The organism is Verrucomicrobiaceae bacterium, from assembly GCA_016713035.1.
Lineage (GTDB): Bacteria > Verrucomicrobiota > Verrucomicrobiia > Verrucomicrobiales > Verrucomicrobiaceae > Prosthecobacter.
On record JADJPW010000009.1, the window covers coordinates 230,687 to 402,304 of the forward strand.

The 171,618-nt window shown below is 59.6% G+C and carries 139 protein-coding genes and 6 pseudogenes (1 of these 145 running past the window's edge); 54 read left to right on the forward strand and 91 right to left on the reverse strand.

Going from position 1 to position 171,618, the window contains the following annotated elements:
• The 19 genes from IPK32_22335 to IPK32_22425 form a co-directional block, all read right to left on the reverse strand.
• Positions 1-448, reverse strand: partial view of a hypothetical protein gene (locus IPK32_22335; protein MBK8094627.1) — the 5' portion only. 23 nt of this gene lie to the left of the window's left edge; 448 of the gene's 471 nt are visible here — the first part of the coding sequence; the start codon lies at positions 446-448; its stop codon lies off the left edge, out of view.
• Positions 449-455: 7 nt separating this feature from the next.
• Positions 456-647 (reverse strand): hypothetical protein, encoded by a 192-nt coding sequence (locus tag IPK32_22340; GenBank protein MBK8094628.1) that lies wholly within the window; start codon positions 645-647, stop codon positions 456-458.
• Between the two features lie 69 nt (positions 648-716).
• On the reverse strand, positions 717-1,505 hold the full coding sequence (locus IPK32_22345; GenBank protein ID MBK8094629.1) for a cytochrome c oxidase subunit II: 789 nt from the start codon (positions 1,503-1,505) through the stop codon (positions 717-719).
• A 62-nt stretch (positions 1,506-1,567) separates the two neighbouring features.
• A complete protein-coding gene (locus IPK32_22350; GenBank protein MBK8094630.1) occupies positions 1,568-1,762 on the reverse strand; it encodes a hypothetical protein in 195 nt (64 codons plus the stop codon).
• 33 nt (positions 1,763-1,795) lie between these two features.
• Entirely contained in the window at positions 1,796-2,002 is a 207-nt protein-coding gene (locus IPK32_22355) for a hypothetical protein (protein MBK8094631.1), read from the reverse strand.
• A 21-nt stretch (positions 2,003-2,023) separates the two neighbouring features.
• A complete protein-coding gene (locus IPK32_22360; GenBank protein MBK8094632.1) occupies positions 2,024-2,380 on the reverse strand; it encodes a cytochrome C oxidase subunit IV family protein in 357 nt (118 codons plus the stop codon).
• Between the two features lie 37 nt (positions 2,381-2,417).
• Positions 2,418-3,482: a heme-copper oxidase subunit III gene (locus IPK32_22365; GenBank protein MBK8094633.1), complete on the reverse strand. Its 1,065-nt coding sequence runs from the start codon at positions 3,480-3,482 to the stop codon at positions 2,418-2,420.
• A gap of 363 nt (positions 3,483-3,845) precedes the next feature.
• A complete protein-coding gene (locus tag IPK32_22370) occupies positions 3,846-5,807 on the reverse strand; it encodes a cbb3-type cytochrome c oxidase subunit I (protein ID MBK8094634.1) in 1,962 nt (653 codons plus the stop codon).
• Between the two features lie 35 nt (positions 5,808-5,842).
• A complete protein-coding gene (locus IPK32_22375; protein ID MBK8094635.1) occupies positions 5,843-6,559 on the reverse strand; it encodes a hypothetical protein in 717 nt (238 codons plus the stop codon).
• 167 nt (positions 6,560-6,726) lie between these two features.
• A complete protein-coding gene (locus IPK32_22380; GenBank protein ID MBK8094636.1) occupies positions 6,727-7,425 on the reverse strand; it encodes a cytochrome c in 699 nt (232 codons plus the stop codon).
• Between the two features lie 31 nt (positions 7,426-7,456).
• Positions 7,457-8,089 carry a cbb3-type cytochrome c oxidase subunit II gene (locus tag IPK32_22385; GenBank protein ID MBK8094637.1) on the reverse strand — a complete coding sequence of 211 codons (633 nt, stop codon included), beginning with the start codon at positions 8,087-8,089 and terminating at the stop codon, positions 7,457-7,459.
• A gap of 49 nt (positions 8,090-8,138) precedes the next feature.
• Positions 8,139-9,644 (reverse strand): cbb3-type cytochrome c oxidase subunit I, encoded by a 1,506-nt coding sequence (locus IPK32_22390; GenBank protein ID MBK8094638.1) that lies wholly within the window; start codon positions 9,642-9,644, stop codon positions 8,139-8,141.
• 40 nt (positions 9,645-9,684) lie between these two features.
• Positions 9,685-10,092 (reverse strand): hypothetical protein, encoded by a 408-nt coding sequence (locus IPK32_22395; protein ID MBK8094639.1) that lies wholly within the window; start codon positions 10,090-10,092, stop codon positions 9,685-9,687.
• 25 nt (positions 10,093-10,117) lie between these two features.
• Positions 10,118-11,440: a hypothetical protein gene (locus IPK32_22400; protein MBK8094640.1), complete on the reverse strand. Its 1,323-nt coding sequence runs from the start codon at positions 11,438-11,440 to the stop codon at positions 10,118-10,120.
• Positions 11,441-11,464: 24 nt separating this feature from the next.
• On the reverse strand, positions 11,465-12,142 hold the full coding sequence (locus IPK32_22405; GenBank protein MBK8094641.1) for a c-type cytochrome: 678 nt from the start codon (positions 12,140-12,142) through the stop codon (positions 11,465-11,467).
• 20 nt (positions 12,143-12,162) lie between these two features.
• Positions 12,163-12,762 (reverse strand): DUF3341 domain-containing protein, encoded by a 600-nt coding sequence (locus IPK32_22410; GenBank protein MBK8094642.1) that lies wholly within the window; start codon positions 12,760-12,762, stop codon positions 12,163-12,165.
• A gap of 38 nt (positions 12,763-12,800) precedes the next feature.
• On the reverse strand, positions 12,801-14,261 hold the full coding sequence (nrfD, locus tag IPK32_22415; protein ID MBK8094643.1) for a polysulfide reductase NrfD: 1,461 nt from the start codon (positions 14,259-14,261) through the stop codon (positions 12,801-12,803).
• 9 nt (positions 14,262-14,270) lie between these two features.
• Positions 14,271-17,531, reverse strand: coding sequence for a TAT-variant-translocated molybdopterin oxidoreductase (locus tag IPK32_22420; protein ID MBK8094644.1), 3,261 nt, complete (start codon positions 17,529-17,531; stop codon positions 14,271-14,273).
• Between the two features lie 27 nt (positions 17,532-17,558).
• The gene (locus tag IPK32_22425; protein ID MBK8094645.1) at positions 17,559-18,365 is read right to left on the reverse strand and encodes a cytochrome c3 family protein; all 807 of its coding nucleotides are present in this window, start codon (positions 18,363-18,365) and stop codon (positions 17,559-17,561) included.
• 229 nt (positions 18,366-18,594) lie between these two features.
• Between IPK32_22425 and IPK32_22430 the strand changes: the two genes are divergently transcribed.
• On the forward strand, positions 18,595-19,836 hold the full coding sequence (locus tag IPK32_22430; protein MBK8094646.1) for an FAD-dependent oxidoreductase: 1,242 nt from the start codon (positions 18,595-18,597) through the stop codon (positions 19,834-19,836).
• Positions 19,837-19,838: 2 nt separating this feature from the next.
• Here IPK32_22430 and IPK32_22435 read toward each other — a convergent pair whose 3' ends face one another.
• Positions 19,839-21,005, reverse strand: a complete 1,167-nt coding sequence (locus IPK32_22435; protein MBK8094647.1) for a PD40 domain-containing protein — start codon at positions 21,003-21,005, stop codon at positions 19,839-19,841.
• Positions 21,006-21,159: 154 nt separating this feature from the next.
• On the opposite strand from IPK32_22435, the gene IPK32_22440 reads away from it, so the two are divergent.
• From IPK32_22440 to IPK32_22450, 3 genes are all read left to right on the forward strand, one after another.
• The gene (locus IPK32_22440; GenBank protein MBK8094648.1) at positions 21,160-22,875 is read left to right on the forward strand and encodes a hypothetical protein; all 1,716 of its coding nucleotides are present in this window, start codon (positions 21,160-21,162) and stop codon (positions 22,873-22,875) included.
• A 243-nt stretch (positions 22,876-23,118) separates the two neighbouring features.
• Positions 23,119-23,781, forward strand: a complete 663-nt coding sequence (locus IPK32_22445) for a hypothetical protein (GenBank protein ID MBK8094649.1) — start codon at positions 23,119-23,121, stop codon at positions 23,779-23,781.
• 48 nt (positions 23,782-23,829) lie between these two features.
• On the forward strand, positions 23,830-25,068 hold the full coding sequence (locus tag IPK32_22450) for a hypothetical protein (GenBank protein MBK8094650.1): 1,239 nt from the start codon (positions 23,830-23,832) through the stop codon (positions 25,066-25,068).
• Positions 25,069-25,074: 6 nt separating this feature from the next.
• Here IPK32_22450 and IPK32_22455 read toward each other — a convergent pair whose 3' ends face one another.
• The 4 genes from IPK32_22455 to IPK32_22470 all read right to left on the reverse strand — a co-directional run bounded on the left by IPK32_22455 (position 25,075) and on the right by IPK32_22470 (position 32,939).
• Positions 25,075-26,331 carry a DUF1552 domain-containing protein gene (locus IPK32_22455; protein ID MBK8094651.1) on the reverse strand — a complete coding sequence of 419 codons (1,257 nt, stop codon included), beginning with the start codon at positions 26,329-26,331 and terminating at the stop codon, positions 25,075-25,077.
• A gap of 13 nt (positions 26,332-26,344) precedes the next feature.
• Positions 26,345-28,792, reverse strand: a complete 2,448-nt coding sequence (locus IPK32_22460) for a DUF1592 domain-containing protein (protein MBK8094652.1) — start codon at positions 28,790-28,792, stop codon at positions 26,345-26,347.
• Between the two features lie 88 nt (positions 28,793-28,880).
• Positions 28,881-31,109: a bifunctional alpha,alpha-trehalose-phosphate synthase (UDP-forming)/trehalose-phosphatase gene (locus tag IPK32_22465; protein MBK8094653.1), complete on the reverse strand. Its 2,229-nt coding sequence runs from the start codon at positions 31,107-31,109 to the stop codon at positions 28,881-28,883.
• Positions 31,110-31,124: 15 nt separating this feature from the next.
• Positions 31,125-32,939: a glycoside hydrolase family 15 protein gene (locus IPK32_22470; GenBank protein MBK8094654.1), complete on the reverse strand. Its 1,815-nt coding sequence runs from the start codon at positions 32,937-32,939 to the stop codon at positions 31,125-31,127.
• 181 nt (positions 32,940-33,120) lie between these two features.
• Between IPK32_22470 and IPK32_22475 the strand changes: the two genes are divergently transcribed.
• Positions 33,121-33,840 (forward strand): DUF1080 domain-containing protein, encoded by a 720-nt coding sequence (locus IPK32_22475; protein ID MBK8094655.1) that lies wholly within the window; start codon positions 33,121-33,123, stop codon positions 33,838-33,840.
• A 19-nt stretch (positions 33,841-33,859) separates the two neighbouring features.
• Here the strand turns inward: IPK32_22475 and IPK32_22480 are convergent, their stop codons facing one another.
• On the reverse strand, positions 33,860-34,093 hold the full coding sequence (locus IPK32_22480) for a hypothetical protein (protein MBK8094656.1): 234 nt from the start codon (positions 34,091-34,093) through the stop codon (positions 33,860-33,862).
• A gap of 493 nt (positions 34,094-34,586) precedes the next feature.
• Here IPK32_22480 and IPK32_22485 point away from each other — a divergent pair, with 493 nt between their 5' ends.
• Positions 34,587-34,838, forward strand: a complete 252-nt coding sequence (locus IPK32_22485; GenBank protein MBK8094657.1) for a hypothetical protein — start codon at positions 34,587-34,589, stop codon at positions 34,836-34,838.
• 9 nt (positions 34,839-34,847) lie between these two features.
• On the opposite strand, the gene IPK32_22490 is transcribed toward IPK32_22485, so the two are convergent.
• Together IPK32_22490 and IPK32_22495 are read right to left on the reverse strand one after the other, a co-directional pair.
• Positions 34,848-37,202 carry a hypothetical protein gene (locus IPK32_22490; GenBank protein MBK8094658.1) on the reverse strand — a complete coding sequence of 785 codons (2,355 nt, stop codon included), beginning with the start codon at positions 37,200-37,202 and terminating at the stop codon, positions 34,848-34,850.
• 474 nt (positions 37,203-37,676) lie between these two features.
• On the reverse strand, positions 37,677-39,089 hold the full coding sequence (locus IPK32_22495) for a DUF1501 domain-containing protein (GenBank protein ID MBK8094659.1): 1,413 nt from the start codon (positions 39,087-39,089) through the stop codon (positions 37,677-37,679).
• Positions 39,090-39,173: 84 nt separating this feature from the next.
• Here IPK32_22495 and IPK32_22500 point away from each other — a divergent pair, with 84 nt between their 5' ends.
• From IPK32_22500 to IPK32_22540, 9 genes are all read left to right on the forward strand, one after another.
• Complete coding sequence (locus IPK32_22500; protein ID MBK8094660.1) at positions 39,174-40,949, forward strand: arylsulfatase; 1,776 nt, start codon at positions 39,174-39,176, stop codon at positions 40,947-40,949.
• A 106-nt stretch (positions 40,950-41,055) separates the two neighbouring features.
• Complete coding sequence (locus IPK32_22505; GenBank protein MBK8094661.1) at positions 41,056-41,895, forward strand: class I SAM-dependent methyltransferase; 840 nt, start codon at positions 41,056-41,058, stop codon at positions 41,893-41,895.
• Between the two features lie 248 nt (positions 41,896-42,143).
• Positions 42,144-43,127 (forward strand): MoxR family ATPase, encoded by a 984-nt coding sequence (locus tag IPK32_22510; protein ID MBK8094662.1) that lies wholly within the window; start codon positions 42,144-42,146, stop codon positions 43,125-43,127.
• 53 nt (positions 43,128-43,180) lie between these two features.
• Positions 43,181-44,185, forward strand: a complete 1,005-nt coding sequence (locus tag IPK32_22515) for a DUF58 domain-containing protein (protein MBK8094663.1) — start codon at positions 43,181-43,183, stop codon at positions 44,183-44,185.
• A gap of 15 nt (positions 44,186-44,200) precedes the next feature.
• A complete protein-coding gene (locus tag IPK32_22520) occupies positions 44,201-46,306 on the forward strand; it encodes a BatA and WFA domain-containing protein (GenBank protein MBK8094664.1) in 2,106 nt (701 codons plus the stop codon).
• Entirely contained in the window at positions 46,303-48,486 is a 2,184-nt protein-coding gene (locus IPK32_22525) for a VWA domain-containing protein (GenBank protein ID MBK8094665.1), read from the forward strand. Before IPK32_22520 ends, IPK32_22525 begins: the two co-directional genes overlap by 4 nt.
• 13 nt (positions 48,487-48,499) lie before the next feature.
• Complete coding sequence (locus IPK32_22530) at positions 48,500-51,352, forward strand: hypothetical protein (protein ID MBK8094666.1); 2,853 nt, start codon at positions 48,500-48,502, stop codon at positions 51,350-51,352.
• Entirely contained in the window at positions 51,349-52,008 is a 660-nt protein-coding gene (locus tag IPK32_22535; protein MBK8094667.1) for a DUF4159 domain-containing protein, read from the forward strand. Before IPK32_22530 ends, IPK32_22535 begins: the two co-directional genes overlap by 4 nt.
• Positions 51,992-53,365, forward strand: a complete 1,374-nt coding sequence (locus IPK32_22540; GenBank protein MBK8094668.1) for a hypothetical protein — start codon at positions 51,992-51,994, stop codon at positions 53,363-53,365. Before IPK32_22535 ends, IPK32_22540 begins: the two co-directional genes overlap by 17 nt.
• Here the strand turns inward: IPK32_22540 and IPK32_22545 are convergent.
• The gene (locus IPK32_22545; protein ID MBK8094669.1) at positions 53,350-54,213 is read right to left on the reverse strand and encodes an ACT domain-containing protein; all 864 of its coding nucleotides are present in this window, start codon (positions 54,211-54,213) and stop codon (positions 53,350-53,352) included. The genes IPK32_22540 and IPK32_22545 overlap by 16 nt on opposite strands.
• Positions 54,214-54,273: 60 nt before the next feature.
• The gene (locus IPK32_22550) at positions 54,274-54,921 is read right to left on the reverse strand and encodes a hypothetical protein (protein ID MBK8094670.1); all 648 of its coding nucleotides are present in this window, start codon (positions 54,919-54,921) and stop codon (positions 54,274-54,276) included.
• Positions 54,922-55,353: 432 nt separating this feature from the next.
• Between IPK32_22550 and IPK32_22555 the strand changes: the two genes are divergently transcribed.
• The gene (locus tag IPK32_22555) at positions 55,354-56,091 is read left to right on the forward strand and encodes a hypothetical protein (GenBank protein MBK8094671.1); all 738 of its coding nucleotides are present in this window, start codon (positions 55,354-55,356) and stop codon (positions 56,089-56,091) included.
• Positions 56,092-56,278: 187 nt separating this feature from the next.
• Here the strand turns inward: IPK32_22555 and IPK32_22560 are convergent, their stop codons facing one another.
• Entirely contained in the window at positions 56,279-56,959 is a 681-nt protein-coding gene (locus IPK32_22560; GenBank protein ID MBK8094672.1) for a YceH family protein, read from the reverse strand.
• Between the two features lie 118 nt (positions 56,960-57,077).
• Between IPK32_22560 and IPK32_22565 the strand changes: the two genes are divergently transcribed.
• Positions 57,078-57,788 (forward strand): hypothetical protein, encoded by a 711-nt coding sequence (locus IPK32_22565; GenBank protein MBK8094673.1) that lies wholly within the window; start codon positions 57,078-57,080, stop codon positions 57,786-57,788.
• 37 nt (positions 57,789-57,825) lie between these two features.
• Here IPK32_22565 and IPK32_22570 read toward each other — a convergent pair whose 3' ends face one another.
• The 3 genes from IPK32_22570 to IPK32_22580 all read right to left on the reverse strand — a co-directional run bounded on the left by IPK32_22570 (position 57,826) and on the right by IPK32_22580 (position 60,667).
• On the reverse strand, positions 57,826-58,185 hold the full coding sequence (locus IPK32_22570) for a globin (protein MBK8094674.1): 360 nt from the start codon (positions 58,183-58,185) through the stop codon (positions 57,826-57,828).
• Between the two features lie 70 nt (positions 58,186-58,255).
• Positions 58,256-59,713 carry a sulfatase gene (locus IPK32_22575; GenBank protein MBK8094675.1) on the reverse strand — a complete coding sequence of 486 codons (1,458 nt, stop codon included), beginning with the start codon at positions 59,711-59,713 and terminating at the stop codon, positions 58,256-58,258.
• A gap of 66 nt (positions 59,714-59,779) precedes the next feature.
• Positions 59,780-60,667, reverse strand: a complete 888-nt coding sequence (locus tag IPK32_22580; GenBank protein MBK8094676.1) for a DMT family transporter — start codon at positions 60,665-60,667, stop codon at positions 59,780-59,782.
• Positions 60,668-60,779: 112 nt separating this feature from the next.
• Here IPK32_22580 and IPK32_22585 point away from each other — a divergent pair, with 112 nt between their 5' ends.
• Positions 60,780-61,928, forward strand: coding sequence for a 6-phosphofructokinase (locus IPK32_22585; GenBank protein ID MBK8094677.1), 1,149 nt, complete (start codon positions 60,780-60,782; stop codon positions 61,926-61,928).
• Between the two features lie 350 nt (positions 61,929-62,278).
• On the opposite strand, the gene atpC is transcribed toward IPK32_22585, so the two are convergent.
• The 9 genes and pseudogenes from atpC to IPK32_22630 all read right to left on the reverse strand — a co-directional run bounded on the left by atpC (position 62,279) and on the right by IPK32_22630 (position 70,221).
• Positions 62,279-62,695, reverse strand: coding sequence for an ATP synthase F1 subunit epsilon (gene atpC, locus IPK32_22590; GenBank protein MBK8094678.1), 417 nt, complete (start codon positions 62,693-62,695; stop codon positions 62,279-62,281).
• 98 nt (positions 62,696-62,793) lie between these two features.
• Positions 62,794-64,252, reverse strand: a pseudogene (gene atpD, locus IPK32_22595) (F0F1 ATP synthase subunit beta).
• 36 nt (positions 64,253-64,288) lie between these two features.
• Entirely contained in the window at positions 64,289-65,167 is an 879-nt protein-coding gene (gene atpG, locus IPK32_22600; protein MBK8094679.1) for an ATP synthase F1 subunit gamma, read from the reverse strand.
• Positions 65,168-65,207: 40 nt separating this feature from the next.
• Positions 65,208-66,737 carry a F0F1 ATP synthase subunit alpha gene (locus IPK32_22605; protein ID MBK8094680.1) on the reverse strand — a complete coding sequence of 510 codons (1,530 nt, stop codon included), beginning with the start codon at positions 66,735-66,737 and terminating at the stop codon, positions 65,208-65,210.
• 45 nt (positions 66,738-66,782) lie between these two features.
• Positions 66,783-67,181, reverse strand: a complete 399-nt coding sequence (gene atpH, locus IPK32_22610; GenBank protein ID MBK8094681.1) for an ATP synthase F1 subunit delta — start codon at positions 67,179-67,181, stop codon at positions 66,783-66,785.
• 36 nt (positions 67,182-67,217) lie between these two features.
• The gene (gene atpF, locus IPK32_22615) at positions 67,218-67,757 is read right to left on the reverse strand and encodes a F0F1 ATP synthase subunit B (protein ID MBK8094682.1); all 540 of its coding nucleotides are present in this window, start codon (positions 67,755-67,757) and stop codon (positions 67,218-67,220) included.
• A gap of 96 nt (positions 67,758-67,853) precedes the next feature.
• A complete protein-coding gene (locus IPK32_22620; GenBank protein MBK8094683.1) occupies positions 67,854-68,102 on the reverse strand; it encodes an ATPase in 249 nt (82 codons plus the stop codon).
• Between the two features lie 87 nt (positions 68,103-68,189).
• Positions 68,190-69,077 (reverse strand): F0F1 ATP synthase subunit A, encoded by an 888-nt coding sequence (gene atpB / locus IPK32_22625; GenBank protein MBK8094684.1) that lies wholly within the window; start codon positions 69,075-69,077, stop codon positions 68,190-68,192.
• Between the two features lie 301 nt (positions 69,078-69,378).
• Positions 69,379-70,221 carry a hypothetical protein gene (locus IPK32_22630; protein MBK8094685.1) on the reverse strand — a complete coding sequence of 281 codons (843 nt, stop codon included), beginning with the start codon at positions 70,219-70,221 and terminating at the stop codon, positions 69,379-69,381.
• A 74-nt stretch (positions 70,222-70,295) separates the two neighbouring features.
• On the opposite strand from IPK32_22630, the gene IPK32_22635 reads away from it, so the two are divergent.
• The 3 genes from IPK32_22635 to IPK32_22645 all read left to right on the forward strand — a co-directional run bounded on the left by IPK32_22635 (position 70,296) and on the right by IPK32_22645 (position 71,679).
• Positions 70,296-70,451: a hypothetical protein gene (locus IPK32_22635; GenBank protein ID MBK8094686.1), complete on the forward strand. Its 156-nt coding sequence runs from the start codon at positions 70,296-70,298 to the stop codon at positions 70,449-70,451.
• Positions 70,452-70,459: 8 nt separating this feature from the next.
• Entirely contained in the window at positions 70,460-70,891 is a 432-nt protein-coding gene (locus IPK32_22640; protein MBK8094687.1) for a PIN domain-containing protein, read from the forward strand.
• Between the two features lie 203 nt (positions 70,892-71,094).
• Complete coding sequence (locus tag IPK32_22645) at positions 71,095-71,679, forward strand: hypothetical protein (GenBank protein MBK8094688.1); 585 nt, start codon at positions 71,095-71,097, stop codon at positions 71,677-71,679.
• A gap of 9 nt (positions 71,680-71,688) precedes the next feature.
• On the opposite strand, the gene IPK32_22650 is transcribed toward IPK32_22645, so the two are convergent.
• The 5 genes from IPK32_22650 to IPK32_22670 all read right to left on the reverse strand — a co-directional run bounded on the left by IPK32_22650 (position 71,689) and on the right by IPK32_22670 (position 80,463).
• Positions 71,689-74,295, reverse strand: a complete 2,607-nt coding sequence (locus IPK32_22650) for a DUF4838 domain-containing protein (protein MBK8094689.1) — start codon at positions 74,293-74,295, stop codon at positions 71,689-71,691.
• A 168-nt stretch (positions 74,296-74,463) separates the two neighbouring features.
• The gene (locus IPK32_22655; GenBank protein ID MBK8094690.1) at positions 74,464-74,823 is read right to left on the reverse strand and encodes a hypothetical protein; all 360 of its coding nucleotides are present in this window, start codon (positions 74,821-74,823) and stop codon (positions 74,464-74,466) included.
• 301 nt (positions 74,824-75,124) lie between these two features.
• The gene (locus IPK32_22660) at positions 75,125-75,775 is read right to left on the reverse strand and encodes a hypothetical protein (protein MBK8094691.1); all 651 of its coding nucleotides are present in this window, start codon (positions 75,773-75,775) and stop codon (positions 75,125-75,127) included.
• A 541-nt stretch (positions 75,776-76,316) separates the two neighbouring features.
• Positions 76,317-78,338: an acetylxylan esterase gene (locus IPK32_22665; GenBank protein MBK8094692.1), complete on the reverse strand. Its 2,022-nt coding sequence runs from the start codon at positions 78,336-78,338 to the stop codon at positions 76,317-76,319.
• Positions 78,339-78,414: 76 nt separating this feature from the next.
• On the reverse strand, positions 78,415-80,463 hold the full coding sequence (locus IPK32_22670) for a hypothetical protein (GenBank protein ID MBK8094693.1): 2,049 nt from the start codon (positions 80,461-80,463) through the stop codon (positions 78,415-78,417).
• Between the two features lie 185 nt (positions 80,464-80,648).
• Here IPK32_22670 and tkt point away from each other — a divergent pair, with 185 nt between their 5' ends.
• Positions 80,649-82,616 (forward strand): transketolase, encoded by a 1,968-nt coding sequence (gene tkt, locus IPK32_22675; GenBank protein ID MBK8094694.1) that lies wholly within the window; start codon positions 80,649-80,651, stop codon positions 82,614-82,616.
• A gap of 49 nt (positions 82,617-82,665) precedes the next feature.
• Here tkt and IPK32_22680 read toward each other — a convergent pair whose 3' ends face one another.
• Positions 82,666-83,700 carry a transposase gene (locus tag IPK32_22680; GenBank protein ID MBK8094695.1) on the reverse strand — a complete coding sequence of 345 codons (1,035 nt, stop codon included), beginning with the start codon at positions 83,698-83,700 and terminating at the stop codon, positions 82,666-82,668.
• A 187-nt stretch (positions 83,701-83,887) separates the two neighbouring features.
• Here IPK32_22680 and IPK32_22685 point away from each other — a divergent pair, with 187 nt between their 5' ends.
• The 3 genes from IPK32_22685 (at position 83,888) to IPK32_22695 (ending at position 89,396) form a co-directional block, all read left to right on the forward strand.
• On the forward strand, positions 83,888-85,363 hold the full coding sequence (locus tag IPK32_22685; protein ID MBK8094696.1) for a carboxypeptidase M32: 1,476 nt from the start codon (positions 83,888-83,890) through the stop codon (positions 85,361-85,363).
• Positions 85,364-85,432: 69 nt separating this feature from the next.
• Positions 85,433-86,269: a carboxylating nicotinate-nucleotide diphosphorylase gene (nadC, locus tag IPK32_22690; protein MBK8094697.1), complete on the forward strand. Its 837-nt coding sequence runs from the start codon at positions 85,433-85,435 to the stop codon at positions 86,267-86,269.
• 49 nt (positions 86,270-86,318) lie between these two features.
• Complete coding sequence (locus IPK32_22695) at positions 86,319-89,396, forward strand: PSD1 domain-containing protein (GenBank protein ID MBK8094698.1); 3,078 nt, start codon at positions 86,319-86,321, stop codon at positions 89,394-89,396.
• Positions 89,397-89,498: 102 nt separating this feature from the next.
• Here IPK32_22695 and IPK32_22700 read toward each other — a convergent pair whose 3' ends face one another.
• Complete coding sequence (locus IPK32_22700) at positions 89,499-90,416, reverse strand: transporter (GenBank protein MBK8094699.1); 918 nt, start codon at positions 90,414-90,416, stop codon at positions 89,499-89,501.
• Positions 90,417-90,547: 131 nt separating this feature from the next.
• On the opposite strand from IPK32_22700, the gene IPK32_22705 reads away from it, so the two are divergent.
• Positions 90,548-91,909, forward strand: a complete 1,362-nt coding sequence (locus IPK32_22705; protein MBK8094700.1) for a Gfo/Idh/MocA family oxidoreductase — start codon at positions 90,548-90,550, stop codon at positions 91,907-91,909.
• Positions 91,910-91,912: 3 nt separating this feature from the next.
• On the opposite strand, the gene IPK32_22710 is transcribed toward IPK32_22705, so the two are convergent.
• From IPK32_22710 to IPK32_22725, 4 genes are all read right to left on the reverse strand, one after another.
• The gene (locus IPK32_22710; protein MBK8094701.1) at positions 91,913-92,359 is read right to left on the reverse strand and encodes a type II toxin-antitoxin system VapC family toxin; all 447 of its coding nucleotides are present in this window, start codon (positions 92,357-92,359) and stop codon (positions 91,913-91,915) included.
• Positions 92,360-92,363: 4 nt separating this feature from the next.
• Positions 92,364-92,588, reverse strand: a complete 225-nt coding sequence (locus IPK32_22715) for a hypothetical protein (protein MBK8094702.1) — start codon at positions 92,586-92,588, stop codon at positions 92,364-92,366.
• 113 nt (positions 92,589-92,701) lie between these two features.
• The gene (locus tag IPK32_22720; protein ID MBK8094703.1) at positions 92,702-92,926 is read right to left on the reverse strand and encodes a hypothetical protein; all 225 of its coding nucleotides are present in this window, start codon (positions 92,924-92,926) and stop codon (positions 92,702-92,704) included.
• A gap of 38 nt (positions 92,927-92,964) precedes the next feature.
• Positions 92,965-94,434, reverse strand: coding sequence for a DUF1501 domain-containing protein (locus tag IPK32_22725; protein ID MBK8094704.1), 1,470 nt, complete (start codon positions 94,432-94,434; stop codon positions 92,965-92,967).
• 258 nt (positions 94,435-94,692) lie between these two features.
• On the opposite strand from IPK32_22725, the gene IPK32_22730 reads away from it, so the two are divergent.
• Together IPK32_22730 and IPK32_22735 are read left to right on the forward strand one after the other, a co-directional pair.
• On the forward strand, positions 94,693-96,342 hold the full coding sequence (locus IPK32_22730; GenBank protein MBK8094705.1) for a hypothetical protein: 1,650 nt from the start codon (positions 94,693-94,695) through the stop codon (positions 96,340-96,342).
• A 12-nt stretch (positions 96,343-96,354) separates the two neighbouring features.
• Positions 96,355-96,900, forward strand: a complete 546-nt coding sequence (locus IPK32_22735) for an RDD family protein (GenBank protein MBK8094706.1) — start codon at positions 96,355-96,357, stop codon at positions 96,898-96,900.
• Here IPK32_22735 and IPK32_22740 read toward each other — a convergent pair.
• The 4 genes from IPK32_22740 to IPK32_22755 all read right to left on the reverse strand — a co-directional run bounded on the left by IPK32_22740 (position 96,883) and on the right by IPK32_22755 (position 102,633).
• Positions 96,883-98,124, reverse strand: coding sequence for an MFS transporter (locus IPK32_22740; protein ID MBK8094707.1), 1,242 nt, complete (start codon positions 98,122-98,124; stop codon positions 96,883-96,885). The genes IPK32_22735 and IPK32_22740 overlap by 18 nt on opposite strands.
• Before the next feature lie 43 nt (positions 98,125-98,167).
• On the reverse strand, positions 98,168-100,282 hold the full coding sequence (locus tag IPK32_22745; GenBank protein ID MBK8094708.1) for an LUD domain-containing protein: 2,115 nt from the start codon (positions 100,280-100,282) through the stop codon (positions 98,168-98,170).
• A gap of 364 nt (positions 100,283-100,646) precedes the next feature.
• Positions 100,647-101,366 (reverse strand): (Fe-S)-binding protein, encoded by a 720-nt coding sequence (locus IPK32_22750; GenBank protein MBK8094709.1) that lies wholly within the window; start codon positions 101,364-101,366, stop codon positions 100,647-100,649.
• Positions 101,367-101,445: 79 nt separating this feature from the next.
• Positions 101,446-102,633, reverse strand: a complete 1,188-nt coding sequence (locus IPK32_22755) for a hypothetical protein (GenBank protein ID MBK8094710.1) — start codon at positions 102,631-102,633, stop codon at positions 101,446-101,448.
• 197 nt (positions 102,634-102,830) lie between these two features.
• Here IPK32_22755 and IPK32_22760 point away from each other — a divergent pair, with 197 nt between their 5' ends.
• The 5 genes from IPK32_22760 (at position 102,831) to IPK32_22780 (ending at position 107,803) form a co-directional block, all read left to right on the forward strand.
• Positions 102,831-102,986, forward strand: coding sequence for a hypothetical protein (locus IPK32_22760; protein ID MBK8094711.1), 156 nt, complete (start codon positions 102,831-102,833; stop codon positions 102,984-102,986).
• Positions 102,983-105,400, forward strand: a complete 2,418-nt coding sequence (ccoN, locus tag IPK32_22765) for a cytochrome-c oxidase, cbb3-type subunit I (protein ID MBK8094712.1) — start codon at positions 102,983-102,985, stop codon at positions 105,398-105,400. Before IPK32_22760 ends, ccoN begins: the two co-directional genes overlap by 4 nt.
• A 27-nt stretch (positions 105,401-105,427) precedes the next feature.
• Positions 105,428-105,589 (forward strand): hypothetical protein, encoded by a 162-nt coding sequence (locus IPK32_22770; protein ID MBK8094713.1) that lies wholly within the window; start codon positions 105,428-105,430, stop codon positions 105,587-105,589.
• Positions 105,590-105,607: 18 nt separating this feature from the next.
• The gene (locus tag IPK32_22775; GenBank protein ID MBK8094714.1) at positions 105,608-106,258 is read left to right on the forward strand and encodes a c-type cytochrome; all 651 of its coding nucleotides are present in this window, start codon (positions 105,608-105,610) and stop codon (positions 106,256-106,258) included.
• A gap of 204 nt (positions 106,259-106,462) precedes the next feature.
• Positions 106,463-107,803, forward strand: a complete 1,341-nt coding sequence (locus tag IPK32_22780; GenBank protein MBK8094715.1) for a DUF1501 domain-containing protein — start codon at positions 106,463-106,465, stop codon at positions 107,801-107,803.
• Between the two features lie 24 nt (positions 107,804-107,827).
• Here the strand turns inward: IPK32_22780 and aroC are convergent, their stop codons facing one another.
• The gene (aroC, locus tag IPK32_22785) at positions 107,828-108,913 is read right to left on the reverse strand and encodes a chorismate synthase (GenBank protein MBK8094716.1); all 1,086 of its coding nucleotides are present in this window, start codon (positions 108,911-108,913) and stop codon (positions 107,828-107,830) included.
• A gap of 80 nt (positions 108,914-108,993) precedes the next feature.
• Here aroC and IPK32_22790 point away from each other — a divergent pair, with 80 nt between their 5' ends.
• On the forward strand, positions 108,994-109,761 hold the full coding sequence (locus IPK32_22790; protein ID MBK8094717.1) for a phosphodiester glycosidase family protein: 768 nt from the start codon (positions 108,994-108,996) through the stop codon (positions 109,759-109,761).
• A gap of 43 nt (positions 109,762-109,804) precedes the next feature.
• Here IPK32_22790 and IPK32_22795 read toward each other — a convergent pair whose 3' ends face one another.
• From IPK32_22795 to IPK32_22830, 8 genes are all read right to left on the reverse strand, one after another.
• Positions 109,805-110,257, reverse strand: coding sequence for a type II toxin-antitoxin system VapC family toxin (locus IPK32_22795; GenBank protein ID MBK8094718.1), 453 nt, complete (start codon positions 110,255-110,257; stop codon positions 109,805-109,807).
• Positions 110,254-110,505 carry a type II toxin-antitoxin system Phd/YefM family antitoxin gene (locus IPK32_22800; GenBank protein MBK8094719.1) on the reverse strand — a complete coding sequence of 84 codons (252 nt, stop codon included), beginning with the start codon at positions 110,503-110,505 and terminating at the stop codon, positions 110,254-110,256. Before IPK32_22800 ends, IPK32_22795 begins: the two co-directional genes overlap by 4 nt.
• Before the next feature lie 72 nt (positions 110,506-110,577).
• Positions 110,578-110,817: an addiction module protein gene (locus tag IPK32_22805; GenBank protein ID MBK8094720.1), complete on the reverse strand. Its 240-nt coding sequence runs from the start codon at positions 110,815-110,817 to the stop codon at positions 110,578-110,580.
• 47 nt (positions 110,818-110,864) lie between these two features.
• Entirely contained in the window at positions 110,865-113,045 is a 2,181-nt protein-coding gene (locus IPK32_22810) for a thioredoxin domain-containing protein (protein MBK8094721.1), read from the reverse strand.
• A gap of 91 nt (positions 113,046-113,136) precedes the next feature.
• Entirely contained in the window at positions 113,137-114,753 is a 1,617-nt protein-coding gene (locus IPK32_22815; GenBank protein ID MBK8094722.1) for a formate--tetrahydrofolate ligase, read from the reverse strand.
• Positions 114,754-114,796: 43 nt separating this feature from the next.
• Positions 114,797-117,916 carry a peptidylprolyl isomerase gene (locus IPK32_22820; GenBank protein ID MBK8094723.1) on the reverse strand — a complete coding sequence of 1,040 codons (3,120 nt, stop codon included), beginning with the start codon at positions 117,914-117,916 and terminating at the stop codon, positions 114,797-114,799.
• Between the two features lie 113 nt (positions 117,917-118,029).
• Positions 118,030-119,031: a M23 family metallopeptidase gene (locus IPK32_22825; GenBank protein ID MBK8094724.1), complete on the reverse strand. Its 1,002-nt coding sequence runs from the start codon at positions 119,029-119,031 to the stop codon at positions 118,030-118,032.
• Between the two features lie 43 nt (positions 119,032-119,074).
• Positions 119,075-119,716 (reverse strand): hypothetical protein, encoded by a 642-nt coding sequence (locus IPK32_22830; GenBank protein MBK8094725.1) that lies wholly within the window; start codon positions 119,714-119,716, stop codon positions 119,075-119,077.
• Positions 119,717-119,825: 109 nt separating this feature from the next.
• On the opposite strand from IPK32_22830, the gene IPK32_22835 reads away from it, so the two are divergent.
• Together IPK32_22835 and glnD are read left to right on the forward strand one after the other, a co-directional pair.
• Positions 119,826-120,359, forward strand: coding sequence for an adenine phosphoribosyltransferase (locus IPK32_22835; GenBank protein MBK8094726.1), 534 nt, complete (start codon positions 119,826-119,828; stop codon positions 120,357-120,359).
• An 8-nt stretch (positions 120,360-120,367) separates the two neighbouring features.
• On the forward strand, positions 120,368-123,151 hold the full coding sequence (gene glnD, locus IPK32_22840) for a [protein-PII] uridylyltransferase (protein MBK8094727.1): 2,784 nt from the start codon (positions 120,368-120,370) through the stop codon (positions 123,149-123,151).
• A gap of 5 nt (positions 123,152-123,156) precedes the next feature.
• On the opposite strand, the pseudogene IPK32_22845 reads toward glnD, so the two are convergent.
• From IPK32_22845 to IPK32_22855, 3 genes and pseudogenes are all read right to left on the reverse strand, one after another.
• Positions 123,157-124,710, reverse strand: a pseudogene (locus IPK32_22845) (hypothetical protein).
• Positions 124,711-124,764: 54 nt separating this feature from the next.
• Positions 124,765-125,202 carry an NUDIX domain-containing protein gene (locus IPK32_22850; protein MBK8094728.1) on the reverse strand — a complete coding sequence of 146 codons (438 nt, stop codon included), beginning with the start codon at positions 125,200-125,202 and terminating at the stop codon, positions 124,765-124,767.
• Between the two features lie 218 nt (positions 125,203-125,420).
• Positions 125,421-126,704, reverse strand: a complete 1,284-nt coding sequence (locus tag IPK32_22855; protein ID MBK8094729.1) for an MFS transporter — start codon at positions 126,702-126,704, stop codon at positions 125,421-125,423.
• A gap of 153 nt (positions 126,705-126,857) precedes the next feature.
• On the opposite strand from IPK32_22855, the gene IPK32_22860 reads away from it, so the two are divergent.
• Both IPK32_22860 and IPK32_22865 read left to right on the forward strand, forming a co-directional pair.
• Positions 126,858-127,931, forward strand: coding sequence for a transposase (locus IPK32_22860; GenBank protein ID MBK8094730.1), 1,074 nt, complete (start codon positions 126,858-126,860; stop codon positions 127,929-127,931).
• Between the two features lie 30 nt (positions 127,932-127,961).
• Entirely contained in the window at positions 127,962-129,242 is a 1,281-nt protein-coding gene (locus IPK32_22865) for an SGNH/GDSL hydrolase family protein (protein ID MBK8094731.1), read from the forward strand.
• A 394-nt stretch (positions 129,243-129,636) separates the two neighbouring features.
• Here the strand turns inward: IPK32_22865 and IPK32_22870 are convergent.
• The 4 genes and pseudogenes from IPK32_22870 to bioA all read right to left on the reverse strand — a co-directional run bounded on the left by IPK32_22870 (position 129,637) and on the right by bioA (position 133,644).
• Positions 129,637-130,521, reverse strand: a pseudogene (locus IPK32_22870) (polyprenyl synthetase family protein).
• 61 nt (positions 130,522-130,582) lie between these two features.
• Entirely contained in the window at positions 130,583-131,371 is a 789-nt protein-coding gene (locus tag IPK32_22875; GenBank protein MBK8094732.1) for a sialate O-acetylesterase, read from the reverse strand.
• Between the two features lie 52 nt (positions 131,372-131,423).
• Positions 131,424-132,314 carry a diacylglycerol kinase family lipid kinase gene (locus tag IPK32_22880; GenBank protein ID MBK8094733.1) on the reverse strand — a complete coding sequence of 297 codons (891 nt, stop codon included), beginning with the start codon at positions 132,312-132,314 and terminating at the stop codon, positions 131,424-131,426.
• 52 nt (positions 132,315-132,366) lie between these two features.
• Positions 132,367-133,644: an adenosylmethionine--8-amino-7-oxononanoate transaminase gene (gene bioA / locus IPK32_22885; GenBank protein MBK8094734.1), complete on the reverse strand. Its 1,278-nt coding sequence runs from the start codon at positions 133,642-133,644 to the stop codon at positions 132,367-132,369.
• A 278-nt stretch (positions 133,645-133,922) separates the two neighbouring features.
• Here bioA and IPK32_22890 point away from each other — a divergent pair, with 278 nt between their 5' ends.
• Complete coding sequence (locus IPK32_22890; GenBank protein ID MBK8094735.1) at positions 133,923-134,891, forward strand: chemotaxis protein CheW; 969 nt, start codon at positions 133,923-133,925, stop codon at positions 134,889-134,891.
• Here the strand turns inward: IPK32_22890 and ilvE are convergent, their stop codons facing one another.
• Entirely contained in the window at positions 134,892-135,779 is an 888-nt protein-coding gene (ilvE, locus tag IPK32_22895) for a branched-chain-amino-acid transaminase (protein MBK8094736.1), read from the reverse strand.
• Positions 135,780-135,857: 78 nt separating this feature from the next.
• On the opposite strand from ilvE, the gene IPK32_22900 reads away from it, so the two are divergent.
• Positions 135,858-136,664: an ATP-binding cassette domain-containing protein gene (locus IPK32_22900; GenBank protein MBK8094737.1), complete on the forward strand. Its 807-nt coding sequence runs from the start codon at positions 135,858-135,860 to the stop codon at positions 136,662-136,664.
• A 24-nt stretch (positions 136,665-136,688) separates the two neighbouring features.
• Here IPK32_22900 and IPK32_22905 read toward each other — a convergent pair whose 3' ends face one another.
• Complete coding sequence (locus IPK32_22905; protein MBK8094738.1) at positions 136,689-137,546, reverse strand: phosphoenolpyruvate hydrolase family protein; 858 nt, start codon at positions 137,544-137,546, stop codon at positions 136,689-136,691.
• A 99-nt stretch (positions 137,547-137,645) separates the two neighbouring features.
• Between IPK32_22905 and IPK32_22910 the strand changes: the two genes are divergently transcribed.
• Positions 137,646-138,539 carry a helix-turn-helix transcriptional regulator gene (locus IPK32_22910; GenBank protein ID MBK8094739.1) on the forward strand — a complete coding sequence of 298 codons (894 nt, stop codon included), beginning with the start codon at positions 137,646-137,648 and terminating at the stop codon, positions 138,537-138,539.
• Here IPK32_22910 and IPK32_22915 read toward each other — a convergent pair.
• The 3 genes from IPK32_22915 to IPK32_22925 are packed head-to-tail and all read right to left on the reverse strand — an operon-like array spanning position 138,533 to position 144,109.
• The gene (locus IPK32_22915) at positions 138,533-140,755 is read right to left on the reverse strand and encodes an FAD-dependent oxidoreductase (GenBank protein ID MBK8094740.1); all 2,223 of its coding nucleotides are present in this window, start codon (positions 140,753-140,755) and stop codon (positions 138,533-138,535) included. The genes IPK32_22910 and IPK32_22915 overlap by 7 nt on opposite strands.
• A 20-nt stretch (positions 140,756-140,775) precedes the next feature.
• On the reverse strand, positions 140,776-141,051 hold the full coding sequence (locus IPK32_22920; protein ID MBK8094741.1) for a hypothetical protein: 276 nt from the start codon (positions 141,049-141,051) through the stop codon (positions 140,776-140,778).
• Positions 140,981-144,109: a hypothetical protein gene (locus tag IPK32_22925; GenBank protein ID MBK8094742.1), complete on the reverse strand. Its 3,129-nt coding sequence runs from the start codon at positions 144,107-144,109 to the stop codon at positions 140,981-140,983. Before IPK32_22925 ends, IPK32_22920 begins: the two co-directional genes overlap by 71 nt.
• Positions 144,110-144,170: 61 nt before the next feature.
• Between IPK32_22925 and IPK32_22930 the strand changes: the two genes are divergently transcribed.
• From IPK32_22930 to IPK32_22945, 4 genes and pseudogenes are all read left to right on the forward strand, one after another.
• A complete protein-coding gene (locus IPK32_22930; protein ID MBK8094743.1) occupies positions 144,171-144,692 on the forward strand; it encodes a heavy-metal-associated domain-containing protein in 522 nt (173 codons plus the stop codon).
• Between the two features lie 122 nt (positions 144,693-144,814).
• A complete protein-coding gene (locus IPK32_22935; protein MBK8094744.1) occupies positions 144,815-145,102 on the forward strand; it encodes a GYD domain-containing protein in 288 nt (95 codons plus the stop codon).
• Positions 145,103-145,229: 127 nt separating this feature from the next.
• Positions 145,230-146,336 (forward strand): annotated as a pseudogene (locus tag IPK32_22940) (radical SAM protein).
• Complete coding sequence (locus IPK32_22945) at positions 146,333-147,562, forward strand: radical SAM protein (GenBank protein ID MBK8094745.1); 1,230 nt, start codon at positions 146,333-146,335, stop codon at positions 147,560-147,562. The pseudogene IPK32_22940 and the gene IPK32_22945 overlap by 4 nt, the downstream one beginning before the upstream one ends.
• A gap of 176 nt (positions 147,563-147,738) precedes the next feature.
• On the opposite strand, the gene IPK32_22950 is transcribed toward IPK32_22945, so the two are convergent.
• From IPK32_22950 to IPK32_22970, 5 genes are all read right to left on the reverse strand, one after another.
• Positions 147,739-148,068 (reverse strand): hypothetical protein, encoded by a 330-nt coding sequence (locus IPK32_22950; protein ID MBK8094746.1) that lies wholly within the window; start codon positions 148,066-148,068, stop codon positions 147,739-147,741.
• The gene (locus IPK32_22955) at positions 148,050-148,910 is read right to left on the reverse strand and encodes a hypothetical protein (GenBank protein ID MBK8094747.1); all 861 of its coding nucleotides are present in this window, start codon (positions 148,908-148,910) and stop codon (positions 148,050-148,052) included. The genes IPK32_22950 and IPK32_22955 overlap by 19 nt, the downstream gene beginning before the upstream one ends.
• On the reverse strand, positions 148,879-149,199 hold the full coding sequence (locus IPK32_22960) for a hypothetical protein (protein ID MBK8094748.1): 321 nt from the start codon (positions 149,197-149,199) through the stop codon (positions 148,879-148,881). Before IPK32_22960 ends, IPK32_22955 begins: the two co-directional genes overlap by 32 nt.
• 136 nt (positions 149,200-149,335) lie before the next feature.
• Positions 149,336-150,214, reverse strand: coding sequence for a hypothetical protein (locus tag IPK32_22965; protein MBK8094749.1), 879 nt, complete (start codon positions 150,212-150,214; stop codon positions 149,336-149,338).
• Positions 150,211-151,332, reverse strand: a complete 1,122-nt coding sequence (locus IPK32_22970; GenBank protein ID MBK8094750.1) for an SGNH/GDSL hydrolase family protein — start codon at positions 151,330-151,332, stop codon at positions 150,211-150,213. Before IPK32_22970 ends, IPK32_22965 begins: the two co-directional genes overlap by 4 nt.
• Positions 151,333-151,425: 93 nt before the next feature.
• Here IPK32_22970 and IPK32_22975 point away from each other — a divergent pair, with 93 nt between their 5' ends.
• Positions 151,426-152,661, forward strand: a complete 1,236-nt coding sequence (locus tag IPK32_22975) for a hypothetical protein (GenBank protein ID MBK8094751.1) — start codon at positions 151,426-151,428, stop codon at positions 152,659-152,661.
• A gap of 42 nt (positions 152,662-152,703) precedes the next feature.
• On the opposite strand, the gene IPK32_22980 is transcribed toward IPK32_22975, so the two are convergent.
• Together IPK32_22980 and IPK32_22985 are read right to left on the reverse strand one after the other, a co-directional pair.
• Complete coding sequence (locus IPK32_22980) at positions 152,704-154,242, reverse strand: c-type cytochrome (protein ID MBK8094752.1); 1,539 nt, start codon at positions 154,240-154,242, stop codon at positions 152,704-152,706.
• Complete coding sequence (locus tag IPK32_22985) at positions 154,212-155,804, reverse strand: hypothetical protein (GenBank protein MBK8094753.1); 1,593 nt, start codon at positions 155,802-155,804, stop codon at positions 154,212-154,214. Before IPK32_22985 ends, IPK32_22980 begins: the two co-directional genes overlap by 31 nt.
• A 655-nt stretch (positions 155,805-156,459) precedes the next feature.
• Between IPK32_22985 and ilvD the strand changes: the two are divergent.
• Positions 156,460-158,174 (forward strand): annotated as a pseudogene (gene ilvD, locus IPK32_22990) (dihydroxy-acid dehydratase).
• A 1-nt stretch (position 158,175) separates the two neighbouring features.
• Here the strand turns inward: ilvD and IPK32_22995 are convergent.
• On the reverse strand, positions 158,176-158,556 hold the full coding sequence (locus tag IPK32_22995; protein ID MBK8094754.1) for a molybdenum cofactor biosynthesis protein MoaE: 381 nt from the start codon (positions 158,554-158,556) through the stop codon (positions 158,176-158,178).
• Positions 158,557-158,633: 77 nt separating this feature from the next.
• Between IPK32_22995 and IPK32_23000 the strand changes: the two genes are divergently transcribed.
• On the forward strand, positions 158,634-159,710 hold the full coding sequence (locus IPK32_23000; GenBank protein ID MBK8094755.1) for a phosphoribosylglycinamide formyltransferase: 1,077 nt from the start codon (positions 158,634-158,636) through the stop codon (positions 159,708-159,710).
• Between the two features lie 109 nt (positions 159,711-159,819).
• Here the strand turns inward: IPK32_23000 and mutL are convergent, their stop codons facing one another.
• Entirely contained in the window at positions 159,820-161,640 is a 1,821-nt protein-coding gene (mutL, locus tag IPK32_23005; protein ID MBK8094756.1) for a DNA mismatch repair endonuclease MutL, read from the reverse strand.
• Between the two features lie 161 nt (positions 161,641-161,801).
• Between mutL and IPK32_23010 the strand changes: the two genes are divergently transcribed.
• Both IPK32_23010 and IPK32_23015 read left to right on the forward strand, forming a co-directional pair.
• Positions 161,802-162,134: an iron-sulfur cluster assembly accessory protein gene (locus IPK32_23010; protein MBK8094757.1), complete on the forward strand. Its 333-nt coding sequence runs from the start codon at positions 161,802-161,804 to the stop codon at positions 162,132-162,134.
• 118 nt (positions 162,135-162,252) lie between these two features.
• Positions 162,253-163,038, forward strand: coding sequence for a hypothetical protein (locus tag IPK32_23015; GenBank protein MBK8094758.1), 786 nt, complete (start codon positions 162,253-162,255; stop codon positions 163,036-163,038).
• A gap of 46 nt (positions 163,039-163,084) precedes the next feature.
• On the opposite strand, the gene IPK32_23020 is transcribed toward IPK32_23015, so the two are convergent.
• Genes IPK32_23020 through IPK32_23035 form a run of 4 tightly spaced genes read right to left on the reverse strand, consistent with a single transcriptional unit; the run spans position 163,085 to position 166,508 of the window.
• Positions 163,085-165,130: a TonB-dependent receptor plug domain-containing protein gene (locus IPK32_23020; GenBank protein ID MBK8094759.1), complete on the reverse strand. Its 2,046-nt coding sequence runs from the start codon at positions 165,128-165,130 to the stop codon at positions 163,085-163,087.
• Between the two features lie 49 nt (positions 165,131-165,179).
• Positions 165,180-165,794 carry an RNA polymerase sigma factor gene (locus IPK32_23025; protein ID MBK8094760.1) on the reverse strand — a complete coding sequence of 205 codons (615 nt, stop codon included), beginning with the start codon at positions 165,792-165,794 and terminating at the stop codon, positions 165,180-165,182.
• Entirely contained in the window at positions 165,769-166,218 is a 450-nt protein-coding gene (locus tag IPK32_23030; protein ID MBK8094761.1) for a periplasmic heavy metal sensor, read from the reverse strand. Before IPK32_23030 ends, IPK32_23025 begins: the two co-directional genes overlap by 26 nt.
• 8 nt (positions 166,219-166,226) lie before the next feature.
• A complete protein-coding gene (locus IPK32_23035; GenBank protein MBK8094762.1) occupies positions 166,227-166,508 on the reverse strand; it encodes a hypothetical protein in 282 nt (93 codons plus the stop codon).
• Positions 166,509-166,632: 124 nt separating this feature from the next.
• On the opposite strand from IPK32_23035, the gene IPK32_23040 reads away from it, so the two are divergent.
• The 4 genes and pseudogenes from IPK32_23040 to IPK32_23055 all read left to right on the forward strand — a co-directional run bounded on the left by IPK32_23040 (position 166,633) and on the right by IPK32_23055 (position 171,428).
• Entirely contained in the window at positions 166,633-167,046 is a 414-nt protein-coding gene (locus IPK32_23040; GenBank protein ID MBK8094763.1) for a hypothetical protein, read from the forward strand.
• Positions 167,047-167,113: 67 nt separating this feature from the next.
• Positions 167,114-169,273 (forward strand): TonB-dependent receptor, encoded by a 2,160-nt coding sequence (locus IPK32_23045; GenBank protein MBK8094764.1) that lies wholly within the window; start codon positions 167,114-167,116, stop codon positions 169,271-169,273.
• A gap of 185 nt (positions 169,274-169,458) precedes the next feature.
• On the forward strand, positions 169,459-169,974 hold the full coding sequence (locus IPK32_23050) for a DUF1080 domain-containing protein (protein ID MBK8094765.1): 516 nt from the start codon (positions 169,459-169,461) through the stop codon (positions 169,972-169,974).
• A gap of 51 nt (positions 169,975-170,025) precedes the next feature.
• Positions 170,026-171,428 (forward strand): annotated as a pseudogene (locus tag IPK32_23055) (hypothetical protein).
• Positions 171,429-171,618 lie beyond the last annotated feature (190 nt).

Genomic DNA, 171,618 nt, shown 5'->3' on the forward strand with positions numbered 1-171,618 from the left:
CAACTCGGCGCGGCCAGGTGATGAGGACGGGTTTCACATCAAAACCCGCCAACAGGAGATGAAGTCGTTGGTGGTCGATTCCGTGGAGGTGTGCGTCGGCAGAAACGAGGATGTCAGCGTCGCATAATGCGGCCTCAGCGACGACGAAGCTATCGTGCCGTTCCTCTTCGGGGATCAATCCCTGGCTTCGGATCTCGTCACCGATACGTTCGACGATGCCATGGCCAACGGGGAGGAGATTGAGCGGCTGGATGTTCCACTGAATCAATGAGCGAATGGCTTTGCTCGCATCACTCCGTTTTTGGTGTGTGTCTCCCATCAAGGATAGGCACATGATTTCTTCCATCACCGTTGGTGTGATGATCAGACTAGGACGAGGCCGCCTTGAACCCAAGGTTTCCAGACATTGCCAAGCTGCCTGCTCATCTTGGGCGAGGTCGATGAGCACATTGGTGTCAATGGCGACGAGCGGATGCTTTTTGGGCTGTTTCGCCATAAATCATGACCATGGCCTGCGCCATGAGGTCGGCGCGCTCTTTGTCGGTGAGGTTGTTGCACTTGCTGCGGTTTTCACGTGCCCATTTGACGCCTAGAGTGGGCGCAGGCGGCGTATCGTCGTCTTCTGGAATGGCGGCGGCTTTCTTCATGAGAGCAGCATAACCCGCCCGAGCGGAGAGTCGCAAGTGGAGAAATAGAGCCGACTGAGCAGAGGCGCTTTACTTCGCGGTAGGGGCCTCAGCAGCCTTCTTGACTGCGCTGGCGGACATTTCTTTGCTCCAGTCTTCGTAGTCTTTGTTGGAGATGACTTCGAGGGTGGCTTTCATCTGGGCGTGGCCGGGGCCACAGAGCTGACCGCAGATGATGTCCCAGGAGCCTTCTTTGACAGGCTTGAACCACATGTGGGATTTCACACCAGGGGTGGCGTCCTGCGCAGCACGCATGGGGACGAGGGCGAGGTTGTGAATCACGTCTTTGGAGGCGACATCGACGATGACGGGGCGACCGACGGGGAGCTTCATGGTGCCGGGATTGACGAAGTCGTCTTTGCCATTGGGGTCATGCAGGTCTTTGCCAGTGGTGTTGCCAGCAGCGGCGTCGATGTTGCGCGGGTCCCAGGTGCTCAGAAGGGTGTCTTGGCCGGGGTATTGGAAGTTCCAGAGGAATTTCTCGCCCAGAGCGCGGATTTTGATGGTGTCGGCGGTGACAGGATAGTCATCGGCCTGGCGTGCCCAGAGTGGGAAGGCGAAACCGAGGAGCAAAATGGCCTCGACGATGACGACGCCGATCTCGATGTGGGTGGTGGCGTGTCCGGTGACGCCCTGGTAGTCCGCACGGGCATTTTTGGAGGCACGGAAGGAGGTGAAGGTGATCACCAGATAAATGCTCCAGCCGACGAAGAGTGCGAGCATGAACCAGTGCACGAAGCCGAGCATGTGATCGACTAGGCCACCGTGTTCGGAGGCGTTGGGCGTTTGGCCGAAGAGTTCGTTGATCCAGGAAACCATGATTGGTGGTGTGTTGGTTGTTTAAAAGGGGTGAAATTGATCTCGCTTCGCTTTCTCCAGCTTTAATTGGAGGAGGCTGTGGCGAGCTCGTGCTGCTTTTGGCGGCGGATGAGGGTGAAGACGATGCCGCCCGCGCATGTGAACATGAAGGCGAGGACGATCAGCATGGTCAGGATGGCAAATCCCTGAGCCTGACCGACAGCGCTGCCCTTGTCCGCGAGACAAGTAGCACAGGCGATGGGGAGGGCGGGAAGCATGAGTGGATGGAGGGCGAACTGAGTGGGAGGCAATCACACGATGATGGTGCGCATCTTTTGTGTGAGGTAGTAGAAGCCGTAGGCGAGGAGGATGAGGCACAGCCAGCCTGCGTAGGGACCGATCTGAAGGGCTCCAGCATTGGCAGCATCCTCTGGCATGAAGTGCGTCCACGCCCAAAAACCTGCGTCCGCCAATGTGGCGAAGGCAAGGAAGACGAGATGGAAGTACTTCAGCGACATAGAAAGGAAGGCTGGATCAGTTTATGGGGCCTCTACCTGTTCCGCAGGTAAGAGTGGCTTTTCAAAGTCATGATCGACGAGCGGGTCTTGGTTTGCGAAGACAAACAGGACAAACAGCACAAAGCAGAGGACGACGGTGAAAGACAGCACCTTGTAAATGAGGGAGCGCTCGTGATTCAAGTGCATGAAAATCAGGGCGACGAGCGCTGCCTTGAAGGTAGCGACGATCATGCCGACGATGATGTTCAGGCTATGAGTGGGTAGCTCGACATAGGATAACCAGACGGTGATCCCCGTGAACACGATGAGTAGAACACCGATGAAGAGGTACTTTTTGACGTGCTTCTGAAGCTCGGCTGGATCTGCGGAGTCGGACATGATGTGAGAAAACGTTAGGATTGAGAGGTGAGGGATCTCAGAGGAGGTAAAGGAGCGGGAAGAGGAAGATCCAGATCAGATCGACGAAGTGCCAGAAGAGGCCGCCGACTTCGACGCGGTTGGCGAAGTGCTCGGTGTCTTCACGCATCATTTTGCCATTGAAGACGAGGAAGTAGAGCAGCACCAAGGCACCGCCGATGACGTGCAGACCATGCAGACCGGTGAGGGTGAAGTAGATAGCGTAGTAGGTATTGAGCTTCGGCGTGTAGTTGGAGAAGAAGCTGACGTCTTTGGTTTCGATGACGACTTTGGCTCCGTGGCCACCATGACCTGCGCCGTGGCTGTCTGCGGCAGCAGCGTGGGCATCCGTTTCCGCACCGCCATGCTCACTGGGGCCAGCGGGGGGCGTCTGGGACTCGATGTGGAGACCAAAGGCGTGCTTCTGGAAGGTAGCGGACTTGGCAGGATCGCGGGTGGTGCCACCTTTGCCATCGCTGTACTCTTCATTGAACGCGTGGATCTCTTTGTCGCGGTTCTGGATGTAGAATTTCTTCCACGCTTCACCGAGGTAGCGAGCGTCAAAGGCGAGGGAGTTTTCGCGATTGGCGGCAGGCACACTGCGGAGGTCGAGGGCATCTGCGGTGAGTGTGATCTTGTCGTCGATGAGCTTACCCGTGACACTGGTGCCATCACGGAAGACGGCGCTGTCTGCGGTGTAGGTAAAGACATCGCTCTTGCCAAAGACAAACTTGATCGGAGCAGAGGCGGTGAGCTTCACGACCGTGCTATCACGCTTCTCTGCTTTCGCCTTGGCGATGGCATCAGCGCGGAGCTGTGCAAAACCTGCGGCGTCGAGCGTCACATCGGTGCCCTCTGCCGTCTTGAAGGCGGGGACCGTGCCGTCAATGAAGGGGATCACGTAGCTGACTGGATCAGCTTTGACGGCGGTTTGTTTGACTGGGATGTTGAGGTTGAGCTCCTTCACATCGCCAAAGGTGATGTGGTAGCCATGCTCAAGGTGGCCGCTGAGGATGGAGCCATCCGTGAGGGTGACGCTGTAGTGAGCGAGCTTGGCGGAGTACTCTTTGTACTTATTCACCATGAAGACTCCCGCACACACCACGGTGAAGGCGAGGAGCATCTGGCACAGGCGGAACTGGCGCATCTTTGCCGCTGCCCATGCCCACACCACGGTGACGGAGGAGGCGATGAGTACGACGGTATTGATGCAACCGAGGGTCACATCCAGCTCATGGATGGGCCACGGATAGTCGGCTCCGAGACGCAGAAAGATGTAGCTGGAGAACAAGCCGCCGAAAAGCATGACTTCGGAGGCAAGGAAGAGCCAGATGCCGACCTTGGCATTATAGAGGCCAGTGTCCGGGCGGGAGTGAACGGTGTATGTAATATCCATTTCGGTGAAAGGTCAGAAGTGAGCAGTCAGAGGTGACGATGTCTCGATGAACTAATGGTGCGCGGCGTGTTCGTGGCCCGTTTTCGCGGGGGCGTCACTGCCATCGGGCTTGGGTTTGCCGGGCTCGCTTTCCCACTGCGGGTAGAAGTCGGTTGAGTGGCCTGGAACGCTGTACTCGTATGGGCCGCGGTGCGCATTCACGTCAAAGACGAAGTTGCCATGCGGTGGTGGCGTCGGTGTGGCCCACTCCAGCGTGGTAGCATCCCACGGATTGTCGTTGGTGATTTTCTTGCCGCCTTTGATGCTGGCCCAGAAGTTCCAGATGAAGAAGATCTGACCAAAAGCGAGGATGAAGGCTCCGAAGCTCATCACCACGTTCAGCGAGAGCATGTTGTCCGGGATGTCGAGCCCGAAGAAGGCACCGACATTATGCGTCAGCGTGGTGCTCCAGTTCTGGAAGGAAGCGGTCTGCTCGAAGTATTTGCCACCGTCATACCAGCGGCGGTGGAAGCCGGCCATGCCCTGGATGAACATCGGAGCGAAGATCAGATTCATGCCCAGGAGGGAGGGCCAGAAGTGCCACTTGCCCAGCGTGTCGTTCATGAAGCGGCCAGTGGCCTTCGGGAACCAGTGATACACCCCTGCGAAGAGGGCAAAGATCGTCCCCGGTGCCACCACGTAGTGGAAGTGGCCAATGACGTAGTAGGTGTCATGCAACGCGAGGTCGATGAAGCTGAAAGCCAGCGGCAGACCCGTCAGACCACCGATGCCGAACATGGGCAGGAAGGCAGAGCCGAAGAGCATCTGTGTATTGAAGCGGATCGAGCCACCCCAGAGCGAGATCATGAGGCAGGTCAGCAGGATCACCGATGGCACAGAGATGAGCACAGTGGTGATCTGAAAGTAAGTGGTCATCATCGTGCCCATGCCCGTGAGGTACATGTGATGTGCCCAGACGAGGAAGCTCAGGAAGCCCAGCGTGAGCATCGAGTACACCATCATCTTATAGCCCCAGAGCGGGCGGCGGGCGTTGTTCGGGATGACATCCGTCAAAATGGCGAAAGCAGGCAGGATGAGCACATACACCTCTGGGTGAGCCAGGAACCAGAAGAGATGCTGATAGAGCAGCGGGCTGCCACCACCAGAGATGTCGAGGTGCTTACCACCCTCCATCAGGCCCGTAGGCAGGAAGAAGGAGGAGCCAAACATACGGTCAGAGAGCTGGAGCAGCGCGGCGACTTCCAGCGGGGGGAAGGCCAGCAGGAGCAGGAAAGCGGTGACAAACATCGCCCAGGAGAAGGCTGGCATGCGCATCCAGCTCATGCCTTTGGCGCGGAGGTTGATGATGGTCGTGATCACATTCACGGAGCCTAGGAGTGAGGCAGAAATGTTGAATACCATGGCCAGCAGCCACCAGGAGTGACCGTGATCGAGCAGGCTGCTCACGCCAATCTGCATCGTGGAGGCCAGCGGCGAGTACATCGTCCAACCGGTCTGCACAGGTCCCGTGCCGACAAAGAAACTGATCAACATGAGGACGCAGCTCAGGAAGAAGAACCAGTAGGAGAGCATGTTCAGCTTCGGGAAAGCCATGTCGATGGTGCCGATTTGCAGCGGCATCACGAAGTTCACGAACCCCGCGAAACCGAGTGGCACAATGCCGAAGAACACCATGATGGTACCGTGCATGGCGCCGAGCATGTTGTAGAGCTCGCCATTGATGGAGCCGTCTGGATTGAGCCAGCGACCGAACATGGACTCAAAGATGTCTCCCAGCAGCGGCATGGAGCGCAGGGCATCCACGGCAGGCAGTGGCACGCCAGGGTAAGCGATGCTCCAGCGCATGAGCAGCATGAGGAAGAATCCGAAGAGCAAGAACAGCAGGCCGGTGATGGCATACTGGATGCCGATGGTCTTGTGGTCTGTGGAGAAGATGTATTTACGCCAGAAGCCAGGCTCATGGTGAGCATGGTCATGCGTATCGGCGTGGTCGTGAGTGATGGCGGCGCTCATGGATGGCAAAGGGCTAAGGAAGGAGAGCTAGGGTTTCAGAGAGTGGTCGTGGAGGAGTCGGCAAAGGCGAACGTGAAATCGACCTCGGCAGCACCTTGGGTGACAGTTACGGATTGAGAAAGGGGCTTCGGAAACTGCGGATGCCAGGCCTGCACGGTGTAGGTCCCGTCAGCGAGGGCGCGTGAGATGGTGTAGCGGCCAGTGGCATCACTGACGGCGTGGTGAGCACCTTCGTGAACGTAGATCCAGGCGCTCATCCAGCGGTGGACGTCACATTCAAGACGGTACGTGCCCGGGATGGAGAAATTGAGCACGTTTTCGTCGCCCTGAGCAGCCTGGGCGAGGTTGACGAGGTTGGAGCCGTCGCGGGAGACTCGGATGTTGTGGAAAGTGAGGTCGCTGTTGTGAAAACGCACATCTTGCCCGGCCTGGACACTCAGAGTATGCGGGGCAAAGGCGCAATGCACTTGGTCGATCAGCGGCGCAGCGGCGGGGAGGTTGCTGGCGCGGCTGCTTTTTGTGACGGTGATGACGACATCGGCCAAAGCGCCGTTTGCAGCCACTTTCCAGGTCGGTTCAGCGATTTCGCCGTGTCCGGTGCAAAACGGGTTTCCGCCGACATCGACGATTTTTGTCAATTTGGCCGGATCGATGCCTTGGAGGGTGATGTGGCCGCTGAGGCTGATTTTTTCGGCGATTTCGACAGCGGGCGAAAGCGGCGCGGAAGGCAGCTTGGAGCCAGAATCGGCCATTTTGCCGCAGCTTGGAGTGGTGAGGGCGAAAAGAGCCAGACTCAGCAATCCTACTCTTCCTCCTACTCCTACTCTTCCTCGAATCGCAGCCACCCATGACCCGCTACTCAGAGGAGGAGTAGGAGTAAGAGGAGGCGTAGGATGAGGAAGCGCTAACATGGAAAGGATTACTTAGCAGCCGTGGCTCCAGGGCCAGCGGGGATGTCTCCGGGGACGTTTTTGTCGGCGAAAGGCTTCAGGTCGGCTTCGGTCCACTGGGAGGCACGTTTTTCTTCAGCGCGGACTTTTTCGACCATCTCTTTGGTGATCATGGTGCCTTCGTTGCCCCAGGTATTGCGGACGTAGGTCAGCACGTTGGCGAGGTCTTGGGCGGACATGGCCGCTCCGAAGGGCATCATGCCTCCAGGGGTATTGAAGCCCTGTCCTTTGACAGTGATGGCACCGGTCAGACCGTGCTGGGCGACGCGGATGAGACGCTCGGTGCCGCCAGTGACCCACTCAGAGCCTGCCAGCGGAGGGAAGCTCCCTGGAATGCCCATTCCATTGCCTTGATGGCAACCACCGCACACAGCGTAGCCGCTGCCGCCTTTTTTAATGGCCATCTGGAAGGGATCGGCACCAACGACTTCACCTTGTGGGAGGGGCCGAATGTCATCGGCAGCCACAGGCGTTGGATAGGGGTTACTTTTGGAAAAATTCAGGTTCGGGCCGAGCTGACCGCCGGCGACGACGGCGACGATCATGAGCAAAAACGATGCCCACATGGGAGCAGGGGCGTTTTCGGGGGCTTTGTCAGCCTTTTCACGCTTCACGGCGCTGTGAATGCGGTCGAGGTCGGTGCTGTCTGGATGGGCGGGGGCGCTCATGGGCGTGTGGCGAAGGGCAAAGAGCTAAGAGTTACTTTTTCGCGGCGGCAGCAGGGGCTGCGGCGACGGCGGACTGGCCGGGGATGGGGGCGTCTTTCTTCAAAGAGAGGAGATACTCGACGAGGCGATCTGCCGCTGGCGTGGGCACGACTTCGTAGCCTGGAGCGGGGGCGAATTTGGCTGGCAGCTTCAGCGCACGGCTAGAAACCGGGCCCTGGATTTTCTGCACGGTGTAGAGGTGCGTGTAGGCGGGCATGTTGCTCCAGTCATGCACGGCACGGGGAGCGTAGAGCATGAGGTGCAGCTTTTCGCTGGTGGTAGCACGGTAGCCGTAGTTGGCGAGGTCTGGGCCGATGCGCTGGACGCCGAGGAGGGCGTATTTTTCACCGAGGTAGTCACGCAGGGTCTGGCTGCGTGCAGGGGCGGCAGGGCGTGCCTCTTGGTCACTGCCCCAGCCTTTGTACCAGCCGTCAAGGCCGAGCTGCACGGGGCGGATCATCTGGGTATGGCATTGGTTGCAGCCCTCCTGGATGTAGATGAGCTGGCCCTGGCCATTGACAGGTGCTGGCGGGTAGAGGCCCTCGACGCCGTCTTTTTCCTTATCGTAAACGATGGGGAGAGCGATTGGTATTTCACCGCCGGGAGGACGATGAGGAGCAGCCAAGGCAGACCAAAGGTGGCCGCGAGGCCGAGTATGAATGTGCGGAAGTTCATCATGCGTGCGTGGCGTGAGAAATGGAGGCGGAGGCTGTGTCATCGTGACCATGGTCACGGGTGAGGAGCGTGGGGGCATTGCTACGGCGACCGAGACCGGCGACCATGAGCAGGAGATGGAGGAGGAAGAGCACGTTCGAGAAGCTGATGAGTGCCCAGGCCACCGCACGCGCGACGACGTAGGGGCGGCTGTTGATGACGTGGTTCATGAAGTCGAGGTTCCAGTTGTCTGGATTGTTCATGTCATCGCCCTGCTGGATGCCGGCAACGATGCCCATGATGACGATGGTGGCCACGCCATAGACGCTGAACCAGAAGTGATTGCGGATGAGGCGGACGCTGAGCCACTCACAGCCAGTCAGACGCGGTGTGATGTAGTAGATGGCACCGAAAGCGCACATGCTGAAGAAGCCATACACAGCGACCGTTTGATACGCATACCATGCCTGGGTGAACTGCATGGCGCTGCCGGTGTAAAAGGCGCTGATCAGGGCCAAAATAATGCCGCTGACTGGGTAGAAAAGTGATCCAAAGAAGATGAAGCGCAGCGTGGGGCTGGTGGAGACGGCGTCGTGCTTGCCGAGGGTGGTGAGGTGGTGGTTCAGACCGACGAGTCCGACCGGGATCAGCAAAAGCACGCCTGCACAGGCTCCGACGCTAACCATCCAGGAGGGAAGCGGGCCGCCCATGTAGCGCTGCATGCCCGTCCAGCCACCGAGGATGGCGAGCGCCCAAAATCCGCTGCTCGCGAGCTGCGCGGATGCGATGGGCTGGCCAGTGATCTTCGGGATGAAGTAGTAGGCCGCACCGACACCGACGGGGACGAAGAACATCAGGATCATGCCATGGACGAACCAGGCATTGATGCCCGCGCCGATGGCTCCGAGGCCGCTTGGGATGCAGTGCAGAGCCACATTAGCCGTGACGTAGATCCAGACGAACCAGAAGCAGGCTCCGAGGATATACCAGGTGCTGACCATGAAGCCCTCTGGGCGGAAAGCGCGGCCAAACATGCGTGCGATGGGCCAAGCATAGCAGAGGAAGCCGAGAAGCAGCACGGGCCACACGAATTTCGGCATTTCCATCCATTCCATGGAGGTACTCTTGCCCATCAAGACGCTGAGGAGGCCGAGCGTGAGGGTCACATTCCAAAAGACGCCTGCGGCGATGAGGAGGCTCTTGCCACTGCGAAGCTCCTGGCCACTGCGGCGGGCCATGATCCAGAGCATGATACCCAGAGCGGCCTGCACACCCCAGCCATAGACGAGGGCATTCATGTGCACGGGCTGGAGGCGGCCGTAGGTGGTCCATTCGCAGCCACCGAGGAAGTCTGGGGCGACGAGCCGCACGGCAGCTAGCACTCCGAGGATGGTGGAGAGCATGAGCCAAAAGGCGCCGTTCAAGAACAAGAACAGCACAGGCCCACGGACGGACTTGTCGATCGCGGCGCGGCGCTGATTGTCTGCGACGCTATCCTGGTCGGTGTTGGAGGGATCTGAGGTCATGCTAGCAAAGGGCTAAGGGCGTGGAGCGAAGAGTGTTGATTTATTTGGCCGGAGCCGGAGCAGGTGCCGGAGCTGCTGGCGCGGTGGCAGGTGCTGCGGCAGCAGGGGCGGCCGGAGCAGCGGCAGCGGCTTGCTTGAGCTGTGTGGGGGAGCCGGGGACGACTTGGGTGCTGACGCCGACGGCCTTGGCCTTCAGCGCAGCGAGGCTCTTGGTGATGGCCTCTGCCTTCTTGGCAGGATCTTTCAGCCCCATGGCGGTCAAATTGGCGTCCTGGGCTGCGACGATTTCTTTGCGAGCAGCTTCACGGTCGATACTGCGCGGATCAGCGACGGCTGAGCCAGCACCGACGGCCTGGATGATACTAAAAAGCACGGCGAAGCCCGCGAAGGCCCCGAGCACCCACAGGAAGGTGGCGCCGGCTTTAGGAGTGGATTCGGATGAAGACATGGTTTTCGAAATAAACGGCTGGGGATCAGTTCAAGACGTTGACGGACTCGATCAGGCGTGGGTCACGCCAAGGATAGAGGCTGTATTTGGAGAGGTTCCGCAGAAAGATGTAGGCCATGGTGCCCGCGACGCCGCAGAGCGCTGCGAGGTCCTGAATCCATGCACCGTCCACCCACCAGCCGATGCCGAGGGAGGGGCCGCGCTCTGGAATGACATTCCAATACATGTCCACGAGGTGCATGAAGATGACCCACACGCAGACCCAGACCATGACGGTGGGCTTCTTTTTGCGGCCTTGGCTCAGCAGGGCCAAGAACGGAGCGATGAAGTGACCGATGACGATGAAGACGGACACACCGCGCCAGGCTTCCGTGTTACGGGTGAGGTAGAAGCGGGTTTCTTCCGTGATGTTGGCATACCAGATCAGGAAATACTGCGAGAAGGCGATGTAGGCCCAGAACACCGTGAAGGCGAAGAGCAGCTTGCCCATGAGGTGGTAATGCTCATCGGTGACGACTTTCTGCAAGTAACCGAGGCTGCGCAGCCAAGTGACCGTCAAAATGGTCAGTGCCATGCTGGCCCAGGCGCAGCCAGAGAAGATGTACACACCCCACATGGTGCTGAACCAGGAGTAATCGAGTCCCATGAGCCAATCCACGGCCGCAAACGTGACGGTTAGCGCAAAGAACAGAAGCCAGCGGCAGGAAAACAGACGGGCTTTGATCGTGTGCTTGATGTCGCCATCCTGCTCCTGCTTCAGCGACATACCGCGCATCTGACGGGCGATGTAGCCGAGGATGAGGAAGTAGAGAACGAAACGTGTCTGCCAGCTAAAAGGAGGGATGAAGTGCTTGCTGATGTTCAGGTAGCCGAACTTCGCATACAGGATGTGCATGTGCGGATCGCTCTCGCTCATGTGGTGAAGCGCTTCCTTAACTGTGCCGCCGTGTTCGGCTGCTTGGTGCGCGGCGCGGTCATGGTGCCCCATCCACTCATAGAGGTGGCGATTCACCGCAGGGAGCAGCAGCGGACTAGCCAGCACACCGAGGATGAGGATCTTATTGGCCAAGTTTTCCCAGATGCGGCGCAAGGAGACACCCCAGCTCGAGTTCGAGGCGGCGTGGAGCATGATCCAGAACACACCACCGACGATGAAGGTGAAGGTGAAGAAGATCGCGAAGAGCCAGGAGTAGGCGAAGGTGTCGGTCTTGGTGAAGAAAAACACTGCCGAGGCGATCAGGCCCAGGAGGCCCACACCGCCGAGGGCGTTGAGGACCTTCGCGCCTTTGGCTGGCTCGAATTTTTCTCCGCCCTGGGGCAGATCGTTGAAGGAGACGTGGTGACTCATGCCGTGAAAATCGGTGTGCGGGACTTATTGGAGGGTGGCGCCAGAATCTTTGGCCGCCTGCTGGAGGGTGCGGATGTAGGCGATGATGGCCCAGCGGTCGCGAAGCGTGATGTTGCCGCCGTAGCCGCCCATGAGGCCTTTGCCGTTGGTGATGGCATCAAAGATGGCTCCATCGGCGCGGTAGGCGGCGGCGTTGGTCGGATCGGTGTTGCCAGCCTGCTGGAAGTTGAAGGCGGTGAGGATGCCGAACTTGCTCGTCACGCCTTTGCCCGTGCCGCTTGCCCCGTGGCAAATGGCGCAATGGATGCCGTAGCGCTGCTCACCGCGCTTGATGAAGGCGTCGTTGAAGACCAGCGGGTCGCTAGTGATCTCTGCGGGGATGCCGTCGCCGTAGAAGTCACCCATCTTGCCGGTGTGGTAGTAGTTGGTGCCGTTGGTGAAGGCGATGCGGGCGGGCTTTTCGCCATCCACAGCCGGTTTGGCCGGGATTTCGAAGCCCATTGGCACCGTGCCTTTGACGGGGATGCGGGCACCGCGTCCGTCAGCGAAGAATTCGCTGGCGGCCTGGTATTTGATCTTCGCTTGGTGGTCCATGTCATCGAGGATTTCGATGGGGGGCTGCTCGGACTTGGATCCGCGAGTGCCAAAGGCGCTCACGAGGATCGCTGCGATGAAGAGGTAGCTGAGAAAGAAGTACTTCATGGTCGTGCGGTGCGCAGGGCTTAGATTTCGTCCTCCACGAGTTCGATGTTTTTACCGCCCGCTTTTTCCAGCAGGGCTTTGGTGCCTTCCTGGGTGAATTTCGGGTCGCGGGCCTCGATGCAGACGAAGAAGCCGTCATCAGAGAATTTTGCGAAGCGCTTGGAGGCAAACAGCGGGTGGTTCCAGCGTGGCAGGCCGATGAGGGCCAGCAAACCGAACAGCGTGGTGAAAGCAGAGAAGAGGATCGTCAGCTCAAACATTACCGGGAAGAAGGCCGGCAGCGTCCAGATGTCCGTGGGCTTGCCCTGAACGACCGTGGGGTAGGTTTCGACGATTTTCTGGATGAATCCGAGGCCGATGCTCTGCCAGAAATTCGTCTGCGTGACGGTCTGGAGGATGAAGGCGATGGTGGTGCCGGTGATGCCACCGATGAACACGAATTTCGGCAAAATGCTGCGCGGATTGCCCATGGCCTCATCCATGCCGTGGATCGGGAAGGGCGAATGCACGTCCCAGCGGTTGTAGCCCGCGTCGCGGACCTGCTCGGCCGCGTGGTAGAGGTCTTGGACGTTGTCGAACTCCGCCAAGTAGCCGTGAACTCGTTTGAGGATCGTACTCACTGGATGATTATTTTGAGATTAAAAATGAGAGATTAAAATTAGGCGGCAGGCTTGGCGACGTGGCGGTCAGGATAGGCCATGAGGTCCTCCTCCTGGATGCCGTGCTCAGCGTGGTCGTCGTGGTGGGGGTTCGACTGCGGCAGGATGCCCTTCACTTCGCCGATGGCGATGACGGGCAGGAAGCGCAGGAACAAAAGGAACAGCATCATGAAGAAGCCGAAGGTGCCGATGAAGGTCCACTGATCGACCCAGGTGGCGCTGTAGGTGCCCCAGGAGCCGGGAACCATGTGTGCCTCCAGCGTGGTGGCGATGATGACGTAGCGCTCGAACCACATACCGGCGTTCACACACATGCAGACGAACATGACCACCCACATATTGTGACGGAAGGGGCGATACCAGAACAGCTGCGGGGCAAACACGTTGAAGCTGAACATGAAGTAGTAGGCCCAGGTGGACTTGCCGGTAAGTCCGCGCAGCGTGAAGGCGGCACCTTCATACGGATTGGCGCTGTAGTAGGCCATGAAGAGCTCCATGCAGTAGGCGTAGCCGACGATCGTGCCCGTGAGCAGGATGATCTTCGCCATGTTGTCGATGTGCTTCGGTGTGAGCAGATCGTCCAGGCCGTAGATGCGGCGCACGGGGATCATGAGGGTCAAAACCATGGCGAAACCGCCGAAAATGGCCCCTGCGACGAAGTAGGGCGGGAAAATGGTCGTATGCCAACCTGGGACGACGGAGGTGGCGAAGTCGAAGGACACGACGGAGTGCACGGAAAGCACCAGCGGCGTCGAAAGGGCCGCCAAGAGCATGTAGGCCGTTTCGTAATGGGACCAATGACGATTGCCACCGCGCCAGCCGAGGGCGAAAAGGCCGTAGAGGAACTTTTTCAGGCCTGGACGGCAGCGATCACGCAGCGTGGCAAGGTCCGGCACGAGGCCCAGGAACCAGAACACGGCGGAAACACTGAAATACGTCGAAACCGCGAACACGTCCCACAGCAGGGGCGATTTGAAGTTCTGCCAGATGGCGTTGGCGTTCGGGATCGGAGCGAGGAACCACACCATCCACACACGACCGACGTGGAAGGCCGGGAAAAGACCGGCGCACATCACGGCGAAGATCGTCATGGCCTCAGCGGCCCGATTCACCGACGTACGCCACTTCTGACGGGTCAGGAACAAAATGGCCGAGATGAGCGTGCCTGCATGGCCGATACCGATCCAGAACACGAAGTTCGTGATGTCCCAGGCCCAGGCGACAGGCTGCTTCTGCCCCCACACACCGATGCCGGTGGAGATGAGGTAGGTGAAGCAAAACACCATCAAACCGGTCAGTAGCACCGACGGAACGAACAAGATCCACCACAGGGCGGGCTGCTTGTTTTCGACGATGCCGCAAATGCGGTTGGTGATCCAGGAGTAGGACCGGTTGTTTAGTACCAGCGGCTCGCGGTCGAGGATGCGCGGTGTGTTCGAGGCTGTGGCGGTGGCTTCCATGCGACGGGATTAGAAGTGGTTTTTGCTCCAGGCGGCCACATCGGCGGCACCAGGCATTTTATCGTTCGGATTGCGGAGGCGGCCCAGATAACTGGTGCGTGGGCGGGTGCCGATGTATTTGAGCACCTGGTAATCACGCGGAGAGGCTTTTGCCTTGCTGACAGAGGATTTGGCATCTGCGAGGTCGCCAAAGACGATGGCCTCGGCCGGGCAGGACTGCTGACAGGCGGTTTTGACGCTGTCGGTAGGCACGCGGAAGTTCTTGGAGTCGCGCTGGACCTGTTTTTGCAGGATTTTGGCGCTTTCGAGCCGCTGCACGCAGTAGGTGCACTTCTCGATGACGCCGCGCATGCGGACGGTGACGTTCGGGTTGCGCTGGAGGCGCAGGCTTTCGTCTTCCTTGAGCTCGCCGAGCGGGCCGAAGTAGAGGTTGTTGGCCGTGATGCCGAGTTTGGACTGCTCGATGAGCGGGTTGCGCTTGTTGTAATCGAACCAGTTGAAGCGGCGTGCGGTGTAAGGGCAGTTGTTGGCGCAGTAACGGGTGCCGATGCAGCGGTTGTAGGCCATGGCGTTGAGGCCATCGGTCGTGTGCACGGTGGCGTTCACAGGGCAGACGGTTTCGCAAGGAGCGGCTTCGCACTGCTGGCAAGCCATCGGCTGGTGCACCATCTCGGCGTTTTCGAGCTGCTCAGGCGTCGGATTGTCCTCCGCGTAAGTGGACTCTTGGGCGACGTTGTTGATCCCTGTGCGAGCGACGGCGAAGTAGCGATCCATGCGGATCCACTGCATGAGGCGGCCTTTGCGGACCTGATTCTTGCCGACGACGGGGATGTTGTTCTCACTCTGGCAGGCGACGATGCAGGCGGTGCAGCCGATGCACTTGCTGAGGTCGATGGACATGCCCCACTGGTGCTGAGTGTCGTAATCGAAGCCGTCTGGATTCTTTTCGTCCTTTTTGCCGACTCGGCCTTTGTAGAAGGAAATGTTCTCCGGGATGTGGCTGTCGAGGCCGGTGGAGGTGACGAAGTGCTCGTCTTTGTTGAAGGTCTCCACGGTGCCCTCGCGGAACACGGCGCGGCCTTCCATGGTGTTTTGCTCCTGCGTGATGGCGAGCTCGGCGATGTCTTCGAGCACCTCGACTTTGGCTCCGGCGAGAACGAACTCACCTGCCTGCTTGCGCAGCGCATAGCCATTCACACCGCGACCACCGCCCACGACGCCGATGGCGTCATTTTGGCCGTAACCGAGCGGGATGGAGATGGAGTTCGTAGCGTGCCCAGGGGCCTCGATGGCCGGAATTTCGACCGTAGCGCCGTTTTGGCTGATTTTGATCATCTGGCCCTCTTTGAGGCCGAGACGGCGGAAAGTGACGGAGCCGACCCAAGCGGCGTTTTCCCACGTCAGCTTCGTGACGGGGTCTGGAGCCTCTTGGAGCCAGGCATTGTTGGTGAAACGGCCATCCCACACGCTGGCGGAAGGCGTCAAAACGATCTCGATGGCCTCATCCGTCGGTGCGGCGGCTGGTTTGGCCTTGCCGGCGAGCGTGGCGACGGCGGCGGTGTTCACGCTGGCGTTCGCACGGGCGTAGGCGCTGCCTTTGAGGAAACCGTCACGCAGGGTGAAGTTCCATTTGGATTCGTCGAGGCTGCCCGCGACCTGCGCAAAGGTGTCACGCACGGCGACATGGCCTGCGTCTTCCGCAGGAGCTGCGCCATCGGCGGGTTTGGCGGCTGGACCGAGCTTTTTGCGACCGAGAAGGGCGAGGAGCACTTCATTGTCGCTCGCACCGTCATAGAGCGCGGCGATCATCGGCTGGACGATGGAGTAGGTGCCGTCAGCGGCACGGGCGTCGCCCCAGGCTTCGAGGTAATGCGCAGCTGGGATGTGCAGATCAGCGTGCAGCGCAGTGGAGTTGGTCAGCAGGCCGCTGTGGATCAGCTTGGCACCTTTTTCCTTCACGGCTTTGGCCAAAGCCGCAGCGTCGGGAGCGTCATAATAGAGGCTGGAAGGCGTGAGGGAGACGAGGGTCTTCACCGCGCCGGAGTTCACGGCGGCGACGAGGTCGGCGATGGTGCCGGTTTCGGCTTTCGGGGCCTCGTGGAGCAGTTCGATGGTCGCTCCGAAAGCTCCGAGGGCGTTGTTGATCGCGGCGACGAGTGCATGCACCTCAGCGCCGTGGCGTGGGCCTGCGAGGACGAGGGATTTGCCTTTGTTGTCGAGCAAATCGTTCACCGCCGGGGTGAGCCAATCTTTGACGGCGGAAGGAAGGCTGTCACCGAGGGCCGCAGCGGAGGAATCGCCCAATTTGGAAGCGATGAAGGCCGCTGCGGCGGGGATGAGTGCCGCAGGGATGGCCTTGCGATGGTCCGCCATGCCGCCGGTGAGCGTGTAGCGGTTCTCCAGCACGTAGAGGCGGTTCATTTTGGCCGTGTCCTCTTTCTTGTCGAAAGCACGCAGCTTGGTGAACGCAGAAATCGGCTCGCCCGCGACGGGATCGAGCGCGAGGAAGTCGCAGTCGAGGGACAGCACGCGCAATGCTTTGCTGAACTTCACCAGCGGCTTCACACCGGCACCGAGCACTTCCTTGTGCGCCTGAGCCTGACCGTCGCCACCGAGGGCTTCGTATTGATAAAACTTCACCTGCGGGAAGGCGGTCTTCACCTCGCCCAGAAGGCGATGCGTGGTGGGGGAGCTGCTGTCCCCGACGACGACGGCGAGGCCTGCGCCGCTGGCTTTTTTCGCGTCCGCAGCGGCGGCAGCGAGGAGATCGTTCACCTTGGCCCAGGAGAGTTCTTTGCCATGAGCGGAGGGCTTCTGGGAGCGCTCTGGGTCATACAAATCGAGCACGGAGGCCTGTGCGAAGCTGTCCAGACCACTGCCGAGCGGGTGCAGCGGGTTCCCAGCGAGGTGCGTGGGGCGTCCTTCATGCACCGTGGCGACGATGGGCGTCGCACCACCGGCGCGGGGCATCGTGGTGGCGTAGAGCACGGGCTTGCCAGGCACCATCCACTCCACATGCTGGGTGTAGGGCTGCAAAGTGACGATCGGACGGCGGCAGGCGGCGAGGCCCATCATGCCGACGCTGGCACCCATGATCTTGAGGAAGTCACGGCGGCCATTTTCGGCCTCTTCAGCCGTCAAAGTGTCGCCAGCGGGGAATTCGTGGCCCAGGTTTTTGAGGAAGGACTCGCGCTGATCCAGCTCGGCCGTGCTGCGCCAGTAGCGCTTGGCGTTTTGCGGCTCCTCGGGGTGTTTCCAAATGCGTTTCATGAAATCAGAAAAGGGGCGGCGTGGGGTTTAGCGGTGGCAGGCGGTGCAGTTGTCCGGGGGCTGGATCTGCCAGTGTTTTTTGAGCTGGGTGCCCACTTCCTTCTGGGTCACTTCCTTGCCGAATTCGCCTTCGGCGAGCTTCACGAGCTGGTCGAGCGAGTCGGCCTTGGCACCGTGGCCGCCGATGACTTCGGCGATCTCTGCTGCGGGCACTTTTTTGTCCAACAGGCCTTTGTAGAACTCCTCACGCTTGAGGTCGGAGGGCTTGAAATTCAGGTTCGTGATCTGCTCCAGCGGGCGGAGGTTCTTCTCTGGCTCACGGTGGCAATCAAGGCACCAGCCCATGGACTGCGACTGGTCGTGGCGGACGACTTCCATCTCATTGATCTTGCCGTGGCAGGAAACGCAGGAGATGCCACGGTTCAAGTGGGCACTGTGATTGAAGTACACGTAGTCAGGTGCCTTGTGCACTTTGACCCAGGGGATGGATTTGCCCGTTTCGTTGGCTTTTTGCACCAGCTCTAGCTTCGGAGAGGTGGCGCGGATGCCGCCTTTGCCCTGGCCGTGGCAGTTGAAGCAAGTCTGGTTCGTCGGCACGTTCGAGTGCGACGACGCCTCGCCAAAACTATGGCAGATGCGGCAATCCATCGCGAGATCCCCCGCGTGGATTTTATGCGAAAATGGCACCGGCTGAGTCGGCTCGTAGCCCACTCGGGTGTATTTCGGGGTGAAATAATACGCGACGCCGATGCTCACGCCGAAGGCAATGAACACGACAGCGATGGCGACCTTGAGAGGTAGCCAATTTGTCCAACGCGGAAAAAAGTTGCCCATAAAATGGAAGTCGAGGAGAGGCTTGTGAAATTTTTCACAAGAGGCGCGAAGATTAGGGAGGCGGTCAGGCCTTTGCAACCGTGGAAATGGAAATTTTTGAAATAATCGCACTCGCTTTTTCGAGTGCCGTCTTTCGCTGGGCGCTCAATGGCCGACTTGTCTGGATTTGCGCCTGAAAACAGCGGATTCCGCCAAGACGAAATCCCTCTCAAAAATGAGCATGTGTGCCATGCCAAGCTCCATCACCATCCTCGGCGCAGGCGTCATCGGCCTCTGCACAGCGCTATATTGCGCCCGGCGCGGCATGCGGGTGACGATCATCGACCAAAAACCCCGCCAGCGGGATGGCTGCTCCTTTGGCAACGCAGGCATGATCGTGCCGAGTCACTTCATCCCGCTCGCCGCGCCTGGAATGGTCAAATTGGGCCTCAAATGGATGTGGAACCCCGAATCGCCCTTTTACATCCAACCGAGGCTGAATCTCGACCTGATCACCTGGGGCCTGCATTTTTGGAAAGCGGCCAAAAAAGACCGTGTGGAGGCCGCCGCGCCTGTTTTACGCGATTTGAGCCTACTCAGCCGCCAATGCTACGAGGAGCTGGATCTCGACTTTGGCCTCGTAAAACGCGGATTGCTCATGCTGTGCAAAAAACAGCAAACACTCGATGAAGAAGCCCACATGGCCGCTATGGCCAACCAACTCGGCATCCCCGCCGAAGTGCTGGATGCCAAAGCCACCGCCGCACTAGATCCCGCCGTGACGATGGATGTCTGCGGCAGCGTGTTTTTCCCGAAGGACTGCCATTTATCGCCCGCACGCTTCATCGCCGCCGTGGAGACCGAATTGCTGAAACTCGGCGTCGAAATGCTCTGGGAGACGGAAGTGCGGGGCTTTGAAGTGGAAAATGGAGCTCTAAAAGCCGTCAAGACGTCAAAAGGCGTCGTCGAGGGTCACGAAGTCGTGCTCTGCGGAGGTGTGTGGTCAGCCGAGCTGGCGAAGGAACTCGGCCTGAAAATCCCCATGCAGGCCGGCAAAGGCTACAGCCTCACCCTGCCGAACCCAAAGCAACTTCCCGAGCTATGCAGCATCTGCACCGAAGCCCGGCTCGCCGTGACGCCGATGGATGGCGCCCTCCGAGTCGGCGGCACGATGGAAATGGCCGGAACGGATGAATCCATCACCCCACGCCGCGTGCGCGGCATCACCCGGGCCTTCCCCGATTACTTCCCCTCCTTCTCTGAAGACGACTTCGCAGAAGTAAAACCCTGGAGCGGCCTGCGCCCCGTCTCGCCAGATGGCATGCCCTACCTAGGCCGCACACAGCGCTGGAAGAACCTCACCCTAGCCACCGGCCACGCCATGATGGGCCTCAGCCTCGCCCCCGCGACAGGCAAAATCGTCGCCGACCTGCTCAGCGGTGAGAAATCCCCCGTAGCGCTGGAACTGATGTCACCGGATCGGTTTGCGTAGCTTTATTTTCGCTCGGCGACCATCAGCCGGGTCCAGGGGCCGTCACTGATGTTGTAGTAGATGCGTTTGCCGTCCGCACTGAAGGCGGGGTGCGGATCGTTGCGGCGCCAGGAGCGGGCACCCTGGCTTTGATCGAAGCTGTGTAGCAGCGCCCATTTTCGGCCGCGCATGTCGGCGACCATGATGCCCCATTCCTTTGGCTTACCGCCCACGACTTCGCTGATGCCGTCGGTGACCATGAGCTGGCCGTCGGGGCTGACGGACGGGTGCGAGCCACGCAGGTTCGGCACGTCTTTGAGCTTTGTGTAGCGAGCTGCAGAGCCGATATCGGTATCGAAGATGACATTGCCCAATTCAAAGATGTGGCGCGAGTCCGGGTGCCATGCGGGATGGCCCCATTGTGCACGGAACCACTTCATCGTCGCGGTTTCGAGATCAAAACAGACGCAGCCCTGGCGGTGACTGGCGCTTTTGGACATGTAGTCGTCACCACCGTTGCCAGCGGCGATTTTGAAGAAGGCACGCTTCAAGTCGGGGCTGAGTACGGGAAAGAAAACGGAGGTCGGTTTGCCGCTGAATTCCTTTTGCAGCCAGTCGCCATGCTGGGCTTCGACTGCGGTGATTTTCAGCGCGGCACGTGTCTCGCCAGTCTTTGCATCCCAGACGTAAAGGTCGCGATTCGGGCCTGGATTCCAGTGGCAGCCATACATGGGCAGCAAATCACCCGCCGGGCTGCCAAAACCGACTTGGCGGTCTTCGGCGACGATTTTCTTTTCCAGTGTGTGCACATCCACGACGACCACGCGCCATTTTTTCTCCACCACCTCATGAAAGGCGACGAGCCTACCTCCAGCCAGCCATTGCTGACAGGCGGCGCGGTGGGCGTCCTCGGTGTGAATGTTGTCAGCGAGCACGGTTTCCTTGCCTGTGGCCCGTTCGAGCACGCGGATCTCGCCCACATAACCCGCCGGATGCGTGGAGGTAAAATAGAGCACCTGCTTACCGTCTGGGCTTTCGGGACTGGTGACATAGTAAGTATGGATGCTGTGTCGGCCAGTGAGGGTGCTCACGGGATTGATCGTGATATCCTTTGTCCATGGGGCGACGGGATCGCCCTCCTGAGCATGGAGACTGGCGACAATAAGGAAGAGGCAGAGCAGTCGTGACATGCGATGAGAACGGCGGGAGATGGCACCTTGTTCCAAACAGCGAGCCATAGCACCTTTGTCCTACAAGTTGCACACTGGTATTCTATGTGAAGAACAGTCGCCATGCCACTCCGTGAAACAGTGCTAACCGGTAGCGGCTGGACTAAAGCCTTTCATGAAACACCTCTTCGCTCTCATCCTCCTCACCTTGCCTGCGCTCGCTTTGGACCGTCCGAAGCTGCAAATCATCAATGGAAGCGAAAAGGCGGTGGAGGTGTTTTGGGTCGATGCGGAGGGGAAGCGAGTGCCGAATGGCAAGATCGAGCCGGGGAAGCATTCGGTCATCGGCACGACACTGGGGCACCGGTTTGTGATCGTGGATGGCGACAATGAAACGGAAGTGGTGAGCACCGTGCGGGTGCAGGCTTTCCGAGTCGGTGGTGTGCCCGCTTTTTATACGCAGCGAGCGAGCGCGGGTGGGTTTCCCATCGTGGCATCGGCGAAAGTGAATGCGTATGCACTGAAGGAGGCGGTGCACCTCGTGGATCTGATGCTGGCGAAGCGGCCAGATGTGCGAGAGGCGATGACAGCGAGCGGAGCGCGGCTGTGCATCCTGGCGCACAATGAGTTCACCACAGACCAGCCGGAGTTCGCGAATCTGGAGGCCGTGAAGGACTTCCCATCACTCACCGCGAAGGAATACTGGGATGCGCGGGCACGCGGACTCGGTGGCAGCGAGGAGGACCCCTTCTGCTCCTGCGCGGAGGAGAACCTACTGGCCTACGACGGTGATCCGTATGACACGGAGAACATCCTCATCCATGAGTTCGCGCACAACATGCACCTGCGCGGGCTGACGAATGTCGATCCGACCTTTGATCCGCGATTGAAGGCGGCTTTTGACGACGCGATGCAGGCGGGACTGTGGAAGGGAGCCTACGCGTCATCGAATCATCACGAATACTGGGCGGAGGGCGTGCAGAGCTGGTTCGACAACAATCGCCAAAACGATGCGCAGCATAACCACGTCGATACACGCGATGAATTGATCACCTACGACCCGAAGCTGGCTGCGCTGTGCCGCGAGGTCTTCGGTGACACAGTTTTGAAATACACGAAGCCGCAGACACGGCTCACAGGACACCTGAAAGGCTACGATCCGGCCAAAGCGCCGCGCTTTGTGTGGCCAGAGCGGCTCATGGCGGCACGCGGCATGATCAAGCAGCATCAGCGCCGCAGTTTTGAGGCGGCCACCGGCACGCAGGAGCATGATCAGCGCCTCATCGCCGGATGGACGGTGCGGATTCATCCACGTCTCTTTGATGATGCGGTGGCGCTGGAAAAGGCGCTAGGTCTACTGCGGGCGCAGCTCGATGAGATCGTGCGTGTGGTGCCTGCCAAAGCGGTGGCAGAACTGCGCAAAGTGCCGCTGTGGATCAACCCCGAGTATCCGAAGGTGCCACCGCGTGCCGAGTACCATCCCGGCGCGGCGTGGTTGCGTGACAATGGCCGCGATCCGGCGATGGAGAAGGCCATAGAGTTCACCAACGTGCGCATTTTCGAGGCGGAATGCCGCCGCATGCCAAACTTCGCGCTGCATGAGCTAGCGCATGCATTTCATGATCGCGTGCTCGGCTTTGAAAATCCCGAGATCGAGGCTGTTTTCCAAAAAGCCCGCGCAACAGGCAAATACGACCGCGTGCAGCGCCAAGACAGCGCTGGCCGCAAACGGCTCGACAAGGCCTACGCGATGACGAACGCCAAAGAATACTTCGCAGAGCTCACCGAGGCACTTTTCACTCGAAACGACTTTTTCCCCTTCAACCGCGCGGAGCTCCAAAAACACGATCCCGAGGCTGAAACGCTGCTGGTGAGGCTCTGGGGCTCTTGACTAGCTATTTTCAAACTCGCGTGCTCGTGATGGAATGAACGGCGCATGCGCTTCGAAGAAGCTCCAAGGAGCCCGGCTAATGATCCTGCCGCGCCAGCCGTTAGACTATAAACCAAGTCATCATGTTTTGTGAAAAACCAGTAGCGGATTGGCAACAGAATGAAGGCAACAGAATGCCGTTATTCTGTTGCCTTCATTCTGTTGCCAATACTCACCAATCATGGAGGCGGATGGTCTAGATGCATGAAAAACGATCTCTTCATCCTCGGGCTACTCATCTGGGGCATCGTCGGCCTGACGCTGCATTGGCGCGGAGAGTCCGGGGTGCAGGCTCCGAAGGAGTGGAGCCAAATTTTGCATGATCTGCGGCATGAATGTGATCCTGCCAATCCAGACGCAGACTACAGCATGGTGCAGAGCAGCCTCCCCACCGAAATGCGGCGTGAGGCGATCCTGCAAAAATGCCGTGAGCTGGGCCCTTCCCTGCTGCCTGTGGTGCGGTCTGCCATCGGCAGCGAGAAGGATGCAGAACTGCGCGGCATGCTGAAAGTCATCGCTGCGACTCTGGGAGATGCCGAGCACGTCATCGGAGCTGCTGAGGAGATGCTCTGGTCCGACTATCCCGCACTGAAAATCAGCGCGGCCAAGATACTGCGCCGCCTGAATGACAAACGCACGATCTACCATTTCCGCTGCGCTCTCCAGGATGATTATTACGTGGTCAATGGTGCCTGCGGCTTGCTGCGGGAGCGCTTTTACCCCGTGCGTGCCATCGCACAGCAGGCGCTGATCCAAATGAACCAGGAGCCGATGACGGAACAGGAAATGATCCAGCGGAGGCGGGCGGAGATTATTCGCCAAGCGGAAGAAGCAGAGCGTGAGATCGCTCGCAGAGCAGCAAAATAGCCCGCAGGCCGAAAGCGAGCCTCCACGAGTAGCGTGATGGTCCATGCCATGATGAACTCACTCCGCCCCTTGCTCGCCGCTTGCCTCTTTTTGCCTGGAATCATCGCTACACAGGCCGCGCCGGCGGTGGAGGGCGAGACGGAGCATTTTTATTATCGCATGCCGTCGTCGGAGGAGCCGTACATCGACACTCAGCGTGGCATCCGGGCCTTTGCGTTCAAAGGCACGCAGATCATGCTCTCCGAGGACTGTGGCAAAACCTGGCCGCATGTGGCGGAGTTCCCCGAGGCGGAGCAGATCACCTTCAGCGTGCTCTTGAAGAACGGAAACGTGCTCTTTGCGACGAGTGCGCGGCTTTTCCTCAGCACGGACAATTTGAAGACACATCGCGAGATCACGGTGAAACGCCCCGATGGCAGCGACTACCGCCCACACACGCCGCTCGATCCGAAGAACCCCGGCTGGTACTTCCACTCGCTGGATGGCGAGCACTGTTTCGAGGTCGGTGGCAAAGAAATGCTGGTTTGGGGAAACTACTGCAACGTGCTCGGCGGTGCCGTGCCGGTGAATGTGTACTACTCCACCGACAGCGGCGAGACGGTGAAGCTCGCCTACGGCTTTGGCCAGAACCCGAAGTTTCAGCAGAAAGGTGCCGCACCGGAGGCACCGATGCTCGGTGAAGCGGCCAATCCGCTCATCGCCCGCCACATTCACCAAGTGACCTACAACTCGGCTGAAAATGCCTTCTACGCCGTCACGGGCGACATCGACCGCACGCACGGCAAAGAAGTCCACTGGCTACGCGGCACCTACGACGCCAAGGCCGACAAATGGGACTGGAAGCTCGTCATCTCGGTCGATTCCAACTCCCGCCACAAATGCGGCGGCCTGAATTTCATCGACGGCAGAATTTTCTGGATCGCGGACGCGAACGGCCCCGCCATCGCGAATCGCTACGACCGTGGCATCTTCTCCTGCGATCCGAAAGACATCACCGACACGGCGAAGCACACGCTGCTCTTCAACCCCGGCTATGAGTCCGCGAACATGCTCGTGCAGGATGGCGTCTTCGTCGCCACGCACTGCGCCCCGGCCTCACCCTACGGCTGTGGCATCATCTGGTCCGGTGACGCAGGCAAAACCTGGGCGCAGTATGACCTCAAGGAATTCGGCCCACGCAGCGGCTGCCGCATCAACGCGAAGAACAGCGATGGCTGGTTCCGCATGGACCTGCGGAAAGGCTGGATCGAGCGGGCGGAGGTGCTGTTTTTGAAGCCCAAAAAGTGAGGCAGATTAGATCTCACTCAACACACCGGTGCTCGCGCCGAATTTCTCCAACTCGATGTCCATCTGCTGGGCCATGCGCAGGAAGAGGTTCGAGAGGAAGGTGTTGTTCTGCTTGTCATGCGCGATGTGGCCTGCGTGCTTGTAGCCGCCGCCGGCGAGGATGATGGGCAGGTTCATGTTGTCGTGGTTCGATGCGTTGCCGAGGTTGCTGGAGTGGAAGATGGAGGAGCGATCTAGCAGGCTGCTCTCGCCCTCCTTGCTGGCCTTCATTTTGTCCAAGAACTCGCCAAACACCCGCATCTCCGCCTCCTCAATGAGCGCGAGCTGCTCCAGCTTCGCGGGATCTTGGCCGTGATGTGAGGCGTCATGGTGGCCGATGTTCACGCCTTGGATCTCCGGCTTGTCCTGCGATCCCAGCCAGAGTGAGACGACGCGCGTGCTATCCGTTTGAAAGGCGAGGTGCACCAGATCATACCACTGGCGGCTGCGCTCGACGAGCTGCGCCCCGCTGAGCTCCTGCGGCGGCTTCAGCGTGACTTGGGGCTTCGGAGTGAGTTGCCAGCTCTCATCCTGCTGGAGCTTCTGCTCCGCCTCGCGGATGGAGGAGACATACAGATCGACCCGCTCACGGTCCGCACTGCCGAGCTTGGCATTCAGGCTGCCGAGCTGGTCACGCACATCATCGAGGATGCTCTGGCCATCCTTGATGCGCCGCATCTCCCGCGCGGCCTCATCGGCGGTGCCCTGGATGAAGAGCTGCTTAAAGACGCTGCTCACACGCTGCTCTGCTGGCAGCCGCACCCCGCGCCGGTTCCACGCCGCGCTGCCTCCCCCGAGCACGAGCGAGTTGAACCGCGTCTGCCCCGCGAGGTGTGAGGCGACCTCCTGATCGAGCGAGATGCTGTTTTTGATGTCATTGGGGCGGATGAAGTCGGGGTGCACGCCAGTGAAGAGTCCGACCTCCGCATAATGCCCCGCGCCGTAGCGATGCGAGAGCCCGGAGAAGACGGTGAAATGCTCGCGGCAGCTTTGCATCAGCTTCAAATAGCGACTCGGCGTGTACTCGCGCCCAGCGTCTGCGGGGAAAAAATTCGGCGCATGCATCCCCAGCGGCCGACCGATCAAAAGCAGCCGTTTCGGTGCCGTGGCGGCCTTTTTCGCCTCCACAGCGCTCACAGGCATCATCGCATCGAGAAACGGCAGCCCGATGGCAATGCCGGAGGAGCGCAAAAACGTGCGGCGGTCGAGAATGGGGCGTGGCATGGCGGTGGCGTGGTTATTTGTTCCTAAACGGGCGGCTCTGCACGATCTCATGAACGAGCGTGCGGAAGCCATAGTTCTTCGTTTTCACCTTGGCGACGATTTGCTCGATGACTTCGCGGTCGGCGAATTGGGGCTCGGCGCCGGTGGCGTAGGTGAGGAGTTTTTCGGCGAGGTTGCGGGCGATTTGATCGGGATCGGCGAGGAGGAGGCGCTTGTAGTCCTCGATGGTGGTGAAAGTTTTGCCATCGTGAGTGACGCCGCCTTTTTCGACATCGGGGCCGCGGTAGAAGGCACGGCCGGTGTAGCCAGCAAGCTGCACGATGCCGGCCTGCGTGCGGGCGGAGGCGCGGTAGAACTCGCGGTAGCCGCCGATGGGGTCAAAGGACTCCAAGGCGAAGCCCGGCGGGTCGATATGCTGATGGCAGGAATTGCAACTGGCGATGCTGCGGTGCTTGTCGAGCTGCTGGCGGATGGTGGTGGCTCCGCGGATGTCTGGCTCGATGGCGGGCACGTCCGGTGGCGGCGGTGGCGGCGCTTTGCCGAGGATGTGCTCCAGCACCCACTTGCCGCGCAGCACGGGCGAGGTGCGGGTGCCATCGGCAGTGACTTTGAGCACGCTGCCCTGAGTCATCACACCACCGCGATGCGAGTCTGCGGGGAGGTTTACGCGGCGGAACTCGGAGGGAGTGACTTGATCAGCGGATGCAGCGGTCGGAGTAGCAGCCTCAAAGGCCTCAACAATGCCGTAGTGCTCCGCGAGGCGGCGATTCACGAGGGTCCACGACGAATCGACGAACTCGAGCACGCTGCGGTCGTTTTGCAGCACGTCGCCGAAGAAGCGGCGTGTCTCCTCGGGCATGGACCAGAGAAGCGTGCCGTCGAAGTCGCCATACAGATTCGGATCGGGGATGGTGGCGTCCATTTTACGGAGCTCGAGCCACTGGCCGGTGAAGTTTTCTATGAAGCTGCGAGAGTGCGGTGATTTGAGCAGGCGCTCGGTTTGCTGGCGCAGCACATCGGGCTGGGTGAGGTCTGATGCGAGCAGTTCCGCGTCTGGTGGCAGGGAGGTGAGAAAATAGGCGAGGCGGTTTGCGAGGGCGTTGGAGTCGAGCGTGCCAGGTGACTCTTGGAAGAAGAGAAAGGAGGGCGAGGTGAGCACGCTCTTGTAGCCGTAAGTCATCGCGTTCACGAAGCTCTCGCCGGCATCGAGCTTGGCGTGCACTTTGCCGATGAATCGATTCAGCGTGCCCTCATCCACGGAGCGACGAAACGCACGCGGGATGAAGGCGCGGAGCAGTTTGTCGGCATCCTCCTTTGGTGTGGCGCTGACGGGCTCGAGCGGGTCGTTGAGCCATTGGTAGATGTTTTGGCGCTTGCTCCAGTCCTGCGTTTTTTTGCCTTCCGCTTTGGCTTTGGCGACAGAGCGCGGCATCAGCTCGGCAGTGCCAAACAGCGTGCGATAGGCCTGCGAGGGGAATTCATCGACGGGGCCTTCGATTTCGAGCCATTCGATGAGAAAGCCGGGGCCAGTGTGGTCTTCGATGGGTTTCTTGGTGGCGCGGATGTCCCAGTTGAGCAGCAGTTGCAGCACAAAAGCCTCGCCCGCCGCGAGATCGATCTCTGTTTCGATCAATTGCGGTGCTCCAGGCGGGAGATCGACGATTTCGCGGACCACTGGCGGCTCGCGTCCGCGATCCACGGTGCTGTAGGCCACGGGCACAGGCAGATTCGCCGCGCCGACGGCGCAAGCGGACATGCGCACCTTGTAACGTCCCGCCCCCGTGACATGCGGCGTGGTGACGAGGCCGTAGCGCGGCAGTTTGCTGTAAACCACCAGTGCATCGCCTTTCAGCATGCAACTGCGTGTGAGCGTCTGTTTGAAGTTGTTGCCGTTGTCGGCGATCTGGCGGCCTGTGCGGCGATCTTTGAGCGGCAGATGAGGATGGATCGGGATAGCGGAGGCCACGGCCTTTTCCGCTGCTTCCTGGTAGAGCAGCAAATGGGTGGATGAGAGATCGAGCACGGCGCTGACATTATCAAAGCCACCTGCGCTGTTTTCCTCTGGCAGCAGTTCTTTGAGCTTCACCTGCGTGCCGACGAGTCCGCGCACGGTGTTTTCATATTCGGTGCTATTGAGGCGACGCACCAGCACGCGGCCCTGGGTGCGTTGTTTTTCCAAAGAGTCCGCGTGGAGTGCGTCGTGCAGGATTTGCAGCGATGCATCACGCAGGGCCGGTAGAGGCTGTTCCGATTTCTTTGGGGGCATCTCGCCTGCTGCGATGCGGTCATGCACTTTCACCCATGTGCTCAGACTCACCTGGCCATCGAGGCGCAGCTTGCCCTTTTGCACATCCTCGCCGTGGCACTCGATGCAGTGTGCATCGAGCAGAGGCCGCACTTTCGGCTCAAGGGCCAAAGCGGAGGTAACCATCAGCGGATAGACAATAAAAAGGCGGCGCATGGGGCCGAAACGATCCAGGAGGTGCGATTGTGCGCTTTCGCCGCAAGTTTTGTGATTTTACGGGCTGCTAGGAGGTGCTCTGGGCACTTCATGAGGGAGTTTTTGGCGCTGTCTCGCTTCCACTGCTGCATGGCTGGATCAATCCGCGTAGGAAGAGCCGGACGGCCTCTGGGTCTGGGAGCCGGCGGGCGGCGACGGTGGTGCCGCTGCCGACTTTGATGCTGAAGCAGTGCTTTGGCAGCGCGGCGAAGAGATCCTCGTCCGTGCGGTCATCACCGAGGGCGACGATGAACTCCTGGGGCGAGGCGATCATGGAGGCGAGGATGGCGGGTAGGACGATGCCTTTGTTCACACCGTGCTGGCGGACTTCGACGATGCACTGACCGGGCATGACCTCGACAGGTAGATTTGCGAGGAAGCTGGTGAGATGGAGTGTGAGCTCGCGACTCTGCATGTCGCCCTGAACTGGGTCGGCCTGGCGATAATGCCAACAGAGCGAGGCCTCTTTTTCCTCCACAAAGGAGCCTGGTGTGCAGCGTGAGAAGCTCTCCATGATGGGGCGGATGCGGTCCTTCCAGCCAGAGCGCACGATGGCGTTCGCTCGCCACTCGGAGCCCGCGGCGCGGCTCCAGAAGCCGTGCTCGGCATGCAGGCCGGCGCGGAGATGGCCAAACCATTTCTCCATGGTATCACGCGGACGCCCGCTGGTGATGTGCAGGCTGATGCGTGGATCTGCGGCGAGGGCGGCGAGCAGATCGAGCAGGGCAGCATCCGGCTGTGCCAGCTCTGGTCGTGTGGCAAAGGGGACGAGTGTGCCATCGTAGTCGAGCAGCAGGTGGAGCCGCCGTGCGTGGCGCATGAGAGCGAGCTCGCTGGCGGTGGGCGGATTGTTGGCGGCGGGAGCTTCCATAAGCTGGATGGCGGCGGCATCGAGGGCGCTGGCGAAGCTGCGCACCCAGGCGTGGACGTCCCACTCGCGGATGCGCTGGCGCATGGGCTGCATCCGCTGGCGTTGCTCCTCAGGGGGCATGTGCAGGGCATCACGGATGGCGATGGCGGTCTCATGGACATTGTAGGGATTCACCTGGACGGCCTCGCCCAGCTCCCAGGCTGCACCTGCGAGTTCGCTGAGGACTAGCACGCCGTCATCATGGATGCGGCAGGCGACGTATTCCTTGGCCACGAGGTTCATGCCATCACGCAGCGGAGTGACGACCATCACGTCTGCGGCACGGTAGAGCGAGACGAGCTCTGTGGGAGTGACGCTGCGGTAGAGATACTGGATGGGCGACCAGTCGGTGGTGGAGAAGCGTGCATTGATGCGCCCAGCGAGCTCATCGAGCTGCCTGCGGAACTCTGCATAGGTTTCCACATTGGTGCGTGAGGGCACGGCGACTTGCACGAAGCGGATTTTCCCCACGAGCTGCGGTGCGATCTCTAGCAAGCGCTCGATGGCGAGGAATCGGCGGTGCAGACCCTTGCTGTAATCCAGCCGATCCACGCCGAGGAGCAACTGCATGCCTGGAGCGCGGGCGAGGATCTTCGCGGCCTCTTCGTCCACCTCGGGCTGGCTGGCGCGGTCAATGAACTCCTGCGTATGGATGCTGATGGGGAAGGTTCCGAGTCGTGCGATGTGGTCCTGCCAGTGAAACTCATCCACCACCACGTCGATGCCTTTCATGCGCAGCAGGCAAAAAGCGAAGTGCCGCTGATAGCCATAGGTGTGAAAGCCGATGACGTCTGCCCCTAGCAGCCCCTCCAGCACCTGATGCCGCCAGGGCAGCGTGCGGAAGACCTCCAGCGATGGAAACGGGATGTGCAGGAAGAAACCAATGCAGGCACGCGGCACGAGGCTGCGCACCATGGCGGGGACGAGCATGAGCTGGTAGTCGTGGATCCAGATGCGGTCGCCCTCACGCCACTGCGCAGCGATGGCCTCGGCGAACTGGCGATTGACCCGCTCGTAGGCCTCCCAGTCACGCCAGGCATCCATATTCACTCGACCGATCTGGTAGTGAAACAGCGGCCAGAGCACGCCATTGGAGAAGCCTTCGTAGAAGCCATGCACGTCCTCGCTGGCGAGATGCACGGCGACGAGGCCCTGCTCCAGTAGCTCGCTGTCCAGTCGTGTGCGTGTCTCCGGGCTCAGCGCATTCGTATCACCTGGCCAGCCGATCCAGCGCATCTCACTCTCTCCTCCGCCGAGGCCTGCCATGGCCGTCGCCAGCCCACCCACAGAGGGTTTCAGAGAAAAGGCATCATGCTGGACCTCCACGGTCACAGGCAGCCGATTCGAGACGATGAGGAAGCGGTTCATGGGAGTCGGGGGGGGTCAAGTCCAGGCCCGCACCTTGCCATCGCGGGCCTCCAGCAGCTCCGAGATGGTCATGGCCGCATGGATGAGGCCGACGTGCGTGTAGGCCTGCGGGAAGTTGCCCAGCATCGTGCCGTCTGCGGGCTCGATGTCTTCGGAGAAAAGACCGAGCGGATTGGCACATCTCATCAGCCGCTGAAAGAGCGCTACTGCATCATCCAGCCGTCCCATGAGGGCCAAAGCCTCACACCACCAGAACGAGCAGATGGTGAAGGCGCTGGAGGTATCACCGAAGTCATCGGGATTGATGTAGCGCTTCATGAAGCCATCCGGCGCGAGCAGTCGCTCATACGCCTCCACCGTGGAGATGAAGCGTGCATCCGTCGCACTGATGATGCCCAGCGTGGGCAGCAGCAGCAGCGAGGCATCAGGATACTCGCCATCCAGCGCCTGCGTGAAGAATCCCAGCTTCGCATTGTAGCCACGAGCCAGGACGAGTTCACGCTCCTCATCGGCGATCTTTCTCCAGCGTGCAGCGTGCTCGCATTCCCCGAGGTGGTCTGCCAGCTTCGCACCACGCTCGATGGCTACCCAGCACATCGCCCGAGAGAACGTGTAGGCCCGCGGCATCTGCCGGAACTCCCAGATGCCCGTATCCAGCGTGGGCGCTGCGACGATGGCCTCCTCCACCAGCCGCTGCACGAGCGGGAAATAATCCCCACCACGAAGGTGCGCGAGCCGTGGGTCTGTGAGCAGCGTCTCCAGGCAGAGGATGACCTCACCCATCAGATCATTTTGTCGCTGCTCGGCAGCTTGATTGCCCACACGCACCGGCTTGGTATTGGCGAAGCCCGCGAGATGATCGAGCGTCTCCTCACGCAGATCACGCTCTCCACCGATGCCGTAGAGCGGCTGCAGCGGCCCCGCCTCCGCCACATCTCGCAGGTAGCGGAGGAATTCCTCCCCTTCCCGCAGATGAGAGATGCGTCGCAGCGCCTCCACCACAAAGGCCGCATCCCGCAGCCAGCAGTAGCGGTAATCCCATGTCCGCTGCGTCCCGATCGCCTCCGGGATGCTCGTCGTCGTCGCCGCGATGATCGCGCCCGTGTCGTGGTATTGATGGAGCTTCAGCACCAGCGCGGAGCGCAGCACCGCATCAGCCGCGAAGGTCGGCAGCGCACACGTCATCGCCCAGCGACGCCACGTTTCCACCGTGCGCTCGAACTGCTCCAGCACATTCCACAGCGTAGTCCGCTGCCGAGTGCCGCCGCAGACCAGCGAGAAGAACATCGGCTTATCCAGTGCGAACTCCCGCCCACCAGTCACATAAGGCATCGGCACATCCGTAAAGAGCCGCAGAGGCTCCTCCCCGCCCGTAATCAGCAGACAATCTCCCGCCGGCATGATCTGCACCACCGCACGCCCATAGTCCGGCCGTGGATCAAACCGCACCCGCAGCCGTGGATGTCCCCGCAGTGGCCGCACCAGCCGTGCTAGCTCAAAGGGCGCACGCACCTCCATGCCATCCAACAAACGCGGAGCAAAATCGAGCACCTCCCACGCCGCATCATCCATCTCAAAGACCGTGCGCAGCACATTCGTGTTCGTGAGATACTCCGACTGCCCACGCACTTCACCCGAAGCATGCTCGATGATGAAAGTCCCACCGCTCTCGCGATCCAGGATGCGTGCAAAGACGGAAGGCGAATCAAAGCGCGGCATGCACAGCCACTCAATGGCACTCGTCGGTGAGATCAGCGCCAGCACACGTCCGTTACCAATAACCCCATGGTCGAGCTTCGGCGTCGTCTGGGCTAAAGTAGGATCGCTCATGGTATATATACGCTCCTTCCTGTTCACTTCTGATATACCCCGTTCACCCGTGATAGAAAGCCCCTTTTGAAATCTAGGCTCAAACCATGGTGCATCCTTCGCTAGCCAAAGATGCACCTGTAAGGTTTTTCACCTCATCCTCACTCATATTTCAGCCACGCCGTCGCAGTGCAGACGTTGTATGCGCGGTTTGGCGGCGACCAACGAAACCTTTCTGCTAATGCGGCCGTTTGAAGATCGCTTCCTGATTCCACGCACCATGAAACTCACCCGTCGCCTCCTGCTCGCTCTCGCCGCCTTTGCCACCACCGCCTTCTCCGCCGATGAGGAAGGCTTCACGCCTCTCTTCAATGGCAAAGACTTCACCGGCTGGAAGGGCCCGGTGGAAAACTACGAGGTGAAGAACGGCGCGATCGCATGCAAGGCAGGCAAAGGCGGCACCATCTACTCGGCGGAGGAATATGCTGACTTCACCGTGCGGCTGGAGGTCATGATCCCCGCAGGCTCGAACAACGGTCTCGCGATCCGCTACCCCGGCAGCGGCGACACCGCGTATGTCGGCATGTGCGAGCTCCAGGTGCTCGACAACGATGCACCGAAGTATGCGAAGCTCGATCCCCGCCAGTATCACGGCTCCGCCTACGGCATGGTAGCCGCGAAACGCGGTCATCTGAAGCCCGCAGGCGAGTGGAACGTGCAAGAAGTCACCGTCAAAGGCTCCACCATCAAAGTCGTGCTCAACGGCGAGACCATCCTCGACTGCGATCTCAGCAAAGTGAACATGGACGAGGTCATGGGCAAAAAACCTCACCCCGGCAAAGACCGCACCAGCGGCCACTTCGGCTTCGCCGGACACAACGACCTCGTTCTATACCGCAACATCCGCATCAAGCGTCTGTGAGCATGGCGTGGACGGGGCATCAGTCGATGCCAAAGTCTTGGATGAAGCGCTTTTCTTCGCTGTAGGCCGATTCCGAGAGGCCGATTTTATCGAGAACGATCTGCTTGATACGGGCCGAGACTTCATGTCGGGGCATGGTGCGATTATCAGCCTTCAAACGCTGAACCACAAACTCGACGACATCCTTAGGGGTGGCCATTTTTTCAGCCGCCGAATCAGGAATGGAGATATCGAACTCCTCTTCGAAGCTCATGACGAGTTCAACGCTTTCTAGTCCCATGACTCGGGATGCTCCTCTGGCCCAGAGTTGTCAATCAGAGGTTCTGTGACTTGGATCGACGCAGGTTTTAAGGTATATGTAGCAATACACGACCTTTTGCGGCACATGCGTCTCTGAGCACAATCTAATTCATTCACGCTCGATATGTCTAACTTTCAACATGAGCGAAACCCACTGCATCAGGTGGCTTTGGAAAAGCGGTGGCTTGTGGGTGCTGTGTTTCAATGTCGTGCCATGCACTATATAGAAATCGAATACGCCGCGAAATGGCGCTCAGATTGGCAATATCTTTTGAATTGCTTGGAAGAAGCTTGGCTCGAGGCTTTGGCAACGGAACGCCCAATTCCAGAGGACACGGTGTTGACGCTTCAGTTTAGGCTACAGGAAGCGACTCCTGATCTCAGCTCTTGCATCCCCCCCCCCGTATGGAGACGCCTCTTTCTGTATTCTGCTCCTCGGGTGCGTCATGATCGACGCACTACAGACGTGCGTGGATTGCTCGGAGCAACCACTTGATGAACTTTGGAGCATTGCTGAGCAGTTGCCTTCTCATGTGCGCAGTCTTGTGGATGAAGACAACCTACCCTCCGAGCAGGATATTGAGCGAGAACTGGAGTGGATTCGACAGCTTCCATCGCTAATCGTCCAAGAGCAGGATTCGGCAAAAATTTTGAACGAGGTATGCAGTCGTTTTCCAGTGTGGCATCTGATTTCCTGAAGACACCGATCACTCATACTTCAGCCACGCCGTCGCGGCGCAGGCTTTGTCGGTGGTGACGCGGAGCCAGCGGGCTTGGATGGCGGGGTCGAAGGTGAAAGCGATTTCCTCGCCGGGGGAGATTTCGTGCTGCTTGTGCGTGACCCACAAGCCGGTGCCGGTGAGATCGAGCTCAATGTGGAAGCTCACAGGCTCGTTTTGATCATGGCTGAGCGTGAGCGTGCGCTGATCGTAGGCCCACATGAGGTAGGGATCGCTTTTTTGACCGGCTTTGACCTTCGTGGACTTCCACGGGCCGCCTTCGCCACGGGGTTTGCCGAGCTTCCAGAGGTCGTCGATGGCTCCGGCCCAAAGCGCGGCTTTGCCGTCGTCGCTGCGCAGGATGTGGTCGCTAGCTTTGGCGTCGGATTTGATGCCGCTCATGATGAAGAGGCCGCGATAGCCGCCGAAATCGGTGACGCGCAGATTGTGCGAGCAAATCGGGCGGATCTTCGCGAAGCCATCGGCGTTTTCGGCGGGCAGCTCAAAGAAAGTGCCGCAGGCGCTGAGCATGTCTCGCTCGGTGGCGACTTCACGACACACACGCAGCTCGCTAGCGTTCGTGGGGCCATCGTAGGCCTTCGAAGCACGCGGCAGGCGCCAGCGGCGGCCGCGATCATCGACGACGAGCACACTGGCCTCATCGAGCATGATGACGTTCTTCGGCAGGGCTACGGCTTTTTCGACAAAGGCCTTCGCTTTGGCATCTTCGACGCGTTTGAGGGCCAAATCGGCTCCCATCTCGTAGTAGCCGTCTTTCGTCGCCAAACTCAGCGTGCGCTTGTTTTCGCCGCGTGGGCGGAAAAGGCCGGTTTGAGCGTTTTCATCGCCAATTCGGGCGATGCCGTCGAAAATGGCATCGGGCTCGGTGCCGCGAGATTCGCCATTCGAGAGCGTGATGAGCACGGAGAAGTCTTTGCAGTCCTTTTCGGCCTTCACGGTGAGCCATTCTTCATCGCTGGTGATGTCGATGCGCTTCGATTCGCCTGTGGTATGGTCGATGTGCCACACGCCGCGATGCTTCCAACCCTCGACGAGGAAAGGATCGCTCTCATCGCCTGCCTTCACGCTGTCATGAAGCCACACCGCACCGCTCGCATGTGCGGGGCCGAGTTTGTTCGGTGTTTCGGGGCTGGTGAACCACAGGTTGCTCTGCGACTGGCCGATGCTGTCGATTTTCCCCTTCACGCTGCGCTTGTTGAGGAACTCGGACTTCGCGGAGTCATCGCAGCCGAAGACGAGTCGGTCGTTCCATCGGGTGAAGTCGCCGATGACCTTCAGGTAGGCGCTGCGGGCGCGGATGCCGTTCGTGTTCGCGGCGGAAAAGGTTTTCGGGAAGCTCCAGAAGGCACCGTGCATGGTCATGAGCAGGTTATCCTCGCCGATGTCGCGGATGCGCGGCCACTCGGTGTTCCAACCGTGTGCACCGTCGTAACTGTGACTGACTTTGGGCAGACGAAAGGACTGCCACTTACCGCCGTCGAGCAGCATGAGGATGAGCGACTTCGCATCCCAGCCGATGCTCCACACTGGCGCCTTCGCATCGCTGCCGTGAATTCCGCCGGGGCCAGTGACCTCGGTGAACTGATTCCGCCGCACGAGCTGCCAATCGCCACTGCCGGTCCATTCGCCGAGAGCGCCGCTGGGCGTGGTGGGATCGGTGAGCACGCGTTTGTCGCGGTCGCCGTTGTTCGCGTAAATGACGCGGCCTTGGGAGGTGTAGAGCCCCTTGCCGTGGTAGCCAGGCAGTTGGGAGTTCAAATCGGAGAGCGGTGTCTCGACTTTGAAGCCCTTTTTGACACCGTTGCCGTCGCGGATGAAGTTTTTCACGGCCAGCGTCTTCACATCGACCTCGTAGAGGCCTTCCTCCATCGTGGCGTAGTATATTTTTCCTACGGGATCGGTCAGGTGCCTCGCATTGCCGGTGAGGCGGCCCGGCATGATGCTCGGCGGGATCACTCGCACCTTTCGCTCTGCGTCGATGACATACGGCCCGATGAAAAGCTGCTGTGATTCGGTGTGGATCATGCGATTCGCCGGTGTGCCGCCGACGCTTTCTGGACGCACGATTTGAGAAAGCTCCGGCGTGATTTCATAGAGCTTGTCACTCGATCCGAACGGCAGATGCGGCCCGTAAGTGATGACCCACAAGCGATCCGCCCACGGCACCACCGCGCCCGTGCCGCACTCGCCCTCATTATTAAACATGGCGAGCGACGGATAGATGCCGCTGATGCCGCTGATGCTGCGTGGCTCCTGCGCAGAGAGCAGGCCTACGGAACACGCGGAAAAGACAGAAAACAGAAGAAGGGGCTTCATCGACACAGGAAAGCAGATGCAGTGACGGCGGCAAATGCTCGTTGTAATGCAATGATGAAATCTCTCACTTTCGGCACCTTTCCCGAACTCTCCTCAAGCCCTGTGTCTCTCGGTGCCCTCCCGAATAACTTGGATTTTTATCCACTGATTTCTCAGATGACGCAGATGGGCTTCAATCTGCGCAATCTGTGGATACACTCAAAAGTTACTCTCCGTCCCACAATCAAGCCGCCTTGGGCTCCGGTGCTCTGTGGTAGAACACGATGAGTTCAACCACAGAGGACACAGAGAAGCACAGAGGCTTCATTCATAGATGTGAGCGCAAAAAGTCAGTGAGAACCTCTCGGATTGACGATTGATGATCACTCGATTGCTGATTTTGGAAGTCCATGCCGGTTTCTACGGAGGACAAAGCACCTCAACCATCAGCAATCGATTGTTCTTCAATCGTCAATCTTTCCGTACTCTGCTGTTTCTTCGTCACGCGATGATGCCTGGCACGAGCTCGCCGTGGATGTCGGTGAGGCGGTAGTCGCGGCCTTGGTAGCGGAAGGTGAGGCGCTCATGGTCGATGCCGAGGAGGTGCAGGAGCGTGGCGTTCAGATCATGTGTGTGGACGGGGTTTTCGGCGATGTTGAAGCCGTAGTCGTCTGTTTTGCCGTAGCTGGTGCCCGGCTTGATGCCGCCTCCGGCCATCCACATGGTGTAGGCGTCTTTATGATGATCACGGCCAGCGGAGGTCTTGGTGCCATCGGCGTTGGCTCCCTGGCGCAGCGGCGTGCGGCCGAATTCTGCACCCCAGACGACGAGTGTCTCATCGAGCAGGCCGCGCTGCTTCAGATCACGCACGAGGGCGGCCATGGGCTGATCGACGTCTTTGGCTTTTTCACGCAGGCGCTTGGCTAGGCCGCCGTGGTGGTCCCAGTCGCTGTCAAAGAGCTGCACCATGCGCACACCACGCTCGATGAGGCGGCGTGCGAGGAGGCAGTTGTTGGCGAAGGAGGCTGCGCCGGGCTTGGCGCCGTACATTTCCAGTGTGGCGGCATTTTCGCGGCTGATGTCCATCAGCTCGGGCACGCTGGCCTGCATGCGGTAGGCCATTTCATATTGGCTGATGCGTGTGGCGATCTCTGGATCACCCACGGCGGTGAGTTGCTGCTCATTGAGCGATTTGACGGCGTCGAGCACACGGCGGCGGTCTTTGCTGCCGTGTCCGGGTGGATTGGTGAGGAACAGCACGGGCTCTCCGCTGCTGCGGAACTGCACGCCCTGATGCACACTGGGCAGGAAGCCCGTGCTCCACAGCGTGCTGCCTGCGCCCCCTGCTGGACCAGACAAAAGCACGACATAGCTGGGTAGATCGCGATTCTCACTGCCTAAGCCGTATGTCACCCACGATCCCATGCTGGGCCTGCCGCCTTGACCGAAGCCGGTGTGGAGAAACATCTGCGCGGGGGCGTGATTGATCTCATTGGTGTGCAGACTGCGCACCACGCAGACGTCATCGGCGATGCTGCCGAGGTGGGGCAGTAGCTCGCTCAACTCGAGCCCACTCTGCCCGTGGCGCTTGAATTGAAACTCTGTGCCCGCGAGGCGCATTTCACCGCCGATGAAGGCGAAGCGCTTTCCTTTGGTGAGCTCTTCGGGGCACTTTTCGTCATCCAGCTTCTGGAGCAGCGGCTTGTAGTCGAAAAGATCGAGCTGCGAGGGTGCCCCGATCATGTGCAGGTAGATCACATGCTTTGCCCGTGGCGCAAAATGCGGTTTTGGAGCCATTTCCGCCGCAGTGAGATCCCGCGAGAGCAGCGTGCTCAGTGCCGCACTGCCCACCATGCTGTGACTGAAGAATTGGCGTCGGGAGACGTGGAGAAAATCGGGCGCGGCGGATGTCATGCAGTGAGAACGAAGCCACCGGGAGCGAGTTTTCCACCTCCAGATCGTTTAGCGTCTCTGTACTCTGCCCCCATCCAGCTCACCATGTGCCGTCTCCTCATCTGCGCCGTTTTCTTCCCACTGCTCATCGCCTTTTCCGCGCCGCCGAATGTACTGCTCATCGTCACCGACGACCAGGGATACGGCGACTTCTCCATCCACGGCAATCCACATCTCCACACGCCCCATATCGACCACTTGGGACATGAAAGCGTGCGCTTCGATCGCTTTTACGTGAACTCATTCTGTGCGCCGACCCGAGCCGCGCTGCTCACAGGCCGCTGGCCGCTACGCACGGGCGTGCACGGCGTCACGCACAACAAAGAGGCCATGAAACCATCTGAGACCACCCTCGCGGAGACTCTCCGCAGCGCTGGCTACGAGACTGCATGCATCGGGAAATGGCACAACGGCGAGCAATTCCCCTACACGCCGCAGGGGCAGGGTTTCACCGACTTTTTCGGCTTCACCAATGGCCACTGGAATAACTACTTTGACGCCACCCTGCTCCGCGGATCGCAGCACGAGCCCACTCGCGGCTACATCACCGATGTGCTCACGGACGAGGCGCTACGCTACATCACCACGCATCAGAAAACGCCCTTTTTCTGCTACCTGGCCTATAATGCGCCACACTCGCCCTATCAGGTGCCAGACCGCTACTACGATAAATTCAAAGCGAAGGGCATGGATGCCAAAGTCGCCGCTTTTTACGGCATGATCGAAAACATCGACGAAAACATCGGCCGCATCCTCACACGACTCGATGAGCTGAAACTCGCCGAAAATACTCTGGTTCTCTTTTTGACCGACAATGGCGGCACCGCAGGTGTCCAGACCTACAACGCAGGCATGCGTGGCGGCAAAACCAGCGTGCATGAGGGTGGTAGCCGCGTGCCCCTCTTTATCCGCTGGCCTGCCGCCAAATGGCAGCCGCATGTCGTGCACCACATCGCCTCCCACATCGACGTATTACCCACGCTGCTCGATCTCTGCGGTGTGGAGCGGCCGACAGGCCCTCCGCTCGATGGCCTGAGCCTTCGCCCGCTGCTCGAAGCGCCCACCACTCCCGCATGGCCGGAGCGCACGCTCTTCACCCACAATCCCATCAACGAAACCAACAAATATCCCGGTGCCGTGCGCACCCAGCGCCACCGCCTCGTGCGTGAGATCAAAGGCTCATCTGGTGGCTCCAAAGCCAAGGCCAATGACGCCAGCGCCACCCCCTGGCAACTCTACGACATGGAGGCGGACCCGGCTGAGGAACATGACCTCGCTGCGGAACAACCCGCCCTAGTCGAACAACTCGCCGCAAAATATGACGCCTGGTTCGCCGACATTCGCCACGACGGCCTACGCCGCATGCCTCTGCCCGTAGGCCATGCCGAGCACAATCCGGTCGAGCTGCATGCACCGCAGGCCTATTTTGATGCACCGCTCCATTTCGCGAGCGGACCGGGCTTCGCCAATGACTGGCTCACGAACTGGACACAACCGAAAGCGCAGGTTCGATTCGAACTCGAAGTCCACACCCCAGGCGCATACGAAATCGAAATCTCCTACGCCGCCAGCACAGATGCCAAACTGCGACTCAGCACCACCTCCGCGCAGCTCATGGCCACCCTCCCAGCCGCAGAGGCTCCTCTCGCTACACTTCCCCACCGCGACGAAGATGGCAAAGCACGCTACCGCGACCGCACCTGGGCCACCGCTACTCTGGGCACCCTCCACCTCGACAAAGGGACCGCCACACTCACGCTCGAAGCACTCTCCCAGCAGCCCAACATCGACTTCAAGCAGGTGAAGCTCACCCTGAAGTGACGCCGCGATCTGCGCCATCTGCTTCCTCCTCAAACCCCGCACCCGGCGGCTCATCATCTCTGGAATGGTCCTTGAGCACGCTGCGGGGCGATGCAGAGGTCCAGGCATGGAAGAAAAGACACCCGCCCAAGCTACCGATGAAAACTACGAGCTGCTCGACAGCGGCGGAGGTCGTGTGCTGGAGAGACTCGGAGGCCACGTCACTACACGAGCATGCTCACAGGCCTGGTGGCGGAGGAAACTCGGCGGGGGCGACTGGCGCAAATCGCAGGATCTCAAACAAGCCGCCAAAACTCCGATCAAAATCCGTGTAGGAACGCTGCTTTTCCAAGTCGGTGGCGCAGGAGGCAGCTTCCGTGCTCTCGGGCCAGAGCTGCGTGACTCATGGCAGCGTGTCACAGAGATGTGTGCCGCCTACGCGGCAAAGAACCGCCGACCCGCCCGTGTGCTGCATCTATTCGCCGGAGTCGGCGGTCACACGCTCGCAGCGGCGGCAGGCGGTGCCAGCGTCGCCCATGTAGAGGCCTCAGCGGAGTCTCTCTCGCGTGCACGGGAGAATGCCGCGCTCAATCCGCTCGCCTCACGCGATATTCGCTGGGTCGCAGATGATCCGGTGAAATTCGCCCAGCGTGAGCGGCTGCAAAACCAGCGCCATGATTTGATCATTCTCGATCCTCACAGCTCGCGTGAGGCAAAGCACGGTTTTGACCTCGAGCGCGGCCTCCCCGCCCTGCTAGCGACAATGAGTGGCCTCCTCTCCGACACACCACTGGGGGTCGTGCTGGTGTGCCGTCAGGGTTTCATCTGGCCGACGACGCTGCTCCAGCTCATGCGCCATGATTTGAGCATCTTCGGCGGCACCTTCGAGCATGGCGAGCTTTTGCTTTCCGGCGCGGAAAGCGTGCCTGCCGTCCCCTGCGGGGCATATTGCCGCTGGTGGAAGTGATCGTTTAAATACACCGCAGAGGCAGAACTGTGAAACATTTCACAGGCTTTTCACTCGTCGGCAGACGGGCATTCTGGTAAACACACCAAGATTAAGAGCTGAAAAACATTCGGCTCTCGTGATCAGAGAAAAAAGAATGCTGTCGCCTTCATCAGGAAATCCTGAATCCATTTACTGCACTCACATCACTCCCAAAAAACTGCGTGAACTCGATCTCCACCCCCGCTCCATCTGCCCCGGCTGCTTTGATTCCCACCCTCACGCCTGCGGATGCGCAGACCGTTTTTTACCACCTCACCAACGAGCTCGGTAAGGCCATCGTGGGCCAAGAAATCATCGTGAGACAGCTTTTGGCGGCTTTGTTTGCCAATGGGCACTGCTTGCTCATCGGAGTGCCGGGTCTGGCCAAGACGCTGCTCGTGCGCTCCCTCGCCAGCACGCTGGGCATGGACTTCAAGCGCATCCAGTTCACGCCGGACCTCATGCCGGGCGACATCCTCGGCAGTGAGTTACTCCGAGAGGAGGCCGGTCACATCCAGTTCGAGTTCCAGGAGGGCCCTGTTTTCACCAATCTGCTGCTCGCCGATGAAATCAATCGCACCCCGCCCAAGACGCAGTCTGCGCTGTTGGAGGCCATGCAGGAGCGGCGCGTCACCGTCGCCAGGCGCACGCGTGATCTGCCTGCGCCCTTCCTCGTTGTCGCCACGCAGAATCCCATCGAGCATGAGGGCACCTACCCGCTGCCAGAGGCGCAGCTCGATCGGTTCATGTTCTCTTTGAAGCTGGATTACCCCGCACCAGCGGAGGAGGTGGAGATCGTCCGCCGCACCACGATGGAGGAGACGGCCTCGCTCCAGCCTGTGACGGATGGGTCCACGCTCATCGCCCTCCAGCGGCTGGTGCGTGCCATGCCAGTGAGTGATCATGTGCTGAAATACGCCGTCGCACTCAGCACCGCCACACGACCAGCCTCTGCGGATAAAATCAGTGCTGCCAAAAACTACATCGAGTGGGGAGCCGGGCCGCGAGCCTCTCAATACCTCGTCTTGGGTGCCAAAGCGCTCGCCCTGCTCCAAGGCAAATCCACACCAGAGACCTGTGACGTGCGTGATGCCTGCCCGGTCGTGCTGCCGCACCGTATCGTGCCCAATTACCGTGCCACGGGCGAAGGCCACGATGCCTACGCCATCATCCAGATGGTGATGAAGGACGTCAAAGAACCCGCCTACTAGCCCGCTCGCCACTTCACATGAGCCAGGGAACATCATTCGGCGATCTTTTGCGCATGGCCCGCGACCACCCGCAGGCCTGGGCACAGCCGCAGTCTCCCCCGCCTCTGCCGCGTCCATCCTCTCTTCCGCCTCCTTTGCCCTCCCGTGAGAAGGCGAACCTCTTCACCAGTCAGTTCCTCAATCCGGCCGAGCTCGCTCGTTTTGAAAATCTGATGATTTTTGCCCGCACCGTCGTGGAGGGCTGGTTCGCCGGTAGGCACAAGTCGCCGCACTTCGGCTTCAGTGCCGAATTCATCGAGCACAAGCCCTACGCCCACGGTGATGACATCGAGCACATCGACTGGAAGGTCTATGCGCGGACCAAAAAGCTCCATGTGCGCAAATACCTGGAGGAAACCGACATGACCGTGCATCTGCTCGTCGATGCCAGTCCGTCCATGGACTACACAGTGCCAAACCGGGAGCGGAAATACTCACGCGTGGCCCGCATCGCCGCTGCGCTGGCCTATCTCATGATCCGCCAGGGGGATAAGGCCGCCATGGGGCTCTTCGCAGACGGATTACTCTCGCACACACCAGCGGGCGGCACTCGGCGGCACATTCACCGCCTGCTCCAGCGCCTGGAGAAGCCCGCACTCACCGCCAGCATGCGGCGTACGGACATCCCGCGTGCTTTAGAGCAAGTCGCCGCGCAGCTCCGTCGCCGTGCACGCATCGTCATTCTGAGTGACTTCCTCGGCACAGATCTCGATGCCATGTTTGATGGCCTGGGGCAGTTTTTGCACCGTGGCTTTGAGGTGATGCTACTTCAGGTGCTCGATCCTGATGAGCTCGATCTCCCCGCGCTCAATGTCGCCCGCTTTCGCGACATGGAGACCGACCAGGAGGTGCAAGTCGAGCCAGAGGAGATCCGCGCCGCCTACCAGCGCGAGATCGCAGCCCACACGGAAAAACTTCGCACCCAGGCCCTGCGCCGCCGCATCACCTTCGAGAGCGTGAACACGCAGGCTCCCTACCTCGACGCCATCGAAGCCTACATGGGCTTCCGCCGCAAATAACGCACGCTGTTTTCCATGTTCTTCCAAAACCTGCCTCTGCTCCCCATCCTGGCACCGCTGCTCGCGGTGCCGGTGGTGATTCATTTGCTCAACCGGAAGTTCCCGCGGCTCATTTTATTCTCCTCCGTCGAGTTCATTCGCAAAAGCATCGCGCAGCGCAGCAAGCTCATGCGTTGGCGGCACTGGTTGCTCACGCTGGTGCGGGTACTCGTCGCGGCGCTGGCACTGCTGGCGTTTTTGCAGCCATTTTTGCCGCGCACGGGGGGCACGCCACCGCAGGCCAATCAGCTGCGGCATGTCGTCATCGTGCTGGATCACAGCTTCAGCATGGAGAAGCCGGATGGACTCATGACTCTACGTGGGCGTGCAGGCGCGGAGGCGCTGCGCATTCTCGATAGCCTCGGCGCGGAGGATGTGGTGCAGGTCATCGCCGCTGGGCGTGACAGCGCGGCCTGTTTCAGCGACTTTTCCACCCACACCTCGGCTGCACGCGCCTTCATCCAGACCCTCGGCTCCGGCTATGAGCGGGCGGACTTCAGCAAAGCGGTCGAAACCGCTGCCACCCTGCTGCGTGAGGTCAAAGACACCTCTGAGGTCTATTTCATCTCCGATTTCCAGCGCACGAACTGGTCTGACACAGCCTTCACCGCGCTACCGCAGCACTGCCGCGTGTTCTTCGTGCCTGTGGGGGATGCGCAGGCCCCCGCTGCGGCGAACCGCGCGGTCACGCACGCGGAGATCAGCTCCGGCGCGGTGCTCAGTGGCGGAGATGTCACCCTCAGTGTGCAAATCGCCAATCACAGTGCCACAGCGCTCGATGAGCCGCTGGAGGCGGTGATCGATGGCCGGGTGAGCTTTGAGGCACGGGCGCAGACCGCTGCGTGGTCCGTGCAGCGCCTCTCCATGCAAATCCGCGCCCCTGGCCCTGGATGGCACACCCTCATCGTGCGGCTGAAAAACGGTGACTCCCTGCCGCTGGATGATGCCTTTCACCTGCCACTGCATGTGACGGAGAAGGAGGAGGTCATCCTCGCCACCGATGACGCGGACGACAGCCTCACACTGCGCTTTTTGGAGGCTGCGATCAATCCCTACGCCGAAAACGCCGGTTCACTGCTCCCACGCCGTGTGCGGGCCACCACGCTCACTCCGGCGGATTTGGCCTCCTCATCGAAAATCGTGCTCACGCGGCTCGGGAAGCTCCCCCAGCCGCAAATCCGAGCTTTGGCGGATTTTCTCAAGTCCGGCGGCGGAGCACTCTATTTCCTCGATGGTGAATTTGATGCCGAAAACGCCCGCTCCTTGGCAGATTGGTTCACGCAGCCGGATGCCGTGCCGCTGCGCCTCAGCACCCGGCGCGATGTCAGCGCTCCAGGGGCCGAAGGAGCCCAAATCGCCTTTGGGCAGTTCGATTCGCGTTTCCTACGCTTGTTTCGCGGCACGGGGCGTGACGGGCTCTCCCAACTCTCCTTTTATGAGACGTGGCAATGCTCCGCCGCAGACCGCGCCGAAGTGCTGCTCACCTACGCGGATGGCACACCCGCACTCGCGCAGGGCACCCCCGGCCTCGGCACACTGCTGATGGGGAATTTCAGCGTCGCGGAGATCGCCAGCAACATCGCTCGCCAGCGTCTCTTTCCCGCGTGGATTCAGGAAATCACCGCGCAGCTCAGTGGCGAGCGCACCTCCACACTCCGTCACGAACCTGGAGACAGCATGGAAACAGAGGCCTGGGCAGCAGAGGTCGAAAAAACCGACTTCACCAGTCCTGCGGGCCGTCCCATCCTCTCAAACCGCGCAAACAATGGCCAGCGAGTCATGCTCAGCATCTCCGCACGTGAACCGGGCTTCTACACCCTGCTGGATGCGAAAAAGCGCCTCGTCGCCCTCCTCGCCGCGAACATCTCGCCGGAGGAAAGTGACCTGCGGCGGCTGGAAGGCGACACCGTGCCGCAGCAGGCCGCGCAAGACGCTGTGAACGCGCACCAGCTCACCACCGGCACCGATTACCATGAGGTCGCCCACGGATCGCCGGTATTTCACTGGTTCGTGTGGGCCGCGCTCGCGCTGCTGGCCGTCGAAACGCTGCTGCAAACCCATGTGAGGAGGAAAACCGCATGATCCCCACAGACATCCAGTTTGATCCCATTCCCGGCTGGCCACAGTGGTGCGTGCTCGCAGCGGTTTGTGTGCTGTTTTTCGGTGTTTTGGGCCTGCGCAATGCTTTGCGGCTCGGTTACGCCAAAGCGCTGCTGCTCACACTCATGCGCCTGCTCGGCGTCGCCTTGCTGCTGCTGGTCCTGCTGCGCCCCGCGCGGCGGGTGGAGCTGCCGGAGGAGAAAAAAGACATCGTCGTGCTCGCTGGCATCGACACCAGCCTCAGCATGAATCAAACCGATGCCGCACGCTCCGTGAAGCGCATCGATGCCGCCGCGCAGCTCATCAGCGAGGCCGGACTCGATGACGAGCGGCTACGCCTGCGCCTCTCCACCTTTGATGACGAGGTGCGGGGCATCAGCGTGGCAGATCTGCCCACGCTGCGTGCCGAAGGCACCGACACCCGCGTCCACAATGCCGTCACCACCATGCTGCACAGCCTGCGGCGTGAGGAGACCGCCGCCGCGCTCCTGCTCATCACAGACGGCCATGACTTTGAGATGACCACTGCGGCCAAGACCGCGCTCGCAGCCCGTGCACGCAGCGTACCCATCATCACCGTGCCCATCGGGGCGGCCGGACAGGTGCGTGATGTCAGCCTGCGCATGACCAACAACCAGCCCTTTTGCTACCTGCGTCAAAAGAGCCGCATCAGCACCGTCGCACGCTTTACTGGCTGTGAGAATGAGTTCCTCACCGTGCAGCTCCTGCGTGATTGCAAAGTGGTGGACTCTAAGCAAGTCGCCACACGCCAGGAGGCGGAGGTGCCCATCGAGTTCACCGTCGCCGAGGAGCAGGCAGGCCAAGTCGAGTTCGAGGTCCGCGCCCTGCCGCTCTACCGCGAAAACGAGACCGCCAACAACAGCGCCATCACCTACCTCAACGTGCTCGATGACAAAGTGCGCGTGCTCCTCCTCGAAGGCGATCCTTACTGGGACAGCACCTTCATCCAGCGTAGCCTCATGCGGAATGACAAGATCGACCTCGATGCCGTCATCCAGTTCGCCCCCGGTCGCCTGCGCCGCATCCGCAAGACGCCCGGCCAGGACAGCCTCGTGCTCCCAGCCACCGCGCAGGAGTTCGCCGCGTATGACATCATCCTCCTCGGTGCGAAGTGTGGCCAAATCCTGCTCAAAGAGCAACAGGCCGCGCTGGTCGATGCCGTGCGCGTGTCCGGTGCCAGCCTCATCTGCCTGCGTGGCAAAAGTGGCCTCGATCCCACTGCGGCGGCCATTTTGGAGCCCGTGACCTGGGAGGACACACCCACCGTCACCGCCGACCTGCAAATCCAGCGCGAGGGCCGCAGCGCCGCGCCCATGCAGTTGCTCGAGAGCTTCCGCACCGGCACGCGTGTGCTCCCTCCGCTCACCAGCACTCTGCGTGTGAAGGAAAAACAGCCCCTCGCTGCTACCCTGGCCGCCACGCGGGATGCCGTGCTCGGCACTGGGGCGGATGTCATCATCCACCGTCCGGTCGGTCGCGGTCAGGTGCTAGCCCTCGGTGCGGGTGACTGGTGGCACTGGGCCTTTCAGAGTGCCGATGCCGCGCGTGACTCGCTCTTTGACCGCTTTTGGGATCAGGTGCTGGTGTGGATGATCGCCGGCTCCGAGCACTTTTCCGGCTCGCAACACCGACTCCGCGCCAGCACGGCGAACTTGCCCCTCGGGCAGGAAATCTTCCTGCGCATGCAGTTGAAAAAAGGCAGCGCTGCACCCGCCACGCCGCAGTTACGCATCACCACTGGCGATGATGCGCCCGTGCCCGTCACCATGAGCCGCACGGATGATCCTCTCGCCTTTGAGGCACGCTACGTCCCGGCCAAAAAGGGCCGTTACCGCGTGGAGACACGGCTGGCGGATGGCAGCACGCAGACCGCACGCTTCATGGTCTTTGAAGAAAACCGTGAATCCACCGAAGTCGCCACCGACCGCACCTATTTGAAAAAACTCGCTGAAAGCAGCGGCGGTCGCATGATCGAGGCCACCGATCTCGCCGACTACATCACCACGCTGCGTGAGTCGCTGCGCAGCGGTGATCCACGTCATCGCCTCATCAGCCTATGGGATCATGCCTGGGTGCTTTATTTGATCATAGCGCTGCTGGCGCTGGACTGGTATCTTCGCCGTCGCTGGGGACTGACGTGACCACTTTTTCAGTATGAACGACTCGCTCTCACACCTCATGACACGGCTGCAAGGCGCGGATCGCGCCTGGCAGCGGCAGCGGGCCTTTGGCTGGCTGCTACGCGGCATCCCATGGCTGCTGCTGCTCATCACGCTGCTGCTCGTCGCGGATGTCACTCTGCACCTGGAGGCCCGCACGCGGCTCACGCTTGCTCTCGGCACCCTTGCGGTGATTGCCAGCGCTTTGACCTGGCTCCTCTGGCAGGCCTGGAAGGTGCAAAACCCGCCCGAGCGCACCGCGCGGCTGCTGGAAAGCCGCGAGCCCGCTCTGGGCAGCAAGCTCATCAATGTACTGCAACTGCGGGAAAAATTCCTCGCGGGTGAAAACACCAGCACCAGCGAGCTCACACGCACGCTCGCTGCGCAGGCCGTCCAAGATGCCGCCGCCAGCGTGCGTGAGGTGAAGATGCTGCCCCTCACCCGCGAACCTGATGTGCCCCGCCGTGCGAAGCATGCCGCGTGGGCCACCGCAGGCTTCGTACTCGTCGCCGCACTCACCTTCACGGCTTTCACCACCACCTTGATCCGCTTTCTCGATCCACTCGGGGATCATCCGCCCTTTTCCATGACACGGCTTTGGCTGGAGCAGCCCACCGTGACCGGTGCCAGCGTGCTCTACCGCGAGAGCTTCACCGTGAAGTGCCGCTGGGCAGGGCATGACCCCGATGAGCTGTTTTTGACCGCCCACCCGCCCGGTGAGCCGGACAAAGCCATCACCTTGCCCATGTTCGCGGAGGAAAAGGGAGTCTTCGTGCAAAAGATCGAAGACGTGCGCACCAACCTCCTCATCCACGCACACACAAAAGGCAGTTGGAGCCGTAGCCGCGCCCATCCGCTCACCGTGATGCTCACGCCGCAATTCCTCGCCACCAACGTCAGCGTCACACCGCCTGCCTACACCGGTTTGCGGCCCAAAGGCGGCGAATTTGCCTTTGAAGGCCTCAGCGCCCTGAAAGGCTCCGATGTCCACTTCCGGCTACGATCGAACCGCCCGCTCAAAAACGGCACCATCATCCTCACCACAGCCTCCGCTGCCCCACAGACCATCCAGCTCACGCCCGACGCGGAAAAGCCGGATGAAGTCACCGGCCACTTCATCGCCACCGACAGTGGGCGCATGAGCTTTTCACTCACTGACATCGGCGGCATCCCATCCGATGCCGAAAAGGCCAGCGCCTTTGCCGTCACGCATGATTTGGCACCACAGATCGCCATTCACTCGCCTGAGCGGGATGGCTTCGTCGTCGAAGGCCATGATCTCAATGCCCAGATCGCCGCCAGTGACGACTACGGCCTGAAAACCATGCGCCTGCACATCAGCCGCAACGGAGTTTTCGATACGCCCATCGTGCGTGAGTTCACCAAGATCACGCGGCAGGAAACGCTCACCGCCCCACTCGCCGCCGGTGCCAAGGCGGGCGATGTCATCACCCTTTTTGCCGAGGCCATCGACACCCACCCCAGTCCGCCACACGTCGCCCGCACCGATACTCGCAGGCTCACCGTCATCTCCAAAGCGCAGTACAACGACTTCCTCCGCCAGCAGCATGAAGTGGCCGATTTGGAGAAAAAATACGACTCACTCATGGGCGAGCACCAAAAGCTCCTCGACCAGCAAAAGCAGCTCGCCGAACAAGCCGCCAAAGCCACCGACGCCAAGCAAAAGGACGCTTTGAAACAGGAGCAGGCCAAACTGAACGAAGAACTGCTCAAGTCCGCTGAGCGCATGGAAAAATTCGTCGATGAATCCCCGCTCTACGAAGTCGAAAAGAGTTTCGCTGAAGACTTGAAGAAGGAAGCGCAAAAAATCCGCGACTCCGTGAAGCAAAACCAACAAGACCGCCAGTCCGCAGAAAAATCCCTGGCCGATGCCGCCAAAGAACACCACGAGCGCATGGCCGGTGCGCAGCAGGAAGCGCAAGAAAAGATCGAAAAAGCCATCGCCGAGATGCAGCAGCTCCAGGAGATCATGAAGGACTTCAATCTTTTCAAAGCGCTCTTTGAAAAGCAGCAAGAGATCACCGCGCAGAGTGAGCCTTACCTGAACAAAAAGAACCCCAGCGAAGCCGACCGCCTCGCCGTGCAAGACCTCGGGGCCACCGAACGCGAAATCGGCGAGCACCTGCGCCAACTCGCCGAACAACTGCGCGAGGACGCCCAAGCCGCCGGAGAGAAATTCCCCAAAGCCGCCTCCAGCGCCGAAAAACTCGCCGAAGCCATCGAACAAGTGCGCATGGATCACCTCGCCGGACTCGCCGCAGGCAAAATGCTCGCAGGAGACGGCAAAGGCGGCCACCAGGGTGCCCAGCGGCTGGAGCAGGAGATGCGGGCCCTCTTTGGCCAATGCAAAGGCGGCGAAGGGCCGATGAGCGACGAGCTGGATCAATTCCTCAGCCTCAGTCAGTGCATGAAACCCGGCATGGGCATGGGTGCCCAGTTCCAGCAGATGATGCAGAGCAAAAAATTCGGCCAAGGCAAAGGCCGCAGTGGTGCCGAAGGCATGGGCATGGGCGGATTCATGAGCGGTGATGATCCCGCAGGCTCACAGAACGTCTATGGTGCCGAGCCACCGTTAGGCCGCGTCAGCAAAGGCATGGGTGATGGCCAAACACCACCCGGTAGCCCAGAAGCCGCCGCTCCCGTCATCACCAAGTCCGATGTGAGCACCGGAGCCGCCGAGGTGAACCGCGCCACCGATGCCGTGCCTGCCGCCTCGCTCATCGAGCAGTATCGCGGCCTCACCGAGGCCTATTTTGAGCGCATTACAGCCCCCAAGGGCAAAACGCTTCCATTGCCTCCCCAACCTGAAAAACCCGTCCAACCATGAAAACCGCGTTGTTTGGCCTTTGGGCCGTTTTTTTGACTTTTTCGGCCTTTGCAGCCGATTTGACGCCCTTTCGCATCACCTGCGGAAACTTGGTATACTCGATGGATGAGAAGACTTCGGTCTGCTTTGCCGACTACTTCCTCGGCGAAACCGCACGGATCACGGGCATGAACATTGAGCCGAGGTTTCTGAAGCTCAAACTCGGCGACGAAGAGCTGTTTCAGACGCCATTTTGCGTCTTCACCGGCACTGGCGACTTCAAGCTCAACGTGAAGGAGCGCGAGAACCTGCGCTCCTACCTCCAGCGCGGCGGCTTCATGGTCGCCAGCCCTGGCTGCTCCGACCAGCCCTGGGTCGCCGCCTTCAAGCGCGAAATCGAAGGCGTGCTGCCCGACTCGCCGCTCAAAATCATCCCCATGACGCATCCCATATTCGACATGGTCCACAAAGTGCCCGCCCTGCACCTGGAGAAGAAAAAAGGCGGCACCACGATGCTCCACGGCATCGAGATCGACGGGCGCCTCGCCCTCGTCTTCTCTGCCGAAGGGCTCAACGACACCGATCACACCAAAGGCTGCTGCTGCTGCGGTGGTAACGAAGTGCATGAAAGCATGCTCATGAACATCAATCTGCTGGTCTATGCGCTGCTGTATTGAACGACTCGCACTGCTGCCACTACTCGTGACTGTGCTGGTGAGTTGTGAAAAGCCCCCAGCGCCGCCTCCCGCGCCTAAAGACCTGCGCATTCACCTCACTTGTGATGTCTCAGGCCGCATCGAGCCCTGTGGCTGCTTTGAAGGCCAAGGCGGCGGCCTTTCGCGCGTGAAGTCTGTCTTTGCAGCGGAGAAGCTGGAGTCACTGCGCGTCGATGCGGGGGATGCCATCACCGGCGCAGAGGATTACCAAGTCATTCACTATCGGCATGTGCGACGTGCTTTTGCGGAGAGTGGCTTTCATGCGCTGAATCTCGGCAAGCGAGAGGCCGCGCTGAGCGCGGAGACGCTGCGCAGCCTCATCGCCGACTCACCCGTGCCCATGCTGAGTGCGAACGTCGCCGATGCAGCGACGCAGCAGCCCCTGGCGCGGCCTTGGCTGCATGTACAGGCCGGCGGAGTGACGTACGGCGTCATCGGCATCGTCGATCCGCGCTCTGTCGGTGAAACGAAGCTCGGTGCGGGCCTCACACTGCTGGATCCCGCCTCCGTCATCAGCCAGCACCTGCCTGCACTGAAAAAAGGTGCCGATGTGCTGGTGCTGCTGGCCTTTGCGGATGAAGCCACGATGCAGGCCCTGGCGGCACGCTTCTTTGAGTTTGCCGTGATCCTAGGTGGCGATGTGCGGCAGCCTTCACAGGATCTGATGAAGGCCAATCGCTCCTACATTTTCGCGACGACAAATCAAAGCCGTGCGCTGGGCCTTTTCGAAGCCCGCCTGACCGCTCGTGGCACCTTGGAAGGCGCGAAGCAGGAGATCCTCACCATGCATGAGCTGATCCCGGAGAATAAAACCATCCTCCAACACGCCCAGGACTATCGTGATGAGGTGCGAGCCGCCAAGCTGGCCATCGACGACCCGTTGCGTGTGCGCAAAGACGCTGTGCCTGGCGTGCGCATGCAGTCGGCCTTTCGCGGCAGTGAGTCCTGCGCGGCCTGCCACGCGGCGGAGTATGCGATTTGGCAACGAAGCGGCCATGCACGTGCCTTTGAAGCACTGAAGCTACGTGACTCGGATGCCGATCCGAACTGCATCGGCTGCCACACCGTGGGCTTCGGCGCAGAAAGCGGCTACCAGCGTGCCTTCCAAGGCAAACAGCTCGCCAACGTCGGCTGTGAGTCCTGCCACGGTGCAGGTGGTCGCCACGTCGATGAGCGGCTGAAAGGCAATGACGCCATTACCTTCCACTTCCGCAAGCTCAGCGCCTCCGACTGCACCAAGTGCCACCACGGCGAATTCAGCCGCCCCTTTGAATGGGACGACTTCTGGCCGCCTGTGGCGCATCAAAAGAGGAAGTGAGCCTTCTCACGACTCGAAACGGCTCCCGCTCGTGTATGAGCCGATGCGGCGCAGAGAGAGGCGCCATCTGCCTCGGTCTGGGCAAAGGCAGCGTGGACGCGGGGCTCGGCCACACTTCCCTCCACCTCGATGTAGAAGCGGTACTTGTTTGGCTGGCCACGGATGGGGCGGGACTCCAGGCGTTTTAAGTTCACACCACTCTCGCTGAGGGGCGTGAGAAAGCGGCATAGGCTGCCCGGCTTATCTGGTAGCTCCACGACCAGCGCGGTGCGGTTATGCGCTGTGTCGGGGGTATTGACCGCATGGCCGATGAGGAAGAATTGGGTGATGTTGGGCACCTCGCCCGCGATGGGGAAGTGCAGCACCTCCAGGGCATGCCGCTGGGCATTTTGGCGTGGGCCGATGGCGGCTGCACCGGGCGTAGCGGCGGCTTTTTCTGCGGCTTTGGCGGTGCTAGCCTCCACGATGCGTTTGGCCTGCGGGTAATGTGCTTTGAGCCACTCATCCCCATGATAAAACGGCATCGCATGGGAGTGGATCGCCGTCACCGCCTCACCTACGCGGCCTAGCAGCGCGAGCTTCACATCCAGAGTCAGCTCCTCCTGGATGCACAGCACACACCGCGCATCGATGAGCCTGTCCACCGTGTCGATGATGAAGCCACCGGAGGAATTCTCAATCGGCACGATGCCCAATGCTGCTGGATTCGCGGTGATGAAGTCGAACACATCCCCGATGTTTTCCCGCAGACTCACACGGGCCCCTGGAAAGCGCCTCTGTGTGACCAGATGCGAAAAACTCCCCTCGGGCCCGAGGCAGGCGATGATTTGGTCGGCAGATGTGCTCATGAAAGGTGGAAGGCATGCTGCGCTGGAGATGCGTTGTGGTCAATGGTGACGGAGTTTTCTTCACTCGGCCCAATAAGTGATCTCCGCTCGGTTCATGTCTTTGCCAACACGGACACTGGCACCGTGTGCGTTTTGCGTTCCTACTTCCTTCACCCAAGAGAATACCTGCTCATCATTTTCTATGTGGGGTGTGCCCATGCTCGTGAGCACTTGCTGTAGGACTCCTGGCGGAAACTCGACCTTCATCGTAGCTCTATAATCCGTCCAAGCTTCGGATTTAAATTCCAGAGCCGTGAAAACCAACGGGGCCTTGTTTTGGAATGCTAGCGACATCACCTGATAAGGAATACCAAAGAAGCGACTCTTGTTCCAAAGCATGTAAAAGCCCGTCATGAGGCTGATGGCAGCCAAAACCCAATTGCGTAACGCTGGCCGATAGCGAAATCGAAAACGAGTGATCAGCCACGAAGCGATGCCCATGGCGAACAACTGAGTGAAAGCGCTCATCACTGTGCAGAAAACCACTACTACCCCATCTTCGCAGACATACGAGGTCACGCCCGCCATCACCCAGGCAAGAAAAAACCAAAACCACGTACCTGTCAGCCAGCGCTGTAGATTCGCGCAGATGAGAAGGCGCCTGCCACACTCAAAAGCAATGAGCATGGCTAACCCACTAACGATGACGATGTAAATGCCGGGCATCATTTAAAACTCCCTTCTCCATCCACTTCCTCATTACTTTGAACTTGGCTACTTATTGGCAGGAAAACTCATGTGCAACTGCGCCTATGCTGGGACGGCGACGCCGGATGGTCAAGGATGCAGGCACCGACTCGCAGGTTACTTACCCATTCGGTAATGCTCCTTCTCTTTGGCAAAAATATCGAAAACTTAACCTGTGAGGGCACTTGCATGCATGACTTCAATTTCACAGCGGCAATAGGGAATCAAAGCTTGAAGATGAAACATTTTGTGGAGACAAAATGTCGTGGCTCCATTTTTTCTTATTCCGGGTCGATGCATCTTAGGCCGCCATCGTAGTCCTACATCTTTCTGACTATGCCGAACCTTTTTGGAACAAGTATAACAGTATGCTTACTCGCGTGCCTGCAAGTATCCTGCTTCTTTAGGTCTGCTATGAAGATGCTCCTATCCACGCTGATCTTTTTTCTTCCTGCAGCCTCTGCCTTGGCCCAAATTCAAAATGGCTCTTTTGAGCAGGGGACCTCGTTTGTAGAAGATTTTTTCCTCTTTCCAGAGACCTCGGATAGCTCAGCTCCAGATTACTGGGGTCGTTCTGCGGGGAGCACTAGGTGGGTAAAAGAAAAAACGTATTACAATACCCCTCTGCCTGAAGTCGGTAATCCAGGAGGGTTGCCGACGCCCTGGGATGTTCCCCACTTTATTGCGGGTGAGTTTTCTCCGACTACCTCAGGCTATTTGTGGCAAGACTTGGCTTTAAATGGGACTTACCAATTGGATTTCAGCTTTGCTTCGGGAGGATTATACAATCGCCTTAGCGGGAGTGTGACAGGTAATATAGCCCCAGGCGGCTGGAGTGTGCAGTTGACGGACTTGTCCACCATGAGTTCACAAAGCTATGGGTCATTCACCACAAACGCATCTGGCCTGTTTCCCATGGTCCCGGATCAGTTCTGGAGCAAGGGCAGCACTCAGATCAGCAGCTTTGGGGGAAGCGGAAACTATCGACTAACCTTCTCGGCTATTGGCCAGAATAACGAGTCAGATCGTGGTTATGCCTTCATAGACGGCGTTTCTTTAGCTATCGTGCCAGAGCCTGCGTCAGGACTGCTGGCCATGTTCAGCTCATTTTTCCTCCTGAATAGCCGCAGAAGGGGAAGTAAGTCCCCATAGCTTGGACCGGGTGCAAATGAGCGAGATGGCCTTCAGTCAGCTTAAGCTCTCTTCCAAAAACGCTTTCTCAAAGCCAGCACTTCGCTGTGAACGAAGATTTTGGCTTGGTAGGCTGCTGGGAGCTCGGGTTCGGAGTCATTGCTCTGGCGAGCTAGGAGTAGGGGGCAATGCGGTTCGGACAAATGCGTCAACGCACCGTGCCTGCGAGGTCTTGGAGGCGTGCGATCTGGCCTTTGAGGAGGGCGATCTCGGCCTCGATCTTGGCCCGCCACTCGGCATCGGCGGCGGCAGCCGGGGATGGGGCGCTGATGATGGGGGTGGCGATGGCCTCTGGCTCTACATCCCCACAATAGAGGTGCATGTACTGCGCCACGCGGCAGCCGGGACCGGCGGGGATGCATTTGATGAGTGGGCCGTCACGGTAGCCGATGAGGCTGATGAGGGTGTCCTCCACGGCTTTCATGTCCTCAAAGGTGTGGAGGCGCTCGGTGCGCTGGCGGAGCTCGCCGGCAGTCTGGGCACCACGCAGTAGGAGCATGCAGAGCAGGGCGATTTGAGCCTTTTCGAGGTCGGGGCATTTGCCTTTGAGATTATGCCGGAATTTTTGCACGCGGGCGCCGACGATGTTCACCTGATAGACGTAGCCGCGTGATTTCATGTTTTCGAGTGCCTGGGCGACGGTGGTGTCATCGAGCTGCATGAGGGGCTCGCGGTTGGTGGTCTGATTGCAAGCGGTGACGAGGGCATTGAGCGTCATCGGGTAGTAATCCGGGAGGGTGATCTCTTTTTCGATGAGGCAGCCGAGGACGCGGACCTCCTCGGGCGAAAGGGTGGATGGGATGGCGGTGGTGGCGGATTCTGCGGACATGGGGAGGGGCTGTTGAATGGGGGGCAGGAGGGGGAGTTCCTTTGAAAATGTCGCTCGGGTGCATGCTGGGTGCAAATTTTCTGAATAGAAGACCCGGTAATGAGTCTGATGTCCTGCCATGAAGACGAAACTCCTCCCCCTGCTCGGCGCAGCACTCTGCGCGGTCTCTCTCTCCTCCTGCTATGTGTATGATGATCCGCTGACCTGGGGCGGCTCGTATCCTGGCTCGTATTACAACAGCGGATACAACGGCGGTGGTTACTATGGTCGTGGTTACTGCCCGACGCCGCGTGTGGTGGTGCAGCGGAACTGTCCGCCACCTGTGGTTTATCAAAGCCGCCCGACTCCGTTTTTCCGCAGCTCTTCCTACGGACGCCCTGGATACTCGGGCTCTGGGCATCATCACGGTGGCAGCGCTCCGATGATCATGACGACACCGTCCTCGGGCCATGGTGGACACCATGGTGGTGGTGGGAGTGGTGGCGGCGGCGGTTTCCGCAGCGGTGGGGGTGGATCTAGTCATGGTCGCGGCCATGGTCACGGGGCCATGGTGCCTTCTAGCCAGCCTCAGATGATGCCGCCGATGTTCCAGGGTGGTGGTGGCGGTGGCAGTCATAGCGGCCACGGCGGAGGAGCTGGCTTAGGTGGTGGTGGCCGCCCTTCGGTAGTGACGGCTTCTGCGCCTGCTCCGATGCCGCACATGTCCGTTTCGGCACCGGTGATGGCGGCTGCTCCATCGCAGCCCTCACCACCTCCTTTCGCGGCGGTGGCGGACAGAGCAAATCATGACATGCGTGCCGCGCATCAGGGCATGCGTTTCGGCCGCTGAATCCGTTATTAAAAGCATCAACCCGGCTGGTTCCGCATCATGTCAGCGACTTGAGTAAAAAGGCGGTGATGAGCGGCGCAGAGTCAGCCGGGATGCCGACCTCGGTCATGGCATCCTGCATGGTAGTGAGCCAGCGATCTCGCTCTGCCTGGCCGATGGGAAAGGGCATGTGCCGCCCGCGTAGCCGGGGATGGCCGCGCTCCTGGATGTAGGTCTGCGGGCCGCCAAAGCGGTACACGAGGAAGTCTGCGAGGCGCTTCTCACTGCCCTCCCAGTCATCCTGCGGATACATGGGGCCGATCAGGTCATCGCTGCGCATGCGGCGGTAAAAGGCGGCGACCATGGCGCGGAGTTTCTCCTCGCCGACTTGAGCATAGAGTTGGGAAATGGGGTCCATGGGTGGGGCGGTACCTGCAAAGTCCCGCAGGGAGTCCCTTGGCAAGTGCCTTTGCTCGATTTTATAGCTCTCACTTGGCTTTTTTGGCCTTGGCTTGCTTTTTCTTCACGTAGTCGGGCCACTGGATTTTTTTGCCTTCGCTGCCGGTGAACTCCCAGGCAGGCCAGGCGGGTGATTCGGCCTGTACCTCGGCATATTTAGCCTGAAGGAGTTTTTTGAGCTCCTGGAGCTTTTCGGGGAAGATGGTGGCGAGATCGGTTTTTTCGCCCAGGTCGTCTTGGAGGTTGTAGAGCTGGAATTGATCGAGTTTGGCCTCCTTAAATTCACGCTCGCTCTGCTCGGTGATGCTGTTGCCCTTTGCCGCGGGCTCTTTGTCGAGTGTGGCGAGGATTTTCCAGTCGCCTTGGCGCATCGCCACTTTGGGGCCACCAGAGGCACGATTGAAATGCCAGTAGAGCGGGGTGCTGCGCTGCACGGGCTTTTTTTCCAAGATCGGCAGCCAGCTAGCGCCATCGAGCTGGCGGTCCCCCGGCGCGGGGATGCCGGTAATAGCGCAGATGGTGGGTAGAAAGTCGGTGTGGCAGATGGGCTCGTCACTGGTGGTGCCAGGCTGGGTGTGGCCGGGCCAGCGCAGGATGCCAGGGACGCGGATGCCGCCTTCGTAGAGCGAGCCTTTCTTGTCCCGCAGCGGACCGGAGCTGCCGTAGGGGTGCTGTGCGGTGATGGCGGGGCCATTGTCACTGGTGAAGAGGACTAGCGTGCTGTCACGAAGCTGGGCCTCATCGAGCCTCTGCATGAGCCGGCCAAAGGCGGCGTCCATCTGTGAGATATTGCCGTGATGGGCCGAGTAGGCGGGGTCTGCATGCGGATAGAGTGCGGTGTACTTGGCATCGGAGGCGATTGGCTCGTGCGGCTCATGGATGCAGACGTAGAGGAAGAAGGGCTTGTCCTTGTAACGGGCATCGAGCCAGCGCAGGGCCTCATCCGCCACATGCTGCGCGGCATAGCCAGTGAGCTTTCCGACAGCGGTGCCGTTGCGCACGAAGTTATCTGGGGCCCGGTGGCTGGGGTAGGCGTTGTTCTGCGTGGAGAACCAGTGATCAAAGCCGTGATCGCTGGGCTGCGGCTGCGTGGGCTGGTTAAAGTGGCCATTGAGGTGCCATTTCCCACTGTGGCAGGTGGCATAGCCATTTTGCTGCAAAAGCCGTGCGATGGTGACCTCACTGCTGCGCAGATGCACGGGCGACTCCTCTGGGATCCAGTCCCGGATACCGACACGCGTGGGTGTGCGGCCTGTCATGAGTGCCGCGCGTGAGGGTGAGCAGTTCGCATGGCCAGCGTAGCAACTGGTGAGACGCAGCCCTTCGCGGGCAAAGCGGTCCAGATGCGGTGTACGTAAGTCTTTGGCCCCAAAACAGGCCAGATCGCCGTATCCCAGATCATCCGCCATCACGAGGAGGATGTTCGGCCGCTCGGCAGCGTGCGAAGTGAGTGAAAATAGACCCGCGAGGAGGAGTAGCGTGCGCATGTGGGGTGAAACGCATCCCACGCAGCCATCATACAGACTGTCGGGCGCTGCTTTGATGCGCTGTCTTCACACGATCACCAGCACGATCGCACTCAGCATCATGAGCGCACCGATGAAGCGCCAGCGCATCACCCGTGCACCGAGATGCTGCTCCGCATTCATGAACCAGTGCCCCACCATCCACACCAGCGCCACACTGAGCAGCCCACGCGATGCATAGACGATGTTCGCGTTCGTGGCCTTCCCATACACCGCCAGTGTGCTGACAAAGGTGATGCTCTGCACTCCGAGCAGCACAGAGCCCCCCACCAGCCATTTCCAGGCCCGCACTGGCACCGCGCTCAATGGCGCCGTGAAGCGGAACACCAGGCCGAACGAAAGCAGCGCATTGATCCAAAAGATGCAGGGCAACAAACGACCCGCACCCCATGCCGGGCCCCATTTTTGCACCAACACATCAAAAACCGCGAAACTCACCGCCCCGAGCCCCCCCGCTAAAAAGGTGATCAGGAGATTCTTCGGCGCTTTGCCCTCCTGCTGCTGGTTAAGGCAGGTAATGCCCAACACACTCAAAAAAGCGGCGATCCATAGCTTCATGCTCACCGCATCGCCGATGAGGATCGGCGTCAAAAATGCCACCAAGATCACCTTGAGCCCGAAAACGGGCACCGCGACCGACACATCCCCCTTATCCAGCGCTAGGAACTGCGAAAGCTGTCCGACAAACAAGCACAGCGCGATCACCCCCGGCTGCCACAGCAACTCCCGCTGCACCGGCGGCCCACCCAGCAGCCACAGCAGCGAAAACAGGCCCGCCACGATCAGATTCGCCACAAAGGTGGTGCGCCAGACACCGACGCCGAGATCGCTGCTGCGCTTCAGCACCAGTGCCCCGAAAGCATATAAAATAGCAGCGAGTAGTGGGTAGAGCGTGGTAGCGAGCGCGGGAGACACCCTGGCCTCTATCACGTCAGCGCCACCTCGCAAGCTCACCGCTTGCCACATCTCAAGCGCTCGCTAAGGCCAAGCCCCCACCTTCCCTGTAAAACGCCCCATTTCCTCCCCCATGAGTCTTCCATACCCCGAAAATGCCGTCGCTGTGCTCTTTAGCGGTGGCGACTCCCCTGGCATGAATGCCTTTCTTCGCGGCCTCGTGCGCCTCGGACTCAACCGAGAAAAAGTGGCCGTGCTCGGCGTACGCGACGGCTACCGCGGCCTCGTCCGCACCGCCCGCGCCGTCAATGGCGACGCTGAGGCCCTCATCCGCCTGAAAAAGACCATCGCCAGCCATCCCGGCCGTGCTGGTCTCATCAATGAACATCTCGACCTCATCCAGATGGACCATGCCAGCGTCAGCGGCATCATGGGCAAAGGCGGCACCATCCTCGGCTCTGCCCGCTGCCTGGAATTTCATGACAAAGAAGTCCGCGCAAAAGTCCTCCGCCTTCTCCAAGGACTCAACGTCCGCGCCCTCGTCGTCGTCGGGGGTGATGGCTCACTCACCGGGGCAAGATTCCTCGCAGAAGAGAGTGATCTGCAAGTCATCGGCGTCCCCGCCACGATCGACAACGACCTCCAATTCACCGACATGGCGCTAGGCGTCGATACCGCCGTCAACACCCTGGTTTGGGCCGTCGATCACTTCATCGACACCGCACGCAGCCACCGCCGCGTCATGGTGCTGGAGACCATGGGGCGCGACAGCGGGGATCTCGCCCGCATGGCCGGCCTCGCATCCGGCGCAGAAATGATCATCACCCCAGAACCAGGGCCACTGAATGCCGCCGCCATGGAAAAACTCGCGGCCAAGATCGAAGGCGCGATGACACGCGGTCGCGGTCACGCAATCGTCCTCGTCGCTGAGGGCGTCCAATTTGATCCCCCACAGAAGCGCAACCGCGCCTACGTGCTCATGGACGAATTCCAAAAATACTTCCAGCGCCCCAAAGCCCCCTTCCCCGACCTCGAAGTCCGTCCCTCCGTCCTCGGCCATCTCCAGCGTGGTGGCCATACTACCCCGCAGGACTGCATCCTCGCAGCTCGCTTTGCCGACTGCGCCTGGCGCACCATCCAAAACGCCCCCAAAACCAACGGCATCACCGCTCTGCGAAAAAACAACATCGAGATCGTCCCCTACGGCTCCCCCGACATGCCCGAGCGTGCAGCCTTCTCCCGCGAGATGGAGCAGCTCCACGATGATCTAAGCTCCTGGTAATCCGGCTCATCCGGAAAGTGGGTGCACAGATGACGTGCTAATCATTCTGCTGGGATTGCGAGACAGACGAACCCCAGAGGAACGCGGCAGCGTCGTGGAGTGCGTGTGGCAAGCCTTGGCGCGACACCGCTGTTGCTAGCAGGAGTGCGTACTTCGACCATCAGACAGCCTTTCGATGGCATCTATGCTTCGCGTCGTGAGATTTTGTGATTTTTTAACCGCTAATTCGACGGTTTAGATTCCCCATCTTCATCTCATGAATTCACAAATCATGATGAAGCGAAGCATACATCACTGTCGACGATGCGAGGTGCCCTTGCATCTATGCCAGTAGGCTCGTCTTTACCCGATCAGACCGTCTTGCGCTTACGCTTGAGGTGGAGCTGGGCGCTGGCACGCTGGATAGCGGCCATGACGGCGGCCACTTCTTCCTGCTGATCGCCGGGTTTGAGATCGGCGAGGGACTTCTGGGCGCGGGCGAGGGCCTCTTCGGCAGCTTTTTCGTCGATCTTGTCCGCGTCGATGGCCATGTCGGTCAGGATGCGGGTGACGGTGCCTGTGACTTCCACCAAACCTTCGCCAACGGCCATTTCGGTCGTTTTGCCGCCCTTGGTGATGCGCAGCTCACCAGGGAGCAGCGTGGTCACAAGGTTAGCATGCGCGGCGAGGACGCCCATTTCGCCTTCGTAACCCGGAAGCACGACGGTATCGACCTCATCGGAAAAGATGCGGGCCTCTGGGGTGACGATTTCGAGTTTAAGGGGCATGGGCGAGGCGGGGAAAAGTGCTCAGTGCTTAGTGCTCAGTGAAAATCTTGTGGCTCGGGACTGAGCACTAAGAACTGAGCACTTCTGCACTTGTCTGATCAGGCTTTCTTCACGGTGTCGATGCCGCCCTTCATGTAGAAGTTGGCTTCGGGGACGCTGTCGTGCTTGCCGTCGAGGATCTCGGCGAAGCCTTTGATGGTGTCGCTGACTTTGACGTATTCGCCTTTGGTGCCGGTGAAGATTTCGGCGACGTGGAAGGGCTGGGAGAGGAAGCGCTGGAGCTTACGAGCGCGGAAGACGGTGAGCTTGTCTTCTTCGCTGAGTTCGTCCATGCCGAGAATGGCGATGATGTCCTGGAGGTCTTTGTAGCGCTGAAGGACGCGCTGCACACCACGGGCGACGCGGTAGTGCTCTTCACCGACGATTTCAGGCGCGAGGGCCTTGGACACGGAGGCAAGAGGATCGACGGCAGGGTAGATGCCCAGCTCGGCGAGGGAACGCTCAAGCACGACGGTGGAGTCAAGGTGAGCGAAGGTGTTGGCCGGGGCGGGGTCAGTCAAGTCATCGGCAGGGACGTACACGGCCTGGAAGGAGGTGATGGAACCGGTCTTCGTGGAGGTGATTCGCTCCTGCATCTGACCCATTTCCGCGGCGAGGGTGGGCTGGTAACCCACGGCGGAAGGCGTGCGGCCCAGAAGGGCGGACACTTCGGAACCGGCCTGGGAGAAACGGAAGACGTTATCGACGAAGAAGAGCACGTCCTGGTTCTTTTCGTCGCGGAAGTACTCGGCCATGGAGAGGGCGGAGAGGGCGACGCGGAGACGGGCACCGGGAGGCTCGTTCATCTGGCCGTACACGAGGGCCACTTTGGAGCCGGGCTCGCTGATGTAGCCACCCTGCTCGTTCTTCACGATGTCGTGACCGTTCTTCTTCACCTTGATGACGTCGGACTCGATCATTTCGTGGTAAAGGTCGTTCCCTTCACGAAATACGCTCGCCCACGCCGGCGAACACGGAGTAACCACCGTGGCCTTTGGCGATGTTGTTGATGAGCTCCATGATGACGACGGTCTTGCCGACGCCAGCACCACCGAAGGCGCCAACTTTACCACCCTTGGTGAAGGGGCAGATGAGGTCGATGACCTTGATGCCGGTTTCGAGGATCTGAGCGGATGGATTCTGGTCCACGAGAGCAGGAGCGGCGCGGTGGATAGCGTAGCGCTTCTCGGTGACAGGGGCGGCTTGGTCATCGCAGGCGTCGCCGGTGACATTGAAGATACGGCCGAGCACTTCTTCGCCGACAGGAACGGTGATCGGGCCGCCGGTGTCGAGAGCGTCCATGCCGCGCTTGAGACCTTCGGTGGAAATCATGGCGATGGAGCGGACCCAGCCGTCTCCGAGATGGCTCTGCACTTCGCAGGTGAGGCGTGCGGGCTTGCCGACCTGCTCGAAGTTGATTTCGAGGGCGTTGTAGATGGCCGGAAGCTTGCCGGAGGCGGAGAAATCCACGTCCACGACGGGACCGATGACTTGGACGATTTTGCCGATGTTGCTCATGTTAGGTGATTTGAAATTTGAATGTGAAACTTGGGATTACTCCAGAGCCATCTTGGCTGTCGTGATTTCGAGGAGTTCGTTGGTGATCGCGGCCTGGCGGAGCTTGTTGTACTCGAGGCTGAGGTCTTTGATCATCTGCTTGGCGTTGTCGGTGGCGTTCTTCATGGCCACCATGCGGCTGGAGTGCTCGCTGGCGCGGGATTCGAGCACCATTTGATACACGGTGTCGTTCACATACTGCGGAAGGACGGTCTCAAAGACGACAGCGGCGCTGGGCTCAAAGGTGTACTCAGTTGTAGCAGTCGCGGTCTCGATCTGCGGGGCGAAATCACGCTTGCCGCCGAGTGTCACTGGATTGACGGGCAGGATCTGCTCGACGGTGGGGACGACGGTGACGGTGTTGATGAAGTTGTTGAAGACGACGAGCACCTTCTTGTACTCGCCTGAGAGGAATTTTTCCTGCACGAATCGGCCAACACCACGCACCTCGGCGAATTTGGCGGGGTCTTTGATGGGGAAATCGGCCAGCAGGTGGCGGCGAAGGCGGTTGATGGCCTGGACGCCTTTTTTGCCGATGGTGACGTAATCCACGTCTTCGGTGCCGAAATCGGTCGTGATGAGCTTTTTGAAGAGATTCGTGTTCAGGGCTCCGCAGAGGCCTTTGTCACTGGAGACGAGCAAAACGAGGATTTTACCGCCTTTTCCTTCGCTGAAGAAGGGGTGGAGGCCTTCTTCGGCTTTCTCCTTCAGATTGACGAGAATCTTGTTCAGCATCTCGGCGTAGTGACGGCCGTTGGCGGCCTGATCCTGCGCTTTTTTCATCTTCGCGGCCGCGACGAGCTGCATGGCCTTGGTGATCTGGGCCGTGTTTTTGACCGATTTGATTCGGCGTCGGATGTCGCGTGTAGATGGCATGGAGCGGAGAGCAGAGGGCTAAGGGCGGAGTGCCGAAAACTTATTTCCAGGACGCTTTGAAGTCGTCGAGGGCGGATTTGAGGCCTTCTTCGACCTTGTCGAGGGCCTTCTCATTGGCGAGCTGGCCCATGAGGTCGGCTTTGCGGGTATTAAGGTAGTCTTCGAGCTTGGCCTGGAATTCCTTCACGCGATCGACGGCGACGCTGTCGAAGTAGCCTTTCTGCATCGCGTAAAGCGTGCTGACCATGATGGGGAGGCTCTTCGGTTGATACTGCTGCTGCTTGAAGAGTTCCACGATGCGAGCACCGCGGTCGAGCTTGGCTTTCGTGCCGGCGTCGAGGTCAGAACCGAACTGGGCGAAGGCGGCGAGCTCGCGGAACTGCGCGAGGTCGAGCTTCGTGGTGCCGGAGACCTTCTTGATGGCCTTCGTCTGCGCGGCGGAACCCACGCGGGAGACGGAAAGACCGACGGAGATGGCGGGGCGGATGCCTTGGTAGAAAAGGTCGGTTTCGAGGAAGATCTGGCCGTCGGTGATGGAGATCACGTTCGTCGGGATGTAGGCGGACACGTCACCGGCCTGCGTTTCGATGATGGGCAGAGCGGTCATGGAGCCGCCGCCGTAGTTTTCGCTGACGCGGCAGGAACGCTCGAGAAGGCGGGAGTGGAGATAGAACACGTCACCCGGATAGGCTTCACGACCGGAGGGGCGCTTCAGGATGAGGGACACCTGGCGGTAGGCGACGGCCTGCTTGGAAAGGTCATCAAAGACGATCAGCACGTCCTGGCCCTGATCCATGAACCACTCACCAATGGCGCAACCGGCATACGGAGCGAGGTACTGGTTCACCGCAGAGTCGGAAGCGGAGGCGGAGACGATGGTGGTGTATTCCATCGCGCCGGCGTCTTCGAGGGTCTTCACGACGCGGGCAATGTTGGACTGCTTCTGGCCGATGGCGACGTAGATGCAGTAGAGGGGCTTGTGACCCTGGAGCTTGCCCTGCTCGGCAGCTTTGTTTTGCTGCGCCTGGGAAATGATGGTGTCCACGGCGATGGTGGTCTTGCCGGTGGAGCGGTCACCGATGATCAACTCACGCTGACCACGGCCAATCGGGATCATGGCGTCGATGGCCATGATGCCGGTCTGCACGGGGACGGACACGGACTTACGGGCGATGATGCCAGGGGCGAGCTTTTCGACGGGATACTGGGTTTCACCCTTGATCTCGCCTTTGCCGTCGATGGCCTGACCGAGGGCGTTCACGACGCGGCCGAGGAGCGATTTGCCGACGGGCACGGAGAGGAGGCGGCCGGTGGTCTTGACTTCGTCGCCCGCCTTGACGTTTTCACCGGAGCCGAGAAGCACGCAGCCGACTTCGGTTTCTTCGAGGTTCAGGGCGAGGCCATAGACGCCGCCGGGGAACTCGATCATCTCATTGAGCATGACATCGCTGAGGCCTTCAATCTTGGCGGCGCCGTCGCCGATTTCACGGACGATGCCCACATTGGACTTCGTGACGGCGGTCTTGAGGCCGGCGATTTGGGATTCGATTTCCTGGAGGATGTTGCTCATCTGTTTTTTGATTTAGGATTTAAGATTTTTGATTTGGATCGTGAATTAGGCCGCGAGTGAGTTCGCGAGGCCTTCGAGACGGGCCTTCACGCTGCCGTCCCAGACGTCGGAGCCGACTTTGACGCGGATGCCACCGAGGAGCTCGGGGTTCACGCTGAAGTCGAGGGTGAGCTGGCGACCGTATTTCTTGGAAAGGCTGGCCTGGAGCTCGGATTGCGTGGCGGGGGCCAAAGCGGAGGCGCTTTCGACCTGCGCACGCTGGCGATCGACCTCATTCGCCACGAGGCGGGAGAAGGCATCGAGCATGCCGATGTAGCCACGCGGCTTGCTGCTAGCGATGCCGGATACCACCGTACGAACGCGGGACTCGTCGAGCTTCCCTTCCACCATGCAGGCGCGGAAGAGCTGACGGGAGGTGCGGCGGGCTTCCTTGGAGATTTTCATCGGAGCAGTTCTCGGTTCGCAGTTCTCAGTGCGCGGTTAAGCGGAGACTTGGGCGGCGGTTTCTTGGTTGAGACGAGCTTGATCGTCGGAATTGAGCACCTTGCCGGTCACGCGGCTGGTAGCGTCGGCGACCATGCGGCCGAATTCGCGCTTCAACTGGGACATGAGCTGCTCTTTTTCGAGTTCGGCGGCCTCACGGGCCTTGGCGAGGATGGAATTGGCGCTGGCGACGGCGTCCTGCTGACGGCGTTCCTGGAGAGCCTTGGAGGCTTCATCGGCTTCCTTCACGAGGCGGGCTGCATCAGCCTCCGCCTTGTCGAGGATGGCCTGGGAGTTCTTAGCGGCGTCCGCCGCGTCTTTGGTGATCTTTTCGAGCTTCGCTTCACCATCAGCGATGCGCTGACGACGCTGCTCCAGCATGCCGAGGATGGGGCCGAAGGCGTATTTCTTGAGAATCGAGAAGACGATCCAGAAGATGATCACCTGGGCGAAGAACTTGGGCCAGGCGAGGCCGAATTTCTCGACAAGCGCGTCAACTTTGCCGGCGGCAAGGATGGTGGGCAAGCTGGTGATCATAGGTGGAGCGAAATGGATCTGGAAACGAACGAAAAGGAGAGGGAGAAAGGGTGGTGGCGGATCACGCGGAGTGACCCGCCACCGGGAAGGCAAGAATTACAGACCGCCGAGGTAGGCGATAATGCCGAGACCTTCAGCTAGGGCCATGGCGATAATGCCGAGGGTCAGGATGTTACCGAAAGCGCCTGGGTTGCGACCGACGGCTTCCACAGCCTTGGAGCCGACCATACCGACGCCGATGGCGGCGCCAGCACCACCGAGGGCCATCGTGAGGTTGCCAGTGAGGCCAGAGGCGGCAGGGGCTGCGTGAGCGGCGGCTTCTTGGGCCATGGAGAGGAGTTCCATTGTCATAGTAGTTTTATTGAGTTGGGTGTTGGTGTTGTGTCGTCTGCGTCCACACGTTGCGCATGGTCCCGCAGGCAAATTCAGAGATTAATGATGATCGTCACCTTCCTCATGACCGTGATCGTCATGCGTGGTGGAAAGCTGGATGTAAACCGAGCAAAGGAGGGTGAACACGATGGCCTGGAGCAGACCGACGAGCAGCTCCATGAAGTAGAAGGGAAGCGGAAGCGCCACGCTGCCGAGGAAGCTCATCACCGGGCCCTTGGAGTTCATCATGTCGCTCATGATGTGGAGCACGTTTTCACCAGCGAAAATGTTCCCAAAGAGACGAATCGAGAGCGTCACCGGACGGATCACGATGGAGACGATTTCGATCACGCCGACGAACATGAACACAAGCGCCACGATCAGCCCCATCACGCCCTTCAGGCCACCTTTGGGGCCGAAAGTGTGAACGATGAAGCCCCAAATACCGATTTCTTTGATGGTAAGGAAGAGCCAGACAAGGAAAGCGGAGAGAGCGATACCAGCCGTAGCATTCAAGTCAGCCGTCGGCGGACGCAGAAGCGGGTCGTGAGCGGCTTTCACGGACAGAAAGCCCGTCGATTCACCCCAGCCGATGGTGCCGACGCCCGGAAGCAGGCCGAACCAGTTCGAAACGAGGATGTAGATGAAAAGGGTGCCGAGCAGCGGGAAGGCCAGCTTCGCCTGCTTTTCGCCGACGATGTTCACCACTTGGCCGTAGAGGAACTCGATGATGAACTCAAAGAAGTTCTGCGCCTTGTGCGGGATGAGCGACATGTTCTTCGTCGCCTTACGGGCGAACCAGAGGACGATCCCGAGCACGCAAAGCGCCACGAGCGTCGAATTGGTCAAGAAAGCTAACAGGCCGTCCTTTGCGAACAACTCTGCCGCCTTGCTGCTCACGTTGGCGAGCACGGGGGAGAAAAAGCTGGTCGGTTCAGGCAAGTGCATGGTGGTACGAAAAGGCTGTCCCTGGCGGTGGGAGCCGCGCACTTAGCCACCGTCAACCTGACCGGCAAGCCCTTTTGTGAAATTTTTCACAAGGCCCCTCTGAAACGCCCAAAGGGTCACCCATGTGATTCCTGGGCCAAGGAGGCCGAGATGCCCCAGAGCCCTGCATTTCGGCCCAGACTCCCCCGCCAGCTTTTGGGGCCATTTCTGCTCTTTTAGAGGGTCTTTTGGCCAAAAACCCTCCTCTCTTGGACTTCGAGCCTCTTCTTGATGAATGAGACATCGCGAGGACTCGATCTCCTCACGCACGGGCCCGCTCCAGTGCCGCAGCGATCTCCTTTTCGATCACCGGCAGCGGATTGAGCAACTCCAGCGGGTTTTCGACGGGCGTGACCTCATTCGTGCGCGGTTCCCAGTTCACCGGGCCGAAGCGGCAGGGGGCGGGATTGCCGGTGAGGATGTGCATGCCGGCATCGTCCTTGTCGAAGTGCCAAAACTCGAAGGGGAAGTGGATGAAGCCGTGCTTTTCCATCATCGCGCAGATGTCCAGCCGCGTGGCGACATGCTCCGGCGCGACAAACGGCGAGCGCATGGGCGTGTGCTCGCTCATCTCGAGGTAGGGAAAGCCTCGCCAGACCTCCGTGCCGTCGTCTCGACGGAATACGGAGATGTCGATGGCGGAGCCGGACATGTGCGCACCGATCTTTGGCATGTTTGCGGTGAGCACGATGGCGCGGCGGAACATCATCTCCGGCGTCGGAATCTGCCCGCCGAGCTCCCACATGGTCTTTTTGAGCACGTTGTCGAACACCGACGGCTTCCGCACGAGCTGCCGCTGCATGTCGAGCGAGCGAAACGCGTCCTCGATCTTCAAGATCCACCCGCGCTCGTTCATCTCGCGGCCGATGCTGATGACATCACGCACCAAACTCTGCCGCAGGAAATAAACGCGGTCGAGATCGCCCGCGATCTTCGTCGTGGAGAACAGCATCTCCACGCCTGCAGCCGCTGCGGCATCGGGGATCGAGGCAAAGCGCTCGCCGCATTCCTTCACTGGAAACTCGATGAGCTTCTGCACGATGGCATAACCCGCCTCCATCTGCTCAGTCCAGTAGGCGCGGCGGGCTTGGTCGTCGGGGAGCATGTGGGAGTTAGTGAGTGAGGAGGCAGGCATAAACGTCTGATTGCAAAAGCATCTTCCGCCATCATCTTCCCTGCGTGAAATCCACCCTGGCCCCCAAGTCCCGCACCAAACGTGCAAGCCGTATCCCGGCTCCCGTGTTTGATCAGTTCCGCCAGGCTTGCGAAAAAAAGGGCGCGGACCGCTCATGGAGCGCCGCTGATCTCGTTCGTGATTTGCGCAAAGGACGCTGATCCTCGTCATGCACTTTGCGAATGCCAGCTTTCTCGTCTCAGCCTTCCTGGGCGATGCGAATGGCTCCAAAGCGTGGAAGTGGTGGGCTTCCAGCAAGGCGGTTTTGCATGTGAGCCGCCTCGTGCTGCTGGAAGCAGAAAATGCCATCCGCTGCAGTGTGTTTCAGCATGCAGTCGCCCAACAGGATTCGATTGACGCTTTGCATCTGCTCAAACGCGCCCTCGCTGACGGTGTCCTCGTCCGGCGTGAGGTCTCCAGCGCTCGGCTTTACCCCGCAGCACAACGCATCTGCATGCGCCACACCGGTCCTGACACTTTTGGCACCATGGACATCATTCACGTCGCTTGTGCCGTGGAGCTTGGGGTCACCCATCTCGTCAGCTTTGATCGCTCCCAACGCAAACTGGCCATTGCAGAGGGCTTGGTTGCCTGCCCGTGATGCCCGCCCTTGCAGGGAAAACTTTGGGCTGTTTGAAACTGCACGGGAGGAGGCTCCGCACATGCGCCAGATGAAGGCGTTTTTCGTTCACCAGCTGACTTCAGCGACAGCAGGCTGCCGCTATCCATGTAGCTCTAGTCGTTTGACAACAATGAGCCTGCAAAGAATACCAAGACATGGGAATGGACTCAGTCGAGCTTGTTATGTCCTTCGAGGAGGAGTTTGGGATCTGCATTCCCGACTCCGCCGCAGAGAAAATGCGGACACCGCAGCATGTGATCGACTTTGTTGTGCAAGAGAGACGTCGAGTGCAACACCTCGACACTCGAACGATACTGGTGAATGCATTCGCAGGCCTGGGATACAAGCAGGTGCCAGCGGACAAAAGCCTCAATGAGCTGTTTGCCGACCACCGCATCAGCCATTGGAAAGAGCTGGGGAAGCGGCTCGCACCATTCTCGATTCCACGGAATATCCCGCACGGCCCAGGCGGCAAGGTGGCCGGATGGTCCTTCCTAGCCGGGGTGGTTTGTCTTTTCGCCGGTCAGTGGATGCTGGCGGCTCTCTGCATGGTGGCGTTTCTCGGAGGCTGGATTTGGGCAGATCGAACCTATAGGATTCCCGAGAGTGTGGATACTTTGGAGAAGTTGGCAGCTCATCTCACATGTCCTGTTCCTGAGTCTGAGGTTGCCAGCAAAGTAAAACAAATCGTCATGGAGCAGTTGGGACTCAAGGAGGAGGCCTATGGAGAGGATAAGCGGTTCATTGAAGACTTTGGCATCGATTGATGGCCCCGCTCACTCAAACACGATCTCGCCCATCACGCTTGTGTCTTCCATGCGGGTGCTGGTGAGTGAGGAGGACCAAATCGCACGGTCCACCTGCTCACGCGGTAAAGCATGGTTGCGGCCGAAGTTGGCTTTCCAGGTGATGCCTTTGGTTGGGGGTTCGACGCCGAGGGTTTTGAAGGGAATCACGAGGTGGGCGTGCCAGCGCTTCGTTTTCGCATCGACGCGGGTTTCGCTGGTCCAGTCGCCATTCCAGGTGGGGTCGTCTTTGCTGTGGCGGGGGTCCATGACGTCGGTGATGCGGCCGTTGAGGGCGTCGTATCGGCTGGCGGCGTTGGCGCCTTGGGTGAAGCGGTAGAAGAGTGGTTGGGCGGGGTTCGGGGCGAGGTAGAGGTCGATGGCTTCTTGGTTGGTGAGGATGCGGTCGCGGTTGAAGGCGGTGAACTTGGTTTCATCGCCGAGCGTGGCTTCGGCGCGGAGGTGGAGGGCGTTTTCGTCGTAGAGGAGGCGGATCGTCGTCGGACGCGGCAGCGTGTGAAGGGGCGGTAGGAGCGTGAGTTCGTGCGCGGCGGCGGTTTGCCACTCGGGGCTGTCGAGCGTGAGTTTGGCGGTCGTTTTGGCGATGGTAAGCTTTTTAAGGCCGGGCGGCGGAGCGTGGCGCATGGCTTTCGTGTCCCAGTTGAAGCAAGTGTTGGCATAAGGCTCCTGGTAGCCGTCGTGGGCGAGTTGCAGGTGCTTCGCGTCGTGGCCGGGAAAGGGGAAGAGGATGTGGTTCCACTCCTTTTGATGCCCTTTGGCGTAAAGCGTGGCGATGAAGGCGTTTCGCGCGTCGATGGCATCGAGTAGGCGATGCAGCGACGGTTGATCCGGTGCCATCTGCCAGGCCTGATGCAGGTGCACGACCTTCGCGAAGTGCTTCAGGTAATCAAACTCGGCGCGGACGAGTGCGAGGCGTGTTTTGATCTTCGGCGTGCGGGCGAGTTGCTCGGACTGCGCGAGGTGGCCCTCCATCGCGGCGAGCACGCGCGGCGTGTAGAGGAAGGCGATGAGCTGAAACGGGTCCTGCACCGTCTTGCGTCCGCGAGCATCGGTGGGCAGCGGCTTGTAGGTCCACACATCCGTGCGCGTGCCGATGTGGTCGGAGTAGAGCGCGATGGCGTGATACAGCTCGTCATAAAAGGCACGCATGTAGAAGGCGATGCTCTTGTCCGGGAACGCGCCCTCGCAGAACTCGGGGATGAGGTCCTTCGCGTGGTTGTTCGCCGGATCATCAAACATGCGGCCCATGGTGTAATACACCGGCCCTTCGAGGCCAAAGAGCTGGCCGGGGCCGTCGCGATACAGCGACTGGATGCGTGCGGCGGCGAGCCTTTGCACCTGCAGCTCGATGTAGCCCGGCGTGCGCATCGGCGTGTAGCGCCTGCCGAGATTCGGGCACCAATTGTAAACGTAGCCGGTGAAGCCGCGCGGCACCTCGATGCCCCGCCACGGGGCGATGTCTTCCTCGTTCGTGCCGGTGAGCATGATGCAGGTGTTCGCGGGAAATTGGTTAAACGTCTTCGGCGGCTGTGCGGTGAGGATGTAGCTCATCATCGTGATCTGCCCGTCGGGATGCGATTTCTCCACGCGCTGCGCCACCTCGCGGTTGAAGATCCAGATCTTCTCCGACCAGTCCTTGCCCGTGCCGTAGAGCGCCTCGCATTTCTCGCACTGGCACTCGCGGAAACCATCCGGCTGACCGAGATCGACGCTGTCAAAGCCGCGTTCCAGGTGCGAAACGAGGTCGCGGTAGATGCGCTCCTGCACGTCGGGATTCGACAGGCAATACTGCCCGTTGCCCTCCGGCTTCAAACGCGATCCGCTGATCAGCGCGAAGTATTCCGGATGCTCCGCAAACAACTCCGCCGGCACCGCTCGCTCCCACGTGTGCCCGCCGAACTGCTCATCCACGCGCGGGAAGCGATTGTGCGCGAGATCGTAAAACGAAGCGCCCGCCGGATGCGCCGAGTTCACGCGCAGCAGCGGCGTCTTCGTCACGTTCAGCGTGTCCGGCACCGTGATCGTCTTCATCGGCAGAAACTCGATGGCTGGCGACGCCATGAGGTCGATCTTCGCCGCGCCGCTCACCGGCGTGTAGCCCGGCAGGTCGGGATACAGAAAGCGCACGCCGAGAAACTCCCGCGCAAAATCCACCGCCGCCTTCGCCGTGCCCACGCGATCCCAGTTCGGCCTCCGCGCATTCTCCACCTTCGCCTTCGATGCCTGATCATTCCCCGCGAGGATCACATCCCGCCCCACCACCCGCTGCACATAGCTCCAATCCCGCAGCTTCGTGACCTCCACGCCATTCTTCTGCGCCAAAACCGTGTTCCCGAGCATCAACGCCGGTTTGGAAGCATCCCGCTCCTTTTCACGCACGACCACGATCTCCGCCTTGTTCGCCAAAAACGCCGTCTGGAGCAATCGAGCCGTCTGCTGAAGACTCGCGTCGATGGCCGGAGTCGGCACCGCATCCGGCAGGACGATCTGGTAGTCCGTCTTGCCCGCGTCGAGCAAGGTGAGGTCAGCGGCGGTCGCGGCGGTGAGGGTCAGGAAGAGCGCGAGGAGGGGTTTCATGTGGGGAAATGAAACGTAGGGAGAGGAGTGGGTCTGTTATATTTTGAAGGCAGAGCACTTGGGCCATACCGAAGATGTGCTGAATCACGGCTAGATAGTGGTTAAACGACAGCCCATGAGCTTCATCATTGCTAGTAGCAATTCGCTTTGAAGGGCGGCTGGTGTAGCTTACGGCTCATTACCTACCCACCTGTAGCCGTTCGCAAGACCAGCATCACCAACGATAAAAGTACCTTTATCATCGTTTAAAACGGCTTTGAGCAGCCATCCTGCGTCTTTGGCTGCTGCAGCAACAGCGCTCGGGTCATTCTTCCCCTGAAGAGAATGCTTCTCAAAAAGCGGATAAAGTGGTGTGCCGCTCCATTCAAAATTTTCGCCACCAACAAGATCTCGAAGTGCAAACTGTTCGTCACTACGGTTCTTCACCCAGCAATACACGGCTCCTTGGAGGAACGAGCGCATTTGAACGATTTGTTCTGCGGAAACTCCGGTAACGGAGCGAATTTCTGAGGGCGGCAAGAGAGGCATAAGCTGATTTAGATGTCTAAGCGCAGGTGGCGCATAGACAAAGTGGCGGCCCGAGCCTGATAAGGATTAGCACTTGGCACGGCGGGTTCCAGCGCAAACCAATTTACTACCCCACAAGCTCTCTGGCGGTTGCTCGCTGCATGGCTGACCCGATTTACCCTCCAAGCTGATTTAGTCTATCTTCATCTTCTTTTATCCACTGGTCGAGCCGCTCTAACTGTTCTTCGATGTCAGTAATTTTGGTCTCCGCCTCGGACAGCCAGTCGCTCCAAATACCAATCCACTTCTCACTATCCGAGTCTCAAATTTTTGATCTTAGATCAGAAGCTTTGTCTCTGAGGCGTTCTAAGGCACCAGATGCTTTCTCATACTTCTCTCTGTTTCGCTCAAGGTTGGCGCGGCAGCGTTCGGCACGCTCATCACGTTTGGCTTCTTTGGCTTCACGATTTTGCTCCCAAAATCTCTCGTGCTCCTCTTTGACTTCTTGAATGCGTTCATGGCACTCCTGCTTCTCCTGGCCGAGCATCTCATGCTTATGCTCCGAGAAATAGCGCATCACGTCCGTGAGATACTTCGCCCGTCTCTTCATCTGTTCGACTGAAGTCTGATCAAAAAAGAAGATCGCATCGGAGAAAGAAGACCAGCCTATACCCCTGCACTCGCTCATAATGTAGTCTCGATGATGCTCGGACTTCGATCTCAAATGGCTTTTTTCAAGATCCGCTCGGCGTGAAGCCTCGTTTCTAAGTGTGCAAAAACGCTTCCATGCGCTTTCACGGTCCGGCTTGGTCGGATAACGAACCCCACCACTAAAACCAGCCTGAATCTCTTTAATAAGCGCCCAAATTGGTCTCCAATCGTGCCTCTGAATCATTATGCCAAGGAAGCCAGGGTCATCAGGCATTTCATCTTCGAGGCGTGTGATCAGGTCGTCGAGGTCAGCGCTGTTCATTGGGAGGTTTTATTGAACTTCGTTTATTTGCCTCATTAAACCTCAGCAGAATCTAATTCGTCCACTGAATATTGTGTATCTTGCGAAGCTAGGTTGAGGAGCACCGCCCGAGGCCCAAGGGCGCAAGCGATCCCCTGGGAAGCCTCTCGCGCCAGGCTCAGACCTCCTGACGCACCTCGGAAGGGTCGAGCCCCTCAGGAAACAAGCGGAGCTTCATCGACAGAAGAATGGGGACAAAAGATTCAGGCCAATCCATTCTCCTGTCCCCATTCTTCTGTCGAATCTGGGCTCATGGGATTTCCGGCGAGGCCTGACGTGACATGGACTGCGGCAGCCTGCTGCCGCTTTCGGGAGGCCAGCCTGCTGGCCGTCGAATCTTCCCAGACGATGTTTCGCCAAGGCGCTTTCGCGTTTGCGCAAGCCTCGTGCGTTTTTCGTCCACCAGGAGACTTCGGCGGCAGCAGGGCTGCCTCGGAAAAGCGGCAGCAGGCTGCCGCAGTCCAAGGATGCCAAAGCCCGAAGCCTCGGGGGGACTCACTGCTTACTTCAGCAGCCACTCGGTGGCGGTGCCGGGGGTGGGATTGGGCTCGCCGTGGAGCCAGAGGGGGTTTTGGCCGTTGAGGGTGATGAGGCCGGGGAGATCGAGGTATTTGGAGCCGCCGGGGAGGAACATGGGGCTGCGGTAGCTGAGGATCTTCCCAAAGCGGAAGCCGTGGCTGTCTGCGGCGGCGCGATCGACGGCCGTTCCGGCCAAGGCACGGGCGGCGATGGCGATGGGGCCTGTCTGCTCTCCCAAACCGGCGAGGCAGACGCTTTTCGGACTGGGGTGGGTGCTGACGCGGGTGTTCCGCAGAAAGGTGACGAGCGTGAGCACGTCATGCACTCGCTGGGCGAAGAGGGCGTGATTGTAGCCGTGGGTGTAGCCGGCGAATTCACGCGGATTGGCGACGACGCGTGTTTCCCGGACGGGCTGGCCGCCCTGAAAGAGTAAATCGGCTCCGACGACGGCGGCACCGGCTGCGACGAGCTTTTTCACCTCGTCGCTTTGCAGGCCGGTTTTGCCTTGGTCATCGAGCCAGATGATGACGCGGCCATTCCAGTTCTTCGGGTAAAGCCAGGCGACGGGGATTTCCTCCTGGTGGGTGGTGTTGGTGAGTGTGCCGGTCATTTCCAGGTGATCGCCGCGATCTTGCTTGTCGGAGAGCTGCCACTCGACTTTGCCTGCCTGGTCATAGCTGCGGCCGAGGACGACTTCGATGGCGGGGCGGAGCACTTTTTCGGCGTCGGCGGCTTGGAGCTGTTTTTGGCTGTCTTCGGTGTACCATTTGAGCAAACGGCGCTCGAAGTCGGGATCGGCGGCTTTGGGTGCGGGGTGCTGGGCGTCCCAGACGCTGAGTTGGTCTTTGGTGAGGGGTTCGTAGTCGGTTTCGATGACGGGTGAGGTGTGGCCGAGCTTGAAGTGCTTGTTGATGAAGGTGTAGAAGGCGCTGCGGGTGACGGCGTTGTAGTTGTGCGGGAAGTGCTCGCCACGGACGAGGAGGACGTTGTCTTTTGCGCCGTGTGCGGTGTAGAGCTTCTGGAGCTCTGGGAAGCCTTTGGTGGCCATTTCTTTGGTCCAGTCGTTGGCGGTGTTCATGCCCTGGGGTTTCGGGGCAAAGAGGCCGGCGAATTCGACGTTGCCGGTGCCGATGCGTAGGAGGGAGGCGTTTTCACAGGTGCAGCCGCCCTGCATGGCGGTGCTGACCATGACGCAGGGGAAGGAGAGCTTGATGCGGTCGTCGATGGCGGCGAGGAGCATGGTCTGGGTGCCGCCGCCGCTGGCTCCGGTGATGGCGGTGCGCTCGGGATCGACCTCTGGCTGGGAGAGGAGGAAATCGAGCCCGCGGACGGCATTGAGCGTCTGGAGGCCCATGATGGATTGCAGGTGGGACTCGGCCGGGGGGCTATAGAGGCCCCAGTTGGCCGTGGTGTTCATCTCGGGCCGTTGTTTGGCGAATTTATGCACGACTTCACGCGGGATCTGCACGGAGTCGGAGTCACTGAGCATGTCCCACTGCCAGACGATGCAGCCCATGCGAGCGAGCTGCACACAGAGGCTCTGGAAGATGCTTTTGCCGCCTTTTTCGAAGCGCTCACTGCCCGCAGCGATCTCACGCCGCACGACGTCATCGGTGGCGAGGGAGAGGCGTGCATCCTGCCAGTGCCCGTGGGCGAAGAGGATGCCGGGGACTTTGCCCTGGATGGTCTTGGGCTTCCACAGGCTGCCGGTGACGTAGAAGCCGGGTGCGCTCTCGAAATAGACTTTCTCCACGGTGAAGCCATCGCCTTCGACTTTGCCATGAATGACGGCATTGAGCGGTGTTTTGGTGGGCATGGGCCAGAGGCCTTCTGCGACGAGGATCTGGCGGCGGACGTAATCCCGGCGCTGATCCCACTCGCTGAGTGAGGAGGGCGGATCGAAGGGGAAATAGCCATTCAGATCCTTCGGTGGCTGATGACGGATGTCCTCCGCGTGTGCGAGTGTGGCGAAAAGGGCGGCGAGGAGGAGCAGGGTGGATTTCATGATGCGCGGCACTCAAAACGCTGCGGATGGGCCGAGTTCATCAAGGATGGGAACAAGCGGTGGAACTCCGAAGAGCTCATTTCGCATCCCAGAGGTGTTTTGCTTGCTCGGTGAAGTGGCGCTCTTTTTCTGAGCCGGTGCCGATCTCGCGGTACACATCCCAGCCGAGCTTGTGCGCACCGGTTTCGGTGATGATGCCGAGGCGCAGGCCGCCTTCGCCCGCAGGGGCATCCTGGTAGCGATGGAGGTGGTAGGCTTCGATTTGCGGGAGCTTGGCGAGCTTTTGGAAGACGTACACGAGCCCGGCGGCCTGGCGGCGCTGATCGGCCTCGCTGAGTGTGGGTGTATTGAAGCCCTGCTCGCTGAGGAGGATGCCGCGCGGCTTTCCGGCAAAGTGAAAGCGCTCCTGGTTCAGGAAGGTGGGCAGGACCTCCAAGTTCTTCGGCGTGATGTAGAGGGTGTCGAAGCCGCTGCTGACATCGGCATCGGCCCAGGTGTCTGGATTGCGCAAATCACGTGGATAAGGGTGGTAGGCCACGCCCCACTCGTAGTCGCCCTCTGCCCGCGCCATTTTCGCAAAGAGCTCCAGCATGTCCCGCACGATGTAGGTGCCTGTGCCGCTGCTGCGCCGCGTCCAGTGATGCGTGAGGCTGATGAAGACGCGTGCATGGCGATCAAACAACCGCGCGGTGTGGTGCACGAGCCGCGCGGAGCGCATGTAGGACTCCAAATAACGCTCCAGCGGCTGGTCGCCCATGTTTGTCCAGGTGCCAGCTTGGTCGATCTCGTTGTGGATGATCCAGTTCGCGATGCGGCCACCGGGGCGGCCTGCGCTGCCATCGTAGCGCTCGGCGAGCAGGCGCACTCCGGCGGCGTAGATCCGTGCGGGGCTCTCGGCGGTCAGATTCGGCATGGAGAAGATGCCGCGTGGCTCTGCCTCTGGATGCGTCATGGCATGGTGCGGCCTGCCATCTGGATGGCGGTGATTTCCGATGAGCAAGATGCCACTGACGATGATGCCCCGGTCACTCAAAAGCCGCAGGGTGGCATCCGTGCTGTGAAGCAGACGCTCATGGATGAAGTAGGTGCGGCCCTCACATGGCCATGGCACATGCCCTGGCGCGGGCGTGTCGCGAATGAAGGCATTCACGACGAGATTGATCGTCGCATGGGCGATGCCGAGCTGGAAGATCTCATGCTCAGGCTGAGCGATGTGCGGAATGCCGCCCAGGCCCTTTGCGTGCTTTGCCTGCATGCGTGGCAAAGTGCCGCCGAGGGCCGGACCGACCACGGTGGGCCATTTGGCAGCGGAAAGCCATGTGGAGCCCTTTTCGTCCGCCAGCCGCCAGCGCCATGTGGCACGATCACGCTGCGTTTTGGGGTCCAATCGCGGCAAAATGAGCCGAAATCGGCCCTGGGCATCGAGTACGACTTTTTCGGCCAAAATGGGCTTTGCGACATGTGAGGCCACTTCTGGCGGAATCGGCACCGCATGCATGCCCGCCGTGCCCACACCGCTCAAAGTGATGTCGTGCAGGCCCGCATGGACGGTGTGGAGCTGCGCGGGCCACTGCGCATCGAGATAGCTGCGGATGCGCTGGGCATCCTGGCTGCGCTGGGCGGTGATTTGTTCACGCTGGGCCAGTCGGCGCTGCTCCTCGGCATTCATCTCACGCAGCCGCATGCGGCGGATGCGAAGGACAGTGCCCGCCCGCCCGTGTAGTGCGACGTGGAAGCGCATCTCCGCATGCCCCGCCGCAGGCTGAGCGGGCGTGCGGCTCAGATCAAAGGCCCAGGGCTGCCAGGCCTCACTCAAAGGCAACGAATCGGTGCCTGCGATGGCCATTTTACCATCCGCCGTGCGAAAGCGCAGCGTCGCCGCATCGAGACCGTTCGGCGCAAAGTATTCCAATTCAAAGACGCGGTGTTTTTGCGGATCGAAGCCCGCCGGGACGATGCCGGTCCAGAAATGCGGATTGCCATCACCCAGCGTGATCTCGATCTCCCCCTCGCCAGCGGGTTTTGCCTTCAGATCGGCATGCGGCCCCCAGGCCAGCGGCACCTCCGCAGCAGCGGCAACACTGAGTAGTACGAGAAGAAAGAGATGAATGAGCGAAATGGGCACGGGAGGAAGTAAGTACGGCGGCCTTCCTCATTCGGTCATCCGCATTCATTTGTTCATCCCATTTTTCACTGAATCGCGGCAAGCCACCCGCGTGATTCAGCCTTGAAACAGCCAAATCGAGCCACTAAGGAACGCACCCCCGAAAAACTCCCCGCCCCAAGCCTACGCCCACCCTTTTTCTGCCCATGAACAACGCCCTCCTCTCCAAAGCTGCCAACGAAGCCCGTGGTCTCGCCATGGATGCCGTGCACAAGTGCTCCTCCGGCCACCTCGGTCTCCCGCTCGGCGCGGCGGAGATCGGCGCGGTGCTCTTCGGCCAAAGCCTCCAGTGCGATCCCGCTGATCCGAAGTGGCTCAATCGCGACCGTTTCATCCTCTCCGCCGGTCACGGCAGCATGTTCATCTACTCCTGGCTGCACCTCAGCGGTTATGCGGTGAGCATTGATGACGTGAGCAAGTTCCGCGTGCTCCACAGCATCACACCGGGCCATCCTGAGTTCCACGAAACGCCCGGCGTCGAGTGCACCACCGGCCCGCTCGGCCAAGGCGTAGGCAATGCCGTCGGCTACGCCCTCAGCGGCAAAATGGCCGCGGCGAAATACAACACCGCCGAGCATCAGATCATCGACAGCCACATCATCGCCCTCGCTGGCGACGGATGCCTCCAGGAAGGCGTGGCACGCGAAGCAGCCTCCTTCGCCGCGCACAACGGCCTCGACAACCTCATCCTCATTTACGATTCCAACGACGTCACGCTCGACGCGATGGCCAACGTCACCCAGAGCGAAGATACCCTCAAAATGTGGCGTGCACTCGGCTGGGACGCCGTGCAGATCGACGGCCATGACCTCGAAGCTATCGCCAAGGCCATCCAGCGGGCCAAAAAGACCGACAACGGCAAGCCGAAGATCATCATCGCGAAGACCATCATCGCCAAGGGCATCCCAGAAGTCGCCGGCACCGCCAAAGGTCACGGCGAAGGCGGCGCAAAATTCGTCGATGCTGCGAAGAAAGCCCTCGGCATCCCCGAAGGCACGCATTTCCACGTCAGCGACGACGTGAAGGCCTACTTCGCCGATTTGAAAGCCAAGCGCAGCCGCATCCACAAGCGCTGGAGCAAGATGTACAAAGAGTGGGCCGCCGCCAATCCGGCGCTCCAGGCCGAACTCGAAGCCGGCAGCGCCAGCGCGGAAGATTTGCTCAAAGTCATCCCCGAGTATCCCGCCGAAGGCAAGGCCGCCACCCGCAACAGCGGCGGCGAAATCCTCAATCACCTCGCCAAGGCCGCGCCGAAGCTCATCACCGGCAGCGCCGACCTCTTTGGCTCCACCAAGAATTACATCAAGGACGGTGGCGACTACTCCGCCGCCAATCCGAAGGGCCGCAACATCTGGTTCGGCATCCGCGAGCACGCCATGGGCGCGATTTGCAACGGCATCGCCTACGACGGCATCTTCCAGGCCAGCGGTGCCACGTTCCTCGTCTTCGCCGACTACTGCCGCCCGAGCATCCGCCTCGCCGCGCTCGCGAAACTGCCTGTCACCTACATCTTCACGCACGACAGCGTCGGCGTCGGTGAAGACGGCCCCACACATCAGCCCGTGGAAACCGTCAGCGGCCTCCGCGTGATCCCGAACCTCGACGTCATCCGCCCTGCCGATGCCGAAGAAACCGCCGCCGCCTTCGCCGCTGCCTTCAGCCGCACCGATGGCCCCACACTGCTCGCTTTGAGCCGTCAGGATCTGCCGCACCAGGGTGGCGTCAGCGCCACCACACGCCGCGAAGGAACGCTGAAAGGCGGCTACATCCTCGTGCAGGAAACTGCGCCGCTGGAAGCCATCGTCATCGCCACCGGCTCGGAAGTTCAGTGGGCCGTCGAAGGTGCCAAAGGCAAGCCCGGCGTCCGCGTCGTCAGCCTGCCTTGCTTTGAACGCTTCGATCGTCAAAGCGCCGACTATCGCGAAAGCGTGCTCCCCGCCGCAGTGACTAAGCGTGTCGCCATCGAAGCCGGCGTCTCCGGTCTCTGGTGGAAATACGTCGGCACGCAGGGCCAGATCATCGCCATCGACCGCTTCGGCATCAGCGCCCCTGGCAACACTGTGTTCAAAGAACTCGGCATCACCGCCGAGGCCGTCGCGAAGGCTTTGGCATAATCCGCGACAAACAACGCTGACGAAGGGAGGCCGCTCAGGCCTCCCTTTTTCATGCTGATCGAAACACCTCCACGCGAAGATCACGCAGCGTGCAGAGCTTCTCCGTGCCCTCAGCCATCTCAATCCCGCGCACCATCCGCGCACCATCCTTCCGCTTCGCACCAAAGCGCTTCCGCTGGCTCTTGAAGATCGCGTTCACGAACTCCTTGCCCCCTATCACCGCTCCATCCGTAAAATATCTCACTCGGCATCTCAGCGCCTCCGCCACCGGTAGCTTCCCACTTCGCTTCATCACCTCACGCCGCGATGTCTCGCTGATCGCCCCCTTCTTTGTCCCATCCGCATTCGTCTTCGATGCCGTGCCCCAGGTGAACAAGAGCTTCCGGTAGTGCTGCACATGGCCCTCTTCGGGTTTGCGTCCCTCCAATTGCCCTCGTGCCACCAGCTCGATGCCGCTCTTCGCCACTTTGATCCCCGCTTCCGCCTGCGCATAGCCGCACCACCGGTAATCCTTTGGATCTGTCACCAACTTCGCCCGCACCGGATTCAGATCCACATACGCAGCCACCATCGCCAGCGCCGTCCCACCACCTTCCACCAGCGTGCTGCGATAGCGCTCCTCCCACAGCGTGCCTTTGCGTTTCTCCTTCTTATTAAACCACTGCGTAAAGCGCTGCTTCAGCGACTTCATAAACGCCGAGATGTCCCACATCCGCGCCATCAGCCCGTCGATGATCTTTTGCGCCTCCGCCTGCGCTCCGATCTTGCGCAAATGCTCCACCTCCGCCCTCACCTGCCCTTCCGTCGCCTTCCCAAAAGCCCTGCGCACAATCCCCAGCACCTCCTCCTCCGTCGGCAACACCTCCGGCCTGCGTGGTACCTCCACGAGCACATGGAAGTGATTGGAGAGCACACAAAACGTCACCACCCGCACCTGGCAGAAAGTTTCATACATGCGCATGAGCCCAACAAACATCTCACGCTCCTGCTCCTTGAGCCGAAAGCCGCGATCGACCACGCGAGAGACGCAATGATAGAACGCGGTGGGATGATGTTTGGGAGCCTTGAGCCGAGCCTGGCGCATGATGGAGAGGGGTTGTGAGAAGTGAAAAGTAGGGTCTGAAGGATGGGGGAGAGGAGGAGTGGGCGAAACTGGCAACGAATCGGCGTGGCGCAAGCGGTATATGATAAAGGGACAGACTATTAGTTGATAGCAACAATCGCGGATTTGGGATTGTCGGGGGCGGTTGGTGGGGGCATGGGTGGGGGCTATGGATGCTTATCGGTCGCTTAGAAATGTCGTGTCGGAGGTGGCGGTGCTGACTTCGACGGAGTCGGTTCTGTCGTGGGATCAGGAGACTTATATGCCAGAGAAGGCGCTGGAACACCGCGCTCGACAGATGGCTTGGTTGTCGGGGGAGGCTCATCAAAGGCTGACTTCGAAGAGAACTCGGTCGCTGCTGGATCGTGCGGAGTCGGAGCCACCAGAGTTTTCGACGCAGACGGCAAATTTACGGGGCCTGCGCCGTGATATTGAGCGGGCGACTAAGCTACCATCACGCTTTGTGCGTGAGGAGAGCGAGGCTTGCACACATGCGAAGGCGGCGTGGGTAGAGGCACGATCAAGGTCGGATTTTTCCATGTTTGCTCCGCATTTGGAGCGACTGTTGGAGTTTGCCCGGCAGAAAGCGGATCTGTATGGCTATGCAGATGAGCCTTATGATGCGCTTCTGGATCTGTATGAGCGGGGGGCGAGGACGCGTGATGTTGCGGCTCTTTTTGATAAGTTGCGCCCGCAGTTGGGTGAGATTGCTCGTGCGGCTGTGGCGATTTCAGCGAAGACGAAGCCGGGGACGCTTCGGGGGCGCTATCCAGTGGCGAAGCAGCAGGTTTTGAATCGAGAGATCGCTGAGAGCTTGGGCTTTGATTTTGAGGCTGGTCGTATCGACACGACGGCGCATCCGTTTTGCACGACGCTGGGGCCTGGGGATGTGCGATTGACGACGCGGTATGATGAGGGTGATTTCCTTTCGTCGCTGTTTGGTGTGATGCATGAGGCTGGACACGGTCTTTATGAGCAAGGGCTGCCTGGGCTGGAATATGGGCTGCCAGCAGGCAGTGCGGCTTCACTGGGGATTCATGAGTCACAAAGTCGGCTGTGGGAGAACCATGTGGGCCGTAGCAGGGCATTCTGGGAGCGATGGCTGCCGCGTGCGGCGGAGCTGTTTCCGCATCTGCGGAAGGTGAAGCTGGATGCGTTTATGCGGGAGGTGCTGCGCAGTGAGTTTAGTTTCATCCGGGTGGAGGCGGATGAGGCGACGTATGATCTGCATATTTTGCTGCGGTTCGGGATCGAGCGCCGCCTGGTGAAGGGCGATTTGGCTGTGCGGGATGTGCCAAAGGTGTGGAATGAGGAATTCCGTGAGCTCTTTGGCATGACGCCGCCGGATGATGCACGGGGCTGCTTGCAGGATATTCACTGGAGCATGGGTGGGCTGGGCTATTTCGCGACATATACGCTGGGGAATCTGAATGCCGCGCAGCTTTTCCATACGGCCAAGAAGCAGCGCCGTGTGGCTGCAGGATTGGCAAAATGTGATTATGCGCCGCTGCTGGCTTGGCTGCGTGAGAATGTGCATTCGCATGGGGCGGCGCTGACGCCGACAGAGATCATGCAGGAGGCGACGGGGCGGCCTACGGATGCCAAGTGGCACATTCAGCACCTACGAGAGCGGTATGCGACTTGAGGGATGAGTTTTGTGCTGGAGGGCTTGATGGTGGGCGTGTTCTGCGCCACCTGCTTTCTATTCTTTCCTATGCACCACAGCACTCTTGATTTGATCCGCGCCGCATTGACCGAGGATGTCGGCACGGGCGATGTGACGTCGATTTACTTTATCCCGGAGGAGTCGCGTTCACGGGCGAAGATCGTGGCGCGAGAGCCTGGGATCGTGTCGGGGATGGAGGTGGCAGCGGCCGTGTTTCGCGAGGTGGATGCAAAAACGGAGGTGAAGGTGCTGATCGACGATGGTGAGCGATTTGAGCGTGGTAGCACGCTGCTGGAGGCCACGGGGAGCACGCGTGCGCTACTGACAGCGGAGCGGACGGCGCTGAATTTCCTCCAGCGGCTCTGTGCGATCGCGACGCAGACGCGGCGCTATGTGGAGGCGGTGCGACCGTACCCGACTCAGGTGTGGGATACACGAAAGACGACTCCAGGCTGGCGTTTGCTCGAAAAAGCGGCTGTGAAGCACGGTGGCGGCACAAATCACCGCATGGGGCTCTACGACCACGCGATGGTGAAAGATAATCACCACGCGGCGAATCCGAGCCTGGAGGCTTTGCAGAGCAATATACGCCGTTTGCGTGCTGAGCGGCCGGGGACGCGTGTACAGTTGGAGGCGGCAAGCTTGGACCAGGTGCGGGACTTTTTGACGCTGGAGGGCGTGGACATGCTGCTGCTGGATAACATGAATGTGCAAACGCTGCGTGAGGCGGTGGAGATGGTGCAGGGACGCCTGTGGCTGGAGGCGAGCGGTGGCATCACGCTGGATACGATTCACGCGTTTGCTTCGACAGGTGTGAATGCAGTCTCTGTGGGTGCTTTGACTCATACGGTGCGTGCACTGGATCTGGCGCTGGATCTGGAGTGATCGTACGGAACGAAAGCCTGCTGTATCGAGGAGCGTTGTTTGCGGCCCCATGAAATGCCGCATCTTGCTTGCCCATGTCCTGTGCTGTGTCTCCGCGTCTGCGGCGGGCACGCTGGACTTCAATCGCGACATCAGGCCGATCCTGAGTGATAACTGCTTCGCTTGCCACGGCTTCGATGCAAAGAAGCGGAAGGCTGATTTGCGGCTCGATACGGCGGAGGGTGCTTACAAGGCGATTGAGGGCGTATTTCCGGTCAAAGCAGGTGATCCTGATGCGAGTAGCGTGATCCAGCGCCTCCTTTCTCATGATGAAGATGAGGTGATGCCGCCGCCGGAGACGAATAAGAAGGTGACGGCTGCGCAGATCGAGCTGCTTAAGCGCTGGATCAAGGAAGGGGCGGTATATCAGAAGCACTGGAGCTTTGAGCCACCGGTGAAGCCCGCAGTGCCGGGAGTGCGTGGCCAGAAAGCGGAGGTCAGGAATTCCATTGATGCCTTCATCCAGGCGGAGCTGGCAAAACACCGCCTCTCCGCCGCGCCGGAGGCCTCACGCGAGACGTTGATCCGCCGTGTGACGCTCGATCTCACGGGACTGCCGCCTACGATAGCGGAGATGGATGCGTTTTTGGCGGATACGTCGGAGACGGCTTATGATCGGGTGGTGGATCGCTTGCTGAAGTCGGAGCGCTATGGCGAGCACATGGCGCGGTATTGGCTGGATGTGGCCCGCTATGCGGATACGCACGGGCTACATCTGGATAATGAGCGCAGCATGTGGCCTTACCGCGACTGGGTGGTGCGTGCCTTCAATGCGAATCTGCCGTATGATCAGTTTACGCTGTGGCAGCTTGCGGGCGACCTGCTGCCAGATGCGACTACGGAGCAAAAAATCGCTTCAGGCTTCAATCGCTGCAATGTGACGACGAGTGAGGGCGGGAGCATCAATGAGGAGTTCATCTTCCGCTACGCGGTGGATCGCACGGAGACGACGATGGCGGTGTGGATGGGCCTGACGGCAGGCTGTGCGGTGTGCCATGATCACAAGTATGATCCGATCACTCAGCGGGATTTTTACTCGATGTATGCCTTTTTCAATAGCACCGCCGATCCGGCGATGGATGGGAATATCCTTCTGACTCCACCGACGCTGCGCCTGAGCAGTGCCGAGCAGGCGAAGACGCTGGAGGAGTATGAAAAAGGGATCGCGGCAGTGCAGACGAGGCTGCGGGGAGAGATCTCGCGGATCGCTTACACAGACCCCTCGACGCTGAATCCACCACCGCCAGTGCAGACGAGTGAGGTGGTGTGGTTCGAGGACGGCTTCCCACCGAATGTGAAGCCTGAATCGAGCGGCGGAGCTCCGCTGAAGCTCGTGGAGGCACCAGTGAAGAGCGGGAAGAAGGCACTGCAGCGCACGGCGACGGGTGTGGCGCAGGATTTCTTTGATCGGGGTGCTTCCTATGAAGTGCCCGCGAATGGGAAGATCAGTGTGGAGTGCTTTTTGGATGCGAAGAACCCACCGAAGGCCGTGATGATCCAGTTTCACACGGCTGGCTGGAATCACCGTGCCGTGTGGGGGGAGGAAGGAGCGATCCCTTTCGGCAAAGTGCGCACACCGGAGCGTGTACGCGTGGGTGGCCTGCCAGAGCTGGGAAAATGGGTGACGCTGGAGGTAGCTGCGGATCGCTTGGGCCTGAAACCAGGCAATAAAATCACGGGTTATGCCTTCACGCAGTTCGCTGGGACAGTGACATGGGATAGGCTGGCCATCAGCAGCCGCGTGGAGCCTGCGAAGGACCCACAATGGTCCTGGGCTGCGTGGACGAAGCGTCATCAGGGCCGCCGTGTCGAGGGACTGCCGAATGATCTGCAAACGCTGGTCCGAGGCAAAAAACCAGAGGAGTGGCCTGAAGCAGAGGTGAAGCGCCTGCGGGAATGGTGGTTCGAAAATGAGTATCAAGGTGCCCGCGAGGCCATCGGAGCTATCCGAGCGGATAAACTGGTCCTGGAAGCGAAAAAGAAGGCGCTGGAGGACCAAATCCCCGCGACTTTCATCATGGCAGATCTGCCGCAGCCGCGTGAGAGCTTCACCATGGAGCGTGGTCAGTATGATAAGCCGAAGGACAAGGTCACGCATGCCACGCCTGCGATTTTCCCGCCTTTGCCAAAGCAGGCATCGTATAACCGCATCGACCTCGCAAAGTGGCTGCTAAGCCCGCAGCACCCGCTCACGGCCCGTGTGCAGGTAAATCGGCTGTGGCAGCAGTTTTTCGGCACAGGGCTGGTGAAGTCCACGAACGACTTCGGCTCCCAGGGCGAGCCCCCGAGCCATCCTGAGCTGCTGGACTGGTTGGCGGTCACTTTCCGCGAAGGTGGCTGGGACATGAAAAAGCTCGTGAGGATGATCGTCACGTCACACACCTATCGGCAGAGTTCGCAGTTCATCGCTGTGGGTTCGCCTTCGGACCCGGAGAATCGCTTGTTGGCCCGTGGGCCGCGATTCCGGCTGGATGCTGAGGTGGTGCGGGATGCGGCACTTTCTGTGGCGGGTTTGCTCAGTCCGAAAATCGGTGGGAAAGGCGTGAGGCCGTATCAACCGGAGAATATCTGGGAACCCGTGGCCTTCGGCGGCAGCAACACGCGGAACTACATCCAGGATCACGGTGAATCGCTCTATCGGCGCAGTTTATACACCTTCTGGAAGCGCACGGCACCACCACCGAACATGACAGCCTTTGATGCCCCGAATCGCGAGAGCTACTGCCTGCGCCGCGAGCGGAGCAACACACCGCTACAGGCACTGACACTGATGAATGATGTTCAATACTTCGAAGCTGCGCGAGCCTTTGCCGAGCGAATCATGAAGAGCGCCACCAGCACGGATGCACGCATCACCGCGCTTTATCGCACGGCTACGAGCCGCTTCCCCTCGGCGCAGGAGGCAGAAATCGTGCGCCAGACACTGGAGCAGCATCTGAAGTCCTTCACCGCGAAGCCTGATGAGGCGAAAAAAGCCATCTCTTACGGCGAATCGAAGCCTGATGCTCAAATCCCCGCCACCGAGCTGGCGGCGTGGACGATGATCGCGAGCCTGGTGCTCAATCTCGATGAGGCGCTGGTGAAGTAGGGGCAAAAAGTCAGGCGCATGAGAACTTTCGCCCTCATGCGCCCTTTTCTTCAACACACCCGAGCATTTCCGCACGGGTAATTTTTTGTCGGCTTTGCTAGATCAGAAGCGGATGCTCAGATCGAGCGTGAAGCGCTCATCGGTGAGTCCCTTCGGCGAGATGACGGCTTTTTCATAAGCGACACCGAGCCAAGTATCGGCAAACAAGCGGCTGCGGAAGCCGACGCCGATCATGCCCTGAGTGACGCCCTGTGATCCAGTGGCACCGAAGTTGAACACATCATAGCCTTCAGAAAGGAGGCCGATGTTGTTGCCAGCATTCGTGACGCTGAAGGCATTGAAGGTGACGAATGGCACGAAGCGATCACTGACGTAGTAGTCAGCCATGATGCTGTAGTGCAAGACAGAGGACTGCTCATCAGAGTTCACTGGCAAGCGCCAGCCGAGATTGCCACTGAGGTGGAAGTCTCCGAAGCCTTTTTGGAAGGCGATGAAGGGATTGAACTCGCCGCCGCCGCGTCCCTGGAAGACGTCACGGCTACCGGTCGGAATGTGGAAGGTCAAACCAGGCGTGAGGAGGAACTGGGAGGCATCATTGTCGATCAGGGCATATTTGAAGCCGACGGCAAGATCCATCCAGCCATTTGGATTGGCGAGAGCATCGTTATTCACGTCCATGAAGCCGTCCTGCGTGGCGATGAGTGCCAGACGGGGGGTGAGCGCGTAGCGGAGCTGCAGCGCATAAAGCTGGGCATCACCGCCGCCGAGGAAGCTGTCATCAATGCGATGATGCACAAAAATGGGCCGGACCTCCGTGCGAATAGCGGCGTCTTCGAAGAAGATCGGGTTTGTCACCGGCGAGATGGTGTGATCTTTCCATGAGGCGGCGGCCTGGATGCTGTTATTGGCCGCAGGGGCGGTGGTGCCAGCATAGGCATTGACGACGAGGGAGACGGCGGCGCAGGCGGTGATACCGGCACTGCGCAGCCACGAGTGCGTGGAGTAGTTTGTTGGGTCCATGCGTGTATTAAAGCATGCAGTCCCACGCATTGATCCACCATGATTGGCGGAGAATGTGCAATTGATGCGAGGCAATAATGGAAACAGTTAATCGCAAGTGCTTGATACCGAGCGACGTAGATTCTGACGCTATGAATCCCACCTCTTCTCGTCGCTCTTTTCTAAAGAATTCTACTCTCGCCGCCGCCGCATTCCCTGCGGTCGTACGTGGGCAGAATCTCAACAGCAAGCTGCAAGTGGCCTGCGTGGGTGTGAATGGCATGGGCTTCAACGATTTGAAAAACGTGGGCACGCATGCAGCAGTGAAATTCGTCGGGTTCTGCGATGTGGATGCCAATCACTTCGATCAGGCGGATCAGGCGCATCCCGGTGTGGCCCACTTTAGCGATTACCGGCAGATGTTTGAAAAACTCGGTGATGGATTCGATACGGTGACGGTGGGCATCCCAGATCACATGCACGCACCCGTGGCGGTGGCAGCGATGCAGCGTGGGAAGCATATCTATTGCCAGAAACCGCTCGCTCACACGGTCTGGGAAGCACGCCAGATGCGCCTGTGGGCAGAGAAAAAAGGCCTCGTGACGCAGATGGGCAACCAGATCCACTCCGCGCTCGAATACCGGCTCGGCACACGATTGATTAAAGAAGGTGCCATCGGCAAAATCAAAGAAGTGTACTCCTGGGTCGGCGTCACGGGCAATGAGCGTACGCGGCGCTTTACACCGCCACCGTCGAAGCCTGCACCTGCGAATTTGAATTGGGACCTATGGATCGGCGCAGCACCGATGCGTGACTATGCAGAGGCGTATCATCCTTTCTCCTGGCGTGACTGGCAGGACTTCGGTGGTGGTGGATTGGGCGATTTCGGCTGCCACATCCTTGATCCCGTTTTCACTGCGCTGGATCTCACGGCACCGATCAGCATCCATGCGAAGAACAGCGGCATCAATGAGCAGATCTGGCCCACCAGTGAGACGATCAACTATATCTTCCCCGGCACGGCATACACAGCAGATAAGACGATCAAAGTCACCTGGATGGATGGTGGCCTGAAGCCCTCACACAAGCTCGCGCAAATGCCTGGGAACATTGATCTGCCCGCGAGCGGCAGTATTTTCATCGGAGAGGGAGGCTGCCTCGTGCAGGCGCATGTGGCAGGACCGCGCCTGTATCCGGTGGAGAATTTCACCGGCTTCAAATACCCGAAAGAGGAAGGCCGCAGCCACTGGCACACCTGGATCGATGCCTGCCTGAGCGGTGGCAAGACCAGCGACGGCTTCCACTACGCCGGACCGCTGGCAGAGACCGTGCAGCTCGGCAACATCGCCACCCGCGTATGCCTGCCATCGCTGAACGCCGTCAGTGGCCGCCTGGAAGACAGCAAACTCGTCCTCGAATGGGACGCCGCCAATCTACGCTTCAACAACTCGCCGGAGGCCGACAAGCTGCTCACCAAAACCTACCGCGCTGGTTTTGAAGTCGCTGCGGCGTAAAACTTATCTGAGACGCTGAATGCTCAATCCGGCTGCTTTGGCGAGCTGAAGCTGATCTTCGTCAAAAGAGAGGAATACGTCGGCATTCAGCTCACAGGCCACAGCGATATGGAAGAGGTCCATACCGCGCACAGTCATGTTGGACGAATGCCTTTCGCTGATCTGGCAGGCTTCGCGAATAGCATTCGTCCAGTGAAACTCCCGGTGGGTCCAATAGCCAAGTTTGATCTCGTGTTCGAGCAGTCGGATCATCTGACGCGACTCACCTGATTGGATCAAACCGTGCCTTTCGGCCTGTCGAAAGCTATTGAAGACTTCAACTCGGTGCCAAGGCGTCCAAAGCACATCGGCCGCAGGATCAATATCGAAAAGGCTGATCGCCGCAGCATGGTGTTGGTCGCGATTGCTCTTACAGGCCAGCCACCAAGATGTGTCCGCATAGAAAGTCATAAGATCACTTCTTCAGCGATTTCAGAAAAGCTGCGCCGTCGAAGGTGGGGCGTTTTGGGTCTCCTACTGCCCGCCGGGAGGCCAATTCACGCGTCATGCGTGGTTTTCCTGCTTTGGTGACGATAAATTTGGTTTTACCGCCCGCAGTGACGACAAGCTGATCACCTGTCGTGAGCTCATCCACGAGGCTGGTGTCTGCATAGAATTTGCGGCTGCTCACTGTTTTCATATGTGAAATCATCTCATGACAGCGGGCGAAAGGCAAGCAGCAGGCTCTGGGACGTTCGACTGAGCCGCAGAGAGGCAGAGAGGCAGAGAGGCAGAGGTTTTGGCGTTGGGCGCTCAGAACAAGCTCTGCCCCGCTGGCTTCGGATCGCTGCTTTGAGCTAAAAGCCGTGCTTGGCGACGAAGTTGCTGCTTTCGCAGCCAGCGTGAGATGGAGTTCATGGCAGCAAGCTCGCGCTTGTGGCGCTGGAGCATGTCGTCGTAGATTTGAGCCTCGAGAGCGAGATGGAGACGAGATTCACCATCGCTCACGAAGCGTACAGAGCACTGGATGGCGTGCATAACGATGCAGAAGGTGCCGAGGAGTCGCTGAGTGCTACTTACGCAAACAGCTTCGTCACCGGTTTGGCCTTCACCAGTTCGCGGGGCTGGTTGAGGTGGTTGTACACGATGGTTTCGGGGTCGATGCCGACGCTGTGGTAGATCGTGGCGAGGAGTTCCATCGGGTGCACGGGGTCTTCGGTGGGGGCGGAGCCGGTGGCGTCTGATTTGCCGTGGACGTAGCCGCGCTTGATGCCGGCACCACCGATGACGGCGGTGTAGCAGTACGGCCAGTGGTCGCGGCCATCGGCGCTGTTGCCATTGCCAGAGGTGGAGACGCCTTTTTCCGGACTACGACCGAATTCACCGAGTGCGACGACGAGGGTCTCATCGAGCAGGCCTGTGGCTTCCAGGTCTTCAAAGAGGGCGCTGAGGCCCTGATCGAGCATGGGGCCGCTCTGGTTCTTCATGCGCTGGGTGAGGCCGACGTGGTGGTCCCAGGAATGATTGTCGGAGTTGGCAACTTTGGGCCAGATGACCTCGACGACGCGGGTGCCAGCCTCCAGCAGACGACGGGCGAGTAGGCAGCTCTGGCCGAAGGTGTTGCGGCCGTAGCGGTCGCGGATGTTCGTGGATTCGCGATCGAGGGCGAAGGCGTCGCGGGCGCGGCCACTGGAGATGAGATTGAGGGCCTGGCTGTAGTATTCATCGAGGCTGAGGTCTTTCGTCGCGGCTTCGATCTGCGGCATTTGGGAATTGATGGCATCGCGGAGCTTCTCACGGCGCTCGAGGCGCACGCTGAAGAGGTCGGGGCGGAGCTGGAGGTCTTCGATCTTGATGCGGTCCATCTTTCCCATGTCGAGGTCGTCGCCATCGGGGAAGAGGGTGTAGGGATCAAAGGATTTGCCCAGGAAGCCTGCGCCGCCGCCTTTGCCGACGACGTTTGATTCCTGGAGCGGACGCGGGAGTTGCACGAAGGGCAGCATCGGCTCGGTCGGTGGCTTCAGGCGAACGATGTTCGAGCCGAAATTAGGGAAGTCTTTGGCATTCGGCGGCTCGAGCTGGCCGGAGGGGCTCACTTTATCCGTCGTGTAGCCGGTCATGATCTGATAAATCGCGGCGGTGTGATTGAAGAGCCCATTGGGCGTGTAGCTCATCGAGTTGATCATGGTGAACTTGTCATTCACCTTCGCGAGCTGCGGCAGGATCTCGGTGAAGTGCTTGCCGGGGATCTTGGTGGGGATGGTCTTGAATGCGGAGCGCACCTTGTCCGGCACATTCTCCTTCGGGTCCCAGAGATCGAGATGGCTCGGGCCGCCCTGGAGGTAGATCATGAGAACGTGCTTCGCCTTGCCCCAGCCAGCACGGCCCGCAGCGGGCGCATTGGCAGCCATGGCCTGACCACGCAGCATGTTGTTCAAGGTGAGGCCCATCATGGAGGCACCGCCGACGCGCAAGATGTCGCGTCGAGTGCTGCCGAGATGGCGGTCACAGAGATCTTTACCGGGGACTCCAGGGATGCGGAACATGGTGTGCGAAGGTTTGAGGTGAGATGGAAGAAACTGGCCGCGTGATACGGACGCAGGGGCAGATTCTTGCCCAGGGCGGCCAGTTTACCGGGCCAAAGCGGGAAAGTCCATGCTTGGGACCCGCACATCGAGCACCCAGGCAGCTAAAATAAGCTCTCACGGACCCCACCTAAAATTTTCCATTCGCCTGGAATCAACGGTTGCGCACAAGTGGGGGGCTTTGCCATGCTGAAGGCAGGTTTATCTTCCGATTAGGCCATGAACGACCACTTTCAGCCCGAAAAGCTCCTCGCCGCAGGCCCTTCGGCCAAGGTGTATCGTGGCGTGGAGGGCATGACGGGGCGCAAAGTGCTCATCAAAGTACTGCTCGAAGAGCATGAGACACCCTACCCACTCGATCGTGAGCGGCTCCAGCTCCTGGCACACTCCTTCATGCATGTGCGTGGGCCACACATCGCTGGGCTCATCACGCTGCTGCCCACGGAGGACGACTTCGCCCTTGTCTATGAATTCATGCCGGGGATGAACGCACGCGAGTTCGCCACCGCACGCCGCATCACACCGCCAGACCTCCGTGCGGTAGCCGTGCAGCTCATGCAGGCTCTCATGTGCGGGGAGCAAATGCGCACCCCACACGGCGACCCGAAGCCCTCCAACCTCATCATCGCAGATCACCCCGCAGGCGGTCTCTTTCTCCAAGTCCAGGACTGGGGTGTCTCGCTCGCTCGTACGAATCATGCTGCTGAGACACTCTGGTTCCGTGCCCCAGAGCTCCACAGCGCGGATGCAGTGCCCACGAGCCGTAGTGACCTCTTCACAGCCGCGTGCAGCCTCTTTGTCCTCGCGACAAACATGGCCCCAGCCCAGGGTGACAGCGTCGAGCAGATCCTCAGCGAGTGGCGGACCTTTGACATCGCCGCGCTGCGCCAAGTGCGGCCAGATATCGACTCCCCCTTCATCGACTGGCTCGGCTGGCTCCTGAAGCTCGATCCCGCGCAGCGGCCGCAGAGCGCCGCGCAGGCACTCGATGCGCTCATGCACAGCATGCACACCGGCATCATCCACATGCCGCAGCAGGCACCCGTGATGCCCGCAGGCTTCCAGACCGGTCAGCTCATCCCCGCCGCGAACCCGAACGCCCCGCGCCCCAAGCCCATCACACCGAAAAATGCCGCTTCGGGCACCGAGAGCACTCCAAAGACCACGGCTACAAAAAACAGCCCCGCAGCGCTCACCCAGCCTGGCCGCTCCAAAGGCCGCCTCGCCCTGATTTGGGGTATCAATCTCACCGCGCTGGCCATTGCAGGCATCGCCATCTATGCCTTCACAGCGGAGGGAGGGTGGAAAAACGCCCTGCACTCCCTCGGTGAAAAAGTAGGCCTCTCAGAGCCCGTCCAGCCCGCCCCCATCGCCACCGCTGCCGACAAAGCACCGCCCACTGCCACCACCGATGCCGCCGCCGCACCAGCCGCGCCGCCGCCGAATACTGTCATGGCACGCCATGTCCGCATTGATGCCCCCAAAGGCATCATCCTCAATCTCGCGGAAGTCGAAATCATCAGCGGCGGTAAAAACGTCGGCCCACTCGGCAAAGCGAGGCAAAGCAGCACCGAATGGGACGGCAAAGCCGAGTTCGCCAACGACGGCGACACCAACGGTGACGAAACCAAAGGCGGCAAATTTTCCCACACCAACGCCAAGGACAAAAACCCGCGTTGGGAGCTCGATCTCGGCGAGGAATACCCCATCGAAGCCATCGTCATCTGGAACCGCACGGATGAAAAATTCCGCGACCGCATGAAGGGCTTCACCGTGAAGCTCCGCAGCAAGCACCAAAGCGACATCTGGCAGCAAAAAGTCGATGCCGCCCCCATGCCCAGCACCCGGCTAGAGGTCCATCCGCAGTAACCCAGCGTCTTTATGAACGAAGAATTCAATCCCTACGCCGCTCCACAGTCGGAAACACTCACCGCACCCTCCACCGATGATAGCAGCCTACCGCTCGCCGGGCGCTGGCGGCGTGTCGGAGCGAGCTTCATCGACTCGCTGATCATCATGCCCGTTGTAATGCCCCTGCAGTTCTATTTTGGCACTTTTCAGCGCGAGATGGAGCGGCAGGCAGCAGGCGGCTCCATGTTTAATTTCAATCCAGAGAACATCCTTTGGTCTGCATTTGGTTTTGTCTTCATCGTAGCCATCAATTGGGTGTTCTTGCTCAAAGGGCAGACGATCGGCAAAAAAGCGGTGAAAATCCGCATCGATTCCATCTCTGGTGGAGCCTGTGACCGCTCAACAATCATCCTGAAACGCATGCTGCCCATGCAGATCATTTGCCTTATTCCGGGGATCAATTTCATCTTCATCATCGTGGATTGCTTGATGATCTTCCGCCTCGATAAGCGCACGCTCCATGACCTGATCGCAGGCACGAGAGTCGTCGATCTTCGCTCACAGATCACCGCTTGATACCTTCATCCGCATCCAAAACACCGCAGCGGCGATGTAGAGCGAGCCGAAGGCCACCAGCACCGCATCCCAGCCGCCCGCGTGCGAAAGCAGCCATGGCACCGCCAGTGGGAAGGCCGCCGCACCGAGATTCCCGCACATGTTTGTCGTGGCACTCACCGTCGCTGCATGTTCTTTGCCGAAGCTCATCAGTGTCGCGGAGTAGCAAGGATTCGCCACCGCCGCACAGAACATCCCTGCACTGATCACCAGCACAGCCAGCACCGGCTCTGCCACCGCCCAGGCCGCAAAAATCAGCCCTGCACACAGCAGCAGCGCCAGGATCGTGATGCCCTGCCGCGCTAGCCGCTGGCTACCCGTGCGCCGTAGCACCGCATCGGACACCACACCGCCGAAAAGGCAGCCCGTCACATCCGCCAGCAGCGGCAGCGCGGTGAGCCAGCCCGACTTCATGATGCTCACACCCCGCGCCTCTTGCAGATACGTGGCGAACCAGCTCGCAAAGAAAATGTAACCCGCCGCACGGCAGATTTGCTGCAAACAGAGCAGGTACAGCATCGGCTCACGCCGCAGCATCGCCCAGCACACCGTTTGTGCCTGCGCAGCGGACTCTGCGCGGCCATCTTGGATGAGGTGCAGCTCCTGCGCACTCACTGCCGGGTGCTCCGCTGGCTGGTCACGATACCAAGCCACAAACCACAGTGCCCACAGCACACCAGGAATGGCGTAGAGCAGGAACATCCCCCGCCAGCCCACCGTCATTACCATCCACGCTGTGAGCGGAGCCGCGATGATGCTCCCCACGCTCATGAATCCACTGAACGCACCCGCCGCAGAGGCCTGCGCCGCACGGGGGAACCACCGCGCCATCGCCGCTACCGCGATGGGCACCAGTCCCGCCTGCGCGATGCCCATGCACGCACGCGATGCGATCATGAGCCCTAGATTCGCCGTCGCTAGCCCCGCCGTCGCCAGCGACCAGAGCACCGCACAAGCAGCCAGCGACCGCCGCTCCCCCCAGCGCCGTGCCAGCATCGCCGCTGGGATTTGGAAAAGCGCATAGCACCAGAAAAACGCACTCATCATCCACCCAGACTCCTCCTTAGTGAGCCCCAAGTCCGCACGGATCGTACTCTCCGCCGGAGCCACGCCATTGCGCGTGAAATACGCCAGCGCAGCAGCCGCGCAAAGCCCAACGAGTACCATGTGGCGGACACGAGTCATGCGCAGTGAAATACGCCACCAGAGGCCCTTCGTCTTGCCCGGCTCACCAAAGAATGATCGTGAGCTTCTTCGGGCCGTGGGCGCCGAGGATGATGATGCGCTCGATGTCGCCGGTGCGGCTGGGGCCGGTGATGAGGGTGGTGAGGCTGGGCCAGGCGGCGCCGTAGCGCTGCTGGATGAGCTCGTAACCAGCGGGGAGATCGGGCAGAAGCTGATCGCGGCGGGCGAGGACGACGTGATGCTCCGGCAGCACGCTGAGGGCGCGGCCGCCGCCGCTGCGAGCGGTGAGGAAAACGCTGCCGGTTTGGGCAACGAGGGCATCACATTCGGTGATGCCGGCATCGCAGGCTTCGAGCTCGAAGCGGTCGTAGCCATCGGTGGCATCGAGCGTGGGCAGTGCGGGCAAAACGGCCTGCGTGAGCGTGCCGCGATGCGTGGCGATCTTTTTCCAGCCGTGTTTCGCGGCGAGTTCGGCGAGTTTGGCCTTCGCGGCGGCTTCATCGGCGCAGGCGTGGAATTCAGCGCGGAGGAATTCGGCGGTGGCGGCGAATTGGGGGATCAAATCGGTGACGGCGGGCAGGACGGCGCGTTTTTGTGCCGGTGTGGCTTCGAAGGGCTGCGGATGGGTGTCGGAGAGGGCTTCTTCGATGCGGGCGAGGATGAGCTCGCGGGAGGTGGTGGGTGCGGAGAGAGGTCGGATAGGTAGGATGGGGCCGATAGGACTTATAGGACGTATTGGCTCGATGGATGCCGTGTGTGTGCTGGGAATGCCGCGAGCTTTCCACCAGTCTTTGAAGCTCTGCGGGGCCATCGCAGGGGCGGTGCGGGTTTTCGTCCAGGCACGCATGGGATCGAGCGGCGTGGCGGAAATGAGGCGGTGGAAGGGCTGCGCGAGTTTCGCGAGCTTGGTGCCGATTTGATACACGACGGGCTTGTTGATGCTTTTGGCGAACAAACGCCACACCAGGCCTTCGAGCGGATCGGGGCGCTCTTGAACGGCGTTGCGGCGGTTTTGCAGGAGGTGGTGATGGAGGTCGATTTTGACGGGGCAGGTGGCGGTGCAGGCTCCGCAGAGGCTGGAGGAGCCGCTGAGATGCTTCCAATCCTGCAAGCCGCGCAAATGCGGCGTGATGACGCTGCCGATGGGGCCTTGATAGGTGGTGCCGTAGCTGATGCCGCCGATGTTTTTGAAGATGGGGCACACATTCAGACAAGCGCCGCAGCGGATGCAGTGCAGGGCATCGCGCTGCTCGGGATCGGCGAGGAGGGCGGTGCGGTGGTTGTCGAGCAGGACGATGTGCCATTCCTCGGGTCCATCGATCTCGCCGGGCTGTCGCGGACCGGCGTAGGCGGTGTTGTAGCAGGTGATGGGCTGCCCGGTGCCTGCGGTGGCGAGCATGGGAAGGAAGAGCGCGAGGTCAGCCATCTTCGGCAGCACTTTTTCAATGCCGACGAGCGAGATCATCGTCTTCGGCAAAGCGCCGGTGAGGCGTGCGTTGCCTTCGTTTTCGGTGATGGAGATCATGCCGGTCTCGGCGATGAGGAAATTCGCCCCGGTGATGCCAGCATCGGCGGTGAGGTAAGTTTGCCGCAGGAATCGCCGCGCGATCATCGTGAGCTCCTCGGGATCGTCGGTGGGTGCCGTTTTGAGCTTCTCCTCAAAGAGATCGCTGATCTCCTGCATGCTGAGGTGCATGCATGGGGCCACAAAGTGATACGGAGGCTCGTTGCGGAGCTGCTGGATGAACTCGCCGAGGTCGTTTTCGAGCACGTGGTAGCCAGCTTTCTCCAAATGGTCGTTGAGGTGGATTTCCTCGGAGGTCATCACCTTGCTCTTGATGATGCGTTTCACCTCGCGGCGCTCCAGGATGCTGAAAATGATCTTCCGGGCCTCCTCGCTGTCTTTGGCCCAATGCACGACGGTGCCGCGTGCGGTGGCTTTTTGCTCAAACTCGACCAAATGCTCGTGCAGAGCGCTGATGGCCCCTTTTTTCGTCTGCGAGGCCAGAATGCGGGCCTGCTGCCAGTCCTGGAAAAAGCCCTGTGAGCGAGTGCGGGCATCATAATACTTCCACATGCCGGTGTGGATGCGCTCGCGGTGCACGAGGTCGTTCGTGAGGCGGGTGGCTTCGTGGAGGAAGGTGGATTTGGCGGACATTTTCAGAGGAACCACGGATGGGACAGATGGAGACGGATAAAAAACGGATGTTGAGCAATTAGGCGACGGACCGTCTTTACCCCCGAACTCACAGGATCAGTTGCGAGCCAGAGTAAAATAGAAGAACAAAGACGGATCGAGACGGATAAGAAACGGATGAATGGAGAAAAACAAGGCCCCCCCCCCCCCCCCCCCCTTTCCTCCCTGTCCTCCCCTCCCCCCCCGGCCCTCCGCGGGTTCCAGCAGAAGCCCCGCCCCCAAGGGAGGGAAGAAGGAAAAAAAAAAAAAGAAAGAAAAAAAAAAAAAAAAAAAAAAAACCGGCGGTTCCCCCGCCCCCCCCAAAATCCAAACCGCATCCGTGGTTTCATGCTTTCGAGGTCAAAACCTCCGCGATGTGAATGGTCTTCAGCGGCTGTTTTTGCGCGGTGAGGAGGCCTTGGAGGTGCATGAGGCAGCTGGAATCACCGGAAACGAGGTAGTCGGCGGTGGTGTCGCGGGCGGAGGCACATTTGACCTCGCCCATGGCGGTGGAGATCATGGGGAATTTCGTGGAGAAGGTGCCGCCAAAGCCGCAGCAGGTCTCCGCTTCCTTCATTTCGACGAGTTGGAGGCCGCGCACTTTTTGGAGGAGCTGGCGGGCAGGCTTTTTGAGGTTCAACTCACGCAGGCCGTGGCAGCCGTCGTGGTAGGTGACTTTGTGCGGGAACTTCGCACCGAGATCGGTGACGCCGAGCTTGTTCACGAGGAAGTCGGTGAATTCCCAGCACTTCGCGGAAAGCGCGGCGGCCTCGGCTTCCTCCGGCTGGCCGTGGAAAAGCTCTTTGTAGAAGACTTTGAGCATGGCACCGCAGGAACCGGAGGCGATGACGATGGCTTCGCTGTCGCGGAGGCGCTTCAGCACGGGGCGTGCGGCCTCGCGGGCCTCATCCCAATATCCCGCATTGAAGGGTGGCTGTCCGCAGCAGCCGAGCTCTTCCGGGTAGTCGATCTCATGTCCGAGACCTTCGAGAATGTTCACGATGCTGATCCCGGCCTGTGGGCTGATGAGATCGACGAAGCACGGGATGAAAAGGGTGATGCGCATGAATCTGGAAACCTGATTCCTGATTCATACGCGATCAACCGCAGGTCGGATTTTTTTATGCCGGGCCTGAGCGGGCATCTCACCAGATACCATCGAGCGTCTGCGCCATGGGGAAGGGCCCCTTGGAGTGCGGGCCAAAGAAGAAGCGGAAGGCCACAGAGCCCGTCCAGCAGTCCACTTTATCGAGCTTTGTGTACTCGATGCCGCTCATGAGCTTGATGCGGTGCTTGGCGATGTGGTAGTTCAGGCCCACGTAGGCGGCATGATAGCGGTCTCCATTGTTGAGGCCGACAAAGCGCTCGTAGCGGCGCTGGGCACGAATGCCGCGTGGATCGTCCGCTTTGGCGAATTGGTAGCGAGCGACGAGCTGGAGTTTATCGGTCAAAAAGACGCTAGGCTGGAGATTGATGCCGCCCACGCTGCCACGGGCACCTCCGAGGCCTGCGGTGGCCTCTGTGACGAGGGCAAAAGGGCCATCGGTGAGGATGAGTGCGGCGTTGAGGCCATTGGTGAAGCGGTTCATGTTTGTGGCCTGCGGGTCGAGATCACTGTAGAGGTAGCCGAGGTTCAGCGCGGCGGCATCGGTGCCGAATTTTTTGCCGAAATCCCAGGTGGCAGAGGCGAGGTAGCTCCAGCCGGAGTTGAACTTGGTGAAGCTGTTTCCCATGCTCGGCCCCGTGGCATTGCTGAAGATGCCTGTGTAGTAGCTGAAGGCACCGATCTTGCCGCTGAGGGTGACAGCGGGTGTGTAGTCCAGAGCGAACATGTTGGTGAGCATGGATCGCTCGAGGTAGTTGATGTAGCGACTGGAGACATTGCGGTCATGGGTGAAGCGGTGCTTCTGCTGGCCGATAGTGAGGTTCAGCGCCTCTGCGAAGGACCATTGCGCCCACAGCTCGGTGAAACCGTTGTAAAAGGGCTCCAAATCGGTGCCGCTGACGGCCTGGGCGTGCAGGGTGAGCTTGTTGAAGAATTTTCCCTGGAAGCCGAGGCGCAGGCGGCGGCTCTCAAAGGCTTCTTCATACTGGCCGTTGCTGCTGTCGCTCCAGTGCTGCTGGCCGTGGTAGCGACCCAGGAGCCAAAACTCCTGCATGATGGGATTTTCCTTGTTCTGGTAGATGCGACCGAGGTTTTCTAGCTGATCACCGAGGGTGGTGGGAGCAGAGGGAGCGAGTGCCTCACTCAGGCTGCCGCTGGAGCCAGCGAGGCAGGCGGGTGCAACTGCGAGGAGACTAAGAAGGATGAGGAAGGAGGTGCGGATCGACATGATAGGCACCCGCATTTGTTACAAAAATGGCACCGAAGCCTCTGATTCCATGTGACGGTTTTGTCACAATGGGAAAAAGGCTCAAAAAGCGCCACCACCCCAAGAACCGTGCACTGATGAACAAACACTGGAGAGCGACTGGGTGGTCGGAGTGCTTGGTTCCGGCTCGAATGGAAGTCTTCGCTGTCACAATTTTTATGAGCCTCTGCTTTGCAGTGCTCTTCGCCGCTCTGTTTTTCGCAGAGCGCTGCCAGCGTCCAGGCCGCTCCATCGAGCAGATGTCGCTGCTGCCACTGGAGTCAGATAATCCGACCGCCGTGGAGCCAGAAACCCTTTCCAAAACCAACTCATGACCACCACCACCGCCAAAACCACGATCACATTTAACGATAAGGTCGTCCGTCAATTCATGTGGGCCTCCGTCCTTTGGGGCGTCGTCGGCATGCTTGCGGGCGTTTTCATCGCACTGCAACTCAACTTCCACGAGCTGAATCTGGCCTCCTGGTTGAGCTTTGGCCGCCTGCGCCCGCTGCACACGAATGCGGTGATCTTCGCCTTCGTGGGAAATATGATGTTCGCGGGCATTTACTACTCCACGCAGCGTCTGTGCAAGGCACGCATGGCTTCGGATGTGCTCTCTGCGGTGCATTTTTGGGGCTGGCAGGCCATCATCGTGAGTGCAGCCATCACGCTGCCGCTGGGCCTCACGCGTGGGCAGGAGTACGCTGAGCTGATCTGGCCGATCAATATCGCGGTGGCGCTGATTTGGGTCGTTTTCGCGGTGAACTTCTTCTGGACGCTGGCACGGCGGAATGAGCCCTCTCTCTATGTGGCGCTGTGGTTCTACATTTCCACCATCGTGACAGTGGCGATGCTCTACATCGTCAATCACCTGTCCATCCCGACGGGGCTCACACATAGCTACACGATCTTCTCTGGCGTGCAGAATGGCCTGGTGCAGTGGTGGTATGGGCACAATGCGGTCGCCTTCTTCCTGACCACCCCGATCCTGGGTATCATGTACTACTTCCTGCCAAAGGCGGTGGAGCGGCCCGTGTACTCCTATCGTCTATCGATCGTGCATTTCTGGTCGCTGGTCTTCATCTACATCTGGGCGGGACCTCATCATCTGCTCAATACGTCACTGCCGCTGTGGTTGCAGTATCTGGGCATGTTCTTCAGCCTGATGCTGTGGGCTCCGAGCTGGGGGGGCATGCTCAATGGCCTGCTGACGCTCCGTGGAGCCTGGGATAAGCTGCGCACCGATCCGGTGGTGAAGTTCTTCATCGCGGCGGTCACCTTCTACGGCATGTCCACCTTTGAGGGGCCGCTGCTCTCCATCCGCGCGGTGAATGCACTCTCGCATTACTCTGACTGGACGATCGGCCACGTGCATAGCGGTGCTCTGGGCTGGAATGGCTTCATGGCTGCGGGTCTCTTCTACTGGCTGACGCCGAAACTCTACGGCACAAAGCTGCACTCCACCGCCTGGGCGAATTTCCACTTCTGGATCGGCACGATCGGCATCCTCATCTATGTGGCCTCTATGTGGGTCTCCGGCATCATGCAGGGCCTCATGCTCAATGCCACGAATCCAGAGGGCACTGCGCTGGTCTATCCGAACTTCATCGAAACGCTGACCTCAATCCGTGCGATGATGGGCTTCCGCATCATCGGTGGTGCGCTCTTCCTCGTGGGCTTCATCCTTATGGCGGTGAATCTCATCATCACTGCCCGCTCCGGCAAAGCCGTGGAGGAATCCCGCGAAGTCACCGTCCCAGCACGCGAAAGCCGCGATACCATGGGCGTGCTCGGTGCCTTCTTGAATGACCCCATCGCTTGCATGTTCGGCGGATTCCTCCTGGTGATGGCGTGGCTCTTCCTGCCCCCTGGAGCTGACATCATGGCACTCATCTGCGCCTGTATCTTTGCCGTGCTGGCCGTGCAACGCTTCCGCCGCAACAGCGCCAACTGGAACAACTGGCATGAGAGCATCCTGCACAACTGGCTGCCCTTCACAGTGCTCGTCTTCGTCGCGGTAGCGATGGGTGGACTCATCCAGATCATCCCCACCGTCGCGGTAAACCGCGCAAAGAACATGGAAGACCGCATCCAGAAGATCTACACGCCACTAGAGCTCGCTGGGCGTGATCTTTACGTCAGTGAAGGCTGCTACAACTGCCACTCACAGATGATCCGCACCATGCTGCCAGATGTACTGCGCTACGGTGACTACAGCCGCCTCGGTGAGAGCATCTACGACCATCCCTATCAGTGGGGTAGCAAGCGCACGGGCCCTGATCTCGCCCGCATCGGCCAGACCAGCCCGACCTCAGGTGACAAATATCCGCACTCCTGGCACTTCGATCACATGAAGGATCCACGCAGCACCTCCGCCGGGTCCAATATGCCCGCCTACCCACATTTGTTTGAGGAGAAATTCGACCAGAAGTCCCTGCCGAAGAAAATCGCCGTCCTAAGCTCCCTCGGAGTGCCCTACCCCGCGATGAACTCTGACGAGATCAAGATCCAAGCTATCGAGCAAGCGATCAAAATCACCGAAGAGCTCAAAACCCAAGGCAAAGTGGCCCGGCCTGATACGCAGATCGTCGCTCTGACCGCCTACCTACAAAAGCTCGGTGAATTCGAGACACCGAAGATCGAGGAGAAGCTCCAAGGTCCCGCTGGCATCCCCTTCCCCATCACTCCGGTGAATCCTGACAAAGTCCGTGCCGCTAAAAAAGCCGTCACCACCGCTGAACGCTAAAAGACCGACACCAAATAGCCCTCCATCATGTATAACCGCGTCATTTACGAAAACTGGGCCGACTGGGTGCCCTTTGTCGCCTTCGGTGTCACCGCCGCTGTCTTCATCTCCTTTGTCATCCGCGCCATCACCCTGCGTCGCGAGCCTACGGAGCGTCTCGCACGCCTCCCGCTCGATAAAGACTTCTAAAAACTACCACCACACGCCATGCCTGACTCTCATCCCTCCTCCGGCCCACAGCTCCGCGAACACGTCTATGACGGCATCCAGGAGTACGACCAGAAATTGCCGAACTGGTGGCTCTTCACCTGGTACATCACCATGGTGTTCTTCGTATTCGCATGGTTGTCCTACTACCAGTTTGGCATCGGCGACAGCGACATCGAATCGGTCGAAAAAGACCTCGCCGTCGTCATGGCCGCTCGGGACAAGGAACTCGGTGCCATCGACGATGACAAGCTCTGGGCCATGTCCAAAGACCCCGCCATCATCGCTAGCGGAAAGGCCACCTATGACACCACCTGCATCGCCTGCCATGCGCCGGATATGAGCGCCCACATCGCCGGCGCCAAGCTGCCCGGCCTACCACTCAACGATACGGAGTGGAAGCACGGCTCCAAGCCCACACAGCTCCTCAGCATCGTACGCAAAGGTGCCCCAGACCTCACCAAGGGCATGCCACCGTGGGAGCCCCAGCTCGGCATCAAACGCGTGATCGAAGTCGTCGCCTTCATTTTGAGCAAGCACGACAAAGACAAGCCCACCACGCTCGCCGCTGATTCACCCCTGAAAGCGGGTGCCTCCGCCACCCCAGCACCAGCAGGCACAGCGCCTGCTGCACCCGCTGCGGCGAAGTAGATTCTCGATGTGAGAGGCCTCCTGGCCGCTGATTTTGCCGCTGATCGCAGGAGTTCCATGTCTGGCAGCATCACCAGTGCGCAAACCCGCCTGAAGAGGCCGCAATTGCGATTCATTGGTCGTGAATTGGCGGATTGCTGCCCAGCGCATGAAGACAGCACTATTGCATCGTAGATTTGTCATAACCCCCACCTCACTCACGTCATGAAAATGCACTCCCTCTGCTCTGGTGAGCACCAGAACCCCTTCGCGACCACGCAGCGCCGCCGCGATTTCCTCCAAGTCGGTGCCATGGCCGGGCTCGGCATCACACTGCCCCAGCTCCTACAGCTCCAGGCAGCGCAGAAGCTCGAAATGCCTTCCGTGGAAAGCTACAAGCCCATCGCCACCTCCGTCATCCACATCTATCTGCCCGGTGGCATGGCACAGCATGAATCCTGGGACCCAAAACCCTTCGCTGCACCGGAATATCGCGGCCCCTTTGCACCTATCAAAGGCGTCACAGGTGAGTACGTCGGTGAGAAGTTCGCCAACATCGCCAAGATCCTGGATAAGATCACCATGATCCGCTCCATGACGCACGGTGAGGCCGCGCATGAGCGTGGCACGCACAACATGTTCACCGGCTACCGCCCCAGCCCCGCGATCAAGTTCCCCAGCTTTGGCTCCATCATCAGCCATGAGCAGGGCAGCCGGAATAACCTCCCGCCCTACGTCGTCATCCCCAGTGTCTTCGCCCCCGAGCAGGGCAGCGGCTACATGAGCAGCGCCTTCGGCCCCTTTGCCCTCGGTAGCGATCCCGCCGATGCAAATTTCACCGTGCGTGACCTCGCCACGCCGAAGGACATCGACGAAAAGCGCTTCAACCGCCGCCGCAGCCTCCTCCAGAGCGTGGACGATCACTTCCGCTCCGTGGAGAAGTCCGATGCAGTCAACGCGATGGATGAATTCTACAACGCCGCCTACAGCCTCATCAGCAGCAGCCAAGCACGCGAGGCCTTCAATCTCAAAGCCGAGCCCGATAAACTGCGTGACGAATACGGCCGCAACGCCGCCGGTCAGCGCTTCCTCCTCGCCCGCCGCCTCGTAGAGGCTGGCACACGCATGGTCAGCGTGAACTACGGCAGCTGGGATCACCACTCGAACATCAAAGGTGCCTTCGAAAGCCAAGCCGTGCAGTTTGACCAGGCCTTTGCCCGCCTCATCCGCGATCTCGACGAGCGTGGCATGCTCAGCACCACCCTCGTCCTCGTCAGCAGTGAATTCGGTCGCACACCGAAGATCAACAGCACCAATGGCCGCGATCACTACCCACGCGTCTTCTCCGTCGCCATGGCTGGCGGTGGCGTGAAAAAAGGCTTCGTCTATGGCAAGTCCGACGCCCTCGGTGCTGAGCCCGATGAAAACCCCGTCGGCCCCGAAGACCTCGCCCGCACCATGTACCGCCTCCTCGGCATCAATGCCTCCAAGCGCATCGTCGTCGAAAACGTCCGCCCCATCGACATCGTCAACGGCGGCGAGGTGCTGAAGGACCTGCTGGCATAAATCAGCAGCGGCTCACTGTGCCGATCATCCACGCATCGCCCGCTGCCGCAGGAAGTGATCCGCTACGACGAGGTGCACCATCGCCTCCACCATCGGCACGGCACGCGGCAGCACGCAGGGGTCATGGCGACCGCGTGCGGAGAGTGTCGTGTCTTCGCCGGTATTCGTCACCGTCTTTTGCTCGCGGAGCACGGTGGCCGTCGGCTTGAAGGCCACGCGGAAGACGATGTCCTCCCCGTTGCTGATGCCGCCCTGCACGCCGCCGCTGCGGTTCGTGCGGGTACGCACGGTTTTGCCATCCATGTAAAACTCATCATTGTGCTCCAGGCCCGTCATGGTGGTGCCTGCGAAGCCACTCCCGATCTCAAAACCCTTCGTCGCCGGCAGACTGAGCATCGCCTTCGCCAAATCGGCCTCCAGGCGGTCAAAAGCCGGTTCGCCCAGCCCCGCAGGCACGCCGCGCACCACACACTCGATCACACCGCCCACGCTGTTGCCCTCACTGCGGACTTTTTCGATCAGCTCGATCATTTTCTCCGCTGCGACGGGATCACAGGTGCGGACGATGTTCGACTCGATGAGTGAAGAGCAAAGGGCCGAAGGCGGAGGAACATCGGCGTGGATGTTTTGCACCGTTTTGACATACGCTAGGCACTCGTAACCGCCCAGCGAGTGCTGCAGCACCTTCCGCGCGATGGCACCCGCCGCCACGCGGCCGATCGTCTCCCGCGCACTCGATCTGCCACCGCCACTGACGGCACGGATGCCGTACTTCGCATCGTAGGTGTAGTCCGCGTGACTCGGGCGGTAAGACTGCTGCATCTCCGTGTAGGCGGAGGGGCGCTGATCCGTATTGCGCACAAAAATGCCGATCGGCGTGCCCAGCGTCTTTCCATCCAGCACACCGGACTGGATTTCCGCCACATCATCCTCTTTGCGCGGCGTGGTGATCTTGCTCTGGCCCGGCTTACGGCGATTCAGCTCATGCTGGATGTCCTCGACAGAAAGCGGGATGCTCGGCGGGCAGCCATCCACGACCACGCCGATCCCTGGACCGTGTGATTCGCCCCAGGTGCTGATGCGGAAAAGAGTGCCGTAGTTGCTCGCCATAGGCCATCATCTATGGGTCCAAAGTGCGCACTGCAAAGTTCAAAGTTGTCCTTCGCCGCAAAGTAGGCTGAAATGATCACATGCCCCTCCCGCGCTGGTTCCTCGCCGCCTTTGGCTGCGCCGCACTCACCTCCCACCTACATGGGGCAGAGGTCGTGGAGTATGAAGGGGCGAAATACCACCTCTACCGGCTCGAAAAGGCTGATTGGGCCCATTTGCAGCTCGCCTGGCTCGGGGCCGATGGACGGCCCCTCGGCGACTTCAACGGCCTGCGCCGTGATTTAGCCGCCCAAGGCCAAAAAATCGTCTTCGCGACCAATGCGGGCATTTTCGGGCGTGGGCCGAAACCTTGCGGCCTCACCATTTGCAGCGGCAAACAGCTCGTACCGCTCAATGTGCGACCTGGGGAGGGAAACTTCTACCTCAAGCCCAACGGCGTCTTCTTCCTCGATGACGAAAAAGGCCCTGGTGTCATGGAAGCGGCAGAATTCGCCCGCAGCGGCCTCCAGCCGCGATTAGCGACTCAAAGTGGCCCGCTCATGCTCCGAGGCGGCATCATTCACCCCGCCTTCAACCTCAACTCACCCAACCGCCGACTGCGCAACGCCGTCGGAGTGCGCAAAAAAGACCAGCAAATCATCTTTGCCATGAGTGACCGGGACGACGCCCAGCGTGGCACCGTCACCTTTCACCAATTCAGCCGCTTCTACCTCCACCTCGGCTGTGAAGACGTCCTCTACCTCGACGGCGACATCTCCAACATGCTCATCGACCCACCCGCCGACGCCAAGCTCACGCCGAACACCTTCGCCGCCATGTTCTACGTCAGCCAAGCGGCGACGAAGTGAGCTCCCCGCATGAGGGAGGCCGAAAGGCTTTCATCTCCATTCTTCAAAGCGGTGTTTTGAGTCCCGCAGCCTTCGCCAGCGCCTTTTGACGGGCATCAAAGGTCAGGAAGTTCTTCGCGGAAAGGTGCTTTGCCGTCGCGAGGTGCAGGATGTCGAGCGTGCGGTTGCCAGTCAGCCCCGTGTGCTTCTCTGAAAGGTGCTCCGCCATGCGCAGAACCGCGTCCTCCTCCGTCGGCACGATCTCCACATGCCCCGCCGCGATGTCCGACTCCCAATCCGCCAACATCTGGTCTGCCTCTTTCTGGCTGTAGCCCTTTTTCTTGTCCTGACTGTGCAGCCACACCTGCAGCCGGATCGCCTGCCGAAACTCAAACTCCAGGAGCTTGGAGACGCGGATGGGTTCGGTCAGGGTATTTCGATAAGCCCAAGCCGCCTCAGAGTGTTCTTGAACGCGATAAATTGAGCAGAGAAAGCTGGTGTCTGGGTAGTCGTTCATGGCTCCCCAGTTTCAAAAGCTCTCATCTCCTCCACCTCGGCTGCGCTAAACACTCGGTCACCCCAGATTCGCTTCGCCCGTGCTCTGAAATCCGGCAAGGGCGGACGCTGCTTTGTCGCGGGCTTGGACCTCGACAAGGTAGCGACAGGTTTGTTGTGTTTGGTGATCTGAATTTCCTCGCCTCCCCGAAGCAAAGCTTCAATGCGGGCAAAGTCATAGCGAAGGTCGCGAATGGTGGCCGTTTTCATGCTGGGCAGAGTATCACAAAGTTTTGTCACAATGTCCAGCGGTGGGATATGGCAAAACGACGACGTCGGCAGTCATGCGCTGCGGCGTGCTGCTAATGACTGGGCAACTTCCAAGAACACCTGCTCACCAGGAATTGTTTTGACGCGACCTGCACGGATGTCTTCCATCCGCCCCTTCACTTCGGCGAACTGTTCTTCATCTAGCGAAGCTTCGCTCGCGATGGTCGGAATGAGGCGCTCGACCAATTGCAGTCTCGATTCGTCCGATAGGGCGAGTGCATCCGAGTAGAGTGTATCAACGGTGGCAATCATGGAGCGAGATGAATGGCTGGGTGTGTGAGCGTCAATATTTGAGCAAGCTACTTGCTCAGCAGCTTCTCCAGCTCCTCCACGGTCGTGACAGGGGCTTGGCAGGTGAAGTTTTGGCAGAGGTAGGCGGCGGGGTGGCCGTTGAGGGGTTTCATGCCGGAGAGGGCTTCGTTGTGCTCGGAGAGCCATTTTTGGGCTTCGCCGCCGTCGGCGTGCAGGAGGACGGCGTGGGGCAAAAATTGGCTGTGGAGGTGTTTGGCGAGTTTTTGGAGCTCGGGGGCGGTTTTGTCGCCAGCGAGGACGATTTGCGTTTTGCCGCGATGGAGGAGCTCGAAGGCCATGGCCATGACGGGGACGGCGGAGGGGCTTTTTTCGAGTGTGGAGCCGAAAAGGGCGAAGAGCTTCTCTGCCTGCGCACGGTAGCTGTCTTTGGCGAGCATGGCGCTGAGGCGGACGAGGTTGAGGGCGGCGAGGGAGTTGGGGGAGGGCTCTGCGCCGTCGTAGTCTTCTTTGATGCGCAGGACGCTGTGGGCCATGTCGGTGTGGACGCTGTAGTAGCCGCCGTTTTTCGTGTCGAGGAACTGGGCGTCCATCTCGGTCTGGAGGGAGACGGCCCACTGGAGCCATTTCACGTCAAAGGTGGCCTCATAGAGGTCGAGTAGGCCGTGGATGAGGCAGGCGTAGTCGATGGCGAAGGCGGTGGGGCCACGCTGGCCGCTGCACCAGGAGCGATGGAGGTTTTTGCCTGGGGTGGTGCAGAGCTGATCGTGGATGAACTGGGCGGCCTGGGTGGCGAGTTGGATGATTTTGGGGTCATCAAATGCGGCACCGGTGCGGGCGAGGCCGGAGATGAGGAGTCCGTTCCAGGAGGCGATGACTTTTTCGACGCGGTGGGGGCGTGGGCGCTGATTGCGGGCGGTGGCGAGCTTGAGGATGGCTTCGTCGATGATGGCACGGACCTCTTCGGGGGTCTTATTGAAGTATTCGGCGGTTTTTTTGATGGAGACGGCGCGGTAGAGGGTGTTGAGGCCTTTGAGCTCGCCGTGGGGATCACTTTCTGGACGGGCGTTGCCGTCGCGGCGGGCTCCGTAGGCGTAGCGGAAGAGGCTGCCGTTTTCTTTGCCGAGGAGTTCGTCGATTTCGGTGGCTTTCCAGACGTAGAAGGCGCCTTCGGTTTTGTGGTCGGATTCGGCGCTGGCGAGGCTGTCGGCGTCTTCGGCGGAGTAGAAGCCGCCGCTCTCATGGCGGAGATCGCGCTGGAGGTAGTCGATGGTGCTGCGGGCGATACTTTCGAAGAGGGGATTGCGCTGGGTGAGCTTCCAGGCCTCGGTGTAGGCGGTGAGGAGCTGGGCCTGGTCGTAGAGCATTTTTTCGTAGTGCGGGATGTGCCAGTAGGCATCGACGCTGTATCGGTGGAAGCCGCCGCCGATGTGGTCACGCATGCCGCCATTGGCCATGCCGCGGAGGGTTTTGGCGGTCATTTCCATGGCCCAGTCGCTTTCGTGATCGCGCTCGCTGTCTTTGCGGCAGGCGAAGGCGCGGTGGATGCGCATGAGGAGATTGAGCGAGGTGGGGCGGGGGAATTTCGGGGCGCTGCCGAAACCGCCTTCATGGTAATCGAAGCTGCTGCTGAGGTCGTCGTAGGCTTTTTGAAGGATGGCGCTGGGATCGAGGCCGGTGACTTCTTTGTTTTCGTTGTCGAGATGCTCTTGGAGCTTGTCCACGGAGCGGGTGGCTCGTTCTTCGATGCCTTTGCGGTCTTCCTTCCAGATTTTGGCGAGCTCGGTGAGGAGGTTTTTGAAGCCGATGCGGCCGGGGGTGTTTTCCGGTGGGTAGTAGGTGCCGCCGTAGAAGGGCTTTAGCTCGGGGGTGAGGAAGACGCTCATGGGCCAGCCGCCGCTGCCGCTGGCGGCTTGGACATAGGTCATGTAGGTGAGATCGACGTCGGGCCGCTCTTCGCGATCGACTTTGATGGAGATGAAGTTTTCGTTGAGGAGCTTGGCGGTGTCTTCGTTTTCGAAGGACTCACGCTCCATGACGTGGCACCAGTGGCAGGTGGAGTAGCCGGAGGAGAGGAAGATGGGCTTGTCCTGCTGGCGGGCGAGCTGGATGGCCTCTGCCCCCCAGGGGAGCCAGTTCACGGGATTGTGAGCGTGCTGGAGCAGGTAGGGTGAGCGCTCCTGGGCGAGGGCGTTGGTGTGCTGGGGCGTGGTGACGGTTTTTTCGCTCATGGGGGAGGGAGCGAAACGTCGCTACGCATGGCAGAGTTGCAAGGCGGGGCTTTGCAGGATGCGGGCGCGGTGAGGGAGCAAAAGGACGGGCTCAGATGCCAGTGATGGTGCCGCTTTCATCGACCTGGATGCGCTCGGCAGAGGGGATCTTCGGTAGGGCGGGCATGCGCATCATGGTGCCGGTGAGGGCGACGAGGAAACCGGCTCCATTGGCGATCTCGAAGTCGCGGACGGTGATGGTGAAGCCATGGGGGCGGCCGCGTTTTTTCGCGTCGTCGCTGAGGCTGTCCTGGGTCTTGGCCATGCAGATGGGGAGCCGGTCAAAGCCGCTTCGGGCGAAGAGGGCGAGCTTGTTTTTTGCCTCGTCGGTGAGCTGGACGCCGTCTGCGCCGTAGATCTGTGTGGCGATGGCGTGGAGCTTCGCCTCGACGCTGTCGCTGTCCTGGTAGAGCATGGGAAGGGGCGCTGACTGCACCGGGAGCGCGGCGAGGACGGTTTCGGCGAGTTGCACGGCACCTGCGCCGCCTTCGCCAAAGACATTCGCTGTGGCACAGGGCACACCACGGCTGCGGCAGAAGTCGTGAACGAGGGCGATCTCCTCGGGGTGGTCGTTGGTGAATTGATTGATGGCGACGATAACTGGGCGCTGGAATTTCGCAGCGCTATCGAGGTGTGCGGCGAGGTTTTCGAGTCCGCGAGCGAGCGCTGCGGTGTCTGTCTGCGTGAGCTGATCGAGGGCGGCTCCGCCGTGCATTTTCAGAGCACGCACGGTGGCGACGATGACGATGGCGGCAGGTGCGAGGCCACTCTGGCGGCACTTGATGTGCATGAATTTCTCTCCGCCGAGGTCGAAGGCGAAGCCGGCCTCGGTGACGGCGAAGTCGGCGTGGGCGAGTGCCATGCGGGTGGCGAGGACGCTGTTGCAGCCGTGGGCGATATTGGCAAAGGGGCCGCCGTGGAGGAAGGCGGGGACGCCTTCGATGCTCTGCACCAGATTGGGCTGGAGGGCGTCTTTGAGCAGGGCCATGAGCGCTCCGGTGACGCGGCATTCTTTGGCAAAGACGGGCTCGCCCTCTGGCGTGAAACCGGTGACGATGCGGTCGAGTCGTGCACGCAGATCGGCCATGTTTTCGCTGAGGCAGAGGATGGCCATGACCTCCGAGGCGGCGGTGATGTCAAAGCCGGTGCTGCGCTCGGTGGGCTTGCCAGTGCTGGTGCGGAGGTGGCGCAGGGCACGGTCATTCATGTCCATGACACGCTTCCAGAGTACACCTTCGGGCCGCAGGCGTGATTCTCCATTGAACAGCTGGTTGTCGATGACGGCGGAGAGGAGGTTGTTCGCACTGGTGATGGCGTGGAAGTCGCCGTTGAAATGCAGATTGATGGACTGCGCGGGCTGTACGGTGCTTTTGCCGCCGCCAGTGGCTCCGCCTTTGCGTCCGAAGACGGGGCCCATGGATGGCTGGCGCAGGGCGAGGGCGACTTTTTGCCCGATTTGCTTCAAACCCTGCGCAAGGCCGATGGAGACGGTGGTTTTGCCCTCGCCCGCTGGCGTCGGGGTGATGGCGGAGACAAGGATGAGCCGCCCAGGCGATTTTTTGGCCTTCAGGGCATCCAGACTGACTTTGGCCTTATCATGACCGTAAAAGCTGAGGTGGTCTGGTGAGATGCCGAGTTCGGTGGCGACGTGCGAGATGTCTGGAAGCATGGTGCGCCCATGATGGACGGCAAAACGCGAGCGCAACAAGGAATCACGGCGAGGTGACTTTCAGCCGCAGAAAGCGGTGCTGCGTGCTGGAGTAGGCAGCAGAGTCACGGACGGTGAGGAGTGTGTGATCGGCATTGTCCACGGCGGCGGTCACATTGTCGTCAGTGAAACCATCTGCGCTGGTCCACACGGTGCCCCAGGTGAGGAGATCCGTGCTGCCTTCCACCGTGTAGGTCAGAGCGGCAAATTTACGCACTTTGAAGGTGAGGGTGGCTTTGTTTGCCCCAGCATCGCTGCTGGTGCCCAAGATGGGCTCGGCGCTGCCATTGGAGGCGAGCGGGCCGCTCATGAGGGCGTATTCGAGGAGGTTTTTGCGCCCATCTGCATCAGGATCATCTGCCGTTCCATTTTGGCCCGCAGTGAGGCCTTCAGCGGCGGCCCAAGTGCTGTATGTGCTGCTTACGGTGACGGTGAAGGTGTGGGGCGTGAGGAGTTGATTGCCATCGAGATCCGTGACCTGGAGGCTGATCGTGGCCGTGCCAGGTGCGACACCCGTGATGGTGAGGTCGGTGCCCGTCATGCTGGTGGTGACGATGCTGGTGTTTGAGCTGGAGGCGCTGTGACTGCCGAGCACGGGGACATTTTGGGTGACGCCATTGATGCGGAGGAGCTGGCTGGAATTGATGCTGGCAGGGGACGTGACAGCATTGTGTGGTAGCTCGGTGAAGAAGGTGTTCTGGCCATTGACGGTGACGGCGTAGTTCGGAGCCTGGGGATTGCCAGAGGCTGGAGGCAGCGGCAGCACACCGAGAGCGTCCATGGTCGCGATGGAGGGATCTGCGACACGTCCAAAGACGGAGAAGCCCTCATTCTGCGCATCGAGATTGGCGGTGTTGTCGTTCAGGTTGAAGAAAAAGTCGGTCGTGGCGCTATTGGGATTGCCGCCGAGTTTTGCCATGGCGAGCGTGCCTTTGATGTTGGCGAGGCCGGGCTCGTTCGGGACTCCGATAGAGAAGGAGCCACCTTTGGGGATGCTGGTGAATGCATTCGCGCTGGCTCCAGATTTGTAGGAGCCGCCTTGCAGCACGAACCCGCTGGAAAGGCGATGAAACACCGAGTTCACATAGCCATCGCTCGCATTGAGGTAGTAGCGGAAGTTATTCACCGTGTCGGGAGTGACGCTGTCATTGAGGATGATGGTTAAGCTGCGTCCACCTGGAGTGCCGTCTGCGCCGGGGACCGTCATGGTGATGGCGGATTCACTATCTGGATCTGCAAAGGTCGCCGCGAGCGGGATCACGACGGAGCCGCCCGCTCCACCGAGTGTCAAAGTGTGCGCAGCGATCGGCGTCGCGACGATGGGACGTCCTTTGGCATAGATCGGTCTCAAATGGACTTTGTACGTGGTGGTCCAGCCATTGGACCATGACACATTCAGAGTGGGAGTGTAGCTCCCCCTAGCCGTTGCCGGGCCAGTCAGAGTGCGAGTCGACGCATTATAAGTCACGCCAGGTGGCAGCGTGCCCGTGATGCTTGTGGAGCTGATCGTCCCCTGGCCGGTGGTTAAGGCAAAGGTATGTGAGAAGGCCGCATTCACAAAAAGCGGCGGGGAGAGATCATTGGTGACACCGTCTTTTGTCGTAGCAGTGACCGCGAGTGAATTTGAAAGGGTATCGCCAGCATAAGCGGCCAATTCAAAATCATACGCTGTATTCGGAGTGAACGGTGTCTGGAACCCTGTGTCCATTGCGGACACGGAAATGGAGGTGACATTTGCAGCTACAAAACCACAGAGGCGGAATTGCGATGCACTTTCTGTGGGCAGCTTGCAGTAAAGGGCGTAGCCGTCTTCAACCGTGGAATTGTCCGTCCAGGTGAAATTGATCTGCCGGTCACTGGCGGGAGTCGCGACGAGGTTGGTGGGTGCATTGAAGGGAACCGAAACTTCGACAATGTTGCTGGGTAGGGAGCTCGTTTCCGCTTGGGCACCTATCGTCGCACGCACACGGAACTCATAAATATTACCAGGCTCGATGGGCAAGTTGGTCTTGCTTGTCGTATTGGCCGCATAGAAGTCATAGGTGAGGAAGGTGGCAGCATTTTTGAGCCGGTATTGAACCTCGTAGTTGGCTTCAAAAACAGAATTGTCCGTCCAGGATAGGTTGAACATTCCTTCTGCTGGCGATGACCCCGTCAGGGAAGTGGGAGGAGCTAGGGATGTCGTTGCGGTGACCTCATTTGAGTAGCCGGAGAAGAAATCTGGACCACTACCTCGAGTGGCACGCACCCTGAACTGAATGGCTTCCGGAGGCACTCCATTCAATGTGTAAGTGGTCGTATTCGCTGCGAAATAGCCTAATGAGGTGTAAGTGGCGTCTCCGACGAACCGGTACTCGACCTGATAATTGCTTTCGATGGCGGAGTTGTCCTGCCAATTCAGAACGACCTGCTCCGGCACGAGTGCCGTGAAAGTCAGATTCGATGGCGCATTGAAGGCCGCGAACCCGAAATTGAGCTTCTCCACTTGGCCGGTGTAAGTCCTCGATCCAGAAACTACACGGAAACCTCTCACCATGATATCGATCGGGCTCTGTGGCCGAATAAAGGCGGCGGTGGTGTCATTATAATCGAGATCGAATAAGTAGGTGTATGTGCTTCCGCCAGCACTCCGGACATGGATTTCATATCCAAATTCGTTCGTGGCATTATCCGTGAAACTGATGGAAACGATCCCTTCTGAGGGAGATGTGGCATTGAGAGAAGTCGGCGCATTGAAGACCGGCGCTGCAGCGTTGGGCCAAGCAAAGCCTGAGTCATTGCTCCAAGCCGAGGTCGAGGTGGGAGCGTTGGCGGTACCTTTAAAAGCACGCACATACCAGTAAATGAGTGTGCCCGAGCCCAATGCATTGGACGCCACAGTAAAGGAAACTTCGGTGGCGTTCGCAGCAGCACTCACAGTCGTGAGAACCTGCACCGCCCCACCCGCAGAACCGATTGTGTAGCCGATCTGAAACCCGTCTTCATCACTCGAATTATCCTGCCAACGCACACGGACCTCGACACTACTCGCATCGATGATGGTATTGGCAGCTACACAGGCACTCGGAGCCGTCTGGGCCTGGGACGATGCTGGCGCTGCAAAAACACAAAGGAGTACGAGCAACGCGAGGAGGTTGATTTTTTTAAAGTGACAAAACATCGTCGTCGATAGGTTAGAGGGCTGGCAGAATACCGGATCGGGCGGGTCTTAGTCAATGCCAGCCTGTGTTTCGTTCGTCATTTTACCGCAGGTATTTCCGGGATTCCTGACAGTAGCCTTACGAAGCGCATCCCTTCCACTGTCAGGGTGCCCTGGGCACCTGTCCCGGTGACGAGCCCACGGGTCATGTGGTAATGGGGCAGGCCGGTGTCCTTTACCCAGCTCAGGACGGGGGCGGCCACTGCCCGGTCTGCCGCTGCCACGCTGATGGGCAGCCCCCAGCGGCTGAAGGCGATCTCCCAGGCTTTTCCACGCGGTTCCCGATCTCCCAGCAACCAGGGATGGCGGCGCAATAGCTCCATTTTCGCACTCGCCGGCACCTGCACTCGGAAAGCTGGCTCCGTGCTCTGGATGAAGGCGGGCAGTGTCAGGGCCGGATCACGCCAATTGGCCAAAAACAGCGCCTGGAGGTCCACCCCGATCAGGTTCAGGCCATTGAAGGCTCCGTGGTGGTTCGGAGTGGCGTAATGCGCTGCATGCCAGGCATCAAAGTCGCTGTTCAGCATCAAATTCAGCTCCACATGCACATGGGCGCGGCGCTGGTCGATCCCGCTGCCCGTGTAGCCCATGATGCCGATGCCCTGCCCGGCCTGGACGGCCTGCCCAGCAGTCACGGCGGCACTGCGCAAATGCGCATAGAGCGAGTAAAAAGCCCCTGCGCCGGGAAAATCATGCCGGATGACGATGTAGCGCCCGTAGTTGCTCTGGTTCGCTGCCGCTGTGACGTATTCGACCCGCCCAGCGGCGATGGAGCGGACTTCATCGAGTGGGTCGCCTTTTGCATCGCGTTTCACAGGCTTCACATCCAGCCCCTCGTGAAATCGGGCAAAAAGGATCCGGCTCCCGACCCTGCGCGGATCACGCACAAAACCGAACTGACCGCCCTCCCACGGCGTGGACTTCTCGCCCTCGAAAGTGCGGTCCACGTACTGAAAATAGCCTTCTGGCCGCTTTTCCAGCAGTGCCATGTTTTCAGTCGGCAGGACCAACCCGAGCTGGGCGAGGCAAAGAGCGGGCACCAGGGCCAAGGAGAGCAAAAACAGCCTGTTTCTCATAAAAAGCTTACTCCAGCGGGATTTCCTTCGAGCGTGGTGCGGGAGTGATGTCCTCCCCACGCTCGACACGGCGGGCGATTTCATCGAGCCGCTTCTGTTCCTCGATCTGGGCACGCCGCGCCTCACGTTTCTCCTTGGTGGTGGAAGGCAGCATCTCCTGCCATTTGGAGGCACTCTTATTGGAGCTGTAGTTCGGCAATTTCTTGCCCATTTGCTCCACCGTTTCGTCCGAAATGCCCTGCCAGATGGTGAAGGTGCCATCCGCCACGGGGCGGTCGATCTGGATGATGTCCACGGGCACCCCATTGACGATGGTGAGCATCAGCCCGCCCTGATTCACACGGGTCGCGGTCTCCAGTTGATTCCTCCCGTGTGCATCGAGCCGCAGCAGCACGCCATTGCCCACTCCATTGTCGGCTGGAAAGGCCTTGAAGCCGGCAAAGGCACCCTGTGAGAACTCCGGCACCTTTTTGAAGAGCAGCTGCCGCCCCTGGAAAGTAAAGGGGATCAACTCCCTGGGATGATCCGTGCTGCTGCCCGTCACATGCACGGAGATGGTGTATTTCGGCTTCAAGTAGCTCTGCATCGTGTCGCAGGCGGTCAAACTCAGCGCCACAGCGGCCAAAAACAGTCGGAGGAGGATTTTCATGGTCGCTCATGAAACCCGAAGACGCCGCCGCTGGCAAGAACAGAGCAACACACTCGACTCAAAAGCCACGCCTTGATCCCTCGCCCCGCCGCTCCATCCTCCGCGCTTCATGAACGCACAAACCCTAGATCACATCCGCGCCAAAATCCGCGACGTGCCAGATTTTCCCCAGCCGGGCATCCTTTTCAAAGACATTACCCCCGTGCTCGCGGACCCAGCGCTCATGTCTCGGGCCATCGAAGGAATGATCGACGCCACAGGCATCACCAGGGTGGATAAAGTCGTCGGGATCGACGCCCGCGGCTTCATTTTCGGCTCGCTCATCGCCCAGCGGCTGAATGCTGGCTTCATCCCTGTGCGAAAAAAGGGTAAACTGCCATGGAAGACACGCGGCGTGGACTACAGCCTCGAATACGGCTCCAACAGCGTCGAAATCCACCAGGATGCCATCGCTCCCGGTGAGTCCGTGCTTCTTGCAGACGACCTACTCGCCACAGGCGGCACCGCTGGCGCTGCGCTGCACCTCATCGAGCAATCCGGCGGTCAGATCGTCGGTAGCACCTTTTTTATCGAGCTAGGCTTCCTCCACGGACGTGAAAAACTGGCCGGATATGGCCCCGTGCATTCTTTGATCACCTATTAAAAACTCACATGACCGAACGCGAGTACCTGCGGCACCTCCAGCGCATTGGCGAAAAATTCTTTCCAAAGGAGGAAAAGATGCCCCACCCGCGTGCCGAAACGCTGCGCCGGGCAAAACGCTTCCTCAAGCTCAAAGAACAGCGGATCAAACAGCGCCACCGTGCACAATTCAGCGGCGCAGAAACCTGCCGTATGCGCAGTGACGTGATCGATTTCCTCGTCAGGGTCCTCTGGGACGAATGTGTGGCCGCACTAGAGCCCGCACAGCGGGAAAAGCTCAATCTCAGCGTCGTCGCCCATGGCGGCTACGGACGCCGAGTGATGAGTCCTGGCAGCGACGTCGATCTCACCTTCATGCTACCCGGTTACAGCGCTCAGGTGCCGGATTTTCTCAGCAAGCTCATCAGCGATTACCTACTCTTCTTTTATGACCTAGGATTCAAAGTCGGCCATGGCGTGCGTAGCGTTGGAGATTGCTACGATTTGGCCAACTCAAGCATGGAGACGAAAACGGCTCTCATGGAAGCACGCTTCCTCACCGGCAACGATCAGGCCTTCAAAGAGTTCCGCAAAGGTTTCGACAAAGAGTGCATGAAGGACCGCGAAGAGGAATTCCTGCGCCTACGGCAGGATGACCTGAACAAACGCCACACGAAGTACGAAAGCACTCCCTTCGTACAAGAGCCCCACATCAAAAACGGCTGCGGTGGCCTGCGTGACTACCAGAACCTCATCTGGATGAGCTACGCCAAGCTCGGCACACTCAATCCAAAAGACCTCGTCGCAGGCGGCTACATCTCCAAATCCGGCTGGCAGGAAATCGAGAGCGCCTACGCACTCATCCTCCGAGTCCGCAATGAGATGCATTACAGCGAGCGCCGCGCCAGTGACCTCCTCACCCTGCGCCTCCAGGGCCAAGTGGCCACCAATCTCGGCTACCGGCATAAGCGGATGCTCCGCCGTATCGAGGCGCTGATGCATGACTACTACACCGCCACGCGTGACATCCTCCAGCGCAGCAGCGAGATCATGGACCGCTTTCACCTCCAGCAACTGGAGAGCGCAGAGCACCGCCGCGGCCTGCGGGGCTTCCTCGCACGCAGCAAAACCAAAAAGCAGACCGAAAAGTTCGACGGCTTCATCCGCAAACATGAACGCATCTACGCTGAGGACAAGAATGTCTTCAAAGAAGACCCTGCACGGCTCATGCGGCTGTTTTTGCACACGCAGCAGCGTCACCTGCGCCTCAGCCCAGACCTCTTCCAGCTCGTGCAGGATAACTTCCGCCTCATCGACCAGGCATTCCGCTACGCGAAGGTCAACCGCGAGACCTTTGAGGCCATCCTAGCCAATAAAGGCGACGTCGCTCGCGTGCTCCGCCAGATGCACCGCGTCGGCTTTCTCGGAAAGTGGATGCCAGAGTTCGGAGCGCTCACCAATCTCGTCCAGCACGAGTTTTTTCACCTCTATACTGCTGATGAGCATACCCTGCGCACCATCGACAAGCTCGATGAGCTCAGCGACCCCACGCTACCCGGTGTAAAGCTCTACCAACAGCTCTTTCACGACCTCCAGCAGCCCGCCATCCTCTACATCGCACTGCTGCTGCATGACGCAGGCCGTGCTGCCAATAAAAAGACCCACAGCGACGAAAGCGCCACCCTCGCCGCTGCCGTCTGCCGCCGCCTCCAGATCACTGGCGAGCGCCGCCGCATGCTCCTCTTCCTCGTGGATAATCACCTGCTGATGTATCGCACCGCCACGACCAAGAGCCTCGAAGACCCCGCCGTCATCGAGGAATTCGGCACCATCGTGCGCACGCGTGAGAATCTCGATACGCTGCTCATCATGACCTACGCTGACAGCAAGGGCACTAGCGATAAAAGCTGGACCGGCTACAAGGAAGCCGCCATCCGCCAGCTCTACTACAATACGCTAGCGTTCCTCAAAGCGCCTGCCGACTTCATGCGCAGCCTGCATGCCCCGCTCGATGAGGTGCGTGCTGTAGTGCTGAAAAAACTGGGCTCCGGCTTCGATGCCGAAGTAGAGGCACACTTCCACCACATGCCCGCGTCCTACTTCAACTTCCGCGAGGCAGCCGACATCGCCACTCATGTGCGCCAGTTCCGAGAGTTCTTCATCAAGCTCGGCACACAAGAGCAGGCCGAAGCAGGGCTACTCCCCGTCATGCACTGGGAGGACCACCCAGAGCAAGGCTACAGCGACCTCACCGTCGTCGGCTGGGACCGCCACCTCCTCCTCGCACGCGTCGCTGGCGCACTCGCCGCTCAGAGCATCAACATCCTCAGTGCCGACTTCTTCCGCCGTGGCGATCACCTCGTGCTCGACATCTTCCGTGTCTGCAGCACGAATTTCACCGCCGTCAGCACCAAGGCGGCACGCAATCGCGTGGAGGCCTCTGTCAAAGCGGCCTTCCTCGATCAAAACTTCGATTTCAGCCACGAAATCGCTGAGAAACGTGAGAAATCCACCTCACCCGACGAAATCACCGCCGAGATCCCCCAGCGTGTTTACGTCAACAACCACGTTTCACCCGACGAAACCGTCTTGGAGGTCCAGGTGCTCGACCGACTCGGCCTGCTGCATGACATCTTCATGGCCGTCGGTCGCCTGGGTCTGAATGTCACCCACGCACGCATCAACACCGAAAAAGGTGCCGCCATCGACACCATCTACATCCAAGATGAACAAGGCTGTAAAATCACGGACAAAGACCGCGTCGAAGATCTCGCTAAACTGACATCCGCCGCCGCCATGACGGTGGTGGCATAAGACATTTACACCTTCAGCCCCATCAGCTCACGAGCCTCCGCCTGACCAGCAGCAGGCCTACCATACTCACTGGCAGTGACGCGAGCCAGCGCCACGAGGTGACGCCAGCGGAAAGCGTCTCGCGTTCGCTCAAATTCATCACGCGTGGTTTGGAAGTATTTTTCAGCGTGGAGAGCACCATCCTCACTCACGGCATAGCGGAGCAACACGTTCAAAAGTGGCTGCACAGGTAACTTCAGCGCTCCATAGGCCTGCACGGCAGCGCTGGCCTGCGACTGCATGTTATGGCGAATCGCGTCATTCAGCGCAGCGAGCAGCTTGGCCGGGTCCGAAGTGCCTAGAGCATTGAGATGGTGCTTGGACGGGACTGGCTGCCAATCGAGAAAATCTTTCCGTGCACCACGATCCCGCGCGATCTGCCAAGCTCAGAGGATCAGACAGGCATGGACATTTCTGCCCTGGCTAACGCTACTGAGATTCCGCCACGCATGCACACTGTCACTCGCATGCACGCCGACCGAGTCGCCATGCACACTGCCACAGGGCTTGCCTGGTGACTCCCACTCCGGCAGGCGCCCGTGATCACGCAGCACGAGCTGGTTCGCCGCCAGTGAGAGTGCTTCGCCAATTTCATGCGGATCAAAACCTGCCGCGAGTGCCTCCGCGACCGCTCCAGCCGCCTCAGACGGCTCACCGCTGAAAATCAGCATCGAGAGCTTTTCCAGCGCCGCATCCTCCAGTTTTTTTGCACCTGGAGCGCGATCATGGAGCTTGTGTTCGTCCAATAGTTGCGTCAGCACCTTGCTATGCTCCTCCCATTCTGGTCGGCGATATTTCTCCGCATTCAGGCAATAGCGCAGCGACATGCGCAGCATCGTCGTGGCGTGCTCACGACCCACAAGATCGAGCAAATCCCAGGCTCGATAAGGCAGCACCGTGCGGTGAACCTCCGTATCATCCTCCACGCACTCCAGCAGCGCACTGAGGCCCGTATCTTCACTCTCTTGCATCAGTTTTGCAAAAATCCGCTCCGCAGTCGCCGCGTCCTTATTCTTCACGGCCGCATGAAGCTGCCCAGGGGAAGTCTTATCACCCGCAGCACTCACGGAGTGAAGCACCTCGGCATCACGCCCACCGTTTTCCTGAATGCGATTCGTATTGCGGTAAAGAACCTTGAAGACCGGCAATGCCGCTTCAGCGCTCGGCATCAGCTCGGCCATTTTGAATGCTGGATACATCGCCATGAGCGTGTGAAAGCCGATGTAGTCCTCCCCGCCAAAGGTGCGTGCATTCGCCAATACACCCGCCGCGACCAGTCGCTTCAGCGGCGTGCCGTCTCGCAACTTCCCAGCAAGTGCGGGCTGGAGCTTATCCACTGGCGTCTCTTGCATGAAGCACACCAGCGACTCCAGTGCGCCAAAGTGAAGCGCAGGCACCACATCTGCCGCCCGTGAACTGCGGATACCCAGCTCCGCTGCCAAGGCAGGCCCGATAGTGGCAAGGAGTGTGCTCTGACCGACCTCCGTCAGAAAGTGACGACGAGACGAGATTTTATTCATAAATGACCTCCAGGTTAGATTTCGCCATCAGCGTCCCGGATTTACAAAGAAAGGTCAATCAGAAATAAAAGCAGGGGGAGAGGAGCGCAGCATCCGCACCGCCTCCGCATTCGACCAAAAGGCAAATTCATCAAACGGCACCGCCTCGGGTGCCAGAGCGAACCATTCCTGCACTTCTGTCGGGTCAGCACGAACCGTATCAAAACTCTGCACTCGTGCAGAATACACGAGATCAATCGTCGGCCAAATATACCCCTGAAAGTCATAGCGATTGTTCACGGTGCCAAGGTAACGAAACTCCTTCGGTGAGATGTCGATACCACATTCCTCGCGTGTTTCGCGTGCAGCGGCCATTTCTCCCGTCTCGTCAGCTTCGATCACTCCACCGGGTAACCCCAACATGCCCAAACCGGGCTGAATAGCACGTCGGATAATCAGCACACGCCCCTCAGCATCTTGCACGACCGCGACAGCCGCAGGGATAAGCGTCACAAAGTGCCGATACTCACAGGCAACGCAGCGAAACTCGCGCTCACTCACCTGGCGTGGCTCTGCCGCCCCGCAGTCGGAGCAGTATAAAAATGGTCTGGGCATATCCGGCAGCCACTCGCACAGATTTAGACAAAACGCTTCTGAAAAAGGGAATGGTTTACCCAACAGAAAACGATCCCCGCTAGATCGGCCGCCCTACAGACATGCACCGATACTCCTCAGCCCTGCGCCCCCTCCACCCCACGCGGGCGAATCATGAGCACAATGCCCACCGAAATCACACATAGACCGGCAAACACACCGAAACTCACATTCAGCGGCACCTGGTTGTCATTCAGAACACCAAATCCCCAATCCGCGAGCCCCCCGCAACTCATGCTAACGAAATTCATGATGCCATATCCCGTCGCACGCAATTCCGGACGCGTGATCTGCGAGAGAATCGGCATATTGTTGCCATCAAAAAAACCCCACCCGATCCCAAAAAGCACCAGCGACACGATTGCCAGACCGAAAGAATGTAAAGCAGGCGCATTCCCCACGCCAAACAGCGCAGGCACAATCAAGAGCATGCCCATAGCACTGACATAGACACGCCCCTGCGGTGATTTTCGCATCCAGCGATCCGCCAGCCAGCCCCCCAGCATCGCAGAGCACAAAGCCGCCGCCTGCCAATAAAGCGCCGCAGAAACCCCCGCCTTCCCCTGGCTGATATTAAACTCCTTCTGCAAAATCGCAGGCATCCAATCACGCACCACCCACGCTGCTAGAGCCGGCAAAGTGAAATAGACCACCAGCAGAAGAAAGGCACGGTTTGTCATCAGCTCACGCACAGCAGAGACGACTCCCGGCCTCTCCATACCCTGTGCAACCACACGCGGCGCATCCCTCAGCAACAAGAGCAAGGGCACCGCATACAAAATGCCCACCAGCCCCGTGTAATCGAAAGCCCCCCTCCAACCAAAATCCGGCCACTCATTCACATACCCCGCAAAACCTCCAATCATCACCCCGCAATAAATCCCTGTCTGATGCACCCCCACAGCCCGGGAGCGAGTCCCGCCCACATGAAAATCCGCAATCAACGCCAACGCCGCCGGAATATAAAAAGCCTCACTCACTCCCATCGCCGTACGAGCCCATAGAAGCTGCTGATAATCCTGCGCCTGCCCAGTAAGCCACGTAATCACCGACCAAAGAAACAGACTGCCACAAATGGTGTACTTTCGGCTAAAACGATCTGCGATATAACCACCGATCGGGCTAAACACCGCATACACCCACTTAAACTGCCCCAACATATACCCCCAGTTCGCCTCGCTACCGATAGAAGGAACATCCGCCATCACAGAAGTCTTCATCGAAGCAATCATCTGCCGGTCCAAGTAGTTCAGCAACGCCACCGGGAACAGCAACGCCACCACCGTCCACGCAAGACGCCCCGGCGAAGCCCCAGAAGCCCCCGACGAATCGGAAGAAAGTGAAACGTGTTTGATGCCCATGAGAAAAGAGAAAAGTTAAAAACGAGACAGCCTCAACAATAGCGCAACGATAGCGGGAAACTCGAAAAGCCAAAGAGCCTACCTTTCGTGAAGAGAACCAACTAAGCCAAGATGATAACCGTACCAACAAAAGGTCAGTCCTTTTATCAGAATATGCTTGCGCTCTATCGAGCCCGCTTCACCCTCGGCCATATGCGTCAGGCCCGCCTCAAGGCTCCGAAACACCACCCCATCGCTTACTACCACTGCGTCTCCCGGGTGGTGGATCGCGCTTTTCGGCTCCAGGAGACCGAGCGTGAGATGTTCGTGGGCTTCATGCGCATGTATGAAAAGCTCTGCCAGGTGCGCGTGGTGACTTTTTGTGTGCTCTCGAATCACTTCCATGTTCTCGTCGAGGTTCCTCGCAGGCCGGAGGTGCTGCCGACTGAGGAGGAGGTGCTAGGGATTGTTGCGGCAGCTTTTGGCCGAAATGTCGCCCATTCAGTGCGGGCAGAGGTGGCGCATTTTCACCAGATTGGAGCGCATGAGGAGGCACGGAAGATCATTGATGGCTTCACTGCACGGATGTGGGATATCAGTTTCTTTATGAAGTCGCTGAAGCAGCGCTTCACGCAGTGGTTCAATAAGAAGCATGAGCGTAAAGGCACCTTATGGGAGGAGCGATATAAGAGCACCCTAGTGGAGGGAAGCGGAGCACCTCTGGCGATGGTGGCGGCGTATGTGGATTTGAATCCCGTGCGGGCGAAGCTCGTGACGGACCCGAAGGACTACCGGTGGTGCGGGTATGCGCAGGCGGTGGCGGGGGTGAAGATGGCACGAGCAGGGATCGAGGTGGCCGCGCGGGCGCAGTTGGAGGGATTGAAGCCGGAGGATGGGTGCCTGGAGCATTATCGGCGGTTGTTGTTTAACTGGGGCGTGACGTCGCGGGTGAATGCGGATGGCACTAAAAAGGGAGCGATCAGCGAGGCCGATCGCCGTGCGGTGATGGAGAGCGGCGGACGGCTGCCGGTGGCAGAGGCGCTGAGGTGCCGGATGCGCTACTTTACGGATGGAGCGGTGATCGGGGGCAAGGAGTTCGTGAATGCGATATTTAAGGCACATCGCAGACGATTTGGGGTGAGGCGGAAGGATGGAGCGCGTGCGGCGCGTGGCTTGGAGCGAGAGGTGGGCCTGCACACTCTGCGTGATCTCCGGGTGGATGTGTTTGGCCGTAAAGGTTCGAGTTGATCGTGGACGTGCTTTCTATGAATAGGGCAGATGAAGACTCTCTTCGCTCTTATTGCCCTGTTGGCTGGTTTTTCAGCTCACTCCACGTATGCGGAGGATGCACTTGTGCCAGCCCAGGAGTGTCGTCCTCGCTCTGGACTGCCAAACTTTTTGTCGAAGGCCTCAAAGTCGGGTTCTCAAATAAAAGTTGGTTATCTGGGCGGTTCCATCACGGCTCAGCAAGGATGGCGCCCAAAATCGTTGGCTCATTTTCAAAAGCTATGGCCACAAGCTCGCTTTTCCGAAATCAACGCGGCAATTGGTGGCACGGGTTCGGACTTGGGGGTCTTCCGGTTAAAACAGGATGTGCTCGATCACAAACCAGACCTGCTTTTCGTCGAGTTTGCAGTGAATGATGGCGGCGCAGCACCCGAGCAGATTCATCGCTGCATGGAAGGGATTGTGCGGCAGACTTGGCGGACGTTGCCAGAATGTGACATCTGTTTTGTCTATACGATCACGGAGGCACTGGTCCCAGCAATGCTGGAGGGGAAATTTCAGCGAAGTGCCAGTGCGATGGAAAAGGTCGCGGACTATTACGGCATACCGACGATCCACATGGGAATGGAAGTAGCACGTTTGGCGAAGGATGGGAAACTCGAGTGGAAGGCGAATCTACCAAAGACCGACGACGAAAAAAAGGCTCTTGGAGATAAGTTCGTCTTTGCCCCGGATGGTGTGCATCCTCATATCGAAACAGGCCATGAGCTTTATCTTGGGGCAATTATTCGCTCATTTGATTTGATCCAGAAATCTTCGAGCCCAGTAGAGCCTCATAAGCTTGCCGCGCCATTCACTGCTACGAACTACGAACACGCGAAAATGCTGCCTATAACAGCCGCAAGGCTTTCTGGCGGCATTCAGCCTGCCCCAACTGAGTTTGCAAAGCGCTGGAGCAACCGCATGAACACGTTATATAAAGCCACGAAGCCTGGAGACTCATTGAGCTTTCGTTTCAAAGGTACGCGTTGCTCCATTTATGACATCATCGGGCCAGATTGTGGGCAGGTGATTATCACCGTCGATGATCTTCCTGCGAAAGTGGTGCCGCGTATCGACGCTTACTGTACTTACCATCGTCTAGCCTCACTCAGCATTGGTAGTGACATGGCCGACACGGTTCACACGGTGAGGATTGATATTCATCCACACCAACCAGATAAGGCTAAGATCCTTGAGAAAAACGGCAACAAAATCGACAAACCCGAGCGCTTTGAAGGCCGTGCATTTTATCCAGGCGCCATCATGCTTGTAGGGGACCTTGTGGAGTAGAGTCCGCTCATTTTTTGCATGTCACGTTCATCAAGAGTGACGCGGAGTCTGGCTCATAGCTGGCGAGCCCGTTGTTATGAAAGGAATGATCCGTGAATACGGCTCCTCATAGTAGTGAAAACAGTCCGCTCATTTTTGCCCCATGCGTGGCTCCTACTCCGTCTTAAAGAGCTCGAATCCGTGCTTCTCCTTCGTGAATGTTTCCTTTCCTGACCTCGCACGATCAAATCTGGAATCAATCGGGTGACAGCGGCTCGCTTCTATAAATTGGATGCATTTGAAGGCGTGAGAGAGCAGCTCTGGCTCTAAGAGAACCCAATAGCAAACAGGCATAGAATCGAGCTATCATGCTGGAAGCATACCTGTTCGGAATCGCGAAGTTAGCAAACAGCGCTCAATAATCTCGATTGAGCAGGTAGTCTGCGAGTTCACGCAATCTCAGACCATTTGAACCAAAAACCTGCAACGCCTCATGAGCAATGGTGGTAAGCCGACGGGCTTCTGCACGAGAGGCATCTAGCCCCAGGAGGGCAGGATAGGTGCTCTTTTCGCTCTCTAAATCTTTGCCTGCGCTTTTGCCGAGCTTTTCACTCGTTTGCGTCACATCGAGGATGTCATCGATGATTTGAAAAGCCAGTCCAGTGGCCATGCCAAAGTCATGTAGGGCCTGGAGCTGCTGCGTGGTCGCATCAGCACTCATCGCACCAAGTTTCACGCTGGCAGTAAGCAATGCTGCCGTTTTGTTCTCATGAATGAAACGTAACTCCTCCAATGGGAGCTTTTTCGTCTCGCCCTCGAGATCAGCAACCTGTCCCCCACGAGATGGAGACTGCCCGCCGTGCGTGCGAGCTCCGCAACCATGCTCGCCGCACTATGACGGCTTGTGGATTCTGTCCGCGCAGTCAGCTCAAAGGCGAGAGCTTGGAGTGCATCGCCAGCGAGCAATGCCACCGCTTCCCCCATAAACAATGTGGCATGTCGGCACTCCACGCCGTATGTCATCATCATCCATGCAGGGTAAATCGTCATGAATAAGCGAGTAAGTATGCAGACACTCCACCGCACAGGCACTATGCATGGCATTCTCCAGCCCCCCGCCGCAGGCCTCTGCCGCCGCGAGTGTCAGGATGGGCCGCAGGCGCTTGCCCCCAGCGAAAACACTGTGGCGCATGGCCTTGTGTAACGAGCAAGGACGCGTTTCACCGTTCGGCATGCAGCGGTCTAGTGCAGCATCGATAAGCTGGCAGCGTTCAGCGAGGTAGGTTTTGAGATCAGTCATGAGAGAATGTTCCCAAATGCCGATTTTTTACGCCTTGGCGAGCGCATATCTCTACACGGCTTTATTTACCACACATCTTCAAGAAGGACGCCGCGTAGCGTTTGCCCAGTTCACGATAAGAAGCAGAGTCGAAGTGGATTTTATCACCTTTATGTTTCAAGCCCTCTGCGCTGACGAAAGACGTGTGGGGGACTTTTCCCACCAAAGACTGATGAACGGAGTCCACTAGTCTCTGATCGGCACTCCATGGCACATCCTCGAACTTCCCCATCTGCCCGGCTAGGAATGGAGCTTCCGCCTCTCCCACTAATGAGCGCATGCGAGCTATAAGATCGTGCAGCTTCGCCTCATAGCTGGGGGCCAACTCCGGTTTGCAATCAGCCTCTCCCTGATGCCAGAGGATGCCCTTCAAGGTGCCCACCTTCATCGCTGCGCTGACGCGGCGCTGCATATCATCCCAAGGGTGCGACTTCGTCGGAGCATAAAACTCACCCGGCCTCCACGCGTCAATGGGCGATCCCCCCACGGCGCATGGGATCAGACCGATCGTAGCACCTGGCGTCGCCTCCATCATGATTTGCGCAAAGGACCTACCAAGGCCGACTCCAGCCGAAGGCTTGTCGAAGTGCATCGGATCGACCGCTGGCACCCAATCGCCCTCTTTGCTCATCATCAGGATGCGAGCGTGTGGGACGCGGTCCTGATCCTCTACCGTTCCACGCCCTGCCATGTTTGACTGCCCAACCAACAGGAAAAGGTGAAACTGCTCCTTCGGCGGCAATACGGCATCCTGGGCAAACACCAACGAGGAGACAAGAGCAATGCAGAGGTAAGAAATGGCGCGGATCATGACGAGTCGATGTTAAACGTGAGAACGAGGGAGAAGATCACATCCTCTCCGGTCAAACCGCAACAATGAGCGGAAAAGCAGCCTTACGGATCGTCACAGGCCCCTTGGTAGTGGAAACCAGTTCGCCATCAAGCTCCAAGGGCATTTCCTCTTCCATACAAGAGATCGTGAACTCATCTGCCTGAATGTAATCAAGATACTCACGCTGCTGGTAACCATCCAACAACATACCACGCAACAACTGCAAAAACTCCATGCCACCGAGTCCGCGAAAAATGATCAAATCCAGCAACCCATCAGTATTCGACGCATCGCGGAAAAGTGGGAAAGGTCCGCCATAATGACGTCCATTGCCCAACAAGACAACTGTGCCCAGCAGCGGCGACTTGCCTGGGATTTGTACACTCAGAGTCGGTGGTGGGCGTAGCAGCACATTGACCGCACTTATCACATAACTCAGCGGGCCGAACTTTTTCTTTTGCTCCCATGTCGTATCACGCACGATCTGAGCGTCTAGTCCAGCCCCCCCTAGCTGAACAAAATAGTGCTCATCTGCCATCCACAGATCTATCTGGCGTCGAGTTCCAGCCGTGATCTGCTGCCAACAAGCAGCAATAGCTTTACTAGGTAATCCCAATTCCACGGAAAAGACATTCATCGTGCCCAACGGCAGTACTCCGAGTGCCGTGTGGCGCTCCCCGGGCGGCCGACGAGAATTCGCCCGACAAATGCCCTGAAGAACCTCATTCATCGTCCCATCACCTCCCGCAGCCACGATCACAGCATGCCCTTGTTCGGCCAATCGCTCCGCAATATCATTCGCATCCCCTGGCCCCTGCGTCAGATGCACCTCCGGCATGGGCTCCAATTCACGAATCAATCGCTCCAAAGACGCAGCTTTTGTGCTACGGGCCGCGGGGTTCATGATGATAGGAATGGGCATGAAGAAGCCCGATGCTTGGCATGCATCGCACTGCCACGCCAGCACGGTTTTGTCACAAACATCGACGCACAGCATCCACCATCTGGCGTAATTCATCCAATGTCACACAAAGCGGAGGCATGAGGACAATCGTGTTTTGAATCGGACGCGTAAGCAAGCCATGCTCACGGGCAGCTAGACATATTTTTGCCCCAGTGCCCTCTGGTCCTTCGATATCAATACCGGCGATCAAACCAAGCTGCCGCACCTCGGTGACTCCTGGTGCCATTTTTAGTTCCGCGAGGCATTCGCTGAAGAATGCAATTTTTGGCCCCAACCGCTCCAAAACATGTTCCTCTCGAAAAACTCGCAGACTGCCCAAAGCGGCAGCGCAACCGAGCTGATTCGCTGTATAGCTATGGCCATAAAAGAACGTCTTTTCTGAACCCAAAAAGCCCTCAAAGACGCGTTTAGTCGTCATCGTCGCGGCCAAGGGCATATAACCTCCCGTTAGCCCCTTTGCTAGACAGAGAAAATCTGGCACAACGCCTTCGTGTTCGCAGGCGAACATCTTACCTGTACGGCCAAAACCCGTCATCACCTCATCGAGAATGAGAAAGACATCTTTTTGAACACACCAGTCATGCAGCACGCGTAGCATTCCTGACGGCCACAGACGCATTTTTGCCACGCCTTGCACAAGAGGCTCAATGATCACCGCGGCGATTCGTTCAGGATTCTGATGAATCAAATCCACCAAACTCTGAATCCGTGTCACCTGATAACCAAACTGGTTCGCGCTTCCTTTAAACATGGTGATGCCTCCTAGGCTCGCTGCACCCAGCGTGTCTCCATGATAAGCACGATCAAAAGCCAGAATCGTGTCACGCTGTGGGCTGCCATTTTGCCGCCAAAACTGCAATGCCATGCGAACCGCACATTCGATGGCTGTCGATCCATCATCCGAAAAAAACACCCGCTCTAGCTTTGCCCCAGGCAGCAAATTGACAAGCTCACATGCCAACTGAGCCGCAGGCGCATGCGAAAGCCCAAGGAATGAAGTGTGCGCCACCTTCCCCAATTGCTCAGCAATCGCTGAATTGATCGTCGGGTGATTATGGCCATGGATATTCGTCCAGATGGATGCATTGCCATCCAAGTACTCACGTCCCCATTGATCGCGCAGCACACAACCGTGTGCTTTTTCGATCATCAATGGAGCATGTGCAGCTGCGCACCAATCCTCCATTTGGGTAAAAGGGTGCCAAGAGTGGCATTTTTCCAATTCTTCGCACGAACGAAGGACGGGGGGCAGGGCTTGGAGTGATGTCGTCACTTTTAAATAATGCATGTCATTATATAATTGCAAAGCGGGACTTTCTGTTATGTTAGATGATGCCCACAGGACTTTCTGAGCCATCGACTGAACTACAACTGAATGCTGGTGCGCGTCTTGTTGCGGATCCAGCGGGAGGTTTGGCCACGGAGATTATGGCTGTGGCACTTAGAGACCCTTCACTTGTAGGAGTGGATGCGAAGACCTCGCTCTATCCTTGGGATACAGGGTGGAAGGGGCGGAGGCGGAGGATTCTCGGGGGGCGGGGCTATCGCTCGCATTGCTACCATGCGATGTCACGCACCTGCGGTGGGGCGGTGCCTTTCGATGCGGTGGAGAAGGAGGCTCTCCGGCGCATTCTCTGGCGGTTGTCGGAGTTCTCGGGCGTGCGCGTGCTCACCTACTGCATCATGAAAAATCACTTCCATGTGCTGGCTGAGGTGCCTGATCAAAAGGCGTGGCTCCAAGATCACTTCGAGGGCGCGGATGGTGAGCAAAAGCTCATGCGCCACCTGCGAATTCTTTACAGCAAAAGCTACGTTGAGCAGCTCCAGGCAGAACTGGCTGAGTGGCGACGACTGCGGCATCATCACCTCGCTGAAAACCGCATTGCGGCTCTCAAAAAGCGCTTTTGCGACATCTCCGTGTTCATCAAGGAGGTCAAAGAACGCTTCAGCCGGTGGTATAACAAGCGCCATGAGCGCAAGGGCACGCTGTGGATGGATCGGTTCAAGTCGGTGCTGGTGGAGGGCAAAGGTGATCCGCTGTTAACGATGGCGGCTTACATTGATTTGAATCCTGTGCGGGCGGGCATCGTGAGCGATCCGAAGGACTATCGATGGTGTGGCTACGCGGAGGCGCTTGGTGGGAACAGAGAGAGCCAGCGCGGCATCTGTCGGGTCACAGGGCGTGATGAGGATGGATGGAGACGCCAGGGCGCGGCGGAGGGCTATCGGCAGATGCTTTTTGATACGGCCGTGGAGCAAAAAAATGCGGAGGGCGAGGTGCTGCGCCGGGGGGTGAGCCGGGAAAGGGCTCAAGAGGTGCGACTGGAGCGTGGGAAGCTATCTGCGAAGGAACTAATCCGGCAGCGAGTGCGGTATTTCAGTGATGGGGCAGCACTGGGGAGCCGAGAGTTCGTGGAGGAGGTGTTTGAGCGGCAACGAGGGAGTTTTAGCCCGCGAAGACGCTCTGGGGCACGGAGAATGCCACGAACGGAGGAATCGTTTTACACGCTGCGAACGCTGAGCGCAGACCCATGATCAAGTGTAGGGTACTGGGGTGCCTGTACTGTTGGCGAGTGCTTTGAAGCGTGTGATGAGCTCGTTGGTGATTTTGCCGGGTTTTCCATCGCCGATGAGGCGGCGGTCGTATTGCACTGCGGCGATGACTTCTGCGGCGGTGCCGGTGAGGAAGCATTCATCGGCTGTGTACATGTCAAAACGAGTCATGTTGGTTTCCGCGAAGGGCAGTCCCATGGCGACGATCAATTCGATGACGGCACGGCGTGTGATGCCGTCCAGGGCACCGGCGGAGACGGGTGGAGTACTTACTTTGCCGTTTTTCACAATGAAGACGTTGTCGCCGGTGCACTCGGAGACGTAGCCCTGATCATTGAGAATGATGCCTTCTTCACAGCCGGCTTGGATGCACTCGATTTTGGCCATGATGTTGCTGAGATAGTTCAGGCTCTTCACTTGCGGACTGAGTGCGGCGCTGTTGGGGCGGCGGGTGCCACAGGTGATGAGGTGGAGGCCGTTTTCGTAGCGTTCCTTCGGGTAGAGTGTGATGGTGCTGGCGATGATGAAGACGCTGGCTTTGGGGCACTGATATGGATTGAGGCCGAGTGAGCCGACACCGCGTGTGACGACGAGGCGGATGTAGCCATCCCGCAGCTTGTTAGCAGCGACGGTTTCGACAGTGGCTTTTTCCAGCTCCTCGAAGGTCATCGGGATGGTCAGACAGATGGCTTTGGCGCAGTCATAGAGGCGATGAAGATGCTCTGTGAGGCGAAAGACGCGGCCGTTGTAGATGCGGATGCCCTCGAATACCCCGTCGCCATAGAGCAAGCCGTGGTCGAAGACGGAGATCTTCGCCTCGGATTCAGGGACAAGTTTGCCGTCGAGCCAGATGAGGAGGTTTTGGGACATGGGGCGGCTCCAAACCACAAAGGAGGCCCTTTTGCAAGTCGGGAGCGGGTACTGGCATCACTCACCATTCGACATTTTATGCCCTTGATCCGAAAGTGCTCGTCCATGCCCTCTCCCGTCCTCGAAGTCTCCGATCTCACCTTCCGCCGTGGAAGCCCTATTTTGAAGGGCATCTCGTGGCGGGTCGATCCAGGTCAGCATTGGTGCATTCTCGGCCCGAATGGCTGTGGCAAGACTTCCCTGATCAATCTGATCACGGGATACGATAGCGCTACTGACGGCACGCTACGCATCGGTGACAGTGTCTTTGGTGATGATGACTGGCGTGAGGTGCGCAGGCGTGTGGGTTTGGTGACGAATACACTCACGACGTTTTTGGAAAGTGGTGAGCCGGTGCTCGATGTCATCGCCAGTGGCCGTGAGGCAAAGCTGAACCTCATCGAGCTGCCTAGCCCCGCTGTGCGTCGCGAAGCCGCGCGGCTGCTGAAGCAAGTGGGCTGTGATTATCTCCGTGAGGCGCTGTGGGGGCCGCTTTCACAGGGTGAAAAACAGAAAGTCCTGATTTGCCGTGCGCTGATGGCAAAATTCAAGGTGCTGATCCTGGATGAGCCCTGCGCGGGGCTCGATCCCGTGGCGAGAGAGCATTATTTGCAGTGGATGCAGTCTCTTGCGTCGAAACCGCAGTCCCCTTCCCTCGTGATGGTCACGCATCACGTAGAGGAGATCTTCCCATCCATCACTCACTGCCTTTTGCTAAAGGACGGACGCGTACACGCCACTGGCCCGAAGCACGACATCCTCACCAGCGCTAATCTGAGCACGATTTACGGCTCCAGGGTAAAGCTCACTCGGCATGGTGAGCGTTATGCGCTGCGACTGGCTTGATGAGTGGCTGTGCGGGTGACTAGATCAGCGCCGCACGGCTTTGAACTCGCGGGTGAGGCTGGTGAGGGAGTCTTCGACGCCCATGCGCTCGAGGCTGCTGGCTCCGACGAAGCCATCAGCAGTGGTTTTGCCGAGGATGAACTCGACGTCCTTCGGGGTGTTCACCGGGCCGCCGTGGGTGAGGGTGAAGACATCTTTTTTGACGCTGCGAGCGGCGTCGATGATCTCCTGGGTGCGCTTGATGGTGAAATCCCAGTCCACCACGGCATTGACCACGCCGATGCTGCCACCGACGGTGGTGCCGACGTGGGCGATGACGGCGTCTGCGCCATTCTTGACCATTTCCACGGCTTCTTCAGGCGTGGCGACATAGACGATGCTGAACATGTCCATCTTGGTGGCGAGGCCGACCATTTCGAACTCCTTTTGCACGCTCATGCCGGTTTCTTCGAGCACGCCACGGAAGTGGCCATCGACGATGCAGTGCGTGGGGAAGTTGTTCACGCCGGAGAAGCCCATGTTCTTCACCTGCTGGAGCCAGTGCCACATGCGCCGGCGCGGATCGGTGGCGTGTACACCACAGACGACGGGGATTTCTTTGACGACGGGGAGGACCTCGTACTCGCCGATTTCCATGGCGATGGCGTTGGCGTCGCCGTAGGCCATGAGGCCGCAGGTGCTGCCGTGGCCCATCATGCGGAAGCGACCACTGTTGTAGATGATGATGAGGTCTGCGCCGCCCTTTTCGATGAATTTGGCACTGATGCCGGTGCCTGCCCCTGCGGCGATGATGGGCTCACCTTTGGCCAGGGTGGCTTTGAGCCGATCGACGACTTCTTGCTTCGTGTAGGGGTTACCGATTCCGGTCCAGGGATTGGGCATGGTGAGTTAGGAGGTAGGAGTTTTGATGGATGATTTGGCTTTGTCGCGAGGCCAGGCCGTGATTGAAGTCGTATGTCATCAAACATCAATCCCGACTCCATGCACGCCCGATCTGCCATCCAAGAGCTATCCGAAACCCACACGCATGGGCCTGACACGGATTACCGCGTGGTGCGGGCGAATGCGCGTGATGCGCGGGCGTGGCTACGGGGCTCTCCGGTGTGTGGTTTGCTCTCGCAGCACCGGATCGCGCATACGGGGGTGATGACGGCGCGGGCTCCTTATCGCATTGTGCGCATGCATCAGGGTGGATTGTACTTTTTAGCCTGTGTGGAGGGCGAGGGACGCGTGCTGGTGGATGGTGTGTGGAGGAAATGCAGTGCGGGCATGGCCGTAGCGCTGCCGCACTTCATGATGAATGCCTTCCATGCAGTTCCGGGGAAGGACTGGCGCTGCTGCTGGGTGCGCTATGAGCAGCAGCCACAGCAAAAGCCCATCCTCAGCAGCAGCTCGCCGCTGATGGCCCCATTCGATGGCAAAGCGCTGTGGAATGCGATCTCTGGCCTCATTGACGAAGCGGCGGTGAGTGGCGGTGGGAAGCCTGCGGCCATGTTTCACTGGGTGGAGCTCATTCAGCATTACATGGAGCGTTTTGCGCAGCCCTGGCAGGTGGATGACCGCCTACACCGTATCTGGGAGCGTGTGGCGGCGAATGTGGGCCAGGACTGGACGCTCGATGAGCTGGCCCAGCAGGCCCATGTGAGCACGGAGCATCTGCGCCGCCTGTGCCGGAAAACACTGGGTCGCACGCCGATGCATCACGTCACCTGGCTACGCATGCGGAAGGCGGCCGAGCTGCTTTCCACGACCTCGCTCAAAGTAGAGACGATCTCGCATGAAGTAGGCTACCAGAACCCCTTCGTGTTCAGCAATACCTTCAAAAAATGGATCGGTTGGCGGCCGAGTGAGCACCGCAGCCGCTCCGGTCACTGACGTGGTGTGGGTGGCTGCAAGCGGTCGGGCACTTTGTCGTTATCCGCATCGAGCGGCATCGCGTCGTCTGGGTCGATCCCGTAGCTGGTGGGCAAATTCTCGCCCTGTTGCTGGAGGAAGCGATAGAGGAAATCGACGCATTCTGCCCGCGTGAGCGGAAAGGCCTGTACTTTGGCATGGGTGAGTGTTTTGAAGCGGGGTAGCGTCAGCGCAGAGAGCCAGCGATCGAGCGTGGACCAACTGACGGGCGCATCTGGCTGGAAGGTGGGCTGCGGTGGGCCGAAATCGCCCCAGGTCATCATCGTTTCGATGAACACACGATCTGGAGCATCGGTGGGCACATCGCTGAAGCGCGGTTTGTCCACGATGACGGGCCATTCACGCGCCTCCGGCATGCCACGGATCAATCGGACGAGTGCCGCCGCTAGCTCACGACGCGTGACGGCTTGATCCGGCCGGAAGAAGACATTGTCCGCATCCGCACGCCAGATCCCCGCCAGTGTGAGCAGGTTCGCGGCCTCGAAATGGGCCTCAGAGGGCCGTACATCGTGCCAGGGCCAGATGAGTGTCTGATGGCGCAAAAGCGTGCGCTGCACCTCCCGGACGAGTTTTGGCGAAAGGGCGATCTGACGCGGCTGGAGGCCATTTTTCAGTGCCAGAGCCGCTACGGTGCCCACAGCGCTGCCGATGTGCATCATCTGACCATGCAGCCGCAGCGAGGACTGCACCATGCTGGTCACGCCGATGTTTTTCGAGCACCCGAGCAGGCCATCCATCTTCACCGGCACGAGTCCACGCAGGGGGAACATGGCGCGGTCGCTGTGTGCGTTCCAATTCCGTGAGCCGAAGAATTTCGGCTGCCAGGGCTGCGTGGTATCGCCGCTGCTGCGATATTTTCGCCGCGTGGGATGGAAGTCCATATTGAACTGGTAGCCGAACACGCCGTCGCAAGGCATCGACTTGGCCCATAGCGGCTTTTCTACCTCGGTGCGCACATCTTGCTCACGCAGGATGTAGAGCGCATCGAGTCGCAGACCCTCGCGGATGTAGGGTTTCGGCGGCAGGTGGTCAGTGGTGCCATAATCCTCTGCCAGGCGCATGTAGCGGAAGGACTGCGGGAAGTCGCCTACGCGATCATGCGCGGCGGTTTGCAGCCAATAGACGAACTCTAGCGCACCCTGTTTCGCGTCTTCAAAGACAATGCGGCGCTGTACAGGCGACATGGCGACGATGTTTTTCTTTGAGGCACCTTGCTCGTTTGTCTCCAATGCATCCACCACATGCTGCGGCAGTGTGCTGAGTGGATAGTCCTGCGCGGGCCAGTTCAGCACGACGGCCTCCGTGCCGGGTGCGAGGTGATGGTGATAGCGGTCGATCATGCGCCGGTGGGTGTAGATGCACCAGCCGGCCATGTTGTAGATACCGCCACTGCCATCCCAGTCCACCCAGGGCGGGGCCTTCTGCCAGTCGGCAAAGGAATAGGCATCATAGCGCAGTGGCTGTGGGATGGTGCTGTCCTGACCGGCCTCTCGTAGCAGTGGGCACCAGGAGATGGGATTCATCTCCTGCTCGCCGCCGGGATCGAGCGACTCGGGGGCACTGGGCTCTCTGAAGCGGCTCTTTAAATCCGGCCCGGCCATGTAGGCTGCGCCACTGAGTCGGATGATGTCTCCCCAGTCGGTCGAGTCGGCCGTGAGCGCCGCTTTCACCGTCATTTCGGGCTCTTGTTGCCGATGAAAGGTCACGCCCGTGACACGGCCGCCATCCACCAGTACCTTCGTGGGCTCCCAGCCCTTCAAGACGGTGATCTGGGCCGCATAGGGCGCGATCCAGTCATCAAAGATCCGCGCTGCTGCTTTTGGCTCGATGGTATTGCTACCGCACCAGCCATTGCCGGGCTGGGCGAGTCCATACACGGCGCGGTTATGCGCATGCATGCGCTCCAGGATTTCTGCGAAGGCTCCAGTGGCTGGGAATTCGGTGCGTTTGCCATTTACGATAGTCCATTCATCGACGGGGCCGATTCCCTGGGTGCAAAATTGGCCGCCGAGCCAGTCGATGTCATTGACCAGCACGATGCGCTTCACTCCGAGCCGCGCAGCCTGCACCGCAGCAGCGCAGCCGGACTCATCTCCACCGACGATGAGTAGATCCGTCTCGATGACAGAGGCAGTGAGGAGGGATGGGATGAGGAAAAAGGGCAACAGCCGGTTCATGCGTCGATAATAACGTGCTCTTAGCCCACGAACTGTGCAAAGACCTGCCACAGCCCAGTGACGCTCAGAGCACTGACGAGCCAATACAGCGCCTCCATGACGGGTTGCTTGCCAAAGGGCATAAAAGCACCCTCAGAGAGCGATTCATACTCCGTATGCAAGCGGGCGGCGGCGGGATTCTCCGCCAGCGGTGAATAGCTGCGGTCGAGATTTTTGATGGCCTTCTCACGCAGGCGCTGTGCGGCGATATGGACGCGGGAATGCGCCGGTGAAGACGAGGGAGAGGGTGAGTACAAAAGCCGCTCCGAGATGGATCGGCACCTGCCACACATCAAAGAAATCCAGCCGCGCCAGCAGCAGGATAGCTAGGACATAAAAGGGCAGCGCTGTGAGCCGCCCGAGATCACGCGTCCAGTCCATGACCATGCGTAGATCGAGGAAATCACACACCTGATCGCTCATAGAGCCCTGTTTGAGATGCGGGGCTAGTTGAGCATCTGGCCAGTCGCTTTTGCCGCGCCTGATCCAGTGGATGAAGATGCGATTCAGCCACAGCGTGTCAAAGACGAGCATGCCCAGCCAGATGAAGGCTGCCGCGCTCCAGAACTCTAGCCCCTCACACAGCGCACGAGTCTCTGCGCCACGCACGGGCATGGGTGGCAGCGGGTAGATGCGGCGCAGCTCCATCATGCCCCAGCAGATCACGGCGGTGATGGCCGCAGCTCGCAGCAGACGGCAGGGCATGCGGCTACTCTGACGGAAGGCGGACCAGAGCAGCGCGGGATTGACGCCTTTGCGGTCTTCAAAGGCGAAATTCGCATCGCGGCCAGAGCTGCGCACGATATTCGGGATGTTCCAGAAGAGCACGAGGCCCTCTGCGAGCCGTTTGGCACGCTGGAGCAGTGTTTGGGGCGGTTTTTTGCCTACTTGCTCGTTTGGCTCATGCGGGAAGTATTTTCGCTTCAGCCTGCCTTCTCCGTGCCAGATGATGCCGAGCGCTTTGAGGATCAAATAGAGCGAAATGCCCACGGCGGCGAGATTCAGCATGAGAAACGGCCAGGAGCTCACTCCCTCCATGTGTGAGAGGGGCTCACCACCCATGCGCTGCTTTGTCCACAGCCGGTAGCCGAGTAAAATGGCCCCTGTGAGGATGAGCGGTGCCCACACAGGATTGAGCACGATCTCGTAGAGGCGGTATTTGAGCCAACTGCGGAACCGCGTCTGCTCTAGGCTGGCGAGTCGCTCACCGGCCATGAGGCGCAGCGCGGGGATGTTGCTGAGAATCAGCCAGATGAGGAAGCTGATGCTCACCAGCGCCACGAGATACCAAAAGAAGCCCGCAGCCTCCACACGGCTCCAGAACGGCACGACGGCGCTCGCATCTGGATGGAGGCGCTGCCGCGGATCATCGAGCCGAGTATCCCCAAAGACGGGTGGCGGGAGGGAGAGATCCACTGGCTGCTCGCGGCCGATTTCAAAGAGACGCACGCTTTGCATACGCTGCTGCATCTGCACGCTGCTGTCTTCATCGAGCAGGGCGATTTGCTGGATGAACTCGGGTGCTTGCTTGCCGAGTGTGGCGGCGAGTGTGCCTGCATAGACGGCGGTCTGGTAACTATCGCGGAAGGGCGGCTTCCCCGCCTGCCAGCGCTCGCCCAGACGCAGATCAAAGGGCGAGGCGACGATGAGATTGCGCGTGGAGGGCAGCTCCGCATGCTCCCAGAGCCAGGTATCGAGATTGTTGGTGAAAAACAGCGACTCTGGCAGATGCGGCTTCAATGCGCGGAGGATGACCAGCTTGTCATACACATCCCCGCCGAGAACGCCTATGGCGACGATGCCGGGCAGATTCTGGCGCTGACGCTCGCGGTGGAGTTCTTCGAGCTGGGAGGCGAGTCGGCGCAGCGCATCGAGCTGCTGGATGCCACGCGGCTCCTCGGCGGCTGCAGCGGCAGAGCGTGCATCACTCTTGCTAGCGCTGGCGCTGGTTTTATCCGATGGGGCATCCGCTGCGGCGCTGAATCGGCCATCCAGGCCGCGTGTGAAGCTGGTCCAGTGCCAGCGGCCACCAGGTTGATTGAGCGCATTGCCACCGAGCTTGCCCGATGTGGCGGCGAGGAAGCTCAGGGGCAGCTCACGGCCGTAACCGGTGTCGTATTCAGAGATGAGCACGATGTCGCCTTTCTTCAGATCGCTCTTGGCCGAGTCGGCAGGTGAGAGATCGACTCCGCGCCGCGTGAGCTCATCGACGAGGGCCTGGGCGACATAATCATCCCCCAGCGGGATGCGCAGAAAGGAGTCCGCCTGCTCATGCGCTGCGAGTGCATTGCTCATGAGCGAGGTGATGCGCTGCTCATCCTGGGCGGCGGTGCTGTCTCGTAAGCGCGGGATTTCTGCCGTGCGCAGGAGGCCCGCCGCAGAGGCTGTGGCATAGGGTGAAAACATGCGCACGGGATGCGGCCAGAGTCGCTCAGTGAGTGCGACGGGGCCCTTTTGCTGCTGATCGTCGAGCAGATAGGCTTCCTTGAGGAAGGTGGACAGTTTGTCGCTGCTATTGGGCCCCAGCACAGCGATCTCGATGCGCTTCGGATTCACCTCTGCGCTCTCGGCCTTCGCCAGCGGTCGCGGATGGCCCGTGAGCACGGCATGGAGCATGCGGCGCAGGTAATTGAGCGGCGCACCTGGATTGCGCGGGCTGGTGAAGGCGGTGGAGTCCAGCCATAGCACGCACACGCCATTGGCAGCAGGTGGGAGGATGGAGGTGCCGTTGCGCACGGGCTTGAACCACTCAAAGGGCACATCATGCGTGTCGCTACCCAGTTCCCACGGCGCGGTGAGGCCTGCGGTGATCATTTTCTCCGTCGGTGGTGCGAGGCGCAGCACCTCCATCGCCCGCTCGGCCTCTGGCACATAGCCACTGGAGGCCAGGGCAGACACCACCGCCAGTCGGCCACGCTCACGCTGCTCGCGTGAGGGCATGTCCCAACCGCTGCGCACGTAGGCGAGGATGAGCTGCATGGGCCTATTCGGACTGGCTGCGGAGATGCGCTCCTTCAGATCGATGAAGAAGCCCCAGTGCGTGTGGGCCTTCACGTGCTGCTTCGGGTCAAAGGTGGCATCGTCTGGGTGCTTCACCGTCTGCGCCTTGATTGCCGTGAGCGGGTCCTCCAGATGCGAGGCGGGGAATTTATGATCATCCGCCGGTGTGGAGGCTGCGGTGGCGCGATCCATCTCCCGCCGCGACTGGAGCGGCTCAAACTGGAGCAGCACGGTGCTGCTGATCAGCGTCAGGATCGCCAGCACTTGCTGCGGTGTGATGGAGCTGAAGATCGAGCCACGGGAGTTTTCGGCCATGCTCGCGAGGCTATGCGGTCTTTGATCGACTGGCAATCTCTGAGCGTATGAATGTCGCTCTATGTGCCGACTCCTCTGCCTCCTGACCCTGCTCCACACGGCTCTCCACGCCGCACAGCCGGTGACGCGTACTTTTTATGTCACCGGGGTCGAGTGCGGTAGCTGCGTGTACATGGTGCAGCAGTCCATCACAGAGACCAAAGGCGTGGAGGACGCCACCGTGATCCAGCTCATCGACGCCTACGCGAACGTCACCTACGATGCGCAGCGGCTCACAGAGCACCAGATCGCCCAGGCCGTGCGTGAGGCCATCCCACTGCATGGACAGCCCTATTTGGCCACTTTGAAGCTCAAAATGCCCACCTACGCCGCGCATGCGTCCGAAGTCGATGCCGCCTTCGCCGCGTGGAAAGACATCGTCTGGCTAGAAACGACCGATAAAGCGAAAGGTGAGCTCACCATCCATTTTCATGAGCTGAAAGCGGACGCAAAAAAAGCTGACCCACGCGGCTGGACTCTCGCGCAGCTGGATGCAGCGCTCAAACCACTCGGCGTGGCCTACACACTGGAAAAAGAAGGGTGAGAGATGCCCAGCGGGATGCAGCAGGCCGTCTAGCTCAAGAACCGCACAGGCTATGCCAAGGCAGGACGGCGCTGGGGCACAGATGCGGCGTTATGGGCTTACACAAACCCCAACTACTGCCCATGGCCCGCTACATCGCTCTGCTCTCCTTCACTGAAAAAGGCTCTCTTCATCTCAAAGAGTCCCCTTCCCGCGCTCATGCCTTTGATGAGCTAGCGGCGAAATCTGGCGTCACTGTCGAAGGCCAATTCTGGACCCTGGGCCGCTACGACGGCGTCCTCATCCTCAAAGCCGAAAGTGAGCACCAGATCCTCCATCTGCTGGCCGAGCTGGCCTCTCGCGGCAACGTGCGCACGGAGACGATGCAGGCATTCACGGACAAGGACTTTGCCACCATTTTAAAATCCTGATGCAGCTGAGCGCCGCAAGATCGGCGCAGCCTTGCCCAGCGTGTGACCGCGTTCCGGCACCATCCTCCCGTACTTCAACACCATGAATGCAGCTCTGACGAATCCCGAGTGGTCCCGTGTGGACTCGATGGGTTATGATGGCTTCGATGTGAGGCCCTTTCTCGTCTTCTGGGAGATCACACGCTCCTGCGCCCTCGCCTGCCGCCACTGCCGCGCAGAGGCACAGGCACAGCGCCACCCAGATGAGCTAGATGGTGCGGAGGCGAGCCGCCTCATCCAGCAGCTCGCCGAGCTGAGGCCTCCCATGCTCATTCTCACAGGCGGTGATCCGCTCATGCGCCGCGACTGCCTCGATCTGGTGCGTGAGGCCAGCGCTGCGGGCCTGCATGTCGGACTCAGCCCATCCGCCACCGAGCGGCTGCTGCATACTGATTTTAACCAAATCAAAGCTGCCGGCGTCGAGCGCATCTCTCTGAGCCTCGATGGAGCCACACGCGGCACGCATGATGCCTTCCGCGGCATCCCAGGCACGTTCATACGCACCATCGCAGCGGTGCATTGTGCGCATGCAGCAGGTCTGAGCGTGCAGATCAATACCACGCTCACCCGTGGCAATCTACATGAGTACGAGGCCTTTAAGCAGCTCATGTTTTAGCTGAAGCCGGCCATGTGGAGCGTGTTTTTGCTGGTGCCGACCGGTCGTGCGGGTGCCGCAGATCTGCCAGACGCAGCCGACATCGAGCGCGTTTTCCAGGACATGGCCGCACTCGTCGGAAAGGCACCCTTTGCCATCAAAACGACCGAGGGGCACCACTTCCGCCGTGTAGTCATCCAGAAAATGGGTGCCACCACCGGCAAGCAGCGCCCTGGCATGCGCTCACCGCTCGGTATCCGTGATGGACGCGGCGTCATGTTCATCTCCCACACCGGAGTCGTATCACCGAGCGGCTTTCTGCCCTTTGACTGCGGCAATGTGCGCAGTGAGCACCCAGCGGACATTTACCGCAGGCACCCGCTCTTTGTCTCACTGCGGGATAATGACGCCCTCGGCGGCAAATGCGGTCGCTGTGAGTTTCGCAGTGTGTGCGGCGGCTCCCGCGCCCGCGCCTATGGCCTCACGGGTGATCCTTTCGCCGAAGACCCCGCCTGCCTCTACCAGCCCGGCAGCGGTACTGCCCGATCCCTTTCCTCCTCACCAACACACCCCACCATTCCACCCACCCTCGCATCATGATCAATATCACCAAACTCTGGACCGGCACAGCCCAGCCTGCCGACGCCCTCCGCTACGGCACCGGCAAGCACCCTGGCCACCCCAGCGGCCATACCGCCAGCACGCGGCGCCCCATCACCGTCTGGAACATCACCCGCACCTGCAATCTGCGCTGCGTGCACTGCTACTCCGACTCCAACGCGCAAAACTATCCTGGCGAGCTCACCTGGCCGGAAATGGAGACCGTCATCGACGATCTCTCCGCCTATCAAGTACCCTCCCTGCTCCTCAGTGGCGGGGAGCCGCTCATCCACCCGCACTTTTTCGACGTCGTGCAAAAAGCCAGCGCTGGCGGCCTGAAACTGACCATCTCCACCAACGGCACCCTCATCACCCCAGAAAAAGCCGCACTGCTGAAGGCTGCAAACGTCGCCTACGTCGGCATCTCGCTCGATGGCATCGGCGCGGTGCATGACGAGTTCCGCCGCAAAGAAGGTGCCTTCGACGGCGCGGTGCGTGGCTTCCGCAATTGCCATGAAGTAGGCCAGAAAACCGGCCTACGCCTCACCCTGACCCGCCACAACGTGCAGAACATCGAGCAAATCCTCGACTTCATCGAGCAGGAGCAAATCCAGCGCGTGTGCTTTTACCACCTGGTGCCCGCTGGGCGTGGCACCTCCCTACAAGTGCTCACACCGGAGGAGTCGCGATACGCCCTAGACACGCTCATCGCCCGCACGGAGGCCTGGCACGCCCAGGGCGTGACCCGTGAGCTCCTCACCGTGGCCGGCCCCGCAGATGGTGCCTACCTGCTCCTGCGCATGGAGCGGGAAAACCACCCGAACCTGGAAGAAGCCCGCCGCCTGCTCTCCTGGAATGGTGGCGGTGCCAACAGCAGCGGCCGCGGCATCGCAAACATCGACACCCAGGGCAATGTACACCCCGACCAGTTCTGGCAAGACATCACCCTCGGCAATGTGAAGCGCATGCCCTTCTCCCAGATCTGGGAGGAGCAAAATGAAGCCAGTGCCGAAACCCTACGCGACATCCGCAGCATCGGCCGCCTCTCCCAGAGCGAACGCCAATCCCGCATGAGCGGCCCCTGCGCCGACTGCCGCTGGTTCAGCATCTGCGGTGGCGGCTTCCGCACCCGCGCAGCCTACGGCGAGCACGGCGGCCTCTGGGGCAGTGATCCCGGCTGCTACCTCACCGCTGCCGAGCGCACCGGACTGGAGCTAGTGAGCTAGACCGATTCTCGAAAAGAATGTCGCAATCAACCGGCGAGCGCGGTGGCTCCGATGGCAAGGAAAGAGCGACAAGGCCATTGGAACCATGGCTGCGGAGCGAATGACGCCGCCAGCGGGGCTACCCCGCCGCCGGGAATGCGACAGGCTTTTTGAGAACCGGTCTAAACGCAATGCCGCTAAGCAAAAGGGTCGATGATGAGATCGTCGCTGGCTTGGAGAGAAGAGGTCGAGAGCAGGCGTGGCCATTTGCTCACGGGCTGTCGCACCTTGCGCTGGCAACTACGTCTTCGTCGCGCTGGCAACGCGGCTTGGGCGATTTGCTCTCGCGCTCGGCGCACCAGCACTCCTTGTGCCGCCTCGTCCATGAGGCCCTGCGCTGCCTCCAGCACCAGTAGCAGCGCTACGGTGTGCTCCAAACAGTGGCTCATGCTGATGCGCAGCGCTCCTGCCTGCCGGACTTCTTCATCCTCACTGCTCTGTGCGCAGGCTAGTCGCTCCTCAGCCACCAGTGAGCTGGCGATGAGGAGCGCGGCGAGTTCTTGCTGTGCTGTCTCAGTGCGTTGTGCGCTGAGCAAATGCCCTCCGTGAAGCACGAGCTTGAGTTCTTTGTAAAGACTTCCTGTTCCCAGCGCTTCGCATACAACGTCAACAACTCACGCGCACTGCCCTGCTGCACGCTCAGGCTCGTCCACAGCCGCACCTTCACCCACTCTCCAGCGGCGTTGCGCACTCGCCCCACGATCTCGCGCACTGGCAACTCGCTCTGGCGCATCGGCGGATGTTTGCGCGGGCGGCCCCGCGCTTTGTTCGCCTCGGGTGTCTGCTTCTCGTCAGCTTTGGACGGAGCTGTTGTTGACGAGTCTGCGCATGGGCTCTCACGCTCGCGCAGACTCACCACCACCTCCGCACTGCCATCGGCATGCACGCTTTGCACTCGCACGGAGAGCTTTTGCCGCACGCGGACCAAAAGTGACTCTGCGTGCGCTGCGAATGTTTTTGCAGTTCTTTGAGCATCGGAGCCTGCCCGTAATAGCGGTCGGCGATGAGCAGGCTGCGAGCCTGGTAGCGCGGCGAGCAACGGATCGGCCAGCGATTTCTCATTGAGCGCACCCAGTGACATCGATACGGCCAGCGGTGCATGGGTGCCGAGCTCGACCAGCGTGCTCATGGAGAGCTTGGCAAAGGCTGCCTGCGCACGACGACTGCGGCTTTTGGGCACTTGGGCGTTGATCTGCACGGTGTTAAGCAGGTTCCACTGCCCACCGTCGATGCCGACCAAGCGCAGCCCGGCGAAAAAACACGCTGGATGCCGCTGCTCACAGGCTAGCGGCACCAGGGAGTGGCGCATGCAGGCATCGAAAGCTTGGGTGGATATCTTCAAACGACGCTGGCTTAGCGCCGCGGAGCCTGATGCGCACAGCAAAATAACGACCGATGATCTGCTGTAGGCTGCCGCAAGCGTGCAGACTTTGGGCGACCATGCCGGCGATGAGTTGCCAACCGAGAAGTTTGCGTCGCGGCCCTTGGTGCGTTGGCTCTGCCCGCAGTTCCTCGGGCAACTGCTCGACGCCGAGTTTTTTGCGGATGCGTGCAGAGAGATGATGTTCGTATCGCGGTGGGCTGGATGGCTTTACCATCTACCGCTAGTTGACTCAGCTACTCAGTTGTACAGCACTCTTTTCGCCCCTCTTCGCTTTTTTGCTTAGCGGCATTGGGTTTAAAATCCCCAAACTGCGTCACGCAAAACACATTGCCGCAGACACAGGCCACAGTTCACTGCTTCAGCACACGCTGGAGCCAGTCGCGGGCTTTTTCTCGTGCAGGAGAGGGGCGTAGGGTCCAGGCGTCGTTGTGATTGCGAAAGCCGGTGCAGAGGAAGGTCAAATCAGCCGTGGGCAGGAGCGGGCGCAGGTAGCTTTCTGTTTGAGCGGCATTTTCACCCTCACCGCAGATGAATACAGGTCGTCCACGGAGCCGCTGGAGGCGCTTCAGGGCTGAATCACGATCTGATCCTGCATACGGCCATGGCCGCACACCATCGAAATGACTGTAGGCGAAGAACCCAGACCACTGCGCCGCAGTTTCATCATCATGCAGCCCCAGAAAGCCGCAGGCGATCGCTCCGCGTGAGAAACCGCACAGCAGCACCCGCTGCGCATCGCCGCTGAAATCTCGGCAAATGGCCGCCACGGCCTCACGGGCATAGTTGAGCGTGGGCTGGGCATCATACGTGGGTGCATCGCCCCACCACTTCAGGGCCAGATCATCGCCTGCGGCATTCAGATACGGGATGCACAGCCAGATGCAGCCCGTGCCACCGCTCAGGCCGTAGCCAAGGTAGCTACCCTCTGGGCGGCCCGAGCTGACATCGCCATACTTGTTCGTGTAACCGCCATTTCCGGCCCACTCGACGATCACGGGCCACTTGGAGCCCGCCTTCCACTCTGGCGGCAGATACAGTACATGATACACAGGCGATTTTTCTCGACCCGCAAGCCAGTGCCGCACTCTCTGACCCGCAGCGGGCACTCCATCACGCATCTCTGGCACGACCAAATCTGCTGCCACCGTGCGGATGTCTGGCAGCTCGGCCAAAGCAGCCGAGACAGCACAAAAGAAGATCCCAAAGAGGCGCAGCAACATGGTGATCATTTTTTCAGAGCAGCACGCAGCGCGGGCTCGAAGGCATCCGCTTGGCGCATGAAGCCGAGATCGGTGGCGTGGGAGGCATCGTTGGCACCCTCTGCATCGGTGCCGTAGAGGGCATCGCCGCTGATGTAGCTGAGGTGTGGCACTTTTTCGGCCTGGAGCTGCTCGTAGGCCTTTTTCAGCGCGGCGTGATTGTCGTCATGGAACTTGGCTTTGCCGGGGGTGATCCACGAGTTCGTGAAGCGGCGGTCTTCTACGAGAATGATCGGCGTGGTGGCGTGTTTGGCGCGGAGTTGCTTCACCAGGGGCACGCATTTGGCCACCACGTCCGCAGGCTGCATATTTGGCAGGCAGTCGATGACGATAGCGGCGGCATCGAGTTCATTGATGAGGTCACCCACAGCTGCATCCATGCGGCCATTGCCGGAGAAGCCGATGTTCAGCACCGGATGATCCAGACGGCGACCGAGGATGGCTGTGTGCACCATACCTGGGCGTGAGGCATTCGCTCCATGGGTGATGGAGGTGCCGTAGAAGACGATGGGCTTTTCACGCGGTGCCTGGCCGGCAAAGTGGGCGTCCTTCGGCACACCGATCTCCAGTTTCTCGATGCCATTGTAGAGGGGCAGGTAGGCGGCGAATTCATGCTCGCCGGGGGCCAGATCGCTGATCATGACGGCTTCCACATGCTGCTTATCCGGCTTCGGGCAGGCGACCCAGCGCCACTGGCCTTTTTCGTCACGAGCATAGAGATCCAGCCCGCTCGCACCCGTCGCTGGCATAGCGGGGAGTGCCAGATTCGGCTTTGCGAGGTCGTAGCGGCAGTAGATGGCCTTCGCATCGGTTTTGAAGCGCACCATCATGCCTGCGCTGTCACGGCTGAGGCCCCACACGGCCGGTGTGACGGTTTTTTCTGCCTTGGCGGGGAATCGGTCAAACCAGCGCTTCCGCTCCTGATCGGCCCAGCCACGTCCCTCGACGCCCCAAGTCGTCACATCATGCCACTGAGCATCCACCGGCACCGCCGGGGCTTTGGATTTAGCGGGAGCTTTGGGCACCTGCGCAGCAGCGTGAGCAAGGAGAACGAAGAGTGGAAGGAAGGCAGCAAGTGAGGCTTTCATGCACAGCGGAGAACGGCACGGAGCAGACACTTCTCACGGCGGCGCTCGGATTTTGAACGTGACAATGCTCTCCTGGCTATGGCATGCTTGTGCATGATGAAATTCACTCGTCATTTTTTGACTGCTGTAGGCTCCTGCCTTCTATCCATGAGCCTTGTCGCCGAGGAGAGAAAAGCCTCGACAGAGACTCTGCTCCAAGATGCAGAAGCGATCCTCAAAATGGCCCGCAGCGGCGATAATATTCAAGCGGCCCATCAATCCGGCATCGTCTTTCGTGCCGCTGGACGGCTTCATGAGGAGGGAGACAATGAGCGATCACTCAAAATGTATGAGGAGGCACTGAGGCTGTCGCCCTGGACACTGGAGCACTACTTAGGCTATGCAGACACACTCGTCGCAGTGGGACAGACGGACAAGGCCGCGAGGTGGGCACGCTCTGCTTGGCAACGTGCCGAGGACATGGAGGTCAAAGAGAAAGCACGCGTCTGGCTGAAAGAGGCCGAGCCTGAAAAACTGCCGTTTTTTAAAATCGAAGCATCCCAAGGCAAAACGGTGTGTATCATCCCTCTGGGCAATCCGCCCACTTGGCTACTGAACCGCTGCGGTAGAGGCCTGCAAAATACCTTGGGCCTACCCGTGATGATTTTGGAGGAGAAGATGGCCTTGCCAAAGGCACACCGCAGTGCCTTTCACCGATGGGCGATGAGCCTACGTAAGGACGTGAAGTGGGATGACCCACAGCTGCGCCAGTTTGCGAAAGCAAAGGGAATACGCACCTATGAACCGACCGATCTCGATGTCGTGAACCTCGTCGAAGCGATCATTCGCGAGACGAGGTCCGCCGAGGAACTAGAAAACTTCCGCCGCAACCGCCGCCAGCTCGCAGAGTCCAAGTATGACGAGCAATGGGATGCGGGCATTCTTTTGGACACCATTGCAGGACATGCGCGTCAGATGAAGAGTGACCAAGTCATCTGGCTGGCTGTCACGCATGTCGATCTCTACATCGGTGACAGCAATTACTGCTTTGGAGCCTCGGTGGGGCCTCCACTTTGCGCGGTCAATTCGTGCGCTCGCTTTGTGGCGGAGTTTCAAGGAGAGCCACCCGATGCGAATCGGCTATCGGATCGGCTGCTCAAGCAAATGCTCTCCAGCGTGGGCACTCTTCTGGGAGCTGCGCGGCCCATTGATCCATCCTGCCCACGTTCCTATCCCCAGTCGCTCGCCGAACATGACGCCAAGACGCTGAACCTCTGCGGAGACTGCCGCGCATCCCTGCGGCAGCATCTCGGCCACGAGGTGCCGTCCCTGCCAGAAAAAAATCTATGAGTCCAAGCCTGGGAAAGATACGCCTTAATAGAAGCAACCGTGTCAGGGCTGCTTTAGAAAAGCGATCAAATCCGCCATCTGCTGTGGGGTGATGGCGGCTTCCAGCCCCTCGGGCATCAGGGAGATGCCGGGACTGGTGAGGGTCTTAATTTCGCTGCGCAGGACGGTGTCCGTGCCGCCATCGGCACGTTTGAGGGTGAGATTGCCGGCGGTCTCGCTGGTGATGAGGCCGCTGAGGGTGCGACCGTCGTTCGTCTCGACGAGGTAGAGCGCGAAGTTCGGCGAGACCTCGCGATTCGGGTCGAGGATGTTCGTGACGAGCTGATCGGCGGTCCACGCCTTGATCGTGCCGAGGTGCGGCCCGACGTCGTTGCCCTTGTCCGCGAACTTGTGGCAGACCATGCAGGCCGTTTCGTAGATTTTGGCACCGCGGGCGGCGTCTCCGGCCATCGTCATCACGGAAGCATACTTGTCGATGACCTCCTTCCGGTTCGCCGACGAGCCATCGCCGATGAGCTTCGCGATGCGTTCCTTGAGATATGGGAGTTTCTGCCTTCCAAGTGTAGCTTTTGCTGCTGCGGTGATTTGGCTGGGTAGAATTGTTTTGTTCTCAATGGCATCGAGCAGCTTGCTGACGTGATCCGCACGCATGAGCAGTTGAGTTACAGCCTTTTCCCGGAGCGGAGGGGTCAGGGTCGGCCAGGCTTCGATGATCGCATCCGCCACGACGGGTTCCCAGTAAGCGCCAAGGGCTTCGAGGGCGGTTGTGATAGTGGTCGGATCGTTGTTGGGAGTCAAAAGAGACGCCAGAGACAGACGGGCGGCCTCGGCTGAGCCGCCAGTGTCTGGCAAAAGCCTGATGGCGTTGATACGATCCGAGGGTGCGGCTTTTGAATTAGCCAAGGTGTTCAACACACTGTCTATCAATTCCTGTCTCCAAATTTTGTTCCTATCGTCGTGGAAATGCTCAAAGACGAAGTCTTGCAGTGAAACGCCCGATTTCCGCAACTCTGCCCCCAAATCAGCCATGAGCCTGACGGTGATGGAATCAATACTCTTCCTGCTTTGCAGGGCTTGAGCAGCATAGAATGGAGCATCATTAACGGGAACGTCTTTGCACCGCCTGCCAAGCATCTTCATGCACTCACTCGCAAAGTCTTGTAGCGGGAGTGAGGTGTCAAAATTCTGCGACAAAACGGCTTTCGCCATTTGCGGGCCAGGGAAAGAACCGTTTGCCAGCAAGGCAGCTCGGAGAAGATGCGGCTCGTATTGATGCTTAACACACAAATCGCCTATCACATCCAATGAGGCAGGGCTGGAAACAAAAGCATGAAGGTGAATGGCTTCGATGGCGACCGTCAAATCAGTGTCACTCAGCAGTTGAGCAGCTTCGGGGCGCAACTCGAAGATGTGTTCAGAGCTGATTTCGCCGAGTAACGCCTGCGGACGGATTCGTAAGGCTTCACGTCGAACATACGGGCTTGCGTCTTGAATGGCTGTTTGCAGCAAACCATAGCCCTCAAGGTGCACACCAAGCGATTCAAGCAACTTCAAGCCTTTGATGCTATTCTCATCGGACATGTAACCGCCAGAGTCCTGAATCTCGTCGAAGCGCTTCGAATCAAACGAACCAAAAATCCTTGGGCATCTAATGACCACAGTCCACAGATTCTCCCCTGCGCCGTCTTCCCGCTCTTCACCAGCCCCCGCAGCGGTTCCACGGCGGCTTGGTCCTGGCGCTCGAAGAGCAAGCGCTGGGCGGTTTCGCGGTGCCAGGCATTGGGGTGATCGAGGAGGGCGACGAGATCTTGGGTGCTCGCATCGGAGATTCTGACTCTTCGCTCTTTGCCCTCTGCCCTTTGCCATGCCTTCGGCGCTAAGCGCCAGATGCGGCCTTTGTCTTTGCCGCGGAGGAGATCGACGGCGGCGTGGATGTCGTCGGGGATGCTCCAGGGGTGCTCAATCACTTCGCGGTACATGTCGCAGACGTGGAGGCAGCCGTCGGGGGCGTTGACGAAATTCACGGGGCGGAACCAGAGGTCGTCGCTGGTGCAGAAGTTCTTCGTTCCATCGACCTGCACGGCTTTGAAGGTGACGCCGTCGGGCACGAGCTTCATGCGGTAGAGCAAGTTTCCAGCCACATCGGCGACGAAGGCGAAGTCGCGATACTCTTTCGGATACGCATCGCCGCGATAGACGGTGATGCCGCTCGATGACGTGACAACGCCGGCACCGACGAGCTCGCTTTTTGGCAGGTGGCTGCCTTCCTGCACCCAGCGCTTCGCGCGGAACTCGCGCCAGGGCTCGGGCGGGCTGGTTCGCCAGACGGGGAGCTGGTCTCCGGCCTCGGCGCAGTCGTTGAGGGCGCTGGGGACGACGAGGTACGGATTTCGTGCGAGGTAGCGATACGGCAGAACGACGTGCTGGCAGGGATTGCGGATGTTGCAGAGGAAGCGGTTGCCCCAATCATCAAAAGTCTGGCCAAAGCGTGCGCCGCCGCTTTCAAGGCGCACATCGCCGGTGCTGGGGTCGAAGGAGAAGTCGTTTCGCTTGATGGGCAGAGGTTTGAAGTCTTTTGGAATCGGCATGACGCTCTCGCTGCCGGGCACGCGCTGGATTTCGCCGCCATTGCTGCCACCGGCGATGTAGATGCGGTGGTCGAGGCCCCAGATGGGGTTGTTCATGACGGCCTGCACGTTGAGCTTTTTGAAGCCGGTGAAGACTTTCTGCCGCACATCGGCCACGCCGTCGTCATTCGTGTCCTTCAGATACCAAACATCCGGCGTGGCGGTGACGAAGATGCCACCTTTCCAGCACGCGGTGCCGGTGGGCCACGAGAGGCCCTCGGCGAAGACGGTGGCCTTGTCGAAGGTGCCGTCGCCATCGGTGTCGGTGAGCAGGCGGACTTTGCCGATGTGCGCATCGGTGGGGTTTTCTTGGGCAGGCTTGTGCGCGGCCTTGTCAGTGTAGGGGTAGTCATTCATCTCGCACACGTAGGCGCGGCCATCGGCATCGTAGGTGATGGCGACAGGATCGGTGACGAGCGGCTCTGCGGCGATGAGCTGCATCTCGAAGCCATCGAGCACATGGAAGGTCTTCGCGGCCTTTTGCGGCTCCACGGGCGGCGTGGAGGGGAAATCCAAGGCCCTGAGGAACGACCACGGAAGACACAGAATACACGGAAGGATGAAGTTTTTCATCGGGAGGACGAGCTAGATGGTTTCGGCGACATTTTGATCACGAAGTTATCGGCCGGAACGGGTTCGATGGCATTGAAACCTGTTTTCCTGAGGGAAGCATTCCAAACTGCGCTTTGGAAGTCAGGGTGGCTAGCTTCCACTTTCAACGGCCTATCAGGATCAAATCGCCTTGGATATGGCAGTCGGTAATTCAGTGCTACGCCGAACAAATAACCCCAGTGATACTGCCGAGTCGGAGGCAATCTGAATTGACCGTCGTTTCCAGTTCGGACCGTTTGGACCTGCGTAACTGGCGGGGGCTGCCCCTCGCTAAAAACCCGCCTCGTATGTGAAATCTGCACAACCGCATTTGGGACCGGTGTCGCTGAACAAGCATCCACTACTGTGCCGCCACAGCCGGTCGCCACTGTCGAAACACTTGGACATGGGATGACACACCCAGTCAGGATCAATGAGGCGAAAAGGACATTTGGATAAAGTCGCATAACGAAATCCTATACGCGCAAAGCTTTCCGTGTGTTCCGTGTATTCCGTGGATCAGCCTCACCTTGCATCCATGCCTCTCCGCGCCACACTGGTGGCCCCTTTTCCCACCGCTATGCCCAAGAAAGCCGCCTCCACATCATCCCTTCATCGCAAACACAGCGCCATCGTCGTCGATGGGGCAGAACGTGCCGCCAGCCGCGCGATGCTGCACGCGGTAGGCTTCAAGCGGGAGGACTTCAAGAAGTCGCAGATCGGCATCGCCAGCACCTGGAGCATGGTGACGCCGTGCAACATGCATATCGACCGCCTCGCCAAAGAGTCCGCGAAGGGCGTGGACGCCGCTGGTGGCAAGAGCGTGATCTTCAACACCATCACCATCTCCGACGGCATCTCGATGGGCACGGAGGGCATGAAATACTCGCTCGTCTCCCGCGAAGTCATCGCCGACTCGATCGAAACCGTCGTCGGCTGCGAAGGCCTGGACGGCTTCGTCGCTATCGGTGGTTGTGACAAAAACATGCCGGGCTGCATCATGGCCATGGCACGACTGAATCGCCCCAGCGTGTTTGTTTATGGCGGCACCATTCTCCCTGGCTGTGTCGGCGCAGAGAAAAAGGACGCAGACATCGTCACCGTCTTTGAAGCCGTGGGCAAGCATGCGAACTGCCTCATCAGCGACAAGGAGCTCATCGACATCGAGCAGCACTCCATCCCTGGTGAAGGAAGCTGTGGCGGCATGTACACGGCCAATACGATGGCCAGCGCCATCGAGGCACTCGGCATGAGCCTTCCAAACAGCGGTGCCCAGGCGGCTGTGAGCAACGAAAAGCTTATCGACTGCTTCGACGCTGGCGCGGCGGTGATGAACATGATCAAGAAGGGCATCACGCCCCGCGACATCATGACGAAGGAGGCCTTTGAAAATGCCATCACGCTCATCATTACGCTCGGTGGCTCCACAAACGCCGTTTTGCACCTCATCGCCATGGCGCACAGCGCGGGCGTGAAGCTCGGCATCGAGGACTTCGTCCGCATCGGCAAAAAAACGCCGGTGCTGGCCGATGTGAAGCCCAGCGGGAAATACTTCATGAACGACCTGGTCAAAATCGGCGGCACCGTCCCGCTGATCCGCATCCTGGTGAACGAAGGCCTCATGCACGGCGACTGCCTGACCGTCACTGGCAAGACGATGAAGGAGAACATGAAGAACTCCAAGATCTTCTGGCCGAAGAGTCAGACCATCGTTCGTCCGCTGAGCGATCCGATCAAGAAGGACAGCCACCTCGTCATCTTCAAAGGCAATTCTGCCCCGAAGGCGCTGTGGGCAAGATTTCTGGCAAAGAAGGCCTCAGCTTCAGCGGCAAGGCCATCGTGTTCGAGTCCGAAGAGACCGCGCTACAGGCCATTTTGAACGACAAAGTCAAAAAGGGCCACGTCATCGTCGTGCGCATGGAAGGCCCCAAAGGCGGCCCCGGCATGCGTGAGATGCTTTCACCCACCTCCGCCATCATGGGCAAGGGTTTGGGCAAAGATGTCGCTTTCATCACGGACGGACGCTTCAGCGGCGGCAGCCACGGCTTCGTCGTCGGCCATGTGACGCCAGAGGCCTTTGTCGGTGGCCCGATCGCCGTCATCAAGAATGGTGACCCAATCACCATCGACGCAGAGAAGCGCAGCATCACCCTCGGCATCCCTGCCAAGGAGCTGAAGTCCCGTTTGGCCAAGTGGAAGCAGCCAAAGCCACGCTACACCCGCGGTGTGCTGGCGAAGTATGCCAAGCTGACCAGCGACGCCAGTCACGGTGCCGTGACGGATCTGGGGCTGTGAGTCACACCCACACCGGTCTCTTCCAGATCGGCACGGTGGCTTTGATTTCCTTCAAGTACCAGCGGCAGAGGTCAAAGGCCTCTGCGCTGTGCTTCGTGCGGACGCGGATGAGGATGCTAGGCTGCTCCACCGCGACGAAGCCCAAACGATGCTGGATGTAGAGGCGGTGCTCGCCGTGCTCCTGCTGGCCGCGCTGGGTGAGCTGATGGAGCGTTTTCTCCGCCATGGGCAGATAGGCGCTGTAGTCGATGCCGCTAATCTGGCGGCCCTCCTCGATACCACGCACGACGCCCAAAAACTGCACCTCTGCGCCCTCACCCGCCTGAAAAACAGTCTGGACTGTCTGGATAGGCTCTTCGCTGAGGATGACGACCGGAGGCATGGAGGAGAGTTAGGAGTTGTGAGTGCTGAGTTATGAGTCAAAGAGGCGTTTTTCGCCAATACTCACTGCATCATTCCATGACCGCTGATTTCATCCCTGCAAGCGCTGCCGAAGTGAGGCAGCTACGTGATCAACTCGCGGCAGAGGGCAAAAAACTGGTCTTTACCAATGGCTGCTTCGATCTGCTGCACGCCGGCCATGTGCGCTACTTGGCGGATGCCCGCGCTCTGGGTGATGCCATGGTGGTGGCGCTGAATTCCGATGCAAGCGTGCGTGCGCTCAAGGGCCCGGAGCGGCCACTCAACAGCGAGAATGATCGCGCAGAGGTTCTGATGGCGCTGAAGGCGGTGGATGCCGTGGTGGTCTTCGGCGATGAGCGGGCGACACAGCTCATCGAGGCGATCCAGCCCCATGTTTATGCGAAAGGCGGCGACTACACCGTGGATTCGCTCAATGCGGAGGAGCGTGCCGCTTTGCAGGCAGTGGGCGCAGAAATCCGCATCCTGCCACTGGTGCCTGGACGCTCGACGACGGCGACGATTCGCAAAATGGCCGCACCGACGGCGAAACTGCGCCTAGGCGTGCTCGGCAGCGGTGTGGGGACGAATTTTCAGGCCATCGTGGATGCGATCCAGAGTGGCCGCCTTGACGCGGAGGTGGCCGTGGCGATCTCGGATCAAAAAGAGAGCGGTTTCCTAGCCATCGCCCGGCGTGAGGGGCTAGCCGCCCAATATGTGGATGCAGGTGCGAACCCGAAAAAACTGGGAGAGGCTGCACAGAAGGAGATCTTCGAGCACCTCGAGCGTGCACGAGTGGATGTGGTGGTGCTGGTGGGCTTCATGCGCATTTTGAAGGACCCAGTGATCAGCGCCTACGCAGGCCGGATCGTGAATGTGCATCCTTCCCTGCTCCCGAAGCACAAAGGAGCGCATGCCGTGCAGGATGCACTGGATGCCGGCGATGCAGAGGCGGGCTGCACCGTGCATCTGGTAACGGCGGAGATCGATGCGGGGCAAATTTTAGAGCAGGGCCGCGTGCCCGTGCTGCCTGGAGACACGGCAGCGGTGCTGCACGGACGCATCAAGTCGGTAGAGCATGTGCTACTGCCGAAGGTGCTAGCCGAGTGGCGAGAGCGCGGACTGAGGGTGGGGTGAGGTTTCGGTTCTCGGTTCGCTGTTCCCTGTTCCCTGTTCCCTGTTCGCGGTTATCACAGCTTGCGATGGGAGGAGGGCGCCGTCCTTTTTAGAAAACGGAGCACTTCCTCTACACTGGAGCTCGCCTGCCGAATTTTCGCTCGAGCTCGGCGGTGCCGATTTGGACGAGGGTGGGACGTCCGTGGGGGCAGCAGTAGGGCATCTCACAGGCAAAGAGGTCTTTGAGCAGGGCTTGTAGCTCGGGGATGCTCAGGATGTCGTTGCTCTTTACGCTGGCTCGGCATGCGGTGGTGGCGATGGCGTCTTCACTGAGGCGAAGGGAGGATGTTTTGCTGCTGATGCTGCGCAGTTCTTCGATGACACCATCGAGCCATGCGGCGGGGTCGTCGGTTTTGAGGAATGCGGGGACGGCTTCGACTTTGAAGGTGTTCGGGCCGAAGGCGTCGATCTCGATGCCGAGTTTGCTGAGGGATGGCAGGTTTTGTTTGAGTAGATCGGCGTCGCGTGGCGTGGTTTGCAGGGTGATGGGCATGAGCAGCCGCTGACAGGGCACGCCACCAGTTTCCAGGGCACGGCGGAATTTTTCAAAGTTCACGCGCTCATGTGCGGCGTGCTGATCCATCATGACTAGGCCCTCACGGCTCTCCATGAGCACGTAGAGCTTCTGCAGGACGCCGATGATGCGGAATTCGGGCATTTCGCTCTTGGGCTCGGATTTTTCGACCGCTGGCAAAGGGGGCGCGGGAGCTACTTCTGGCCGCGAAACGGCCTTTGGGAGCTCTGGCTCTGGTGGAGGCGAAAAATCGCGTTTGAGCGGTGCGGAGCTGGGTGTGACGGGGAGGCGAAAAACCTCCTGTTTCGGCTCTGCTGGCTCGGTGTGTGGTTCCGTGGCCGATATTGGCTCTGGGCGCTTCGGGGCATGGCCGGTGGGCAGTTTGTTGGCCGTTTCCAGGGTGCGGCTGATGGCGCGGGCGATGGCATCACGGACGCTGTTGCCATCATGAAAGCGCACTTCCTTTTTTGCGGGATGCACGTTCACGTCGTAGGCGTGTGCATCCATTTGGATAAAGAGAAAGGTGACAGGATACTGCCCCTTCATGAGCGCGGTGTGGTAGCCTTCACGCAGGCCGTAGCTGATGCTGGCACTTTCGATGGGGCGTCCGTTCAGATAGGTGATCTGTTGCTGCCGATTCGAGCGGCTCATGCCTGGTCCGCCGATGTAGCCGCTGATGGTGATGCCGTGATGTGTTTGCTGATCTACTTTGAGCAGGCGTGAGGCCAGCTCATCGCCCATGAGGCCGCGAATGCGCTGTAGCAGATCACGCGTGGCCGGGAGGTGAAAAACGGGTGCGCCATTGTGTGTCAGTGTGAATGCGACATGCGGATTGGCGATGGCGTGCAGCATGACTTGCTGTTCCACATGCGAGAATTCCGTGGGCTCTGTGCGCAGGAATTTCCGCCGTGCGGGGACATTGAAGAAAAGTGAGCGCACCTCGATGGTGGTGCCGCCTGCGCCGCCGTGGTCACGTACTTCGATGAGCTTGCCGCCATTCACTTCCACTTCGGTGCCGACGAGGGCGTCTCTTTCTCGTGTTGCGAGTCGAAAGCGCGATACGCTGGCGATGCTGGGCACTGCTTCACCGCGAAATCCGAAGGTCATGATGGCTGCGAGGTCATCCTTGGTGCGGATTTTGCTGGTGGCATGTCTTTCGAGACTGAGCATCGCGTCCTCGCGGTCCATGCCGCTGCCGTCATCGACGATTTTGAGCATTGCCATGCCGCCGCGTTGGGCGTGGATTTCGATGTGGCTGGCACCGGCATCGAGGCTGTTTTCCACCAGCTCGCGCACCACGGCTGCGGGCCGCTCCACGACTTCGCCGGCGGCTACCTGGCTGGCCAGGGCGTCGGGGAGAATGCGGATTTTCGACATGGCAAAAAAGTTGGTGATAAGAGGCTTGCGCGAAGGCCGTAGCGCCTTCATAGCAGCGCTGCGCTGGCGAGCAGACGGGCGGCCACCTTGGCTCGCTGTCTGCTCTTTGCAAACCCCACCCCAGCGCCGCTTTTGACGCCTCATCATTGGCATTGTTGTACATGATTTCCATCTCTCCATCCGCTGCGCTTCATCTCCGCGACTTGCTGGCCGAAAAAGGCTCTCCGCAAGATCACGGACTGCGCCTGAGTGTGGAGAAGGGCGGCTGCGCAGGCATGCAGTATGTGATGAAGGTGGATCTGCGCCATGCGGATGATCTCGTGAGCACGGAGCATGGCGTATCGGTCTTCGTCGATGCTGAAAGCATGAAGTATCTGAGTGATTGCCAGCTTGATTACGAGGATTCGCTCAACGACGCAGGATTTAAAATTCGTAATCCAAACGCGGCCCGAAGTTGCGGCTGCGGCACTTCTTTTGAACCCCAGGCGGCATAAGACCACTGTTCATCCGATGCCAACTAGCACGTATCATAAAATATCTTTTCAAAGAATCTGGTTTCTAGTAAACTCTGAGCCAAAGTAACGCACTTTTCACCCTGCTACGCATCCCGACATGCATGTACGATTTCTCAGCGACGGAAGCGAATACCGCTCTTATGGAGGCGGTAGCGGCTTCTCGAAGCGAAAAGACACGGGGGGGATTTTCTGGTGGACGATCCTCATCACTTTCTTGATGGGGGTGGCCACTTTTTGCTGGTTCTTCAGCATCATGGTGCTCTCGCACCCCGAAAAGCCCTTCAATTACCGTGTCCTCGCCAAATTTGATAAGCTCGACGACCTCCGTCCTTTCTCGAAGTACACCATCCCAGGCGGGAAGTTTTTAGCATCCAAGGAGCTCTTCGCTGAATTTTTTGCTTTTTCGCATGAGCAGCTCGTTGTGAAAAACGACATGCTCAAGCGCTCCTACATCCGCAACTACAAGCATGAGCAGCCCATTTATGTCACGGGTAAATTCGAGGTCGTCACGACGCGGCCTTTAGAAAAGACGGATGTCATCGTAGATGGATGGGTGGTGCGTGCTCGCTCGCTCGAGCTCGAAGACGTCGATGTCGAAATCCTCATGCCCGGCCTCAAGAGCCCCGCAGATCCCTACCAAGTGGGCGACATGCTCATGCTGGATCAAAACAATACCTTCGCTGCGGTGCTCAATGTGCAAAAGTATGCGCATGATCGGCTCTGCGCCACACTCATGCCGCTCACCTACAGCGGCCTGAATTCCCGTGATGGCAAGCCCACTAAAATGCAGCCACCCAAGCTGCTGAACATGAGTGCCTACTGGCCTGTCTCACGTGACCCAGAGGCAGCGGCAGAAAAAGTCGCCGCACAGAGTGGAGAGTGATTCGCAGGTGCTCTCGATGCACCTCTGCGATCCACAGCCTGATCTCTCACCAGCGCCAAGTCATGCTCACTCGTAGCATGCGTGGCTCCACCGGATGCACATGATGATCAGACGCGGGCACTGCCTCGGTAGGTAGCTGACTATCGTAGTAGTACTCGATGTCGTTGTCCTGGCGGTTGAGCAGATTCAGGCAATCCAAGGACACTTCCCAGTTCTTCCGCCGGTAGCCGACGCGGGCGTTCACTTGCAGGCTCTCGCGAGCACGGATGTCTGCGAAGTCTTCTGTCAGCGGGCGTGGGCTGAAGAAGCGGGCCCGCAGACTGCCGAAGAAACCCTCTGCCTTCCCGAGCGTGAAGCCCGCATTCAGCGTCACTGGCACATTGCCGGGGATGGAGGCACTCGGCGTGGCGGCACCACGTAGTGCAGCGGCAGTCCAGGTGGCCTCTGCATCGACCATGGCCCAGTCTGTGGGCCGCCAGTAGCTAGAGAGCTCCACACCAAAGCGCTCGCTGCCAGGACCTGCCGTACTGCTGCCCGCATCCCCCACGTAGATCAGCTCCGAGTCACTGCGCAGCCACCAGAAGCTCAGTGTATTGACCATGTGACGGATGCTTTCATTCCGAATACCAAACTCCGCGCCATAGCTGCGTGGGAGAGGATCGACACGATCTGTAGGCAGTAGCGTCGCGGGATCGGTCGCCAGCGTGACACCGCGTGTGTCATTGCTGTGAAAGCCCATGCCTGCATTGAGGTAAAGTTCCGTCTTTTGCCATGGGCCAAAGATCACCGCGAGTTTCGGACTCATCAGGCCCTTCGTCAGTGAGCCGTTGTTTTCCTGCAAGGTGCTGTGGCGTGTGTTGAAGTGGAAAAAGTCCGCTCGCAGGCCGGGGATCACGCGTAGCCAATCGGTCGGCTTGAATTCCAGCTCGCTCCACAGGCCGTAGGTGGCCTGGTAGATGTCGTCCTCGCGGACAGTCGCCGTGCGCTGCCGTGCGGTGGTCTGATGCAGGCCGATCCCGCTGATGAAATCATGGTGCATATTCACGCCTGCGCTGAAGCGCTGCTCATGGCCCAGTGCATCCCAGCGCCAGTCGCGTGAGGCTGCTGCGCCTGCGAACCAGCGGCTCTCCACCTGCTCAAACTGGTCCCCACCAGGTCCTGCGGTGAAGTAGCTGAAGTTTGAAAACAGATCGAGGTCGTAATATCCCACATAGGCATTCGCCTTCGTCGTCACGCGGCCTTCCACACGCTCCCAATCTGCACTGAGGCTGTAGCGCTGCGAGTTCCCACCGTTCGTCGGGTCGATGAAGCCGTAGCGACCGATCAAACCCGAGTCGATGGCCCGCTGCGGCACCTGATCCGTGCTCATCCACTCACCGTGGTAGCCCATCAGCGTCACATTGAACTTATCGCGGCCATTTTCCCAATGCCAACGTGCGAACCCGTTCCAGCGTGTGGCATCGGAGCTCAGATCCCATGGGCCATTATAATACTGGTGCTCCAGCGCCACCGTCAGCGTGCCTGCACCGGCCTGGATGCTGTCTGCCACCAGTGTGCGTGTGTAGTCATACGCACCGAAAGTGCTGCTCAGGATGCCCTGCGGCAGCGCATCCACCAGCTTGAACCGCGCTGCGCCCGTGCTGCTCAGATCGCCCAGAGGAGCGTAGTAGTTGCCCTTCCAGTACTCCAGCTCACCTACGAGTTCGGGAATGATGAAGTTCAGATCCGAGTAGCCTTGTCCATGTGCATGTGTGCGCAGATTGATCGGCATGCCATCGAGGTACATGCCGAAGTCCGTGCCGTGGTCCAGGTTCGTACCGCGTAGGAAGTATTGGTTCGCCTTTCCATCGCCACTGTGCTGCGTCACGATCATGCCTGGCACACTTTCCAAAAGCTCACCCCGGCGAGAAAAAGGCCGCTCCATCAGCTCTTTGGAGCTGGTTTGGCCTTTTGATGCAGAAGCGGCCTTTTGCAGCAATTCCTCTGCTTTGCCCTCAATGATCGTCTCCTCCAATTCCTGCACATTTTGAGCCGAGGATGGAAAAATCGGCGAAAGGCAGGTCAGAAGGATAAGAAGGCGAAAATGGCTCATGCACCTCCTCAGACGACACCTTTGCCCACAGCCCACGGAAATAAGGTGGCTACGGCACAGCATCCCACCACTGCATGAGCATCTGCCGGGCACGGTAGAGGCGGCCCTCGATGCCACGGGCCGTGCAGTTTAGCACCTGAGCGCACTCGACATGACTGAGGCCCTCCAGCGTCGTGAGGATCAGCACGGCGCGGAGATGATCTGGCAGTGCCGCCATGCCGCGCTCCAGCTTTTGCAGCTCGCTTTGCCATTCTGCATTGGTGTCTGGCGCAGGCTGTGGGCAGGGCGGCGTCTGCACCACCTCATCCAGCGCCACTGTGTGCTCCCTCTGGCGAGTGGCGCGGGTCTTGGCGCGGTCACGGCAGAGATTCAGTGCGATCTGATATAGCCACGTCGAAAACCGCGCCCGGCACTCAAACTCCGGCAGCGCCTGCCATGCACGCACGAAGGCATCTTGGCAGACCTCCCGCGCATCCTCCGTGCAGCACAGCCAGCGGCAGCAGAAGGTATAAAGACGCTCCTCATGTCGATGCACCAGCCACTCAAATGCGGCCATATCGCCGGCCTGCGCGGCATGGATTTTCAGCAGCTCGGCGCTTTCTTGTGCCGCTGCGTGCTCACCGAGTGCGATCGGCAGGTCAAGGCTCGCGGGCAAGGCTGTCATGGGTCCATTCGAGGAGTTTTTTCGCCTGCGCAGGTCGCAGGTAGCGCTTCATGGCAAAGAAATGGTCCAGCGTCTGCCTTTGCAGCTCGCCCTGGCTTTGATTCAGCCTCTCTAGAGCAGCCTTGAGCCGCGCATCATCCAGCGTGGCCGCGTCCAGAGCTGTGGCGACGTCCTGACCAGCACTGCGGATGTCCGCTTGCAGGCGAGTGCGCTCTTTTTCAAACGCTGCCTCATAGGGCTCCATGGCTGTGTGTTGCTCAGGCGTGAGATCCAGGTGCTCATGCATCCACGCGTGTAAATCCGGCTCCGCGTGATCATGGGCGTGGCTCTCGCCATGGCGATGCAGTGCCCAGTCCGTGACAAACCATGCCGTGCCACCTGCCAGCACAGCAGAGCACAAAGCGGAGAGCAGCAGCCATTTCACGCGCCCATTCATTTGGCCAGGCCCTCGCGAAAAAGTTTCATCACAGGTGGCGTGGTATGCGTCGTGTCCTGAGCAGCCAGCAGGTAGCCTACGGCACAGGCCGTGACGACACCTGCTACCACTGCGGCGATGATCAGCCCGCGCACCCATGAGCGCCAGCGCTGTGCACGCCCCTCATCCCTGCGCACACGCTCCATGATGCCTCCTTGTAGCTCCCCTGGCACATGGGCCATTCCCGCCCCCGCAGTGGCAGCACGTTTCAGCATGCGATTGAGATCATGGTCATTCATGGTGTGCGGCTTTATGAAGGAAGATCAGCCTTTGGTGAAGCACTAATTGATCATCAGTCGCTCATCTTTCCTGCGCAAAGGCCATGCTAGACAATTTGATGAAGTTCGTCTATGGCCCGGCAAAATGTCGCCAACCACCAGTCCTCAGCCCCATCGGAGCTGCTTCATGCAGCGAGTGGTGGTGCTGTTGCTGTGTCTCTCGCTCGGCATGCACTGGGGAGTGCTCCAGGGCATCGCGTGGACGGGGATGTTGGTGTCGAATCTCACTGGTGGCAGCGTGATGGAGGCGGTGGAGAAGACTTTCGATGGAGAGCATCCGTGTCCGCTGTGCCTTGCGGTCAAAGAAGGCCGCGAAAAGGAGAAAAAGGACGATTCCATGCCTACCGGCTCCAAAGTGGCCAAAAAGCTCGATGCGGTGTTGGTGGGTCATTTCGTGATTTTTGCGCCAGAGGGCGTGAAAGTGGCCTACGCGGCCTTTTTGACGAAAAACGTCGTTCATTTCGAGGAAATCACCGGACCGCCGCCGCGATGGGTTTGAGCTAAAGCGCCATCTTTGAAGGATCACACCGCAGAGATGGGATAACCGCAGAGGAAGCCGATCTGAGATGCCATATCTCGGCGGTCTTCCAAGCTCTGCGGTCATCCAAAATGCAGACATCAAGCGTGTCTGCCTCACTCAACCCGCGCCTGCGCCATCGCTGCGCACGCCAAACACCATCGTTTTTATGAAATCCTCTATCTTCTATTCTCTATCTTCTATCCTCCTCCTCACCTCGGCACACGCACAGCAACCTAGCAGACAACTCCCCGAAACCGTCATCACCGCTCAAAAATCACCTTCCATCACCGTGCCTTCGATCACGGAAAAGAAGGAGCAAATCGCCAAAACCGTCGCTGGTGGGGCCAATGTGGTCGATGCGGAGCAATACAAGACGGGCCGTGCAGCGACGCTGAAGGATGCGCTCGATTATTCTCCTGGGGTGCTCATTCAGAGCCGCTTCGGCTCGGAGGAGGCGCGTATCTCCATCCGTGGTAGTGGCATCCAGCGCACCTTTCATGGCCGCGGGCTGTGGCTGATGCAGGATGGCATGCCGCTGAATCTCGCCGACGGCGGATTCGACATGCAGGCCATCGATCCGATGGCGGCGCAGTACATTGAGGTCTTTCGCGGTGCGAATGCACTGCAATATGGCGGCACCACGCTCGGTGGGGCGGTGAATTTCGTCTCGCACACGGGGCATGATGTACCCGCACTCCAGACACGCTTTGAAGCCGGCAGTTTCAATACGCTGCGGGCGCAGATCAGCGGTGGATTCGTCCAGGGTGACACGGATGGCTACGCAGGCCTCACCGCAGCGCACACCGATGGCTTCCGTGATTGGAGCGAGCAGGAGAGCCTGCGCTTCTTTGCCAATGTGGGCACGAAGATCAGCTCGAACCTGGAAAACCGCTTTTACCTCACCTGGGTGGACAGCAAGTCGCAACTGCCCGGTGGTCTGACGAAGGCGGAGTTCGAACTCAATCCGCAACTCGCTGCGCCAGCAAACATCATCGGCCGCCAGCGCCGCGACTACCAGCTCCTGCGCCTCGCGAACAAGCTCACCTACAGCGATGGGGACAATACGTTGACGTTTTCCGCCTTCTGGAGCTGGAAGGATCTGGATCACCCGATCTTCCAAGTCATCGACCAGCTCAGCAATGATGTGGGCTTTGATCTGCGCTACGATCGCCGTGGCACGCTGTTTGGACGGCGCAACGATCTCACCATCGGCCTCGGCTACATGTATGGAAACGTGCAGGACAATCGCTACGCCAATCTCGGCGGCCAGCGCGGTGCCATCGCCGCGCAGAACGAGCTCCAGTCCGCCAACTTCAATGTGTACTTCCAGGATCAACTGCATCTCAGCGACACGCTCTCACTCATCGCAGGTGCCTCCGTGATCTACGCCAATCCCGACCTCAATGAGCAGACGCTCACCGGTCCGAATAACAATGACCGGCAGGAATACTGGGGCTTCAGCCCAAAGCTGGGCCTGCTGTGGGACATCACACCGCAGGCGCAGGTTTACTTCAATGCTAGCCGCAGCTTTGAGCCGCCGTCCTTTGGTGAACTCGTCGCTGTGACGCCCGGATCGGTCGGTTTGGCCGCACTGAAGCCGCAGACAGCCACCACGCTGGAGCTCGGCACACGCGGCGAGACAGATCGCCTCGCCTGGGACTTCAGCTACTACTACGCGTGGATCGACGACGAGTACCTCACCCTGGGTGCTCCTGGCAATGCGACACTCACCACCAATGCCGGTCGCACCATTCATCAGGGTGTCGAGTTCGCTCTGAATGCAAAGCTCACGGACCACCTCACGCTGCGGCAGAACTTCCTGTGGAATGACTTCCGCTTTGCCCGCGATGCTGCCTGGGGTGACCGCATGCTGCCCGGCGTGCCACCTTTCTACTACCGCGCAGAGTTGCTCTATGAGCACCCCAGCGGCTTCTACGCCGGGCCGAACTTCGAGTGGTCACCGCACCGCTATGCGGCGGATCTCGCACGCACCACCTTCGCCGATCCGTATGCGCTGCTCGGTTTCAAGATCGGCTACCGCACGAAAAAAGGCCCCAGCTTCTTCGCCGAGGTGCGGAACATCTTTGACGAAAACTACAGCCCCACTACTGGCGTGGTCCAAAACGCCACCATCCCTGCCCAGAGCCGCGTTTTCCTCCCAGGTGACGGACGCAGCTTTTACGCTGGTGTGGAGTGGAAGTGGTGATCCCAGTCGGGATGGGGGGCCAAAGGCACTCGAAACACTCGCGGCGCAGTGCCCGTTTCACTGCGCCGCATGAAACACCTCGCCTTTGCCCTCCTTCTCCTGCTCACCCTCTCCGCCCGTGCTCAGCATCCCGCTGCGGATGAGGCGGGCTTTGTCCCGCTCTTCAATGGCAAAGACCTCACGGGATGGAAAACCACTGGGAACTGGCTCGTCGAGCCGGATGGCAGCGTCTCACTCCATCCACGCGAAGGCGAAAAGGCTGGCAGCGCTACGATGCCTACATCGCCACGGAGAAGCAGTATGCCGACTTCGTGCTCGATCTGGAATTCAAAATCAATGCCAAGGGCAACAGCGGCGTCTTCATGCGAGTCGGTGATTTGAAGGATCACGTCAAAAGCGGCTTCGAGGTGCAGATCCTCGATACCCACGGCCTAGCGAAGCCCGGTCATCACGACTGCGGCGGCATCGTCCATGGCACCAGCCCCTCGAAGAACATGGTCAAGCCCGCTGGCGAGTGGAATCGCTACACCATCACCGTGCGTGGCCGCAGCGTGAAGGTCGTGTTCAATGGCGAGCAAGTCATCGACACCACCCTCGAAGCCATGAAGATGGCAGATCGGCCCAATGCAGGCCACATCAGCTTCCAAGACGAAGCGCTGCGTGTGTGGTACCGCAATGTGCGAATCAAGGAACTGAAGTGAGCCATTTGCCCATGGGTGAAAGCGCCGCCATCTCCGCCGCGTAGCGTCTGCATGCTCCGCTCCATCGCCCTTCTCCTCCTCGCGGCCTGCTCCTCGCTCCACGCCGCTGATCCTGTCCCACTTTTCATCGAAGGCTACGCTGGTCAGCGCAGCGTCGCTCAGGGCGAAGAGATCCCCATCCACGTCAGTACCACGGCGGCGAAGTTTGAGATCGAAGTCACGCGACTCGGTGCGAAACGCGAGGTCATGTGGAAAAAGGCCGATGTGCCCGGTGCCGCGCATCCCGTGCCGGAGGATGCCAGCGCGAATGGCTGCCGCTGGCCGGAGAGCGTGCGCGTGCCCGTCGGTGCGGATTGGAAAAGCGGCTACTACGAGGTCGCACTGCGTGCCGCCGATGCTGGTGGCAAATGGACGCATCGCGGCGCACGCACCGCCAGCAGCAGCGCGTGGTTCATCGTGCGCCAGGCGCGGCCCGGCAGCACCTCGAAGATCCTTTTGCAGCTCTGCTCGAACACCTACAACGCCTACAACAACTGGGGCGGCTTCTCCGTGTATGCCTACAACAGCCTCTCGAAGAACCAGGGCAGTCGCGTGAGCTTTGAGCGGCCCGGCCCGTCGCAATTCGCCCGCTGGGAGCTGCCCTTCGTCGTGTGGGCGGAGCAAAACGGCTACCCGCTCGAATTTGCCGCCAATGACGACCTCGAATTCCGCCCCGACATGCTCGCCAGCTACAAACTCGTCCTCAGCGTCGGCCACGACGAGTATTGGACACACCGATGCGCGACAACCTGGAGGCCTGGATCGCCAAAGGTGGCAACGTGGCCTTCTTCAGCGGCAACACCTGCTGCTGGCAGGTGCGCAGCGAGGCCGAGGGCCGCGCCTTCACCTGCTTCAAGCAAAACTACCACCTCGATCCCGTCTTCCAGACCCGCGACTTCAAGACGCTCAGCACCGCATGGAGCCATCACCTGCTCCAGCGCACGGAAAACCAACTCACCGGCGTCGGCTTTCTCTGGGGCGGCTACATGCGCAGCCACGGCCAGTTCATGGACGGCGACGCCTCCTTCATCGTCCATCGACCTGATCACTGGATCTACGAAGGCACCGGCCTGAAGCGCGGCGACCGCTTTGGCGCGAAGGACACCATCGTCGGCTACGAATGCGATGGCTGCGAGCTCGAGTGGCGCGATGGCCTGCCCTTCGCCACACACCAAGACGGCACGCCCAAGACCTTCGAAGTCCTCGGCACCTGCCCCGTCCGCTGGCACCCCGACGACGTCGAGTGGTATGAGAAATGGGAGATCGGCCGCACCGGCGCCGCCTGCCTCGGCCTCTACACGAACACCGGCACCGTCTTCACCGCCGCCACCACCGACTGGTCGCATGGCCTGCAAGGCAATGACGCGCATGTCGTGCGCATCACCAAGAATGTGCTGGAGCGGCTGGGGAGGTGAGTTGATACTGCAGCGAGCCGTATTCAGGTTTATGAAGCTACTCAAATATCTCCTCTTTATCTTTGTAGGTCTTTCGCCTCTCGCGGCCGCCGAGCAAGTGTACTGGGCTGAAGAAGGGGAAGATGCGACAAGTACCCACTACTACTTTTTCTTTTCGGATGGCGATTCCATTCAGCGTGTCCGCTGGGTA

Coding starts and splice junctions, on each gene's coding strand:
- IPK32_22680 (MBK8094695.1), bottom strand. CDS start 83,700: ATGCGCCAGGCTCGGCTCAAGGCTCCCAAACATCATCCCACCGCGTTC.
- IPK32_22720 (MBK8094703.1), bottom strand. CDS start 92,926: ATGCACGCCATCCAGTGCTCTGTACGCTTCGTGAGCGATGGTGAATCT.
- IPK32_22380 (MBK8094636.1), bottom strand. CDS start 7,425: ATGAGCGCCCCCGCCCATCCAGACAGCACCGACCTCGACCGCATTCAC.
- IPK32_22485 (MBK8094657.1), top strand. CDS start 34,587: ATGATCGACGCACTACAGACGTGCGTGGATTGCTCGGAGCAACCACTT.
- IPK32_22535 (MBK8094667.1), top strand. CDS start 51,349: ATGAAAACCGCGTTGTTTGGCCTTTGGGCCGTTTTTTTGACTTTTTCG.
- ilvE (MBK8094736.1), bottom strand. CDS start 135,779: ATGTCCCAAAACCTCCTCATCTGGCTCGACGGCAAACTTGTCCCTGAA.
- IPK32_22570 (MBK8094674.1), bottom strand. CDS start 58,185: ATGGACCCCATTTCCCAACTCTATGCTCAAGTCGGCGAGGAGAAACTC.
- IPK32_22630 (MBK8094685.1), bottom strand. CDS start 70,221: ATGCTCCCCGACGACCAAGCCCGCCGCGCCTACTGGACTGAGCAGATG.
- IPK32_22355 (MBK8094631.1), bottom strand. CDS start 2,002: ATGTCGCTGAAGTACTTCCATCTCGTCTTCCTTGCCTTCGCCACATTG.
- IPK32_22930 (MBK8094743.1), top strand. CDS start 144,171: ATGTGCCGACTCCTCTGCCTCCTGACCCTGCTCCACACGGCTCTCCAC.
- IPK32_23045 (MBK8094764.1), top strand. CDS start 167,114: ATGCCATATCTCGGCGGTCTTCCAAGCTCTGCGGTCATCCAAAATGCA.
- IPK32_23010 (MBK8094757.1), top strand. CDS start 161,802: ATGATTTCCATCTCTCCATCCGCTGCGCTTCATCTCCGCGACTTGCTG.
- IPK32_22685 (MBK8094696.1), top strand. CDS start 83,888: ATGGATGCTTATCGGTCGCTTAGAAATGTCGTGTCGGAGGTGGCGGTG.
- IPK32_22810 (MBK8094721.1), bottom strand. CDS start 113,045: ATGAGCGAAAAAACCGTCACCACGCCCCAGCACACCAACGCCCTCGCC.
- IPK32_23020 (MBK8094759.1), bottom strand. CDS start 165,130: ATGAGCCATTTTCGCCTTCTTATCCTTCTGACCTGCCTTTCGCCGATT.
- IPK32_22875 (MBK8094732.1), bottom strand. CDS start 131,371: ATGATCCGCGCCATTTCTTACCTCTGCATTGCTCTTGTCTCCTCGTTG.
- atpB (MBK8094684.1), bottom strand. CDS start 69,077: ATGCACTTGCCTGAACCGACCAGCTTTTTCTCCCCCGTGCTCGCCAAC.
- IPK32_22745 (MBK8094708.1), bottom strand. CDS start 100,282: ATGTCCGCCAAATCCACCTTCCTCCACGAAGCCACCCGCCTCACGAAC.
- IPK32_22370 (MBK8094634.1), bottom strand. CDS start 5,807: ATGAGCGCCGCCATCACTCACGACCACGCCGATACGCATGACCATGCT.
- IPK32_22345 (MBK8094629.1), bottom strand. CDS start 1,505: ATGGTTTCCTGGATCAACGAACTCTTCGGCCAAACGCCCAACGCCTCC.
- IPK32_23025 (MBK8094760.1), bottom strand. CDS start 165,794: ATGACAGCCTTGCCCGCGAGCCTTGACCTGCCGATCGCACTCGGTGAG.
- IPK32_22755 (MBK8094710.1), bottom strand. CDS start 102,633: ATGTCGATCCGCACCTCCTTCCTCATCCTTCTTAGTCTCCTCGCAGTT.
- IPK32_22760 (MBK8094711.1), top strand. CDS start 102,831: ATGAGCCTCTGCTTTGCAGTGCTCTTCGCCGCTCTGTTTTTCGCAGAG.
- IPK32_22715 (MBK8094702.1), bottom strand. CDS start 92,588: ATGAAAACAGTGAGCAGCCGCAAATTCTATGCAGACACCAGCCTCGTG.
- bioA (MBK8094734.1), bottom strand. CDS start 133,644: ATGCATTATTTAAAAGTGACGACATCACTCCAAGCCCTGCCCCCCGTC.
- atpH (MBK8094681.1), bottom strand. CDS start 67,181: ATGAAAATCTCCAAGGAAGCCCGCCGCACCTCCCGTCAGCTCTTCCGC.
- IPK32_22900 (MBK8094737.1), top strand. CDS start 135,858: ATGCCCTTGATCCGAAAGTGCTCGTCCATGCCCTCTCCCGTCCTCGAA.
- tkt (MBK8094694.1), top strand. CDS start 80,649: ATGAACAACGCCCTCCTCTCCAAAGCTGCCAACGAAGCCCGTGGTCTC.
- IPK32_22350 (MBK8094630.1), bottom strand. CDS start 1,762: ATGCTTCCCGCCCTCCCCATCGCCTGTGCTACTTGTCTCGCGGACAAG.
- IPK32_22500 (MBK8094660.1), top strand. CDS start 39,174: ATGTGCCGTCTCCTCATCTGCGCCGTTTTCTTCCCACTGCTCATCGCC.
- IPK32_22710 (MBK8094701.1), bottom strand. CDS start 92,359: ATGACTTTCTATGCGGACACATCTTGGTGGCTGGCCTGTAAGAGCAAT.
- IPK32_22835 (MBK8094726.1), top strand. CDS start 119,826: ATGAACGCACAAACCCTAGATCACATCCGCGCCAAAATCCGCGACGTG.
- IPK32_22565 (MBK8094673.1), top strand. CDS start 57,078: ATGAAGACGAAACTCCTCCCCCTGCTCGGCGCAGCACTCTGCGCGGTC.
- IPK32_22435 (MBK8094647.1), bottom strand. CDS start 21,005: ATGTCACGACTGCTCTGCCTCTTCCTTATTGTCGCCAGTCTCCATGCT.
- IPK32_22880 (MBK8094733.1), bottom strand. CDS start 132,314: ATGCCCATTCCTATCATCATGAACCCCGCGGCCCGTAGCACAAAAGCT.
- IPK32_22865 (MBK8094731.1), top strand. CDS start 127,962: ATGAAGACTCTCTTCGCTCTTATTGCCCTGTTGGCTGGTTTTTCAGCT.
- IPK32_22655 (MBK8094690.1), bottom strand. CDS start 74,823: ATGCCTCTCTTGCCGCCCTCAGAAATTCGCTCCGTTACCGGAGTTTCC.
- IPK32_22700 (MBK8094699.1), bottom strand. CDS start 90,416: ATGGACCCAACAAACTACTCCACGCACTCGTGGCTGCGCAGTGCCGGT.
- IPK32_22995 (MBK8094754.1), bottom strand. CDS start 158,556: ATGCCTCCGGTCGTCATCCTCAGCGAAGAGCCTATCCAGACAGTCCAG.
- IPK32_22525 (MBK8094665.1), top strand. CDS start 46,303: ATGATCCCCACAGACATCCAGTTTGATCCCATTCCCGGCTGGCCACAG.
- IPK32_22975 (MBK8094751.1), top strand. CDS start 151,426: ATGATGAAATTCACTCGTCATTTTTTGACTGCTGTAGGCTCCTGCCTT.
- IPK32_22705 (MBK8094700.1), top strand. CDS start 90,548: ATGAATCCCACCTCTTCTCGTCGCTCTTTTCTAAAGAATTCTACTCTC.
- IPK32_22395 (MBK8094639.1), bottom strand. CDS start 10,092: ATGTCTTCATCCGAATCCACTCCTAAAGCCGGCGCCACCTTCCTGTGG.
- atpC (MBK8094678.1), bottom strand. CDS start 62,695: ATGCCCCTTAAACTCGAAATCGTCACCCCAGAGGCCCGCATCTTTTCC.
- IPK32_23040 (MBK8094763.1), top strand. CDS start 166,633: ATGTCGCCAACCACCAGTCCTCAGCCCCATCGGAGCTGCTTCATGCAG.
- IPK32_22960 (MBK8094748.1), bottom strand. CDS start 149,199: ATGGTAAAGCCATCCAGCCCACCGCGATACGAACATCATCTCTCTGCA.
- IPK32_22360 (MBK8094632.1), bottom strand. CDS start 2,380: ATGTCCGACTCCGCAGATCCAGCCGAGCTTCAGAAGCACGTCAAAAAG.
- IPK32_23015 (MBK8094758.1), top strand. CDS start 162,253: ATGCATGTACGATTTCTCAGCGACGGAAGCGAATACCGCTCTTATGGA.
- IPK32_22855 (MBK8094729.1), bottom strand. CDS start 126,704: ATGGGCATCAAACACGTTTCACTTTCTTCCGATTCGTCGGGGGCTTCT.
- IPK32_22340 (MBK8094628.1), bottom strand. CDS start 647: ATGAAGAAAGCCGCCGCCATTCCAGAAGACGACGATACGCCGCCTGCG.
- IPK32_22980 (MBK8094752.1), bottom strand. CDS start 154,242: ATGTCCGATGAGAATAGCATCAAAGGCTTGAAGTTGCTTGAATCGCTT.
- IPK32_22735 (MBK8094706.1), top strand. CDS start 96,355: ATGAACGAAGAATTCAATCCCTACGCCGCTCCACAGTCGGAAACACTC.
- IPK32_22455 (MBK8094651.1), bottom strand. CDS start 26,331: ATGCCACGCCCCATTCTCGACCGCCGCACGTTTTTGCGCTCCTCCGGC.
- IPK32_22400 (MBK8094640.1), bottom strand. CDS start 11,440: ATGAGTCACCACGTCTCCTTCAACGATCTGCCCCAGGGCGGAGAAAAA.
- IPK32_22890 (MBK8094735.1), top strand. CDS start 133,923: ATGTCACGCACCTGCGGTGGGGCGGTGCCTTTCGATGCGGTGGAGAAG.
- IPK32_22905 (MBK8094738.1), bottom strand. CDS start 137,546: ATGCCCAATCCCTGGACCGGAATCGGTAACCCCTACACGAAGCAAGAA.
- atpF (MBK8094682.1), bottom strand. CDS start 67,757: ATGATCACCAGCTTGCCCACCATCCTTGCCGCCGGCAAAGTTGACGCG.
- IPK32_22770 (MBK8094713.1), top strand. CDS start 105,428: ATGTATAACCGCGTCATTTACGAAAACTGGGCCGACTGGGTGCCCTTT.
- IPK32_22660 (MBK8094691.1), bottom strand. CDS start 75,775: ATGAACAGCGCTGACCTCGACGACCTGATCACACGCCTCGAAGATGAA.
- IPK32_23050 (MBK8094765.1), top strand. CDS start 169,459: ATGGAAAACCACTGGGAACTGGCTCGTCGAGCCGGATGGCAGCGTCTC.
- IPK32_22935 (MBK8094744.1), top strand. CDS start 144,815: ATGGCCCGCTACATCGCTCTGCTCTCCTTCACTGAAAAAGGCTCTCTT.
- IPK32_22505 (MBK8094661.1), top strand. CDS start 41,056: ATGGAAGAAAAGACACCCGCCCAAGCTACCGATGAAAACTACGAGCTG.
- ccoN (MBK8094712.1), top strand. CDS start 102,983: ATGACCACCACCACCGCCAAAACCACGATCACATTTAACGATAAGGTC.
- nadC (MBK8094697.1), top strand. CDS start 85,433: ATGCACCACAGCACTCTTGATTTGATCCGCGCCGCATTGACCGAGGAT.
- IPK32_22545 (MBK8094669.1), bottom strand. CDS start 54,213: ATGAGCACATCTGCCGACCAAATCATCGCCTGCCTCGGGCCCGAGGGG.
- IPK32_22515 (MBK8094663.1), top strand. CDS start 43,181: ATGGCCCGCGACCACCCGCAGGCCTGGGCACAGCCGCAGTCTCCCCCG.
- IPK32_22430 (MBK8094646.1), top strand. CDS start 18,595: ATGCCAAGCTCCATCACCATCCTCGGCGCAGGCGTCATCGGCCTCTGC.
- atpG (MBK8094679.1), bottom strand. CDS start 65,167: ATGCCATCTACACGCGACATCCGACGCCGAATCAAATCGGTCAAAAAC.
- IPK32_22790 (MBK8094717.1), top strand. CDS start 108,994: ATGCCCCTCCCGCGCTGGTTCCTCGCCGCCTTTGGCTGCGCCGCACTC.
- IPK32_23035 (MBK8094762.1), bottom strand. CDS start 166,508: ATGAATGACCATGATCTCAATCGCATGCTGAAACGTGCTGCCACTGCG.
- IPK32_22445 (MBK8094649.1), top strand. CDS start 23,119: ATGAAAAACGATCTCTTCATCCTCGGGCTACTCATCTGGGGCATCGTC.
- IPK32_22650 (MBK8094689.1), bottom strand. CDS start 74,295: ATGAAACCCCTCCTCGCGCTCTTCCTGACCCTCACCGCCGCGACCGCC.
- IPK32_22375 (MBK8094635.1), bottom strand. CDS start 6,559: ATGGCCGATTCTGGCTCCAAGCTGCCTTCCGCGCCGCTTTCGCCCGCT.
- IPK32_22955 (MBK8094747.1), bottom strand. CDS start 148,910: ATGCGCCACTCCCTGGTGCCGCTAGCCTGTGAGCAGCGGCATCCAGCG.
- IPK32_22425 (MBK8094645.1), bottom strand. CDS start 18,365: ATGGGCAACTTTTTTCCGCGTTGGACAAATTGGCTACCTCTCAAGGTC.
- IPK32_22530 (MBK8094666.1), top strand. CDS start 48,500: ATGAACGACTCGCTCTCACACCTCATGACACGGCTGCAAGGCGCGGAT.
- IPK32_22925 (MBK8094742.1), bottom strand. CDS start 144,109: ATGGCCGAAAACTCCCGTGGCTCGATCTTCAGCTCCATCACACCGCAG.
- IPK32_22540 (MBK8094668.1), top strand. CDS start 51,992: ATGCGCTGCTGTATTGAACGACTCGCACTGCTGCCACTACTCGTGACT.
- IPK32_22420 (MBK8094644.1), bottom strand. CDS start 17,531: ATGAAACGCATTTGGAAACACCCCGAGGAGCCGCAAAACGCCAAGCGC.
- IPK32_22665 (MBK8094692.1), bottom strand. CDS start 78,338: ATGAAATCCACCCTGCTCCTCCTCGCCGCCCTTTTCGCCACACTCGCA.
- IPK32_22780 (MBK8094715.1), top strand. CDS start 106,463: ATGAAAATGCACTCCCTCTGCTCTGGTGAGCACCAGAACCCCTTCGCG.
- IPK32_22520 (MBK8094664.1), top strand. CDS start 44,201: ATGTTCTTCCAAAACCTGCCTCTGCTCCCCATCCTGGCACCGCTGCTC.
- IPK32_22560 (MBK8094672.1), bottom strand. CDS start 56,959: ATGTCCGCAGAATCCGCCACCACCGCCATCCCATCCACCCTTTCGCCC.
- IPK32_22805 (MBK8094720.1), bottom strand. CDS start 110,817: ATGATTGCCACCGTTGATACACTCTACTCGGATGCACTCGCCCTATCG.
- IPK32_22725 (MBK8094704.1), bottom strand. CDS start 94,434: ATGTTCCGCATCCCTGGAGTCCCCGGTAAAGATCTCTGTGACCGCCAT.
- IPK32_22695 (MBK8094698.1), top strand. CDS start 86,319: ATGAAATGCCGCATCTTGCTTGCCCATGTCCTGTGCTGTGTCTCCGCG.
- IPK32_22830 (MBK8094725.1), bottom strand. CDS start 119,716: ATGAAAATCCTCCTCCGACTGTTTTTGGCCGCTGTGGCGCTGAGTTTG.
- IPK32_22480 (MBK8094656.1), bottom strand. CDS start 34,093: ATGAGCTTCGAAGAGGAGTTCGATATCTCCATTCCTGATTCGGCGGCT.
- aroC (MBK8094716.1), bottom strand. CDS start 108,913: ATGGCGAGCAACTACGGCACTCTTTTCCGCATCAGCACCTGGGGCGAA.
- IPK32_22575 (MBK8094675.1), bottom strand. CDS start 59,713: ATGCGCACGCTACTCCTCCTCGCGGGTCTATTTTCACTCACTTCGCAC.
- IPK32_22475 (MBK8094655.1), top strand. CDS start 33,121: ATGCGCGGTTTGGCGGCGACCAACGAAACCTTTCTGCTAATGCGGCCG.
- IPK32_22550 (MBK8094670.1), bottom strand. CDS start 54,921: ATGATGCCCGGCATTTACATCGTCATCGTTAGTGGGTTAGCCATGCTC.
- IPK32_22970 (MBK8094750.1), bottom strand. CDS start 151,332: ATGAAAGCCTCACTTGCTGCCTTCCTTCCACTCTTCGTTCTCCTTGCT.
- IPK32_22640 (MBK8094687.1), top strand. CDS start 70,460: ATGCACTTTGCGAATGCCAGCTTTCTCGTCTCAGCCTTCCTGGGCGAT.
- IPK32_22965 (MBK8094749.1), bottom strand. CDS start 150,214: ATGATCACCATGTTGCTGCGCCTCTTTGGGATCTTCTTTTGTGCTGTC.
- IPK32_22390 (MBK8094638.1), bottom strand. CDS start 9,644: ATGACCTCAGATCCCTCCAACACCGACCAGGATAGCGTCGCAGACAAT.
- IPK32_22465 (MBK8094653.1), bottom strand. CDS start 31,109: ATGAACCGCTTCCTCATCGTCTCGAATCGGCTGCCTGTGACCGTGGAG.
- IPK32_23000 (MBK8094755.1), top strand. CDS start 158,634: ATGACCGCTGATTTCATCCCTGCAAGCGCTGCCGAAGTGAGGCAGCTA.
- IPK32_22555 (MBK8094671.1), top strand. CDS start 55,354: ATGAAGATGCTCCTATCCACGCTGATCTTTTTTCTTCCTGCAGCCTCT.
- glnD (MBK8094727.1), top strand. CDS start 120,368: ATGACCGAACGCGAGTACCTGCGGCACCTCCAGCGCATTGGCGAAAAA.
- IPK32_22775 (MBK8094714.1), top strand. CDS start 105,608: ATGCCTGACTCTCATCCCTCCTCCGGCCCACAGCTCCGCGAACACGTC.
- IPK32_22740 (MBK8094707.1), bottom strand. CDS start 98,124: ATGACTCGTGTCCGCCACATGGTACTCGTTGGGCTTTGCGCGGCTGCT.
- IPK32_22440 (MBK8094648.1), top strand. CDS start 21,160: ATGAAACACCTCTTCGCTCTCATCCTCCTCACCTTGCCTGCGCTCGCT.
- IPK32_22460 (MBK8094652.1), bottom strand. CDS start 28,792: ATGCGCCGCCTTTTTATTGTCTATCCGCTGATGGTTACCTCCGCTTTG.
- IPK32_22645 (MBK8094688.1), top strand. CDS start 71,095: ATGTCCTTCGAGGAGGAGTTTGGGATCTGCATTCCCGACTCCGCCGCA.
- IPK32_22945 (MBK8094745.1), top strand. CDS start 146,333: ATGATCAATATCACCAAACTCTGGACCGGCACAGCCCAGCCTGCCGAC.
- IPK32_22470 (MBK8094654.1), bottom strand. CDS start 32,939: ATGAGCGATCCTACTTTAGCCCAGACGACGCCGAAGCTCGACCATGGG.
- IPK32_22910 (MBK8094739.1), top strand. CDS start 137,646: ATGCACGCCCGATCTGCCATCCAAGAGCTATCCGAAACCCACACGCAT.
- IPK32_22405 (MBK8094641.1), bottom strand. CDS start 12,142: ATGAAGTACTTCTTTCTCAGCTACCTCTTCATCGCAGCGATCCTCGTG.
- nrfD (MBK8094643.1), bottom strand. CDS start 14,261: ATGGAAGCCACCGCCACAGCCTCGAACACACCGCGCATCCTCGACCGC.
- IPK32_22495 (MBK8094659.1), bottom strand. CDS start 39,089: ATGACATCCGCCGCGCCCGATTTTCTCCACGTCTCCCGACGCCAATTC.
- IPK32_22915 (MBK8094740.1), bottom strand. CDS start 140,755: ATGAACCGGCTGTTGCCCTTTTTCCTCATCCCATCCCTCCTCACTGCC.
- IPK32_22620 (MBK8094683.1), bottom strand. CDS start 68,102: ATGGAACTCCTCTCCATGGCCCAAGAAGCCGCCGCTCACGCAGCCCCT.
- IPK32_22800 (MBK8094719.1), bottom strand. CDS start 110,505: ATGAAAACGGCCACCATTCGCGACCTTCGCTATGACTTTGCCCGCATT.
- mutL (MBK8094756.1), bottom strand. CDS start 161,640: ATGTCGAAAATCCGCATTCTCCCCGACGCCCTGGCCAGCCAGGTAGCC.
- IPK32_22795 (MBK8094718.1), bottom strand. CDS start 110,257: ATGAACGACTACCCAGACACCAGCTTTCTCTGCTCAATTTATCGCGTT.
- IPK32_22585 (MBK8094677.1), top strand. CDS start 60,780: ATGAGTCTTCCATACCCCGAAAATGCCGTCGCTGTGCTCTTTAGCGGT.
- IPK32_22750 (MBK8094709.1), bottom strand. CDS start 101,366: ATGCGCATCACCCTTTTCATCCCGTGCTTCGTCGATCTCATCAGCCCA.
- IPK32_22365 (MBK8094633.1), bottom strand. CDS start 3,482: ATGGTGAATAAGTACAAAGAGTACTCCGCCAAGCTCGCTCACTACAGC.
- IPK32_22730 (MBK8094705.1), top strand. CDS start 94,693: ATGAACGACCACTTTCAGCCCGAAAAGCTCCTCGCCGCAGGCCCTTCG.
- IPK32_22860 (MBK8094730.1), top strand. CDS start 126,858: ATGCTTGCGCTCTATCGAGCCCGCTTCACCCTCGGCCATATGCGTCAG.
- IPK32_22450 (MBK8094650.1), top strand. CDS start 23,830: ATGATGAACTCACTCCGCCCCTTGCTCGCCGCTTGCCTCTTTTTGCCT.
- IPK32_22605 (MBK8094680.1), bottom strand. CDS start 66,737: ATGAGCAACATCCTCCAGGAAATCGAATCCCAAATCGCCGGCCTCAAG.
- IPK32_22815 (MBK8094722.1), bottom strand. CDS start 114,753: ATGCTTCCAGACATCTCGCACGTCGCCACCGAACTCGGCATCTCACCA.